Annotated in this window: 207 protein-coding genes, 3 tRNA genes, 1 riboswitch and 1 other annotated feature (1 of these 212 running past the window's edge); of the genes, 133 read left to right on the top strand and 77 right to left on the bottom strand. The window is 54.5% G+C overall.

Annotated features, from left to right (window positions below):
- Nucleotides 1-125: 125 nt before the first annotated feature.
- From WFN87_RS07535 to WFN87_RS07560, 6 genes are all read right to left on the bottom strand, one after another.
- Nucleotides 126-638, bottom strand: coding sequence for a DUF2501 domain-containing protein (locus WFN87_RS07535; protein WP_034809722.1), 513 nt, complete (start codon nucleotides 636-638; stop codon nucleotides 126-128).
- 139 nt (nucleotides 639-777) lie between these two features.
- The gene (locus tag WFN87_RS07540; protein WP_166876986.1) at nucleotides 778-1,206 is read right to left on the bottom strand and encodes an organic hydroperoxide resistance protein; all 429 of its coding nucleotides are present in this window, start codon (nucleotides 1,204-1,206) and stop codon (nucleotides 778-780) included.
- A gap of 95 nt (nucleotides 1,207-1,301) precedes the next feature.
- Nucleotides 1,302-1,748 (bottom strand): MarR family winged helix-turn-helix transcriptional regulator, encoded by a 447-nt coding sequence (locus tag WFN87_RS07545; RefSeq protein ID WP_008460062.1) that lies wholly within the window; start codon nucleotides 1,746-1,748, stop codon nucleotides 1,302-1,304.
- A gap of 67 nt (nucleotides 1,749-1,815) precedes the next feature.
- Complete coding sequence (locus WFN87_RS07550) at nucleotides 1,816-2,289, bottom strand: threonine/serine exporter (protein WP_166993447.1); 474 nt, start codon at nucleotides 2,287-2,289, stop codon at nucleotides 1,816-1,818.
- Complete coding sequence (locus WFN87_RS07555; RefSeq protein WP_336982766.1) at nucleotides 2,280-3,056, bottom strand: threonine/serine ThrE exporter family protein; 777 nt, start codon at nucleotides 3,054-3,056, stop codon at nucleotides 2,280-2,282. Before WFN87_RS07555 ends, WFN87_RS07550 begins: the two co-directional genes overlap by 10 nt.
- Nucleotides 3,057-3,166: 110 nt before the next feature.
- Complete coding sequence (locus WFN87_RS07560) at nucleotides 3,167-3,625, bottom strand: YbaK/EbsC family protein (protein ID WP_008460069.1); 459 nt, start codon at nucleotides 3,623-3,625, stop codon at nucleotides 3,167-3,169.
- A gap of 211 nt (nucleotides 3,626-3,836) precedes the next feature.
- On the opposite strand from WFN87_RS07560, the gene WFN87_RS07565 reads away from it, so the two are divergent.
- Together WFN87_RS07565 and WFN87_RS07570 are read left to right on the top strand one after the other, a co-directional pair.
- Entirely contained in the window at nucleotides 3,837-4,142 is a 306-nt protein-coding gene (locus tag WFN87_RS07565; RefSeq protein ID WP_039290026.1) for a PTS sugar transporter subunit IIB, read from the top strand.
- 13 nt (nucleotides 4,143-4,155) lie between these two features.
- A complete protein-coding gene (locus WFN87_RS07570) occupies nucleotides 4,156-5,502 on the top strand; it encodes a PTS cellobiose transporter subunit IIC (protein ID WP_008460071.1) in 1,347 nt (448 codons plus the stop codon).
- Nucleotides 5,503-5,562: 60 nt separating this feature from the next.
- Here WFN87_RS07570 and fhuF read toward each other — a convergent pair whose 3' ends face one another.
- Both fhuF and WFN87_RS07580 read right to left on the bottom strand, forming a co-directional pair.
- Nucleotides 5,563-6,354: a siderophore-iron reductase FhuF gene (fhuF, locus tag WFN87_RS07575; RefSeq protein WP_336982767.1), complete on the bottom strand. Its 792-nt coding sequence runs from the start codon at nucleotides 6,352-6,354 to the stop codon at nucleotides 5,563-5,565.
- 129 nt (nucleotides 6,355-6,483) lie between these two features.
- The gene (locus WFN87_RS07580) at nucleotides 6,484-7,548 is read right to left on the bottom strand and encodes a GGDEF domain-containing protein (protein ID WP_008460073.1); all 1,065 of its coding nucleotides are present in this window, start codon (nucleotides 7,546-7,548) and stop codon (nucleotides 6,484-6,486) included.
- Nucleotides 7,549-7,813: 265 nt separating this feature from the next.
- Between WFN87_RS07580 and WFN87_RS07585 the strand changes: the two genes are divergently transcribed.
- The gene (locus WFN87_RS07585) at nucleotides 7,814-8,053 is read left to right on the top strand and encodes a DUF1435 domain-containing protein (RefSeq protein WP_008460074.1); all 240 of its coding nucleotides are present in this window, start codon (nucleotides 7,814-7,816) and stop codon (nucleotides 8,051-8,053) included.
- Between the two features lie 39 nt (nucleotides 8,054-8,092).
- Here the strand turns inward: WFN87_RS07585 and WFN87_RS07590 are convergent.
- From WFN87_RS07590 to rsmC, 4 genes are all read right to left on the bottom strand, one after another.
- Nucleotides 8,093-8,179, bottom strand: a tRNA-Leu gene (locus WFN87_RS07590).
- A 47-nt stretch (nucleotides 8,180-8,226) separates the two neighbouring features.
- A tRNA-Leu gene (locus WFN87_RS07595) sits at nucleotides 8,227-8,313 on the bottom strand.
- 31 nt (nucleotides 8,314-8,344) lie between these two features.
- Nucleotides 8,345-8,431: transfer RNA gene (locus WFN87_RS07600), tRNA-Leu, on the bottom strand.
- A gap of 121 nt (nucleotides 8,432-8,552) precedes the next feature.
- The gene (rsmC, locus tag WFN87_RS07605) at nucleotides 8,553-9,584 is read right to left on the bottom strand and encodes a 16S rRNA (guanine(1207)-N(2))-methyltransferase RsmC (protein ID WP_008460075.1); all 1,032 of its coding nucleotides are present in this window, start codon (nucleotides 9,582-9,584) and stop codon (nucleotides 8,553-8,555) included.
- A gap of 107 nt (nucleotides 9,585-9,691) precedes the next feature.
- Between rsmC and WFN87_RS07610 the strand changes: the two genes are divergently transcribed.
- The 14 genes from WFN87_RS07610 to yjjJ all read left to right on the top strand — a co-directional run bounded on the left by WFN87_RS07610 (nucleotide 9,692) and on the right by yjjJ (nucleotide 23,882).
- On the top strand, nucleotides 9,692-10,111 hold the full coding sequence (locus WFN87_RS07610) for a DNA polymerase III subunit psi (protein WP_336982769.1): 420 nt from the start codon (nucleotides 9,692-9,694) through the stop codon (nucleotides 10,109-10,111).
- On the top strand, nucleotides 10,080-10,523 hold the full coding sequence (gene rimI, locus WFN87_RS07615) for a ribosomal protein S18-alanine N-acetyltransferase (protein WP_336818384.1): 444 nt from the start codon (nucleotides 10,080-10,082) through the stop codon (nucleotides 10,521-10,523). Before WFN87_RS07610 ends, rimI begins: the two co-directional genes overlap by 32 nt.
- Before the next feature lie 18 nt (nucleotides 10,524-10,541).
- Nucleotides 10,542-11,219 (top strand): pyrimidine 5'-nucleotidase, encoded by a 678-nt coding sequence (gene yjjG / locus WFN87_RS07620; protein WP_213715079.1) that lies wholly within the window; start codon nucleotides 10,542-10,544, stop codon nucleotides 11,217-11,219.
- 100 nt (nucleotides 11,220-11,319) lie between these two features.
- Nucleotides 11,320-12,909 carry a peptide chain release factor 3 gene (gene prfC / locus WFN87_RS07625; RefSeq protein WP_336982771.1) on the top strand — a complete coding sequence of 530 codons (1,590 nt, stop codon included), beginning with the start codon at nucleotides 11,320-11,322 and terminating at the stop codon, nucleotides 12,907-12,909.
- Between the two features lie 315 nt (nucleotides 12,910-13,224).
- Nucleotides 13,225-13,836 carry a molecular chaperone OsmY gene (gene osmY, locus WFN87_RS07630; protein WP_008460085.1) on the top strand — a complete coding sequence of 204 codons (612 nt, stop codon included), beginning with the start codon at nucleotides 13,225-13,227 and terminating at the stop codon, nucleotides 13,834-13,836.
- Nucleotides 13,837-13,969: 133 nt separating this feature from the next.
- Entirely contained in the window at nucleotides 13,970-14,131 is a 162-nt protein-coding gene (locus tag WFN87_RS07635; RefSeq protein ID WP_007373037.1) for a DUF1328 domain-containing protein, read from the top strand.
- 292 nt (nucleotides 14,132-14,423) lie between these two features.
- On the top strand, nucleotides 14,424-15,497 hold the full coding sequence (locus WFN87_RS07640) for a patatin-like phospholipase family protein (protein ID WP_336982774.1): 1,074 nt from the start codon (nucleotides 14,424-14,426) through the stop codon (nucleotides 15,495-15,497).
- Nucleotides 15,494-16,270, top strand: coding sequence for a TatD family hydrolase (locus tag WFN87_RS07645; RefSeq protein ID WP_166993461.1), 777 nt, complete (start codon nucleotides 15,494-15,496; stop codon nucleotides 16,268-16,270). The genes WFN87_RS07640 and WFN87_RS07645 overlap by 4 nt, the downstream gene beginning before the upstream one ends.
- A gap of 171 nt (nucleotides 16,271-16,441) precedes the next feature.
- Nucleotides 16,442-17,719: a NupC/NupG family nucleoside CNT transporter gene (locus WFN87_RS07650; RefSeq protein WP_008460091.1), complete on the top strand. Its 1,278-nt coding sequence runs from the start codon at nucleotides 16,442-16,444 to the stop codon at nucleotides 17,717-17,719.
- A 345-nt stretch (nucleotides 17,720-18,064) separates the two neighbouring features.
- Entirely contained in the window at nucleotides 18,065-18,844 is a 780-nt protein-coding gene (gene deoC / locus WFN87_RS07655) for a deoxyribose-phosphate aldolase (protein ID WP_008460093.1), read from the top strand.
- A 182-nt stretch (nucleotides 18,845-19,026) separates the two neighbouring features.
- Entirely contained in the window at nucleotides 19,027-20,349 is a 1,323-nt protein-coding gene (deoA, locus tag WFN87_RS07660; protein WP_336982777.1) for a thymidine phosphorylase, read from the top strand.
- A gap of 52 nt (nucleotides 20,350-20,401) precedes the next feature.
- On the top strand, nucleotides 20,402-21,625 hold the full coding sequence (gene deoB / locus WFN87_RS07665; RefSeq protein ID WP_008460097.1) for a phosphopentomutase: 1,224 nt from the start codon (nucleotides 20,402-20,404) through the stop codon (nucleotides 21,623-21,625).
- A 59-nt stretch (nucleotides 21,626-21,684) separates the two neighbouring features.
- Nucleotides 21,685-22,404, top strand: coding sequence for a purine-nucleoside phosphorylase (deoD, locus tag WFN87_RS07670; RefSeq protein WP_008460099.1), 720 nt, complete (start codon nucleotides 21,685-21,687; stop codon nucleotides 22,402-22,404).
- A 149-nt stretch (nucleotides 22,405-22,553) separates the two neighbouring features.
- Complete coding sequence (gene yjjJ, locus WFN87_RS07675; RefSeq protein ID WP_166993467.1) at nucleotides 22,554-23,882, top strand: type II toxin-antitoxin system HipA family toxin YjjJ; 1,329 nt, start codon at nucleotides 22,554-22,556, stop codon at nucleotides 23,880-23,882.
- On the opposite strand, the gene lplA is transcribed toward yjjJ, so the two are convergent.
- The gene (lplA, locus tag WFN87_RS07680) at nucleotides 23,879-24,895 is read right to left on the bottom strand and encodes a lipoate--protein ligase LplA (protein WP_336982780.1); all 1,017 of its coding nucleotides are present in this window, start codon (nucleotides 24,893-24,895) and stop codon (nucleotides 23,879-23,881) included. The two genes, yjjJ and lplA, sit on opposite strands and share 4 nt — an antisense overlap.
- A 74-nt stretch (nucleotides 24,896-24,969) precedes the next feature.
- Nucleotides 24,970-25,605, bottom strand: a complete 636-nt coding sequence (locus WFN87_RS07685) for a YtjB family periplasmic protein (RefSeq protein WP_166993471.1) — start codon at nucleotides 25,603-25,605, stop codon at nucleotides 24,970-24,972.
- A gap of 204 nt (nucleotides 25,606-25,809) precedes the next feature.
- On the opposite strand from WFN87_RS07685, the gene serB reads away from it, so the two are divergent.
- The 3 genes from serB to nadR are packed head-to-tail and all read left to right on the top strand — an operon-like array spanning nucleotide 25,810 to nucleotide 29,463.
- Complete coding sequence (gene serB / locus WFN87_RS07690; protein WP_166876931.1) at nucleotides 25,810-26,787, top strand: phosphoserine phosphatase; 978 nt, start codon at nucleotides 25,810-25,812, stop codon at nucleotides 26,785-26,787.
- 14 nt (nucleotides 26,788-26,801) lie between these two features.
- Nucleotides 26,802-28,184 carry a DNA repair protein RadA gene (gene radA, locus WFN87_RS07695; RefSeq protein ID WP_008460107.1) on the top strand — a complete coding sequence of 461 codons (1,383 nt, stop codon included), beginning with the start codon at nucleotides 26,802-26,804 and terminating at the stop codon, nucleotides 28,182-28,184.
- Between the two features lie 46 nt (nucleotides 28,185-28,230).
- Complete coding sequence (nadR, locus tag WFN87_RS07700; protein WP_336982782.1) at nucleotides 28,231-29,463, top strand: multifunctional transcriptional regulator/nicotinamide-nucleotide adenylyltransferase/ribosylnicotinamide kinase NadR; 1,233 nt, start codon at nucleotides 28,231-28,233, stop codon at nucleotides 29,461-29,463.
- Nucleotides 29,464-29,627: 164 nt separating this feature from the next.
- Here the strand turns inward: nadR and ettA are convergent, their stop codons facing one another.
- Nucleotides 29,628-31,295, bottom strand: a complete 1,668-nt coding sequence (gene ettA / locus WFN87_RS07705; protein ID WP_008460109.1) for an energy-dependent translational throttle protein EttA — start codon at nucleotides 31,293-31,295, stop codon at nucleotides 29,628-29,630.
- 242 nt (nucleotides 31,296-31,537) lie between these two features.
- Between ettA and sltY the strand changes: the two genes are divergently transcribed.
- Nucleotides 31,538-33,472: a murein transglycosylase gene (gene sltY / locus WFN87_RS07710; RefSeq protein ID WP_336982785.1), complete on the top strand. Its 1,935-nt coding sequence runs from the start codon at nucleotides 31,538-31,540 to the stop codon at nucleotides 33,470-33,472.
- Between the two features lie 55 nt (nucleotides 33,473-33,527).
- Nucleotides 33,528-33,866 (top strand): trp operon repressor, encoded by a 339-nt coding sequence (gene trpR, locus WFN87_RS07715; protein WP_008460111.1) that lies wholly within the window; start codon nucleotides 33,528-33,530, stop codon nucleotides 33,864-33,866.
- Here the strand turns inward: trpR and yjjX are convergent.
- Entirely contained in the window at nucleotides 33,863-34,390 is a 528-nt protein-coding gene (gene yjjX, locus WFN87_RS07720) for an inosine/xanthosine triphosphatase (protein ID WP_008460112.1), read from the bottom strand. The two genes, trpR and yjjX, sit on opposite strands and share 4 nt — an antisense overlap.
- A gap of 52 nt (nucleotides 34,391-34,442) precedes the next feature.
- Here yjjX and gpmB point away from each other — a divergent pair, with 52 nt between their 5' ends.
- Nucleotides 34,443-35,090 (top strand): 2,3-diphosphoglycerate-dependent phosphoglycerate mutase GpmB, encoded by a 648-nt coding sequence (gene gpmB / locus WFN87_RS07725; protein WP_008460113.1) that lies wholly within the window; start codon nucleotides 34,443-34,445, stop codon nucleotides 35,088-35,090.
- On the opposite strand, the gene robA is transcribed toward gpmB, so the two are convergent.
- Nucleotides 35,087-35,956, bottom strand: coding sequence for an MDR efflux pump AcrAB transcriptional activator RobA (gene robA / locus WFN87_RS07730; protein WP_008460114.1), 870 nt, complete (start codon nucleotides 35,954-35,956; stop codon nucleotides 35,087-35,089). The two genes, gpmB and robA, sit on opposite strands and share 4 nt — an antisense overlap.
- 211 nt (nucleotides 35,957-36,167) lie before the next feature.
- On the opposite strand from robA, the gene creA reads away from it, so the two are divergent.
- Both creA and WFN87_RS07740 read left to right on the top strand, forming a co-directional pair.
- Nucleotides 36,168-36,641, top strand: a complete 474-nt coding sequence (gene creA / locus WFN87_RS07735) for a protein CreA (protein ID WP_336982787.1) — start codon at nucleotides 36,168-36,170, stop codon at nucleotides 36,639-36,641.
- A gap of 141 nt (nucleotides 36,642-36,782) precedes the next feature.
- The gene (locus tag WFN87_RS07740) at nucleotides 36,783-37,685 is read left to right on the top strand and encodes a LysR substrate-binding domain-containing protein (protein ID WP_336818389.1); all 903 of its coding nucleotides are present in this window, start codon (nucleotides 36,783-36,785) and stop codon (nucleotides 37,683-37,685) included.
- Between the two features lie 129 nt (nucleotides 37,686-37,814).
- Here the strand turns inward: WFN87_RS07740 and WFN87_RS07745 are convergent, their stop codons facing one another.
- Nucleotides 37,815-38,114 carry a CBU_0592 family membrane protein gene (locus WFN87_RS07745; RefSeq protein WP_336982789.1) on the bottom strand — a complete coding sequence of 100 codons (300 nt, stop codon included), beginning with the start codon at nucleotides 38,112-38,114 and terminating at the stop codon, nucleotides 37,815-37,817.
- Between the two features lie 192 nt (nucleotides 38,115-38,306).
- On the opposite strand from WFN87_RS07745, the gene WFN87_RS07750 reads away from it, so the two are divergent.
- From WFN87_RS07750 to WFN87_RS07770, 5 genes are read left to right on the top strand one after another with little or no spacing between them, the layout of a single operon-like run.
- Nucleotides 38,307-39,896 carry an ABC transporter substrate-binding protein gene (locus WFN87_RS07750; protein WP_166876911.1) on the top strand — a complete coding sequence of 530 codons (1,590 nt, stop codon included), beginning with the start codon at nucleotides 38,307-38,309 and terminating at the stop codon, nucleotides 39,894-39,896.
- Nucleotides 39,896-40,843: an ABC transporter permease gene (locus WFN87_RS07755; RefSeq protein WP_008460122.1), complete on the top strand. Its 948-nt coding sequence runs from the start codon at nucleotides 39,896-39,898 to the stop codon at nucleotides 40,841-40,843. Before WFN87_RS07750 ends, WFN87_RS07755 begins: the two co-directional genes overlap by 1 nt.
- A gap of 3 nt (nucleotides 40,844-40,846) precedes the next feature.
- Nucleotides 40,847-41,677: an ABC transporter permease gene (locus WFN87_RS07760; protein ID WP_008460123.1), complete on the top strand. Its 831-nt coding sequence runs from the start codon at nucleotides 40,847-40,849 to the stop codon at nucleotides 41,675-41,677.
- Nucleotides 41,674-43,296 carry an ABC transporter ATP-binding protein gene (locus WFN87_RS07765; protein WP_336707735.1) on the top strand — a complete coding sequence of 541 codons (1,623 nt, stop codon included), beginning with the start codon at nucleotides 41,674-41,676 and terminating at the stop codon, nucleotides 43,294-43,296. Before WFN87_RS07760 ends, WFN87_RS07765 begins: the two co-directional genes overlap by 4 nt.
- Nucleotides 43,293-45,314, top strand: coding sequence for a CocE/NonD family hydrolase (locus tag WFN87_RS07770; RefSeq protein WP_336982791.1), 2,022 nt, complete (start codon nucleotides 43,293-43,295; stop codon nucleotides 45,312-45,314). Before WFN87_RS07765 ends, WFN87_RS07770 begins: the two co-directional genes overlap by 4 nt.
- A 57-nt stretch (nucleotides 45,315-45,371) precedes the next feature.
- On the opposite strand, the gene arcA is transcribed toward WFN87_RS07770, so the two are convergent.
- Nucleotides 45,372-46,088 (bottom strand): two-component system response regulator ArcA, encoded by a 717-nt coding sequence (arcA, locus tag WFN87_RS07775; RefSeq protein ID WP_008461663.1) that lies wholly within the window; start codon nucleotides 46,086-46,088, stop codon nucleotides 45,372-45,374.
- A gap of 96 nt (nucleotides 46,089-46,184) precedes the next feature.
- Between arcA and yjjY the strand changes: the two genes are divergently transcribed.
- The 7 genes from yjjY (at nucleotide 46,185) to WFN87_RS07810 (ending at nucleotide 52,917) form a co-directional block, all read left to right on the top strand.
- Complete coding sequence (gene yjjY, locus WFN87_RS07780; protein ID WP_085938930.1) at nucleotides 46,185-46,325, top strand: protein YjjY; 141 nt, start codon at nucleotides 46,185-46,187, stop codon at nucleotides 46,323-46,325.
- A gap of 402 nt (nucleotides 46,326-46,727) precedes the next feature.
- On the top strand, nucleotides 46,728-47,414 hold the full coding sequence (locus WFN87_RS07785; protein WP_008461665.1) for a tRNA/rRNA methyltransferase: 687 nt from the start codon (nucleotides 46,728-46,730) through the stop codon (nucleotides 47,412-47,414).
- Between the two features lie 196 nt (nucleotides 47,415-47,610).
- Complete coding sequence (gene thrL / locus WFN87_RS07790) at nucleotides 47,611-47,679, top strand: thr operon leader peptide (protein WP_071530522.1); 69 nt, start codon at nucleotides 47,611-47,613, stop codon at nucleotides 47,677-47,679.
- Nucleotides 47,618-47,735 (top strand) — a sequence feature (Thr leader region). It overlaps the preceding gene by 62 nt.
- 25 nt (nucleotides 47,736-47,760) lie before the next feature.
- Nucleotides 47,761-50,223, top strand: coding sequence for a bifunctional aspartate kinase/homoserine dehydrogenase I (thrA, locus tag WFN87_RS07795; protein WP_336982794.1), 2,463 nt, complete (start codon nucleotides 47,761-47,763; stop codon nucleotides 50,221-50,223).
- A 1-nt stretch (nucleotide 50,224) separates the two neighbouring features.
- A complete protein-coding gene (gene thrB / locus WFN87_RS07800; protein ID WP_008461668.1) occupies nucleotides 50,225-51,154 on the top strand; it encodes a homoserine kinase in 930 nt (309 codons plus the stop codon).
- A gap of 3 nt (nucleotides 51,155-51,157) precedes the next feature.
- Nucleotides 51,158-52,444 (top strand): threonine synthase, encoded by a 1,287-nt coding sequence (gene thrC / locus WFN87_RS07805; RefSeq protein ID WP_336982796.1) that lies wholly within the window; start codon nucleotides 51,158-51,160, stop codon nucleotides 52,442-52,444.
- A gap of 212 nt (nucleotides 52,445-52,656) precedes the next feature.
- A complete protein-coding gene (locus WFN87_RS07810) occupies nucleotides 52,657-52,917 on the top strand; it encodes a DUF2502 domain-containing protein (RefSeq protein ID WP_008461673.1) in 261 nt (86 codons plus the stop codon).
- Between the two features lie 46 nt (nucleotides 52,918-52,963).
- On the opposite strand, the gene yaaA is transcribed toward WFN87_RS07810, so the two are convergent.
- Complete coding sequence (yaaA, locus tag WFN87_RS07815) at nucleotides 52,964-53,737, bottom strand: peroxide stress protein YaaA (protein WP_336982798.1); 774 nt, start codon at nucleotides 53,735-53,737, stop codon at nucleotides 52,964-52,966.
- Between the two features lie 72 nt (nucleotides 53,738-53,809).
- Nucleotides 53,810-55,249 carry an alanine/glycine:cation symporter family protein gene (locus tag WFN87_RS07820; RefSeq protein ID WP_336982800.1) on the bottom strand — a complete coding sequence of 480 codons (1,440 nt, stop codon included), beginning with the start codon at nucleotides 55,247-55,249 and terminating at the stop codon, nucleotides 53,810-53,812.
- 217 nt (nucleotides 55,250-55,466) lie between these two features.
- On the opposite strand from WFN87_RS07820, the gene tal reads away from it, so the two are divergent.
- From tal to WFN87_RS07835, 3 genes are all read left to right on the top strand, one after another.
- Nucleotides 55,467-56,420, top strand: coding sequence for a transaldolase (gene tal, locus WFN87_RS07825; RefSeq protein ID WP_336982801.1), 954 nt, complete (start codon nucleotides 55,467-55,469; stop codon nucleotides 56,418-56,420).
- A 109-nt stretch (nucleotides 56,421-56,529) separates the two neighbouring features.
- A complete protein-coding gene (mog, locus tag WFN87_RS07830) occupies nucleotides 56,530-57,117 on the top strand; it encodes a molybdopterin adenylyltransferase (RefSeq protein WP_008461683.1) in 588 nt (195 codons plus the stop codon).
- Nucleotides 57,118-57,242: 125 nt separating this feature from the next.
- On the top strand, nucleotides 57,243-58,553 hold the full coding sequence (locus WFN87_RS07835) for an MFS transporter (RefSeq protein ID WP_166993493.1): 1,311 nt from the start codon (nucleotides 57,243-57,245) through the stop codon (nucleotides 58,551-58,553).
- A gap of 51 nt (nucleotides 58,554-58,604) precedes the next feature.
- On the opposite strand, the gene satP is transcribed toward WFN87_RS07835, so the two are convergent.
- Entirely contained in the window at nucleotides 58,605-59,171 is a 567-nt protein-coding gene (gene satP / locus WFN87_RS07840) for an acetate uptake transporter (RefSeq protein ID WP_166993495.1), read from the bottom strand.
- A 297-nt stretch (nucleotides 59,172-59,468) separates the two neighbouring features.
- Here satP and dnaK point away from each other — a divergent pair, with 297 nt between their 5' ends.
- The 4 genes from dnaK (at nucleotide 59,469) to nhaR (ending at nucleotide 64,939) form a co-directional block, all read left to right on the top strand.
- Nucleotides 59,469-61,391, top strand: coding sequence for a molecular chaperone DnaK (dnaK, locus tag WFN87_RS07845; protein ID WP_008461689.1), 1,923 nt, complete (start codon nucleotides 59,469-59,471; stop codon nucleotides 61,389-61,391).
- A gap of 84 nt (nucleotides 61,392-61,475) precedes the next feature.
- Nucleotides 61,476-62,609: a molecular chaperone DnaJ gene (dnaJ, locus tag WFN87_RS07850; RefSeq protein WP_008461691.1), complete on the top strand. Its 1,134-nt coding sequence runs from the start codon at nucleotides 61,476-61,478 to the stop codon at nucleotides 62,607-62,609.
- 197 nt (nucleotides 62,610-62,806) lie between these two features.
- Complete coding sequence (nhaA, locus tag WFN87_RS07855) at nucleotides 62,807-63,979, top strand: Na+/H+ antiporter NhaA (protein ID WP_336982805.1); 1,173 nt, start codon at nucleotides 62,807-62,809, stop codon at nucleotides 63,977-63,979.
- A gap of 66 nt (nucleotides 63,980-64,045) precedes the next feature.
- Nucleotides 64,046-64,939: a transcriptional activator NhaR gene (nhaR, locus tag WFN87_RS07860; protein WP_008461693.1), complete on the top strand. Its 894-nt coding sequence runs from the start codon at nucleotides 64,046-64,048 to the stop codon at nucleotides 64,937-64,939.
- A gap of 64 nt (nucleotides 64,940-65,003) precedes the next feature.
- On the opposite strand, the gene rpsT is transcribed toward nhaR, so the two are convergent.
- Nucleotides 65,004-65,267, bottom strand: a complete 264-nt coding sequence (gene rpsT / locus WFN87_RS07865; RefSeq protein WP_008461694.1) for a 30S ribosomal protein S20 — start codon at nucleotides 65,265-65,267, stop codon at nucleotides 65,004-65,006.
- 326 nt (nucleotides 65,268-65,593) lie between these two features.
- Between rpsT and ribF the strand changes: the two genes are divergently transcribed.
- From ribF to folA, 13 genes are all read left to right on the top strand, one after another.
- Nucleotides 65,594-66,526, top strand: coding sequence for a bifunctional riboflavin kinase/FAD synthetase (ribF, locus tag WFN87_RS07870; protein WP_336982807.1), 933 nt, complete (start codon nucleotides 65,594-65,596; stop codon nucleotides 66,524-66,526).
- Between the two features lie 32 nt (nucleotides 66,527-66,558).
- Nucleotides 66,559-69,375 carry an isoleucine--tRNA ligase gene (gene ileS, locus WFN87_RS07875; RefSeq protein ID WP_336982809.1) on the top strand — a complete coding sequence of 939 codons (2,817 nt, stop codon included), beginning with the start codon at nucleotides 66,559-66,561 and terminating at the stop codon, nucleotides 69,373-69,375.
- Nucleotides 69,372-69,878, top strand: a complete 507-nt coding sequence (lspA, locus tag WFN87_RS07880) for a signal peptidase II (RefSeq protein ID WP_039290186.1) — start codon at nucleotides 69,372-69,374, stop codon at nucleotides 69,876-69,878. Before ileS ends, lspA begins: the two co-directional genes overlap by 4 nt.
- A gap of 3 nt (nucleotides 69,879-69,881) precedes the next feature.
- Entirely contained in the window at nucleotides 69,882-70,352 is a 471-nt protein-coding gene (gene fkpB, locus WFN87_RS07885) for an FKBP-type peptidyl-prolyl cis-trans isomerase (protein WP_039300323.1), read from the top strand.
- Complete coding sequence (gene ispH / locus WFN87_RS07890) at nucleotides 70,333-71,283, top strand: 4-hydroxy-3-methylbut-2-enyl diphosphate reductase (protein WP_008461701.1); 951 nt, start codon at nucleotides 70,333-70,335, stop codon at nucleotides 71,281-71,283. Before fkpB ends, ispH begins: the two co-directional genes overlap by 20 nt.
- A 71-nt stretch (nucleotides 71,284-71,354) precedes the next feature.
- Nucleotides 71,355-72,272 carry a ribonucleoside hydrolase RihC gene (rihC, locus tag WFN87_RS07895; RefSeq protein ID WP_336818401.1) on the top strand — a complete coding sequence of 306 codons (918 nt, stop codon included), beginning with the start codon at nucleotides 71,355-71,357 and terminating at the stop codon, nucleotides 72,270-72,272.
- 159 nt (nucleotides 72,273-72,431) lie between these two features.
- Nucleotides 72,432-73,253: a 4-hydroxy-tetrahydrodipicolinate reductase gene (gene dapB, locus WFN87_RS07900; protein WP_008461703.1), complete on the top strand. Its 822-nt coding sequence runs from the start codon at nucleotides 72,432-72,434 to the stop codon at nucleotides 73,251-73,253.
- A 458-nt stretch (nucleotides 73,254-73,711) separates the two neighbouring features.
- Nucleotides 73,712-74,860, top strand: a complete 1,149-nt coding sequence (gene carA, locus WFN87_RS07905; RefSeq protein ID WP_166993503.1) for a glutamine-hydrolyzing carbamoyl-phosphate synthase small subunit — start codon at nucleotides 73,712-73,714, stop codon at nucleotides 74,858-74,860.
- A gap of 18 nt (nucleotides 74,861-74,878) precedes the next feature.
- Complete coding sequence (carB, locus tag WFN87_RS07910) at nucleotides 74,879-78,103, top strand: carbamoyl-phosphate synthase large subunit (RefSeq protein ID WP_008461705.1); 3,225 nt, start codon at nucleotides 74,879-74,881, stop codon at nucleotides 78,101-78,103.
- A gap of 139 nt (nucleotides 78,104-78,242) precedes the next feature.
- The gene (locus WFN87_RS07915) at nucleotides 78,243-78,476 is read left to right on the top strand and encodes a YgdI/YgdR family lipoprotein (RefSeq protein WP_166993505.1); all 234 of its coding nucleotides are present in this window, start codon (nucleotides 78,243-78,245) and stop codon (nucleotides 78,474-78,476) included.
- A gap of 104 nt (nucleotides 78,477-78,580) precedes the next feature.
- Nucleotides 78,581-79,111, top strand: coding sequence for a glutathione-regulated potassium-efflux system oxidoreductase KefF (gene kefF, locus WFN87_RS07920; RefSeq protein ID WP_336982811.1), 531 nt, complete (start codon nucleotides 78,581-78,583; stop codon nucleotides 79,109-79,111).
- Nucleotides 79,104-80,966 (top strand): glutathione-regulated potassium-efflux system protein KefC, encoded by a 1,863-nt coding sequence (kefC, locus tag WFN87_RS07925; RefSeq protein ID WP_008461711.1) that lies wholly within the window; start codon nucleotides 79,104-79,106, stop codon nucleotides 80,964-80,966. Before kefF ends, kefC begins: the two co-directional genes overlap by 8 nt.
- 205 nt (nucleotides 80,967-81,171) lie before the next feature.
- Nucleotides 81,172-81,651, top strand: a complete 480-nt coding sequence (gene folA / locus WFN87_RS07930) for a type 3 dihydrofolate reductase (RefSeq protein ID WP_008461713.1) — start codon at nucleotides 81,172-81,174, stop codon at nucleotides 81,649-81,651.
- A gap of 36 nt (nucleotides 81,652-81,687) precedes the next feature.
- Here folA and apaH read toward each other — a convergent pair whose 3' ends face one another.
- The 6 genes from apaH to lptD are packed head-to-tail and all read right to left on the bottom strand — an operon-like array spanning nucleotide 81,688 to nucleotide 88,445.
- The gene (gene apaH / locus WFN87_RS07935; protein ID WP_336982812.1) at nucleotides 81,688-82,539 is read right to left on the bottom strand and encodes a bis(5'-nucleosyl)-tetraphosphatase (symmetrical) ApaH; all 852 of its coding nucleotides are present in this window, start codon (nucleotides 82,537-82,539) and stop codon (nucleotides 81,688-81,690) included.
- Between the two features lie 4 nt (nucleotides 82,540-82,543).
- Nucleotides 82,544-82,921, bottom strand: a complete 378-nt coding sequence (gene apaG, locus WFN87_RS07940; RefSeq protein ID WP_008461718.1) for a Co2+/Mg2+ efflux protein ApaG — start codon at nucleotides 82,919-82,921, stop codon at nucleotides 82,544-82,546.
- Between the two features lie 3 nt (nucleotides 82,922-82,924).
- Nucleotides 82,925-83,749, bottom strand: a complete 825-nt coding sequence (gene rsmA, locus WFN87_RS07945) for a 16S rRNA (adenine(1518)-N(6)/adenine(1519)-N(6))-dimethyltransferase RsmA (protein WP_336982814.1) — start codon at nucleotides 83,747-83,749, stop codon at nucleotides 82,925-82,927.
- Entirely contained in the window at nucleotides 83,746-84,735 is a 990-nt protein-coding gene (pdxA, locus tag WFN87_RS07950) for a 4-hydroxythreonine-4-phosphate dehydrogenase PdxA (RefSeq protein WP_008461723.1), read from the bottom strand. Before pdxA ends, rsmA begins: the two co-directional genes overlap by 4 nt.
- Nucleotides 84,728-86,020, bottom strand: coding sequence for a peptidylprolyl isomerase SurA (gene surA, locus WFN87_RS07955; RefSeq protein ID WP_008461725.1), 1,293 nt, complete (start codon nucleotides 86,018-86,020; stop codon nucleotides 84,728-84,730). Before surA ends, pdxA begins: the two co-directional genes overlap by 8 nt.
- 58 nt (nucleotides 86,021-86,078) lie before the next feature.
- Nucleotides 86,079-88,445 carry an LPS assembly protein LptD gene (gene lptD, locus WFN87_RS07960; protein ID WP_336982816.1) on the bottom strand — a complete coding sequence of 789 codons (2,367 nt, stop codon included), beginning with the start codon at nucleotides 88,443-88,445 and terminating at the stop codon, nucleotides 86,079-86,081.
- Between the two features lie 181 nt (nucleotides 88,446-88,626).
- Between lptD and djlA the strand changes: the two genes are divergently transcribed.
- Entirely contained in the window at nucleotides 88,627-89,439 is an 813-nt protein-coding gene (gene djlA / locus WFN87_RS07965) for a co-chaperone DjlA (protein WP_166993515.1), read from the top strand.
- Nucleotides 89,440-89,468: 29 nt separating this feature from the next.
- Here djlA and rluA read toward each other — a convergent pair whose 3' ends face one another.
- The 3 genes from rluA to polB all read right to left on the bottom strand — a co-directional run bounded on the left by rluA (nucleotide 89,469) and on the right by polB (nucleotide 95,754).
- Entirely contained in the window at nucleotides 89,469-90,128 is a 660-nt protein-coding gene (gene rluA / locus WFN87_RS07970; protein WP_008461732.1) for a bifunctional tRNA pseudouridine(32) synthase/23S rRNA pseudouridine(746) synthase RluA, read from the bottom strand.
- A 136-nt stretch (nucleotides 90,129-90,264) separates the two neighbouring features.
- Complete coding sequence (gene rapA, locus WFN87_RS07975) at nucleotides 90,265-93,171, bottom strand: RNA polymerase-associated protein RapA (protein ID WP_336982819.1); 2,907 nt, start codon at nucleotides 93,169-93,171, stop codon at nucleotides 90,265-90,267.
- Between the two features lie 222 nt (nucleotides 93,172-93,393).
- Nucleotides 93,394-95,754, bottom strand: coding sequence for a DNA polymerase II (gene polB / locus WFN87_RS07980; protein ID WP_336982821.1), 2,361 nt, complete (start codon nucleotides 95,752-95,754; stop codon nucleotides 93,394-93,396).
- Between the two features lie 198 nt (nucleotides 95,755-95,952).
- On the opposite strand from polB, the gene WFN87_RS07985 reads away from it, so the two are divergent.
- The gene (locus WFN87_RS07985) at nucleotides 95,953-96,720 is read left to right on the top strand and encodes a DedA family protein (RefSeq protein WP_336982823.1); all 768 of its coding nucleotides are present in this window, start codon (nucleotides 95,953-95,955) and stop codon (nucleotides 96,718-96,720) included.
- Here the strand turns inward: WFN87_RS07985 and thiQ are convergent.
- The 4 genes from thiQ to sgrR form a co-directional block, all read right to left on the bottom strand.
- Nucleotides 96,717-97,415, bottom strand: coding sequence for a thiamine ABC transporter ATP-binding protein ThiQ (gene thiQ, locus WFN87_RS07990; RefSeq protein ID WP_336982825.1), 699 nt, complete (start codon nucleotides 97,413-97,415; stop codon nucleotides 96,717-96,719). The two genes, WFN87_RS07985 and thiQ, sit on opposite strands and share 4 nt — an antisense overlap.
- Nucleotides 97,399-99,009 (bottom strand): thiamine/thiamine pyrophosphate ABC transporter permease ThiP, encoded by a 1,611-nt coding sequence (thiP, locus tag WFN87_RS07995; protein ID WP_336982826.1) that lies wholly within the window; start codon nucleotides 99,007-99,009, stop codon nucleotides 97,399-97,401. The genes thiQ and thiP overlap by 17 nt, the downstream gene beginning before the upstream one ends.
- Nucleotides 98,985-99,968 (bottom strand): thiamine ABC transporter substrate binding subunit, encoded by a 984-nt coding sequence (gene thiB / locus WFN87_RS08000; protein WP_336982828.1) that lies wholly within the window; start codon nucleotides 99,966-99,968, stop codon nucleotides 98,985-98,987. Before thiB ends, thiP begins: the two co-directional genes overlap by 25 nt.
- 31 nt (nucleotides 99,969-99,999) lie before the next feature.
- Nucleotides 100,000-100,101: riboswitch (TPP riboswitch) on the bottom strand.
- A 49-nt stretch (nucleotides 100,102-100,150) separates the two neighbouring features.
- A complete protein-coding gene (gene sgrR, locus WFN87_RS08005) occupies nucleotides 100,151-101,809 on the bottom strand; it encodes an HTH-type transcriptional regulator SgrR (protein ID WP_008461747.1) in 1,659 nt (552 codons plus the stop codon).
- Between the two features lie 87 nt (nucleotides 101,810-101,896).
- Between sgrR and sgrT the strand changes: the two genes are divergently transcribed.
- Both sgrT and WFN87_RS08015 read left to right on the top strand, forming a co-directional pair.
- Nucleotides 101,897-102,076: a glucose uptake inhibitor SgrT gene (gene sgrT, locus WFN87_RS08010; protein ID WP_008461749.1), complete on the top strand. Its 180-nt coding sequence runs from the start codon at nucleotides 101,897-101,899 to the stop codon at nucleotides 102,074-102,076.
- A 112-nt stretch (nucleotides 102,077-102,188) separates the two neighbouring features.
- A complete protein-coding gene (locus tag WFN87_RS08015) occupies nucleotides 102,189-103,367 on the top strand; it encodes a sugar efflux transporter (RefSeq protein ID WP_166993529.1) in 1,179 nt (392 codons plus the stop codon).
- A 9-nt stretch (nucleotides 103,368-103,376) separates the two neighbouring features.
- Here the strand turns inward: WFN87_RS08015 and WFN87_RS08020 are convergent, their stop codons facing one another.
- The 6 genes from WFN87_RS08020 to leuL all read right to left on the bottom strand — a co-directional run bounded on the left by WFN87_RS08020 (nucleotide 103,377) and on the right by leuL (nucleotide 109,092).
- Entirely contained in the window at nucleotides 103,377-104,099 is a 723-nt protein-coding gene (locus WFN87_RS08020) for a CPBP family intramembrane glutamic endopeptidase (protein WP_336982831.1), read from the bottom strand.
- Nucleotides 104,100-104,229: 130 nt separating this feature from the next.
- The gene (leuD, locus tag WFN87_RS08025) at nucleotides 104,230-104,835 is read right to left on the bottom strand and encodes a 3-isopropylmalate dehydratase small subunit (RefSeq protein WP_008461753.1); all 606 of its coding nucleotides are present in this window, start codon (nucleotides 104,833-104,835) and stop codon (nucleotides 104,230-104,232) included.
- Between the two features lie 11 nt (nucleotides 104,836-104,846).
- Nucleotides 104,847-106,247, bottom strand: a complete 1,401-nt coding sequence (leuC, locus tag WFN87_RS08030; protein ID WP_336982832.1) for a 3-isopropylmalate dehydratase large subunit — start codon at nucleotides 106,245-106,247, stop codon at nucleotides 104,847-104,849.
- Between the two features lie 2 nt (nucleotides 106,248-106,249).
- Nucleotides 106,250-107,341 (bottom strand): 3-isopropylmalate dehydrogenase, encoded by a 1,092-nt coding sequence (gene leuB / locus WFN87_RS08035; protein WP_166993533.1) that lies wholly within the window; start codon nucleotides 107,339-107,341, stop codon nucleotides 106,250-106,252.
- On the bottom strand, nucleotides 107,341-108,918 hold the full coding sequence (gene leuA, locus WFN87_RS08040) for a 2-isopropylmalate synthase (protein ID WP_008461762.1): 1,578 nt from the start codon (nucleotides 108,916-108,918) through the stop codon (nucleotides 107,341-107,343). Before leuA ends, leuB begins: the two co-directional genes overlap by 1 nt.
- 90 nt (nucleotides 108,919-109,008) lie before the next feature.
- Nucleotides 109,009-109,092 carry a leu operon leader peptide gene (leuL, locus tag WFN87_RS24150; protein ID WP_139827388.1) on the bottom strand — a complete coding sequence of 28 codons (84 nt, stop codon included), beginning with the start codon at nucleotides 109,090-109,092 and terminating at the stop codon, nucleotides 109,009-109,011.
- 427 nt (nucleotides 109,093-109,519) lie between these two features.
- Between leuL and leuO the strand changes: the two genes are divergently transcribed.
- From leuO to lpxC, 20 genes are all read left to right on the top strand, one after another.
- Nucleotides 109,520-110,464: a transcriptional regulator LeuO gene (gene leuO / locus WFN87_RS08045; RefSeq protein ID WP_336982884.1), complete on the top strand. Its 945-nt coding sequence runs from the start codon at nucleotides 109,520-109,522 to the stop codon at nucleotides 110,462-110,464.
- Between the two features lie 405 nt (nucleotides 110,465-110,869).
- Nucleotides 110,870-112,594: an acetolactate synthase 3 large subunit gene (gene ilvI, locus WFN87_RS08050; protein WP_336982835.1), complete on the top strand. Its 1,725-nt coding sequence runs from the start codon at nucleotides 110,870-110,872 to the stop codon at nucleotides 112,592-112,594.
- Between the two features lie 2 nt (nucleotides 112,595-112,596).
- Entirely contained in the window at nucleotides 112,597-113,088 is a 492-nt protein-coding gene (ilvN, locus tag WFN87_RS08055; protein WP_008461768.1) for an acetolactate synthase small subunit, read from the top strand.
- 176 nt (nucleotides 113,089-113,264) lie between these two features.
- Nucleotides 113,265-114,269, top strand: coding sequence for a catabolite repressor/activator (gene cra / locus WFN87_RS08060; protein WP_008461770.1), 1,005 nt, complete (start codon nucleotides 113,265-113,267; stop codon nucleotides 114,267-114,269).
- A 562-nt stretch (nucleotides 114,270-114,831) separates the two neighbouring features.
- Nucleotides 114,832-115,290 (top strand): division/cell wall cluster transcriptional repressor MraZ, encoded by a 459-nt coding sequence (mraZ, locus tag WFN87_RS08065; RefSeq protein WP_008461772.1) that lies wholly within the window; start codon nucleotides 114,832-114,834, stop codon nucleotides 115,288-115,290.
- A 2-nt stretch (nucleotides 115,291-115,292) separates the two neighbouring features.
- On the top strand, nucleotides 115,293-116,234 hold the full coding sequence (rsmH, locus tag WFN87_RS08070) for a 16S rRNA (cytosine(1402)-N(4))-methyltransferase RsmH (RefSeq protein WP_039300407.1): 942 nt from the start codon (nucleotides 115,293-115,295) through the stop codon (nucleotides 116,232-116,234).
- Nucleotides 116,231-116,593, top strand: coding sequence for a cell division protein FtsL (ftsL, locus tag WFN87_RS08075; RefSeq protein WP_008461776.1), 363 nt, complete (start codon nucleotides 116,231-116,233; stop codon nucleotides 116,591-116,593). Before rsmH ends, ftsL begins: the two co-directional genes overlap by 4 nt.
- A gap of 15 nt (nucleotides 116,594-116,608) precedes the next feature.
- Nucleotides 116,609-118,375, top strand: coding sequence for a peptidoglycan glycosyltransferase FtsI (locus tag WFN87_RS08080; protein ID WP_008461778.1), 1,767 nt, complete (start codon nucleotides 116,609-116,611; stop codon nucleotides 118,373-118,375).
- Complete coding sequence (gene murE / locus WFN87_RS08085) at nucleotides 118,362-119,849, top strand: UDP-N-acetylmuramoyl-L-alanyl-D-glutamate--2,6-diaminopimelate ligase (protein WP_336982838.1); 1,488 nt, start codon at nucleotides 118,362-118,364, stop codon at nucleotides 119,847-119,849. The genes WFN87_RS08080 and murE overlap by 14 nt, the downstream gene beginning before the upstream one ends.
- The gene (gene murF / locus WFN87_RS08090; protein WP_166993539.1) at nucleotides 119,846-121,204 is read left to right on the top strand and encodes a UDP-N-acetylmuramoyl-tripeptide--D-alanyl-D-alanine ligase; all 1,359 of its coding nucleotides are present in this window, start codon (nucleotides 119,846-119,848) and stop codon (nucleotides 121,202-121,204) included. Before murE ends, murF begins: the two co-directional genes overlap by 4 nt.
- Nucleotides 121,198-122,280 carry a phospho-N-acetylmuramoyl-pentapeptide-transferase gene (mraY, locus tag WFN87_RS08095; RefSeq protein ID WP_039290277.1) on the top strand — a complete coding sequence of 361 codons (1,083 nt, stop codon included), beginning with the start codon at nucleotides 121,198-121,200 and terminating at the stop codon, nucleotides 122,278-122,280. Before murF ends, mraY begins: the two co-directional genes overlap by 7 nt.
- Nucleotides 122,281-122,282: 2 nt before the next feature.
- Nucleotides 122,283-123,599, top strand: coding sequence for a UDP-N-acetylmuramoyl-L-alanine--D-glutamate ligase (murD, locus tag WFN87_RS08100; RefSeq protein WP_336982840.1), 1,317 nt, complete (start codon nucleotides 122,283-122,285; stop codon nucleotides 123,597-123,599).
- Complete coding sequence (gene ftsW / locus WFN87_RS08105) at nucleotides 123,599-124,843, top strand: cell division protein FtsW (protein WP_039290282.1); 1,245 nt, start codon at nucleotides 123,599-123,601, stop codon at nucleotides 124,841-124,843. The genes murD and ftsW overlap by 1 nt, the downstream gene beginning before the upstream one ends.
- A complete protein-coding gene (murG, locus tag WFN87_RS08110) occupies nucleotides 124,840-125,907 on the top strand; it encodes an undecaprenyldiphospho-muramoylpentapeptide beta-N-acetylglucosaminyltransferase (protein ID WP_336982841.1) in 1,068 nt (355 codons plus the stop codon). Before ftsW ends, murG begins: the two co-directional genes overlap by 4 nt.
- Nucleotides 125,908-125,977: 70 nt before the next feature.
- Nucleotides 125,978-127,453 (top strand): UDP-N-acetylmuramate--L-alanine ligase, encoded by a 1,476-nt coding sequence (gene murC / locus WFN87_RS08115; RefSeq protein ID WP_008461793.1) that lies wholly within the window; start codon nucleotides 125,978-125,980, stop codon nucleotides 127,451-127,453.
- A complete protein-coding gene (locus WFN87_RS08120; protein WP_336982842.1) occupies nucleotides 127,446-128,366 on the top strand; it encodes a D-alanine--D-alanine ligase in 921 nt (306 codons plus the stop codon). Before murC ends, WFN87_RS08120 begins: the two co-directional genes overlap by 8 nt.
- A 1-nt stretch (nucleotide 128,367) precedes the next feature.
- Nucleotides 128,368-129,204 carry a cell division protein FtsQ gene (ftsQ, locus tag WFN87_RS08125; protein ID WP_008461795.1) on the top strand — a complete coding sequence of 279 codons (837 nt, stop codon included), beginning with the start codon at nucleotides 128,368-128,370 and terminating at the stop codon, nucleotides 129,202-129,204.
- On the top strand, nucleotides 129,201-130,457 hold the full coding sequence (gene ftsA / locus WFN87_RS08130) for a cell division protein FtsA (protein WP_008461798.1): 1,257 nt from the start codon (nucleotides 129,201-129,203) through the stop codon (nucleotides 130,455-130,457). Before ftsQ ends, ftsA begins: the two co-directional genes overlap by 4 nt.
- A gap of 63 nt (nucleotides 130,458-130,520) precedes the next feature.
- Complete coding sequence (gene ftsZ / locus WFN87_RS08135; protein ID WP_008461800.1) at nucleotides 130,521-131,672, top strand: cell division protein FtsZ; 1,152 nt, start codon at nucleotides 130,521-130,523, stop codon at nucleotides 131,670-131,672.
- A 101-nt stretch (nucleotides 131,673-131,773) separates the two neighbouring features.
- Complete coding sequence (lpxC, locus tag WFN87_RS08140) at nucleotides 131,774-132,691, top strand: UDP-3-O-acyl-N-acetylglucosamine deacetylase (RefSeq protein ID WP_085541415.1); 918 nt, start codon at nucleotides 131,774-131,776, stop codon at nucleotides 132,689-132,691.
- A gap of 8 nt (nucleotides 132,692-132,699) precedes the next feature.
- On the opposite strand, the gene WFN87_RS08145 is transcribed toward lpxC, so the two are convergent.
- Complete coding sequence (locus tag WFN87_RS08145) at nucleotides 132,700-133,215, bottom strand: DUF721 domain-containing protein (protein ID WP_008461805.1); 516 nt, start codon at nucleotides 133,213-133,215, stop codon at nucleotides 132,700-132,702.
- Nucleotides 133,216-133,237: 22 nt separating this feature from the next.
- Here WFN87_RS08145 and secM point away from each other — a divergent pair, with 22 nt between their 5' ends.
- The 3 genes from secM (at nucleotide 133,238) to mutT (ending at nucleotide 136,965) form a co-directional block, all read left to right on the top strand.
- Entirely contained in the window at nucleotides 133,238-133,744 is a 507-nt protein-coding gene (gene secM / locus WFN87_RS08150; protein ID WP_336818425.1) for a secA translation cis-regulator SecM, read from the top strand.
- A 63-nt stretch (nucleotides 133,745-133,807) separates the two neighbouring features.
- Nucleotides 133,808-136,513: a preprotein translocase subunit SecA gene (gene secA / locus WFN87_RS08155; RefSeq protein WP_008461809.1), complete on the top strand. Its 2,706-nt coding sequence runs from the start codon at nucleotides 133,808-133,810 to the stop codon at nucleotides 136,511-136,513.
- Nucleotides 136,514-136,575: 62 nt separating this feature from the next.
- Nucleotides 136,576-136,965, top strand: coding sequence for an 8-oxo-dGTP diphosphatase MutT (gene mutT, locus WFN87_RS08160; RefSeq protein ID WP_008461811.1), 390 nt, complete (start codon nucleotides 136,576-136,578; stop codon nucleotides 136,963-136,965).
- Here the strand turns inward: mutT and yacG are convergent.
- From yacG to coaE, 3 genes are read right to left on the bottom strand one after another with little or no spacing between them, the layout of a single operon-like run.
- Entirely contained in the window at nucleotides 136,962-137,159 is a 198-nt protein-coding gene (gene yacG, locus WFN87_RS08165; protein WP_008461812.1) for a DNA gyrase inhibitor YacG, read from the bottom strand. The genes mutT and yacG overlap by 4 nt on opposite strands.
- 9 nt (nucleotides 137,160-137,168) lie before the next feature.
- On the bottom strand, nucleotides 137,169-137,912 hold the full coding sequence (gene zapD, locus WFN87_RS08170; protein WP_008461814.1) for a cell division protein ZapD: 744 nt from the start codon (nucleotides 137,910-137,912) through the stop codon (nucleotides 137,169-137,171).
- On the bottom strand, nucleotides 137,912-138,532 hold the full coding sequence (coaE, locus tag WFN87_RS08175; protein ID WP_336982843.1) for a dephospho-CoA kinase: 621 nt from the start codon (nucleotides 138,530-138,532) through the stop codon (nucleotides 137,912-137,914). The genes zapD and coaE overlap by 1 nt, the downstream gene beginning before the upstream one ends.
- A gap of 387 nt (nucleotides 138,533-138,919) precedes the next feature.
- On the opposite strand from coaE, the gene WFN87_RS08180 reads away from it, so the two are divergent.
- Complete coding sequence (locus WFN87_RS08180; protein WP_008461816.1) at nucleotides 138,920-139,963, top strand: GMP reductase; 1,044 nt, start codon at nucleotides 138,920-138,922, stop codon at nucleotides 139,961-139,963.
- Between the two features lie 29 nt (nucleotides 139,964-139,992).
- On the opposite strand, the gene hofC is transcribed toward WFN87_RS08180, so the two are convergent.
- From hofC to nadC, 4 genes are all read right to left on the bottom strand, one after another.
- Nucleotides 139,993-141,198 (bottom strand): protein transport protein HofC, encoded by a 1,206-nt coding sequence (hofC, locus tag WFN87_RS08185; protein WP_336982844.1) that lies wholly within the window; start codon nucleotides 141,196-141,198, stop codon nucleotides 139,993-139,995.
- Entirely contained in the window at nucleotides 141,191-142,570 is a 1,380-nt protein-coding gene (gspE, locus tag WFN87_RS08190) for a type II secretion system protein GspE (RefSeq protein ID WP_336982845.1), read from the bottom strand. The genes hofC and gspE overlap by 8 nt, the downstream gene beginning before the upstream one ends.
- A complete protein-coding gene (gene ppdD, locus WFN87_RS08195) occupies nucleotides 142,567-143,022 on the bottom strand; it encodes a prepilin peptidase-dependent pilin (RefSeq protein WP_336982846.1) in 456 nt (151 codons plus the stop codon). Before ppdD ends, gspE begins: the two co-directional genes overlap by 4 nt.
- A 185-nt stretch (nucleotides 143,023-143,207) precedes the next feature.
- Nucleotides 143,208-144,098 (bottom strand): carboxylating nicotinate-nucleotide diphosphorylase, encoded by an 891-nt coding sequence (gene nadC / locus WFN87_RS08200; RefSeq protein WP_213715168.1) that lies wholly within the window; start codon nucleotides 144,096-144,098, stop codon nucleotides 143,208-143,210.
- 83 nt (nucleotides 144,099-144,181) lie between these two features.
- Here nadC and ampD point away from each other — a divergent pair, with 83 nt between their 5' ends.
- Together ampD and ampE are read left to right on the top strand one after the other, a co-directional pair.
- Nucleotides 144,182-144,745, top strand: coding sequence for a 1,6-anhydro-N-acetylmuramyl-L-alanine amidase AmpD (ampD, locus tag WFN87_RS08205; RefSeq protein ID WP_336707806.1), 564 nt, complete (start codon nucleotides 144,182-144,184; stop codon nucleotides 144,743-144,745).
- On the top strand, nucleotides 144,742-145,596 hold the full coding sequence (ampE, locus tag WFN87_RS08210) for a beta-lactamase regulator AmpE (protein WP_336982850.1): 855 nt from the start codon (nucleotides 144,742-144,744) through the stop codon (nucleotides 145,594-145,596). The genes ampD and ampE overlap by 4 nt, the downstream gene beginning before the upstream one ends.
- Before the next feature lie 49 nt (nucleotides 145,597-145,645).
- Here the strand turns inward: ampE and aroP are convergent, their stop codons facing one another.
- On the bottom strand, nucleotides 145,646-147,013 hold the full coding sequence (aroP, locus tag WFN87_RS08215) for an aromatic amino acid transporter AroP (RefSeq protein ID WP_336982885.1): 1,368 nt from the start codon (nucleotides 147,011-147,013) through the stop codon (nucleotides 145,646-145,648).
- Between the two features lie 540 nt (nucleotides 147,014-147,553).
- Here aroP and pdhR point away from each other — a divergent pair.
- From pdhR to yacL, 6 genes are all read left to right on the top strand, one after another.
- Nucleotides 147,554-148,318, top strand: coding sequence for a pyruvate dehydrogenase complex transcriptional repressor PdhR (pdhR, locus tag WFN87_RS08220; protein ID WP_039290334.1), 765 nt, complete (start codon nucleotides 147,554-147,556; stop codon nucleotides 148,316-148,318).
- Between the two features lie 145 nt (nucleotides 148,319-148,463).
- Entirely contained in the window at nucleotides 148,464-151,127 is a 2,664-nt protein-coding gene (gene aceE / locus WFN87_RS08225) for a pyruvate dehydrogenase (acetyl-transferring), homodimeric type (RefSeq protein ID WP_008461826.1), read from the top strand.
- A gap of 14 nt (nucleotides 151,128-151,141) precedes the next feature.
- The gene (gene aceF / locus WFN87_RS08230; RefSeq protein ID WP_336707812.1) at nucleotides 151,142-153,031 is read left to right on the top strand and encodes a pyruvate dehydrogenase complex dihydrolipoyllysine-residue acetyltransferase; all 1,890 of its coding nucleotides are present in this window, start codon (nucleotides 151,142-151,144) and stop codon (nucleotides 153,029-153,031) included.
- 175 nt (nucleotides 153,032-153,206) lie between these two features.
- A complete protein-coding gene (lpdA, locus tag WFN87_RS08235) occupies nucleotides 153,207-154,631 on the top strand; it encodes a dihydrolipoyl dehydrogenase (protein WP_008461828.1) in 1,425 nt (474 codons plus the stop codon).
- A gap of 781 nt (nucleotides 154,632-155,412) precedes the next feature.
- The gene (gene acnB / locus WFN87_RS08240; RefSeq protein WP_166993565.1) at nucleotides 155,413-158,010 is read left to right on the top strand and encodes a bifunctional aconitate hydratase 2/2-methylisocitrate dehydratase; all 2,598 of its coding nucleotides are present in this window, start codon (nucleotides 155,413-155,415) and stop codon (nucleotides 158,008-158,010) included.
- Nucleotides 158,011-158,203: 193 nt separating this feature from the next.
- Complete coding sequence (gene yacL, locus WFN87_RS08245; protein WP_008461832.1) at nucleotides 158,204-158,566, top strand: protein YacL; 363 nt, start codon at nucleotides 158,204-158,206, stop codon at nucleotides 158,564-158,566.
- Nucleotides 158,567-158,659: 93 nt separating this feature from the next.
- Here the strand turns inward: yacL and WFN87_RS08250 are convergent, their stop codons facing one another.
- Nucleotides 158,660-159,007 (bottom strand): YacC family pilotin-like protein, encoded by a 348-nt coding sequence (locus tag WFN87_RS08250; RefSeq protein WP_008461833.1) that lies wholly within the window; start codon nucleotides 159,005-159,007, stop codon nucleotides 158,660-158,662.
- 144 nt (nucleotides 159,008-159,151) lie between these two features.
- Here WFN87_RS08250 and cueO point away from each other — a divergent pair, with 144 nt between their 5' ends.
- Nucleotides 159,152-160,744, top strand: coding sequence for a multicopper oxidase CueO (gene cueO / locus WFN87_RS08255; protein ID WP_336982852.1), 1,593 nt, complete (start codon nucleotides 159,152-159,154; stop codon nucleotides 160,742-160,744).
- A 36-nt stretch (nucleotides 160,745-160,780) separates the two neighbouring features.
- Here the strand turns inward: cueO and WFN87_RS08260 are convergent, their stop codons facing one another.
- Nucleotides 160,781-163,186, bottom strand: coding sequence for a glucose/quinate/shikimate family membrane-bound PQQ-dependent dehydrogenase (locus WFN87_RS08260; protein ID WP_336982854.1), 2,406 nt, complete (start codon nucleotides 163,184-163,186; stop codon nucleotides 160,781-160,783).
- A gap of 181 nt (nucleotides 163,187-163,367) precedes the next feature.
- On the opposite strand from WFN87_RS08260, the gene hpt reads away from it, so the two are divergent.
- Nucleotides 163,368-163,904, top strand: coding sequence for a hypoxanthine phosphoribosyltransferase (gene hpt / locus WFN87_RS08265; RefSeq protein ID WP_008461837.1), 537 nt, complete (start codon nucleotides 163,368-163,370; stop codon nucleotides 163,902-163,904).
- 66 nt (nucleotides 163,905-163,970) lie between these two features.
- On the opposite strand, the gene can is transcribed toward hpt, so the two are convergent.
- Complete coding sequence (can, locus tag WFN87_RS08270) at nucleotides 163,971-164,651, bottom strand: carbonate dehydratase (RefSeq protein WP_336982857.1); 681 nt, start codon at nucleotides 164,649-164,651, stop codon at nucleotides 163,971-163,973.
- Between the two features lie 97 nt (nucleotides 164,652-164,748).
- On the opposite strand from can, the gene WFN87_RS08275 reads away from it, so the two are divergent.
- From WFN87_RS08275 to WFN87_RS08290, 4 genes are all read left to right on the top strand, one after another.
- Nucleotides 164,749-165,675 (top strand): ABC transporter ATP-binding protein, encoded by a 927-nt coding sequence (locus WFN87_RS08275; RefSeq protein WP_336982860.1) that lies wholly within the window; start codon nucleotides 164,749-164,751, stop codon nucleotides 165,673-165,675.
- On the top strand, nucleotides 165,672-166,442 hold the full coding sequence (locus tag WFN87_RS08280) for an ABC transporter permease (RefSeq protein WP_008461840.1): 771 nt from the start codon (nucleotides 165,672-165,674) through the stop codon (nucleotides 166,440-166,442). The genes WFN87_RS08275 and WFN87_RS08280 overlap by 4 nt, the downstream gene beginning before the upstream one ends.
- A 115-nt stretch (nucleotides 166,443-166,557) precedes the next feature.
- Entirely contained in the window at nucleotides 166,558-166,989 is a 432-nt protein-coding gene (locus WFN87_RS08285; protein WP_008461841.1) for a PTS sugar transporter subunit IIA, read from the top strand.
- A gap of 91 nt (nucleotides 166,990-167,080) precedes the next feature.
- The gene (locus WFN87_RS08290; protein WP_008461844.1) at nucleotides 167,081-168,331 is read left to right on the top strand and encodes a polysaccharide deacetylase family protein; all 1,251 of its coding nucleotides are present in this window, start codon (nucleotides 167,081-167,083) and stop codon (nucleotides 168,329-168,331) included.
- Between the two features lie 70 nt (nucleotides 168,332-168,401).
- Here the strand turns inward: WFN87_RS08290 and panD are convergent, their stop codons facing one another.
- From panD to thpR, 9 genes are all read right to left on the bottom strand, one after another.
- On the bottom strand, nucleotides 168,402-168,782 hold the full coding sequence (panD, locus tag WFN87_RS08295) for an aspartate 1-decarboxylase (protein WP_008461846.1): 381 nt from the start codon (nucleotides 168,780-168,782) through the stop codon (nucleotides 168,402-168,404).
- A 92-nt stretch (nucleotides 168,783-168,874) separates the two neighbouring features.
- Nucleotides 168,875-169,729: a pantoate--beta-alanine ligase gene (panC, locus tag WFN87_RS08300; RefSeq protein WP_336982863.1), complete on the bottom strand. Its 855-nt coding sequence runs from the start codon at nucleotides 169,727-169,729 to the stop codon at nucleotides 168,875-168,877.
- Between the two features lie 13 nt (nucleotides 169,730-169,742).
- Nucleotides 169,743-170,537 (bottom strand): 3-methyl-2-oxobutanoate hydroxymethyltransferase, encoded by a 795-nt coding sequence (panB, locus tag WFN87_RS08305; protein WP_336982865.1) that lies wholly within the window; start codon nucleotides 170,535-170,537, stop codon nucleotides 169,743-169,745.
- A 44-nt stretch (nucleotides 170,538-170,581) separates the two neighbouring features.
- Nucleotides 170,582-171,061, bottom strand: coding sequence for a 2-amino-4-hydroxy-6-hydroxymethyldihydropteridine diphosphokinase (gene folK / locus WFN87_RS08310; RefSeq protein WP_008461854.1), 480 nt, complete (start codon nucleotides 171,059-171,061; stop codon nucleotides 170,582-170,584).
- A complete protein-coding gene (pcnB, locus tag WFN87_RS08315) occupies nucleotides 171,058-172,458 on the bottom strand; it encodes a polynucleotide adenylyltransferase PcnB (RefSeq protein WP_336982886.1) in 1,401 nt (466 codons plus the stop codon). Before pcnB ends, folK begins: the two co-directional genes overlap by 4 nt.
- Nucleotides 172,459-172,514: 56 nt before the next feature.
- Nucleotides 172,515-173,399 carry a tRNA glutamyl-Q(34) synthetase GluQRS gene (gene gluQRS / locus WFN87_RS08320; protein ID WP_166876732.1) on the bottom strand — a complete coding sequence of 295 codons (885 nt, stop codon included), beginning with the start codon at nucleotides 173,397-173,399 and terminating at the stop codon, nucleotides 172,515-172,517.
- 71 nt (nucleotides 173,400-173,470) lie between these two features.
- Nucleotides 173,471-173,926: an RNA polymerase-binding protein DksA gene (gene dksA, locus WFN87_RS08325; protein ID WP_008460361.1), complete on the bottom strand. Its 456-nt coding sequence runs from the start codon at nucleotides 173,924-173,926 to the stop codon at nucleotides 173,471-173,473.
- 191 nt (nucleotides 173,927-174,117) lie between these two features.
- Nucleotides 174,118-174,822 (bottom strand): DNA/RNA nuclease SfsA, encoded by a 705-nt coding sequence (sfsA, locus tag WFN87_RS08330; protein ID WP_166993583.1) that lies wholly within the window; start codon nucleotides 174,820-174,822, stop codon nucleotides 174,118-174,120.
- Nucleotides 174,823-175,362: an RNA 2',3'-cyclic phosphodiesterase gene (gene thpR / locus WFN87_RS08335; RefSeq protein WP_336982869.1), complete on the bottom strand. Its 540-nt coding sequence runs from the start codon at nucleotides 175,360-175,362 to the stop codon at nucleotides 174,823-174,825.
- A 73-nt stretch (nucleotides 175,363-175,435) separates the two neighbouring features.
- On the opposite strand from thpR, the gene hrpB reads away from it, so the two are divergent.
- The 6 genes from hrpB to fhuB all read left to right on the top strand — a co-directional run bounded on the left by hrpB (nucleotide 175,436) and on the right by fhuB (nucleotide 186,763).
- Complete coding sequence (gene hrpB, locus WFN87_RS08340) at nucleotides 175,436-177,871, top strand: ATP-dependent helicase HrpB (RefSeq protein WP_336982871.1); 2,436 nt, start codon at nucleotides 175,436-175,438, stop codon at nucleotides 177,869-177,871.
- A 150-nt stretch (nucleotides 177,872-178,021) separates the two neighbouring features.
- Entirely contained in the window at nucleotides 178,022-180,580 is a 2,559-nt protein-coding gene (gene mrcB, locus WFN87_RS08345) for a bifunctional glycosyl transferase/transpeptidase (RefSeq protein WP_008460368.1), read from the top strand.
- A 254-nt stretch (nucleotides 180,581-180,834) separates the two neighbouring features.
- Nucleotides 180,835-183,042: a ferrichrome porin FhuA gene (fhuA, locus tag WFN87_RS08350; RefSeq protein ID WP_336982873.1), complete on the top strand. Its 2,208-nt coding sequence runs from the start codon at nucleotides 180,835-180,837 to the stop codon at nucleotides 183,040-183,042.
- Between the two features lie 48 nt (nucleotides 183,043-183,090).
- Entirely contained in the window at nucleotides 183,091-183,888 is a 798-nt protein-coding gene (gene fhuC, locus WFN87_RS08355; RefSeq protein WP_336982874.1) for a Fe3+-hydroxamate ABC transporter ATP-binding protein FhuC, read from the top strand.
- A complete protein-coding gene (gene fhuD, locus WFN87_RS08360; protein ID WP_336982875.1) occupies nucleotides 183,888-184,790 on the top strand; it encodes a Fe(3+)-hydroxamate ABC transporter substrate-binding protein FhuD in 903 nt (300 codons plus the stop codon). Before fhuC ends, fhuD begins: the two co-directional genes overlap by 1 nt.
- Entirely contained in the window at nucleotides 184,787-186,763 is a 1,977-nt protein-coding gene (gene fhuB / locus WFN87_RS08365) for a Fe(3+)-hydroxamate ABC transporter permease FhuB (RefSeq protein ID WP_336982876.1), read from the top strand. Before fhuD ends, fhuB begins: the two co-directional genes overlap by 4 nt.
- Nucleotides 186,764-186,923: 160 nt before the next feature.
- On the opposite strand, the gene hemL is transcribed toward fhuB, so the two are convergent.
- Nucleotides 186,924-188,204 carry a glutamate-1-semialdehyde 2,1-aminomutase gene (gene hemL / locus WFN87_RS08370; RefSeq protein ID WP_336982877.1) on the bottom strand — a complete coding sequence of 427 codons (1,281 nt, stop codon included), beginning with the start codon at nucleotides 188,202-188,204 and terminating at the stop codon, nucleotides 186,924-186,926.
- 177 nt (nucleotides 188,205-188,381) lie between these two features.
- Between hemL and clcA the strand changes: the two genes are divergently transcribed.
- Together clcA and erpA are read left to right on the top strand one after the other, a co-directional pair.
- A complete protein-coding gene (gene clcA, locus WFN87_RS08375) occupies nucleotides 188,382-189,803 on the top strand; it encodes a H(+)/Cl(-) exchange transporter ClcA (RefSeq protein ID WP_166993595.1) in 1,422 nt (473 codons plus the stop codon).
- 80 nt (nucleotides 189,804-189,883) lie between these two features.
- Nucleotides 189,884-190,231, top strand: coding sequence for an iron-sulfur cluster insertion protein ErpA (gene erpA / locus WFN87_RS08380; RefSeq protein WP_008456903.1), 348 nt, complete (start codon nucleotides 189,884-189,886; stop codon nucleotides 190,229-190,231).
- Nucleotides 190,232-190,281: 50 nt separating this feature from the next.
- Here erpA and WFN87_RS08385 read toward each other — a convergent pair whose 3' ends face one another.
- Genes WFN87_RS08385 through mtnN form a run of 3 tightly spaced genes read right to left on the bottom strand, consistent with a single transcriptional unit; the run spans nucleotide 190,282 to nucleotide 192,416 of the window.
- Nucleotides 190,282-190,902, bottom strand: coding sequence for a TRIC cation channel family protein (locus tag WFN87_RS08385; RefSeq protein WP_008456904.1), 621 nt, complete (start codon nucleotides 190,900-190,902; stop codon nucleotides 190,282-190,284).
- A 22-nt stretch (nucleotides 190,903-190,924) separates the two neighbouring features.
- Complete coding sequence (gene btuF, locus WFN87_RS08390; protein WP_336982878.1) at nucleotides 190,925-191,725, bottom strand: vitamin B12 ABC transporter substrate-binding protein BtuF; 801 nt, start codon at nucleotides 191,723-191,725, stop codon at nucleotides 190,925-190,927.
- Nucleotides 191,718-192,416 (bottom strand): 5'-methylthioadenosine/S-adenosylhomocysteine nucleosidase, encoded by a 699-nt coding sequence (mtnN, locus tag WFN87_RS08395; protein ID WP_166993601.1) that lies wholly within the window; start codon nucleotides 192,414-192,416, stop codon nucleotides 191,718-191,720. The genes btuF and mtnN overlap by 8 nt, the downstream gene beginning before the upstream one ends.
- A gap of 94 nt (nucleotides 192,417-192,510) precedes the next feature.
- Here mtnN and dgt point away from each other — a divergent pair, with 94 nt between their 5' ends.
- Nucleotides 192,511-194,025, top strand: coding sequence for a dGTPase (gene dgt / locus WFN87_RS08400; RefSeq protein WP_166993603.1), 1,515 nt, complete (start codon nucleotides 192,511-192,513; stop codon nucleotides 194,023-194,025).
- Between the two features lie 142 nt (nucleotides 194,026-194,167).
- Nucleotides 194,168-195,613 carry a serine endoprotease DegP gene (degP, locus tag WFN87_RS08405; RefSeq protein ID WP_008456911.1) on the top strand — a complete coding sequence of 482 codons (1,446 nt, stop codon included), beginning with the start codon at nucleotides 194,168-194,170 and terminating at the stop codon, nucleotides 195,611-195,613.
- Between the two features lie 58 nt (nucleotides 195,614-195,671).
- Here the strand turns inward: degP and WFN87_RS08410 are convergent, their stop codons facing one another.
- The 4 genes from WFN87_RS08410 to map form a co-directional block, all read right to left on the bottom strand.
- A complete protein-coding gene (locus WFN87_RS08410; protein WP_008456913.1) occupies nucleotides 195,672-196,061 on the bottom strand; it encodes a DUF3461 family protein in 390 nt (129 codons plus the stop codon).
- Between the two features lie 110 nt (nucleotides 196,062-196,171).
- A complete protein-coding gene (gene dapD, locus WFN87_RS08415; RefSeq protein ID WP_008456915.1) occupies nucleotides 196,172-196,996 on the bottom strand; it encodes a 2,3,4,5-tetrahydropyridine-2,6-dicarboxylate N-succinyltransferase in 825 nt (274 codons plus the stop codon).
- A gap of 97 nt (nucleotides 196,997-197,093) precedes the next feature.
- Complete coding sequence (glnD, locus tag WFN87_RS08420) at nucleotides 197,094-199,766, bottom strand: bifunctional uridylyltransferase/uridylyl-removing protein GlnD (RefSeq protein WP_034808526.1); 2,673 nt, start codon at nucleotides 199,764-199,766, stop codon at nucleotides 197,094-197,096.
- A 64-nt stretch (nucleotides 199,767-199,830) separates the two neighbouring features.
- Nucleotides 199,831-200,625: a type I methionyl aminopeptidase gene (gene map / locus WFN87_RS08425; protein ID WP_039300527.1), complete on the bottom strand. Its 795-nt coding sequence runs from the start codon at nucleotides 200,623-200,625 to the stop codon at nucleotides 199,831-199,833.
- A 314-nt stretch (nucleotides 200,626-200,939) separates the two neighbouring features.
- Here map and rpsB point away from each other — a divergent pair, with 314 nt between their 5' ends.
- The 21 genes from rpsB (at nucleotide 200,940) to WFN87_RS08530 (ending at nucleotide 224,870) form a co-directional block, all read left to right on the top strand.
- The gene (rpsB, locus tag WFN87_RS08430; protein ID WP_008456923.1) at nucleotides 200,940-201,665 is read left to right on the top strand and encodes a 30S ribosomal protein S2; all 726 of its coding nucleotides are present in this window, start codon (nucleotides 200,940-200,942) and stop codon (nucleotides 201,663-201,665) included.
- A 135-nt stretch (nucleotides 201,666-201,800) separates the two neighbouring features.
- Nucleotides 201,801-202,652, top strand: coding sequence for a translation elongation factor Ts (gene tsf / locus WFN87_RS08435; protein ID WP_008456925.1), 852 nt, complete (start codon nucleotides 201,801-201,803; stop codon nucleotides 202,650-202,652).
- Between the two features lie 147 nt (nucleotides 202,653-202,799).
- Nucleotides 202,800-203,525, top strand: coding sequence for a UMP kinase (pyrH, locus tag WFN87_RS08440; RefSeq protein WP_008456928.1), 726 nt, complete (start codon nucleotides 202,800-202,802; stop codon nucleotides 203,523-203,525).
- 138 nt (nucleotides 203,526-203,663) lie between these two features.
- Entirely contained in the window at nucleotides 203,664-204,221 is a 558-nt protein-coding gene (gene frr, locus WFN87_RS08445; protein ID WP_008456929.1) for a ribosome recycling factor, read from the top strand.
- Between the two features lie 170 nt (nucleotides 204,222-204,391).
- Nucleotides 204,392-205,591: a 1-deoxy-D-xylulose-5-phosphate reductoisomerase gene (ispC, locus tag WFN87_RS08450; RefSeq protein ID WP_008456931.1), complete on the top strand. Its 1,200-nt coding sequence runs from the start codon at nucleotides 204,392-204,394 to the stop codon at nucleotides 205,589-205,591.
- A 186-nt stretch (nucleotides 205,592-205,777) separates the two neighbouring features.
- Nucleotides 205,778-206,530 (top strand): (2E,6E)-farnesyl-diphosphate-specific ditrans,polycis-undecaprenyl-diphosphate synthase, encoded by a 753-nt coding sequence (gene ispU / locus WFN87_RS08455; RefSeq protein WP_008456932.1) that lies wholly within the window; start codon nucleotides 205,778-205,780, stop codon nucleotides 206,528-206,530.
- An 18-nt stretch (nucleotides 206,531-206,548) separates the two neighbouring features.
- Nucleotides 206,549-207,406 (top strand): phosphatidate cytidylyltransferase, encoded by an 858-nt coding sequence (cdsA, locus tag WFN87_RS08460; protein WP_008456935.1) that lies wholly within the window; start codon nucleotides 206,549-206,551, stop codon nucleotides 207,404-207,406.
- A gap of 11 nt (nucleotides 207,407-207,417) precedes the next feature.
- Nucleotides 207,418-208,770, top strand: coding sequence for a sigma E protease regulator RseP (gene rseP, locus WFN87_RS08465; RefSeq protein ID WP_008456937.1), 1,353 nt, complete (start codon nucleotides 207,418-207,420; stop codon nucleotides 208,768-208,770).
- Between the two features lie 33 nt (nucleotides 208,771-208,803).
- Nucleotides 208,804-211,209 (top strand): outer membrane protein assembly factor BamA, encoded by a 2,406-nt coding sequence (gene bamA / locus WFN87_RS08470; protein WP_008456939.1) that lies wholly within the window; start codon nucleotides 208,804-208,806, stop codon nucleotides 211,207-211,209.
- A 124-nt stretch (nucleotides 211,210-211,333) separates the two neighbouring features.
- Nucleotides 211,334-211,834, top strand: coding sequence for a molecular chaperone Skp (gene skp, locus WFN87_RS08475; RefSeq protein ID WP_008456940.1), 501 nt, complete (start codon nucleotides 211,334-211,336; stop codon nucleotides 211,832-211,834).
- Nucleotides 211,835-211,837: 3 nt separating this feature from the next.
- Entirely contained in the window at nucleotides 211,838-212,863 is a 1,026-nt protein-coding gene (gene lpxD, locus WFN87_RS08480) for a UDP-3-O-(3-hydroxymyristoyl)glucosamine N-acyltransferase (RefSeq protein ID WP_008456942.1), read from the top strand.
- Between the two features lie 148 nt (nucleotides 212,864-213,011).
- Nucleotides 213,012-213,467, top strand: coding sequence for a 3-hydroxyacyl-ACP dehydratase FabZ (fabZ, locus tag WFN87_RS08485; protein ID WP_039290428.1), 456 nt, complete (start codon nucleotides 213,012-213,014; stop codon nucleotides 213,465-213,467).
- 3 nt (nucleotides 213,468-213,470) lie between these two features.
- Complete coding sequence (gene lpxA / locus WFN87_RS08490) at nucleotides 213,471-214,259, top strand: acyl-ACP--UDP-N-acetylglucosamine O-acyltransferase (protein WP_008456945.1); 789 nt, start codon at nucleotides 213,471-213,473, stop codon at nucleotides 214,257-214,259.
- Nucleotides 214,259-215,407, top strand: a complete 1,149-nt coding sequence (gene lpxB / locus WFN87_RS08495) for a lipid-A-disaccharide synthase (RefSeq protein ID WP_008456946.1) — start codon at nucleotides 214,259-214,261, stop codon at nucleotides 215,405-215,407. The genes lpxA and lpxB overlap by 1 nt, the downstream gene beginning before the upstream one ends.
- Complete coding sequence (rnhB, locus tag WFN87_RS08500) at nucleotides 215,404-216,000, top strand: ribonuclease HII (protein WP_008456948.1); 597 nt, start codon at nucleotides 215,404-215,406, stop codon at nucleotides 215,998-216,000. The genes lpxB and rnhB overlap by 4 nt, the downstream gene beginning before the upstream one ends.
- A 34-nt stretch (nucleotides 216,001-216,034) precedes the next feature.
- Entirely contained in the window at nucleotides 216,035-219,517 is a 3,483-nt protein-coding gene (gene dnaE, locus WFN87_RS08505; RefSeq protein WP_166876682.1) for a DNA polymerase III subunit alpha, read from the top strand.
- Between the two features lie 12 nt (nucleotides 219,518-219,529).
- Nucleotides 219,530-220,489: an acetyl-CoA carboxylase carboxyl transferase subunit alpha gene (gene accA, locus WFN87_RS08510; RefSeq protein WP_008456951.1), complete on the top strand. Its 960-nt coding sequence runs from the start codon at nucleotides 219,530-219,532 to the stop codon at nucleotides 220,487-220,489.
- 115 nt (nucleotides 220,490-220,604) lie between these two features.
- Nucleotides 220,605-222,746, top strand: a complete 2,142-nt coding sequence (locus tag WFN87_RS08515) for a lysine decarboxylase LdcC (protein ID WP_336982879.1) — start codon at nucleotides 220,605-220,607, stop codon at nucleotides 222,744-222,746.
- Between the two features lie 57 nt (nucleotides 222,747-222,803).
- Nucleotides 222,804-223,193 carry a VOC family protein gene (locus WFN87_RS08520; RefSeq protein WP_008456956.1) on the top strand — a complete coding sequence of 130 codons (390 nt, stop codon included), beginning with the start codon at nucleotides 222,804-222,806 and terminating at the stop codon, nucleotides 223,191-223,193.
- Between the two features lie 61 nt (nucleotides 223,194-223,254).
- Nucleotides 223,255-224,562 carry a tRNA lysidine(34) synthetase TilS gene (gene tilS, locus WFN87_RS08525; RefSeq protein WP_336982880.1) on the top strand — a complete coding sequence of 436 codons (1,308 nt, stop codon included), beginning with the start codon at nucleotides 223,255-223,257 and terminating at the stop codon, nucleotides 224,560-224,562.
- Entirely contained in the window at nucleotides 224,559-224,870 is a 312-nt protein-coding gene (locus WFN87_RS08530) for a c-type cytochrome (RefSeq protein WP_336982881.1), read from the top strand. Before tilS ends, WFN87_RS08530 begins: the two co-directional genes overlap by 4 nt.
- Before the next feature lie 55 nt (nucleotides 224,871-224,925).
- On the opposite strand, the gene rof is transcribed toward WFN87_RS08530, so the two are convergent.
- Nucleotides 224,926-225,186 (bottom strand): Rho-binding antiterminator, encoded by a 261-nt coding sequence (rof, locus tag WFN87_RS08535; RefSeq protein WP_008456962.1) that lies wholly within the window; start codon nucleotides 225,184-225,186, stop codon nucleotides 224,926-224,928.
- Complete coding sequence (locus WFN87_RS08540; protein WP_008456963.1) at nucleotides 225,173-225,373, bottom strand: YaeP family protein; 201 nt, start codon at nucleotides 225,371-225,373, stop codon at nucleotides 225,173-225,175. The genes rof and WFN87_RS08540 overlap by 14 nt, the downstream gene beginning before the upstream one ends.
- A gap of 198 nt (nucleotides 225,374-225,571) precedes the next feature.
- Between WFN87_RS08540 and WFN87_RS08545 the strand changes: the two genes are divergently transcribed.
- From WFN87_RS08545 to nlpE, 3 genes are read left to right on the top strand one after another with little or no spacing between them, the layout of a single operon-like run.
- Nucleotides 225,572-226,114, top strand: a complete 543-nt coding sequence (locus tag WFN87_RS08545) for a YaeQ family protein (protein WP_008456965.1) — start codon at nucleotides 225,572-225,574, stop codon at nucleotides 226,112-226,114.
- Nucleotides 226,111-226,533, top strand: a complete 423-nt coding sequence (gene arfB, locus WFN87_RS08550) for an alternative ribosome rescue aminoacyl-tRNA hydrolase ArfB (RefSeq protein ID WP_008456967.1) — start codon at nucleotides 226,111-226,113, stop codon at nucleotides 226,531-226,533. The genes WFN87_RS08545 and arfB overlap by 4 nt, the downstream gene beginning before the upstream one ends.
- Before the next feature lie 36 nt (nucleotides 226,534-226,569).
- On the top strand, nucleotides 226,570-227,259 hold the full coding sequence (gene nlpE / locus WFN87_RS08555) for an envelope stress response activation lipoprotein NlpE (RefSeq protein WP_008456969.1): 690 nt from the start codon (nucleotides 226,570-226,572) through the stop codon (nucleotides 227,257-227,259).
- A gap of 50 nt (nucleotides 227,260-227,309) precedes the next feature.
- On the opposite strand, the gene proS is transcribed toward nlpE, so the two are convergent.
- The 4 genes from proS to WFN87_RS08575 all read right to left on the bottom strand — a co-directional run.
- Entirely contained in the window at nucleotides 227,310-229,028 is a 1,719-nt protein-coding gene (gene proS / locus WFN87_RS08560; RefSeq protein WP_336982882.1) for a proline--tRNA ligase, read from the bottom strand.
- A 110-nt stretch (nucleotides 229,029-229,138) separates the two neighbouring features.
- Nucleotides 229,139-229,846 (bottom strand): tRNA (N6-threonylcarbamoyladenosine(37)-N6)-methyltransferase TrmO, encoded by a 708-nt coding sequence (tsaA, locus tag WFN87_RS08565; protein ID WP_166866711.1) that lies wholly within the window; start codon nucleotides 229,844-229,846, stop codon nucleotides 229,139-229,141.
- Entirely contained in the window at nucleotides 229,843-230,247 is a 405-nt protein-coding gene (gene rcsF, locus WFN87_RS08570; RefSeq protein WP_008456976.1) for an Rcs stress response system protein RcsF, read from the bottom strand. The genes tsaA and rcsF overlap by 4 nt, the downstream gene beginning before the upstream one ends.
- A gap of 113 nt (nucleotides 230,248-230,360) precedes the next feature.
- Nucleotides 230,361-230,686, bottom strand: partial view of a MetQ/NlpA family lipoprotein gene (locus WFN87_RS08575; protein WP_008456978.1) — the 3' portion only. The gene runs 490 nt beyond the window's last position; the window shows 326 of its 816 coding nt (coding positions 491-816); its start codon lies beyond the right edge, outside the window; it ends in the stop codon at nucleotides 230,361-230,363.

The raw sequence follows: 230,686 nt of genomic DNA on the forward strand, positions 1-230,686 counted from the left end.
AATAAACTGGAAAATCAATGCATTGATTTTCGGCTGCTCACCACAAAGAGGGAAAAACCACGCTTTTTCCCTCTTTGTCAGCAACCTCAAATGGCCTCTTAGCAAGAGGCCATTTTTTTGTGCCGTTACGACAGGTAATTCATGCCCTGTTTGAGCACCAGATCGCAGGCTTTGGTTTTCACCTTTTCAGCCAGCGGTGAGTTGCCGATGCTGTTCAGATCCAGCTTCTGGCCGTTGGCCGTGTTCAGTAAGCCCATCAGGCCCTGATTATAGTCCTGCTTGTCGGCAGGCTTGGTGCTGCTTTCCAGCCCCAGCTTGGTCATCAGCTGGTTTTTAATGTTGTCGGTATTGGTGACGGAAGCCAGTTTATTCTTCGCGCAGTACTCCATCACGCCAGCCGCATTGGTCATCGTACTTGAGCTGAGAGATTTGCTGTTGCCGTTCAGCAGGCTGGTCAGTGAAGAGAGAGACAGACCGCCGGTCTGAGCGCCATTGCTGGTGGTAGTAGCATTGCCGCTTTTAGTCAGTTCATTGGCGGCGCTGGAAAGTTGTTCCTGCCAGTTTGCAGCCGTTGCCTGGCCCGCGAAAAAGGCTGCTGCCAGCGCCATTGCGCAGAGCGTTTTATTCCTTGCTTTCATCTTGTGATACTCGCTTTGTTTGCCTGCGGTGCAGGAGATTTCAGGCGTGAGTATAGCGCTTTGGCCGGAAGCAGGGGGATTGAGAGTTGTCTTAAACCGTGGGGGCAGGAGAAAAAGCCGGGTTTCCCCGGCTGTAGCATCAGTTGATGATGTTCAGGGTCACATCAATGTTGCCGCGGGTTGCGTTGGAGTATGGGCAAACAATGTGTGCCGCATCGACCAGTTTTTTCGCTTCGGCAGCGTCCATCCCCGGCAGGTGGATATTCAGCTTCGCTTCGATACCGAAGCCGGTTGGCAGTGGCCCGATACCGACTTCACCTTCGATGAAAGCGTCAGCCGGCATGGAGATTTTATCGCGGCCGGAGACGAACTTCATCGCGCCCAGGAAGCATGCGGAGTAGCCCGCCGCGAACAGCTGCTCAGGGTTGGTGACTTCGCCACCCGCGCCGCCCATCTCTTTTGGCAGGCCCAGTTTGACGTCCAGTACGCCGTCGGAAGAGGTTGCACGACCTTCACGGCCACCGGTGGCTTTGGCTTTTGCGGTGTAAACGACTTTTTCTAAAGACATGGCAGGTTCCTCATCTTACATTTAGTATGTGCTATAAAATAGCGTGCGATTTATATGATGTTTTAAAAATCGCCGACAGTATCGACGATTAATTATTACGTATTTAAATTACTGCGCAAAGTTTCCAGCTGCGCTTTCAGCGCCATCATGCTGTCTACGCTACAGGCAGAAGCACAGCGCACGGAGTCTGGAATACCCAGCGCTTTTTCCTGCAGCGCTTTCCCTTCCTGGGTCAGCGTGACTGCCACCTGACGCTCATCTTCGCGGGAGCGCTGACGTAGCAGCAGCCCTGCGCTTTCAAGCCGTTTTAGCAGTGGCGTTAAGGTGGCTGAGTCTAAAAACAGACGCTCGCCGATTTGCGACACCGTGACATCGTCCTGCTCCCACAGCACCAGCATCACCAGGTATTGCGGATAGGTGAGCTGCAGCGGCGTAAGCAGCTGGCGGTAGAGCTTGTTCACCGCCAGATTGGCGGAGTAGAGCGCGAAGCAAAGCTGGTTGTCCAGCAGCAGGGCGTTCGTTTCGGTGGATGTCTTCTTCATGTTTCTCAATATAGATAGCGCGCGATTAAATAGCAAACTTTATTTTACGGCGATTTCGTCTGTGCGATCAGACCCGGGGCTTTTTGCGATAAAGCCACAGTCCCGGCAGAGAGAGCCCGATGGACAGCGCCCCCACGATAAATGACGCTTTCAAGAAGTTGGTCACCAGTTGGATCATCAGCGGATCGCTGTAGCCAAAGTGCGTCAATTTTACCGCTGAGATCATCGCGGTATAGGCGTAGATCCCCGGAAACATAGGAATGACGGCCGCAACGGTAAAGACTTTCGGGTGAGCAAGATACCAGCGTGACCACTGAATACCAATGATGCCGACCAGAATCGACGCCAGAAAAGTGCTCCACTCGATGTTTAAACCCGCCGTCATCATCGCCATACGCGAGCCGTGGCCGATGGCACCGAGAAGCCCACAGTAAGGCAGGGCGCGCTGAGGTACGTTAAAGACTAACGCAAAGCCCACCGCCGGCACGGCAGACAGCGCCATATCCTGAAGCAGGGCCAGAAGAAATTCGATTATGCCCATCCTCTTAGCCCCCATACCGCCATTGCCATCACCACGCCAATGCAGGTTGCCAGCGTGAGCAGGCTGGCCATCGCCCAGCGAGCAAGCCCGGTATTAACGTGGCCTTTAAACATGTCGGCCACGGCGTTAATCAGCGGGAAACCGGGGACGAGTAATAACACGCTCGCGGCCATCGCAATATTGGAAGTGGCGGCAAATGGGCCTTTGGCGATAAGCAGGCCCGAAACGGTAGTGGCGACAAACGCGGTGATGCAGAAGTTGATCTGCGGATGAAGCTGGCGGTGGGTGAGCAGCTGGCGGACATACATCGCCAGTGAGCTGGCGACAAAGGCGACAAACGCCCCGTCCCAGCCACCGTTGTTCAGTTTGCAGAAACAGCCGCAGGAAAGACCCACCATCAGGACAACCAGCCAGCGTGGGTAACGCAGCGGTTTGATGTGTTCGAAGCGTTTGAGAACGTCCCTGGCATCCAGCAGCTTGTGTTCGGTGAGGATCACGATGTGCTGTACTTCGGTGACGACGTGCATGTTGATCCCGCGATCGTTATTTTTGCGGGTAGTCGTCAGGCACTGATTGTCTTTAATGGTGCTAAGTACAATGGCGTTAGCGGAGATTGAGCTTTCCACGCTGTCCATCCCCAGCGCTTTGCCAAGGCGGGTTGAAAGCTCCTCGACCAGCGTGCTTTCTGCCCCGTGCTGCAGTAAAAAGAGCGCGCATTGAATACATAAACGAGTGACGTCCCGCTGGGAAGCAACATCTGGCTGCATGCTTGATCCTGACTAAAGAGAAGGAAATGCGCTTAACGTTTATCCATTTAACATGAGCGCATCGCTTCATTAGCCGCGTCAGATCAAGCTTTGCGTCACTTAGACGGCAATTACTGGCAGACGTCCACCCATTTGGCGTGGGTGAGTTCGGCCATGCGTTCAGGTGAAATGCGGACGGCGCTGTGAATGGCCCCTGCGGCGGGCAGCACTTCATCGTACTGGCGGAGTGAGATGTCGCAGAACACCGCCAGCGGGTTTTCCAGGCCGAACGGGCAAACGCCGCCGACCGGATGCCCGGTCCAGTTCACCACTTCATCGCTGCTGAGCATGCGCGCTTTAGAGCCAAATGCTTCTTTAAGTTTCTTATTATCAAGACGAGCATCGCCCTTCGCGACGATCAGAATAATGTCGTTTTTGACCTTTAATGAGAGCGTTTTGGCTATTTGTCCGGGGGCCACATTGTGGGCGGCGGCGGCAAGCGCGACGGTAGCGGTGCTTTGGTTTAGCTCGATGATGTCTATATCGGGGGCATGGTCGGCGAAGAATTGCCGCACGGACTGCAAACTCATGATTTTCTCCTGATCCAGGTGGCAAATAATTTCGCATAAGCTTGTGCTTTCTGTAAACCGCTTATACTTATCTCATACCCGCCTTGTCAGAAATTTCTGGATCTCCTTCACAATCACTGAAACCGGTTGCAGTAACCGGTTGCAGTAATAAATTCCGCGAGGAATACTGAATTCTGTAACCACCCCCTGTACCTAATAATAAGAGTCGTCTATGAAACGTATCCTTTTATGCTGTGCCGCTGGTATGTCTACCAGTATGGTCGTGAACAGGATGAAACAGGCCGCCCAGGATCAACAGATTGAGGTTGAGATCAAGGCGGTGGGTATCGAAGAGTTCACGGATGTTATGCCTGAATTTGATTGCTGTTTACTCGGTCCGCAGATCAAATACCGTCTGGAAGATTTTAAGGCTCAGGCCGCGCCCAAACGGATCCCGGTCACGGTCATTAACTCTATGGATTACGGAATGATGCGCGGCGACAGAATTCTCGCCGACGCACTCGCGTTGATAGCCTGACAGGAGAGCCACTATGTCTTCCAACCATGCTGCTTTTAATTTAATTTTTCGGTTTGTTGAGAACTACGTTAGCCCGATAGCTGGCCGCATTTCTTCCCAGCGTCACGTGATGGCCATTCGCGACGGCTTTATTTCTGCGATGCCATTCATGATTGTCGGCTCGTTCCTGCTGGTTTTTGCTTATCCCCCGTTTTCGCCCACCACGACATGGGGCTTTGCTCGCGCCTGGCTCGACCTGGCGAAGCAATTTGAAGGGCAGATTTTAACGCCGTTTGATATGACGATGGGCATCATGTCTATCTACATTTGTGCGGCGATCGCCTACAACCTGGGTAAACACTACGTTAAATCGCACGGGCTCGATCCTTTCATGTGCGCCATGCTGTCGCTGATGGCTTTCCTGGTGGTTGCGGCCCCGAAAACCAAAGGCACGCTGCCGGTGGACAGCCTTGGCGGCACCGGGATCTTCACCGCAATCCTGGTGGCGATTTACTGCGTAGAGATGATGCGTTTCCTGAAGGCGCATAATATCGGCATCAAGCTGCCGGACCAGGTGCCGCCGATGATCAAAAACTCCTTTGATCTGCTGATCCCGGTGCTGGTTGTGGTGCTGACGCTGTATCCGCTGAGCCTGTTTATTCAGTCCCAGTTCGATATGCTGATCCCTCAGGCCATTATGGCGCTGTTCAAACCGCTGGTGTCCGCGGCGGATTCTCTGCCGGCAATTCTCCTTGCCGTACTGATTGCTCACCTGTTGTGGTTTGCGGGTATCCACGGGGCGGCGATTGTCTCCGGGATGCTGCAGATGTTCTGGCTGACCAACCTGGGCCTTAACCAGGGCGCGCTGGCTGCCGGTGCGCCTCTGCCGCATATCTTTATGGAAGCGTTCTGGACCTTCTTCATCGTGGTCGGCGGTTCCGGGGCAACGATGGGATTGGTTATCTGCTACCTGCGCAGTAAATCTGCCCACCTGCGTTCCATTGGCCGCCTGAGCATCGTGCCAACCTGCTTTAACATTAACGAACCGGTGATCTTCGGGACGCCGATTGTGATGAACCCAGTATTCTTTATTCCTTTCCTGCTGGCGCCAATGGTCAACGCCGTGCTGGCCTGGGGCGCGATGAAGCTGGATCTGATTGGTCGCGTGATTTCCGTGGTACCGTGGACCGCGCCTGCGCCAATCGGTGCCGCCTGGGCGCTGGGCTGGGACTTCCGTGCCGCAATTCTGGTGATTCTGCTGGCCTGCGTGTCGTCCATCATCTACTTCCCGTTCTTCAAAGTGTACGAGAAGCAGCTGCTGGAGCAGGAGAAAGAAGAAGCTCAGAGAGCGAGCGAGGAAGGGAGCCAACAGCTGGCTTAATGGTTTAGCGGAATGAAGAACGGCGGGGAAACCCGCCGTTTGCTATTTCCCCGCCGCTTGCTATTTCAGAGTGCAGTCGCCGCAGCGCTGGACGTCAGGCAGCTTATAACGCTGGCAGCAGGTGCGTCTGACCAGAATGCCTTCACGCGAAATGACCGTGCGGTAGAGTGGATTCTCCCGGCCACATGAAAGCTGTTTTTCAAAGAAACAGGTCTGCACCAGCGCCGCCAGGCTCTGTTCATCCAGAAGTGGTTTTAGCTCGCCGAAGAACCAGTTCACCAGGTAGCCGGTGTTGCTCCAGATAAGCCGGGCGTTGATCTCTTCGCTGGCTTCCAGCGCCGCTACGACCGGCATCAAACCTTCAACGATAAACTGCTCTAGCCGCAGATGGAGCGGCAGCTCGCTTGCCCGGCAATCTTCAGTCACGTCAATCCAGAAGCATTTTGCCCGGCCCGTTTCGTGGAACTCGGCCCGCACATGCTGGGGGGCAATATTCAGCGCTTTAGGCTGAGTCAGCAGCGCCATCATCATCGGTGGCACCAGCAGGCCGATGTACCATTGCGCCCACAAAGACTTCAGCGGTTTGTGCTCGCGGGTAAGTTCAGGCTGGTGACGATAGATATGGTCGCCGTAGGTCGCCATCAGGGAGGTTAGCGTGGTGGGACGCTGCCACTCGCTTAGCGTCATTGCCGTGGCGGGAGCCTGTTCGTTTAATTTGATGATGTCGTTGAAGTACGGGCGGTGCGCGGCAAAATACTCCCGCAGCGAATCTGCCTGCGGGCCTGTCGCTGGGGACCAGGGAAGAACAAAGCAACCGCTGTCATCGCTGAGCTGGAGGGAGTGAAGCGCCATACTTTCGTCAGGGAGTAATCTAAATGATAATGATTAGCAATACTAACGGTGAGCGAAATCTCTGGCAAGGTGAATTCACCGCCACCGCTCGGTGATGGCTGTTTTTGCGATCTGGCGCGTCTCGCCGGGTTAATTCACGGCGAGCATTTCGTTGGTCAGGATGCTGTTTCTTCCTCGGTTTTTGGCCTGATAAAGCGCTTTATCCGCGAGGCTCAGGGCATCGTCTATGCTGCCTTCAGTGAATGGCGCAAGCCCGATACTGACGGTAACGTTGGTCGCGACCTGGGTATTAAACATATGCGGGATGTCCAAATCGAAAACGCGCTGGCGGATCCTTTCCGCCGACTGCATCGCACGTTCCGCGTCGATGTTGGTGAGCATAATCATGAACTCTTCCCCGCCGTAGCGCGTGACAAGATCCCTTGAACGCACGGCATCGCGAATCGCTGCCGAGACCCGGATCAACGCCTGGTCGCCCATCGCATGGCCGTAGTGGTCGTTGTACGACTTGAAGTGGTCGATATCCAGCAGCAAAACGAAGTGGCTGCCGCTGCCGGAGGCCTGAATGTGCTCGAGGCGGTTTTGAAAGCCGCGGCGGTTGTACAGGCCGGTTAAAGGATCGAGCATGCTGAGATCGGTCAGTGTCTCTTTTTCTTCAAGCAGTTTATTCATCAGCCGCTGGGTGAAACGGTCATTACGTTTCTGAATAATATGCTGAATAGCGATCCCGATAGCGGGCAGCGCAATGGAATAAATTACCCTCAGCCATTGGTCAACATTACCCAGCCAAAGTACGACCAGCGCCACGGGCAGGCTGTGCAGCAGGAAAGCCACAATATTATTAATAAATGCAATCGCGCCAATAAAAAGCACCGACATCAGGCTAATTACCAGAAATGAGGTGTCCAGGTCCGCGATGGCCGCGTTTTTAATGAAAATATGCACCGCCCATAATAACCCGAAAAATAACGAGATAATATTCAGGTTAATCAGCTGCTTATTATTCCACATCTGCCAGGCAAGCAAGGCCAGGCTCATCAGTAGAATGGCGACAACGGGCGGCGTTATGCGCACTGTCGAATAGAGCGGAAAGAGAATAGAAAAAGCGGCTGCCAGGGCGTTGAGCAGCAAAAATAAACGTAAAGAAAGCAGCTGCTTTGCTTTGAGTAAGGCTCGCCAGGTTTGGGCTGTCATAGAACGATTGTGTCTTGGGTAAGCGCGTCAGGTGTTGTGTGTGTCGTATTAATGAAAAGCGAGTTATCGACTTTTCTGGCAACTATTGGAATTTTTATAAGGCAAACTAAAGCCGGCGCTCAATCTATCACCTTACTGAAAATCTGTCATTAAATGACACGTCAACCCTGGCTATTTCAGCTATAGGTCGCGCACGTTTTTACGCTGACAGTTGAGAAAATTTATCATATGATATTGGTTATCATTATCATAATAGGGCGTGAAAATGCTGCAACGACGACTCGAAAGTGGCTGGAGTGTAATGGTGGCGGGGCTTGCCGTGGCGCTGCTTGCCTGCCTGGATCTCAGTTTCAGTCAGTGGCGCGTGCTGGTGGTTATCGGGCTGCTTGCCACGGCATTGATGCTCTACCATAAAACGTTAAGACACTTTGTTTTACTGCCATCGTGCGTAGCATTTGCCAGCGGATTGCTGTTGATTGTGATGAATTTGGGATCGATGAGATAAACGAGCTGGGGGAGATAAAGCGGGTCACTTCATAAGAAGTGGTGCGAAGAGAGGGACTTGAACCCTCACGTCCGTAAGGACACTAACACCTGAAGCTAGCGCGTCTACCAATTCCGCCACCTTCGCACAGTTTTCAGATTTGCATCTGAAGAGTTTTGATATCGCCTTCGCATTGGTGCGAAGAGAGGGACTTGAACCCTCACGTCCGTAAGAACACTAACACCTGAAGCTAGCGCGTCTACCAATTCCGCCACCTTCGCGCAGTGCGAACGATATCTTTCGTGGTTGTGTTGGTGCGAAGAGAGGGACTTGAACCCTCACGTCCGTAAGAACACTAACACCTGAAGCTAGCGCGTCTACCAATTCCGCCACCTTCGCATACCTGTAATACCGAAGTATCACAACCACGGAGGCGCATTCTAGATGTTTTCTGAGCTTCGTCAACACTTAATTTGATGCCGCTTTTCCGACTGATGCAAAAAGCGGCACCTTAACGCGATTAGCGCTTTTTACCCGCCCGGGTCAGGACGGCGCGGTAAACTTTGAAGCGGCCGGTTTGAGCAATAACTTCATGACTACCAAATACTTCGTCCAGCACGTTCGGGTAGGCAAGGAAGGCGTTCGCCACGATGCGCAATTCGCCACCCATATTCAGATGGCGGGCTGCACCGCGAATAAGCTGGTGCGCTGCATCGAGGCTGGTTTGCATCCCGTCGTGGAATGGCGGGTTGGAGATGATCATGTCGAAACGGCCGTTGATTTCCGAGTAGACGTTACTGGCGATCACTTCCCCTTCAAAGCCGTTAGCGGCAAGCGTTGCGCGGCTGGCGGCGACCGCCGGTGCGCTAACGTCGCTAAGCGTGAGGCGAACTTTTGGCGAGTGGCTGGCGAGAGTAATCGCCAGGACGCCCGCGCCGCAGCCAACATCCAGCACTTTGCCTTTGGTGTGCGGCGTCAGCGTGGAAAGCAGCAGTTTGCTGCCGGTATCCAGACCGTCGCGGCTAAAGACGCCCGGCAGGGTTTTCACGGTCATCCCTTCATGAGGGTATTCACCCCACCAGCTGTTTTCATCAAACGCAGGTTGCTGCTCAAGGCGGCCATGATACAGACCGCAGCGGCGCGCGCTGTCGATTTTTGTCAGCGGGCAAATTTCAGCCAGCATTTGCTCTGCGCTACGCACGCCAGAGCGGTTTTCGCCGACGACAAAAACATCGGTGCCAACCGGCATCAGCGACAGAATATTCATCAGCTGGAACTGAGCTTCTGGCTTGTTTTTCGGCCAGTAGTAGATAAGCGTATTGCTGTCGGCAATGTCATCCGCACTGACCACCAGGCCATATTGTGCGTTCTCACCCATCTGCGCGCTTAATACCTGCCAGTGGTGGAATTGCTGGGTGTGGGCGCGGCTGGCGGCGGTGTCGAAACGCGCCGGCAGGTCGTCTTGCATGTCACCGGCAAACAACACACGGCTCTCGGTAAAATCATCGCTGTGGCGCAGCAGTACTTCACTCGCCGGGGTAAACGCACTCATCAAATAGCTCCTGGAAAATCAGAGCGTGGATTATAGAGCTTTAATGGCGTGGATTCGATGAATTTGCTATATTTGCCGCCCGAATTACGCTCTCAACAGGTTTCGCTATGACTTCCCCTTCCCGACGCGACTGGCAGTTACAGCAACTGGGTATTACCCAGTGGGTGCTGCGCCGTCCGACGGCTTTACAGGGCGAAATTGCGGTTTCTTTGCCCGCGGGCGTGCGTTTAGTGATGGTGGCTGAGACGCTACCAGCCTTGAGCGATCCGCTGGTGAAGGACATTTTACGCAGCATAGCGTTAAGCCCCGACCAAGTAATGCAACTGACGCCGGACCGCGCGGCAATGATGCCGCCTGACAGCCGCTGCAATAGCTGGCGCCTGGGCGTTGAGCAGCCGCTGACGCTCAGCGGCGCGCAGCTTGCGTCCCCTGCGCTTGACGAGCTTTATCACAATGGCAACGCGCGACAGGCGCTGTGGCAACAGATTTGCGAACATGAACACGATTTCTTCCCTGACGCCGAATGATTTGGCGGACGCGTATGCCATTGAGCTGCGCAGTCATGCTTTTCCCTGGAGTGAAAAAACCTTTGCCAGCAATCAGGGCGAACGCTATTTCAATTTGCGGCTGGACGTTGACGGCAAACTTGCCGCTTTTGCGGTGACGCAGGTCATTCTCGATGAAGCCACGCTGTTCAACATTGCGGTTGATCCAGCGTATCAGCGGCAAGGGCTTGGGAAAGCGCTGCTTGAGCATCTTATTGTCGAGCTTGAAAAACGGGATGTCTTTACGCTGTGGCTGGAGGTGCGTGCCTCTAACGTTGCGGCGAGAACCTTGTACGAAAGCCTGGGCTTTAACGAAGCGACGGTGCGTCGCAATTATTATCCTGCAAAAGAAGGTCGGGAAGACGCGATCGTGATGGCGCTCCCCCTTGGTTAATTTTTAAAAGGTGTGTGGATGAACTGGGACTGGATTTTATTCGATGCGGACGAAACGCTGTTTACCTTTGACGCGTTCGGCGGTTTGCAGCGCATGTTTCTCGATTACAGCGTGACCTTTACCGCAGATGATTTCCAGGAGTACCAGGCGGTAAACAAGCCGCTGTGGGTCGACTACCAGAACGGGGCGATTACCGCGCTGCAGCTGCAGCTCAGGCGTTTTGAGGACTGGGCAGGGCGGCTGAATGTGCCGTCAGCAGAGCTGAACGATGCGTTTTTATCCGCCATGGCTGAAATTTGCGCCCCGCTGCCCGGGGCGGTTTCTCTCCTGAATGCGCTGAAGGGCAAGGCTAAACTTGGCATTATTACCAACGGCTTTACCGCTCTGCAGCAGACTCGCCTCGAGCGCACCGGCCTGCGTGACTATTTCGACCTGCTGGTGATTTCCGAGCAGGTAGGGGTAGCCAAACCCGATCGCCGCATTTTCGACTATACCTTCGAGCAGATGAACCAGCCGCCGCGCGACCGCGTTTTGATGGTCGGCGACACGGCAGAATCTGACATTCTGGGCGGTATCAACGCCGGGATAGCAACCTGCTGGCTTAACGCCCACGGGCGCACCGCGCCGGAAGGCATTGAACCGACCTGGCAGGTCACCTCGCTAAGTGAACTGGAGCAACTGCTGTGTAAGCCATGATTGTTGATTGTTAAACCCGCAATGATGGGTAAAATAGCCGCCAAATAACGTTCACTCGCCGCGTGGCTCAAGGCCGCACGCACTTACAGAAGATGTAATTATGACTGTGTCTCCTTATCTGCAAGAGGTGGCTAAACGCCGCACTTTTGCCATTATTTCTCACCCGGATGCCGGTAAAACGACCATCACCGAAAAGGTGCTGCTGTTCGGACAGGCTATCCAGACCGCCGGGACGGTAAAAGGCCGTGGCTCAAGCCAGCACGCCAAATCCGACTGGATGGAGATGGAAAAACAGCGTGGGATCTCGATCACCACCTCGGTGATGCAGTTCCCGTATCGCGACAGCCTTGTCAACCTGCTGGATACTCCGGGGCACGAAGACTTCTCCGAAGATACCTACCGTACCCTGACCGCGGTTGACTGCTGCCTGATGGTTATCGATGCCGCAAAAGGCGTAGAAGATCGTACCCGTAAGCTGATGGAAGTTACCCGTCTGCGCGATACGCCGATCATCACCTTCATGAACAAACTGGATCGTGACATTCGCGATCCAATGGAAGTGCTGGATGAAGTTGAGCGCGAGCTGAAGATTGGCTGCGCGCCAATCACCTGGCCAATCGGCTGCGGCAAGCTGTTCAAAGGGGTTTACCATCTTTATAAAGATGAAACCTACCTCTACCAGACCGGTAAAGGCCACACGATCCAGGAAGTGCGCATCGTGAAAGGGTTGAGCAACCCAGAACTCGACGCAGCCGTCGGGGAAGATCTTGCTCTGCAACTGCGTGAGGAGCTGGAGCTGGTGCAGGGGGCTTCCAACGAATTCGACCATGAACTGTTCCTGGCCGGTGAAATCACCCCGGTATTCTTCGGCACCGCGCTGGGCAACTTCGGCGTCGACCACATGCTGGATGGTCTGGTTGAGTGGGCGCCGGCTCCGATGCCGCGTAAAACCGACACGCGTCTGGTGGATGCGGCGGACGAGAAGTTCACCGGTTTCGTCTTTAAGATCCAGGCCAACATGGACCCGAAACACCGTGACCGCGTCGCCTTTATGCGCGTGGTGTCCGGTAAGTATGAAAAAGGCATGAAGCTGCGCCAGGTGCGTATCGGGAAAGACGTGATTATTTCTGACGCGCTGACCTTTATGGCCGGGGATCGTTCTCACGTGGAAGAAGCCTATCCGGGCGATATTATCGGCCTGCACAACCACGGCACGATTCAGATCGGCGACACCTTTACCCAGGGCGAAATGATGAAGTTTACCGGTATTCCGAACTTCGCCCCGGAACTGTTCCGCCGTATTCGCCTGCGCGATCCGCTTAAGCAGAAGCAGTTGCTTAAAGGCCTGGTGCAGCTGTCTGAAGAAGGCGCGGTACAGGTGTTCCGTCCTATTGCCAACAACGACCTTATTGTTGGTGCGGTTGGGGTTCTGCAGTTCGATGTGGTCGTTGCTCGTCTGAAAAGCGAGTACAACGTGGAAGCGATTTACGAATCGGTCAACGTGGCGACGGCGCGTTGGGTTGAAGGGAATGACGTTAAGAAGTTTGAAGAATTCAAACGTAAAAACGAAGTTCAGTTAGCGCTGGATGGCGGCGACAACCTGACCTATATCGCCCCAACGATGGTAAACCTGAACATTACCCAGGAACGTTACCCTGACGTGACCTTCCGTAAAACGCGCGAGCACTAATTATCAGCCAGAGCGCGGCGTTCGCCGCGCTCTTCTCACTTTCCCTGTCTTTTTAATCCCTTGCAGAATCCTCTTAATTTCCCGCGAATCCTGCGTCATTGCTGATTTTTCCATCAACACGTCATGCACTTTTATGATTGTGATCTATATTTAACAAAGTGATGACAATTTTATTGGATGAAAGCTCCGGGAATTAATCATTTCCTGGTGTCTTGTTGGCGTTTCTCATGTCATCTCAATATTAATAGCTGATTTTTTTCAGCTTACGGGAAGCGAGAAAGCTCAAATGATGAGCAAACCTACAGGAATTAATCGATGACTACGACTAAGATTTCAAAAACTCTGCTGGCGGTTGTGTTGGGTTCTGTACTGGCAAGCACCAGCGCCTTTGCGGAAGACACTCTGCTTAATAAAACGGAATCTACCGCCGATAGTGCAGGGAAAAAAATCGATAGCTCCATGACGAAAGTCGGTAATTTCATGGACGACAGCGGCATCACAGCGAAAGTCAAAGCAGCCCTGGTTGACGATAAAAATATCAAAAGTACCGATATTTCGGTCAAAACCGACAATAAAGTGGTCACCCTGAGCGGTTTTGTTGAGAGCCAGGCTCAGGCCGAGCAGGCCGTCGCCACGGCGAAAAAAGTGGAAGGCGTAACCTCGGTGAGCGACAAACTTCACGTTCGCGATGTGAAAACACAGTCGGTGAAAGGCTATGCCGGTGATGCGGCCACGACCAGCGAGATCAAAGCGAAATTGTTGGCCGACAGCATTGTGCCGTCGCGCCATATCAAAGTAGAAACCACTGACGGCGTGGTTCAGCTGTCCGGCGAGGTGAAATCCGCCGCTCAGTCTGAGAAGGCTGAAAGCATTGCCAAAGCTGTTGAAGGCGTGAAAAGCGTTAAAAACGATCTGAAAGTGAAGTAAAGCAGCACCCGAAATGGCTTTCTGGACGCGTGCCGGGAAGCCATAAGCACCACCCTTACACATTATCGCCTGCGGGTTAGCCATTCGGCGCCCGTGAAGAAGCGATAAGATTCACTATGCTTAAGGAGAGTCTATGTTTCGTTGGGGCATTATTTTTCTGGTAATAGCGTTGATCGCTGCGGCCCTGGGCTTCGGTGGTCTGGCGGGTACCGCAGCAGGTGCTGCAAAAATTGTCTTTATCGTCGGGATCATTCTGTTCCTGGTCAGCCTGTTTATGGGGCGCAGACGTCCTTAGCAACGCTCATTGAGTAACATGCCGATACAAAAGAAAAGCCAGTCCTCGTGACTGGCTTTATAGTGTCGACAAACCGCTGTCGACAGAAAAGAACGACCAGACGGCTCGTTAAAAAAAACAGGAAAATCAATTCATTGATTTTCGGCTGCTCACCATAAAGAGGGAAGAACCACGCCTTTTCCCGCTTTGTCAGCAACCTTAAGCCAGTCCTCGTGACTGGCTTTCGCCGTTTTACTTAGCGCGCTATGGGTATAGGGTAGAAATTCACAACAACAGCAATTCAGGAAAGCAGGTGGGAAATCGTATACCCGTAACGCTCGGCAATATTGCGCCGCTGGCGACTAAACCTTTTCGTCCTGGAAAACTCGCTCTGATTTGTGAAGGGGGCGGGCAGCGCGGGATCTTTACGGCTGGGGTTCTGGACGAGTTTATGCGCGCGGAATTCAACCCTTTTGAACTGTTCCTTGGTACCTCTGCCGGGGCGCAGAATCTTTCCGCTTACGTTTGTAACCAGCCGGGATACGCGCGTCGCGTCATCACGCGCTTTACGACGACGAGGGATTTCTTCAATCCGCTCCGCTTTGCGCGCGGAGGGCATCTGATCGATCTCGACTGGCTGATTGAGTCGACCGCCGCCAGACTGCCGCTGTCGATGTCCAGTGCCGACCCGCTGTTTGAACAGGGAAAAGAGTTCTTTATGTGCGCCTGCCGCAGTGATGACTATGCGGCGAATTACTTTTCGCCGACCACGGATACCTGGCTAAATTTGCTGAAAGCCTCCAGCGCCATTCCCGGTTTTTACCGCTCAGGCGTGGATATTGACGGCGTCAGCTATCAGGACGGCGGCATCAGCGATGCGGTGCCGGTGCGGGAAGCGGTTAATCGCGGGGCAGATACGCTGGTGGTCATTCGCACCGTACCTTCACAGATGTACTACACGCCGCAGTGGTTCAAACATATGGAACGCTGGCTGGGCGACAGTAGCCTGCAGCCGCTGTTGAATCTGGTGCAGCACCACGAGGAAAGCTACCGTGAAATCCAAAGCTTCATTGAGAAGCCGCCTGGTAAACTGCGAATCTTTGAGATTTACCCCCCGAAAGCGCTATTAAGCAGCGCGCTCGGTAGCCGCCTGCCTTCATTAACGGCGGATTATCAAACGGGGCGCTTGTGCGGGCGCTATTTCCTGGCCACCATTGGCAAACTGCTGGTGGCTAAGCCGCCGTTAAGGCGTCATTTGCCGCGCATTAATACGCCCGGCCCGCTGGTTATTCCTCCAGTTGCGGCGGCAAACGAATCGCTGGTCAAGCCGATTAGCCCTGGCCTGCAGGCGAATGATGCGGCGTTTGATAATGAGGATCTTGCGTGAGTTTTACGTTCTACGACACCCATTGCCACTTTGATTTTCCCCCCTTCACCGGGGATGAAGAGCACAGCCTCGCGCTGGCCGCTGAGGCCGGGGTTCGTAAAATCATTGTGCCAGCAATAGAAGCGGGGCGTTTCAATCGCGTGCTCGCGCTGGCGCAGAATTATCCGGCGCTTTATGCCGCCCTGGGTATGCATCCGATTGTGATTGAAAAGCATGATGATACGGGGCTGGCCGCGCTGGAGGATCTTTTGCGGCAAAGGCCGGAGAAGCTGATCGCCATCGGCGAGATTGGGCTGGATCTTTATCGCGAAGATCCGCAGCTCGACAGGCAGGAGTTTATCCTTAGCGAGCAGCTGAAGCTGGCAAAGCGTTACGATCTGCCGGTGCTGCTTCACTCCCGCCGTACCCACGACAAGCTGGCGCTGCACCTGAAGCGCCACAGCCTGCCCAGAACCGGCGTGGTGCATGGTTTTGCCGGCAGCTTACAGCAGGCGGAACGGTTTATTGCAATGGGCTATCGCATTGGCGTCGGTGGCACCATCACCTATCCGCGAGCCAGCAAAACCCGGGATGTGATGGCCCGTTTGCCGCTTTCATCGCTGTTGCTGGAAACCGATGCGCCGGATATGCCGCTGAACGGCTGGCAGGGGCAGCCCAACCGGCCGGAACGTGCCGCCAGGGTCTTCGATGCGCTGTGTGAATTACGCCCGGAGCCCGCAGAAATCATTGCTAATGCCTTGAAAAACAACGCAGACGAATTATTCGCCTTCTAATGAGTCGCCCTCAAAGTGTGATATTCATCACCTTGCTATGTAAATGTTTCTATACATTTCGCCCTACACGTGATTGCTCCGGCACTTTTCTCGCCCCTGTGGTTATAATCCGCGCGCTAAAAAGGGGCTGCTAAAGCCCGAATCTTTCCAGTTGATACACAGGGATACTGTATGCAAATACTCATGGGATTGATCGGCATGGTGGCATTGCTGCTGATCGCCGTTTTACTTTCCAGCAACCGCAAAGCGATCAACCTGCGCACCGTCATTGGCGCGTGGCTTATCCAGATCGGTATCGGGGCGCTGATCCTTTACGTTCCGGTCGGGCGTAAAGTCCTGCTCGCGATGTCTGAAGGGGTGGCTAATGTCATCGCCTACGGCAATTCAGGGATTTCTTTCCTGTTTGGCGGGCTGGTGTCTGACAAAATGTTTGAAGTCTTTGGCGGCGGCGGCTTTATCTTTGCGCTGCGCGTCCTGCCGATCATCGTCTTCTTCTCCTCGCTTATTGCCGTGCTTTACTACCTCGGCGTGATGCAGTTAGTGATCCGTATTCTCGGCGGCGGCCTGCGTAAGGTATTGAAAACCTCGCGCACTGAATCCTTGTCGGCGACGGCGAATATTTTCGTTGGCCAAACCGAAGCGCCGCTTGTGGTTCGCCCTTATATCTCGACCATGACTCGCTCTGAGCTGTTTGCCGTGATGTGCGGTGGTCTTGCCTCCGTGGCGGGCTCCGTGCTGGCGGGCTACGCGCAGATGGGCGTGCCGCTGGAATACCTGATTGCCGCATCCTTTATGGCCGCACCGGGCGGGCTGCTGTTTGCCAAGATAATGCTGCCTGAAACGGAAACCCCGAACGACACGCCGGAGCTGGAGTCGATGAAAAACGACCCAGATCGCCCGGCTAACGTGCTGGATGCGGCGGCCTCGGGCGCAGCCTCCGGGATGCAGCTGGCGCTGAATGTCGGGGCGATGCTGCTGGCGTTTGTGGCGCTGATTGCCCTGCTGAACGGGATGCTTTCCGGTATCGGCGGCTGGTTCAATTATCCGCAGCTTTCGCTGGAGCTGATGCTGGGCTGGGTGTTCTCCCCGGTAGCCTGGCTGATTGGCGTGCCGTGGAGCGAGGCGATGGTGGCCGGATCGTTTATCGGCCAGAAGCTGATCATCAACGAGTTCGTTGCTTACCTGAACTTCGGCGCTTACCTGAAGGATGATGCCGAAGTGGCTGCGGCGGGCCTGCAGGTGCTGTCCGGCCATACCAAAGCAATTATCTCTTTCGCGCTGTGCGGATTTGCTAACCTTTCTTCTATCGCCATTCTGATCGGTGGCCTGGGCAGCATGGCGCCAAACCGTCGGCACGATGTGGCTCAGCTGGGCATGAAGGCCGTGGCGGCGGGGACGCTGTCTAACCTGATGAGCGCCACCATCGCCGGGCTTTTCCTGGCGCTGTAACCTGCAATATAAATGTTATAATAATAACATTAAGCGGTAACCGATGGCTGGTGCCCTGCCAGCCATTTTCTTGTGTCCTGGCGCAATTTAGCGCGTTATTTTGTTCCTTTAATCACATATACTCTATGAAAGCTTGCAATTCACGCTTTGGCTTTTGTGAGGCGAGACACAAAATTGCATCGGTGGTGGGTGTTAGAATTCTAACATTGCAACCGGCAATGTGCGGTGAGAAGGATCTCAACGTGAGGGTGACTCAGGTGACCACTCTTCTTCAAGGAACCAAGTCCGCTCCAACGTGTTGAGTTTCCAGGCCGGAGACTTATTTCCCTTTTGTTGGAGAGCGTTATGACCGATTTAACCCAAAGCAGCCTGCGTGCGCTGAAACTGATGGATCTGACTACCCTGAACGACGATGACACTAACGAGAAAGTCATCGCTCTGTGCCATCAGGCAAAAACCCCAGTCGGCAACACCGCTGCGATTTGTATCTATCCGCGTTTCATCCCAATCGCCCGTAAAACCCTGAAAGAGCAGGGCACCCCGGACATCCGCATTGCGACCGTGACCAACTTCCCACACGGTAACGACGATATCGACATCGCGCTGGCAGAAACCCGCGCCGCTATCGCTTACGGTGCAGACGAAGTGGACGTGGTGTTCCCATACCGGGCGCTGATTGCCGGTAACGAGCAGGTAGGCTTCGACCTGGTGAAAGCGTGTAAAGACGCCTGCGCCAGCGCTAACGTACTGCTGAAAGTGATCATCGAAACCGGCGAGCTGAAGACCGAAGAGCTGATTCGCAAAGCGTCTACTATCGCGATTAAAGCCGGTGCCGACTTTATCAAAACCTCGACCGGTAAAGTGCCGGTTAACGCCACGCCGGAAAGCGCTCGCATCATGATGGAAGTGATCCGCGATATGGGCGTGGAAAAAACTGTAGGCTTCAAACCAGCCGGTGGCGTTCGCTCCGCTGAAGATGCTGCGCAGTTCCTGGCTATCGCGGACGATCTGTTCGGCGCCGACTGGGCCGACTCCCGTCATTACCGCTTCGGGGCGTCCAGCCTGTTAGCCAGCCTGCTGAAAGCGCTGGGCCATGGGGACGGTAAAAGCGCCAGCAGCTACTAATTACTCGTCATACTTCAAGCTGCAGGGGCGTTAGCTGCACTCCCTCACCGCAGTCACTTACTTCAGTAAGTTCCTGGGGATGAGCTCTTTTGCCTTCTGCCTGCGACTCGAATTATCCAGAGTAATCTTTAATTGCGGCGGGTTTTCCGCCGCTCTTTACCCGCATTTCCCAGGGGGTTGCCGTGTTTCTCGCACAAGAAATTATTCGTAAAAAACGTGATGGCCTGGTACTGAGCGACGAAGAGATTCGCTTCTTTATCAACGGTATTCGCGACAACACCGTCTCTGAAGGGCAAATTGCTGCTCTGGCGATGACCATTTTCTTCCACGACATGACAATGCCGGAAAGGGTGTCGCTGACAATGGCGATGCGGGATTCCGGCACCGTGCTGGACTGGAAAAGCCTTAACCTCAACGGCCCGATTGTGGATAAACATTCCACCGGCGGCGTGGGGGATGTCACTTCGCTGATGCTTGGCCCAATGGTGGCGGCCTGCGGTGGCTATGTGCCGATGATTTCAGGCCGTGGCCTGGGGCACACCGGCGGGACGCTGGACAAGCTCGAGGCGATTCCGGGCTTCGATATCTTCCCGGACGATAACCGCTTCCGCGACATTATTAAGGACGTCGGCGTGGCCATCATCGGCCAGACCAGCTCGCTGGCACCGGCGGACAAACGTTTTTATGCCACCCGCGACATTACCGCGACGGTGGATTCTATCCCGCTTATCACCGCTTCCATTCTGGCGAAAAAACTGGCCGAAGGGCTGGACGCGCTGGTGATGGACGTGAAAGTAGGCAGCGGCGCATTTATGCCGACTTACGAGCTGTCAGCTCAGCTGGCAGAGGCTATCGTTGGCGTTTCCAACGGCGCAGGCGTGAAGACCACCGCGCTGCTGACGGACATGAACCAGGTGCTGGCTTCCAGCGCGGGTAACGCCGTGGAAGTCCGTGAAGCGGTACAGTTCCTCACGGAGGAATACCGCAACCCGCGTCTGTTCGATGTGACAATGGCGCTGTGCGTGGAAATGCTGATTTCCGGCAAGCTTGCCAAAGACGAAATTGAAGCACGCGCGAAGCTTCAGGCGGTGCTGGACAACGGCAAAGCAGCCGAAGTGTTTGGCCGCATGGTTGCTGCGCAGAAAGGCCCGAGTGACTTCGTTGAAAATTATGCGAAGTACCTGCCGACGGCAATGCTGAGCAAGGCAGTGTATGCCGAAGCGTCCGGGTTTGTTTCGGCGATGGACACTCGCGCGCTGGGCATGGCGGTGGTGTCGATGGGCGGCGGTCGCCGTCAGGCTTCCGACACCATTGATTACAGCGTCGGCTTTACCGACATGGCGCGTCTGGGAGAATCTATCGACGGCGAACGTCCGCTGGCGGTGATCCACGCCAAAGACGAAGCCAGCTGGCAGGAAGCCGCGAAGGCGGTGAAAGCGGCAATCAGCATTGACGAAAAAGCACCGCAGGAAACACCAACGGTCTATCGCCGAATCACCGAATAACGGTATACTGATCTGATCCCTATTTTATAGAGCACAAGGTACGGAGAATAATATGAAACGTGCGTTTATTATGGTGCTGGACTCGTTCGGCATCGGTGCTACCGAAGACGCAGAGCGCTTCGGAGATGTCGGCTCTGATACCCTCGGTCACATCGCGGAGGCTTGCGCTAAAGGCGAAGCTGACAAAGGCCGTAAAGGCCCCCTGAACCTGCCTAACCTGACTCGTCTTGGGCTGGTAAAAGCTCATGAAGGCTCCACCGGCAAAGTGGCAGCAGGCATGGACGGTAACGCAGAAGTTATCGGCGCTTACGGCTGGGCACACGAGCTTTCTTCCGGCAAAGACACCCCGTCTGGCCACTGGGAAATCGCCGGCGTGCCGGTTCTGTTTGACTGGGGATATTTCAGCGACCACGACAACAGCTTCCCGCAGGAGCTGCTGGACAAACTGGTCAAGCGTGCCAACCTGCCGGGCTACCTCGGCAACTGCCACTCTTCCGGGACAGTGATCCTGGACGAGCTGGGTGAAGAGCACATGAAAACCGGGAAACCGATTTTCTATACCTCCGCTGACTCCGTGTTCCAGATTGCCTGCCACGAAGAAACCTACGGCCTGGATAAGCTTTATGAGCTGTGTGAAATCGCGCGCGAAGAGCTGACCGAAGGCGGCTACAACATTGGCCGCGTTATCGCGCGTCCGTTTGTTGGCGATAAAGCGGGTAACTTCCAGCGTACCGGCAACCGTCACGACTTAGCGGTCGAGCCACCTGCCGCCACCGTGCTGCAGAAGCTGGTTGATGAGAAGCAGGGCCAGGTTGTTTCCGTGGGTAAAATTGCGGACATCTACGCCAACTGCGGCATCACTAAAAAAGTGAAGGCAACCGGTCTGGATGCGCTGTTCGACGCCACCATCAAAGAGATGAAAGAAGCCGGCGACGACACCATCGTGTTCACCAACTTCGTCGACTTTGACTCCTCCTGGGGCCACCGTCGCGACGTAGCCGGCTACGCGGGCGGCCTTGAGCTGTTCGACCGTCGCCTGCCAGAGCTGATGGCGCTGCTGAAAGAGGACGATATTCTGATCCTTACCGCGGACCACGGCTGTGACCCAACCTGGCAGGGTACCGACCATACTCGCGAGCACATTCCGGTGCTGATCTACGGCCCGAAAGTGAAAGCCGGTTCTCTTGGCCACCGCGAAACCTTCGCGGATATCGGCCAGACGGTAGCGAAGTACTTCGGTCTTTCCGACATGGACTACGGCAAAAACATGCTGTGATCCCTTTGGGCGGGCGGTTGCCCGCCTGATTGCTAACTTTTAAAATCAAGGAATACACAATGGCTACGCCACACATTAACGCAGAAATGGGCGATTTCGCTGACGTAGTACTGATGCCGGGTGACCCGCTGCGCGCCAAGCACATCGCGGAAACCTTCCTGGAAGACGTGCGTGAAGTGAACAACGTGCGCGGCATGCTCGGATTCACCGGGACTTACAAAGGCCGTAAGATCTCCGTTATGGGCCATGGTATGGGCATCCCATCCTGCTCCATCTACGCGAAAGAGCTAATCACCGACTTCGGCGTGAAGAAAATCATTCGCGTGGGTTCCTGCGGCGCGGTTCGTGCAGACGTTAAGCTACGCGACGTGGTGATCGGTATGGGCGCGTGTACTGACTCTAAAGTTAACCGCCTGCGCTTCAAGGATCACGACTTCGCGGCTATCGCGGACTTCGATATGGTTCGTAACGCGGTTGATGCGGCAAAAGCGCTGGGCGTTGACGCTCGCGTGGGCAACATCTTCTCTGCCGACCTGTTCTACACGCCGGATCCGTCCATGTTCGACGTGATGGAAAAATACGGCATTCTGGGTGTGGAAATGGAAGCGGCCGGGATCTACGGCGTAGCGGCTGAGTTCGGTGCAAAAGCGCTGACCATCTGCACCGTGTCTGACCACATCCGTACTCACGAGCAGACCACGGCCGCTGAGCGTCAGACTACCTTCAACGACATGATCAAAATTGCTCTGGAATCCGTCCTGCTGGGCGACAAAGAGTAAGTTTTTTTCTCGTTTAAAGGGCGCCTTAGGGCGCCTTTTTTATGCCATTTATCTATTCATTTTATTTCTTATTTTGGGTTAATCCTCTTTACCTATCTGGCATTCAAGACTATAAATCAATTCAAGTATCTATTCATTAATCTATTCACATGAGCGAACTAGCGGACCTTCTTCTTACTGGGCCTCTTCCAGCCAGAACGCTGGCCCAACGGCTGGGTATCAGCCAGGCGACTTTCTCTCGCCGGGTAGCGCTTGAGCCTGACGTTATCAAATTCGGTTCAGCTCGTGCGACGCTGTACGGATTAAAACACCCGGTAAGGCAGCACCGCGAATTTCAGCTCTGGCAGATTGACGACGTCGGTAAAGCCTGGGTATTTGGTGTGCTTTATCCCGTGTGGCCGAAAGGCAGTTGCCTCGTTGTGCATCACAACGGCGACAGCCGCTGGTTTGACGGGTTGCCCTGGTACCTGACCGATCTCCGACCTCAGGGGTTTTTGGGGCGGGCCTGGGGGCGTGAGTTAGCTAAAGACAGCGATTTGCCGGAAGATATTCGGCTATGGCGAGAAGAGGATGTGCTCCTGGCGCTCTCTGTGCAGCGGCAGGAAAATCTGGGTGGCTGGCTGGTGGGCGAAGAGAGTTATCGCCTGTGGACAGAGAAAGACGTTCCCGAAGCCATTCCTCATAATGAACGCCTGAAGGTTTACGCTGAGCTTGCTCACAGGGCGATAGACGGTGAAATTGTCGGCTCATCCGCCGGAGGCGAGCAGCTTAAATTCACCTGCTACAGTGAAACGCTTCGCGGGCCACGACATGCTCTTGTGAAGTTCACCCCGGCTATGCGGAACGATAACCAGCGTCGATGGGCGGATCTACTGGCCGCTGAGGCCAGTGCTTTAACGCTGCTAAATGATGTAGGGATTGCTGCCGCACGGTGTGATCTACTTTCGACGGTTAGCGGGCAGGTCTTTCTCGAAGTTGAGCGCTTTGACTGCGTGGGCGTTTTCGGGCGGCGCAGTATTGTCTCTCTTGAAAGCGTGCAAAGTGAATATGCGGCGGGCGTGCTTAGCTGGCCTAAAGCCGTGATGCGTCTAAAAGAAGAGGGGATGGTTGAGGCCGCCACGCTTCGGCAGGTGCAGCGCATTTGGGCATTTGGCCGACTGATTGGTAACAGCGATATGCATGCCGGGAACCTCTCTTTCTTTCTCTCTGACCGTCCGCTTGAGCTCACACCGGTCTACGATATGCTGCCTATGGCCTGGGCTCCGGGCAGTTCAGGCAATATGCGAACAGGCTGCATTGAGATTAATATTGATGCCGACGTCCCCGGCGAAGTGTGGCTCGAGATGCAGCCTTGGGCGCAGCGCTACTGGCAGGAGCTTAGCCTGAATGTGATGCTGAGCGAGCCATTCCGGCAAATTGCGGCGGGAATGGCTGAGCAAGTCGAGCGGTTAAGCGAGCGGCTTCGGCGGCTCGCTTAACGAACCGCCTGAGCAATCCAGGCTGAAAGCTCTCTCAGTTCGGCTTCCTGTTCCGGGAAGCTGTAAATCAGCGTTTCGCACTCCTGCTGCAGCAAAATACTGCGGTACAGGCAGCCTTTTAACCGGGTGGCCAGCGCTTCAAGCGGGGCAGGATTCAGGCTATCGGTGAACACCTGGGCGCGGGTGATATGCCCTTTTTCGACGTCAAAATGTAGCTCAACGCCCCCCCAGGTAAATCGGTTGTCCAGCAGGTGCGTAAAGGCCGGAGCCTGGCCAAAATTCCACTCCCAGCTGCTCTGGCGGGCAAAAGTCTCGGCAAACCCTGGCAGATTGGGGAGCGCTTTCGGGGAGATATGCTCGGCTTCCACACGCTCGCCGTAGTGAGCGAAGAAAGCCTCCGTTATCGCCTCGGCTATCTGCTCGTGGGTCAGGCCTGGCTCGATGTCGCTGAGGTTGGCGACCCGGCTTCTTACGGATGTAATGCCTTTGGCCTGGAGCTTTTTCGGATCGGGATTGAGGTAGTTTGCCAGGCGGCTCAGATCGGCATTCAGCAGCAAAGTGCCGTGATGGAAGCCGCGATCCAGAGTTTCCCGGTAGGCGGAACCTGAAATCTTGCGCGTACCTTCGGCGGTTTCGACCTCAAGGTCGTTGCGCCCGGATGCGGTGGCTTCCAGCCCAAGGCTCGCCAGGGCGTTCAGTACGATAGCCGTGGAAATACTCTTGTCGTATTCGGGTTTGCCGGCCATAAAAGTGAAGCAGGTGTTGCCCAGGTCGTGGAACACCGCGCCACCGCCGCTGCTGCGCCTTGCCAGCCGAACGTTATCTTGCTCCATGCGCCCGGTATTGCACTCTTTCCACGGATTCTGGGCGCGGCCAATCACCACCGTATCTGCATTACGCCATAGAAACAGAACCCGCTGAGTGGCGGGCATCTGCCGAAAAATAGTCTCTTCAACGGCCAGGTTAAACCACGGGTCGTAAGAGTCAGAGATTAGTAAACGCAAAGTCGACATAACAAAGATCCTTTTCCCAGAAGAATGGCGTCATCTTAGCATGACGCCATCTCGGCGAATTTACTGAGGGAGCTTTACTTAGGCTCGTCTTCCTCTTTTACTTTCGTATTGGCGGTAAGCAGGAACGGTGATTGCTGCCAGCGGGTGCGCTTGCCGTGCAGCAGCGTGCGGGTCAGCACAATACCGATCGCGACGGCGAGCAGCAGCATCAGGCGCAGAATATTGGTGGTGTTGTCCACTTGCTTAGCTTCGGTGGCAAGCGTGTGGGTATCCAGGGTAATGCGCAGGTAGCCGATAGGCCCGCTTTTATCGGTGATAGGTTCGACGATTTGCTGGTTGAAGTAGCTGCCAGCTTTTTGGCCGTCCAGCGCCAGGCGATCGCGAACCTCAATGTTTTCCCCCGCGCGCGCAATTTGGTCACCTTCGCTGTCGTACACGGCGGCATCCAGAATACGGCTATCCTTAGTCAAAAGGTTAAGCACGGTGGAGATGCGTTTTTCATCCGGATTCTCAGTTTTCATGACGGGAACCAGATTAAACGCGACCTGACGGGAGAGGGTACGGGCCAGCTCTTCTAACTGAACGTTTCGCGCCTGCTGGCTGCCCCGGCTGAACCAGGACGCGCCCTGCATTAGCGCCACCAAAAGTGCGAGGCAGGACAGCACAATCACTGCGCGGTGGAGCCGAAATTTAAATTTTACCCGAACCATGATGCACCTTTGGAAAATTGCTTACTTTAATGTTGCCAGAAGCAAGGCGGACAAGGTAGCCTCATGCGTTGTTTTTACCCGGATACCCTGCATTCTTCAAAGGGCAGAAGCTCAGGCTTTACGCCAGCGCGAGGAGAAAAATCCCTTGCCATCAGCCCGCAATCCGACTGCAAAAGGGTATGTTTACTTGATTCTGGAGCCGCAATGCCAAACAGTTTGACCTGGTGCGATTTGCCTAACGATGTTTCACTTTGGCCTGGGTTGCCGCTTTCCCTGAGCGGCGACGAAGTGATGCCGCTGGACTACCGCGCTGGCCGCAGTGGCTGGCTCCTGTACGGGCGTAATCTGGACAAGCAGTGTCTGACCAAATACCAGCGCAAGCTGGGGGCGGCGATGGTGATTGTGACCGCCTGGTGCGTGGAAGATTATCAGGTTATTCGCCTGGCCGGCTCTTTAACGCCGCGCGCGACCAAGCTTGCGCATGAAGCCGGGCTGGACGTGGCGCCGCTGGGCAAAATCCCACATTTGAAAACGCCTGGTCTGCTGGTCATGGACATGGACTCCACCGCCATTCAGATCGAGTGTATCGACGAGATCGCCAAACTGGCGGGAACGGGTGAAATGGTGGCTGAAGTCACCGAACGCGCAATGCGCGGCGAGCTGGACTTTACCGCCAGCCTTCGCCAGCGTGTGGCGACCCTGAAGGGCGCGGATGCGAATATTTTACGCCAGGTTCGCGACGAGCTACCGCTGATGCCGGGGCTAAAATCTCTGGTACAAAATCTCGATACGCTGGGTTGGAAAGTGGCGATTGCCTCTGGCGGGTTTACCTTCTTCGCCGAATACCTGCGCGACACATTAAACCTGACGGCGGTGGTCGCCAACGAACTTGAAATTTGCGACGGCAAGCTGACCGGCGAAGTGCTGGGGCAAATTGTGGACGCGAAGTTCAAAGCGGTCACTTTGAAGCGCCTGGCCGAAAAATATGAAATCCCCGCCGCGCAAACCGTTGCGATTGGCGACGGGGCCAATGATTTACCGATGATCCACGCCGCAGGCCTGGGGATTGCCTATCACGCTAAGCCGAAGGTGAACGAGAAGAGCGAAGTCAGTATCCGCCATGCGGATCTGATGGGCGTGTTCTGCATCCTTTCCGGCAGCCTGATTCAGGAAGAACGTTAACAAGAGGTATAAAGGTGGCGAAAGCTCCAAAACGCGCATTTGTTTGTAACGAGTGTGGTGCGGATTACCCGCGCTGGCAGGGGCAGTGCAGCGCCTGTCACGCGTGGAATACCATTACCGAAGTGCGCATCGCCGCTTCTCCGCAGGTTGCCCGCAACGAGCGCCTCTCCGGCTATGCCGGGAGCGCGGGCGTCAGCCGCGTACAAAAGCTTTCGGACATCAGCCTGGAAGAACTGCCGCGCTTCTCCACCGGTTTTAAAGAATTTGACCGGGTGCTGGGCGGCGGCGTAGTGCCGGGCAGCGCCATTCTGATCGGCGGTAACCCCGGCGCAGGGAAGTCAACGCTGCTGCTGCAAACGCTCTGCAAGCTGAGCGAGCAAATGAAAACCCTGTACGTCACTGGCGAAGAGTCGCTTCAGCAGGTGGCGATGCGCGCGCATCGGTTAGGCCTGCCGACGCAAAACCTCAATATGCTGTCGGAAACCAGCATCGAACAGATCTGTATGATCGCTGAGGAAGAGCAGCCGAAGCTGATGGTGATCGACTCGATCCAGGTCATGCACATGGCGGACGTGCAGTCTTCGCCGGGCAGCGTGGCCCAGGTGCGTGAAACTGCGGCCTACCTGACGCGTTTTGCGAAAACGAAAGGCGTGGCGATCGTGATGGTCGGGCATGTCACGAAAGACGGTTCTCTTGCGGGGCCAAAAGTTCTCGAACACTGTATCGACTGTTCAGTCATGCTAGATGGCGACGCCGATTCCCGCTTCCGTACCCTGCGCAGCCATAAAAACCGCTTTGGGGCGGTGAACGAGCTGGGCGTGTTCGCGATGACCGAGCAGGGACTGCGTGAAGTCAGCAACCCGTCGGCCATTTTCCTTAGCCGGGGCGATGAAGTGACGCCGGGCAGTTCGGTGATGGTGGTTTGGGAAGGAACTCGTCCGCTGCTGGTTGAGATTCAGGCGCTGGTGGATCAGTCCATGATGTCCAACCCTCGCCGCGTAGCCGTTGGCCTGGAGCAAAACCGCCTGGCGATTCTGCTGGCCGTACTCCACCGTCACGGCGGCCTGCAAATGGCCGATCAGGACGTGTTTGTGAACGTGGTGGGCGGCGTAAAGGTTACCGAAACCAGCGCCGACCTGGCGCTGCTGCTGGCGATGGTTTCCAGCCTGCGCGACAGAGCCTTGCCGCAGGATTTAGTCGTATTTGGGGAAGTCGGGCTGGCGGGTGAAATCCGCCCGGTACCCAGCGGCCAGGAGCGTATTTCCGAAGCGGCGAAACACGGCTTTAAGCGCGCAATTGTGCCCCAGGCCAATGTACCGAAAAAAATTCCTGAAGGGATGCAGGTCTTCGGCGTGAAAAAACTTGCTGATGCGCTTTCTGTATTCGACGACTTATAATTGAGTAACTTGCGGGAACCGTTCCCGCTTCGGCAGGAGGCAGCGCGTGTCGTCATTCGACTATATTAAAACGGCTATTCGTCAGCAGGGCTGTACTTTACAGCAGGTGGCGGATGCCAGCGGCATGACTAAAGGCTACCTGAGCCAGTTACTGAACGCGAAAATCAAAAGCCCCAGCGCGCAAAAACTGGAGGCGTTGCACCGCTTCCTTGGGCTGGAATTCCCGCGTCGCGAAAAGAAAGTCGGCGTGGTGTTCGGTAAGTTTTATCCGCTACATACCGGGCATATCTACTTGATCCAGCGCGCCTGTAGCCAGGTGGACGAGCTGCATATCATCATGGGCTATGATGAGCCCCGCGACCGCGCGCTGTTTGACGATAGCGCGATGTCCCAGCAGCCAACCACCGGTGACCGCCTGCGCTGGCTGCTGCAAACTTTTAAATATCAGAAGAATATCCGCATTCACTCCTTTAACGAGGAGGGAATGGAGCCTTATCCCCACGGCTGGGACGTCTGGAGCCGGGGGATTAAAGCGTTTATGGACAGCAAAGGTATTTCGCCAGACCGGATCTATACCTCGGAAGAAGGGGACGCCGCGAAGTTTACCGAACACCTCGGGATCGAAACGGTGGTGGTCGATCCAAAGCGAACCTTTATGAACATCAGCGGCACACAAATCCGTGAAAACCCGTTCCGCTACTGGGAATACATTCCTACTGAAGTAAAACCGTTCTTTGTGCGCACGGTGGCGATACTTGGCGGCGAGTCGAGCGGGAAGTCGTGGATGGTGAACAAGCTTGCCAACATCTTCAATACCACCAGCGCCTGGGAATACGGGCGGGATTACGTTTTCTCGCACCTGGGCGGTGACGAAATGGCGCTTCAATATTCCGACTACGACAAAATTGCCATCGGCCATGCGCAGTACGTCGATTTTGCGGTGAAGTACGCCAATAAAGTGGCGTTTATCGACACCGACTTTGTGACCACTCAGGCCTTCTGCAAGAAGTATGAAGGCCGCGAGCACCCGTTTGTACAGGCGCTGATCGATGAGTACCGCTTTGATCTGGTTATCCTGCTGGAAAATAATACGCCGTGGGTGGCTGACGGTTTACGCAGCCTCGGCAGCGATGTGGACAGAAAATCGTTCCAGAACCTGCTGGTGGAGATGCTCAAAGAGAACAACATCGAGTTTATTCACGTCGAAGAGTCCGACTATGACTCGCGCTTCCTGCGCTGTGTGGATCTCGTGAAAGATATGATGGGCGAGCAGCGGTAAAGCGTACGCTGGCCCTCACTCTAACCCTCTCCCAGAGGGAGAGGGAATAAACAATATTATGTGTCGTTTTTCTCCCTCGCCCTCTGGGAGAGGGCCGGGGTGAGGGGAAAAGTACTACGGGTGAACTCACCATAAAAAAGGCACCGTGAAGGTGCCTTTTGCATTTACTTGGTTACGCGCTTGTACTTGATGCGTTTTGGCTCCAGGGCATCTGAGCCGAGGGTACGCTTCTTGTACTCTTCGTATTCGGTGAAGTTCCCTTCGAAGAATTCGACTTTACCTTCATCCTGGTAATCCAGAATGTGGGTAGCGATGCGGTCCAGGAACCAGCGGTCGTGCGAGATAACCATCGCGCAGCCCGGGAACTCCAGCAGGGCGTTTTCCAGCGCTCGCAGGGTTTCGATATCCAGGTCGTTGGTTGGTTCATCGAGCAGCAGAACGTTACCGCCAACCTGCAGCAGCTTCGCCAGGTGCAGACGACCGCGCTCACCGCCGGACAGCTCGCCCACGCGTTTGCCCTGGTCGACGCCTTTGAAGTTAAAGCGGCCAACGTAGGCGCGGCTTGGCATCTCGGTGTTGCCGATACGCATAATATCCTGGCCGCCGGAGACTTCTTCCCAGACGGTTTTGCTGTTGTCCATGGCGTCACGGAACTGGTCAACGGAAGCCAGTTTCACGGTCTCGCCGAGGGTGATAGAGCCGCTGTCAGGCTGTTCCTGACCGGACATCATGCGGAACAGGGTAGATTTACCCGCGCCGTTCGGACCGATGATGCCGACGATGGCGCCTTTCGGTACGGAGAAGCTCAGATCGTCAATCAGCAGGCGGTCGCCGTAAGATTTACGCAGGTTGTTAACTTCCACCACTTTATCCCCCAGACGTGCGCCAGGTGGAATAAACAGTTCGTTGGTTTCGTTACGTTTCTGGTATTCGGTGTTGTTCAGCTCTTCGAAGCGTGCCAGACGGGCTTTGCCCTTAGACTGACGGCCTTTAGCGCCCTGACGAACCCACTCCAGCTCTTTCTCAATGGATTTACGGCGAGCCGCTTCCGTTGAGGCTTCCTGCGCCAGGCGCTGATCTTTCTGCTCCAGCCAGGAGGAGTAGTTACCTTCCCATGGAATACCTTCCCCACGGTCAAGCTCGAGGATCCAGCCGGCGACGTTGTCGAGGAAGTAACGGTCGTGGGTGATCGCCACCACGGTGCCCTCGAAGTCGTGCAGGAAGCGTTCCAGCCATGCCACGGATTCTGCATCCAGGTGGTTGGTTGGTTCGTCGAGCAACAGCATGTCTGGTTTTTCCAGCAGCAGGCGGCAAAGCGCAACGCGGCGGCGTTCACCCCCGGACAGCTTCTCGATTTTTGCATCCCAGTCCGGCAGGCGCAGGGCATCGGCGGCGCGCTCCAGCTGCACGTTCAGGTTATGACCGTCGTGCGCCTGGATGATTTCTTCATACTTGCCTTGCTGCGCGGCCAGCTTATCGAAGTCCGCGTCCGGCTCGGCGTATTTGGCGTAGACTTCGTCCAGGCCTTTCAGCGCGTTAACCACTTCGGAAACCGCTTCTTCTACGGACTCACGTACGGTGTGTTCCGGGTTCAGCTTTGGTTCCTGCGGCAGGTAGCCGATCTTGATGCCTGGCTGTGGACGGGCTTCGCCTTCGATATCGGTATCGATGCCGGCCATGATGCGCAGCAGGGTGGATTTACCGGCACCGTTCAGACCCAGTACGCCGATTTTGGCGCCAGGGAAGAAGCTGAGCGAAATATTTTTCAGAATATGTCGTTTCGGCGGGACAACTTTGCCGACACGATGCATGGTATAAACGAATTGAGCCACAGTGCGACTTTGCCTCTTTTATCGTGATGTAAGATGGTACTTAACAAAGGCGAAGTGTAGCCGTTTTCACGGTCTAATCCCAGCGGGGTATCGTGCTTCTGCCGCGCAGGACGCCTTTATACGCTTCATGACCAAAATATCCCTTCCGGACGTGGCGTATTGCGTCTCCCCTGGTTAGCATGAATGCATTCGCTTATTGCAGCGCAGGCATGATGCCGTCAGGAAAATAATGAGGAGAAGGTGTGGTAAAAGCCAAACAAGTCGTATGGCAGTTGCTTGCCGCGGGCGTTAGCCTGGTGATGTTAAACGGTGCGGTACGTGCAGATTCTCTCGATGAGCAGCGCAACCGCTACGCGCAAATTAAACAGGCCTGGGATAACAAGCAAATGGACGTGGTGCAGCAGCTCATGCCCACGCTGCAGACCTATCCCCTTTATCCTTATCTTGAATACCGCCAGCTCACCGATGACCTGATGAATGAGCCGACCGTGGCGGTGGCCCAATTTATCCAGGCGAACCCAACTTTGCCTCCGGCGCGAACCTTAAGCTCCCGCTTTGTTAACGAGCTGGCAAGGCGGCAGGACTGGCAAGGTTTGCTGGCCTTTAGCCCCGAGCCGCCTGCCACTAACGAAGCAAAATGTAATTACTACTTTGCCAAATGGAATACCGGGCAAGCGGATGCCGCCTGGGCCGGTGCGAAAGAACTTTGGCTGACGGGAAAGAGCCAGCCATCAAGCTGTGATGCGCTGTTTTCGGCGTGGCGAGCTTCCGGCACGCAGGATCCGCTGGCTTACCTTGAGCGAATTCGCCTGGCGATGAAAGAGGGGAATACCTCGCTGGTGAACGCGCTGGCGAACCAGATGCCAGCGGAATATCAGACTATCTCCAGCGCCCTGGTCAGCCTGCAAAATAATCCTGGCACGGTGCTGACCTTCGCTAATACGGTGGGGGCGACGGATTTCACTCGTCAGGCGGCCGCTATCGCCTTTGCAAGCGTTGCCCGTCAGGATGTAGAGAATGCTCGCCTGATGATCCCGTCCCTGGCTCAGGCACAGAAATTGACCGAGGAGCAGGTGCAGGAATTGCGTGACGTTGTGGCCTGGCGATTGATGGGCAGCGACGTAACGGATGAACAGGCTCGCTGGCGGGATGACGCCATTATGCGTTCCCAGTCCACCTCGTTGATTGAGCGGCGCGTGCGCATGGCGCTGGGTGCGGACGATCGCACAGGCCTGAATACCTGGCTGGCGCGTTTGCCAATGGAAGCCAAAGAGAAAGACGAATGGCGCTACTGGCAGGCTGATTTACTGCTGGAGCGGGGACGTGAAGACGAAGCGAAAGGTATTCTTCGTGCCCTGATGCAGCAGCGTGGTTTCTACCCGATGGTTGCCGCCCAGCGGCTTGGGGAGGAATACCCCCTGCGCGTGGATAAAGCCGAGCCTGTTAATCCTGCGCTGGTGCAGGGGCCTGAAATGGCCCGCGTCCGCGAGCTGATGTACTGGAATATGGACAACACCGCGCGGAGCGAATGGGCAAATCTGGTCACCAGCCGCAGCAAGCAGGAGCAGGCCGGGCTGGCGCGCTATGCTTTTGAGCAGGACTGGTGGGATCTCAGCGTGCAGGCAACCATTGCCGGCAAGCTATGGGACAACCTCGAAGAGCGCTTCCCGCTGGCTTATAAAGACACCTTTGCCCGCTACGTTAGCGGCAAAACTGTGCCACAAAGTTATGCCATGGCGATTGCCCGCCAGGAAAGTGCCTGGAACCCGAAAGTGCGTTCCCCGGTGGGGGCAAGCGGCCTGATGCAGATCATGCCGGGCACCGCCACCCATACGGTGAAGATGTTCAGTATTCCAGGCTACAGCAGCCCGGTGCAGCTTCTGGATCCTGACACCAACATCAATATTGGCACTAGCTACCTGCAGTATGTGTTCCAGCAGTTTGAGAACAACCGTATCTTTGCTTCCGCCGCCTATAACGCAGGGCCGGGGCGCGTGCGGACCTGGCTGGGTAACAGCGCAGGGCGGATTGACGCCATCGCATTCGTGGAAAGCATTCCGTTCTCTGAGACGCGTGGCTATGTGAAAAACGTGCTGGCCTACGATGCCTATTACCGCCATTTCATGGGGCAGCCGGACAAGATTCTGTCTGACAGCGAGTGGCAGCGACGTTACTGATTGCGCAGAGAGTATGTTATGCTGCCGTACTAGTTAAAGAGTATGGTGGCCTGACATGACTCAGCTCTCTCAGTATTCGGCGGAACAGGCCGAGCAAAGTAATAAAGAGTGGCTCCGCTTTGTGGGGCTGTTACAGCAAGCTTTTGGGCAGGAGCTTCACATGCCTCTGCTGACGCTGCTGTTGACGCCGGATGAGCGTACGGCGTTAGGCACGCGAGTACGCATCATCGAAGAGTTGTTGCGCGGTGAGCTTAGCCAGCGTGAGCTGAAGAATGAACTGGGCGCGGGGATTGCAACCATCACCCGCGGCTCTAACAGCCTGAAAGCTGCGCCGACGGAGCTACGGGCGTGGCTGGAAAAAGAGCTGCTGCAGGGTGGCAGCTCAAACCGCTAAATATTTTCCCGGCAGTAAATTTCGTTATGAAATGGACTTAGCGCCAGAATCACCGCCTGATGGTAAACGCTACTACGCGTGAGCTTTCCGGCGGTGAACACCCCAATCGCTCCCTCTTTACGCCCAATCTCATTGATACCCGTATAGTCGGACATCACCGGCCCCAGAGCGTGGCCTGCGCTGACTTTTTGCAGAATGATGTCTGGCAGCGGCAGGGTCGCCGAACGGGCTTCGCCGCGCTGCTGCCGATTCTCGATCACCACCCAACTGAAGGTACTCCCTTCGTCGATACCGGCCTCAATAGCGACCCAAAAGTCGGCATCTGGTCTGATCTCCCGGGCATTCGCTACTCTGCATCGTGCGCCAGTTCGCGTTTCCTGACTACCAAAGGGCTGCTCCGGCACGCCACTATCGACGACCACGGGCTCAATATGGCAGGATCCTTCGCCATAAATCTCGCTAAACGCCTGCAGAATCGCCTGAATTTTGGCGGGATTGGTTGTTGCAGCTACGACATGGTTCATAATAAGTCAGAACTCTCGATATTTCGTGACCGGAGTATAACGGAAAAAACGCATGTTACAGGTATACCTTGTTCGTCATGGCGAAACGCAGTGGAATGCTGAGCGCCGCATTCAGGGGCAGTCAGACAGCGCGCTGACTGAAAACGGAGAACGTCAGGCCTGGCAAGTGGCCGAACGAGCCAGAGCCCTTGGCATCACCCACATTATCAGCAGCGATTTAGGCCGTACTCGCCGCACCGCAGAGATCATCGCCGAAGCCTGCGGCTGCGAGATTATCCTGGATTCCCGCCTGCGTGAGCTCAATATGGGCGTGCTTGAACGCCGCAAAATGGACTCGCTAACCGAAGAGGAAGAGGGCTGGCGGCGGCGCTTAGTTGACGGCACGCCGGACGGGCGTATTCCCGAAGGCGAAAGCATGCTGGAACTGAGTAACCGCATGCACGAAGCCCTGAACGCCTGCCGGGAGCTGCCGGCCGGAAGCCGGCCGCTGCTGGTGAGTCACGGTATGGCGCTGGGCGGACTGGTGAGTACGATTCTTGGCTTACCGGCATGGGCGGAACGTCGACTGCGTCTGCGCAACTGCTCGATTTCCCGCGTGGATTATCAGCACAGCCCGTGGCTGGCGTCTGGATGGGTGGTTGAAACAGCAGGAGACATCTCGCACCTTGATGCCCCTGCTCTGGATGAAATCCAGCGTTAACGGCGAACCGGGATCAGGTATTCACAGCGGATATGCATCGGCACATCCTGATCCCGCGTTTCATCCTGAGGATAGAAACGTTCGATGTCCTGACCTTTACGGCGCGTCAGGTTGAGTGATGGCATGCAGGTGCCATAAACCGTCAGGATAAAGTCCTGCAGCCCGGTGCCCAGCCCTTCGTAGTTAAATTGAACATAATCCCCCCCTTCCAGCACCACCGGATGTGAATCCGGCAGGAAACCATTCGCCAGCTCAGGCGTGAGCGCCGTGGTGTAGAAGACTTCCTGCTCGTCGTCTTTTTCCGAGCTTGGGCGAGGCTCATGCAGGCCGTATAACACCCGCGGGATGGTCGGTGAGTTGCCGAGGAACTGCGTCCAGAACTGGATGCGCATCTCATTACGGAAGTCGGAGATTTGCTCCAGCGTGCAGCTGTAGCTTTGCGTGACCCCAACCAGATGCGTTTCCGGCATCGTGATGAAGTGGGCCTGCGGCGGCGTAAACTCGCCGAGACGCAGCGGCGGGCGCATACCGAAGGCGCTCCAGTCAGGAGAACGACGGTAGAGTGCCGGCGTTTGAGCAAACTGCTTTTTAAAGGCACGAGTAAACGTCTGCTGCGAGTCAAAGCGGTACTGAAGCGCAATATCGAGAATAGGGCGCGCAGTCAGGCGCAGAGCAACGGCGGATTTGGAGAGTCGGCGGGCGCGAATATAGGCACCAATAGCGTGCCCGGTAACCTCTTTAAACATCCGTTGTAAATGCCACTTGGAATAACCTGCTTTTGCCGCCACATTATCAAGGGCGAGAGGCTGGTCGAGGTGGCCCTCCAGCCAGCTAAGAAGATCGCGAATGATCCCAGCCTGATCCATAAAATATCCTCATCCATACAAGCGAATGCCTGTTTACTAAGGTAGCGGATAATAGCATTTTTGTAGTTTATGCATTCACCGTTTTTATTTAACAAGTTGTGCCAAATTTGCCGATTATGGAGGCAGGTTTTGCTAATAATGTGATATTCAACGGTTTTTTGTCCAATTGTTGAATAGTCCCGTAGGGTAATTTTTATACAATGGTAACAATATGAAATATAAAGCTTTAGCACTTTGCAGTGCGCTTCTGGCCGTAAGCTACGGTGCGAGCGCGGAGCAGATCGGATCGGTGGACACCGTGTTTAAAGTCTTTGGTCCCGACCACAAGATTGTCGTCGAGGCGTTTGACGATCCTGATGTGAAGAATGTGACCTGTTATATCAGCCGCGCAAAAACCGGGGGTATCAAGGGCGGCCTCGGATTAGCTGAAGACACGTCTGATGCGGCCATTTCCTGCCAGCAGGTAGGCCCGGTTGAGCTCAGCGATAAGATAAAAGCGGGTAAAGCGCAGGGCGATGTAGTGTTCCAGAAGCGAACTTCGCTGGTGTTTAAAAAGCTGCAGGTGGTGCGTTTCTATGATGCGAAGCGCAATGCGCTGGCCTACCTTGCCTACTCTGATCGGGTCGTAGAAGGCTCTCCTAAGAACGCCATCAGCGCGGTACCGATTATTCCGTGGGGTAAATAATCTGTGCACTGGCGCTGAGCGGATGCATTCACGCATGGCCGCATGAGAAGCCTGATGTATTTCTAATGCATCAGGCTTGTCAGTTCTTACCTTCCTTATTAGTGTGTTATGACCGTGCCGTTGCCTTCTAAGGCTTCTTTGATGCAGATCGAGCCTCTACCGCCCCTGAATACCCTTATCGCCTTCGAATGCGTGGCCCGCTATGGCAACATTTCTCGTGCGGCGGAGGAGTTAAACCTGACGCAAAGCGCGACCAGCCGGCAAATTCTGCAGCTGGAAGAGATGCTCGGCTGCAAGCTCTTTACCCGAACCCAGCGGCGAGTGCTGCTCACGCCACGCGGTGAAGCTTATGCCGAGCGGGTCAGGCAGCAGCTGGCGGCGCTGTCGCATGCCACGGCAGAAGTGATGGGCTGGACCGGGTTGCCACAGGTCACTATCGCCTGTACCAGCGCTATGAGTTCGCTGTGGCTGTCATCCCGGCTTTCTGCCCTGCATCGTGAGCTGCCAGATTTGCAGATTCGCATGAAAATTACCGACAACTTCTCGGAGCTGCGCTCATCGGAATTTGATCTGGCTATTTTTTACCTGCGAAGCGTGCCCGTCGGTTTTCACGCCACGCCGCTCTTCGATGAAGTCTGTTACCCCATGTGCTCCCCGGCTTTTCTGTCCCGCATAGGTTCAGACGCACCGGCGGAAGCGCTGCTGCAGCACACGCTGCTGATTCAGGACGATCCCCAGCGGGAGTGGACCGGGTGGAGCGACTGGTTTGCTTCGCAAAATGTTTTGAGCTTTGTGCCAGGGCAAACCTGGCGAGCCAATAACTATCCGTTTTTGGTGGAGACGGCGGTGCGCGGCGACGGGATATTACTCGGCTGGGAAGGGCTGGTGCAGGATTATCTTAACCGGGGCGAGCTTGTCGCGGCGCACTCTGGCAAGCTGGCCGCCGCCAGTAAATGTTTCCTGCTTATCCCCCAGGATCGCTACATGAAGCCGATTGTTCGCCATGTGATGAGCTGGTTGCAGCGCCAATCTTTGACGGAATAAGCAGAAAATAGATGTAAATCACATAAGACGATTATTTTAATATTTTGGTCATCAATAAATTATCTGCTTATTTTATTAGCCATAACGTTTTCTTATACAATACGACGGGAAATAAGTGATGAATCACATTTAATCCTTTGGTTTATTTATCGTCTCTAAATCCAAAGGCACTATTTTATTTTTCATCTCTGCGCGTCGACGATAAGAAGTATGCATACCTACAAGTGTGAAAACCAGCCACATCGACTGCGATATTACCGACGCTAAATTAAAATCATGGCTAAGAGAATACAGCCCGCCCACGCAGCCTGCGATGTTGAGTGCGGCATAACCATTTGAATCTATTGATAGTCTTCGTATTTGGACCAGGGCGTATGCCAGCAGGTAACAAAACACGCCAATTAAACCTACAAGGGTATGCAGTTCCACTTTTTCTTTCCTGATGTGACTCCGTGAACGGGAAATTATCTTTTTTGCCGTGGTTCTGCCGTGCATTTTTTTCATAGTCTGATACGAAAAACTCATGCCTCAGTGTTTAGCTGTTTTGATATAAATCATAAATAGATGTGCTATGGCATCTGGCCGGTGGTCAGACAAACAAATAATAACGGAGAAAAATAAATGAAAGACGATCGTTCAGACGAAAAAAAATACCTGCAAGGCGTGAGCATGAGCCGCCGTTCATTTATCAATACGGCGGCGCTGATTGGTATGGGCAGTGCGTTATCGCTGTCGCCGCTGGCGGGTTTTGCTGCCGAAGCGACGCCTAAAAAAGGGGGCGTGCTGAAGCTGGGCATGTCGGGCGGCAATACCAGCGATTCTCTGGATCCCACGCTCTTTAGCGACTGGGTGCCGCTTAACCAGGCATACATGCTGATGAACGGTCTGGTGGAAATTGATGAGAATAACCAGGCCACGCCGGAGCTACTGGAAAGCTGGGAAGCGAAGCCGGGCGCGCAGGAGTGGACCTTTAAAGTGCGTCAGGGCGTGACCTTCCACAACGGCAAGGCGCTTACCGTGGAAGACATCCTTTACTCGATTAACCTCCACCGTGGCGATCAGTCTCGCAGCGCCATTAAAACGCAGCTGGCGGCCATCAAAGATCTGAAGAAGAGCGGTGAGAACGAAATTACCCTGACGCTGGACAGCGGCAACGCCGACTTGCCGTTCCTGCTGGCGGACTACCACCTCGTTGTGGTGCCGGACGGTTTTACCGACTGGAAACACCCGATTGGCACCGGCGGCTTCGTCTTTGATCAGTACCAGCCGGGCGTGCGTTCCTATTTCAAACGTAATCCCAATTACTGGAAGCCAAACCGCGCGTTTGTGGACGCCGTTGAAGTGCTGGTGATCAACGATGCGACCGCGCGTACCAACGCCCTTATTTCCGGCCAGGTCCACGCCATCAACCGCGTGGACTTTAAGACCGTCGATTTCCTGAAGCGCAGCCCGGCGCTGAACATCGTGCGGGCGGCCGGCGGGCAGCATTTCACCTTCCTGATGGACTGCCGCGTAGCACCGTTCAACAACAATGACGTTCGGACGGCGATTAAATACGGCATCGATCGCGAGAAATTACTGGCCACCGTGCTGCGGGGTTACGGCACGCTGGGCAACGATCATCCGATCCCGAAAACCGATCGCTTCTTCAATAAAAGCCTGGAACAGCGCGCCTACGATCCTGACAAGGCTAAGTTCTTCCTGAAAAAAGCCGGGCTAAGCGCGCTGCCGCTTGAGCTGTCGTCCTCTGATGCTGCCTTTGCCGGGGCATTGGATGCCGCCGCATTGTTCCAGGGGGAAGCCGCTGCAGCGGGGATTCAGGTCAGCATCAAACGCCAGCCGGCAGACAGCTACTGGGATGACGTCTGGATGAAAGCGCCGTTTAGCATGGGCTACTGGGGCGGGCGTCCAACGGCGGATCAGATGTTCTCCACCGCCTGGCAATCCACCGCCAAATGGAACGATACCCACTGGAAGAATGACAAGTTCGACAGCCTGCTGATTCAGGCGCGATCGCTGCTTGATGACCAAAAGCGGGCAGAGATCTACGGGGAGCTGCAAAGCATTGCCCGGGATGACGGCGGCGCGATGATCCCGCTGTTTGGCGACTATCTGGACGCCACCAGCAAAAAAGTCGGCGGTGTGAAACCTCATCCGCTCTTCAACTTTATGGGTGGCCGCCTGGCTGAACGCGTCTGGCTGGAGTCGTAATGAAAAAACAGATCCTTCATCGTTTATTGCTGGGCGTGCTGACGCTGTGGCTGGTTTCGGTTCTGATCTTCGTCGGCACCGAGCTGTTGCCCGGCGACGTGGCGAGCGCCATCCTCGGCCAAAACGGCACGCCGGAAACCATCGCCGCGCTGCGTCTCCAGCTTGGGCTGGATCAGCCGGCGGTTTATCGCTATCTGCATTGGCTGTCCGGCGTCTTGCACGGTGATTTAGGCACTTCGCTTGCCAACAACCAGCCTATTGGCGCCGAGCTGCTGCCTCGTCTGGCGAACACGCTGTTTCTTGCGCTATATGCCGCGCTGATCGCGATTCCGTTGGCGGTCGTATTGGGGATTGCTTCTGCGGTGTGGCGAGGCTCCTGGTTTGACCGCCTGGCGAACACGCTGACGCTGATGAGCATTTCGGTGCCGGAGTTTTTTGTCGGCTACGTGCTGGTGATCTTCTTTGCGATTCGCCTGGCCTGGTTCCCCAGCCTCGCGCTGGTCGACCCGGATGCCAGCCTGCTCGACAGGCTCTATGCCTGTACGTTGCCGATGCTGACGCTGGTGCTGGTGGTGCTGGCGCACATGCTGCGCATGACGCGCGCTTCAGTCGGCGCGGTGATGTCCAGCAGCTATATCGAAACGGCGCTGCTAAAAGGACTTTCCCGCTGGCGCATTGTGCTCAGCCACGCGCTGCCCAACGCGCTCGCGCCAATCATCAACGTGATTGCTTTCAACCTGGCCTATCTGGTGGTGGGCGTCATCCTGGTTGAGGTGGTCTTTGTTTATCCGGGCATCGGGCAACTGATGGTGGATGCGGTGACAAAACGAGATTTGCCGGTGGTGCAGGCCTGCGGGCTGCTTTTTGGCGGGACTTATATCCTGCTGAATACGGCGGCAGATCTGCTGGCCATTTGGTGTAACCCACGACTGCGGCATGCGAGGTAGGCCATGAAAAATATCAAAATTCGCACGGTGCCGCTGTCGGCAATATTGGGGTTGACCATCATCGCCGTCAATTTGATTGCCGCACTTTTTGCGCCCTGGCTGGCACCGCACAGCGAAACGGCTCAGGTGGGTGACATCTGGATGCTGCCGTCGAGTTCGATGCCGTTCGGCACCGACAGTCTGGGACGTGACATGCTGTCGCGTATTCTGTTTGGTGCCCGAACCACCATTGCGATTGCGCTGGCGATCACCGCTATTTCGTTTGTGGTGGGCATTATTACCGGTTTTACCGCCGCGATTTACGGGCGCTGGGTGGACGTCGTGCTCACCCGCATCGTCGATACGCTGATGTCGATCCCGGTGCTGATCCTGGCGCTGATCGTCCTGTCCGTGCTGGGGACCTCTATTCCGGTGCTGGTCGGAACCATTGCGCTATTAGACGCGACTCGCGTTTTCCGTCTTGCTCGTCTGGTCGCGCAGGGGATCGTTTGCCTTGAATATGTTGAGGCGGCGCGCCTGCGTGGGGAAGGGCTGTGGTGGATCGTCCGTAAAGAGTTTCTGCCTAACGCAATGCCGCCGCTGCTGGCGGAATTCGGCATGCGCTTCTGCTTTACCTTCCTGTTTATTGCCGGGCTGAGTTTCCTTGGGCTGGGCATTCAGCCACCGTGGGCGGACTGGGGCAGCATGGTGCGTGACAACGCGCAGGCCATCAATTTTGGCCAGTTTGCTCCGCTGTACCCCGCTGCGGCGATTGCCCTGCTGACGATCGGCGTCAACCTGGTGGTCGACTGGCTGCTGGTGCGTAACAACCTTTCGCTGGGAGAAGAGGGATGACACAACCGATTTTACAGATGCGTGATTTACGCATTGAAACCGAGCAGGGGCTGCCGCTGGTGAAAGGCGTCTCTCTCAGCCTGATGCCTGGCGAAGTTCTGGGGCTGATTGGCGAGTCCGGCGCGGGGAAATCAACTATCGGTCTTGCGGCCCTGGGCTATGCCCGACCTGGCTGCCGGATTGCGGGCGGTGAAGTGCTGGTGGGCGGGCAAAATATTGTGGCGCTATCCAGCAAAGAGAAACGTGAGTTTCGCGGTAAGCGCGTGGCCTATGTGGCGCAGAGCGCCGCCGCCGCGTTCAACCCGGCGCTGACCATCGGCAAGCAGGTTTGTGAAGGGCCGCTTCGCCATGGCCTGATGAGTCCGGAAGAAGCCCAGGCCTGGGCCGTGACGCTGTTTAAAGCGCTTGATCTCCCGGAGCCTGAAGCTATCGGCCAGCGCTATCCACATCAGCTCTCGGGCGGGCAGCTGCAGCGGGCGATGGCGGCGATGGCGATGTCCTGCAAGCCTGATGTCCTGGTCCTTGATGAACCAACCACCGCGCTGGATGTGACGACGCAAATCGAAGTGCTGGTGATGCTGCGCAAACTGGTCAGAGAGTTTAATACCGCCGCGCTGTATATCACTCACGATCTGGCGGTTGTCGCACAGATTGCCGACCGCATTATGGTGCTGCGACAGGGGAGCGAAGTGGAGTGCGGCAGCACCGTCGATATTCTGCAGAATCCAACAGAAAGCTACACGCAGCGGCTGGTGTCCGAACGCGCCCACGCTTTAACGCCGGTGCATGCCGGAAGTAAACCTGAAGGGCAACTACTGGCGTTGAATAATCTCTCTACGGGCTACAACGGTAAAACGGTCGTCCACAACGTTTCCCTCAGCATTGCCAAAGGAGAAACGATGGCCATTATCGGCGAGTCCGGGAGCGGGAAGAGTACGCTGGCCCGGGCGCTCTGCGGCCTGCTGACTGACACGAAAGGCAGCGTTACCTTTGTTGGCAAGGTGCTGGCCAACCGTTACCCGCAGCGTGATAAAGAGACGCTGCGCCGTATCCAGATGATCTATCAGTTGCCCGATGTGGCGCTTAACCCAAGGCAAACCGTGCTGGAGGCGATTGGCCGCCCGGTAGCGTTCTATTTTGGCCTTGATAAACAGCAGGTTCGCGCGCGGGTTCTGGAACTCCTGAAACTGACTGAACTCCCTGATTATCTGATTGATCGCTATCCTGGCTCGCTTTCCGGGGGGCAGAAGCAGCGCGTGTGTATTGCACGAGCGCTGGCCGCGAAGCCCGATCTTATCATCTGCGATGAAGCAACCTCCGCCCTTGACCCGCTGGTGGCGGAAGAAGTGTTGAAATTGCTGAGAAACCTGCAGGAACAGCTGGGGCTGTCTTATCTGTTTATCACCCACGACCTGAGCACGGTAAAACGCATTGCTCAGCAGGTTGCCGTGATGTATCAGGGCAACGTCGTCGCACAGGGCCCAACCGCGCAGGTATTCAGCGCACCAATGCACAGTTACACCGAAAAACTGCTGACTTCCGTGCCGGAAATGCGCCCTTCCTGGCTGGATGAGGTGCTGGGTCAGCGTCAGTTAAACGCGATGGCAGGAGCTTCATGAAAACTCTTATTACGCAATTCCCTCACAGCGTGAGCGTGACGGAACATTTGTGGATTGTTTTGAAAGACGGAACTCGGCTGGCGGCGCGTATGTGGCTACCTTTATCGGCTTCGCAGCAGCCGGTGCCCGCCATTCTGGAGTACATTCCCTACCGCAAGCGCGACGGAACGCGTACCCGGGATGAGCCGATGCACGGCTATTTTGCCGGGAATGGCTATGCGGTGCTGCGGGTAGACATGCGCGGCAGCGGGGATTCTGATGGGCTGATGGCCGATGAATATCTTTTGCAGGAGCAAGAAGATGCGCTGGAGGTGATCGACTGGATCAGCCGCCAGGGCTGGTGCAACGGCGCCGTGGGCATGATGGGTAAATCCTGGGGCGGCTTTAACTGCCTGCAGCTGGCGGCTCGCCGCCCTCCGGCACTGAAAGCCATTATCACCGTTTGCTCGACGGACGATCGTTACAACGACGATATCCACTATAAAGGCGGCTGCCTGCTGAATGACAATTTGTGGTGGGGCGGCATTATGCTGGCCTACCAAAGCCGCCCGCAGGATCCGGAGCTGGTCGGGGAGGGCTGGTATCAGGCCTGGCTGAATCGCCTTGAAAATATGCCTTTCTTCCCGGCGCTGTGGATGGAACATCCGCTGAAAGATGATTACTGGAAGCACGGCTCCGTGGGGGAAGACTGGCAGGCCATTACCTGCCCGGTGATGGCGGTGGGCGGCTGGGCGGATTCCTACAGCAACGCGGTTTTCCGCCTGATGGATAATCTTAACGTCCCGCGCAAGGCGATCCTCGGCCCGTGGGCGCATATTTATCCTCAGGATGGCTCGCCTACGCCGGCCATCGGTTTTCTGCAGGAGGCTGTGAGCTGGTGGGACCGCTGGTTGAAACAGATCGATAACGACGTGCTGGATGGCCCGCGCGTCCAGGCCTGGCTCAACGACAGCCAGCGACCTGATTCGCAGCGGCCGCAGGCCTTTGGGGAGTGGATTGCCATTGAGAACGATACCGACGCTGAAACCTTCCCTCAGCGCTGGCATCTGCAGCCTGGCCGGCTGGTGACATCGCCTTTAGTCGATGAATACCGGCAGGACATCCGTAGCGTGCAGAATCACGGGTTGTTCGCCGGAGAGTGGATGGGCGCGGGTGTGCTGGGGGAAAGTCCAAGCGATCAGCGAATGGATGACGGACTGGCCGAAAGTTTCGACAGCGCCCCGCTGAGCGAAAGCCTGGCGATTTACGGTTTCCCGCAGTTTAACGTCACGCTTTCCAGCGATAAACCTGCGGCCATGCTGTATGTCCGCCTGTCAGACATTGCACCTGACGGAGCATCAACCCGCGTCAGCCACGGCTGGGTGAATCTGAGTCATTTGCAGGGGCAGGAGCAGAACGTGGCGCTGGTGCCGGGCGAAAAGGTCAATGTTACCGTGCAGCTGGACGGCATCGCCTGGCGCTTTGCTGCCGGGCACCGGCTACGGGTTTCTCTCGCGACTACCTTCTGGCCGATGATCTGGCCGATGGCTGAAAATGCGACGCTTAGTGTTGATCTGGCCAGCGCTCAACTGCAATTGCCGGTTTGCCGGGAAGTGAAGCCGATTGCTGGCCCGAATCCGCATCCTGAAACGGCAGCCAATACGCCGCTGACAATCCTCTCTCCAGGGCGGGTCGATCGCGAACTGCGCTATGACGTGGTGAAAGACAGCTGGCAGAGCATCAGTCAGGGCGTGGGCGGTGTTTTTGGCGAGGGCGTGTATCGGTTTGATGATATCAATACCACCGTCGATCATAGCCTTAGGCGCCAGTTGACTGTGCAAAACAGCGATCCTCTCTCGGCGCATTACCTGCTGACTCAGAACATGAAAATCGGCCGGGAAGGCTGGTGGACGGACACAGATATTGTGCTGGAGATGCGCAGTGACCTGACGCATTTTATCGTCAGTGGAAAGATGACGGTTCAACACAATGGGGACGTGGTCTTTACCCGGGACTGGAATGAACGCATTTCCCGCTGAAAGACAGGCATAAAAAAGGGCTGACAGAAGTCAGCCCTTTTCGTTATTTCTCACCGCTTATTCCTGCAGATCGCCGCAGAAACGGTAGCCTTCGCCGTGGATGGTGGCGATAATTTCAGGCGTATCCGGCGTGGATTCGAAATGTTTACGAATGCGGCGAATGGTCACATCGACGGTACGGTCATGCGGCTTCAGCTCGCGACCGGTCATTTTTTTCAGCAGCTCGGCACGAGACTGAATTTTGCCCGGGTTTTCACAGAAGTGCAGCATCGCACGGAATTCACTGCGCGGCAGCTTATACTGTTCACCGTTCGGGCTAACCAGAGAGCGGCTGTTGATGTCCAGCTCCCAGCCGTTGAATTTGTAACTTTCAACGGAACGACGTTCTTCGCTGATGGCCCCTAAATTCATGGTGCGGGACAGCAGGTTACGTGCACGAATAGTCAATTCACGCGGGTTGAAAGGTTTGGTGATGTAGTCATCCGCACCGATTTCAAGACCGAGAATCTTGTCTACTTCGTTGTCACGACCCGTCAGGAACATCAGCGCCACGTTAGCCTGCTCGCGCAATTCACGCGCCAGCAGCAGGCCGTTTTTACCCGGCAGGTTGATGTCCATAATGACGAGGTTAATGTCATTATCGGCAAGGATTTGATGCATCTCTGCGCCATCGGTCGCTTCAAAAACATCATAGCCTTCCGCTTCAAAAATGCTTTTAAGCGTGTTGCGTGTTACTAATTCGTCTTCGACGATAAGAATGTGCGGGGTCTGCATGTTTGCTACCTAAAATTGCCAACTAAATCGAAACAGGAAGTACAAAAGTCCCTGACCTGCCTGTTACATGCCATAAATTAACATGCCGGGCTTAACATGACTAAAGTACGTAATTGCGTTCTTGATGCACTTTCCATCAACGTCAACAACATCATTAGCTTGGTCGTGGGTGCATTCCCTTTGGACCCGACGGTGTCAAAAACGGCTGTTATCCTAACCATTTTAACAGCAACATAACAGGCTGACGCGCTTTAGACACCTGATAAAACTACGCTTCGTTGACATATATCAATTTCAATTGTAGCACGTTAACAGTTTCAATAAATCATCGTAGCTCAATGCTAGCTTTTGTCACAACTTTTTAATAATCAAGATCGTAAAGCGTCAAATAAAGTACGCTGAATCTGGCCTGCAGCTGTGTTTCTCTTGTGGGGAAATAAACCATGATAAACAAGTGGATATAACCCGTGTTTCCCCTGTTTTCATGGTATATAATCACGTAAAAGCATAAGCTTAAGTTATAAGTCCATCAGAAGTTATAGCCACAATATATGTTGCAACAAAGTAAATTTGCGATGCGTATTATCCAAATTTGTGCATCACTTCGCACGTTTTAACGAATTTTAGAAGAGAGTTCCAATGCGTTTGCCAATTATCCTGGTTTCACCGGCCAGAGCAGAGAACGTCGGGGCCGCTGCCCGGGCGATGAAGACCATGGGGTTTACGGAGATGAGGATCGTAGCCAGTGATGCGCATCTCCAGCCCGCCGCGCGCTGGGTTGCGCACGGCGCGGGCGATATTCTTGATGGAATTCGCCACTTTGACACGCTCGCGGATGCTCTGAGTGACGTGGATTTTTCCATCGCCACAACGGCCCGCAGTCGGGCGAAGTTTCATTACTATGCGACGCCGCAGCAGCTGCTGCCTATACTCGAAGAGAAACGCCAGTGGGTAGGATGCGTGGCGCTGGTTTTTGGCCGTGAAGATTCCGGGCTGACCAACGAAGAGCTGGAGTTGGCGGATGTGCTAACCGGCGTGCCGATGGTCGCGGATTATCCGTCGCTTAACCTGGGGCAGGCCGTGATGGTTTATTGCTACCAGCTTTCCGCTTTGATGCAGCAACCGCCTGTGGAAAACGTGGCCGGTGACGGGCAGCAGTTGAATGCGCTGCGTCTGCGAATGGAAGCGCTTTTGCATCGTCTTGAGGTTGCGGGCGACCAAAAAATGGTCGATTGGGTCCAGCAGCGTTTGGGGCTACTGGAGCAGAGAGACACGGCAATGCTTCACCGTTTGCTTCATGACATCGAAAAAAAATTACCAGAATGAAATGTTTTTGAATGACTCTTTTTGAGACGTTCATCTAACTTATTGCGCTATTTACGCGCTTTTACTCCCATTTTTGGTGGTTTTTTCAGCTCGACAGGGCAAGGCGATTTTTTGTGACAGAACTAAAAAAAATTGACTTGGTAAAGGGATTGCTTTAACCAATAGAGCTATTACAAATTTAGAGCACACAACATCCATGTTTCGCTTCAGCCTGATTACCACAATTATCACAACCACCATTACCACAGGTAACGGTGCGGGCTGACGCATACAGGTAAAAATGAAAAAAGCCCGCACCTAAACAGTGCGGGCTTTTTTTTCGGGAAAAAATCAAGGGGTCACAACAATGCGAGTGTTGAAATTCGGTGGTACTTCGGTGGCAAATGCGGAGCGTTTCCTTCGCGTTGCCGATATCCTGGAAAGTAATGCCAAACAGGGGCAGGTGGCGACCGTGTTGTCTGCTCCGGCAAAAATTACTAACCACCTTGTGGCGATGATTGAGAAAACCATCGGGGGCCAGGACGCTGTGCCGAATATCAGAGACGCAGAGCGTATTTTTGCTGAACTGCTGAATGGTCTGGCAGAGGCGCAGCCGGGCTTTCCGCTGGCTGAACTGAAAGGGTTAGTGAATCAGGAGTTTGCTCAGCTTAAACATGTTCTGCACGGGATCAGCCTGCTGGGCCAGTGCCCGGACAGCATCAATGCGGCGATCATTTGCCGGGGCGAGAAGCTGTCTATCGCTATTATGTCGGGCGTGCTGCAGGCTCGTGGCTACCAGGTGACCGTGATCGACCCGGTCGAGAAGCTGCTGGCGGTGGGGCATTACCTGGATTCCAGCGTGGATATCGCAGAGTCAACTCGCCGCATTGCCGCCAGCCGCATTCCTGACGATCACATGATTCTGATGGCTGGGTTTACCGCCGGGAACGACAAAGGCGAGCTGGTTGTTCTGGGCCGCAACGGTTCCGACTATTCTGCCGCCGTGCTGGCTGCCTGTCTGCGAGCCGACTGTTGTGAAATCTGGACTGACGTCGACGGCGTTTATACCTGCGACCCACGCCAGGTGCCTGATGCCCGACTGCTGAAGTCGATGTCTTACCAGGAAGCGATGGAGCTTTCCTACTTCGGCGCCAAAGTACTTCACCCTCGCACCATCACCCCGATTGCCCAGTTCCAGATCCCTTGCCTGATTAAAAATACCGGAAACCCGCAGGCGCCAGGTACGCTCATTGGCGACAAGAGCGATGACGAAGGGCTGCCGGTGAAAGGCATCACTAACCTGAATAACATGGCGATGTTTAGCGTTTCAGGCCCGGGCATGAAAGGCATGGTCGGCATGGCTGCACGCGTGTTTGCCGCGATGTCCCGTGCCGGGATCTCCGTGGTGCTGATCACCCAGTCCTCCTCCGAGTACAGCATCAGCTTCTGCGTTCCGCAGGCCGATTGCGGCCGCGCTCGCAAAGCGATGGAAGACGAATTCTATCTCGAACTGAAAGAGGAGCTGCTGGAGCCGCTGGCGGTCACCGAACGCCTGGCGGTTATCTCCGTCGTGGGCGACGGCATGAAAACGCTGCGTGGTATCTCCGCCAAGTTCTTTGCTGCCCTGGCCCGCGCGAATATCAACATTATCGCTATTGCACAGGGTTCTTCCGAGCGCTCTATCTCCGTTGTGGTCAATAACGACGATGCCGTGACCGGCGTACGTGTGACTCACCAGATGCTGTTTAACACCGATCAGGTTATTGAGCTGTTCCTGGTGGGCGTTGGCGGCGTGGGCGCGGCTCTGCTGGAGCAGGTTAAACGCCAGCAGGCGTGGTTGAAGGAGAAGCATATCGACCTGCGCGTTTGCGGAGTGGCGAATTCTAAAGCCCTGCTGACTAACGTGCATGGCCTGGATCTCGAAAACTGGCAGCAGGCGCTGGAGCAGGCCAAAGAGCCGTTCAATCTTGGCCGCCTGATCCGCCTGGTGAAAGAGTATCATCTGCTGAATCCGGTGATTGTGGACTGTACTTCCAGCCAGGCCGTGGCGGATCAGTACGCTGATTTCCTGAGCGAAGGTTTCCACGTAGTGACGCCAAACAAAAAGGCCAACACCTCGAGCATGAATTATTACCACCAGTTGCGTAATGCCGCGGAGAGTTCTCGCCGGAAGTTCCTCTACGACACCAACGTGGGGGCAGGCTTGCCGGTTATCGAAAACCTGCAAAACCTGCTGAATGCGGGCGATGAGCTGCAGCGTTTCTCGGGCATTCTTTCCGGATCGCTTTCTTACATCTTCGGGAAGCTGGATGAGGGAATGAGCTTCTCGCTGGCGACCAGCACTGCGCGTGAAATGGGATATACCGAACCGGATCCGCGTGACGATCTTTCCGGTATGGACGTGGCGCGTAAGCTGTTGATCCTGGCACGTGAGACCGGGAGCAGTCTGGAACTTTCGGATATCGAGATCGAATCCGTACTTCCGGAAAATTTTGATGCAAGCGGAGACGTCGAGTCTTTTATGGCACGCCTTCCTCAGTTGGATGATGAGTTTACGGCTCGTGTGAGGAAGGCGCGTGACGATGGGAAAGTGCTACGTTACGTCGGCATTATTGAAGAGGACGGCAGCTGCAAAGTGAAAATCGACGCCGTAGACGGCAACGATCCGCTGTATAAGGTGAAGAACGGCGAAAATGCCCTGGCCTTCTACAGCCACTATTATCAACCGCTGCCGCTGGTACTGCGTGGCTACGGGGCAGGTAACGACGTTACCGCCGCCGGTGTCTTCGCGGATCTGCTTCGCACCCTGTCATGGAAGTTAGGAGTTTAAGATGGTTAAAGTATATGCCCCGGCTTCCAGCGCCAATATGAGCGTCGGTTTTGATGTGCTGGGTGCGGCGGTGTCGCCGGTTGATGGCTCACATTTGGGTGATTACGTCACGGTTGAAGCGGCAGACAGCTTCAGCCTGACCAACCTTGGGCGGTTCGCCAGCAAGCTGCCGGATGAACCGCGCGAGAACATTGTTTATCAGTGCTGGGAGCGTTTCTGCCAGGAAATTGGCAAGACTATTCCCGTGGCGATGACGCTTGAGAAAAACATGCCCATCGGCTCCGGACTGGGATCCAGCGCCTGTTCAGTGGTGGCTGGCCTGATGGCGATGAATGAATTTTGCGGTAAGCCTTTGAGCGACACACGCTTGCTGGCGCTGATGGGCGAGCTGGAAGGGCGTATTTCCGGCAGCATTCATTACGATAACGTCGCGCCTTGTTTCCTCGGCGGCATGCAGTTAATGATCGAAGAAAACGGCATCATCAGCCAGCAGGTGCCAGGCTTTGATGAGTGGCTTTGGGTGCTGGCGTACCCTGGGATTAAGGTTTCAACCGCCGAAGCGCGTGCGATTTTACCCGCCCAGTATCGCCGTCAGGACTGCATCAGCCACGGTCGCCATCTGGCCGGTTTTATTCATGCCTGTCATACCCGCCAGCCTGCACTCGCGGCGAAACTGATGAAGGATGTGATTGCTGAACCTTACCGCGCCAAACTGCTGCCGAAGTTTGATGAGTCCCGTAAAGCCGTGGCGGATATCGGCGCCCTGGCGAGCGGGATTTCGGGTTCTGGCCCGACCTTATTTGCACTGTGCGATAACACCGATACCGCGCAGCGCGTGGCTGACTGGCTCAGCCAACATTATTTGCAGAACCAGGAAGGTTTTGTACATATTTGCCGTCTGGATACGGCTGGCGCACGAGTTTTGGGATAAGACATGAAACTGTACAACCTTAAAGATCACAACGAGCAGGTCTCCTTTGCACAGGCGGTTACCCAGGGCCTGGGCAAACAGCAGGGGCTGTTTTTCCCGCATGACCTGCCTGAGTTTGAACTGACTGAAATCGACGCCATGCTGGAGATGGATTTTGTCAGCCGTAGCAGCAAAATTTTGTCCGCATTTATCGGCGATGAGATCCCGCAGGAGATTCTGGAAGAGCGCGTGCGTGCGGCCTTCGCGTTTCCTGCACCGGTGAATATGGTTGAGCCGGACGTGGGCTGCCTGGAACTGTTCCACGGCCCGACGCTGGCGTTTAAAGACTTTGGCGGGCGCTTTATGGCGCAGATGCTGACCCACATCAGCGGCGACAAGCCTGTAACCATTCTGACCGCAACATCCGGCGATACCGGTGCGGCGGTGGCCCATGCGTTCTACGGCCTTAAGAATGTGCGCGTCGTTATTCTTTATCCGCGTGGGAAAATCAGCCCGCTGCAGGAAAAACTGTTCTGTACCCTCGGTGGAAATATCGAAACCGTGGCGATTGACGGCGATTTTGATGCCTGCCAGGCGCTGGTGAAACAGGCATTTGATGATGAAGAATTGAAGGTGGCGCTGGGGTTAAACTCGGCAAACTCCATCAACATTAGCCGCCTGCTGGCGCAGATCTGCTATTACTTCGAAGCGGTAGCCCAGCTGCCGCAGGAAGCCCGTAATCAGCTTGTGGTCTCCGTGCCGAGCGGTAACTTTGGCGATCTGACGGCTGGCCTGCTGGCAAAATCCCTCGGCCTGCCGATTAAGCGCTTTATTGCGGCGACTAATGCCAACGACACCGTTCCGCGTTTCCTGGCTGAAGGCCAGTGGGCACCTAAAGCGACCGTGGCCACGCTGTCCAACGCCATGGATGTTAGCCAGCCGAACAACTGGCCGCGAGTGGAAGAGCTTTTCCGCCGCAAAATTTGGCGTCTGACCGACCTTGGCTATGCTGCAGTGACCGACGCAACCACCAAAGACACGATGCGCGAGCTGAAGGCGATTGGCTACGTTTCTGAACCACACGCGGCAATTGCTTACCGTGCTCTGCGCGACCAGCTGCAGCCAGGTGAGTTTGGGCTGTTCCTGGGGACCGCGCATCCGGCGAAGTTTAAAGAGAGCGTAGAAGAGATTCTGGGCGAAGCGCTGCCGCTGCCGGAGGAGCTGGCCTCCCGCGCCGATCTGCCGCTGCTGTCCCACAACCTCCCAGCTGATTTTGCCGAACTGCGTAAGTTCATGATGGTTAAAGCGTAATTCTGAAGCCCCATTTTGCTTGTCAGACTGGGGCGTTTTTCCCTGTAAATCAGGGAGAAAATAAGCAGGCATTTAGCAGGAAAAAAGGAGAAATTCCCATAAAATGCGGGTGCTTAGAGATTAGGATTGCGGAGAATAACGCGGGTGTGATTTCCGACATAAGCTCATCTTAACGGGCCCACTGGGCCGGCTTAAGAAGTAAGGAGCAAATTATGTTGAAATCCATTTTTCTGGCGTTGTCCCTGCTGGTGGTGACGCCGCTGGCGGTACAGGCGGGAGAAATCACGCTGGTGCCTGCCGTGACGCTGCACTTCGGCGATCAGGATAACCACGGGCGCTACTGGGACGGCCATTACTGGCGAGACCACGACTGGTGGGTAAGACACTATGAGTGGCGTGAACATCGTTGGCAGCGCCACGCAAGGTTTGATGGCCCGCCACGGGAACATCATGATAATCGCTGGGACAGATAACCGGCGCGAGTTCAAAGTAAAACGCCAGCTTAACGCTGGCGTTTTTTTATTGCTCGTGGCGCTTAAACACCAGTTCGTTTTTCTGTGACGCTTCTTCATCAAAGAAATAGCCGTCGGTATTAAACGCTTTGAGTTGTTCTGGCTTCGTCAGGCGATTCTCAATGATGTAGCGGCTCATCAGCCCGCGCGCTTTTTTCGCGTAGAAGCTGATGACTTTAAACTTGCCGTTCTTCTCATCGAGGAAGACGGGCTTGACGATCTCCGCGTTCAGCTTCTTCGGCTTCACCGCTTTAAAGTATTCATCAGACGCCAGATTGACCACGATATTGTCGCCCTGGGTGGCCAGCACCTGATTGAGCTTCTCGGTGATCGTATCGCCCCAGAAGTGATACAGATCTTTGCCTTTTGGGTTTTCCAGGCGAATGCCCATTTCCAGCCGGTAAGGCTGCATTAAATCCAGCGGGCGCAGCACGCCGTACAGCCCGGAAAGCATACGCAGATGCTGTTGGGCGAAATCAAAGTCGGCTTCACTAAACTCTTCGGCCTGCAGGCCGGTATACACATCACCTTTAAAGGCGAAAATAGCCGGGCGCGCGTTTTGTGGCGTAAATGCCGGATGCCACTCATGGAAACGGGTTTCGTTAAGAGAAGCCAGCTTATCGCTGATGCTCATCAGGGAGGCAATTTGCGGTGCGCTAAGCTTGCGGGCAACGCTGATTAACTGCTGTGAATATTCCAACAGTTCCGGCTGTGTATAGCGGTCCGTCGGCAGCTCGCTTTGGTAATCCAGCGTTTTGGCAGGTGAGATAAGAATTAGCATGTCCACTCCTTGCATAGTTAGGCCGTTACTTTAGCAAATTTCCTGCCTGTCGCGGCCTATGGCTGCAATCAGCTAAGGTTTTTTTTCCACGTCTCTGTCCCAAACGCCGGGGGCAAGCTGGGTCTTAATCTCCGGGAAACGGTTGGGGTTGAAAATAGGCGATATGCCCAGCTTTTGCTGGCGCAGATAATCTGCCGCTATTGTTTTCACCACCGGAGAAAGCAGCAGGATCGCCGTGATATTGGTTAACGCCATAATAGCCATCGCCACGTCTGCCAGCTGCCAGACCAGTGGCAGCGCGGCCTGCGTACCGAACATCACCATAGTGAGCACCATAAAGCGCAGTAAAAATTTCAGCGCGCGGCTGTCCTGGTTCAGGAACAGCAAATTGTTCTCTGCGTAGGTGTAATTCGCCATGATAGACGTGAAGGCGAACAGGAAAACGATAACCACGATAAAACCGCTGCCCCAACTGCCTACGGCTGAGCTGAGCGCTTGCTGAACCAGAATAATGCCGCTGCGTGACGTTTCTGTGCCATCCATCATGCCGGACATCAGCACAATGGCGGCAGTCGCGGTGCAAATGATCACCGTATCAATTAATACCCCAAACATTTGCACCACGCCCTGAGTGGCCGGGTGTGGGGGCCATGCGGCCGCCGCTGCGGCTGCGTTAGGCGTGGAGCCCATGCCAGCTTCGTTAGAAAACATCCCGCGCTGGAAGCCATTGGTGATGGCCTGGCTGACGGTATAACCTAGCGCGCCCGAAACGGCTTCGTGCCAGCCGAAGGCGTGGCTGAAAATCAGCCGGATGACTTCGGGGAAACGTTCAATGTGCAGCCCCACAACATACAGGCTCATGCATACCCAGAGTAATGCCATTAGCGGCACCAGCCACTGGGAGAGGCGAGCAATGGTCCGCATTCCTCGCCAGATGACCAGCGCGGTAACCGTAACCAGGAATAGGCCTACCCAGATTTTTGGCACGTCAAACGCGTAGTGAGTGGCAATCGCGATGGAGTTGGCCTGTACGGCGTTGAACACCATGCCGAAGGCAACGATCAAAAAGACGGAAAACAGCACCCCCATCCAGCGCATGCCAAGCCCACGCTCCATATACCAGGCCGGGCCGCCGCGGTAGTTTCCTTCTTTGTCGCGGGTTTTATAGAGTTGGGCGAGGGAGCACTCTGCGAAGGCAGTGGCCATGCTGAGCACGGCGGCAACCCACATCCAGAACACCGAACCGGGGCCACCTGCTGAGATGGCCAGCGCAATGCCCGCAAGGTTACCGCTGCCGACGCGCGCGGCAAGGCTGGTGCAAAGTGCCTGGAATGAGGATATTCCGGAAGGATCCGGCGAGTCGCTGTTGCGCAGGAAAAGGCGCAGCCGGGTAAAGTAACGGAACTGGACGAAGCCGCTGCGGAAGGTGAACCAGATGCCCGCGCCAATAAGCAGCCAAAGTAGGACCGAGCCCCAAAGTACCTCATTGATAAAAAATAAAAAATCTGTCATTAACGTCCCTCTTGTTAATGCGTGATGGCGGCGAGGTTGACGGGCCCGGGCCATGCAATCCATTACGTTACAGATAAAATGGCGGTCGAGTTTAGCATATTCTCGTCCACTGGACGGACAGCACTTGTCGCGGTTGCACCTGATGGGCGGCGTGATATCATCAAGCCAGACCGGTTACATCTCCCTAACAAGCTACACCTGAAGAGAAACACTCATTATGACGGATAAATTGACTTCTTTGCGTCAACTGACCACCGTGGTTGCTGACACCGGAGATATCGCGGCGATGAAGCTGTACCAGCCGCAAGATGCTACTACCAACCCTTCTCTGATCCTTAACGCTGCGCAGATCCCTGAGTACCGTAAACTGATCGACGAAGCGATTACCTGGGCTCGTAGCCAGAGCACCGATCGCGCTCAGCAGGTGGTTGACGCTTCCGACAAGCTGGCGGTAAACATCGGCCTGGAAATTCTGAAGCTGATCCCTGGCCGTATCTCGACCGAAGTGGATGCTCGCCTTTCCTATGATACCGAAGCCAGCATCGCGAAAGCCAAACACCTGATCAAGCTCTACAACGACGCGGGCATCAGCAACGATCGCATCCTGATTAAACTGGCTTCTACCTGGCAGGGCATCCGCGCTGCAGAGCAGCTGGAAAAAGAAGGCATCAACTGTAACCTGACCCTGCTGTTCTCCTTCGCTCAGGCTCGTGCCTGTGCTGAAGCTGGCGTGTTCCTGATTTCTCCGTTCGTTGGCCGTATCCTTGACTGGTACAAAGCTAACACCGACAAGAAAGAGTACGCTCCGCAGGAAGATCCAGGCGTGGTTTCCGTGACCGAAATCTACCAGTACTACAAGCAGCACGGTTACGAAACCGTGGTGATGGGTGCAAGCTTCCGTAACGTCGGTGAAATCGTCGAGCTGGCTGGCTGTGACCGCCTGACCATCGCACCTGCCCTGCTGAAAGAGCTGGCAGAAAGCGAAGGCGCAATTGAGCGTAAGCTGAGCTACACCGGGGAAGTGAAAGCGCGTCCTGAGCGTATCACCGAGTCCCAGTTCCTGTGGCAGCACAACCAGGATCCAATGGCCGTAGACAAACTGGCGGACGGTATCCGTAAGTTTGCTATCGACCAGGAAAAACTGGAAAAAATGATCGGCGACCTGCTGTAATCATTCTCGTGGTCGGCTTCCGTCGGCCACGCTTTTCACCGCTTTCCCTGTCTGCAACGCCTTTCCCCGTGTATCATTCCTCTCAGACTTGCTGATTTCCGGGATTGATATGAATACCTTACGCATTGGACTCGTGTCCATTTCAGACCGCGCTTCTAGCGGCGTTTATCAGGATAAAGGCATCCCTGCGCTGCAAGAGTGGCTTGAGCAGACGTTGACGACGCCGTTTAAAATAGAAACCCGTCTGATCCCTGACGAGCAATCCCTCATTGAACAAGCACTTTGCGAGCTGGTGGATGAGATGGCCTGCCATTTAGTGCTGACCACCGGCGGAACCGGGCCGGCGCGTCGTGACGTAACGCCGGACGCTACGCTCGCCGTCGCCGATCGGTTAATGCCCGGCTTTGGCGAACAGATGCGTCAGATCAGCCTGCATTTTGTCCCGACAGCGATCCTCTCGCGTCAGGTGGGCGTCATTCGCAAACAGGCCTTGATCCTCAACCTTCCGGGGCAGCCAAAATCTATTCAGGAAACGCTGGAAGGCGTGAAAGATGAAACCGGCAAGGTTGTGGTGCCGGGAATTTTTGCGAGTGTACCGTATTGTATACAGCTGCTGGATGGGCCTTATGTTGAAACGCATGACCATGTGGTAGCAGCTTTCCGCCCTAAAAGCGCTCGGCGCGAGACAAAACCCTGAATAATTAGCTTTTGTGACATAAGATCGAATTGGTATGGAGTGTGAACATTTTATCGTTATAGTAACTCTGGCTTTACAGCTAAACGGAAAAAATAATTAACACTCCTCTTTACAAGCGGTCCCCTATGTCAAAACAGCACGCCAGACCTCTTAACCGGCAGGATTACAAAACCCTGACGCTTGCAGCCCTCGGTGGCGCCCTCGAATTCTACGACTTCATTATCTTCGTCTTCTTTGCGGCGGTGCTGGGAGAGCTCTTCTTCCCGGCCGATATCCCGGAGTGGCTGCGCCAGGTGCAGACATTCGCTATTTTCGCGGCCGGTTATCTTGTGCGTCCGCTGGGCGGGGTTGTGATGGCGCACTTTGGCGATCTGGTTGGCCGCAAAAAGATGTTTACCCTCAGTATTCTGCTGATGGCGGTACCGACACTGGCCATAGGTTTGTTGCCAACGTACGCTTCATTAGGCATTGCGGCTCCGCTGTTGCTGCTGCTGATGCGTATTCTGCAGGGGGCGGCCATCGGCGGCGAAGTGCCGGGCGCCTGGGTGTTTGTCTCTGAGCATGTGCCGGATAAGCGGATTGGTATTGCCTGCGGCATTCTGACGATGGGGCTGACCGTCGGGATTCTGTTGGGCTCCGTGGTGGCAACCATTATTAATACTTCCATGACCCAGCAGGCGATTCATGACGGCGGCTGGCGCATTCCTTTCTTCCTTGGCGGGATTTTTGGTCTGGTGGCGATGTACCTTCGCCGCTGGCTGCGTGAAACGCCGATCTTCCTCGAAATGCAGCAGCGTAAAGCGCTGGCCGAGGAGATGCCGCTTAAGTCAGTCGTGGTTGGGCATAAAAAAGCGGTGGTGGTTTCTATGCTGCTGACCTGGCTGCTCTCCGCCTGCATCGTGGTGGTGATATTGATGTCGCCGATCTGGCTGCAAAAACAGCATGGGATCGCGCCTGCCTTAACGTTGCAGGCAAACAGTATCGCCACGATTATGCTGTGCGTGGGCTGCCTGCTGGCAGGGCTGTCGGCTGACCGCTATGGCTCAGGGAAAACCTTTACCGTCGGCAGCATCTTGCTCGCCATCTGTAGCTGGATGTTTTATCACCTGAGTGGGACGCATCCAGAACATCTCTTCTTGCTGTATGGCCTGGTCGGGCTGAGCGTGGGCGTGGTTGGCGCGGTACCATTTGTTATGGTGCGAGCCTTCCCGGCGCAGGTACGATTCACCGGCATTTCGTTTTCTTACAATCTGTCCTATGCCATTTTTGGCGGCCTGACGCCGATTGCGGTCACCATGTTAATGGGCGTTTCGCCGATGGCTCCGGCCTGGTACGTGCTGGCGCTTGCCGTTGTGGGTTTGGTGATGGGGATTTGGCTAAGAAAGGATATTCATCATCAGGACAAGATAGAAGAAAGGGCGCTGACGCCTTCCTGAATAAAAAAACGCGGAGCAGGGCTCCGCGTTTTGTTTTCCGCTAAAGGAAGATTAGTGCTTTTCGCCGATCGGCAGCACGGTGCGGCCAAACTGCTCGTTCAGCACTTCACCCATCGCCAGGTAGATAGCGCTGGCGCCACACACCAGGCCAATCCAGCCCGCGATTTTCACCATACCTTCGTTATCTGCCAGGTGGCCAATCGCCAGCAGGGCAAACAGCACGGTCAGGCTGGCAAACACGAACTGCAGCATACGTGGGGACTTCAGGGTGCCGAAGAACATGAACAGGGTGAAGACACCCCACAGACCCAGGTATGCGCCAAGGAAGTGGCCGTTGGCCGCATCGCTGAGGCCCATTTTAGGCATCAGCAGAATCGCCACCAGCGTCAGCCAGAAAGAGCCGTAGGAGGTGAAGGCGGTTAAACCGAAAGTGTTCCCTTTTTTAAACTCCAGCAGGCCCGCGAAGATTTGCGCGATACCGCCGTAGAAAATCCCCATCGCGAGGATAGTAACGTCAAAACCAAAAATACCTGCGTTATGCAGGTTGAGCAAAATGGTGGTCATGCCGAAGCCCATTAAGCCCAGGGGAGCTGGATTAGCCAACTTAGTGTTGCCCATAGTTCCTCTGAAAAATTCATCTGAAATGTAGTGTTAATTAAGGCCCCGCAGCCGGGAGTCCGGTTGCGGGCGCGGCATAATAATCAGGCAGCACGTCGGCGTCTATGATCTGAGCGGGGGGAAAGCAGAAAATTTTTTTTCACCTGCCCCTTGATGGCAAGCGTTGCGACCCCATCTTGTATGCAACCGCAGTTGGCGGACCTGAAAAAAAACGCTTCGGGCAGTTGAAACAGACGCTTTTGCCCGCATAACAGGTTCACAACCACATGATGACGAATTTTTAGTGGAGACGTTTAGATGGGTAAAATTATTGGTATCGACCTGGGGACTACTAACTCTTGTGTCGCGATTATGGATGGTACAACTGCTCGTGTGCTGGAGAACGCCGAGGGCGACCGCACCACGCCTTCTATCATTGCTTACACGCAGGACGGCGAAATCCTGGTAGGTCAGCCGGCTAAACGTCAGGCAGTGACTAACCCGCAAAACACTCTGTTTGCGATTAAACGCCTGATTGGCCGTCGCTTCCAGGACGAAGAAGTGCAGCGTGATGAAGCCATCATGCCTTACAAAATCATCGGCGCTGACAACGGCGACGCATGGATTGACGTAAAAGGTCAGAAAATGGCACCGCCGCAGATCTCTGCTGAAGTGCTGAAGAAAATGAAGAAAACCGCTGAAGATTACCTGGGTGAGCCGGTAACCGAAGCTGTTATCACCGTACCTGCATACTTTAACGATGCTCAGCGTCAGGCAACCAAAGACGCTGGCCGTATCGCAGGTCTGGAAGTGAAACGTATCATCAACGAACCAACCGCTGCCGCTCTGGCTTACGGCCTGGATAAAGAAGTCGGCAACCGTACTATCGCGGTTTACGACCTCGGTGGTGGTACTTTCGATATCTCTATTATCGAAATCGACGAAGTTGACGGCGAGAAAACCTTCGAAGTTCTGGCAACCAACGGTGATACCCACCTGGGTGGTGAAGACTTCGACAGCCGCATGATCAACTACCTCGTTGACGAGTTTAAGAAAGATCAGGGCATTGACCTGCGTAACGATCCGCTGGCAATGCAGCGCCTGAAAGAAGCGGCAGAAAAAGCCAAAATCGAGCTTTCTTCTGCACAGCAGACCGACGTAAACCTGCCGTACATCACTGCAGACGCGACCGGTCCAAAGCATATGAACATCAAAGTGACTCGTGCGAAACTGGAATCCCTGGTCGAAGACCTGGTCAACCGTTCTATCGAGCCGCTGAAAGTTGCCCTGCAGGATGCTGGCCTGTCTGTTTCCGATATCCAGGACGTTATCCTGGTCGGCGGTCAGACTCGTATGCCAATGGTGCAGAAAAAAGTTGCTGAGTTCTTCGGTAAAGAGCCGCGTAAAGACGTTAACCCGGACGAAGCTGTTGCTATCGGTGCAGCGGTTCAGGGCGGCGTGCTGACCGGTGATGTAAAAGACGTGCTGTTGCTGGACGTTACCCCACTGTCTCTGGGTATAGAAACTATGGGTGGCGTGATGACTGCGCTCATCAGCAAAAACACCACCATCCCAACCAAGCACAGCCAGGTGTTCTCTACTGCGGAAGACAACCAGTCTGCGGTAACCATCCACGTGATTCAGGGTGAGCGTAAACGCGCATCCGATAACAAATCACTGGGTCAGTTCAACCTGGATGGGATCAGCCCGGCACCGCGCGGTATGCCACAGATCGAAGTCACCTTCGACATCGATGCTGACGGTATTCTGCACGTCTCCGCGAAAGACAAAAACAGCGGCAAAGAGCAGAAGATCACCATCAAAGCATCTTCTGGCCTGAACGAAGACGAAATCCAGAAAATGGTTCGTGATGCAGAAGCTAACGCCGAAGCTGACCGTAAGTTCGAAGAGCTGGTTCAGACCCGTAACCAGGGTGACCATCTGCTGCACAGCACCCGTAAGCAGGTTGAAGAAGCAGGCGACAAACTGCCGGCTGACGACAAAACCGCTATCGAGTCTGCGCTGACCGCGCTGGAAGCGTCCCTGAAGGGCGAAGACAAAGCGGACATTGAAGCTAAAATCCAGGCTCTGGCTGAAGTATCCCAGAAGCTGATGGAACTGGCTCAGCAGCAGCACGCTGAGCAGCAGGCTGGCAATGCCGCAGATGCAGGCCACGCCAACGCCGGCAAAGACGACGATGTTGTTGATGCCGAGTTCGAAGAAGTTAAAGATAAAAAATAATCGCCCTGATGCAGGGTAATTAACCGGCACGGGCGCGGAGTTTACTCCACGCCCGTGCTCGTATGTTAAGGGCAGAAAAAAGAGATGGCGAAGAGAGACTATTACGAGGTTTTAGGCGTTCCGAAGTCAGCGGAAGAGCGTGAAATCAAAAAGGCTTACAAGCGCCTGGCGATGAAGTTCCATCCGGACCGTAACCAGGGCGATAAAGAGGCCGAGGCGAAGTTCAAAGAGATCAAAGAAGCCTACGAAATCCTGACCGATGACCAAAAACGTGCGGCCTACGATCAGTACGGTCACGCTGCGTTTGAACAAGGTGGTATGGGCGGCGGCGGCGGCTTTGGTGGCGGCGGTGCCGACTTCAGCGATATCTTTGGCGACGTATTCGGCGACATTTTTGGTGGCGGACGCCGCCAGCGTGCGTCCCGCGGTGCAGACCTGCGCTACAACATGGACTTAACGCTTGAGGAAGCGGTTCGTGGCGTCACCAAAGAGATCCGTATCCCGACGCTCGAAGAGTGCGAAGTTTGCCACGGCAGCGGCGCGAAGAAAGGATCTTCCCCGCAGACCTGTCCAACCTGTCACGGCCAGGGCCAGGTGCAGATGCGCCAGGGCTTCTTTACCGTGCAGCAAAGCTGCCCGCACTGTCAGGGCCGCGGCACTATCATTAAAGATCCGTGCAACAGCTGCCACGGTCACGGCCGCGTAGAGAAAACCAAAACGCTGTCGGTGAAAATTCCGGCAGGCGTGGATACCGGGGACCGTATTCGTCTGTCTGGCGAAGGCGAAGCGGGCGAACACGGCGCGCCATCAGGCGATCTGTACGTTCAGGTTCAGGTGAAACAGCACCCAATCTTCGAACGTGAAGGTAATAACCTCTACTGCGAAGTGCCGATCAACTTTGCGATGGCTGCGCTGGGTGGGGAAATTGAAGTTCCAACCCTGGACGGTCGAGTTAACCTGAAGGTTCCGGGTGAGACGCAAACCGGCAAGCTGTTCAGAATGCGCGGTAAAGGCGTGAAGTCCGTACGCGGCGGTGCGCAGGGCGATCTGCTGTGCCGTGTCGTTGTAGAGACGCCAGTTAGTCTGAACGAAAAACAGAAAAAGCTGCTGCGTGATTTAGAAGAGAGCTTCGGCGGCCCTACCGGGGCGAATAACAGCCCGCGTTCGAAGAGCTTCTTCGACGGGGTGAAGAAATTCTTTGATGATTTAACTCGGTAATTTCTTCCTGTTGGTATGCTTCAAAAAACCTGAACTGCTTCATTCGGTTCAGGTTTTTTTATGCTTTTTGATATGGGTCGGTTTTTCCGATCTTTTTTTGCCATATAAGCTGTTTTTAACGATGTGTCATTGTCGCTATTCTGGCTACCCTATTAGTGTTCAGGATGAATACGCTACTTAGAGAGTTGGGTGAAATAATGACTAAAAATCTGCAACGTTTCTTTCAGAATGATGCCGCTGGCGGTATTTTTTTGATTGTTGCTGCGGCACTGGCAATGCTACTGGCAAATATGGGATCGACCAGCGCTGGCTATGAGGCTTTTCTTGCCACACCTGTTGAAGTGAGAATTGGGCCGCTGGATATCAGTAAAAATCTGCTGCTGTGGGTGAATGATGCCTTGATGGCGATTTTCTTCCTGATGATTGGCCTTGAGGTAAAGAGGGAAATGGTTATCGGGTCACTGGCCGATCGCCGTCAGGCTTCATTCCCGGTCATTGCCGCCCTGGGTGGGATGGTGGTACCGGCTCTGCTTTATCTGGTTTTTAACTATGCTGATCCTGTAACCCGTGAAGGCTGGGCGATACCTGCGGCAACCGACATTGCCTTTGCTTTAGGGATCCTTGCGCTTCTAGGCAACCGTGTCCCGCTGGCGCTGAAGGTTTTCCTGATGGCGCTGGCAATTATTGATGATCTTGGCGCAATTGTGATTATCGCGCTGTTTTATACCAGCGATCTTTCGGTGATGTCGCTAGGTCTCGCTGCCGTGGCCATTGTGGCACTGGCATTGCTGAACCTGTTTAACGTGCGTCGTACCGGAGTCTACATTCTGGTGGGCGTAATATTGTGGACTGCGGTACTGAAATCAGGCGTGCATGCCACGCTTGCAGGCGTGATTATTGGCTTCTTCATTCCACTGAAAGAAGAAAAGGGACGCTCGCCAGCTCAGGACCTGGAGCATGTGCTGCATCCGTGGGTCGCCTTCCTGATCCTGCCGCTGTTTGCTTTTGCTAATGCAGGGGTTTCCCTCAGCGGAGTGACCATGCAGGGGCTAACGTCGCTTCTGCCGCTGGGTATTATGGCCGGGTTGTTCATCGGTAAGCCGCTGGGTATCAGCCTGTTTTGCTGGCTGGCGCTGAAGTTTAAGCTTGCCTCACTGCCAGAGGGAACAAGCTTCAGGGATATTATGGCGGTAGGCGTGCTGTGTGGCATAGGGTTTACGATGTCCATCTTCATCGCTTCACTGGCCTTTGGCGACGTTGACGCGGAGCTGATTACCTGGGCGAAACTGGGCATTTTGCTGGGGTCGTTACTCTCTGCTGTCGTCGGCTTCATGATGCTAAAAGTACGATTGCCTAAGGCGACTTCATGACGTTACTGGCTGCCGGGTCATCGCCAGATGACCCGATAATGGATTAATTCTCAGGGAGTGAAGGGTATGTCCCATATCAATTACAATCATCTTTATTATTTCTGGCACGTTTGCAAAGAAGGGTCGGTTGTCGGTGCGGCTGAGGCATTGTTCCTGACCCCACAAACGATCACCGGGCAAATCAAAGCGCTTGAAGAGCGCCTGCAGGGCAAACTATTCCGCCGTCAGGGCAGGGGACTTGTCCCTTCGGAGCTGGGGCAACTGGTGTTCCGCTACGCCGACAGAATGTTTACCCTGAGCCAGGAAATGCTGGATATCGTTAACTACCGTAAAGAAGCTAACATTTTATTTGATGTTGGCGTGGCGGATGCGTTATCCAAGCGTCTGGTTAGCGGCGTGCTGGATGCGGCCGTGGTCGAGGATGAGCAGATCCACCTGCGCTGTTTTGAATCAACCCATGAAATGCTGCTGGAGCAGCTTAGCCAGCATAAGCTGGATATGATCATCTCGGACTGCCCGATTGATTCTACTCAGCAGGAAGGGCTGTTCTCGGTGAAGCTCGGTGAATGCGGTATCAGTTTCTGGTGCCAGGGACCGAAGCCTGAACTGCCTTTCCCCGCCTGTCTGGAAACCAGACGTCTGCTTATTCCCGGGCGTCGCTCAATGCTGGGCCGCAAACTGCTTAACTGGATTAACATCCAGGGACTGAAGATTGAGATTCTGGGCGAGTTTGATGATGCCGCGCTGATGAAGGCGTTTGGCGCCGCACATAACGCTATCTTTGTGGCACCGACGCTGTATGCGCAGGATATCTATAGCGATGACGATATCGTCGAGATAGGTAGAATGGATAACGTGCTGGAGGAGTACCATGCCATTTTTGCCGAACGCATGATTCAGCATCCTGCGGTGCAGCGCATCTGCAGCAAGGATTACTCCGCGCTGTTTAAAGTTGACTGAATGACAGGCATAAAAAAACCGGCGTTAGCCGGTTTTTTTATCAAAGCTCACAGCAAAAAGGCGATTAAGCCAGTTTGTTGATTTGCGCAGTCAGGTTTGCTTTATGACGCGCAGCTTTGTTTTTGTGGATCAGACCTTTAGCAGCCTGACGGTCCACGATTGGTTGCATTTCGTTAAATGCTTTCTGTGCAGCAGCTTTATCGCCAGTTTCAATCGCTGCGTATACTTTCTTGATGAAAGTACGCATCATAGAGCGACGGCTTGCGTTGTGCTTACGAGCCTTTTCAGACTGTACGGCACGTTTCTTAGCTGATTTGATATTAGCCAAGGTCCAACTCCCAAATATGATCTATGTGGACAATTCAAAGGCCGAGGAATATGCCCCGTTAGCCTTCTTTTGTCAATGGATTTGTGCAAATAAGCGTCGTTAAATTTCCGACACCTCTTACGTGTGATGGCGCGGATTCTACCAGCATCAGGCTTCGGAATACAGTCTTTCGCATCAAAATTCGTCAAGACAAATGCGAAGTCTGCGCAAAGCCCTTCCCAGTACAATGAATTCATTCAAGCTTTACGCTAAAGGCGCTAATCGCCGGTTAACCTTAATCGCGGTAGTTGGTATAATCCGCCAATTTCCACTGTTTTGAGCCAGCCATGAAGCTGATACGCGGTATACATAATCTGCGCCGGGAGCACCACGGGTGTGTACTCACCATTGGTAATTTCGACGGCGTGCATCGTGGCCACCAGGCGCTATTAAAGGGTCTGTGCGAAGAGGGGCGTGCGCGCAACCTTCCGGTAATGGTCATGATTTTTGAGCCTCAACCGCTCGAATTGTTTGCACCGGAAAAAGCCCCTGCCCGGTTGACTCGCCTGCGAGAAAAGCTGCGCTACCTGGCCGAGTGTGGCGTGGGCTACGTGCTGTGCGTGCGCTTTGATCGCCGCTTCGCCGCGCTGAGCGCACAAAACTTTGTGAGCGACCTTCTGGTTGACCGGCTTGGGGTGCAATTCCTCGCGGTGGGGGATGATTTCCGCTTTGGCGCTGGTCGCCAGGGGGATTTCTTGTTATTACAGAAGGCTGGCCGCGAATACGGGTTTGATATCACCAGCACCCAAACGTTTTGTGACGATGGGGTGCGTATCAGCAGTACCGCGGTGCGCCAGGCGCTGGCCGATGATGACCTGCAGCAGGCAGAAAACCTGTTAGGGCATCCGTTTATGATCTCCGGCCGCGTTGTGCATGGGGATGAACTGGGCCGTACTATTGGCTTCCCGACGGCAAACCTGCCGCTGCGTCGCCACGTTTCCCCGGTAAAAGGGGTTTATGCGGTGGAAGTCTCAGGCCTTGGTGAAAAGCCGATTGCCGGCGTGGCAAACATCGGTACTCGCCCTACGGTGGCGGGAATACGCCAGCAGCTTGAAGTCCATTTACTGGACGTTGTAATGGACCTTTATGGTCGCCATATAGAAGTAGTGCTGCGTAAAAAGATACGTAATGAGCAGCGATTTGCTTCACTCGATGAGCTGAAGGCGCAAATCGCCAGAGATGTGGTGTCAGCCCGAGAATTTTTTGAGTCAAATGCCTGAAAGGCTAACCGAAATACGGAACCGAGAATCTAATGAGTGACTTTAAATCTACCCTAAATTTGCCTGAAACAGGGTTCCCGATGCGCGGCGACTTAGCCAAGCGCGAACCGGGTATGCTGGCGCGCTGGAATGATGACGATCTGTACGGCATCATCCGTAATGCGAAAAAAGGCAAAAAAACCTTTATTTTGCATGATGGCCCTCCTTATGCGAACGGTAGCATTCACATTGGTCACTCAGTTAACAAGATTCTGAAAGATATTATTATCAAATCTAAAGGGCTTTCCGGCTTCGACTCGCCGTACGTGCCGGGCTGGGACTGTCACGGTCTGCCAATCGAGCTTAAGGTTGAGCAGGAATTTGGCAAGCCGGGCGAGAAATTCACCGCAGCAGAATTCCGTGCAAAATGCCGCGAATACGCCGCTAATCAGGTTAACGGTCAGCGCGAAGACTTCATCCGTCTGGGCGTGCTGGGCGACTGGTCGCGTCCTTATCTGACCATGGACTTCAATACTGAAGCCAACATCATTCGTGCGCTGGGCAAAATCATCGGCAATGGCCACCTGCACAAAGGTGCTAAGCCTGTTCACTGGTGCGTGGACTGCCGTTCTGCGCTGGCGGAGGCCGAAGTTGAGTATTACGACAAAACATCCCCGTCCATTGACGTAACGTTCAATGCCGTTGATGCCGATGCGGTGAAAGCTAAGTTTGGTGCTTCTGCCGTTAATGGCCCGGTCTCTCTGCTTATCTGGACCACAACGCCGTGGACGCTGCCAGCTAACCGCGCTATCTCTCTGGGCGCCGAGTTCGATTACGTGCTGGTGCAGATTGAAGGCCAGGCGCTGATCGTGGCGAAAGACCTGCTGGAAAGCGTGCTGAAGCGTGCTGGCGTAACTGATTACCAGGTTCTCGGTACCGTGAAAGGCGCTGAGCTTGAGCTGCTGCGCTTTAAGCACCCGTTCATGGGCTTTGACGTCCCGGCTATTCTGGGCGATCACGTTACCCTGGACGCGGGTACAGGTGCGGTTCACACCGCCGGTGGTCACGGCCCGGACGACTACACCATCAGCCAGAAATACGGCCTGGAAATCGCGAACCCGGTTGGCCCGGACGGGAGCTATCTGCCAGGGACCTATGAAGGTCTGGACGGTGTTCAGGTGTTCAAAGCGAATGACCTGATCGTTAACATCCTGCGTGACAAAGGCGCTCTGCTGCACGTTGAAAAACTGCTGCACAGCTACCCACACTGCTGGCGCCACAAAACGCCGATCATCTTCCGTGCAACGCCACAGTGGTTTATCAGCATGGATCAGAAAGGCCTGCGCGCGCAGTCCCTGAAAGAGATCAAAGGCGTGCAGTGGATCCCTGACTGGGGCCAGGCGCGTATCGAATCCATGGTGGCAAATCGCCCTGACTGGTGTATCTCGCGTCAGCGTACCTGGGGCGTGCCGATGTCACTGTTCGTGCACAAAGATACCGAAGAACTGCACCCACGTTCGCTCGAGCTGATGGAAGAAGTCGCTAAGCGCGTTGAGCAAGATGGCATCCAGGCGTGGTGGGATCTCGATCCGCGCGACATCATGGGGGATGACGCAGACAACTACGTTAAAGTGCCGGATACCCTGGACGTTTGGTTCGATTCAGGATCTACTCACTCTTCCGTTGTTGACGTGCGTCCAGAATTCCACGGCCACGCGGCGGATATGTACCTGGAAGGCTCGGATCAGCATCGCGGCTGGTTCATGTCCTCCCTGATGATTTCCACGGCGATGAAAGGCAAAGCGCCTTACCGTCAGGTACTGACCCACGGCTTTACCGTGGATGGTCAGGGCCGCAAGATGTCCAAATCTATCGGCAACACCGTTAGCCCACAGGACGTGATGAACAAACTCGGCGCGGACATTCTGCGTCTGTGGGTGGCATCTACCGATTACACTGGCGAAATGGCCGTTTCCGACGAGATCCTGAAACGCTCCGCTGACGCTTACCGCCGTATCCGTAACACCGCCCGCTTCCTGCTGGCCAACCTGAACGGCTTCAATCCTGAAACCGATATGGTGAAACCGGAAGAAATGGTGGTGCTGGATCGCTGGGCCGTTGGCTGTGCGCAAGAAGCTCAGGCGGATATCATCGCCTCTTACGAAAACTACGATTTCCACGAAGTTGTGCAGCGCCTGATGCGCTTCTGCTCCGTGGAGATGGGCTCGTTCTACCTCGACATCATCAAAGACCGCCAGTACACCGCGAAAGCGGACAGCGTGGCGCGTCGCAGCTGCCAGACCGCGCTGTACCACATTGCTGAAGCGCTGGTCCGCTGGATGGCGCCGATCATGTCCTTCACCGCCGATGAAATCTGGGGCTACCTGCCAGGTTCTCGCGAGAAGTATGTGTTCACCGGTGAATGGTACGAAGGTCTGTTTGGCCTGGCGGAAAGCGAAGCGATGAACGGTGAGTTCTGGGACACGCTGCTGACCGTTCGTGGTGAAGTGAACAAGGTTATCGAGCAGGCTCGTGCTGATAAGCGCATCGGTGGTTCTCTGGAAGCGGCAGTGACGCTGTACGCTGACGCAGAGCTGGCGGCCAGGCTGAACAGCCTGAGCGACGAATTACGATTTGTCCTGTTGACCTCCGGGGCTGCGGTTGCCGATTATGCGCAGGCGAGTGAAGACGCTCAGCAGAGCGAAATCCTCAAAGGGCTGAAAGTAGCTCTGCGTAAAGCCGACGGTGAGAAGTGCCCGCGCTGCTGGCATTACACCACCGATATCGGTCAGGTAGCGGAACACGCAGAAATCTGCGGCCGCTGTGTCAGCAACGTAGCCGGTGACGGCGAACAACGTAAGTTTGCTTGATGAAACCCATTTTCTCTACCGGATTGCGCTGGCTGTGGCTGGTGGTGGTAGTGCTGATTGTGGACCTGGGCAGTAAATATCTGATCCTCCAGCATTTCATGCTGGGGGATACGGTATCCCTGTTCCCGTCCCTGAATTTGCACTATGCGCGTAACTATGGCGCAGCGTTTAGCTTCCTGGCCGACAAAGGCGGCTGGCAGCGCTGGTTCTTCGCGGGTATCGCTATCGGTATCTGTGTAGCGTTGGTGTGGATGATGTATCGCGCTAAAGCCAGCCAGAAACTGAATAACATCGCCTATGCGTTAATCATTGGCGGTGCGCTCGGGAATCTGTTCGATCGCCTGTGGCACGGTTTTGTCGTCGACATGATCGATTTCTACGTTGGCGACTGGCATTTTGCCACCTTCAATCTGGCCGATACCGCAATTTGTATCGGTGCGGCGCTGATTGTGCTGGAGGGATTCTTTGTTTCCTCCGACAAGCCCGCGAAGCAAAAAGGGTAATCCATGGCTGAGTCCGTACAAACCAACAGCGCGGTGCTGGTGCACTTTACGCTTAAGCTTGAGGATGGCTCCACCGCGGAGTCAACCCGCGCTAACGGTAAGCCTGCGCTATTTCGCCTTGGGGATGAAACATTGTCGCCGGGCCTGGAAGACCAACTGGTTGGCCTGAAAGCTGGCGACAAAAAAGCGTTCTCGCTGGCGCCAGAAGCAGCTTTTGGCATTCCAAGCCCGGATATGATCCAGTACTTCTCGCGCCGTGAGTTTGTCGAAGCGGGCGAACCGGAGCCGGGCGCTATCATGCTCTTTACCGCAATGGATGGCAGCGAAATGCCGGGCGTGGTGCGTGAAGTTAACGGTGATTCTATCACCGTAGACTTTAACCATCCGCTGGCCGGGCAGACTATCCATTTTGATATTGAAGTGCTGGAAGTTGATCCGGTCCTGGAGGCGTTGAATGCAGATCCTGTTGGCTAATCCCAGAGGCTTTTGCGCTGGGGTCGACCGCGCTATCAGCATTGTGGAAAACGCGCTGCAGATATACGGCGCGCCTATCTACGTTCGTCATGAAGTGGTGCATAACCGCTATGTGGTGGACAGCCTGCGCGAGCGCGGAGCGATTTTTATCGAGCAAATTAGCGAAGTGCCGGACGGCGCTATCCTGATTTTCTCCGCGCACGGTGTTTCTCAGGCGGTGCGTAACGAAGCGAAGAGCCGTGAGCTGACAGTTTTCGATGCCACCTGTCCGTTAGTGACTAAAGTGCATATGGAAGTGGCTCGTGCCAGCCGCCGTGGTGAAGAGTCTATTCTGATTGGCCATGCTGGCCACCCGGAAGTGGAAGGCACCATGGGCCAGTACAGCAACCCGAAAGGGGGCATGTACCTGGTGGAGTCACCGGACGATGTCTGGACGCTTGAAGTCAAAGACGAAAGCAATCTGTCGTTTATGACCCAAACTACGCTTTCCGTCGACGATACCTCGGATGTGATTGACGCCCTGCGTCAGCGCTTCCCGAAAATTATCGGCCCGCGTAAAGACGACATTTGTTATGCCACGACCAACCGTCAGGAAGCGGTTCGGGCGCTGGCCACGGAAGCTGATGTTGTGCTGGTAGTAGGCTCCAAAAACTCCTCGAACTCCAACCGTCTTGCCGAACTGGCGCAGCGGATGGGGAAAGCCGCCTGGCTTATTGATGATGCTTCTGATATTCAGGAGTCCTGGCTAAAAGACGTGAATTGCGTCGGTGTTACCGCCGGGGCCTCTGCGCCTGATGTATTGGTGCAAAACGTCATTGCTCGCCTGCGCGAACTTGGCGGGAGCGAAGCTAAGGAGCTGACAGGGCGCGAAGAGAATATCGTCTTTGAAGTGCCGCGTGAACTGCGCGTGGACATCCGTGAAGTGGATTAACGTCGCAGGTTTCCGTTTATGAGAAGATGCCAGCTGGTGTATGCCCGCTGGCATTTTTTATGGAGAACAGCATGACCAGAACCCCGATTATTCTTGATACTGACCCCGGTATCGACGATGCGGTTGCCCTTGCGGCGGCTTTATTTGCACCCCAGCTAGATTTGAAACTCATCACCACCGTGGCTGGAAATGTCTCGGTGGACAAAACCACGCGTAATGCCCTTCAACTGCTGGAGTTTTGGCAGAAAGAGACGCCCGTGGCGAAAGGGGCTTCTGTCCCGCTGCTGCGCCCGCTGCGGGATGCAGCTTACGTGCACGGCGAGTCGGGGATGGAAGGGTATGTCTTCACCGAAACATCTCGTCGTGAACTGCCAATTCCCGCATTCCAGGCCATGTACGATTGTCTGAAAAGCAGCGATGAGCCGGTGACTCTGGTTACCATTGGTCCACTGACTAACGTTGCCATGCTGCTGACGCAGTACCCTGAATGTAAGACGCGTATTAAACGCGTGGTCATGATGGGGGGCTCTGCGGGGCGGGGCAACTTTACGCCGACGGCTGAATTTAATATGGCCATTGATCCCGAGGCGGCAGCACGCGTCTTTGACAGCGGGCTGGATATCGTCATGTGTGGGCTGGATGTGACAAATCGTGCAATGCTTGCGCCTGAATTTCTGGCTCAGCTGCCAGCCTTAAATCGCACCGGGAAGATGCTGCATGCGCTATTCAGTCATTACCGCAGCGGCAGCATGGATACCGGGCTGCGAATGCATGATTTGACCGCCATTGCGTGGCTGGTGAAGCCCGAGCTGTTCCAGACATTCCCCTGCTTTGTTGCGGTAGAAACGCACGGTACTTATACCAGCGGAACGACAGTGGTGGATCTCGAACATCGTCTCGAACGTCCGGCCAATGCACAGGTTGCGCTGGATATTGATATCCCAGGTTTTCAGGCGTGGGTTGCTGAAGTTCTGGCGTTGGCACCGTGAATAATTATCCCATTAAAAGCAGGGGAATTATCTGCGTTATTGATAACTGCCGGGCCATGACAGTAAATTCTAATTATGGGTGTTTTCGGCTGGCGGCCTGCTAGAGGGCTGGTTAACCTGATAACGTTTTTACGAATTATTTAACCAAAGAGTAATGATATGCATGATGCACAGATTCGCGTAGCCATCGCGGGCGCGGGCGGCCGTATGGGGCGCCAGTTAATTCAGGCGGCTTTACAGCTGGATGGCGTTCAGCTTGGGGCGGCGCTTGAGCGTCCGGGTTCTTCCCTGGTCGGTAGCGATGCGGGTGAGCTGGCCGGCGTGGCAAAAACAGGGGTACTGGTAAGCGATAACCTTGATGCGGTCGCTAACGATTTCGACGTTTTTATTGATTTTACTCGCCCTGAGGGAACGCTGGCTCACCTGGCATTTTGCCTCAAGCATGGCAAAGGCATGGTCATCGGCACGACGGGTTTTGATGAGGCCGGCAAGCAGGCCATTAACGATGCGGCGCGTGAGATCCCGATTGTTTTCGCGGCAAACTTTAGCGTGGGCGTGAATGTCATGCTGAAGCTGCTGGAGAAAGCGGCAAAAGTCATGGGCGATTACACCGATATCGAAATCATCGAAGCGCACCACCGCTACAAGGTGGATGCCCCGTCAGGCACCGCGTTGGCGATGGGTGAAGCGATTGCTCAGGCGATGGACAAAGATCTTAAAGATTGTGCAGTTTATTCCCGCGAAGGCCATACCGGTGAACGTGTGCCTGGCACTATCGGTTTTGCCACCGTGCGTGCGGGCGATATCGTCGGGGAGCATACCGCGATGTTTGCAGATATTGGCGAGCGGGTTGAGATTACCCACAAGGCTTCCAGCCGTATGACGTTTGCTAATGGGGCAGTTCGTTCAGCTTCATGGCTTAAAGGTAAGAAGAACGGTATTTTTGATATGCGAGATGTGCTAGATCTCAATAATTTGTAGTTAAACGCATCCTTATAAATGTGGTTTGTTGTTTTCAATTGATTGATTTTAGGGTGATTAATTTCACCCTTTTGTTTTTTTAAATGTTTGATATTAATTTATCTATGTAATCCATTAAATTGGTTGCTACCCTATGTTTTTGTGTTGTTGTAATGTTAATTTTGACCACTTGGTCCACTTTTTCACTGCTCTCTCTCCACTTTCCCAGTATTCATGGTCAGCAACCGATTACTTTCCCCAGGTTAGTTGGCTATTTTGACCTTCAAATCAGATATTTTTACTCTGAGCGGCAAAAGAGACATAAAAACTTCGTCTTGAGGTAGACTTTTACCCGGCTTGTCTCTAGAATGCCGCCGTTTGCCAAAAATCCGTAGGGCAGACGCTTTTTGCATTTGATTCAGGCGTTAGTTTTGAATTAATATGCGAATAAATTGAATGTTTATTCCCTGGAGGACGTTTTGATTAAGTCAGCGCTGTTGGTTCTGGAAGACGGAACCCAATTCCACGGTCGGGCCATTGGGGCATCGGGTACGGCAGTGGGTGAAGTCGTTTTCAATACCTCATTGACCGGTTATCAAGAAATCCTCACTGATCCTTCCTACTCCCGCCAGATCGTCACTCTTACTTATCCTCATATCGGTAATGTCGGCACCAATGAAGCCGACGAAGAATCCTCCCAGGTTCATGCGCAAGGCCTCGTCATTCGTGACCTGCCGCTGATTGCCAGCAACTTCAGAAGTCAGGAAGACCTTTCTTCTTACCTTAAGCGCCATAACATCGTGGCGATTGCCGATATTGATACCCGTAAGCTGACCCGCCTGCTGCGTGAAAAAGGTGCCCAGAACGGCTGCATCATCGCGGGCGATAACGTAGACGCGGCCCTGGCGCTGGAAAAAGCGAAAGCATTCCCTGGCCTGAACGGCATGGATCTCGCTAAAGAAGTCACCACGAAAGAAGCTTACACCTGGCAGCAGGGGAGCTGGACGCTGGAAGGCGACCTGCCAGAAGCGGCAAAAACCGAAGAGTTACCTTTCCACGTAGTGGCTTATGACTACGGCGCGAAACGCAACATTCTGCGTATGTTGGTGGACAGAGGCTGCCGCCTGACGGTGGTGCCTGCTCAAACGCCAGCGGAAGAGGTGCTGAAGATGAACCCGGATGGCATCTTCCTTTCTAACGGCCCTGGCGACCCGGCACCTTGTGACTACGCCATCAGCGCAATCAAATCCTTCCTGGAGACAGACATTCCTGTCTTTGGCATCTGCCTTGGCCACCAGCTGTTGGCGCTGGCCAGCGGTGCCAACACCGTAAAAATGAAGTTTGGTCACCACGGCGGCAACCACCCGGTAAAAGACCTGGATAAAGACTGCGTGATGATCACCGCGCAGAACCACGGTTTCGCGGTTGATGAGGCCACGCTGCCTGCTAACCTGCGCGTAACCCACAAATCACTGTTCGATGGCACCCTGCAGGGGATTCATCGTACCGATAAAGCCGCGTTCAGCTTCCAGGGGCACCCTGAGGCGAGCCCGGGGCCGCACGACGCTGCACCGCTGTTTGACCACTTTATCGATTTGATTAAGCAATACCGTTCTACCGCTAAATAATCAGGAGCCGAGAAGACCATGCCAAAACGTACAGATATAAAAAGCATCCTGATCCTCGGTGCGGGCCCGATTGTTATCGGCCAGGCCTGTGAGTTTGACTACTCTGGCGCGCAGGCTTGTAAAGCGCTGCGTGAAGAGGGTTACCGCGTTATTCTGGTGAACTCCAACCCGGCCACCATCATGACCGACCCGGAAATGGCGGATGCAACCTACATCGAGCCAATTCACTGGGAAGTGGTACGCAAAATCATCGAAAAAGAGCGTCCGGATGCGGTGCTGCCAACCATGGGCGGCCAGACCGCGCTGAACTGCGCGCTGGAGCTTGAGCGTCAGGGCGTACTGGAAGAGTTCGGCGTCACCATGATCGGCGCTACCGCCGATGCTATCGACAAGGCTGAAGACCGTCGTCGCTTCGACATTGCGATGAAAAAAATCGGTCTCGACACCGCTCGTTCCGGTATCGCGCACAATATGGAAGAAGCGCTGGCGGTTGCGGCAGACGTGGGTTATCCGTGCATCATTCGTCCATCCTTTACCATGGGCGGCACCGGCGGCGGCATCGCCTATAACCGCGAAGAGTTTGAAGAGATTTGCGAGCGCGGCCTGGATCTTTCCCCAACCAAAGAGCTGCTGATTGATGAGTCGCTGATTGGCTGGAAAGAGTACGAGATGGAAGTGGTGCGTGATAAGAACGACAACTGCATCATCGTCTGCTCTATCGAAAACTTCGACCCGATGGGGATTCATACCGGGGACTCCATCACCGTGGCACCAGCGCAAACGCTGACCGATAAAGAATACCAAATCATGCGTAACGCCTCGATGGCGGTACTGCGTGAAATCGGCGTGGAAACCGGCGGCTCAAACGTTCAGTTCTCCGTGAACCCAAAAACGGGCCGCCTGATTATTATCGAGATGAACCCGCGTGTGTCCCGTTCTTCAGCGCTGGCGTCTAAAGCTACGGGCTTCCCGATTGCTAAAGTTGCCGCGAAGCTGGCAGTCGGTTACACCCTTGATGAGCTGATGAACGACATCACAGGTGGCCGTACTCCGGCATCCTTCGAACCGTCCATCGACTATGTTGTGACGAAAATTCCTCGCTTTAACTTCGAGAAATTTGCTGGCGCAAATGACCGTCTGACCACCCAGATGAAATCCGTGGGTGAAGTCATGGCTATCGGTCGTACTCAGCAGGAATCACTGCAGAAAGCGCTGCGTGGCCTGGAAGTGGGCGCTACCGGCTTTGACCCGAAAGTCAGCCTGGATGACCCGGAAGCGCTGACCAAAATCCGCCGCGAGCTGAAAGACGCTGGCGCAGAGCGTATCTGGTATGTGGCTGACGCATTCCGCGCGGGCCTGTCCGTAGATGGCGTGTTCAATCTGACCAACATCGACCGCTGGTTCCTGGTGCAGATTGAAGAGCTGGTGCGTCTGGAAGAGCAGGTGGCTGAAGTGGGCATCACCGGCCTGAACCATGACTTCCTGCGTATGCTGAAGCGCAAAGGTTTTGCGGATGCACGCCTGGCTAAACTGGCTGGCGTGCGTGAAGCTGAAATTCGCAAACTGCGCGAGCAATATAACCTGCACCCTGTCTACAAACGCGTAGACACCTGTGCGGCAGAATTCGCTACCGACACCGCTTATATGTACTCCACGTATGAAGAAGAGTGTGAAGCGAACCCGAACCATGACCGTGACAAAATCATGGTGCTGGGCGGCGGACCAAACCGTATCGGTCAGGGCATCGAGTTCGACTATTGCTGCGTACACGCCTCGCTGGCGCTGCGTGAAGATGGTTACGAAACCATTATGGTTAACTGTAACCCGGAAACCGTGTCTACCGACTACGACACCTCCGACCGCCTCTACTTTGAGCCTGTCACCTTTGAAGACGTGCTGGAAATTGTCCGCGTTGAGAAACCAAAAGGTGTCATCGTACAGTACGGCGGCCAGACTCCGCTGAAACTGGCTCGTGCGCTGGAAGCGGCTGGTGTGCCGGTTATCGGTACCAGCCCGGATGCTATCGACCGTGCAGAAGACCGTGAGCGTTTCCAGCACGCCGTTGAGCGCCTGAAGCTGAAACAGCCTGCTAACGCCACCGTAACGGCTATCGAGCAGGCGGTAGAGAAAGCCGTCCAGATTGGTTATCCGCTGGTGGTTCGCCCTTCCTATGTGCTGGGCGGCCGCGCGATGGAAATCGTCTACGACGAAGCAGACCTTCGCCGTTACTTCCAGACCGCGGTTAGCGTTTCCAACGACGCGCCGGTGCTGCTTGACCGCTTCCTTGACGATGCGGTCGAAGTGGACGTGGATGCCATTTGCGACGGTGAAACCGTGCTGATTGGCGGCATCATGGAACACATCGAGCAGGCGGGTGTTCACTCCGGTGACTCGGCATGTTCTCTGCCGGCTTACACTTTGAGCCAGGAAATTCAGGATGTGATGCGCCAGCAGGTGCAGAAACTGGCCTTTGAGCTCCAGGTGCGTGGCCTGATGAACGTGCAGTTTGCTGTGAAGGACAACGAAGTTTACCTGATTGAAGTGAACCCACGTGCCGCGCGTACCGTGCCGTTCGTTTCTAAAGCGACGGGCGTGCCGCTGGCAAAAGTTGCCGCTCGCGTTATGGCAGGCAAAACGCTGGTTGAGCAGGGCGTCACCAAAGAAATCATCCCGCCTTATTACTCGGTGAAAGAAGTGGTGCTGCCGTTCAACAAATTCCCGGGCGTTGACCCGCTGTTAGGGCCAGAAATGCGCTCTACCGGGGAAGTGATGGGCGTGGGGCGTACTTTCGCAGAAGCTTTCTCTAAAGCGATGCTGGGCAGCCAGTCAACCATGCGTAAGCCAGGCCGCGCGCTTCTCTCCGTGCGTGAAGGTGACAAAGAGCGCGTAGTTGACCTGGCCGCGAAGCTGCTGAAACAGGGCTTCGAGCTGGATGCGACCCACGGTACAGCGATTGTGCTGGGCGAAGCGGGTATTAACCCACGCCTGGTGAACAAGGTGCATGAAGGGCGTCCGCACATTCAGGACCGTATCAAGAATGGCGAATACACCTACATCATCAACACCACCGCGGGCCGCCAGGCGATTGAAGACTCCAAGCTGATTCGCCGCAGCGCACTGCAGTACAAAGTGCATTATGACACCACGCTGAACGGTGGTTTCGCCACGGCGATGGCGCTGAATGCCGATGCTACCGAGAAGGTGATTTCGGTGCAGGAAATGCATGCCCAAATTAAGGGTTAAACTTTCTTGTCCTGAAAGAATGTTCCGAAAATAACGCCGACGGCCTCTGAAAAGAGGCCGTTTTATTTTATACCCAGCGAGATAGTCTACAGTTAACCAGCACACAACTGAAAATGACTAAACACGCTGGGAGAACACCATGCAGAAACGAACTTTACTTGCTTCCCTCTTCACTGCCGCAGCGCTGCTGATCGTGGCGGGCTGCTCGTCCAATCAGGCAGTTAAAACCAGTGATGGCAAAACGATCGTGACCGACGGCAAACCGCAGGTCGACAAAGACACGGGCCTGGTGTCATACAAAAATGCCGAAACGGGTAAAACCGAGCAGATCAACCGCGATCAGGTGAAAGAGATGAGCGAGCTGGATAACTAGTTAAGAAATATCCAACAACACGCTCAGCAATATTGACTGTTAGCCTGTCGATTAACTGACTAAACTCACTGTCATTACAGGCAGTAGTGAAGACAGGCTTAACAATGATTCTTATAATCTATGCGCATCCCTATCCCCAGCATTCCCATGCCAACCGGCAAATGCTCGAGCGAGCTAAAGCGCTTCCGGGGGTAGAGGTTCGCTCCCTCTATGAACTTTATCCCGACTTTAATATCGACATTGCCGCTGAGCAGCAGGCGTTAAGCCTCGCTGATTTGGTTATCTGGCAGCATCCCATGCAGTGGTACAGCGTGCCGCCGCTGATGAAATTGTGGATAGACAAAGTGCTTTCGCACGGCTGGGCATACGGCAAAGGTGGGAATGCCCTGCACGGCAAAGAGGTGATGTGGGCCGTGACAACCGGCGGCAGCGAAAAACATTTTGAACTGGGCGATCACCCTGGATTTGACGTTCTCGCCCAGCCTCTGCAGGCCACGGCGCTCTACTGCGGAATGCAGTGGCTTCCGGCCTTCGCGATTCATTTCACCTTTGTTTGCGATGAATTGACGCTTGCCCGCCAGGCGGATGACTATAAGCAACGCTTGATTGACTGGCAGGAGGCTCATCGTGGATAGCCACAGCTTAATTCAGGCATTAATTTACCTCGGTTCTGCCGCGCTGATCGTGCCTATCGCCGTGCGGCTCGGATTAGGTTCCGTGCTGGGCTACCTGATTGCCGGCTGCATTATTGGGCCATGGGGGCTGGGGCTGGTTACCGACGCCGAAACTATTCTGCACTTTGCTGAAATTGGCGTGGTGCTGATGCTCTTTGTTATCGGGCTTGAGCTTGATCCTCAGCGGCTATGGACGCTTCGCGCCTCGGTGTTTGGCGGCGGTTTTCTGCAAATGGCGGCCTGCGGGCTGGCGCTCGGCGCATTTTGTATCGTGATGGGGCTCAACTGGAAGATCGCCTTGCTTATTGGCCTGACGCTGGCGCTCTCATCCACCGCGATTGCTATGCAGGCGATGAACGAACGCAACCTGACCGTCACGCCGATGGGGCGAGGCGCGTTTGCCGTACTGTTGTTCCAGGATATCGCGGCGATCCCTCTGGTGGCAATGATCCCGCTGCTGGCGAGCAGCGGCGGGACGATGACCTTTGCGACGTTTTTAATTTCCGCGCTTAAGGTAGCGGCGGCGCTGGCTCTGGTTGTACTGCTTGGGCGCTATGTCACCCGGCCAGTGCTGCGATTTGTGGCGCGCTCGGGGTTACGTGAAGTGTTCAGCGCCGTGGCGCTATTCCTGGTGTTTGGCTTTGGCCTGCTGCTTGAAGAGGCCGGGCTTTCGATGGCGATGGGGGCGTTTCTTGCCGGGGTGCTGTTAGCCAGCTCCGAATATCGTCACGCGCTGGAAAGCGATATTGAGCCGTTCAAGGGCCTGCTGCTGGGGCTGTTCTTTATCGGGGTTGGGATGTCTATCGACTTCGGGACTTTGCTCGACAACCCGCTGCGTATTCTCGTCCTGCTGGTCGGTTTCCTGGTCATCAAAACGCTGGTGCTCTGGCTGGTCGCTAAGCCTTTAAAAGTGCCGCGTAAGCAGCGACGCTGGTTTGCCGTTTTGCTGGGGCAGGGAAGTGAATTTGCTTTTGTTATCTTCGGCGCGGCTCATATGGCTCAGGTGCTGGACGACGACTGGTCGAAGTCGCTGACGCTTGCCGTGGCGCTATCCATGGCGGCCACGCCTCTGTTGCTGGTGCTGCTGAACAGGCTCGAGAAAACGGGCAGCGAGCAGGCCGGAGAGGCCGACGAAATTGATGAAGAGCAGCCCCGGGTTATCATCGCGGGCTTCGGACGCTTTGGGCAGATTGCCGGTCGTCTGTTACTGAGCAGCGGAGTGAACGTGGTTATTCTGGATCACGATCCTGACCATATAGAGACGCTGCGAAAATTTGGCACCAAGGTCTTTTATGGGGACGCCACCCGCGTTGACCTGCTTGAGTCAGCCGGGGCCGCAGGCGCTGAAGTGCTGATTAACGCCATTGACGATCCTGAAGCCAGCATGCAGCTCACTGAACTGGCGAAGGAGCACTTCCCGCATCTGCAGATCCTTGCCCGCGCGCGCGATATTAATCACTACATCCGCCTGCGCCAGGCGGGAGTCGAGATGCCGGAACGTGAAACGTTCGAAAGCTCGCTGAAGATTGGCCGTCGTGCGCTGGAGGGATTGGGCGTCGGCAAATACGAAGCGCGCGAGCGGGCCGACCACTTCCGCCGTTTTAACCTGCAAATGCTTGAAGAAATGGTGCCGACTGATGATAAGACCGCCGAGCGCGCGGATGTCTTTAAGCGCAACAGCGCGATGCTGACAGAGGTTATTAACGAGGATCGTGCGCACCTGCACGTTATCCAACGTGATGGCTGGCAGGGAACAAAAGAGGGTCTTCACAGCGGTAAACTTTCCGATGAACCCCCGGTCAGGCCAGCAGAGTGAACTTGCTGAAAAATATTTACTTTTCCTTATAGTGAGCGGGGGTTAACGCTAACCCCTTGTTCCATATCCCGCAGTTGAAAATCAGGGCGCGATGGCCGCAGCAGAATAAAAAAAATTCTCGTTACGCCCATCGCCTGCTGTCGACGAAAGATTGCGCTTTCCGTATAGTGGCGGCAATTTTTTTCATCATCCTTAGGTTATATAAATGATCAGTCTGATTGCTGCTTTGGCGGTGGATCGCGTTATCGGCATGGAAAACGCCATGCCATGGGATTTGCCTGCCGACCTGGCCTGGTTCAAGCGCAATACGCTCAATAAACCTGTTGTTATGGGGCGCCTGACCTGGGAGTCTATTGGCCGCCCGCTGCCGGGACGTAAAAACATCGTTATTAGCAGCCAGGCCGGAAATGACGATCGCGTTGAGTGGGTGAAATCGGTGGAAGAGGCTATTAAAGCCTGCGGTGATGCCGAAGAAATCATGGTGATTGGCGGGGGACGCGTATACGAGCAGTTCCTGCCCAAGGCGCAGCGTCTTTACCTGACCCATATTGATGCGGAAGTGGAAGGGGACACGCATTTCCCGGATTACGATCCGGATGAGTGGCAGTCAACCTTCAGTGAATTCCACGATGCCGACGAGAATAACTCCCACGGTTATTGCTTCGAAATTCTGGAGCGTCGTTAAGTTTTACCCCTCTCTCGACAGAGAGAGGGGTAACTTCTAAGAGGCGGCAGCGGTTTGATCTTCGCCGCTATCCTGCAGACGATTTGAAGGCTGTACGAACCAGGCTTTATCTTCCCAGCGCAGGCAGGTTAGTTCTCCCCCCCAGCAGCAACCCGTATCCAGCGCATAGATCCCTTCCGGCGTGCCTTTCCCTTCCAGCGATGCCCAGTGACCAAAAGCCACAGAATATTCGGCGGTAACGGGGCCAGGAATCGCAAACCAGGGCTTCAGCGGCGAAGGCGCTTTTTCCGGCGTGTCTTTGCAGTACATATCCAACTGGCCGTTAGGGAAGCAATAGCGCATGCGGGTGAGCGAGTTAGTGATGAAACGCAGGCGTGCCAGCCCGGAGAGATCGCTGGACCAGTTGTTGGGCATATCGCCATACATTGCATCCAGGAAAAGCGGGTAGCTGTCGCTGGAGAGAACGGCTTCGACATCACGCGCGCAGGCCAGCGCGGTATTGATATCCCACTGAGGCGTGATCCCCGCATGAGACATAACAAGCTTTTTCTCTTCATCCACCTGAATGAGCGGCTGACGACGAAGCCAATTGAGAAGCTCGTCGGCATCAGGCGCTTCCAGCAGTGGCGTAACGCGGTCTTTAGGTTTGTTGCGGCTGATGCCCGCAAAGACGGCTAAAAGATGCAGGTCATGGTTACCGAGTACCACTCGTACGCTGTCACCGAGACTGCGAACATAGCGCAGCACCTCCAGAGAAGCTGGCCCACGAGCCACCAGATCGCCCGTCAGCCACAGCGTATCTTCTTCAGGGTTGAAATTAACCTGCTGCAGCAACGCGATCAGTTCATCGTAGCAGCCGTGAACATCGCCAATCAGATATGTAGACATGGTATCAGTGAATAAAAGTTGGAATGGCCAGACGGAAAACGGGGATCTCGACCCTGAAGGCCTCTCCCTGCGCATCGACCATTTCATAATGGCCCTGCATGGTGCCGAGCGGCGTTTCGATAACCGCTCCGCTGGTGTACTGGTAGTCGTTGCCCGGTTCAATATGCGGCTGTTCGCCGACGACACCTTCGCCCTGAACCTCGGTTTCGCGGCCGTTGCCGTTGGTAATTAGCCAGTAACGGCCAAGTAGCTGAACTGCTGTTCGCCCCAGATTGCGAATAGTGACTGTGTACGCAAATACGAAACGCTCATCCTCAGGCGAGGACTGCGACTCAATATAAAAGCTTTGTACCTGCACGCATACGCGGGGCGAATCAAGCATAGTTTAGCTCTCCGACGGCTGTTGTGGGTTGTCAGCCAGATAGTTTGCAAGCTTACAGTACTGCTCAACGGAAATGTTTTCCGCACGCAGCGTCGCATCGACGCCCAGCTCCGCCAGCACGTCGGCACTGAACAGATGACCAAGGCTGTTACGGATAGTTTTACGACGCTTGTTAAAGGCTTCCGTGGTGATACGGCTCAGCACGCGCAGATCTTTCACCGGGTGCGGTAAAGTCGCGTGTGGTACCAGACGCACAACGGCAGAGTCCACTTTTGGCGCAGGCGTAAACGCCGTTGGCGGGACTTCAAGCACAGGAATAACGTTACAGTAGTACTGCGCCATCACCGACAGGCGGCCATAGGCTTTACTGTTTGGCCCGGCGACTAAGCGGTTAACCACCTCTTTTTGCAGCATGAAGTGCATGTCTGCAATGGCATCAGTATAGCTAAAGAGATGGAACATCAGCGGCGTAGAGATGTTATACGGCAGGTTACCGAAGACGCGCAACGGCTGGCCGATTTTCTGCGAAAGATCGCCGAAATCCATGGTCATGGCATCCTGCTGATAAATTGTCAGCTTGGGGGCCAGGAACGGGTGCGTTTGCAAACGTGCGGCAAGATCGCGGTCCAGTTCGATAACGGTCATTTTATCCAGGCGTTCACCCACAGGCTCAGTCAGTGCACCAAGGCCTGGACCAATTTCGACCATTGCCTGGCCTGGCTGTGGGTTAATTGCGGAGACAATACTGTCGATAACGAACTGGTCATTAAGGAAGTTTTGTCCAAAACGTTTGCGGGCAAGGTGGCCCTGGTGGACTCGAGTATTCATTGACTATTTACAATCATTTTAATGGCGAGATTAAGCGCCGTAATAAAACTGCCGACATCGGCTTTCCCCTGGCCTGCCAGCTCAAGAGCCGTGCCGTGGTCAACCGATGTACGGATAAAAGGTAACCCCAACGTGATATTTACCGCGCGGCCGAAGCCCTGATATTTCAACACGGGCAGACCCTGATCGTGATACATCGCCAGTACGGCGTCAGCACTATCGAGGTATTTAGGCTGGAATAGCGTATCTGCCGGTAACGGGCCAGAAAGGTGCATCCCCAGAGCGCGCATCTCATTTAACACCGGGATAATAGTGTCTATCTCTTCGGTGCCCATATGGCCACCTTCCCCGGCGTGTGGATTGAGACCGCAAACCAGTACATGCGGCTGCGGGATACCAAATTTGGTTTGCAGGTCATGATACAGGATGGTGACAATCTGGCGTAGTAAATCCGGCGTAATGGCGTCAGAAATTGCTTTCAGCGGCAGATGCGTTGTGGCCAGCGCAACGCGCAGCTCTTCCGTGGCCAGCATCATCACCACTTTTTCGCTGTGTGAGCGCTCTTCGAAGAACTCGGTGTGACCAATAAACGGAATCCCGGCATCGTTGATAATGCCTTTGTGTACCGGCCCGGTAATCAGCGCGGCGAATTCTCCGTTCAGGCAGCCATCGCATGCCCGAGCGAGCGTCTCGACGACGTAAGCACTGTTACGCACATCCAGTTGCCCTGGAATGACCGGCGCACGTAGCTCAACGGGCAGCACGGTTAACGTACCTGCAGCCTGTGGTTTTGCCGGTTGATTTGCCTCGAAAGGCTGGAGCGTCAGGGGGAGACCGAGCAGAGAGGCTCTGGCAAGTAGCAATTCTGGAGAAGCGCAGACGACCAGTTCAACGGGCCAGTCGCGTTGCGCTAACGCGACGACCAGGTCGGGACCAATCCCGGCGGGTTCGCCGGGAGTGATGGTCACACGAAAGATGTTAGCCATTGCTGCCTATGATTTTCACGTAAGCGCTGGCGCGCTGTTCCTGCATCCAGGTTTGCGCTTCTTCGGAGAACTTGCGGTTGAACAGCATGCGGTAGGCACGGTCTTTTTGCGCCGCATCGGTTCTGTCGACTTTACGCGTGTCCAGCAGTTCGATCAGGTGCCAGCCGAAGGAAGAGTGCACCGGGGCGCTCATCTGGCCTTTGTTCAGCTTTTGCAGTGCATCGCGGAAAGCAGGATCATAAATATCCGTTGCCGCCCAGCCCAGATCGCCACCCTGGTTCGCTGAACCTGGATCGTCCGAGAAGGATTTCGCTGCTGCGGCAAAGGTGGTTTTCCCGCTCTTAATGTCAGCGGCAATTTGCTCCAGTTTCTGGCGCGCCTGAGTATCGTTCATGATAGGCGACGTTTTCAGCAGAATGTGGCGGGCGTGAACTTCGGTCACAGAAATATTCTGGTTCTGACCGCGCATATCGTTAACTTTCAGGATGTGGAAACCAACGCCTGAACGAATAGGCCCGATAATGTCGCCTTTCTTCGCCGTGCTCAATGCCTGGGCAAAAATAGAAGGCAGTTCCTGGATGCGACCCCAACCCATTTGGCCGCCTTTCAGCGCCTGCTGGTCGGCAGAATAGCTGATCGCGAGCTTGCCGAAGTCTGCCCCGTTGCGTGCCTGATCGACAACGTTACGTGCCTGTTTTTCTGCGTCATCAACCTGAGCAGAGCTTGGGTTTTCTGGCAGCGCAATCAGGATGTGGCTCAGGTTCAGTTCGGTACTGCTGTCGTTCTGATTGCCTACCTGTTGTGCAAGGGCATCAACTTCCTGCGGCAGGATTGAGACGCGACGACGAACTTCATTGTTACGCACTTCCGAAATCGTCATCTCTTTACGGATCTGACTGCGGTAGGTGTTGTAGTTCACGCCATCATAGGCCAGACGGCTGCGCATCTGATCCATGGTCATGTTGTTCTGTTTTGCAATGTTGGCGATGGCCTGATCGAGTTCATCGTCGGTGATCTTCACGCCCATCTTCTGGCCCATCTGCAGGATGATTTGATCCATGATCAGACGTTCAATGATTTGATGGCGAAGCGTCGCGTCGTCAGGAAGCTGTTGCCCCGCGTCGCGTGAGTTCATTTTGACGGACTGCATTAAGCCGTCAACATCGCTTTCAAGGACTACGCCGTTATTGACTACGGCAGCTACTTTGTCGACAACCTGCGGGGCTGCAAAAGTTGTGTTCGCTACAAGTGCGACACCAAGAAGCAGCGTTCTCCAGTTCTTCATACTTTTTCCATTTTACTTAGCCGCAAAGCGGATTATTTAGAGAATTCGTCAAAGTGAATTACATCGAACTTTGGTATGGCAGAATGTTAGTACGCAGCATCTGCGGAATACCCAGGCCATAGTTGGAACTCAGGCCACGTAACTCGATGTTAAAGCCGATTACGTTATCGTATTTACTCATGTTATTTTCCCACCCGTTGATCTTACGCTCGACGCCAACACGAATGGCATAACAGCAAGAGCTGTACTGCACGGCGAACATAGAGTCAGCGGACTGTCGGGCATTGGTATCGTAGTAGTAGGCCCCGACAACTGACCAGCGATCCACGATTGGCCAACTGGCGACCATACCGACCTGCGAGATCCCTTCTCTATACTGGTCGGCGGTAGAGTAAACTGTCGGCAGCGTAGCCTGAATATACTCCGGGCTGGCATAACGATAGGTCAACTGTGCCATACGATCGGCATCGCGACGGTACTCAATGGCGCCGCTGCCATTGGCCACGCTACCCAGGCGAGCATCATACTGTACCCCGCCGCGCAGGCCCCAGCGATCTGTCATACGCCAGTAGGTGTCACCGGCCCAGACCATGGAGCCGGTTTTCTTATCTTTCTCCCAGTTAATGTTGTCATCCCCGGTACGGGACTGGGTGAAATAGTAGATTTGACCCGCGGATACGTTAAAACGTTCAACCGAAGCGTCATCATAAACGCGAGAAGTTACGCCGGTCGTTACCTGATTAGCGGAAGCAATACGGTCCAGACCGCCGTAAGTACGGTCGCGGAACAGCCCGTTGTAGTCAGACTGCAGCAGCGATGAGTCGTAGTTGTTGATAGCACTTTGGTTGCGATATGGCACGTACAGGTACTGAGCGCGTGGCTCAAGCGTCTGTGTCCAGCCGGCAACGGAGTCCATATCACGGTCAAAGATCAGCTTGCCGTCCATTTTAAACTGCGGCAGCGTGCGGTTGACGGTGTTTTCTAATGTGCTGTTGGCGTTAATCTTCTGCTTATATTCATCAAGATTACCTTGCTGATAATGGGTCATCATCAGCTTGGCTTCGGTGTTCAGGCTTGCCCAGCCGTTGGAGACAGGCAGGTTGATCACCGGTTCAAGGTGCAGACGCGTTGCATCAGGCATGTTGTCATTCACGTTAGTGAATTTCACCGCCTGGCCATAAATTCGGGTATCAAACGGGCCCACGTCATTCTGGTAGAAGTTGACGTCCAGCTGAGGCTCTGCACGGTAAGAGCTGGTGAATGTACCCAGCTGGTTGGCAAAGACCTGGAATTGTTTAGCGGACAGCGTCGCGTCAAAATTCTGATTAGCGTAGCCGACGCTAAATTTTTGCGTGGCGTAGCCGTCGGTACTGTTACCATAGGGTGAGCTGAAGTCGTTGAAGTAGCGCGAATCGCTGACCTTGGTGTAATCGACGTTGAAACGCCACACCTGGTCCATGACCCCGCCGTGGTTCCAGTAGAACAGCCAGCGGCGATCTTTTTCGCCCGGCGCAACGCCCGACTCGTTTTTGTACTCGTCATCCGACGGGAGATAGTCAAACTCCATCAGGCCTGAACCTGCCTGGGTCAGGTAGCGGAATTCGTTTTGCCACTGGATACCGCCACGCTTATCAATATAGTGAGGCGTGATAGTGGCATCGAAGTTTGGCGCAATGTTCCAGTAATAGGGCAGCGCGAACTCAATGCCGCTGTTGGTGCTGTATTTAGCGCTGGGGATCAGGAAGCCCGAACGGCGTTTATCGCCAATAGGCAGCTGCAGGTAAGGGCTGTAGAACACCGGTACCGGGCCCAGTTTAAAGCGGGCGTTCCAGATCTCCGCCACTTCTTCCTGCCTGTCCTGAATCACTTCAGTACCAACCACGCTCCAGGTGTTGGAGCCCGGCAGGCAGGAGGTGAACGTCCCGTTTTCGAGAATCGTGTAGCGGTTGTCGCCGCGCTGTTTCATGAGGTCTGCGGTACCGCGACCCTGGCGGCCAACCATCTGGTAATTACCGTCCCAGACGTTAGTATCTTTGGTGTTTAAATTTGACCAGGCTTTAGGACCTTTCAGGATGACCTGATTGTCGTCGTAATGCACATTACCTAAGGCATCTACGGTGCGGACGGGATCCGTTTGACCTTCGACCAGCTTCTGGTGAAGCTGAACTTCGTCTGACTGCAGGCGGCTGTTGCCCTGCTGAACGTCAACATTCCCGGTAAAAACGGCATTGTCCGGGTAGTCACCTTTGGCGTGATCGGCCTGGATTGTTACCGGCTGGCTATTGCCGTCGTCCTTAACCAATGGACGATTGTAGCTTGGGATACCCAGCATACACTGCGAGGCAAGGTCGGCAGCCATACCTTGTTGGCTATAAAGGGCTGAACCAATCAGTGTGGCCAGCAAGGTGGGAATACGTTTTTTCATACGTGTTATTTGTTGTTCCGTCATCAGGGTATAGCGAAGGCAAACGGTCAGAGACTAACGTACTCATCACCACAGCGCTAGTGTTAATCCAGCCCATTAGCAGTATGCCGTTAGGCAGCGCTATCAATGGCGGGTATGATAAAGCAAATTCTAGACGACAGCATGATGATTTGGGGAGTATATGCAGTATTGGGGAAAAGTACTCGGTGTTGCTTTGGGGTTAATCTCAGGCGGCGGCTTTTGGGGTGTGGTGATAGGTTTTCTTATCGGCCATATGTTTGATAAGGCACGCAGCCGTCGCGGGGCCTGGTTTGCTAACCAACAGCAGCGTCAGGCGATCTTTTTTTCTACCACTTTTGAAGTGATGGGGCACCTCACCAAATCGAAAGGTCGGGTAACGGAAGCTGATATTCAAATAGCGTCTTTATTGATGGACCGAATGCAGCTTCATGGTGAGGCGCGCGCCGCCGCTCAGCGAGCATTTCGCGCGGGGAAAGAAAATAACTATCCGCTCAGAGAAAAGATGGGGCAGATGCGAAGCGTCTGTTTTGGCCGTTCTGACTTAATTCGGATGTTTCTGGAAATACAAATCCAGGCTGCGTTTGCGGATGGCTCGCTGCACCCAAATGAGCGTCAGGTGCTGTATGTGATTGCCGAAGAACTGGGGATCTCGCGTGCCCAGTTCGACCAGTTCTTGCGCATGATGGAAGGCGGCCAGCAGTTCGGTGGTGGCCAATACCAGCAATCGCAAGGCGGCTTCGCGCAGCAACAAAGAGGCCCGACGCTGGAAGATGCCTGCAAGGTGCTTGGGGTAAAAAGCAGCGATGAGCCAACGGTTATCAAGCGCGCGTACCGTAAGTTAATGAGTGAGCACCATCCTGACAAGCTGGTGGCAAAAGGCCTGCCGCCGGAAATGATGCAGATGGCGAAGCAAAAGGCCCAGGAGATTCAGGGCGCTTACGATCTGATTAAAACCGCAAAAGGGTTTAAGTAGAAAAAGGCCTCTCAGTTGAGAGGCCTTTTTTAGAAGTCCGCTGGCGCTTTAAACGTCATTGGCGTACCGTAGCTCGGGTGCGTGATGGTGAGCATCTCGGCATGGAGCTGAAGACGCGGCGCCATGGCAAGCGCTTCTGGCGTCGCGTAGAAGCGGTCCCCGAGAATCGGGTGCCCCAGCGCCTGCATATGCACACGAAGCTGGTGCGAACGCCCGGTAATCGGCATGAGCTGTACACGAGCGGTATTATCCGCCGCGTATTCCAGCACCTGATATCCAGTCTGCGCAGATTTCCCTGTCTCGTAGCATACCTTCTGCTTTGGTCTGTTAGGCCAGTCGCAAATCAGCGGTAGATCCACCAAACCTTCTTCCGGCTGTGGATGGCCCCAAACGCGAGCCACATACTGCTTTTTCGGCTCGCGTTCACGGAACTGGCGCTTTAGCTCGCGCTCTGCCGCTTTGGTCAGCGCCACCACGATCACGCCGCTGGTTGCCATATCAAGTCGATGGACCGATTCCGCCAGCGGGAAGTCGCGCTGAATGCGCGTCATCACGCTGTCTTTGTGTTCGTCAAGACGTCCCGGAACGGACAGCAGGCCGCTGGGCTTGTTAACCACCATGATGTGCTCATCCTGGTACAGGATAACCAGCCAGGGATCGAGAGGCGGATTGTAGGGTTCCATCAGCATTTACTCTGCATCCTTCAAGCTGCAGCCGCGTTGGCTGCTCTCACTTATCCCAGTCACTGACTTTAGTCAGCTCCTGGGAATTCTCTCTTTTGCCGCCTTGCTGCAACTCGAATGATTTGAGTAAAGCGACGCATATTTACTGGTGCGTCACAACGATCAAACGCAGGGCATCAAGACGCCAGTTAGCCTGGCTTAACGCTTCCATCACCTGCTGGTGATTGGTTTCGATAGCCGCAAGCTCGTCGTCACGAATGTTTGGGTTAACGGCTTTCAACGCTTCCAGACGGGACAGCTCAGCGCTCAGCTTCTCATCGGCTTCTTCACGAGCTGCGTCGATCAGCGCCTGTGCCGCATCGGCAACTTTTTCTTCCGCCACCTGCAGAATAGCGTGCACGTCGGACTGCACCGCATTCACCAGTTTGCTGCCGGTATGACGGTTAACCGCGCTGAGCTGGCGGTTGAAGCTTTCAAACTCCACCTGCGCCGCGAGGTTGGTGCCGTTTTTATCCACCAGCATGCGCACCGGCGTCGGCGGCAGGAAGCGGTTGAGCTGCAGCTGTTTAGGCGCTTTGGCCTCTACAACGTACACCAGCTCCAGCAGCAGCGTGCCCACCGGCAGCGCTTTGTTTTTCAGCAGAGACAGGGCACAGCTACCGGTATCGCCTGACAGGATCAAATCCAGGCCGTTGCGGATGATCGGGTGTTCCCAGGTCACAAACTGCGCGTCTTCGCGGGACAAGGCGACGTCACGCTCGAAGGTGATTGTGCAGCCGTCTTCCGGCAGGCCCGGGAAGTCAGGGACCAGCATATGGTCGGACGGAGTAATGACGACCATGTTGTCGCCGCGATCGTCCTGGTTAATGCCGACGATATCAAACAGGTTCATGGCAAAGCTAACGAGGTTAGTGTCGTTATCTTGCTCGGAAATGGCTTCTGCCAGCGCCTGCGCTTTTTCACCGCCGTTGGAATGAATTTCCAGCAGACGGTCGCGGCCCTGCTCAAGCTGTTGCTTCAGGGCATCGTGCTGCTCGCGGCACTGCTTGATCAGCGCGTCAAAGCCTTCGGTATTTTCCGGTGCCGCGAGATATTCGATCAACTGCGGGTAGACGCTGTCATAAATGGTGCGGCCGGTCGGGCAGGTGTGTTCGAAGGCATCCAGGCCAGCATGGTACCAGTCCACCAGGACCGACTGAGCGGTTTTTTCCAGGTACGGAACGTGGATCTGGATGTCGTGCGCCTGGCCAATACGGTCGAGACGGCCAATACGCTGCTCCAGCAGGTCCGGGTTAAACGGCAGGTCAAACATCACCAGCTGACTGGCGAACTGGAAGTTACGGCCTTCTGAGCCAATCTCTGAGCACAGCAGGACCTGAGCGCCGGTATCTTCTTCCGCAAACCAGGCTGCAGCGCGGTCTCGTTCGATGATGGACATGCCTTCATGGAAGACGGCTGCGCGGATGCCTTCGCGCTCACGCAGAACCTGCTCAAGCTGGAGTGCCGTCGCGGCCTTGGCGCAGATCACCAGCACTTTCTGCGAACGGTGGCTGGTCAGGTAGCCCATCAGCCATTCAACGCGTGGGTCGAAGTTCCACCAGGTGCCGGTGTCGCCTTCGAACTCCTGATAAATCTGCTCCGGATACAGCATATCCCGGGCGCGATCCTCCACGGACTTACGCGCGGCCATAATACCGGAGACTTTAATCGCCGTCTGGTACTGGGTTGGCAGCGGCAGGCGAATGGTGTGCAGTTCGCGTTTCGGGAAACCTTTTACGCCGTTACGGGTGTTACGGAACAGCACGCGGCTGGTGCCGTGTCTGTCCATCAGCATGGAAACCAATTCCTGGCGCGCGGCTTCACTGCCTTCGCGTTCGCTGTTGGCGGTTTGCAGCAGTGGCTCGATATCCTGCTCGCCAATCAGCTCACCCATGGTATTCAGCTGCTCATCGGTCAGGCGATCTCCTGCCAGCAGCAAGGCGACGGCGTCTGCAACCGGGCGGTAATTCTGCTGCTCGTCGACGAACATGGCGAAATCATGGAAGCGATTTGGGTCCAGCAGGCGTAAGCGCGCGAAGTGGCTTTCCATGCCCAGCTGTTCAGGCGTGGCGGTCAGCAACAGGACGCCAGGAACATGTTCGGCCAGCTGTTCAATGGCCTGGTATTCACGGCTGGGCGCATCTTCGCTCCACACCAGATGGTGAGCTTCATCGACAACCAGCAGATCCCACTCCGCTTCGCAGAGGTTTTCCAGGCGCTGTTTATTGCGGCGCACGAAGTCCAGCGAGCAAATGACCAATTGTTCGGTGTCAAACGGGTTGCTGCTGTCGTGCTGGGCTTCCGCGTAACGTTCATCGTCAAACAGCGCGAATCGCAGGTTAAAGCGGCGCAGCATTTCGACCAGCCACTGATGCTGCAGTGTTTCCGGCACCACAATCAGCACGCGCTCGGCGCTACCGGCCAGCAGCTGCTGGTGGATGATCATCCCGGCTTCAATGGTTTTACCCAGGCCAACCTCATCCGCGAGCAATACGCGCGGTGCATGGCGGCGGCCAACATCATGAGCGATGTTTAGCTGGTGAGGGATCAGGCTGGTGCGCATCCCGCGCAGGCCGCTCCAAATCTGGCGCGACTGTTCGCTCTGATATTTGCGGGCGCGGAAACGCAGCGCAAAGCGGTCCATACGGTCGATTTGCCCGGCAAACAGGCGATCCTGTGGTTTGCTGAAGACCAATTTGCTGTCGAGAAAGACTTCGCGCAGCAGGACGTCAGACTCTTCGGTATCGAGACGGGTGCCGAGGTAGGCGAGTAAACCCTTTTCTTCCTTAACTTCATCAACTTTCAGCTGCCAGCCTTCATGGCTGGTAATCACATCGCCTGGGTTAAACATCACGCGGGTGATCGGGGAGTCATTTCTGGCGTACAGACGATTTTCACCCGTTGCCGGGAAGAGCAGGGTAACCATACGCGCATCCAGCGCCACCACGGTTCCCAGTCCCAGTTCGCTTTCGGTATCGCTGATCCAACGTTGACCAAGTGTAAAAGGCATAAGTTTTCGGCTCTATTTCAGTGACTTAAATTTGCAGGCAATAGCATGGCAACCGCGCACAGGCGGCGCAGTTGTTTAAAATTGGGTTTAAGGATTCGAAGAAAGGGCGCTATGGTACTGGATGGCAACGGATTCGTCACGCACTCGTCATGCTTCAAATTACGGCGACGCTGGCTGCACGCTCTTAGCGCCTCGCCGTAAGCTGAGTTATGTAGAGGGTTTTTAAAATAGCCCCATCTGCCCCGTCATCAGTGTAGCAAAGTCGTCCTCAAGGAAGGGCAAAATCCCCTCGGCGACGGGCTGCAACTGGCGAGTCAGGTAGTGGTCATAATCCAGCGGAGATTGCTGATAATCAACCGGCTCCGGGCCGCTCAGGGTCATGACATATTTTATCGTGCCACGATTCTGGTATTGCGCCGGCCTGCCCAGACGTTGGTTATATTCATCGGCAAGCCTGGCCGCACGAACGTGAGGCGGCACGTTTTTCTGGTACTCGCTTAACGGGCGACGCAGGCGTTTGCGATAGATCAGCTGTGAATCCAGCTCACCCGACATCAGGCTGGCAATGGTCTCACGGATGTAGTCCTGATAGGGCTCGCCGCGGAAAATTCGCCAATAGAGCGTTTGCTGGAACTGTTGGGCGAGGGGCGTCCAGTCGGTGCGCACTGTTTCAAGCCCTTTAAATACCATGCGCTGTTCGTCGCCCTCCTGAATAAGCCCGGCGTAGCGCTTTTTGCTGCCCTGGTCCGTCCCCCGAATGGTAGGCATCAGGAAGCGGCAGAAGTGCGTTTCGTACTCCAGCTCAAGGGCGCAGTCGAGATTCAGCGTGGTTTTCAGATGCCGTTGCCACCAGGTGTTGACGTACTCGACCAGCTTCCTGCCAATCTGTGCGGCGTCCTTTTCGCTGTGGGCCTGTTTCAGCCAGACAAAGGTTGAATCCGTATCGCCGTAGATAACGTCATAGCCCTGGGATTCAATCAGCGCTTTTGTCTGGCGCATGATTTCGTGACCGCGCATGGTGATCGACGAAGCAAGACGGGGATCGAAAAAGCGACAGGCACTGGTACCCAGTACGCCGTAAAAAGCATTCATGATGATCTTGAGCGCCTGGGAGAGCGGCTTGTTGCCGTGGCGTTTTGCCTCGTCCCGGCCATGCCAGATCTGGCTCACGATCTCGGGCAGGCAGTGTTTGTCGCGGGAGAACCAGCCGCCAATAAACCCTTCAACGGAGTGCGTCACGTCCGGCTGGGCTGTACCTTCGACGAGGCCGACCGGATCGATTAAGAAGGTACGGATAATCGACGGATACAGGCTTTTATAATCGAGCACCAGCACCGAGTCATAGAGTCCAGGACTGGAATCCATCACATAGCCGCCGGGGCTTGCCTGCGGCGGAACCTCGCCCAGATTGGGGGCGACATAGCCTGCACGATGCATACGCGGGAAATAAAGGTGGCTGAAAGCCGCTACCGAGCCGCCGTGTTTATCCAGCGGGAGCCCGTTGACCGTCGCCCGCTCCAGCAGGAAAGGCATCAGCTCAGTCTTGTGGAAAATACGCGTGACCAGCTCGCAGTCTTTGAGGTTATAGGTAGCCAGCGCGGGTTTGTCTTCGGCAAAGCGGCGGTCGATCTCATCCATACGATCCCAGGGATTATCAATCGACTTCCCTTCACCGAGAAGTTCACGGGAGACCGCTTCCAGCGAAAACGAAGAGAAATTCCAGAACGCCGATTTTAGCGCTTCGATGCCGTCGATAATCACCCGGCCCGCAAGCTGGGCAAAGAAAACGCCCTGCTTAAAGCCGTGCTCACGCCATTCTAGCAGGCTGTTGCCGCGGCCCAGACGAAGCGGAACCTGGTAGCGTTCGGCCATTTTTTGCAGCACGCGCAGGTCAAACTGCACGACGTTCCAGCCGATCAGGACGTCGGGATCGTGCTCGGCAAACCAGCTATTCAGTTTCTCCAGCAGCAAAGGGCGGCTGGCGACATATTCCAGCGTAAAGTCCAGGCCCGCAGCATCGCCGTTTTCAGGCCCCAGCATATAGACGTGGCGCTGCCCGCAGCCTTCCAGGCCGATGCAGTACAGCTCGCCGTGTCGATTCGTTTCGATATCCAGCGAGACCCATTTCAACGGCGGGCGGTATTCCGGGGCGGGCTTCAGGCGGGTATCCAGCAGTACATCGCCCTGAGGGTATCCGCTAAACCAGACCGGCGCGGTAATAAAGCGTTCCATCAGGAAGCGCTCCGGAGGGCGAATATCCGCCTCATAGACCGTCACGCCGCCGTCGCGCAGCAGTTTTTCCAGCCTCATTAGCTGGCGGTGCTGTTGACAATACAGGCCCGCCACCGGCTGGCGATGGAAGTCTTTGAGTTCAAGCGGCGTAAGGCGGAACTGGTTTTCACCGGCTAACAGACGCTGCGCCTGGGCTAGCTGCGGCTGGGGAATAAAGGCCACGGATTCCTGCGGCGGCAGGCGCACCTTAAGCGGGCCATCGTCCGTGGCCAGCCAGAAATCGACTTCGGTACCGCGCGGGGTGTCTCGCCAGTGCCTGGTCAGCAGAAACCCCTGACGAGCTTGAGACACGCTGCATTCTCTCTCAGGAAAAGTGTTTCGATTATAGCGCAAACAACCGTTAGTTACTGCATTTATATACAGTGTTGTTGGCCGGGTGTGCGAATTGTCCGGAACTTTACCGTCTATTCTTTATTCATAGAAATGAGACCTTGACGCCTGTCACGTTAATTCTGGAGAATCGCCCGCTCGCTCATCGACGGAAAGCTTATGGAAGCCTTACTGGAACACTTTATTACACAGTCAGTTGCATATTCGCTTATCGCGGTGATGCTGGTGGCCTTTTTTGAGTCGCTGGCGCTGGTGGGACTGATCCTGCCGGGCACGGTAATGATGGCCGGACTGGGGGCGCTGATCGGCAGTGGCCAGGTGAATTTCTATTATGCCTGGGGCGCCGGGATCGTCGGCTGTCTGCTGGGGGACTGGATCTCGTTCTGGCTTGGGCAGCGTTTCAAAGGGCCGCTGCACCGCTGGTCATTTATGAAGAAGAATAAAGCTCTGCTGGATAAAACCGAACACGCGCTCCATCAGCACAGCATGTTTACCATTCTGGTTGGGCGCTTCGTCGGCCCTACGCGCCCGCTGGTGCCGATGGTTGCTGGGATGCTGGATTTACCGCTGGCGAAGTTTTTGCTGCCGAATATCATCGGCTGCCTGCTCTGGCCGCCGCTCTATTTTCTGCCGGGGATCCTTGCCGGAGCGGCCATAGATATTCCTGCGGACATGAAAAGCGCCAGCTTCAAGTGGCTGCTTTTGGCGGTGGCTTTACTGCTTTGGCTGGCTGCCTGGCTGTGCTGGCGTTGGTATCGCAGCGGTAAGCGTGGCTCAGAACGCCTGGCCAGCTATCTACCGCAGGCCCGGCTCAACTGGCTGGCTCCGTTGATGCTGGTGGCGGGCATTGGCAGTGTTGCCGCCTTGCTGCAGCATCCCTTGATGCCGGTTTACTGGGATATCCTGCGGAAAGTGCTGTCGCACTAAGTGCAGATTCCCAACAGCGCGGAGGCGCTTGCCTCCCCGCTGAGCAATGTGCCTGTTTCGCCGTCCCATGCAATACGCCCGTCTTTTACCACGATGCTGCGGCTGGCGATGCGGGCTGCATCTTCAATACTGTGAGAGACCATCAGCAGCGCCAGCCGTTGCTCCCGGCACAGCTCGTCGAGCAGCTGTAGCATCTCTTTGCGCAGCGCCGGATCAAGCGCCGAGAAAGGTTCGTCCAGCAGTAAAACGGGCTGCTGACGAACCAGGCAGCGGGCCAGGGCGACGCGCTGCCGCTGTCCGCCGGAAAGCTGAGACGGCAGACGGTCCAGCATGTCAGTTAACCCCACGCGTGCCGTTATTTCCCGCAGTCGCCGCTTCTGGGCTTCATTAAGTTTCATTCCCGGATGCATGCCCAGGGCGATATTTTGCCGGACGGTCAAATGGCTAAACAGATTATTTTCCTGGAAAAGCATGGAAACCGGGCGAGCTGAAGGCGGTGTCCGGGTGTGATCCACGCCGTCGATGACGATGTTGCCGCTGGCAGGCTGCAGGAACCCGGCGACCAGGCTCAGTAACGTACTTTTCCCCGCCCCGCTTGGCCCCAGGATGGCGATTCGTTCCCCCGCCGCAACCTTCAGGGAAAAGCGCATGGGTAAGTGCTGGTACAGCCAGGTTACATCAGTCAGAGTTAGCATCTTGCCCCGGAAGTTTTTCAATCAAGGTAAACAGCATAAAACAAAGCAGCAGCAGAAGTAGCGCTGTGACAGCGCCTTCCTGGCTGCGGTAAGAGCCGATCTGCTGATACAGCCAGAAGGGCAGCGTGCGGAAATCTTCATTGCCGAACAGCGCCACCACGCCGAAATCGCCAATCGACAGGACGCAGGCAAAGGCCAGTGCCTGGGCTATCGGGCGTTTCAGCGCTTTTAGCTCAATAAATCGCAGGCGATTAAAGCCGCTGATATTCAGCGACTGGCAAAGCTGAGTGTAGCGTTCTGCCACGTCTCGCATGGGGTTTTCGAGCACCTTTAAGGCGTAAGGAATCGCCATCAGCGCATTGGTAAAAATAACAATAGCGTCGGCGGATTGCGGCAGGCCCACGGTATTGTTTAGCAGCAAGAAGAAGCCGGTGGCGAGGACGATGCCCGGCATCGCCAGAATCAACATGCCGCTAAGTTCAATGGCCTGCCCGGCGAAGCGTTGGTTACGCAGCCGAAGTTCACGCGAACTCCAGAGCAGCATCAGCGTCAGCGTCACGCTGACAAGCCCGGCGGCAGTGGCAATTCTCAGTGAAGTCCAGAGCGCGTTCCAGAGCGCTGGCTGCCGCAGCACGCTGCCCATGCTGCCGTTAATCCCATCGACCATCACCGCTAGCAGCGGGGGGAGCAGCAGCACCAGGGCGAGCACAATAAGCAGGCCATCACTAAGTTTTCGGCGCAGAGAATCCTGTGGATCGCGCCAGCCCTGAAGCTGGCTGACGCCGACGGGAATCGCCTTGCTTAGCTTCTGACTCAATAACACCAGGCCAAGGCAGCACGCCATTTGCAGCAGAGCCAGCAATGCCGCTTTGGCGGGATCGTAGTCGTAGCTTAATGCCTGAAAAATGGCCAGCTCGATGGTGGTTGCCTGCGGGCCGCCGCCCAGAGAAAGCACGGTGGCGAAGCTGGCGAAGCAAAGCATAAAAATCAGGGCGCCAACCGGGAGTAGCTGGCGGCGCAGCCAGGGCCACTCGACGAAACGGAAGAAATGCCAGCCCTGCATCCCCAGCTGTGCCGCCAGCTGACGCTGTTCCGAAGGGATATTGTTCAGCGCCTGCAGCAGAAGACGGGTCGCCATCGGCATATTAAAGAAGACGTGCGCCAGCAGGATGCCCTGCAGGCCATAAGGGGAAAAGTGCCATTCAACGCCCAGCCAGCCGCAGAGCGTGGCCAGCCAGCCTTCTCGCCCATAAACGGAAAGAATACCGAAAACGGCGACCAGCACCGGCAGCACCAGCGTCATGGCGCACAGCCTCAGCAGCGCCAGTCGGCCAGGAAAGCGGCGGCGGTAGAGCGCGCGGGCTAAAAAGATGGCCGGGAAAACGGAAAGTGCGGCGGAAAGAAAGGCCTGCCAGAAGGAAAAGCGCAGGACGTGCCAAAGATAGTCGTCCCGCAATATGGCAAAGACATCCGTCTGCGGAGCGTTAAGCCACAGCGCCAGAAAAGCCGCCAGGGCTACCGCCACGACCAGCGTTGCGGCAAAGAGCCCTGGATACAGCCAGCCTGGTATTAGCGGCTGACGGCGCGTTGCCATTCATTGATCCATTCTGCGCGCTGGGTGGCCACCTGCTGAGGGAGAAATTCCAGTGTGGTTTGCGGCTTCACCAGGCTGTCGAAGCCCGCAGGTAATGCCACGTTGGTCACCGGATACATCCAGTTGCCGGTAGCAATGGTGTTCTGGAAACCTGGCGTGGTGATGAATTTGATAAATTTCTCGGCGAGTTCAGGCTGCTTGCTGTTCGCCAGTCGGCCCGCAACTTCAACCTGCAGGTAATGCCCTTCGCTAAAGTTCGCGGCGGCGTAGTTGTCTTTCTTCTCTTCGATGATGTGGTAGGCCGGGGAGGTGGTGTAGCTCAGTACCAGGTCGGCTTCCCCTTTCAGGAACAAGCCGTAAGCTTCGCTCCAGCCTTTGGTGACGGTGACGGTTTTTTTCGCCAGCTTTTGCCAGGCTTCCGGGGCTTTGTCGCCGTACACTTTTTGCATCCACAGCAGCAGGCCAAGCCCTGGAGTGCTGGTGCGCGGATCTTCGTAAATGACCTTCCATTTTTGATCGCTTTCAACCAGCTCTTTCAGGCTTTTTGGCGGGTTTTTTAGCTTGTTCTTGTCGTATACGAAAGCAAAGTAGCCGTAATCGTAAGGCACGAAGGTGCTGTTCTTCCAGCCGCCTGGCACCTGAAGGACGCCGCTTTCTATATTAGAAGGCGCAAACAGTTTGGTTTGCGTGGCGGCCTCTACCAGGTTGTTGTCCAGCCCCAGCACGACATCCGCTTTGCTGTTCTTGCCTTCCATGCGCACGCGGTTCAGCAGAGAAACGCCGTCTTCCAGCGCCACAAATTTCAGCTCGCAGTTACAGTCGGCCTCAAAGGCTTTTTTCACCGCCGGGCCAGGGCCCCAGTCGGCGGCGAACGAGTCGTAGGTGTAAACGGTTAATACAGGTTTAGCGAAAACGGGCATGGCGGCCAGCGCCAGCAGCGGCAGAAATTTTTTGAACACTTTGCACCTCAGTAAAAGGGGGCAAAGGAATTGAGTTGAGTGTCTCAAATCCCTTCGCCGGCGTTATCCGGATCAGGTTCGACGGGTATTATCTCAGCGCGGACAAACTGTCCTGGCACCCCGTTGAGCAGGGAGGATTCTACTGATTTCCTTTGGGTTACGGAAGTCATGTTACGAAAGCGTTATGGGCCCGGTGGGGCAAACCAGGCAGATTTGAAATCAAACCAGCCTAGCGTGTTCATCCTCACCCCACGCATACTGCGCTGGCCTTCAATGCGCAACCAGTGGTGAATCAATGGGATAACGTCATTGCGCTCCAGCATTTGCTTGCACCACTCAGGCAGGGCCAGCGTTTTGCTGTGCCAGCGACGGGCATCGCCCTGCCAGTCGCCAGGGATGCATTTTTGAATCAGCGGGACTTCGTAAAGCTGGGCAAACAGAGAGTATTCCAGCGGCATGGTGAAGTTCACGCTGTTCAGCCAGATGTCGCTTTCGGCCTCGCCCTGATGCCACTCAGCATAGTCTATCTCCTGCACAACCAGCTTCACGCCCTGCTCTGCCAGTAATTCGGTCATGATGCTACTGATCACCCGGTGCTCTACGTGGTCGCGGTAGTAGGTGAGCGTTATGCTCTCCAGGCCGGCAGGTTTAGGGAGCAACGGCCCGGGCCTCGAATGGTGCCAGCGGGGGAGCAAACCATAAGCCGGGAACCAGTACTGCTGATACTGCTCTGTAGCGCGGTAGATAAGGTTAACCGGGGAGAGAATATGCCCAATCCACTGGCGCACGCTTTCGTCAACGCCAAGGCTGGATCGGCTGTCGAACAGCAGATAGTAGCAACCTTCTTCCGGGCGGCTTTCCACGGCTTTTTCGCTGTCCGGCATGCCCTGGAGCTGCACGCCGCAGCTGGACTCCTCGCCAACTTCCGGCAGTACCCAAAAGTTGACCTCGTCAATGAGCGCCCGGAAGCCAAAGTAATCATCAAAGGCGTGGATCTTCAGCTGGTTGCGGTTGTTCCGAGCCACGGAATAGGGGCCCGTGCCGATGGGCTGGCTGGCGAAATTTGTCATCGTTGTCCATTCGCGCGGCAGGATCATGGCGTTCACGCTGCCCAACAGCCACGGCAGCCAGTCATCAGGCTGACTAAGGTGGATATCCAGTGTCCAGATAGTCGGCGAGGTGATTTGCGTGATATGGGCAAAAAGCGGCAGAGCGTTGATGCGCTGCAGGGAAGAGATGATATCGAGCATGTCCAGCTCGCGACCGTGATGGAAATGGATGCCTGGGCGCAGGAAGAAGCGCCAGCGTAAAGGGGAAATTTGCTGCCAGTGGTGAGCAATGTCCGCTTCGAGTTCCCCATTTTCCTCATTTATTCGCGTCAGGCCGCTAAAAATCTGGCGGGCGATGTGGGTTTCTGAGCGACGCAGCGCCGAGCCGGGCAGCAGATTTAGCAGCGGGCGATAGTAAAGGACTCGCAGAATATGTCGGCCCTGGCGAAAGCTGCGGCCAAGATGAGAAATCAGCATCTGGCGGACAGCGGCTTTGTCGCCGACGATTTGAACCAGCTGATCGATGCGATCCTGCTCCAGCAGATCTTCCGCCCGCTGCTGCTGAAGCGCCAGCCCGGTATAGAGGAAAGTGAGCTGCGAGCGCTTGCCTCGTCCGGCTTCCGCCTGCCAGCTTAGCCAGCCTTTTTCCTGCATCGCATTAAGCAGCGTACGCATATGGCGGCGGGAACAGCTCAGCAAATCCGCTAAATCATTGAGCGTGGTTTCCTGAGGTTTGCCTTCGCAGCATTGCCACAGGCGGATGAATTGTTGTTGCAGGCGTGACGAAGACATAAAAGAGGAACTCCTGGCGGAAACTCATCAATTTAACTCTCCCTATATTACGTCAATAATGATTCCCGATGAAGCGAGGAGGTGTTTATGAAGCGGTCATCACCTGCGAAGTTTTTCCAACAGTACTTTGCCGCAACACAGTTTGTTTGCTCTGGATGGCTGGCTCGCCTGACGGTGGAGCAAAGACTAAGGATGCTCGAAGACTTGATGCAGTGGGAGGTTACAACCCCGATGCCCGAGAACGCCAACGCGCCGACTCATGTGTGACTGAGTATTGGTGCTTTTCACCGGCCAGCAGCTGTTTACTGCTGGCTTTTTTCGTTTAATCTTTATGCATTTAACAAATACCTCTGACGACATCTCCTTTTAAGGACATTCCATGCTCTGGTTTTTGACCCGCGCACGCCGTTTTAACCCTGTTTACGCTGCCTTCATGGCCGTCTCTTTTATGATTGGCGTGGCCGGGGCGTTGCAGGCACCGACGCTTAGCCTGTTTTTAACTCGAGAAGTCGAAGTGAGGCCGTTTTGGGTCGGCCTGTTTTACACCGTTAACGCGATTGCCGGGATTGGCGTCAGTTTGCTGTTGGCCAAAAGGTCGGACAGTCGGGGCGACCGGCGAAAACTGATTATGGTTTGCTGCGCGATGGCGGTGGCAAACTGCGTTCTGTTTGCCTTTAATCGTCATTATCTGACGCTGATTACGCTTGGCGTGATGTTTGCCTCAATAGCCAATACCGCCATGCCGCAGATTTTTGCCCTGGCGCGTGAGTACGCCGACCGTTCTGCCCGCGAAGTGGTGATGTTCAGCTCGATCATGCGGGCGCAGCTTTCTCTGGCGTGGGTTATCGGGCCGCCACTCTCTTTTATGCTGGCGCTGAAATATGGCTTTACCACGATGTTTCTTATCGCTGCCGGGATATTCGTTATTTCACTGGCGCTGATTATTTTCGCGCTGCCGTCCGTGCCGAGAGTTGAGCAGCCCGCAGAGGTGGCAATAACGCAGGTCAGCGGCTGGAAAGACAGTAACGTGCGGATGCTCTTTATCGCTTCGATGCTGATGTGGACTTGCAACACCATGTACATCATCGATATGCCGCTGTGGATAAGCCAGGATCTTGGGCTGCCGGATGAGCTGGCGGGGTTATTAATGGGCACGGCTGCAGGGATTGAGATCCCCGCGATGATCCTCGCCGGCTACTACGTGAAACGCTTTGGAAAACGTAACATGATGGTGGCGGCGGTTGTTGCTGGCATCCTGTTTTATGTTGGGCTGATTCTGTTCCACTCTAAAACGGCATTGGTGATCTTACAGTTGTTTAATGCGGTGTTTATCGGGATTATTGCGGGGATAGGCATGCTGTGGTTCCAGGATTTGATGCCGGGAAGGCCGGGATCTGCAACGACGCTATTCACCAACAGTATTTCAACGGGCGTGATTCTGGCTGGGATACTGCAGGGCGCGTTGGCGGAAGGTTTTGGTCACTATTCTGTTTACTGGCTGATGGCGGCGCTGGCGGTGGTCGCGCTGTTCCTGACTAGCCGGGTTAAGAACGTTTGATTTGAGCCGCTATTGAAGCGGCTTATCAAGTAAAAGCAAAAAGGAAAACGATATTGCATTGTTTAAGCCGTGCAAAATTATTGGCACAATCAGGCTGCCGGAGTAAACACGGGCCAGGCAGAGAATCACCGAAAAGATAAACAGGCTAATAAAAGTCGTTGCGTTCTGATATTGCGAGTGGCTGAAGGCAAAAAGAACGGATGCCATCAACATAGCGGCGTTTTTACCCACCTTGCCATACCCTTCACCTGCATTTAATAAAAAACCTCTAAAAATAACTTCTTCTACAATGGGAGCCAGTAAAGTGGCTGTGAGTGCTACCAGCACTAAACTGCGCGCAGGTAGCTGCTCTATGCTTTGCATCCAGGGTTCAGGGGAGCCGGTAAATTGTTGAATAATAACCAACATAAATAATGCAATTGCCGGAAGTATCAGTCCAGAGGGGGTGACTTTCCCTAAAGGCAACGTCCTATAATGATTTTGATAGCGTCGCCAGATAATCAGGGTATACGGTAACCAAAAGCAGATGATCAGCGCGGGTATCGCCATACCTGACCGGAATAGACCTGTAAATCCAGGCAGCATTGTGGCGAAAATGGATAATGCATACCAGCCAATCCAGGCTCCGATACAGATGAGTAAGTGAAGTAGCCTGTCCTGATTTTTAAGCATAAATCCGTCATTGTGGCTGTAAGTGATAAAGAGAACAGACAGCATTTCTTGCTGGCCCATCCGTGGCTTATTAAAGACGTGTCGTTATAAATAACGCTTTAGCATTATGCATTTAGTGCGGGAAAAGTGAATATCTGGCGGGTGTTAATACTGAAATAAAAGGGGCGCTGAGAAGACGCCCCTTTTTGTATTACCGCATAAACGCTGGCAGTTTTTGCTCGTAGCCAGAAATAGCGGCTTCGTGCTGCAGCGTCAGGCCGATGCTGTCCAGGCCGTTCAACATGCAGTGACGGCGGAAGCTATCCAGCTCGAACGAATAGCTTTTCTCACCCGCCTGAACCGTCTGTGCTTCAAGGTCGACGACAAACTTAATGCCGGGCTGGGCATCGACCAGCTTGAACAGCTCATCAACCTGCTCATCGCTCAAGATAACCGGCAACAGCTGGTTGTTAAACGAGTTGCCATAGAAGATGTCCGCGAAGCTTGGCGCAATGACCACTTTGAAACCGTAGTCGGTTAATGCCCACGGGGCGTGCTCGCGCGAAGAGCCGCAGCCGAAGTTTTCACGCGCCAGCAAAATAGAGGCGCCTTTAAATTCCGGGTAGTTCAGCACGAACTCCGGGTTAGGCACTTGCCCGGCATCGTCCAGAAAACGCCAGTCGTTAAACAGGTGGGCGCCAAAACCGGTGCGGGTGACCTTCTGCAAAAACTGCTTCGGGATAATGGCATCGGTATCGACGTTCGCCGCGTCCAGCGGAACGACCAGGCCGGTATGTTGGATAAATTTCTCTGCCATGGTAGTTCCCCTTATTTCAGTGTACGAATATCGGCAAAATGACCGGAAACAGCGGCGGCGGCTGCCATCGCCGGGCTGACCAGATGAGTACGCCCGCCACGGCCCTGACGACCTTCGAAGTTACGGTTGCTGGTGGAGGCGCAACGCTCGCCTGGATTCAGGCGGTCATTGTTCATGGCCAGGCACATGGAACACCCAGGCAAACGCCACTCAAAACCGGCTTCAATGAAGATCTTATCCAGCCCTTCAGACTCGGCCTGAGCTTTAACCGGACCTGAGCCTGGCACAACCATGGCCAAAACGCCTGGTGCGACTTTGCGACCTTTGGCGACTTCAGCTGCTGCGCGCAGATCTTCGATACGCGAGTTGGTGCAGGAACCGATAAAGACTTTATCGATAGCCACTTCGGTCAGCGGAATACCCGGTTGCAGGCCCATATAGGCCAGCGCTTTTTCTGCCGAGGCACGTTCTACTGGATCGCTGAAGGATTCTGGGTTAGGGATATTGTCGGTAACAGAAATTACCTGGCCCGGGTTGGTTCCCCAGGTCACTTGCGGGGCAATGTCGGCGGCGTCTAAGGTGACGATGGTGTCAAATTTAGCGCCTTCGTCGGTGCTGAAGGTTTTCCAGTACTCGACGGCTTCATCCCAGGCCGCGCCTTTAGGGGCGTGCAGACGGCCTTTCACATAGCTGAAGGTGGTTTCATCCGGCGCAACAATCCCGGCTTTGGCCCCCATTTCGATAGCCATGTTGCACAGCGTCATGCGGCCTTCCATGCTCAACGCACGAATAGCGTCGCCGCAGAATTCAACCACGTGACCGGTGCCGCCGGCGCTGCCGGTTTTACCGATGATGGCCAGCACGATATCTTTGGCCGTGATCCCTGGAGCTGCTTGGCCCTGAACTTCAATTTTCATGGTTTTCGCACGACCCTGTTTCAGAGTCTGCGTTGCCAGGACATGCTCAACTTCGGAAGTCCCAATCCCGAAAGCCAGCGCGCCGAATGCGCCGTGAGTGGCAGTATGGGAGTCGCCGCACACGATGGTCATGCCCGGCAGGGTGATCCCTTGTTCTGGCCCCATAACGTGAACGATGCCCTGATAAGGGTGGTTCAGATCGTACAGCTCAACGCCAAACTCTTTGCAGTTCTTCATCAGTTCCTGCATCTGAATACGGGCCATCTCGCCGGAGGCATTGATGTCCTTAGTTTGGGTCGACACGTTGTGGTCCATTGTGGCGAAGGTTTTCCCCGGCTGACGAACCGGGCGGCCATGGGCGCGCAATCCGTCAAAGGCCTGCGGGGAAGTCACTTCATGCACCAGGTGGCGATCGATATACAGCAGCGGTGTCTCTTCCGGGGCTTCATACACGACGTGGGCGTCGTACAACTTCTGATATAAGGTCCTGGCCATGATTATTTCCCCTGAGCGATGTAGCGGGCAATGATATCGCCCATTTCGTCGGTGCTGACTGCGTGACCATCGCGGGCTAAATCCCCGGTACGGTGGCCTTCTTCTAACGCGCGATTAATGGCGCTTTCGATAGCCTGCGCGGCTTCCTCAGCATCCAGGCTATAGCGCAACAGCAGCGCCAGCGACAGGATCTGCGCGATAGGGTTGGCAATGTTCTTCCCGGCGATATCCGGTGCTGAACCACCCGCAGGTTCGTATAAGCCAAAGCCTTGTTCGTTGAGGCTGGCAGAAGGCAGCATGCCCATAGATCCGGTGATCATGGCGCACTCGTCGGACAGGATGTCTCCGAACAAGTTGGAGCACAGCAGAACGTCGAACTGCGATGGATCTTTAATTAACTGCATGGTGGCGTTGTCGATATACATGTGGGACAGCGACACATCCGGGTATTCTTTAGCGATTTCGTTGACGATTTCACGCCACAACAGTGAGGTTTGCAGCACGTTTGCTTTATCAATGGAGGTCACTTTGCTGCGGCGTTTGCGGGCAGATTCAAAGGCGATGCGTGCAATGCGCTCGATCTCAAAGCGGTGGTAAACCTCGGTATCGAAGGCTTTCTCGTGCATACCGCTACCTTCACGGCCTTTCGGCTGGCCGAAGTAAATCCCGCCGGTCAGTTCGCGAACGCACAGAATGTCGAAGCCGTTAGCTGCGATGTCGGCGCGCAGCGGGCAAAACTCTTCCAGCCCCTGATACAGACGCGCAGGGCGCAGGTTGCTGAAGAGTTTAAAATGTTTACGCAACGGCAGCAGGGCACCGCGTTCAGGCTGTTCTGCTGGCGGCAGATGTTCCCATTTCGGGCCACCTACAGAGCCGAACAGAATCGCATCGGCCTGCTCACAACCTTCGACTGTGGCCTGCGGCAGCGGGCTGCCGTGGCGATCAATCGCGGCACCACCGACGTCATAGGAGCTGGTGCTAATGCGGATATCAAAGCGATTGCGAACTGCATCCAGTACTTTCAGGGCCTGAGCCATCACTTCCGGGCCAATACCGTCACCCGGCAAAACTGCAATATGGTAATTTTTCGACATTACACGGTTTCCTGATTTTGTTCTTTATTCTGATGTTGAGCTTTGCGTTGCAATTCTTTTTCGACTTCACCGGCACGCCAGATGTTGTTCAGCACGTGGACCATGGCTTTGGCTGATGATTCGACGATGTCGGTTGTCAGCCCTACGCCGTGGAAGCGGCGGCCGTTGTAATCCACCACGATATCTACCTGGCCCAGGGCGTCTTTGCCTTGCCCTTTGGCGGTTAAGCTGTATTTCACCAGCTCAATGTTGTAATCGGTGATGCGGTTAATGGCCTGATAGACCGCATCCACCGGGCCGTTACCATTTGCTGCTTCTGCTTTGACCTCTTCGCCGCAAACCAGCTTCACGGATGCCGTCGCGATACCGTTAGAACCCGACTGCACGCTGAAATAATCTAGGCTGAAGTGCTCAGGCTCTTCCTGCTGCTTGTTGATGAAGGCCAATGCTTCCAGGTCGTAGTCAAATACCTGGCCTTTTTTATCTGCCAGTTTCAGGAAGGCGTCGTACAGGTTATCCAGATTGTAATCAGCCTCTTTGTAACCCATCTCGTCCATGCGGTGCTTCACCGCGGCCCGGCCGGAGCGTGAGGTCAGGTTCAGCTGTACCTGATTCAGGCCGATGGATTCTGGCGTCATGATTTCGTAGTTTTCGCGATTTTTCAGCACGCCGTCCTGGTGAATACCGGAGGAGTGGGCGAAGGCGCCAGTGCCGACGATAGCTTTGTTGGCCGGAATTGGCATGTTGCAGATTTGGCTAACCATCTGGCTGGTGCGCCAGATTTCCTGATGATTGATATTGGTGTGCAAGTTCATGATGTCCTTGCGCACCTTGATAGCCATGATGACTTCTTCCAGTGAGCAGTTACCCGCGCGTTCACCGATACCGTTCATTGCGCCTTCCACCTGGCGAGCACCCGCGTGAACTGCCGCCATGGCATTACCTACGGCCAGCCCCAAATCGTCGTGGGTGTGCACGGAAATAATCGCTTTATCAATGTTCGGCACGCGCTCATACAAACCGGTGATGATGTTGGAGAACTCAAACGGCATGGTGTAGCCGACGGTATCCGGGATGTTAATGGTGGTTGCGCCTGCGTTGATCGCGGCTTCGACTACGCGAGCCAGGTCGGCAATCGGCGTGCGGCCAGCATCTTCACAGGAAAATTCTACGTCATCGGTGTAGTTACGGGCGCGTTTCACCATATAAATAGCGCGCTCAATGACTTCATCCAGCGTACTGCGTAGCTTGGTGGCGATGTGCATTGGAGAGGTGGCGATGAAAGTATGAATACGGAAGGCTTCAGCGACTTTTAAGGATTCAGCGGCAACATCGATGTCTTTTTCAACGCAGCGAGCGAGGCCACAAACGCGGCTGTTTTTGATATTGCGGGCAATAGTCTGTACGGATTCGAAATCACCGGGGGAAGAGACAGGGAAGCCGACTTCCATGACGTCGACGCCCATACGTTCCAGCGCCATAGCGATCTGCAATTTCTCTTTTACGCTCAGGCTTGCCTGTAAAGCCTGTTCGCCGTCGCGCAATGTGGTATCAAAAATAATGACTTGCTGGCTCATGGTTCGGTCCTTTATCTCTTTGGGTGCCTTCGCGACGAGCATAAAAAAACCCGCGCATTGGCGCGGGTTTTTTCTGTCTGAAGGCTTGAATCAACGCTGATTGTCGCCCACCAGTCTACCGCGCAAATAAGATGCGTTTAGTAGTAGACCAAGTAGGCGGACGGTGCGATTCATGTTTCAAGCCCTGTGCAATTTCGTGATGTATTTATTGGTACTTGATCTCAACGCAGGTGTCAACCTTTAGGCCGGTTGTGGGATCGCTGGGCCGATGCGTTCGTCGTGTTTGCTCAGTGAAAGATACCGAGAAAATGTCTTTTCTTAATATATTAATTAAGATTAAAAGGCGTAATATCGTCTGAGAATAGACTGAATTTAAATAATTCATCTTATGAATATGATAGAACTGATGTATTGTTCACGGGCTGACAGATTTCTTATTACCCATCCGGTGATTTACTGGTTTTTATTGAGTGGTTTTATTGCTTCAGTAATAACTGTTCTGGTTAATTGAGTCGTTATAAATTCTTGTCAGAAAGATATTAAAATGAAATTTCCAACTTATGCATTGTGGAATGGCACTCTATTTATTACTGGAGTAAAAATGGATTCTAAAATACATAAGAGTCGGGAGACTCTGGATGCAATAAGACCTCTGTTACGTAATGTAGACTTAAACCTGCTGACTGTTTTTGACACGGTAATGAGGGCACAAAGTATTACCGGTGCAGCCAGGCTGTTGGGGATGTCTCAGCCAGCCGTCAGCAACGCCGTGTCCCGGTTGAAAACCACTTTCAAGGATGAGTTATTTGTTCGCAATGGGCGGACGATACAAGCAACAGCCAGAGCTTTTCAGCTTTATGACGTGATTCGTGACGCCTTACAGATGGTCCAGAATGAGCTACCGGAAGGGGACTTTGATCCTCTAAGGAGCAAGCGGCAGTTTACGCTTTGCGTTGCCAGTCCTTTAGACAGTAAAATAATGTCACGTATTTTAGATACGATGAAATATAAGGCACCAAACGTTCAATTAATTTTTAAATCTTCTTTCAATGAAGATATTGAGCGGCAGCTACGCTATCAGGAAGTTGATTTTTTGATTTGTTATGATCAAATCTCTCGGCCTGAGTTTAAAAGAATCCCACTGTTTGAGGATGAAATCGTTTTAGTCACTGGCCAGGAGCACCCTGGTTTTTGTTCTCCGCTAACGACGCGTGATTTCTATAATCAGCAGCATGCGGTGGCTTCTCCAGAATGTTATGGCTCCTTCAGTTCACCGTGGTATGACACGTTGAATAAGCAAAATGCGATTGCCTATCAGGGAATGGCAATGACCTGTGTATTAAATGTGGTTTCACAAACACGGCTTGTGGCACTTGCACCACGCTGGTTGGTTGATAGTGTTCCTAATGAATTGAATCTAAGAGTGTTTCCTGTGCCTTTTATCAAAAGAAAGCGTACTTGTTATTTATCCTGGTATGGCTCAGTCGGGCAAGAAAAGGGGCATTTGTGGATGAAAAATCAGATAGCAAAAAGCTTATGTCAATAACGTTACCAGTATTATGGATGCTCGGGCCTGAACAGCCCGTTTTCACTTTTTTATGTTAGAAAGGCAGTATTTTGTACTTTAGCATTTTCTGGTGGCCTCTTCCTCACAGCTTAATAATGCTAAATTAATACATAACGCACTGTGATTCCCCGCATCTTTGGCATATTCGTCATTAGTCACCCTCTCTATTTAGTCGATCGCTCCGCTATGCCTGATTTTTATAGAGGTGAGTGCAATTTCTTCTCTTCAGGTTGCTCTGGCGGGTAATTGCCTGACGGATCTTGAGCGGTTATGTTAATGGGCTAAACCTATAAAAATGATACAGGCAGAGACACAACCTGTCGCAACGACGGTGCGGAAATGACTTCTGCATGCAGTCAAAAACGTGAGCCTGGAGGCAAAACCATGGAGATGTTGTCAGGAGCCGAGATGGTCGTCCGGTCGTTAATCGATCAGGGCGTAAAACAAGTATTCGGCTATCCGGGAGGCGCAGTACTCGATATTTACGATGCGCTTCATACTATGGGTGGGATCGATCATGTGCTGGTACGCCATGAACAGGCTGCAGTGCATATGGCCGACGGCCTGGCGCGTGCTACGGGAGAAACCGGCGTTGTGCTGGTGACTTCAGGGCCTGGCGCCACAAATGCTATTACCGGCATTGCAACCGCCTACATGGACTCCATTCCGATGGTTGTGTTGTCCGGGCAGGTCGCAACTTCATTGATTGGTTACGACGCCTTTCAGGAATGTGACATGGTCGGTATCTCCCGACCAGTCGTTAAACATAGCTTCCTGGTAAAACAGGTCGAGGACATACCTGGGATCATCAAAAAGGCATTCTGGCTTGCGTCCAGCGGCCGCCCAGGGCCGGTGGTCGTTGATTTACCCAAAGACATCATGAGTCCGCTGAATAAGCTGCCGTATGCCTGGCCAGACGCCGTTAGTATGCGCTCTTACAACCCAACGACGCAGGGCCACAAAGGGCAGATCAAGCGCGCCCTGCAGACGCTGATTGCGGCTAAAAAACCGGTGATGTACGTAGGCGGTGGGGCGATCAATTCAGCCTGCGAGGCAGAATTGTTGACGATTGCCGAAAAGCTCAATATTCCGGTTGTCTCATCGCTGATGGGGCTAGGTGCATTCCCGGCTACACATCGCCAGTCGCTGGGTATGCTGGGCATGCACGGCACCTACGAAGCCAACATGACGATGCATCATTCGGACGTTATCTTTGCCGTTGGCGTTCGCTTTGATGACCGAACCACTAACAATCTCGCTAAATACTGCCCGAATGCAACAGTGCTGCATATTGATATCGACCCTACGTCTATCTCCAAAACAGTTGCGGCGGATATTCCAATTGTGGGGGATGCGCGTCAAGCTCTGACGCAAATGCTGGACTTGCTTACTCAGGAAGACGTTCAGCAATCCGGGGATGATATTCGGGACTGGTGGCAACAGATTGAACAGTGGCGCGCTCGTCACTGCCTTGAGTTCGATCGCCATAGCCAGGCTATCAAGCCGCAGGCTGTTATTGAAACCGCTTATCGCCTGACGAACGGTGATGCTTATGTCACCTCCGATGTGGGCCAGCACCAAATGTTTGCCGCGCTCTATTATCCGTTCGATAAGCCACGCCGTTGGATAAATTCCGGTGGTTTAGGCACGATGGGCTTTGGTCTTCCTGCCGCGCTTGGCGTGAAGATGGCGTTGCCGGATGAAACGGTCATTTGCGTCACCGGCGATGGCAGTATCCAGATGAATATCCAGGAGCTTTCTACCGCGCTGCAGTACGGCTTGTCGGTTCTGGTTTTGAACCTTAACAACCGTTACCTCGGCATGGTGAAACAGTGGCAGGACATGATTTATTCAGGCCGCCACTCTCAGTCTTATATGGAGTCGCTCCCGGACTTTGTTCGCCTGGCTGAAGCTTATGGCCACGTGGGAATTAGTATCACTAAGCCAGAAGAACTGGAAAGCAAACTTGCCGAAGCGCTGGAAACCGTGCGCGGCGGGCGACTTGTGTTTGTCGATGTCACAGTTGACGGTACTGAACACGTTTATCCGATGCAGATTCGCGGTGGCGGTATGGATGAAATGTGGCTAAGCAAAACGGAGAGAACCTGATTATGCGCCGGATATTATCTGTATTACTGGAAAATGAATCAGGTGCGCTGTCCCGGGTCATTGGTCTGTTTTCCCAGCGTGGTTACAACATTGAAAGCCTTACCGTAGCGCCTACTGACGATCCCACGCTTTCTCGTATGACAATCCAAACCGTGGGTGACGAGAAGGTGCTGGAACAGATTGAGAAACAGCTGCACAAGCTAGTGGATGTGTTACGCGTCAGTGAGCTGGGGCAGGGGGCCTACGTTGAGCGTGAAATCATGCTGGTGAAGGTACAGGCCAGCGGATACGGGCGGGAAGAGGTGAAGCGCAGCACGGAAATTTTCCGTGGGCAAATCATTGATGTGACGCCAACGCTTTACACCGTCCAGCTTGCCGGGACCAGCGATAAACTCAATGCGTTCCTTGATACGATCCGTGATGTTGCGAAAATCGTCGAAGTGGCCCGTTCGGGTATTGTTGGCGTTTCGCGTGGCGATAAGATCATGCGTTAGTCCCGAATGTGATCTAATTCACATGCCCGGTAATCACTGCCGGGCTTTTTTTTGCAAATAAGAAAACAAGCGCCTGCAAAAGCGGTTGCCGGAGTTATTATTCTGCGCTTAGATGTGAATGTCGTTAACCATAACCAGAGCATGGGTATGGATCACCTGGAGAGTAAGGGGCTACAGTGAAATTGGATGAAATCGCGCGTCTGGCTGGCGTGTCGCGCACCACGGCAAGCTATGTTATCAACGGAAAAGCAAAACAGTATCGCGTCAGCGATAAAACCGTTGAGAAAGTCATGGCGGTGGTACGCGAGCATAATTACCACCCTAATGCGGTAGCCGCTGGGCTACGTGCAGGACGCACGCGTTCTATTGGGCTGGTGATCCCAGACCTGGAAAACACCAGCTACACCCGTATAGCAAATTACCTTGAGCGTCAGGCTCGCCAGCGCGGCTATCAGTTGCTGATCGCTTGCTCTGAGGATCAACCCGACAACGAAATGCGCTGTATTGAACATCTTCTGCAGCGGCAGGTTGATGCCATTATAGTGTCTACCTCGTTGCCGCCGGAGCATCCTTTTTATCAGCGTTGGGCAAACGATTCGTTCCCGATTATTGCGCTCGACCGTGCGTTAGACCGTGAACACTTCACCAGCGTTGTCGGTGCCGATCAGGACGATGCAGAAATGCTGGCTGAAGAGCTGCGGAAATTCCCTGGTGAAAATATCCTTTACCTTGGTGCATTACCTGAACTGTCCGTGAGTTTCCTGCGTGAGCAAGGGTTCCGTACTGCCTGGAAAGACGATCCTCGTACCGTCAATTATCTCTACGCTAACAGCTATGAGCGTGAGGCTGCCGCTCAGCTTTTTGAAAAGTGGCTGGAAACTCACGAGATGCCTGATGCGCTGTACACAACGTCCTTCGCACTGCTGCAGGGCGTGATGGATGTCACGCTGCGCCGTCAGGGGCGGCTGCCTTCGGAGTTGGCGATCGCCACCTTCGGCGATCATGAGCTGCTGGATTTCCTGCAGTGTCCGGTATTGGCGGTCGCACAGCGTCACCGCGATGTTGCCGAGCGCGTACTGGAACTGGTGCTGGCAAGCCTTGATGAGCCACGTAAGCCGAAGCCTGGGTTGACCCGAATTCGCCGCAATCTTTATCGTCGGGGTAGCTTAAGTCGTTACTGATAAAGAGATCATTATCAGCCACTTAAAGTTAATTAAGATTTTTCCCGTATATTTACCCTTATTTTTTAAGGCAATTAATTAGGCGGGAAAAATCGGGTAAAAAAATCTCCATCGAGAAATAAATCTCTTCTTTGTATTATTTTGTTACACACCAGCAGCTAAGAAATGTTGGATTATTAATCATTAGCAACCTCTCTTTACTTCTGTCTCGCGCCGAGCCAGCGCCAGACGGGCATCTGGCGCTGTTCACTCGCTTTGAAATACCTTAAAATGCCGCCCGCGTCGCAAACTGAGTACTTAATATTTCTCCAGACAAGTATTCGGTCGTTTTAACGCTGTTGATGTTTATTGGTCTTTTTCTTTCAAATATTCATAACGTTAATTTTGCCTCGCTATTGCGGGCTTTTTCACGCCAGCCATTTATCAATCGCTTAGGCGCGGGAATTTATTCCCGTAAGCGGCCTGGCTGGCTTGACAAGGTTTTCCTCCCCTCCGTAAACTCCTTTATGTGGGAATTTGTGGGTTAAAGTGGTGAAATGGGTCATTAAAGGGTGAGGCTGGCATGTTCCGTGGGGCAACGTTAGTCAATCTCGACAGCAAGGGGCGGCTCGCCGTGCCTACCCGTTATAGGGAAAAGCTGATCGAAACCTCAGAAGGTCAGATGGTTTGTACCATCGACATCCATCACCCCTGCCTGCTGCTTTATACCGTTCCTGAGTGGGAAATCATTGAACAAAAGCTTGCCCGTCTGTCGAGCATGAACCCCGCAGAACGCCGCGTACAGCGTCTGTTATTGGGGCATGCCAGTGAATGTCAGATGGATAACGCCGGGCGATTGCTGTTGGCGCCCGTTTTACGGCAGCACGCCGGGCTTACCAAAGAAGTCATGCTGGTCGGCCAGTTCAATAAGTTTGAGCTGTGGGATGAAGCGACCTGGCATCAACAGGTCAAGGAAGATATCGACGCTGAGCAGGGTTCGACAAACACCTTGTCGGATCGTCTGCAGGACTTGTCACTTTAGAAATGATGGAAAATTTTAAACACACTACGGTGCTGCTGGACGAGGCCGTGAACGGCCTGAATATTCGTCCCGACGGCATCTACATTGATGGCACTTTTGGTCGCGGTGGCCATTCACGCCTGATTCTGTCCCAGCTCGGTGAGCAAGGACGGCTGCTGGCGATCGACCGCGATCCGCAGGCGATTGCTGCGGCTGCCGCTATCGATGACCCACGCTTCTCCATCATTCATGGCCCATTCTCTGCGCTTGCAGATTACGCACGTGAGCGCGAACTGGACGGCAAGATCGACGGCATTTTGCTGGATCTCGGCGTCTCTTCTCCTCAACTGGATGATGCAGAACGCGGTTTCTCGTTTATGCGTGATGGGCCGCTGGATATGCGTATGGACCCAACGCGAGGTCAATCCGCTGCCCAATGGTTGATGACGGCGGAAGAGGCCGATATTGCCTGGGTTATTAAAACCTTTGGTGAAGAACGTTTTGGTAAGCGCATTGCACGCGCCATCGTTGAGCGTAACCGGGAAGAGCCGATGACGCGTACCAAAGAGCTGGCGGCCGTCGTCTCTGCCGCCATGCCGGTTAAAGATAAGTTTAAGCACCCGGCTACCCGAACATTTCAGGCTATCCGGATCTGGATCAACAGCGAGCTGGATGAAATTGAAAAAGCGCTGAATGGCTCGCTGGAGGCGTTATCTCCCGGTGGCCGTTTATCGATCATCAGCTTCCATTCTCTGGAAGATCGCATTGTTAAACGCTTCATGCGTGAAAACAGCCGTGGGCCACAGGTCCCAGCCGGTTTACCGATGACGGAAGCACAGCTGAATAAGCTGGGTGGCCGCCAGTTGAAAGCGCTAGGTAAGCTGATGCCAGGTGAAGAAGAGGTGGCGGAAAATCCACGCGCCCGTAGTTCTGTTTTGCGGATTGCGGAGAGGACTAACGCATGATCAATCGGGTGACAGAAACCCTCAGCAGAGTGACGCAGCTCGGCAGCAACGAGCGTCATGCGCTGCCTGCCGTGATTGGTGGCGATCTTCTGCGCCATGGGAAACTGGCACTTTGCTTGTTCGTTGCCATTATTGTGACCGCGGTTTCCGTGGTCACGACGGCGCACCATACTCGTCTGCTCACTGCACAGCGCGAGCAGATGGTACTCGAACGTGATGCGCTGGATATTGAATGGCGCAACCTGATTCTTGAAGAAAATGCGCTCGGCGATCATAGCCGGGTAGAACGGATCGCGACGGAAAAGCTGCAGCTGCAGCATGTCGATCCTTCACAGGAAAACATCGTAGTTCAGCAATAAGGAACAGTGCGGCAGATGAGAGCAGCGGCAAAAACGCTTAAACCAAAACGTCAGGAAGAACAGGCCAACTTTGTGAGTTGGCGTTTTGCGTTGCTCTGCGGTTGCATTCTGTTGGCGCTGGCTTTCCTTCTGGGCCGTGTTGCCTGGCTGCAGATAATCAACCCGGACATGCTGGTACGTCAGGGTGACATGCGTTCATTGCGTGTGCAGGAAGTGTCTACTTCCCGAGGGATGATAAGCGATCGCGCGGGACGTCCTCTTGCGGTTAGCGTACCGGTAAATGCCGTCTGGGCCGACCCGAAAGAATTGCATGACGCTGGCGGAGTCACGCTGGACAACCGCTGGAAAGCGCTAGCCGATGCACTAAAAATGCCTCTCGACCAGCTTTCATCCCGCGTGAACAGCAACCCCAATGGGCGGTTTATTTATCTTGCGCGGCAGGTTAACCCGGATATTGGCGACTACATCAAAAAGCTTAAGCTTCCGGGAATTCACCTTCGCCAGGAATCTCGTCGCTACTACCCATCCGGCGAAGTGACTGCTCACCTCATTGGCTTCACCAACGTGGACAGCGAAGGGATCGAGGGGGTGGAAAAAAGCTTTGATAAATGGCTCACCGGTCAGCCTGGCGAGCGCATTGTGCGTAAAGACCGCTACGGGCGCGTTATCGAAGACATTTCCTCTACCGACAGCCAGGCCGCCCATAACCTGGCTTTGAGCATTGATGAACGCCTACAGGCGCTGGTTTATCGTGAACTGAATAACGCCGTTGCCTTCAACAAAGCCGAATCGGGCAGTGCCGTTTTGGTTGATGTTAATACTGGTGAAGTTCTGGCGATGGCGAACAGCCCGTCCTACAACCCGAACAATCTAACCGGCACGGCAAAAGACGTAATGCGTAACCGCACCATCACCGACGTCTTCGAGCCGGGTTCCACCGTTAAGCCGATGGTGGTAATGACCGCGTTGCAGCGTGGTGTGGTGAATGAAAATAGCGTACTGAATACGATTCCGTACCGCATTAATGGTCATGAGATCAAAGATGTGGCGCGGTACAGCGAATTGACCCTTACCGGGGTATTACAGAAGTCGAGTAACGTCGGTGTTTCTAAGCTGGCGTTAGCGATGCCCTCCTCAGCGTTAGTAGATACTTACTCACGTTTTGGACTGGGAAAAGCGACCAATTTGGGGTTGGTCGGGGAACGCAGTGGCTTATATCCTCAAAAACAACGGTGGTCTGACATAGAGAGGGCCACCTTCTCTTTCGGCTATGGGCTAATGGTAACCCCGTTACAGTTAGCGCGAGTCTACGCAACGATTGGCAGCTACGGCATTTATCGCCCGCTGTCGATAACCAAAGTTGACCCGCCGGTTCCCGGCGAGCGTATCTTTGCTGAATCAACCGTCCGCACCGTGGTGCACATGATGGAAAGCGTGGCGCTTCCCGGCGGCGGCGGCGTGAAGGCGGCCATTAAGGGCTACCGTATTGCGATTAAAACCGGTACTGCGAAAAAAGTCGGGCCGGACGGTAAATACATAAACAAATACATTGCTTACACCGCAGGCGTTGCGCCAGCCAGCCAGCCGCGATTTGCGCTGGTGGTGGTTATCAATGACCCGCAGGGCGGTAAGTATTACGGCGGTGCCGTATCTGCACCTGTGTTCGGTGCCATCATGGGCGGCGTACTGCGCACCATGAACATCGAGCCGGATGCGCTGGCAACCGGTGAGAAAAGCGAATTTGTAATTAATCAGAAAGAGGCATCAGGTGGCAGATCGTAATTTGAGCGACCTTCTTGCTCCGTGGGTAGCCGGGCTACCTGCGAGAGCGCTGCGAGAGATGACACTCGACAGCCGCGTGGCGGCTGCGGGCGATCTTTTTGTGGCCGTGGTCGGTCATCAGGCGGACGGGCGTCGTTATATCCCGCAGGCGATAGCACAGGGTGTGGCTGCCGTGATCGCAGAAGCGGACGGTGAAGCGGCGGATGGCGAAGTTCGCGAGATGCACGGCGTACCGGTCATTTACCTGAGCCAGCTGCATCAGCGCCTGTCTGCATTGGCTGGCCGTTTCTATCATCAACCTTCTGAATCCTTACGTCTGGTTGGTGTCACCGGCACCAACGGCAAAACGACAACGACTCAACTGTTGGCGCAGTGGGCGCAGCTGCTGGGTGAAACCGGCGCAGTGATGGGGACCGTAGGCAATGGCCTGCTCGGGCAGGTTGTGCCGACAGAAAATACCACGGGTTCTGCGGTAGACGTGCAGCACGTGCTGGCGAGCCTGAAGGCTCAAGGTGCAACCTTTGGTGCCATGGAAGTTTCATCCCATGGTCTGGTTCAGCATCGCGTGGCGGCGCTGAAGTTTGCCGCGTCGGTGTTTACCAATTTAAGCCGCGATCACCTTGATTATCACGGTGATATGGCGAATTACGAAGCCGCTAAGTGGCTGTTGTTTTCCGAGCATGACTGCGGTCAGGCAATCATCAACGCCGATGACGAAGTGGGTCACCGCTGGTTGGCGCGCCTGCCGGATGCCGTGGCGGTCACAATGGAAAATAACCTTGAGCCGGGGGCGTATGGGCGCTGGCTGAAAGCGGATGAAGTGGTTTATCACGATGGTGGAGCGACGATTCACTTCAGTTCATCGTGGGGTAATGGCGAAATTGAAAGCCGCCTGATGGGCGCGTTTAACGTCAGTAACCTGCTGTTGGCTTTAGCCACGCTGCTGGCGCTGGGTTATCCGCTCGAAGCATTAATTGCCACAGGTCCGCGTCTGCAACCTGTTTGTGGGCGAATGGAAGTGTTCAGCACTACCGGCAAACCTACCGTGGTAGTGGATTATGCCCACACGCCGGATGCGTTGGAAAAAGCGCTACAGGCAGCTCGTCTGCACTGTTCCGGCAAACTGTGGTGTGTATTCGGCTGTGGCGGCGATCGCGATAAAGGTAAACGGCCAATTATGGGCGGTATTGCCGAACAATATGCCGATGTGGTGGTGGTGACCGATGACAACCCACGCACCGAAGAACCGAAGGCCATCGTCGACGATATCCTGACCGGTATGCTGGATGCAGGCCGTGTGCACGTTGTGCTGGGCCGCGCAGAAGCGGTGACTAACGCGATTATGCAGGCCAAAGAAAATGATGTGGTTCTGCTGGCGGGCAAAGGCCACGAGGACTATCAGATTGTTGGCAACCGTCGTCTGGATTACTCCGACCGCGTTACCGCAGCGCGCCTGCTGGGGGTTGTGGCATGATTCGCGTCTCCCTGAAGCAACTGGCATCCATTCTTAATGGGCAGCTACATGGCGCAGACGCCGACATTATTGATGTCACAACGGATACCCGTAAGCTGACAGCTGGCTGTCTGTTTGTTGCGCTGAAAGGCGAGCGTTTTGATGCCCATGACTTTGCCGCCGATGCGGTGAAAGGCGGGGCAGGCGCATTATTGGTTAACCGTAAGCTGGATATTGATGTTCCCCAACTGGTTGTGGCCGATACCCGCCTTGCATTTGGCGAACTAGGTGCGTGGGTTCGCCAGCAGGTGCCTACTCGCGTTGTGGCGCTAACCGGCTCTTCCGGCAAAACCTCCGTGAAGGAAATGGCGGCATCTATTCTGCGCCAGTGCGGCAACACGCTTTATACAGCTGGCAACCTGAATAACGATATTGGCGTGCCGATGACGCTGCTGCGCCTGACGCCGGAATACGATTATGCCGTTATTGAGCTGGGTGCAAACCACCAGGGGGAAATCGCCTGGACCGTAGGGTTAACCCGCCCGGAAGCGGCTCTGGTAAACAACCTGGCGGCTGCGCATCTTGAAGGGTTTGGTTCTCTGGCGGGCGTAGCGAAAGCTAAAGGCGAGATCTTTACCGGCCTTGCGGCAAACGGTACGGCGATCCTTAACGCAGATAACAACGACTGGCTGAACTGGCAGGCGATCATTGGCGATCGTAAAACCTGGCGCTTCTCACCGAACGCTGCCGGAAGCGATTTCACCGCAACGAATATCCATATCACCTCACACGGTACCGAATTTACTCTGCATACGCCGCAGGGCGATGTTGATGTCATTCTGCCGTTGCCGGGTCGTCACAATATTGCTAACTCGCTGGCGGCTACCGCGCTGGCAATGGCCGTTGGCGCGACGCTCGAAGCAGTAAAAGCAGGGCTTGCTGAGCTTAAAGCCGTGCCGGGCCGCCTGTTCCCTATCCAGCTTGCAGAGAATCAACTGCTGCTGGACGACAGCTACAACGCTAACGTGGGTTCAATGACCGCGGCGGCACAGGTTCTGTCAGAAATGCCGGGTTACCGTGTGATGGTAGTTGGCGATATGGGCGAGCTGGGTGAGGAAGCCGAAGCTTGCCATCGTCAGGTTGGCGAAGCGGCAAAAGCCGCAGGTATTGACCGTGTTTTGAGCGTTGGCGTGTTAAGTAAAACGCTGAGTGACGCATCAGAAGTTGGTGAACATTTTGCCGATAAACAGGCCGTGGTGGCGCGTTTGAAAGCGCTTATCGCGGAACATTCAATTTTAACCATTTTGGTGAAAGGTTCACGTAGTGCGGCCATGGAAGAGGTGGTTCGCGCATTACAGGAGAAACAAGCATGCTAGTTTGGCTGGCCGAACATTTGGTCAAATATTATTCCGGCTTTAACGTCTTTTCCTATCTGACGTTTCGCGCCATCGTCAGCCTGCTGACCGCTCTGTTTATCTCCCTGTGGATGGGACCGCGGATGATCGCGCGTTTACAGCAACTCTCCTTCGGGCAGGTTGTACGTAACGATGGTCCAGAGTCGCACTTTAGCAAGAAAGGAACGCCAACCATGGGCGGGATCATGATCCTGACCGCCATTGTGGTGTCCGTGCTGATGTGGGCTTATCCCTCGAACCCTTACGTCTGGTGCGTGCTGTTCGTACTGATCGGCTTCGGGATTGTTGGCTTTGTCGATGACTACCGCAAAGTGGTTCGTAAGGACACCAAAGGTCTGATTGCTCGCTGGAAATACTTCTGGATGTCGGTGATTGCACTGGTCGTTGCTTTCACAATGTATGCAGCCGGGAAAGGGACGCCAGCAACTGAACTTGTTGTGCCGTTCTTCAAAGACGTGATGCCGCAGCTTGGTTTGTTCTATGTACTGCTGGCGTATTTTGTAATTGTTGGTACCGGTAATGCGGTAAACCTGACGGATGGTCTTGATGGCCTGGCGATTATGCCTACCGTGTTTGTCGCTGCAGGTTTTGCGCTGGTGGCATGGGCTACGGGGAACATGAATTTTGCGGGCTACCTCCACATTCCTTACCTGCGCCATGCGGGTGAACTGGTTATCGTCTGTACGGCGATTGTCGGCGCAGGCCTGGGCTTCCTGTGGTTCAACACATACCCGGCTCAGGTCTTCATGGGCGATGTAGGCTCGTTGGCTCTTGGCGGGGCGCTGGGGACTATCGCGGTACTGCTGCGTCAGGAGTTCCTGCTGGTGATTATGGGTGGCGTGTTCGTCGTTGAAACGCTATCGGTGATCCTGCAGGTGGGCTCGTTCAAGCTCAGAGGGCAGCGTATCTTCCGTATGGCGCCCATTCACCATCACTATGAATTGAAAGGCTGGCCGGAGCCACGCGTGATTGTGCGCTTCTGGATTATTTCGCTGATGCTGGTGCTTATTGGCCTGGCTACGCTGAAGGTTCGCTAAATATGGCAGATTACCAGGGTAAAAATGTTGTCATCATTGGACTGGGCCTGACGGGCCTGTCCTGCGTGGATTTCTTTATTGCGCGCGGCATTACGCCACGCGTAATGGATTCCCGTATCTCCCCTCCTGGTCTTGATAAGCTGTCTGAGAACGTTGATCGTCATACCGGTTCGCTGAATGAGGACTGGTTGCTGGCGGCGGATTTGATTATTGCCAGCCCTGGCGTGGCGCTGGCAACTCCAGCCTTGAGCGCGGCGGTGGATGCCGGGGTCGAGGTCATTGGTGATATAGAGCTGTTTTGCCGAGAGGCCCAGGCGCCGATTGTCGCGATTACCGGCTCCAACGGGAAAAGTACCGTCACCACCCTGGTGGGAGAGATGGCGAAAGCCGCGGGTGTGAACGTGGGCGTTGGCGGAAATATTGGTCTGCCGGCGTTGATGCTGCTGGACAAAGGCTGTGAGCTTTATGTTCTTGAGCTATCAAGCTTCCAGTTGGAAACCACCCATAGCCTGAAGGCTGCGGCGGCGACCGTTCTGAACGTGACGGAAGATCATATGGATCGCTATCCGTTCGGGATGCAGCAATATCGTGCGGCAAAACTGAGCATCTATGAAAATGCCAAAGTTTGCGTGGTCAACGCAGATGACGCATTAACGATGCCGGTACGCGGCGCGGACGAGCGCTGTATCAGCTTCGGTGTGGACGTCGGCGATTATCATCTTAATCGTCAGCAGGGTGACACCTGGCTGCGGGTGAAAGGGGAGAAAATCCTCAACACCAAAGAAATGAAACTGGTTGGGCAGCATAACTACACTAACGCGCTGGCAGCGCTGGCGCTGGCGGATGCGGTGAATCTGCCTCGTTCCAGCAGCCTGAAAGCGTTGACCACCTATACTGGCCTGGCTCATCGCTTCCAACTGGCCTGGGAACGGAATGGCGTTCGCTGGATTAATGACTCTAAAGCCACCAACGTCGGCAGTACTGAAGCCGCGTTAAACGGTCTGCACGTTGAAGGAACACTGCATCTTTTGTTAGGCGGTGACGGCAAGTCTGCCGACTTCTCACCTTTAGCTCGCTACCTGCAGGGTGATCGCGTACGCCTTTACTGCTTTGGCCGTGACGGTGCTGAACTGGCCGAGTTACGCCCGGATATTGCCGAGCGTACAGAAACCATGGAGCAGGCGATGAAGCTTGCCGCGGCCCGTGTGGAATCAGGCGATATGGTGCTGCTCTCTCCAGCCTGCGCGAGTCTCGATCAGTTTAAAAACTTTGAACAACGCGGCGACATGTTTACTCAATTAGCGAAGGAGCTAGGCTGATGCGTTTATCTCTCCCTCGCCTTCGCGTCCCCCGTATTCCAGGGTTTGGTATCCTGGCCTGGGTCGCTTCGGCGTTAAAAGGGTGGGTAATGGGCTCCCGTGAGGCCGACGCCAACAGCATGGTGCTGTATGACCGCACGCTGCTTTGGCTGACCTTAGGCCTTGCTGCGATCGGTTTTATTATGGTGACCTCGGCGTCGATGCCGGTAGGCCAGCGCCTGGCAAACGATCCATTCCTGTTTGCCAAACGCGACGGGCTCTACATCATCGTCGCGTTTGTGCTGGCGATGGTGACGCTGCGCTTGCCGATGGATTTCTGGCAGCGTCACAGCACGGCCATGCTGCTGGCTTCGATCGTGATGCTGCTGATTGTACTGGTCGTCGGTAGCTCGGTTAATGGGGCATCGCGCTGGATTGCTTTCGGCCCGCTGCGTATTCAGCCCGCAGAGTTTTCCAAGCTGTCACTGTTCTGTTATCTCGCCAACTACCTTGTGCGCAAGGTGGATGAAGTTCGAAATAACCTGCGCGGCTTCCTGAAGCCAATGGGCGTGATTCTGGTGATGGCCGTTCTGCTGCTAGCCCAGCCTGACCTTGGTACCGTAGTTGTGCTGTTTGTCACTACGCTGGCGATGTTGTTCCTCGCAGGAGCAAAGCTGTGGCAGTTTATCGCGATCATCGGGATGGGGATCTCGGCAGTTATCCTGCTGATCCTCGCCGAACCTTACCGTATTCGCCGCGTAACGTCGTTCTGGAACCCGTGGGAAGATCCATTCGGCAGCGGCTACCAGTTAACGCAATCACTGATGGCTTTTGGGCGCGGTGAATTGTGGGGACAAGGGCTTGGGAACTCGGTTCAGAAACTGGAATATCTGCCTGAAGCGCACACTGACTTTATCTTCTCGATCATCGGCGAGGAGCTGGGATATATCGGTGTGGTGCTTGCACTTTTGATGGTATTCTTCGTCGCTTTTCGCGCGATGTCCATCGGCAAGCGCGCGCTGGAATTGGATCAGCGTTTCTCCGGTTTCCTGGCGTGTTCTATCGGGATCTGGTTTAGCTTCCAGGCGCTGGTTAACGTTGGCGCTGCGGCGGGGATGTTGCCCACGAAAGGCCTGACGCTGCCGCTTATTAGTTACGGCGGTTCCAGCCTGTTGATTATGTCCACGGCAATCATGCTGTTGTTGAGAATAGATTATGAAACGCGTCTGGCTAAGGCTCAGGCGTTTACACGGAGTGCCAAATGACGGGCAAAGCGAAGCGATTGATGGTGATGGCGGGTGGTACAGGTGGGCATGTTTTCCCAGGCCTGGCCGTTGCCCATAACCTTCGGGCGGAAGGATGGGATATTCGCTGGCTTGGTACTGCAGACCGTATGGAAGCAGATCTGGTGCCGAAAAACGGGATTGAGATCGACTTTATTCGCATTTCTGGCCTGCGCGGCAAAGGCGTAAAGGCCTTGGTGATGGCTCCTGTACGTATTTTTAACGCGTGGCGCCAGGCTCGCGCCATCATGAAAGCTTGGAAGCCGGATGTTGTGCTGGGCATGGGCGGGTATGTTTCCGGACCCGGTGGTCTGGCTGCCTGGTCTCTTGGCATTCCGGTTGTCTTGCATGAACAGAACGGCATTGCCGGTCTGACGAATAAATGGTTGGCAAAGATCGCCACCAAGGTAATGCAAGCCTTTCCCGGTGCATTCCCTGAAGCGGACGTTGTTGGCAATCCGGTGCGGACAGATGTGCTTGCTTTACCGCTGCCGCAAGAGCGTTTTGCCGGAAGAGAAGGTCCGGTTCGCGTGCTGGTTGTCGGCGGTTCTCAGGGCGCTCGAGTGTTGAACCAAACCATGCCGCAGGTCGCGGGGCGTTTAGGTGAATCCGTGACTGTCTGGCACCAAACCGGAAAGGGTGGTCAGGCGGTTGTGCAGCAGGCTTACGCTGAAGCAGGGCAGCCTCAGCACAAGGTCACCGAGTTTATTGATGATATGGCAGCAGCCTACGAATGGGCTGATGTTGTGGTTTGTCGCTCGGGGGCGTTAACCGTGAGTGAAATCGCGGCTGCAGGGTTACCAGCCTTGTTCGTTCCTTTCCAGCACAAAGATCGGCAGCAGTACTGGAATGCGCTGCCGCTGGAAAAAGCGGGCGCCGCGAAAATACTGGAGCAACCGCAGTTTACCGTGGATGCCGTTACCCGTACCCTGGCCGGATGGGACAGAGCAACGCTGCTGGCAATGGCCGAGCGAGCGCGCGCTGCCTCCATTCCTGATGCAACTGAACGTGTAGCAGACGAAGTCAGCGCCGCAGCGCGCGCGTAATACTTGTGGGTGGCAAATTGTCGCCCGTAAATTTGATGTAATGGCGGCATGCCGCTTGCAGGTTTAGAGAATGAATACACAACAACTGGCGAAACTGCGTTCAATTGTGCCTGAGATGCGTCGCGTTCGGCACATTCACTTTGTTGGCATCGGCGGCGCCGGTATGGGCGGTATTGCTGAAGTATTGGCTAACGAAGGTTACCAGATCAGTGGTTCCGATTTGGCGCCGAACCCGGTCACGCAGCAGTTGTCGGCACTGGGTGCCACGATTTATTTCAACCATCGCCCTGAAAATGTGCGCGAGGCAAGCGTGGTTGTTGTTTCTACGGCAATTTCTGCGGATAACCCAGAAATTGTTGCTGCCCACGAAGCGCGTATTCCGGTCATCCGTCGTGCTGAAATGCTGGCTGAACTGATGCGTTTCCGTCACGGCATTGCGATTGCGGGGACGCATGGCAAAACCACGACAACGGCGATGGTATCGAGCATTTATGCCGAAGCGGGCCTGGATCCAACGTTTGTAAATGGTGGTCTGGTGAAAGCCGCAGGTGTCCATGCCCGCCTGGGCAACAGTCGCTACCTGATTGCAGAGGCTGACGAAAGCGATGCTTCGTTCCTGCACCTGCAGCCGATGGTCTCTATTGTGACCAATATCGAAGCCGATCATATGGATACTTACCAGGGCGACTTCGAAAATTTAAAGCAGACGTTTATTAATTTCCTGCACAACTTGCCGTTTTATGGACGTGCGGTGATGTGCGTAGACGATCCGGTGATTCGTGAGCTTCTGCCGCGCGTGGGTCGTCAAATCACCACATATGGCTTTAGCGACGACGCGGATGTGCGCGTTGAAAATTATCAGCAAAAGGGCGCTCAGGGCTTTTTCACCATTGTGCGTCAGGACAAGCCTGAGATGCATGTGGTGCTGAATGCGCCAGGCCGCCATAACGCGCTGAATGCGGCTGCCGCGGTTGCCGTCGCGACGGAAGAGGGCATCGAAGACGACGCTATTTTGCGTGCGCTCGAAAGCTTCCAGGGGACGGGGCGCCGTTTCGATTTCCTGGGCGAATATCCGCTGGCACCGGTAAACGGCAAAGCGGGTACCGCTATGCTGGTGGACGACTATGGCCACCACCCGACGGAAGTGGATGCCACCATTAAGGCGGCGCGTGCAGGCTGGCCGGATAAAAATCTGGTGATGATTTTCCAGCCACACCGCTATACGCGTACGCGTGATTTGTATGATGACTTTGCTGGGGTGCTGTCCCAGGTTGACTCCCTGGTGATGCTGGAAGTTTATCCTGCAGGTGAAGCACCCATTCCTGGTGCGGATAGCCGTTCTTTATGCCGCACCATTCGCGGCCGTGGCAAAGTTGACCCTATTTTAGTTTCCGATCATGCGGAAGTGGCGGAAATTTTAGCTCCTGTGTTGACGGGAAATGATTTGATCCTCGTTCAAGGTGCCGGGAATATCGGCAAAATCGCCCGAAACCTGGCTGAAATCAAATTGCAGCCTCAAACTAAAGAGGAAGGGCGTCATGGCTGATAAGATCGCCGTTCTTCTGGGAGGAACCTCTGCCGAGCGCGAGGTCTCTCTGCAATCCGGCAGCGCAGTGCTGGCGGGATTAAAAGAAGCGGGTATTGATGCACATGCTTTTGATCCACAAAGCGAGTCTGTACTTGAGCTGAAGGCTCAGGGGTTTGACAAGGTTTTTATCGCGCTGCACGGTCGCGGGGGTGAAGACGGGACTTTGCAAGGGCTGTTGGAGTTCCTTCAACTGCCTTATACCGGCAGCGGCGTTATGGCTTCGGCGATAACGATGGATAAGCTGCGCAGCAAACTGCTGTGGCAGGGGGCAGGTTTACCCGTTGCACCATGGGTTGCCGTCAACCGTCAGGATTTTGCAGCAGGCCTGAGCGCAGCGCTGGTTGAGCGTGTTACTGCATTAGGTTTACCGGTTATCGTCAAGCCGAGCCGTGAAGGTTCCAGCGTAGGTATGTCTAAGGTGGACAGCGTAGATGTGCTGCCAGCCGCGCTTGAGCTGGCCTTCGAGCATGACGAAGAAGTGCTGATTGAAAAATGGTTGAGTGGCCCGGAGTATACGGTTGCGATTTTAGGCGAGGAAATTTTACCGTCTATTCGGATCCAACCTGCTGGAACCTTCTATGATTATGAAGCGAAGTATCTCTCTGATGAAACTCAATATTTCTGCCCCGGTGGATTAATTGAACAAAGAGAGCAGGAATTGCAGACATTAGTTCTGCAGGCCTGGCAGATTCTCGGCTGTAGCGGCTGGGGCCGGGTCGATGTGATGCTGGATAGCGATGGTCAGTTTTATCTGTTAGAAGTGAACACTTCTCCGGGGATGACCAGCCACAGCCTTGTGCCGATGGCGGCTCGCCAGGCGGGAATGAGCTTCTCACAATTGGTTGTACGTATTTTGGAACTGGCGGACTGATATGTCGCAGGCTGCACTGAATGCGCGTAATCGTGCCGAGGAAAATGCCAGCGCTCGGCGCAGCAACGGCTCCCGTCTGGCAGGGATGATTTTCCTGGGCGCGGTATTGTTGAGCGTGTTTATCGGCGGTTGGATTGTGGTGGGCTGGATGGAAGATGCCCAGCGTTTACCACTCTCCAGGCTGGTGGTAACCGGGGAGCGGCACTACACACGTAATGATGATATACGCCAGTCTATTCTGGCCCTGGGGCCTCCGGGTACTTTTATGACCCAGGATGTGAATATCATCCAACAGCAGATAGAACGCTTGCCCTGGATCAAGCAGGCAAGCGTTAGAAAGCAGTGGCCGGACGAATTGAAGATTCATCTGGTTGAATATGTGCCGATAGCACGTTGGAATGACCAGCATATGGTTGACGCAGAGGGAAATTCCTTCAGCGTACCAGCAGAACGCACCAGCAAGCAGACTTTGCCGATGCTTTCCGGCCCGGAAGGCAGCGAAAACGAAGTTCTGCAAGGTTACCGTGACATGGGCGTGGTGCTGGCAAAGGATAAATTTACGTTGAAACAAGCGGCTATGACCGCTCGTCGCTCCTGGCAGTTGACGCTGAATAACGGAATTAAGCTCAACCTTGGTCGGGGCGACACGATGAAACGTCTGGATCGTTTTGTAGAACTGTACCCGGTTCTGCAGCAGCAGGCGCAGGCTGATAACAAACGGATCAGTTATGTCGACCTGCGATACGATTCAGGCGCCGCGGTAGGTTGGGAGGCACTTCCTCCTCCGGTACCTAATCCGAATCAGCAACAGAATCAGGCACAGGCAGAACAACGATGATCAAGGCGACGGACAGAAAACTGGTAGTTGGACTGGAGATTGGCACCGCGAAGGTTGCCGCTTTAGTAGGGGAAGTTCTGCCCGACGGTATGGTCAATATTATTGGCGTGGGCAGCTGCCCTTCGCGTGGTATGGACAAAGGCGGAGTAAACGACCTTGAGTCGGTGGTTAAATGCGTTCAACGGGCGATTGACCAGGCTGAATTGATGGCAGACTGCCAGATATCTTCAGTTTACCTGGCGCTGTCCGGCAAGCATATCAGCTGCCAAAACGAGATAGGCATGGTGCCGATTTCGGAAGAGGAAGTGACGCAAGAAGATGTTGAAAATGTGGTGCATACGGCAAAATCAGTGCGTGTTCGCGATGAACACCGCGTTCTGCATGTGATTCCGCAGGAATACGCTATTGATTACCAGGAAGGGATCAAAAATCCGGTAGGCCTGTCCGGCGTCCGTATGCAGGCGAAAGTGCATCTGATTACCTGCCATAACGATATGGCAAAAAACATCGTTAAAGCGGTTGAACGTTGTGGTTTGAAAGTTGACCAATTAATTTTCGCCGGTCTGGCCGCAAGCTACGCGGTACTGACCGAAGATGAACGCGAGCTGGGTGTCTGTGTTGTGGACATCGGCGGTGGTACCATGGATATGGCGGTGTATACCGGCGGTGCGCTGCGTCACACCAAAGTTATCCCTTATGCAGGGAACGTGGTTACCAGCGATATCGCCTATGCGTTCGGAACGCCACCGAGCGATGCTGAGGCGATTAAAGTTCGCCATGGTTGTGCCCTGGGATCTATCGTCGGCAAAGACGAGAACGTTGAGGTTCCGAGCGTGGGTGGACGCCCACCACGCAGTCTTCAGCGTCAGACGCTGGCTGAAGTGATTGAGCCTCGTTACACCGAGCTGCTCAACCTGGTCAATGAAGAGATTTTGCAGTTACAGGAGCAGCTTCGCCAGCAGGGTGTGAAACATCATCTGGCGGCGGGGATTGTGTTAACCGGCGGCGCGGCACAAATTGAAGGCCTGGCAGCCTGTGCTCAGCGTGTGTTCCATACGCAGGTGCGTATCGGTCAGCCGTTGAATATTACTGGCCTTACTGATTATGCCCAGGAGTCGTATTACTCGACCGCAGTAGGGTTGCTGCACTACGGGAAAGAGTCACATCTCAGTGGTGAAGCAGAAGTGGAAAAAAGGACCTCTGTTGGCTCATGGTTTAAGCGACTGAACAGCTGGCTGAGAAAAGAATTTTAATTTTTATAAGAGACCGGAGACAATTAGCGGTCTCAGGCGACAGGCACAAAACGGAGAGAAACTATGTTTGAACCTATGGAACTGACCAACGACGCGGTGATTAAAGTCATCGGCGTCGGTGGCGGCGGCGGTAACGCCGTTGAACACATGGTGCGTGAACGCATCGAAGGCGTTGAATTCTTTGCGGTGAACACTGACGCTCAGGCACTGCGTAAAACCGCTGTCGGCCAGACGATCCAGATCGGTAATGGGATCACTAAAGGTCTGGGCGCAGGCGCAAATCCAGAAGTGGGTCGTAACGCTGCGGAAGAAGACCGCGAAGCTTTACGCGCTGCGCTGGACGGGGCAGACATGGTGTTCATCGCTGCTGGTATGGGCGGTGGTACCGGTACGGGTGCTGCTCCTGTTGTTGCCGAAGTAGCTAAAGATTTGGGTATCCTGACCGTTGCCGTCGTGACTAAGCCTTTCAACTTTGAAGGCAAGAAGCGTATGGCTTTCGCGGAGCAGGGTATCGCCGAGCTGTCTAAGCACGTTGACTCCTTGATCACTATCCCGAATGACAAGCTGCTGAAAGTGCTGGGACGCGGCATTTCTCTGCTTGACGCATTTGGTGCGGCAAACGACGTACTGAAAGGCGCCGTGCAGGGTATTGCCGAGCTGATTACTCGTCCGGGCCTGATGAACGTTGACTTCGCGGACGTGCGTACGGTTATGTCCGAAATGGGCTATGCCATGATGGGCTCCGGCGTTGCCAGCGGCGAAGACCGTGCTGAAGAAGCGGCAGAAATGGCTATCTCCAGCCCGCTGCTGGAAGATATCGACCTGTCTGGCGCTCGTGGCGTGTTGGTTAACATCACCGCTGGCTTCGACCTGCGTCTGGATGAGTTCGAAACCGTGGGTAACACCATTCGTGCGTTCGCATCTGACAACGCAACTGTGGTTATCGGCACTTCTCTGGATCCAGAGATGAACGACGAACTGCGCGTAACTGTTGTTGCTACTGGGATCGGCATGGACAAACGTCCTGAGATCACCCTGGTGACTAACAAGCAGGTACAGCAGCCAGTGATGGATCGCTACCAGCAGCACGGTATGGCTCCGCTGACGCAAGAGCAAAAGCCGGCCGCGAAAGTGGTGAACGACAACACACCGCAGACGGCGAAAGAGCCTGATTATCTGGATATTCCAGCGTTCCTGCGTAAGCAAGCTGATTAAGAATAAACCGGAAGTTGGGAATATTCGCTCTTTGTGCTAAACTGGCCTGCCGTTAGTGATATACACTCTCGGCTAGCTTAGTAATTTGGCGGGATTATACGATGATCAAACAAAGGACACTTAAACGTATCGTTCAGGCGACTGGCGTCGGTTTACATACCGGCAAGAAAGTCACACTGACGCTGCGCCCTGCGCCGGCAAATACCGGGGTCATCTATCGTCGCACCGACTTGAATCCTCCGGTAGATTTTCCGGCTGATGCCAAATCCGTGCGGGATACCATGCTCTGTACTTGTCTGGTCAATGAGCATGATGTACGGATTTCTACCGTAGAGCACCTCAACGCTGCCCTGGCAGGGCTGGGTATCGACAACATTATTGTTGAAGTCGATGCGCCAGAAATCCCTATTATGGACGGCAGTGCGGCGCCGTTTGTCTATCTGCTGCTTGATGCAGGGATTGACGAACTGAACTCGGCCAAGAAATTTATACGTCTGAAAGAGACGGTTCGCGTGGAAGATGGCGATAAATGGGCTGAAATGTCACCGTTTAATGGTTTCTCGTTGGACTTTACCATCGACTTCAACCATCCGGCGATTGATGCAAGCACCCAGCGCTACACCATGAACTTCTCTGCTGAAGCATTTATGCGTCAGATTAGCCGTGCGCGTACCTTCGGTTTTATGCGTGATATCGAATATCTGCAGTCCCGCGGCCTGTGCCTGGGCGGCAGCTTCGATTGTGCCATCGTTGTTGACGATTATCGCGTATTGAACGAAGACGGCCTGCGTTTTGAAGATGAATTCGTTCGTCACAAAATGCTGGATGCTATCGGCGATCTGTTCATGTGTGGCCACAACATTATCGGCGCGTTTACCGCCTATAAGTCTGGTCATGCCCTGAACAACAAACTGCTGCAGGCTGTTTTGGCTAAACAGGAAGCCTGGGAATGGGCGACCTTCGAAGACGAAGCCGAACTTCCGCTGGCGTTTAAAGCACCTAAACTGGTGCTGGCGTAACGCTTAAATTAGCGATTACGACTGGTTTTGCTGGTACCCTCTCCGGCCAGTGAAGCCAGTCGTTCTATTGTTGCTCTTAATTTCTCCGGGCTACGTTTAGCCACCTCTCTCAACGCTTCTGCACTCTGCTTACTCAGTTGACGATTCACTTCGTATTTCTCAGTCTCTGTCTGAGTGGTGTTTTCTTGAACAAATTCCTGCCCTTTTGCCGCCAGCGAAGGATTAATCCTGATGTCGATTGATGTCAATGATGGTAAGATTTGGGCGCGTAATGCACTCAGCAGCGTGGCTTGTTCATAGCGTAAGCGCATCAGCCAGCTGGCATTTGCGGTTTCAAGGACGAGAATGCCCTGACGGAAGTTGGCCACCCGGCACCAGGGATGCAGTGGAGCAGGCAAAATGCTTTTCACTGCCCGGTTAAGACGCAGCAGAGCGACGGCACGTTGCTGTACGTTCTGTAGCATGCTTTCCTGACCGGCTTCGTCAAACAGATTTTCTAAAGATTGCGGGCGACTGTCGCGCATACATTAAGCTCCGGCGGAAAAAGTGATTGGTATTCTAAATCGTTGGCGACAATTTGGCAGACGTTATTTCTGGCCGCATCTCCTGTTGGGGATGGTCGCGGCGAGTTTTGGCATGCCTGCGCTCAACGGTAACACAGAAACCGGCGTGCCCGCTGAAGCTTCCGCCAGTCGTCACGATTCGGCACGGCAGCTGCGTTTCGATAGCCTTGTTCAACTGCAAGAAAGCACTCGCCGTCCTTCCTTTAGTGTGGACTACTGGCACCAGCATGCAATCCGCACCGTTATCCGTCATCTTTCCTTTGCTATGGCACCTCAGGCTTTGCCTGTGGCACAGGAAAGCGTGCCGCTTCAGGCACAGCACCTTGCCCTGCTGGACACGCTTAGCGCGCTGTTAACGCAGGAAAGTAAACCTCCCGTTATTGTTCGCCAGACTGCGTTTAGGGCATCTCCTGTAGGAGACGTTTTCAGTACCGTGGCGTGGATCCGTCAGGTACAGGGCATCCGCGCAGGCCCGCTTTGCCTCAGCTAATTCATCTTCCAAACTAACAACAATTTATTGACCGTACTGACGGCAAGCGTTTGAGAATTTATTATGCTAATCAAATTATTAACTAAAGTTTTCGGCAGTCGTAACGATCGTACACTGCGCCGTATGCGCAAAGTGGTTTCCGTGATCAACAGCATGGAACCGCAGATGGAAAAGCTCACGGATGATGAGCTGAAGGCTAAAACCGGTGAGTTCCGCGCGCGTCTGGAAAAAGGTGAAGTGCTGGAAACGCTAATCCCGGAAGCTTTCGCCGTTGTTCGTGAAGCAAGTAAACGCGTCTTCGGTATGCGTCACTTCGACGTACAGCTGTTGGGCGGCATGGTCCTGAACGATCGCTGCATCGCGGAAATGCGTACCGGTGAAGGTAAAACCCTGACGGCAACGCTGCCAGCTTATCTAAACGCACTGAGTGGCAAAGGTGTACACGTTGTTACCGTGAACGACTACCTGGCTCAGCGTGACGCCGAAAACAACCGTCCTCTGTTTGAATATCTGGGGCTGAGCGTAGGTATCAACCTGCCAGGCATGCCAGCGCCGGCTAAGCGTGAAGCTTACGCAGCAGACATCACCTACGGTACCAACAACGAATACGGTTTCGACTACCTCCGCGACAATATGGCTTTCAGCCCTGAAGAGCGCGTGCAGCGCAAGCTTCACTATGCGCTGGTGGATGAAGTTGACTCCATCCTGATCGACGAAGCGCGTACGCCGCTAATCATCTCCGGCCCTGCGGAAGACAGCTCTGAGCTGTACAAACGCGTGAACAAAATCATTCCGCACCTGATGCGTCAGGAAAAAGAAGACTCTGACACCTTCCAGGGTGAAGGCCACTTCTCCGTGGATGAAAAATCTCGCCAGGTTAACCTGACCGAACGTGGTCTGGTGCTGATTGAAGAGCTGCTTGTGCAAGAAGGCATGATGGAAGAGGGCGAGTCGCTGTACTCACCAGCCAACATCATGCTGATGCATCATGTGACCGCGGCACTTCGCGCCCATGCGCTGTTCACCCGCGACGTTGACTACATCGTTAAAGATGGCGAAGTCATCATCGTTGATGAACACACGGGCCGTACTATGCAGGGGCGCCGTTGGTCAGATGGTCTTCACCAGGCCGTTGAGGCAAAAGAAGGCGTCGAAATTCAGAATGAAAACCAGACGCTGGCGTCCATCACCTTCCAGAACTACTTCCGTCTTTACGAGAAGTTGGCAGGGATGACCGGTACTGCAGACACCGAAGCGTTTGAATTTAGCTCTATTTATAAGCTCGACACCATCGTTGTGCCGACCAACCGCCCAATGATCCGTAAAGATATGCCGGATCTGGTCTACATGACCGAACTGGATAAAATTGGCGCGATTATCGAAGACATTAAAGAGCGTACTGCGAACGGCCAGCCTGTGCTGGTGGGGACCATCTCCATTGAGAAATCTGAAGTGGTTTCCAATGAGTTGACCAAGGCCGGTATCAAACACAATGTTCTGAATGCCAAGTTCCACGCCAACGAAGCGGCTATCGTTGCTCAGGCGGGTTACCCAGCCGCGGTAACTATCGCGACTAACATGGCGGGTCGTGGTACGGATATCGTGTTGGGCGGGAGCTGGCAGGAAGAGATTGCCGAGCTGGATGAGCCAACGCCAGAGCAAATTGCTCAGATCAAAGCGGACTGGAAAGTTCGCCACGATGCGGTACTGGCTTCAGGTGGTCTGCATATCATCGGCACCGAGCGTCATGAATCCCGCCGTATCGATAACCAGCTGCGTGGCCGTTCTGGCCGTCAGGGTGATGCCGGTTCTTCCCGCTTCTACCTGTCGATGGAAGATGCCCTGATGCGTATCTTCGCCTCGGATCGCGTATCCAATATGATGCGTAAACTGGGTATGAAGCCGGGCGAAGCCATTGAACACCCTTGGGTAACCAAGGCGATTGCCAACGCACAGCGTAAAGTCGAAAGCCGTAACTTTGATATTCGTAAGCAGCTGCTGGAATACGATGACGTCGCAAACGATCAGCGCCGCGCTATTTATACCCAGCGTAATGAGCTGCTCGACGTTACCGACGTGAGCGAAACCATCGCCAGCATTCGTGAAGACGTCTTCAAAGTCACCATCGATGCGCATATTCCGCCTCAGTCTCTGGAAGAAATGTGGGATGTAGAGGGTCTGGAAGAACGCCTGAAAAACGACTTTGATCTTGAGATGCCAATCAAAGAGTGGCTGGACAAAGAACCTGAGCTGCACGAAGAAACGCTGCGTGAGCGTATTCTGCAGACGGCGATTGAGCTTTATCAACGTAAAGAAGAAGTCGTGGGTGCAGAAATGATGCGCCACTTTGAAAAAGGCGTGATGCTGCAAACGCTGGATTCCCTGTGGAAAGAGCATCTGGCCGCAATGGATTACCTGCGTCAGGGGATCCACCTGCGCGGTTATGCGCAGAAAGATCCGAAGCAGGAATACAAGCGTGAATCCTTCTCTATGTTTGCCGCGATGCTGGAGTCACTGAAATATGAAGTGATCAGCACCCTGAGCAAAGTCCAGGTCCGCCTGCCGGAAGAAGTTGAAGCGATGGAACAACAGCGTCGTGAAGAAGCCGAGCGTCTGGCACGTATGCAGCAGCTTAGTCATGTGGATGATGAAACTCAGGCCGCACAGGCGCTGGCAGCAGAAACTGGCGATCGTAAAGTGGGTCGGAACGATCCTTGCCCTTGCGGTTCCGGTAAGAAATACAAACAGTGCCATGGCCGTCTGAGCTAAGGTCTGACAAAATCGAAAAGGCGCAGCTTGCTGCGCCTTTTTTACGCATGGAGTTTGAGAGTATGAAGCAACTGCAAATCGCTGTCGGCATTATCCGTAATCAGCAGGGTGAAATTTTTATCACGCAGCGCGCAGCCGATGCGCACATGGCGAATAAATGGGAATTTCCCGGCGGAAAGATTGAGGCAGGTGAATCCCCGGAACAGGCCGTTATCCGGGAATTACAGGAAGAAACCGGTATTGTGGTGCAAAGTGCCAGCCTGTTTGAAACCCTGGAGTACCAGTTCCCGGATCGTCATATTTCCCTGTGGTTCTATCTGATAGAAAGTTGGGAAGGTGAACCCTGGGGCAAAGAAGGGCAACCCGGGCGTTGGGTTGCTCAAGGGGAACTCATCGCCGACGAGTTTCCGCCAGCCAATGAGCCCGTCATTTTAAAGCTGCTAAACGATTAGCGTTCCTGTTCTTCGCTCCAGCCTTCGCTTTCAGAGAGGTCGCCGCTGCTGGGAATACGTTTTTCCTCAGCGGCCCACTCGCCCAGGTCGATAAGCTGGCAGCGCTTGCTGCAAAATGGTCGGTATGGGCTGCTTTCGTTCCAGATAACCGCTTTGCCGCAGCCAGGACAATTAACGATGGTTTCTTCGTTCATGTTGTTTCCTTAGCAACAGGCCAGCTCAAAGTCGAGGCGTTCAGGCACCAGGCCATTCTCTGAATCCAGCGGCATAAAACGAATCGCAAAGCGGCTTTTGTGGCCGGAAATCTGTGGATAAAGCTGATCGCCGAGAGTGAGATGAAGACGAAGCAGGTCGGCATCGTCGCCATTGTCCTGGTAGAATCCATTGAGGCTGGTTTGTTTCCGGAATGGCGCAGAATTGCGGATGATGTCCAGCAGAAGATCGAGCGACTGTTTCACTGGTTCGAGACTGTTTAGCCAAAAATGAACCTGAGCATCGCGTTGTTCCTGCGGCAGATAAAGCCAAATGTGCAGGGTAGGCAGGTCGAAGCTACAGCAGCCGCCTGGGATGCTAAGCCGTTGGCGTACCAGCGCAATAAGGCGATCTTCTCGCAGAATTTGCCCGATGCGCGGCGCGGCCATCAACACGCTGCCGCAGCTCTCCAACTGGCTTCGCAGCGAGTCGATGCGCTGCATATCAACCCCCGGGACTTCTGACCAGCTCAGCAGTTTACGCTGCTGACGGCTTATCTCTTTGAGAATATCGGTGCGAATTTCGCCCCTTTCAAACACATCCAGTAAGTCACCGACGTTACGAAAAAAATGCAGCGCCTTTGCGCTGTCATTGATAGGAAGTGCTGACTGCATCTGTTGGATCAAAAACTCAATACGCAGCCATGTGCGCATTTTCTCATTCAATGGGTGTTCGAAAAGAACCTGAGTGTTCATCATTCTGCTTCCTGTTGTGCGGCCAGACCAGCCAGTTTCAGGTACTGGCGATGCAGGCGGTCAACATGCACGACAACGTCCTGGGGACTGCCGTCATTATTAATTACATCATCTGCCACGGCGAGGCGAGCTTCCCGGGACGCCTGAGCGTTCAGAATCTGCTGGGCGTGTTCGCGGGAAACATTGTCCCGCAGCATAGTACGCGCAATCTGGGTCTCGGGGGAAACATCCACCACTAAAATCCGGTCCGCCTTTTGTTGCAGATTGTTTTCTACCAGCAGAGGGACTACCCACAACACGTAAGGTGAGGTAGCACGAGCAATCTCATCACGAGTTTGCTGCTGGATAATAGGATGTAGCAGGTTATTAACCCATTGCTTTTGCTGCGGGGAGCTGAAGATCGTTTCTCTCAACGCTCGACGGTTTAAAGAACCATCTTCCAGAAGGAACTTTGGGCCAAAATGTTGAGAAATGAGAGCTAACGCACGTTGGCCTGGCTCAACAACCTGACGGGCAATTACATCTGCATCTATGACGGTGACTCCAGCGCGGGAAAAGGCTTCGGCGATGGTACTTTTACCACTGCCAATGCCGCCCGTAAGTGCAACCGTGTAAACCATAAATAACCGATCCTGATGCTATATTTATCAATAAGATAAAAAGTCTTTGGTGGCGTGATTTTAGGTGATTTTGTATCACGTAAAAATCGGGTATTCGCCGTCTGCGGGCTTTTTACCGTTTACCAGGTAAATTTAAACGATTGTAGCGTAAAAAAGTCGGTTTTCGCAGTCTTGCGGAGTCATTATTACTGCGTATGATAGCGTCACTGGAGTTGGCTGTTGTTTGCTCGTTTTACTTTAAGCCACAGGTACGTTTTCCGTGCTTGCTCACCCCAGTGTCTAATTTCTGTATATCTGGGTTCCGGGCTTGCCGTTGTTCTCTGTCTTGAGTAATGAAGAGCCTACCGCCGATCGCGTTCATCGCCATTCGACCCAGGGATCTGCATCATGCGTATTGAAGAAGATTTGAAGTTAGGTTTTAAAGACGTTTTAATTCGCCCAAAACGCTCCACCCTCAAAAGCCGTTCAGACGTTGAGCTGGAACGTCAATTCACATTCAAGCATTCCGGTATTACCTGGTCTGGCGTCCCTATTATTGCTGCGAATATGGACACCGTAGGCACTTTCGCGATGGCGCAGGCGCTGGCCTCATTCGATATTCTTACCGCCGTGCACAAACACTACTCTGTAGAAGAGTGGAGCAACTTTATTCGTTCCGTGCCTGAAAACCTGCTGCGCCATATCATGGTCTCAACCGGCACTTCTGATGCAGATTTTGCCAAAACTAAGCAGATTCTGGCCCTGACTCCTGCACTGAAATTTATCTGCATCGACGTGGCGAACGGCTACTCTGAGCACTTCACCCAGTTCGTCAGCAAAGCCCGCGAAGCATGGCCTGATAAAGTTATCTGTGCGGGTAACGTGGTTACCGGTGAAATGTGTGAAGAATTGATTCTGTCCGGGGCCGATATCGTGAAAGTTGGCATTGGCCCAGGCTCTGTATGCACCACGCGCGTTAAAACCGGCGTGGGCTACCCTCAGCTTTCCGCCGTCATTGAATGTGCTGATGCAGCTCACGGCTTAGGCGGCCAGATCGTCAGCGACGGTGGCTGTACTGTGCCGGGCGATGTAGCTAAAGCCTTTGGTGGTGGAGCTGACTTCGTTATGCTGGGCGGTATGCTGGCAGGGCATGAAGAAAGCGGTGGTACCGTTGTTGAGCAGGATGGCGAGAAGTTTATGTTGTTCTACGGCATGAGCTCCGAGTCTGCCATGACCCGCCACGTAGGCGGTGTTGCGCAGTACCGCGCTGCAGAAGGCAAAACCGTTAAGCTGCCTCTGCGCGGGCCGGTGGAAAATACCGCTCGCGATATCCTTGGCGGCCTGCGTTCTGCCTGTACCTATGTAGGTGCCTCTCGCCTTAAAGAGCTGACTAAACGCACAACTTTCATCCGCGTAGCGGAACAGGAAAACCGCGTTTTCAATAGCCTCTGATGAGCATCGATGACGCAGCTCAGGCTGCGTCATCCTCCTCCCATGGCATCCCCCATCTGGAAAATAGGTAGATACATGGCTATCACCAGCGTGCCAATGATCAAGCCAATGACCAGCATCATGACTGGCTCCAGCGTGGCGGCAAGATTTTCAGCCAGCTCCTGCGTTTTCTCATAATGCCAGCGCGCCAGGCGCTCAAGCATCAGATCCAGAGAACCGGATTCTTCACCAATTCGAACCAACTGTTGGCAAAGTGGTGTGAAATACCCCGACTGCTCCAACGCCTGCCAGAGGGGCTTTCCCTCGGAAACCCGATCGCGTACATCAGTAATTTGCCGTTGCCAGAACGTCTGGGTCAGCGTTTTTTCAACCGCTTCAAGACCCTGTAACAAGGGGACGCCAGAGTGCTGAGACAGCGTTAGTACGGTAAATATCTGGCTGAGTAGCTGGCCTCGCCTCAAGGGAGCAATGACCGGTACTTTTAACAGCAGTAATTGTTCTTTTTCTCGAACGACGGGTTGGGTGCGGCGAAGCCACCAACCTATAACGGCTAAGAGCATAGCGGTTAAAATCCACCATCCTCCTTGAGACGTTGCCCACTCTGAAAGACTCATAACGGCCTGGGTGATCGCGGGCAGAGGCGCGTTAAAAGAACGATAGATATTGGCAAACTCAGGCAGAACAAACCCAACCATGCCTGCGGTTACCAGCAGTGCAACAATCAAAATAAAGAGCGGATAACGCAGGGCTTTCACGACCTTTTTGCTGAGTTGGTAGTGTTGTTCTTGTTGTTCTGCCAGCCGCTGGCAGCACTCTGCAAGCCTTCCCGTCAGCTCTCCGGTATGCAGTAATGCAATAAACAGGGGCGGGAAGATATGGGGCCATTGCTTAAGCGTTTCGGAAAACGGTATGCCCTGCGCTACCTGTCGTTCTATGTGCTGTAATAATGCCGACCATGCAGGTTTGGGATGCTGTCGGGCTATGAGCAACAGCGCGTCAGTTAAGGCGATACCGGCATGGATCAACGCTGCAAGTTGCCGGACAAAGTCAATTTTGTGCTGAATATGCCAACAGGATCTCCCTGACAGCGATGATTTTTTAACGGACAGGAGCTGAAGCTGCTGCTGAGCAAGCTCCTCCTCAAGAGAAGCGCGCTCGCCGGCAAGCGATTCACCATTTTTTAATTGGCCTTCGTGGTCTATGGCTTCCCATCGCCAAAGCAGAGGTTTAGGCATGTGGCACACCTAGCACGCGGTAAACCTCTTCCAGCGTCGTATGGCCTTGTGCTACGGCAACGCAGCCATTTTCGAAAAGCGTACTCATCCCTTGCTCTCTGGCGAGACTTTCAATGTTACTTGCGGATTCGCCTTGCGTGATGGCTTGTCTTAGAGCGGCGGCTAGCGGCAGGATTTCAAATAACGCTGTTCGCCCATAATATCCTCCGTAGCAACGTTCACATCCTGTCGGATGCCAATTGGGCAGCGCGGAAGGCCAAATGTGTCCAGGTAATGTTATGGCTGGTTCGTGGTGTGTTTTGCAGTGAGGGCAAAGCTTTCTCACCAGCCTTTGAGCCACGATGATATTCAAGGCAGATGCGATCATCCAGCGAGGAATGGCCATTTGCTCCAGGCGGACAAGCGTTTCAACGGTGGAGTTGGTGTGCAATGTCGATAAAACCAGGTGCCCGGTCTGGGCAGCTTTGATGGCAATTTCTGCTGTTTCACCATCCCTGATTTCACCGACCATAATGACGTCTGGATCCTGCCTCAGTAATGCGCGTAGGACGTGCTGAAAGGTGAGACCAGCCTTAGGGTTTATCTGCGTCTGGTTCAGCCCTTCCTGAGGAATTTCTATGGGATCTTCTACGCTGCAGACGTTGATACCCGGTTGGTTAAGCGCCTCCAGGGCGCTATACAGCGTAATGGTTTTTCCGCTCCCTGTAGGACCGGTTACCAGAATCATCCCCTGCGGGGCCTGGAGTGATTGCTGAAGTTGTTTTTTTTCATCCTCTGACATCCCCAGAGAATGAATGTCCATATGCTGTTTGCCCTGCTGAAGAAGCCGTAAAACGACCTTCTCGCCGTATCGACAAGGCAGCGTCGAGACGCGAAATGACGCTTTCACCTCCTCGGCGAGGTAGTCCATTTGTCCGTCCTGAGGCAGCCGCTTTTCCGCGATATCCAGGTTAGCCAGAATTTTGAGCCTTGCAGTGACGGACGCTGCCATTGCCTGAGGCAGTAGCGGTTGACATTGCAGCACGCCATCAATGCGAAGCCGAATTCGATAGGCATTTTCGAAGGGCTCAAAATGGATATCGGATGCACGCTGCTGTACGGCGGCAGCAAGTGTTGTATTCAAAAGTGCGACCGCTGAACTGCTGCGGTCGTGCTCCGAAGGCTGAGAGGGCTCCAGCGTTTGCCATTTCTCGAGCCGTTCAATGGGCCAGATCTCTACATCAATGTGTTTATCACAAAGAAAGCGGAGCGCCTCGTACATTTGCTCGTTTGGGGCTTCAACCGCAGCAATTCGTACCGCGTCAGGCGTTTCCTCTATCAGTATGGCGTTGTAGTGCTGGCATAGGGCGTTAAGCTGTTCTTTCGTACTCATTTACCCGCCCCCGCTTGCGTTTCGTTAAACCGGAATACATCTTCACAGGCTTGTCTCAGCGGCGATCCGTTTTCAGCACTGCAGACCCTTGCCCAGCCGGTTACGCCGTTACCGTCGCTCCACTGAGGGGTGAACGTAACCGCCAGCCCGTTAAGAGATTCCTGGCCGTTGAGCGTCACAATCCCGCTGGCAACGCTCATTGAACTGATGTAGCGCGTCGTTTTGGTTTCAGCGATGCCGTTACTGCCGGCATCGCAATCGGAGATCCCTCCACGCTCGATGGCACAAAGTTCGACGGCGGTACGATAGGGCAGGAAGGTTTGCAGCATATCGGTCAAGGCTGCTTTACGAAGGTAGTTTTGATATCCAGGAATGCCGATGGCGCTCAGAATGGCGATGATGCCTATCACCACCATAAGCTCAATTAGCGTAAATCCTTTTTGCTTGTTCATCTGTCGCTCCTTTTGGTTAGAGAGCAACACTGTGCTGAACAGGCTAAGCAATAGCGAACAGGGAAAAGGACATTCGGGAAATGCTTTCCGTGTTAGTTAACGCAGTTGTATGTATCGACAATAAAAATGGAAATCAGTACGCAAAAAAGCGGGCGCAGTAATGGCTGGCCCGCCGTGGTGTTGCATTAGCGGAAGCGCATAGACAAGTCGAGGGCGCGTATGTGCTTAGTCAGAGCGCCTACGGAGATGTAGTCCACGCCGGTATCAGCGAATGTTCTCAGCGTCTCTTTGGTCACGTTACCAGAGACTTCCAGGCGCGCTTTCCCTTGGGTAAGTGCCACGGCTTCACGCATTTGCTCAACGGTAAAGTTGTCCAGCATGATGATGTCAGCCCCAGCTTTGAGCGCTTGTTCCAATTCATCCAGTGACTCAACTTCCACTTCTACCGGCACGTCAGGGTGCATCCAGAATGCTTTCTCCACTGCCTGACGAATAGAGCCGGAAGCAATAATGTGATTTTCTTTGATCAGGAAAGCATCGGAAAGGCCGAGGCGATGGTTGCTGCCCCCGCCGCATAGCACGGCATATTTCAGCGCGGTGCGCAGGCCCGGAAGTGTTTTACGGGTATCCAGCAACTGCGTTTTAGTGCCCTCAAGCAGCGCCACGTAACTGTGAACTTCGCTGGCTACGCCTGAGAGCGTTTGCACGAAGTTCAGCGCCGTTCTTTCTCCGGTCAAGAGAATACGGGCCGGGCCATTAAGCTCAAAAAGTGGCTGATTGATGGTGACTTCAGCGCCATCTTCGACATGCCATGTCACCTTCACGTCGCCGCCAAGCTGAATAAAGACTTCTTCTACCCAGCGTTTACCGCAAAAAATGCCATTTTCGCGGGTGATAACAACCGCATGCGACGTGTTTTCTGGGGGTAATAATTGTGCCGTGATGTCGTTGTTTGGGTCGACTTCGCCGCCCAGATCTTCTCGCAGCGCCTGGGCTACGGCGAGTGGGATATCGAGGGTAATTCGTTCGAGCAGCTCGTCACGTCGGCGGTCAGGATTATAACGGCGGGGCGGCATGATTAAACTCCAGAATGAATAAGTTAATATTGTTTCATGCTACTCTGAAGCGACTTCAAGTACCACTCTAAGGAGAACCTCTCATGCAGCTTAAAGACGGCTGGCTGGTGGGGGTAAAACATCTGCCATCCCCGCATTGTGACGGCCGACCGGAAGAGGAAAACCCCTCATTGCTGGTGGTGCACAATATTAGTTTGCCGCCGGGGGAGTTCGGTGGCCCCTGGATTGATGCGTTATTTGCCGGAACGCTCGATCCTGTAGCGCACCCTTACTTTGCCGGTATTTCGCATTTGCGCGTGTCTGCCCATTGTCTGATTCGCCGGGACGGCGAAATTGTTCAGTACGTCCCTTTCGATAAACGAGCCTGGCATGCGGGCGTCTCGAGCTATCAGGGAAGAGAAAAGTGCAACGACTTTTCTATCGGTATTGAGCTGGAAGGTACCGATACGCTGGCCTATACCGACGCTCAATATGAACAACTCACAGCCTTAGCTAACTTACTGATTCAACACTATCCTGATATGGCGAAAAACATCACGGGCCACAGCGATATAGCACCTGGTCGGAAGACCGATCCAGGCCCTTCGTTTGACTGGCCGCGCTTTTGGGGTGCGGTTGAAGAGGCAACTGACAAGGAGAGCACATGACCCTGTTTACCCTGCTGTTAGTCCTGATGGGCGAGCGATTGTTCAAAATGGGCGAACACTGGCAGTTAGATCATCGTCTTGAAGTCCTGTTTGGACGGGTTAAGCATTTTTCTCTGTTAAGAACGCTGTTAATGACCGCTGCATTTATGGCCGTGGTTTTCCTGATTCTCCGTGCTTTGCATGGGTTACTATTCAACGTCCCACTGCTGGTGTTCTGGATTGCGCTGGGTGTGCTTTGCATCGGGGCCGGGCAGGTCAGGCTGCATTATCATTCGTATCTTAAAGCCGCCAGCCATGATGATGAACATGCCCGTGATGCAATGGCTTCAGAGCTTACATTGATTCATGGTGTTCCGCCTGAGTGCAGCGAGCGTGAATACCTGCGCGAGCTACAAAACGCGCTGCTGTGGATTAACTTCCGTTTCTATCTCGCGCCGCTGTTTTGGTTTGTGGTGGGCGGAACATGGGGGCCGGTTACGCTCGCAGGGTATGCTTTCCTGCGCGCATGGCAGACATGGCTTGCCCGGCATCATACGGCACACGAGCGCTTGCTCTCGGGAATTGACGGCATTCTTCATATTCTTGACTGGGTGCCCGTGCGTTTGGTGGGTGTCGCTTATGCCCTGTTGGGCCACGGTGAGCGAGCGCTTCCAGCCTGGTTTGCATCCCTTGCCGACAGGCATACCTCTCAATACCAGGTTCTCACACAACTGGCACAGTACTCGCTGGCGAGAGAACCCCATCAGGATAAGATGAAAACACCGAAAGCTGCGGTATCGCTGGCGAAGAAAATTTCATTGGTGATTGTGGTCGTGGTGGCGTTACTGACGATTTACGGCACTTTGGTTTAGGGCCGGAAGGCTGTAAGAAAACGCCCCGCATTGCGGGGCGTTTTCTTTATCAGGCTTTCACTGTCTTCAGGTTTTTCTGCTTCAGGAAATAACCGACGCCCAGAATCGCAATCCACACTGGGATCAGGTAAACCGAGATGGCCATGCCTGGCGTTATCAGCATGATGACCAACACGCCAACCATAAACAGCAGGCAGACCCAGTTTCCTAACGGATAGAACAGGGCAGGGAAGCGGGTTTTCACCCCTTGTTGCTGCTTAGCACGGCGGAATTTCATGTGAGCCAGGCTGATCATCGCCCAGTTGATCACCAGGGCTGAGACAACCAGCGCCATCAGCAGGCCGAAAGCGGATTCCGGTGCCAGGTAGTTAATCAGCACGCAAAGGGCGGTGAAGCCTGCGGAAACCAGAATCGTGTTCACCGGTACACCGCGCTTATCGACGCTTTTCAATATCTTCGGCGCGTTCCCCTGCTGTGCCAGGCCGAACAGCATACGGCTGTTGCAGTAAACGCAGCTGTTGTAAACCGACAGGGCGGCGGTGAGCACCACGATATTCAGAGCGTTAGCCACGAAAGTGTCGCCCAGCTCATGGAAGATCAGCACGAACGGGCTGGTGTCCGCGGTCACGCGTGTCCACGGCAGCAGGGACAGCAGAATCGCCAGCGACCCGACATAGAAAATCAGAATACGGTAGATAACCTGGTTGGTCGCTTTTGGAATGCTCACTTCCGGGTTGTCTGCTTCAGCGGCGGTAATACCGACCAGCTCAAGCCCGCCGAAGGAGAACATAATGATAGCCATCATCATGACCAGCCCGGTGATGCCGTGCGGCAGGAAGCCACCCTGATCCCAGAGGTTGCTGACGGACGCCTGTGGACCACCGTTGCCGCTAAAGAGTAACCAGCCGCCGAACAGAATCATGGCGATAACCGCCACCACTTTGATGATAGCGAACCAAAACTCCATCTCACCAAAGACTTTAACGTTAGTTAAGTTGATGGCGTTGATAGCGATGAAGAATACCGCCGCCGTAGCCCAGGTTGGGATCTCCGGCCACCAGAACTGGATGTATTTGCCGACGGCCGTCAGTTCAGCCATGGCGACCAGAACGTAGAGTACCCAGTAGTTCCAGCCTGAAGCGAAGCCCGCGAAACCACCCCAGTACTTGTAAGCAAAATGGCTGAAGGACCCGGCTACCGGCTCCTCAACAACCATTTCACCCAGCTGGCGCATAATTAAAAATGCGATAAACCCGGCGATAGCATAGCCGAGAATAATTGCCGGACCTGCGGACTGGATGACGGATGCGCTGCCCAGAAACAGGCCCGTCCCGATAGCTCCACCCAGCGCGATAAGCTGAATGTGGCGGTTTTTAAGACCGCGCTTCAGCGTGTCGCCGTGCTGTTGACCTTCCATCATGTAACCTCGTAGTGGTTAATGTCTGCGCTACATTGACGCGGATGTAATTGTTGTATTCCGTAATGTGTAGTCTTTTTTTTACGGTTATCAATTATGAATTTTGCGGATAGGGCTACCGCATCGCAAAGAATAATGTTAAGCGCAGGCCTTTGCACCTGCTTTCTGCCACTGCTCTGACGAGTTGGGCAAAAAGAAACCATTTGTAAAAAAGAGGGGAGGACAAGGTGAGTCGGGAATACTTCTTGAGCGGCCGTTTTGCGTCACAAAAATGACATACATTCACCGCGTCTTTCGGTTGTTTTTGAAAAATATATCGTTTCATAAACGTTAACTTACCGCTTTGTGGGTAAATGCGAGTTAGTGCCCAAGTTATGGTTTTGAAAATCCCTTCTTTTGTTATTGTTAAAATGTGCCTGCTTTCATGATTTCAATCAAAACCAATATGGACAGAAGGTGAATACTTTGTTACTTTTAGCCTCACGAACGTGAAATTGGTCTTACCAATTGACTCCGGGCTAATGGCAGAGATAGGGAACGATGGCCTACAGCAAAATCCGCCAACCAAAATTATCCGATGTGATAGAGCAGCAGCTGGAGTTTCTCATCCTTGAGGGCACTCTACGCCCGGGCGAAAAACTTCCACCTGAACGCGAACTGGCGAAACAATTTGATGTTTCCCGTCCTTCGCTGCGCGAGGCCATCCAGCGTCTCGAAGCCAAGGGTTTGCTGCTTCGTCGCCAGGGCGGCGGTACTTTTGTCCAGAACAGCCTTTGGCAGAGCCTGAGCGACCCGCTGGTCGAACTGCTCTCAGACCATCCCGAATCCCAGTTTGATCTGCTTGAAACCCGCCATGCACTTGAAGGTATTGCTGCTTATTACGCGGCGCTGCGCGGAACCGAAGAAGATCTCTCGCGCATTGGTGATTGCCATATTGCCATCCAGCAGGCTCAGGAGTCCGGTGATTTAGACGCCGAAGCCGATGCCGTCATGCAGTATCAAATTGCCGTAACCGAAGCCGCGCATAATGTTGTGCTTCTTCATTTATTGCGCTGCATGGAGCCTATGCTCGAACAGAACGTTCGCCAGAATTTTGAATTGCTCTACGCGCGCCGCGAGATGTTGGCGCAAGTGAGCAGCCATCGCGCCAGCATTTTTGCGGCGATTATGGCTCGCCAGCCGGAGCAGGCGCGAGAAGCGTCGCACCGTCACCTGGCGTTTATTGAGGAAATATTGCTGGATCGCAGCCGTGAGCAGAGCCGTCGTGAGCGCTCTCTCCGTCTCCTTCAGCAACGTAAGGATTAAGCGCCAAACTTTTAGCGCGCGGCAACTAAACACAGAACCTGTCTTATTGCGTTCTTTTCTTCAGTTACCCGAATTCATTCGGGCAAGAGCGCAATGGGACAGGTTCCAGATAAATCAACGTATTAGACAGATAAGGAATACCCCCATGTCAGAACGTTTCCCAAATGACGTGGATCCGATTGAAACTCGCGACTGGCTACAGGCGATCGAATCGGTTATCCGTGAAGAAGGTGTTGAGCGTGCACAGTATCTGATCGATCAGCTGCTGTCCGAAGCCAGCAAAGGCGGTGTGAAAGTCGCTGCTTCTGCAGGTGCTCGCAACTATGTGAACACCATTGCCGTTGAAGACGAACCGGAATACCCGGGCAATCTGGATCTGGAACGCCGTATCCGTTCTGCTATCCGCTGGAACGCCATCATGACCGTTCTGCGCGCATCCAAGAAAGATCTGGAACTGGGTGGCCACATGGCATCCTTCCAGTCTTCTGCGACCGTTTACGAAGTGTGCTTCAACCACTTCTTCCGTGCAGCCAACGAGAAAGACGGCGGCGATCTGGTGTACTTCCAGGGCCACATCTCTCCGGGCATCTATGCACGTGCTTTCCTTGAAGGCCGCCTGACCGAAGAGCAGATGAACAATTTCCGTCAGGAAGTTCACGGTAAAGGTCTGTCTTCTTATCCGCACCCTAAACTGATGCCAGAATTCTGGCAGTTCCCGACCGTTTCCATGGGGCTGGGCCCAATCGGTGCGATCTACCAGGCTAAATTCCTGAAATATCTGGAACACCGTGGCCTGAAAGACACCTCTGAGCAAACCGTTTACGCCTTCCTGGGCGACGGTGAAATGGATGAGCCAGAATCTAAAGGCGCGATCACCATCGCGACCCGTGAGAAGCTGGACAACCTGTGCTTCATCATCAACTGTAACCTGCAGCGTCTGGATGGTCCGGTCACCGGTAACGGCAAGATCATCAACGAACTGGAAGGCATCTTCAGCGGTGCTGGCTGGAACGTTATCAAAGTGATGTGGGGCGGTCGTTGGGATGAGCTGCTGCGTAAAGATACCAGCGGTAAACTGATCCAACTGATGAACGAAACCGTTGACGGTGACTACCAGACCTTCAAATCCAAAGACGGTGCCTACGTTCGTGAGCACTTCTTCGGCAAATACCCTGAAACCGCAGCGCTGGTTGCAGACTGGACTGATGAGCAGATCTGGGCCCTGAACCGCGGTGGTCACGATCCGAAGAAAGTCTACGCTGCACTGAAAAAAGCGCAGGAAACCAAAGGTAAAGCGACCGTTATCCTGGCCCACACCATCAAAGGTTACGGCATGGGCGATACCGCAGAAGGTAAAAACATCGCTCACCAGGTGAAGAAAATGAACATGGACGGCGTGCGTTACATCCGCGACCGTTTCAACGTGCCAGTGACCGATGAGCAGGTAGAAAACCTGTCTTACATCACCTTCCCAGAAGGCACTGAAGAGCACAAGTACCTGCACGAACGTCGTCAGGCGCTGAAAGGCTACCTGCCTGCTCGTCAGCCTAACTTCTCCGAAAAACTGGAACTGCCTGCGCTGGAAGACTTCTCTCAGCTGCTGGAAGAGCAGAACAAAGAGATCTCCACCACCATCGCCTTCGTTCGTGCCCTGAACGTGATGCTGAAGAACCCGTCTATCAAAGACCGTCTGGTTCCAATCATCGCCGATGAAGCGCGTACCTTTGGTATGGAAGGTCTGTTCCGTCAGATCGGTATCTACAGCCCGAACGGCCAGCAGTACACCCCGCAGGACCGCGAGCAGGTTGCATACTACAAAGAAGACGAGAAAGGCCAGATTCTGCAGGAAGGGATCAACGAACTGGGTGCTGGCGCATCCTGGCTGGCGGCTGCGACGTCTTACAGCACCAACAACCTGCCGATGATTCCGTTCTACATCTACTACTCGATGTTCGGTTTCCAGCGTATCGGTGACCTGTGCTGGCAGGCTGGCGACCAACAGGCTCGCGGCTTCCTGGTCGGCGGGACTTCCGGTCGTACTACGCTGAACGGTGAAGGTCTGCAGCATGAAGATGGCCACAGCCACATTCAGTCTCTGACTATTCCTAACTGTATCTCTTACGATCCGTCTTACGCGTACGAAGTGGCTGTCATCATGCACGACGGTCTGACCCGTATGTACGGTGAAGCGCAAGAGAACATTTATTACTACATCACCACCCTGAACGAAAACTACCACATGCCGGCTATGCCAGCAGGCGCCGAGGAAGGTATCCGTAAAGGTATCTACAAACTCGAAACCGTTGCAGGTAGCAAAGGTAAAGTTCAGCTGCTGGGCTCCGGTTCTATCCTGCGTCACGTGCGTGAAGCAGCACAGATCCTGGCGAACGACTACGGCGTGGGCTCTGACGTGTACAGCGTAACCTCCTTCACCGAACTGGCTCGTGATGGCCAGGATTGTGAGCGCTGGAACATGCTGCACCCAATGGAAACTCCGCGCGTACCTTACATCGCTCAGGTGATGAACGACGCTCCGGCGGTTGCTTCTACTGACTATATGAAACTGTTCGCTGAGCAGGTTCGTACTTACGTACCTGCTGATGATTATCGCGTACTGGGCACCGACGGCTTCGGTCGTTCTGACAGCCGCGAAAACCTGCGTCACCACTTCGAAGTTGATGCTTCTTACGTGGTCGTAGCAGCCCTGGGCGAACTGGCTAAACGTGGCGAAATCGATAAGAAAGTGGTTGCTGACGCAATTACTAAATTCAACATCGATGCAGAAAAAGTTAACCCGCGTCTGGCGTAAGAGGTAAAGAGACAATGGCTATCGAAATCAAAGTACCAGACATCGGCGCTGATGAAGTTGAAATCACCGAGATTCTGGTCAAAGTTGGCGACAAAGTTGAAGCTGAACAGTCGCTGATCACTGTAGAAGGCGATAAAGCCTCTATGGAAGTTCCGTCTCCACAGGCTGGCGTCGTGAAAGAGATCAAAGTCTCTGTCGGCGACAAAACCGAGACCGGCAAACTGATCATGATTTTCGATTCCGCCGAAGGTGCAGCAGACGCTGCACCTGCTAAGGCAGAAGAGAAGAAAGAAGCCGCTCCGGCCGCAGCACCTGCTGCCGCGAGCGCAAAAGACGTTAACGTGCCAGACATCGGCGGTGACGAAGTAGAAGTTACCGAGATCATGGTGAAAGTGGGCGACACCGTTGCCGCTGAACAGTCTCTGATCACCGTAGAAGGCGACAAAGCTTCTATGGAAGTCCCTGCGCCGTTCGCGGGCGTGGTGAAAGAGATCAAAATCAGCACCGGCGACAAAGTGTCTACCGGCTCTCTGATCATGGTCTTCGAAGTGGCGGGTGCCGCACCTGCTGCCGCTCCAGCACAGGCTGCTGCTCCGGCTGCTGCCGCAGCACCTGCGGCTTCCGGCTCTAAAGAAGTTAACGTCCCGGACATCGGCGGTGATGAAGTTGAAGTCACTGAAGTGATGGTGAAAGTGGGCGACAAAGTTGCCGCTGAGCAGTCACTGATCACCGTAGAAGGCGACAAAGCTTCCATGGAAGTGCCTGCACCATTCGCCGGTACCGTGAAAGAAATCAAAATCAGCACCGGCGACAAAGTGTCCACCGGCTCCCTGATCATGGTCTTCGAAGTAGAAGGCGCTGCACCTGCTGCGGCTCCAACTGCTGCTGCACCAGCTCCAGCCGCTGCGGCACCAGCCCCGGCAGCCAAAGCCGCTGCACCTGCTGCTAAAGCAGAAGGTAAATCTGAATTCGCTGAAAACGACGCGTACGTTCATGCGACTCCGCTGATCCGGCGTCTGGCTCGCGAGTTCGGTGTTAACCTGGCGAAAGTGAAAGGCACCGGCCGTAAAGGTCGTATCCTGCGTGAAGACGTTCAGGCTTACGTGAAAGACGCTGTTAAACGCGCTGAAGCAGCTCCGGCTGCGACCGGCGGTGGTCTGCCAGGCATGCTGCCATGGCCGAAAGTTGACTTCAGCAAGTTCGGCGAAATCGAAGAAGTGGAAATGGGCCGCATCCAGAAAATCTCTGGTGCTAACCTGAGCCGTAACTGGGTGATGATCCCGCACGTTACCCACTTCGACAAAACCGATATTACCGATCTGGAAGCGTTCCGTAAGCAGCAGAACGACGAAGCCGCTAAGCGTAAGCTGGACGTGAAGTTCACTCCTGTAGTGTTCATCATGAAAGCCGTTGCGGCCGCGCTGGAGCAGATGCCTCGCTTCAACAGCTCCCTGTCCGAAGATGGCCAGAAGCTGACGCTGAAAAAATACATCAACATCGGTGTGGCGGTTGATACCCCGAATGGTCTGGTTGTTCCAGTCTTCAAAGACGTGAACAAGAAGAGCATCACTGAGCTGTCTCGCGAACTGATGGCTATCTCCAAGAAAGCTCGCGACGGCAAGCTGACCGCTGGCGAAATGCAGGGCGGCTGCTTCACCATCTCCAGCTTGGGCGGTATCGGGACTACTCACTTCGCGCCGATCGTTAACGCGCCAGAAGTGGCTATCCTGGGTGTCTCCAAGTCTGCTATGGAGCCAGTCTGGAACGGTAAAGAGTTCACGCCGCGTCTGATGATGCCGATGTCTCTTTCCTTCGACCACCGCGTAATCGACGGCGCTGATGGAGCTCGCTTCATCACCATCATCAACAACATGTTGTCTGATATTCGCCGCCTGGTGATGTAATTGAAAAGCCGGCCAATCGGCCGGCTTTTTTCTGGTAATCTCATGGTGTTTGTGAGGTTATTGGCGAAAGCGACAATTCGTGAGCCGTTTGTTGTTTCAAAATTGTTAACAATTTTGTAAACTGCGGGCGGATAGAACGACCCGGTGGACGACGGGTATAAATTAAGAGGTCATGATGAGCACAGAAATCAAAACTCAGGTCGTAGTACTTGGGGCAGGCCCGGCAGGTTACTCCGCAGCATTCCGCGCCGCGGATTTAGGTCTGGAAACCGTCATCGTAGAGCGTTACAGCACCCTTGGTGGTGTTTGTCTGAACGTCGGCTGTATCCCTTCTAAAGCGCTGCTGCACGTTGCTAAAGTTATCGAAGAAGCAAAAGCACTGGCCGAACACGGCATCGTTTTCGGTGAGCCGAAAACCGATATCGACAAAATTCGTACCTGGAAAGAGAAAGTTATCACTCAGCTGACCGGCGGCCTGGCGGGTATGGCCAAAGGCCGTAAAGTGAAAGTGGTAAACGGTCTGGGTAAATTCACCGGGGCTAACACCCTGGAAGTGGAAGGTGAAAACGGTAAAACCGTGATCAACTTCGACAACGCTATCATCGCGGCGGGTTCCCGTCCGATCGAGCTGCCGTTCATTCCTCATGAAGATCCACGCGTGTGGGATTCCACGGATGCGCTGGAGCTGAAATCCGTACCTAAACGCCTGCTGGTAATGGGCGGCGGTATCATCGGCCTGGAAATGGGCACCGTATACCATGCGCTGGGTTCAGACATTGACGTGGTTGAAATGTTCGACCAGGTTATTCCTGCCGCAGACAAAGACATCGTTAAAGTCTTCACCAAGCGCATCAGCAAGAAATTCAACCTGATGCTGGAAACCAAAGTGACTGCCGTTGAAGCGAAAGAAGACGGCATCTATGTTTCCATGGAAGGCAAAAAAGCCCCTGCAGAACCACAGCGTTACGACGCGGTTCTGGTGGCTATCGGCCGCGTGCCTAACGGTAAAAACCTCGATGCAGGCAAAGCCGGCGTTGAAGTTGACGACCGTGGCTTTATCCGCGTTGACAAACAGCTGCGCACCAACGTGCCACACATCTTTGCTATCGGCGACATCGTCGGTCAGCCAATGCTGGCACACAAAGGTGTTCATGAAGGCCACGTTGCCGCAGAAGTTATCGCCGGGATGAAGCACTACTTCGATCCGAAAGTGATCCCATCTATCGCTTACACCGAGCCAGAAGTTGCATGGGTTGGTCTGACTGAGAAAGAAGCGAAAGAGAAAGGCATCAGCTACGAAACTGCCACCTTCCCGTGGGCTGCTTCTGGCCGTGCTATCGCTTCCGATTGCGCAGACGGTATGACCAAGCTTATTTTCGACAAAGAGACTCACCGCGTTATCGGTGGGGCGATTGTCGGGACCAACGGCGGCGAGCTGCTGGGCGAAATCGGTCTGGCTATCGAGATGGGTTGTGACGCAGAAGACATCGCGCTCACCATCCACGCTCACCCGACGCTGCACGAATCCGTTGGCCTGGCGGCTGAAGTCTTCGAAGGCAGCATCACCGACCTGCCAAACGCGAAAGCGAAGAAAAAGTAACTTTCAGCGTCTGATAAAGCGGCCCTTTGGGGCCGTTTTTTTTGCCCGTAAAAGGCCGCCCTTGCGAGCGGCCAGTAGCTTAATTGCCCAGGTTCAAAACGAACTGAACGGTAATGTCTGAAATATTCCAGCCACCCTGGCTCAGCGAAAGCAGTGAACCTAACAACAGAAGCAGCGCGTACAGCAAACGCATTTCCATTGCGTGTATACCCTTTGGGCTACGGCGATTCCTTCTTCACCGGGAAAGGCAGAATCAGGCAAGTGTACAGGACTTACCACGTAGAGCGGTTAAACTGCTCCCGAACCCGATGACTGGCTGCTACACCAGCGAAGCAGGCCATCGTCGAATGTAGGGTAAAAGAGGGGGATCGGATATGGAGATTTTAAGCTTGCAGTGGCTTACATCCTCTTTTAGATGTCAGCTCGCAAAATGAGCAATATGCCTTGCAACCATATACTGATAAGGGCATTATCGTCCTCGTACTGGACTTGCCACAAAACATTTCCTTTCATCGTGTGCTACCACTTTGTCAGGGCAAACGAACCGCCGAAAGGCGGTTTTTTTGTGTCTGAGGGTCATATCAAAAAGTAATCTATTCCCCCTTAACGATTCAGCAACGTTTTAATGTTGCTTTTTTGTAAACAGATTAACACCCCCTGAAAATCCTGCTATGCTGCCCGACGCGGTACCGGGCATTTACCCTACAAACTGCTGTCTCACAGGAGCGTGAAGAGAGAGATCCGGTGTCGCCAAATGACAATGAGAGCGAGGAGAACCGTCGTGCTAGAAGAATACCGTAAGCACGTAGCTGAACGTGCCGCAGAAGGGATTGTTCCAAAACCCTTAGATGCCACCCAAATGGCCGCACTGGTTGAGCTGCTGAAAACCCCACCAGCAGGTGAAGAAGCATTCCTGTTAGATCTGATTACTAACCGTGTACCGCCGGGCGTTGATGAAGCCGCCTACGTGAAAGCCGGTTTCCTTGCTGCCATTGCCAAAGGCGATGCCACTTCCCCGCTGATCTCCCCTGAAAAAGCCGTTGAACTGCTGGGCACCATGCAGGGTGGCTACAACATTCATCCGCTGATTGACGCGCTGGATAACGAAAAGCTGGCGCCGATTGCCGCCAAAGCGCTGTCCCACACGCTGCTGATGTTTGATAACTTCTACGATGTAGAAGAGAAAGCCAAAGCGGGCAACACCTACGCTCAGCAAGTGCTGAAGTCCTGGTCCGAAGCCGAGTGGTTCCTGTCTCGCCCTAAACTGGCCGAGAAAATCACCGTTACCGTCTTTAAAGTCACCGGTGAAACCAACACCGATGACCTGTCCCCGGCCCCGGACGCATGGTCCCGCCCGGACATCCCGCTGCACGCCCTGGCGATGCTGAAAAACGCCCGCGAAGGCATTGAGCCGGATCAGGCTGGCGTAATTGGCCCTATCAAACAGATCGAAGCGCTGCAGAAGAAAGGTTTCCCTCTGGCCTACGTGGGCGATGTTGTGGGCACCGGTTCTTCCCGTAAATCCGCTACCAACTCCGTGCTGTGGTTCATGGGTGACGATATTCCGAACGTGCCGAACAAGCGCGGCGGCGGCGTTGTGCTGGGCGGCAAAATCGCCCCCATCTTCTTCAACACCATGGAAGATGCTGGCGCACTGCCGATCGAAGTTGACGTTAACGATCTGAATATGGGCGATGTGATCGACATTTACCCGTACAAAGGTGAAGTGCGTAACCACGAAACCGACGCGGTGATCGCTAACTTTGAACTGAAAACTGACGTGCTGCTGGACGAAGTTCGCGCCGGCGGCCGTATTCCGCTGATCATCGGCCGTGGCCTGACCACCAAAGCGCGCGAAGCACTGAGCCTGCCGCATAGCGACGTATTTGTTCAGGCGAAAGACGTTGCCGCTAGCACCCGCGGTTACTCGCTGGCGCAGAAAATGGTTGGCCGCGCCTGTGGGGTGGAAGGTATTCGCCCTGGCGCTTACTGCGAACCGAAAATGACTTCCGTAGGTTCCCAGGACACCACCGGGCCGATGACCCGTGATGAGCTGAAAGACCTTGCCTGCCTTGGTTTCTCTGCGGATCTGGTGATGCAGTCCTTCTGTCACACCGCGGCCTATCCTAAGCCGGTGGACGTGACAACGCACCACACGCTGCCTGACTTCATCATGAACCGTGGCGGCGTGTCTCTGCGCCCGGGCGATGGCGTTATTCACTCATGGCTGAACCGCATGCTGCTGCCGGATACCGTTGGCACCGGCGGTGATTCCCATACCCGTTTCCCAATCGGGATTTCCTTCCCGGCAGGTTCTGGTCTGGTGGCGTTTGCCGCGGCGACCGGTGTTATGCCGCTGGATATGCCTGAGTCCGTGCTGGTTCGCTTTAAAGGCGAAATGCAGCCTGGCATCACTCTGCGTGACCTGGTACATGCGATCCCGCTGTACGCGATCAAACAGGGCCTGCTGACCGTGGAGAAGAAAGGCAAGAAAAACATCTTCTCTGGCCGTATCCTGGAAATCGAAGGTCTGCCGACGCTGAAAGTTGAGCAGGCGTTTGAGCTGACCGATGCTTCCGCAGAGCGTTCTGCCGCAGGGTGCACCATTAAACTGGATCGCGAGCCGATCGAAGAGTACCTGAATTCCAACATCGTGCTGCTGAAGTGGATGATTGCCGAAGGTTACGGTGACCGTCGTACGCTTGAGCGCCGTATTCAGGGCATGGAAAAATGGCTGGCAGATCCGCAGTTGATGGAAGCCGACGCTGATGCAGAATATGCGGCAGTGATCGACATCGATCTGAACGATATCAAAGAGCCAATCCTCTGTGCGCCAAACGACCCGGACGATGCTCGTCTGCTGTCCGACGTGGCCGGGGAGAAGATCGACGAAGTGTTTATCGGTTCCTGCATGACCAACATCGGTCACTTCCGTGCGGCGGGTAAACTGCTGGACAGCCACAAAGGTCAGCTGCCAACTCGCCTGTGGGTGGCGCCGCCAACCCGTATGGACGCGGCTCAGCTGACGGAAGAAGGCTATTACAGCGTGTTCGGTAAGAGCGGGGCTCGTATCGAAATTCCAGGCTGCTCCCTGTGCATGGGTAACCAGGCTCGTGTGGCAGATGGCGCGACGGTCGTGTCGACTTCAACCCGTAACTTCCCGAACCGTTTGGGAACCGGCGCAAATGTCTTCCTGGCGTCTGCTGAGCTGGCGGCCGTGGCTTCCCTGTTGGGTAAACTGCCAACTCCTGACGAATATCAGACCTTCATGACTCAGGTTGATAAAACGGCGGTAGACACTTACCGTTACCTGAACTTTGACCAGCTGTCTCAGTACACCGAGAAAGCGGACGGCGTCATCTTCCAGACCGCCGTTTAAAGGCTAAATACCCTCACTCTGTGCTCTTTCTCCCTGTGGGAGAGGGCCGGGGTGAGGGCGCCAGACCACTCTGCGTTTCTCCTTTTTATTTCTCGTCCTTCTACTCGCCACGCTGTTTTCCCCTGACTTTGCTGCGATAATTAAGCCTATAGGCGTGGGTGAGGATTTCCCCCGCGATGTAGAGGAAACAGCGATGGACTATGAATTTCTGCGTGACATCACCGGTATGGTGAAGGTGCGTATGTCAATGGGGCACGAGGTTGTCGGCCACTGGTTTAATGAGGAAGTGAAGGGTAACCTGGCGCTTCTGGATGAAGTCGAGCAGGCCGTGCTTTCCGTGAAAGGCAGCGAGCGGCAGTGGCAGCGTGCCGGGCACGAATATACGCTGTGGCTGGACGAGGAAGAGGTCATCGTTCGCGCTAACCAGCTGGAAATCTCCGGGGATGAGATGGAAGAGGGAATGAGCTACTACGACGAAGAGAGCCTCTCTTTTTGCGGCGTAGAGGACTTCCTGCAGGTGGTACACGCTTACCGGGAATTCCTGCAGCAGCGTTAACGCGCTGGGGCCGATACCGCCGCCACATTGTTTGGTCTAAGAGCCAATGACCGTGGTTTCACGGTCATTATTTCAGGCCAGGCGGGGAAAGCGTTATTTAACGTAGGCCAGCAGGCTTAAGGAATCGCGCGCCAGAGATTTGCATTTTGTTGCCGTGGGGATGGCAATACCGCTCAAATCTTTGTAGCTGTCTTCACCTAATGCTTTCATGTTCCAGCTATCGTAGTTGCTGAGATCCCATTGATTTTGTTGGGCAAAAAAGACCAGCGCGCGTCGGATCTGGCCGTTAGGGAGGTTTTGGTAGCCACAATCATTTTTTAAGAACACAAATACCGCAGTCAGATCGGCCATATCTTCTGCTTCAGACTCACTCAGCGCCAGGCTGCTGGTAGAAAAAGCCAGCAAAATGCCCAGTAATAACGCCCTAACTCCCATCTTCATCACGTCTACCACTTTTTCTCAGATACGAAACGTTAACACAGTTAAATGGGCGTCGACGATATTTATTATGAGCTTAAAACTTGACCTTACCGTTAGGGAAAGGTTTATGCTCGCCGACAAGTATGCCAACTAAAGGAACTGACTATGCATCGCCGTAATTTTCTAAAATATACCGCGGCGCTGGGGGCTTTCAGCGCGCTGCCACTCTGGAGCCGTGCCGCGCTGGCGGCCGATCGTCCGGCGTTGCCTATCCCACCTTTGCTTGCCCCGGATGCCAAAAATAGCATTCGCCTCACCGTAAACGCAGGAAAGAGCGTTTTTGCCGGGAAATCTGCCACGACCTGGGGCTATAACGGTGCTTTGCTTGGCCCGGCGTTAAAGCTAACGCAAGGGGAAGCGGTCACGGTCGATATCCATAATAACCTGGCAGAAGAAACCACGCTGCACTGGCATGGGCTTGAGGTCGGCGGCGAAGTCGATGGCGGCCCGCAGGGCGTTATCGCCGCCGGTGCAAAACGCAGCGTCACCTTTACGCCGCAACAGCGTGCGGCGACCTGTTGGTTCCACCCGCATCAGCATGGTAAAACCGGGCATCAGGTGGCCATGGGGCTTGGTGGCCTCGTATTGATTGAAGATAACGAAAGTGCCCAACTGATGCTGCCGAAGCAGTGGGGCATCGATGATATTCCGCTGATTATCCAGGATAAACGTTTCGGTAAGGACGGAGAAATTGACTACCAGCTGGACGTCATGAGCGCGGCCGTAGGCTGGTTTGGCGACACGCTGCTATGCAACGGCGCCGTTTATCCCCAGCACACCAATCCGCGCGGCTGGCTGCGCCTGCGTTTGCTTAACGGCTGTAATGCCCGCTCGTTGAACATTGCTGCCAGCGACAATCGCCCGCTCTATGTCATCGCCAGCGACGGCGGACTGCTGGCCGAGCCAGTCAAAGTCACGGAGCTGGAAATTCTGATGGGGGAACGGTTCGAGGTGCTGGTCGATACCCGTGACGGCAAGCCTTTTGATATTGTCACCCTGCCGGTGAAGCAAATGGGCATGACCGTGGCACCTTTCGACAAACCTGCTCCGGTGGTTCGCATTCAGCCGCTGATTATCGCAGCCTCTGGCACGTTGCCGGACAAACTGGTCAACGTGCCTGCGCTCCCGTCGCTGGAAGGCGCAACTGAACGCTGGCTGCAACTGATGATGGATCCGATGCTCGACATGATGGGCATGCAGGCGCTGATGGATAAATATGGCATGCAGGCGATGGCAGGCATGTCGATGGACGGCCACGGTGATATGGGCGGTATGAGCCATGGCAGCATGAAGAACATGGACCACGGCAGCATGGGGAAGATGAATCACGGCGGTATGAGCCACGGCTTTGATTTCCACAATGCCAACAAAATCAACGGCAAAGCTTTCGATATGGCAACCCCGGCGTTTGCTGCACAAAAAGGGAAATACGAGAAGTGGACGATATCCGGGGAAGGCGACATGATGCTGCACCCGTTCCATATTCACGGCACCCAGTTCCGTATCCTGTCCGAAAACGGCAAACCGGTGGCGGCGCATCGTCAGGGCTGGAAAGACACGGTGAAGGTGGAAGGTGCGCGCAGCGAAGTGCTGGTGAAGTTCGATCATGCTGCACCAAAGGAAGCGGCCTATATGGCGCACTGCCATCTGCTGGAGCATGAAGATACCGGAATGATGCTTGGTTTTACTGTCGCATAAAAGAAAGAGCGGGTGGCCTGAGCCACCCGCAATGTTTTATTTTGCGTCGTCCGGCAGAGCGTACGCCACAATATAATCCCCCATCTTCGTGCCGAAGGAACCATGGCCACCTGCGGAAATCACCACATACTGCTTACCGTTCACTTCATACGTCATCGGCGTAGCCTGTCCACCGGCTGGCAGACGCGCTTCCCACAGCTGTTTCCCGTCACGCATATCAAACGCGCGCAGGTAGTTATCTGCGGTAGCACCAATGAACATCACGTTACCGGCGGTGGAGATTGGGCCACCCAGCATTGGCATCCCCATGCGGAATTTCATTGGAATACCGGTTGGGAACGGCATGCTGTCTTCCACGGTACCAATACGTTTCTTCCACACGATTTCGTTGGTTTTCAGGTCAACGCCAGAGATGTAGCCCCAGGCCGGCTGTTTACACGGCAGGCCGAACGGCGACAGGAACGGGTTCAGCGTGACTCCATACGGCACGCCGTACTGCGGCTGAACGCCGGATTCAGTGCCTGAGCCTTTCGCATCTTTTGGTGGTTCCATTGGGTTACCCGGCCCGCGTGGAATCAGCTTAGACACGAACGGCAGCGCCATTGGGTTGGTCATCGCGACCTGATTATTTGGGTCAACGGAGATCCCGCCCCACTCGAACATGCCCAGGTTGCCCGGGAACACCAGCGTCCCCTTTTCGGAAGGCGGGGTAAAGATGCCTTCATAGCGCATGCTGTGGAACATCACGCGGCAGACCAACTGATCGAACATGGTCGCGCCCCACATATCCGCCCCGCTCAGATCTTTCTTCGGACGGAAGGTCAGCTCGGAGAATGGCTGGGTAGGGGAAACATGGTCGCCTTTGGCGGCACCCTGCGGAACAGGCTGCTCCGGGGCTGGTACCACTAATTTACCGTCGCGGCGGTCCAGAACAAAAATGTTGCCAGTTTTAGCCGGAGCGTACACCACCGGCACTTTGTTGCCGTTTTTGTCGGTGATATCCGCCAGCGTTGGCTGGGCAGGCATGTCCATATCCCACAGGTCGTGGTGGACGGTCTGATAGGACCAGGCCAGCTTACCGGTGGTGGCATTCAGCGCCACGATGCTGCTGGCGTAGCGTTCCTGCTCAGGCGTGCGGTTGCCGCCCCAGATGTCCGGCGTGGTCACGCCCATCGGCAGGTAAACCAGATCCAGCTTTGCATCATATGCCGCCGGAGCCCACGAGTTCGGCGAGTTCAGCGTGTAATGATGCTCGTCATCCGGGATAGCGTTTGGATCTTTCGCGCCTGGGTCAAACGCCCACAGCAGTTTACCGGTATTAACGTCAAAACCACGGATAACGCCGGAAGGCTCACGGGTAGAGAAGTTGTCGGTCACTGCCCCGGCAATCACAATCACCTTGTCGGTCACGATAGGCGGTGAAGTCGGCTCGTACATACCTGGCGTAGTCACCGGCTGGTTGGTCTGCAGGTTCAGAATACCTTTGTTCGCAAAGCTCTCACACAGCTTGCCGGTATCGGCGTTGAGCGCGAACAGGCGGCCATCGTTCACCGGCAGAAGGATGCGGCGAGGACAGTCGGCCACTACATCCGCGGGGGCGTTATCCGCGGTGGCTTCGTGGTAAGAAACGCCACGGCAGGTCACGTGCTGGAACGAAGGGTCGGTATTTAACTGAGGGTCAAATTTCCACTTTTCTTTCCCGGTGGCGGCATCCAGTGCGAACAGCTGCTGGTGGGCGGTACACAGGTAAAGCATATCGCGGATTTTGATCGGGGTGACTTCGTTGGTGATTTCACCCGGGTCGGTAGCACGCTTCACGTCGCCGGTCTGGAAGCGCCAGGCTTCCTTCAACTGGCCCACGTTCTGCGTGGTGATCTGCTTGAGCGGAGAGAAACGCTGCCCTTCCTGATTGCGGCCATAAGCTGGCCAGTCGGCATCAGGAATGGAAGACTCAGCGGTAGCTGCGGCATTATCCAGATTCAGCGTGCCGTTGATCTCTTGCGGGTCGTTAAAGCCCGCCCAGACCAGCACAACGGCGGTAATCAGCAGGGAAACCACCAGCGATGCTGCCGCGCCGCTTGCTGGAATCACCAGGCGGCGATACACAAACGGCAGCAGAAGCCAGACGCCGAAGAACACCAGCACGTCGCAGCGCGGCGTCAGCGCCCAGAAGTCGAAGTCGACTTCCCAGACGCCCCAGGCCATCGTACACAGCAGCAGGGCCGCGTAGAGCCAAAGCGCGGAGGCTTTGCTCTTCCACAGCAGCCAGGCGACACCGAGCATCACCAGGCCGGCGATCGGGTAATACCACGACCCGCCTATAGCCACTAACCATATCCCGCCAAAGAGTAAATAGAGCCCGCAAAGTACAGCAAAGAGGGCCGAGAGGGTCACAAATAGTTGCGATCCGGTTTTATTTGTTTTCACAATTATCACACTCATAAAGTTTTGATAGCATTTAATTATAGTTATTAACAAGTGTGATGGTTGTCACATTTATGGCTTTTTTTTGAAGTGGGGATGTGAAGGCGATTTGCTGGTATACTCCACGCCTCACTATTTTGTGTTGGCTGCAGGTGAACCAGCATTAAATGATTTGTTTTTAAATCATATGGTTAGAGATATGAAACATACTGTTGAAGTGATGATCCCGGAAGCGGAGATCAAAGCCCGTGTCGCTGAACTGGGTCGTCAAATCACCGAACACTATCGCGACAGCGGCAGTGACATGGTGCTGGTGGGTCTGCTGCGTGGTTCATTTATGTTTATGGCGGATCTGTGCCGTGAAGTTCAGGTTTCCCATGAAGTCGATTTTATGACCGCTTCAAGCTACGGCAGCGGCATGTCCACCACTCGCGACGTGAAGATCCTGAAAGATCTGGACGAAGATATCCGTGGGAAAGATGTGCTGATCGTGGAAGATATCATCGACTCCGGCAACACCCTGAGTAAAGTGCGCGAGATCCTGAGCCTGCGTGAACCAAAATCTCTGGCCATTTGTACGCTACTGGACAAACCGACTCGCCGCGAAGTGAATGTTAACGTTGAATACGTTGGCTTCTCTATCCCAGACGAATTCGTCGTTGGCTACGGCATCGACTATGCCCAGCGCTATCGCCACCTGCCGTTCGTTGGCAAAGTGGTGATGCTGGACGAGTAATCAATCGTCGTAAGCAAACAAAAAAGGGCCTTAAAAGGCCCTTTTTGCTATCCACATTTCACGGAATTATTGCGAAGCTGCGCGATTCCGGTGGCTATGGTGGGTATTCTTCAGGTTGGCTATGCCGCTGCGGTAGCCCTGCTCGAGTGACTCGCGGCTGGTGGCCGTCACTTCAAGGTCGCGCAGGCGCCCGTCGTGAATACCGTAGACCCAGCCGTGAACCGTGACTTTCTGGCCGCGTTTCCAGGCTGACTGCATGATGGTGGAATGGCCGATGTTGTATACCTGCTCCATGACGTTCAATTCGCAGAGCGTGTCCATCCGCTGTTCTGGTGCCAGTCCCCCTAAGAGCGAACTATGCTTGAACCACAGGTCGCGAATGTGCAGCAGCCAGTTGTTAATTAGGCCCAGCTCCGGATTTTCTACCGCAGCCTGAACGCCGCCGCAGCCGTAGTGACCGCAGATAATAATGTGCTCAACTTCAAGGACATCTACAGCGTACTGCACAACGGAAAGGCAATTCAGATCGGTATGAACAACGAGGTTTGCCACGTTACGGTGAACAAAGAGTTCGCCTGGCTCCAGGCCGGTAAGTCGTTCGGCGGGAACACGGCTGTCGGAGCAGCCAATCCAGAGAAAGCGAGGTTTTTGTGCCTGGGCAAGTCTTTCGAAGAAACCGGGGTCTTCCTCAACCAGCATTTTTGACCAAAGTTCATTATTGCTGATAAGGGAATCAATGTCTTTCATGTGAGGTTAACGCCTGTCACCCGAGAAGTGCGATGGGGTAATATAGGGTAACTCAACGAATTTTCAAACAAGTACCGAATAAGGTAAGCGAATATCCATGACAATTGCATTGGAACTGGAACAGTTAACGAAAACCTATCCCGGTGGCGTCCAGGCGCTACGTGGCATAGATCTTCGCGTTGAAGCGGGTGATTTCTATGCGCTGCTCGGCCCTAACGGTGCGGGAAAATCCACCACTATCGGCATTATCAGTTCGTTGGTGAATAAAACCTCCGGCAGCGTGCGGGTGTTTGGCTACGATCTGCAAAAAGACGTGGTCAACGCCAAACGCCAGCTTGGCCTGGTTCCCCAGGAATTCAACTTCAACCCGTTTGAAACGGTGCAGCAGATCGTCGTGCACCAGGCTGGCTACTACGGCGTTGAGCGCAGCGAAGCGATAGCGCGCAGCGAAAAGTATTTAAAACAGCTCGATCTGTGGGAAAAACGCAACGAACGTGCGCGGATGTTATCGGGAGGGATGAAGCGTCGCCTGATGATTGCCCGTGCGTTAATGCACGAACCTAAGTTGCTGATTCTGGACGAGCCTACTGCCGGCGTAGACATCGAGCTGCGCCGCTCTATGTGGGGCTTCCTGAAAGATCTCAACGACAAAGGCACTACCATTATTCTGACTACTCACTATCTGGAAGAAGCCGAAATGCTGTGCCGCAACATCGGCATTATCCAGCGTGGTGAATTGGTAGAGAACACCTCGATGAAATCGCTGCTTTCCAAGCTGAAATCAGAAACCTTCATCCTGGATCTGGCCCCTAAAAGTCCACTGCCTAAGCTCGACGGTTACCAGTATCGGCTGGTGGACACGTCCACGCTGGAAGTCGAAGTTTTGCGTGAACAGGGGATTAACAGCGTGTTCAGCCAGCTAAGCGCGCAGGGGATTCAGGTACAGAGTATGCGTAACAAAGCTAACCGTCTCGAAGAGTTGTTCGTGACGCTGGTAAACGGTAAACAAGGGGATCAGGCATGATGCAGCTGTACTGGGTGGCGCTGAAAAGCATCTGGACCAAAGAAGTTCACCGCTTCGCCCGTATCTGGATCCAGACCCTGGTTCCGCCGGTCATCACCATGACCCTGTATTTCATTATCTTTGGTAACCTGATTGGCTCGCGTATCGGCGAAATGCACGGCTTCACCTATATGCAGTTCATCGTGCCGGGCCTGATCATGATGGCGGTGATCACCAACGCTTACGCCAACGTCGCTTCCTCATTCTTCAGCGCGAAGTTCCAGCGCAATATCGAAGAGCTGCTGGTGGCACCGGTACCCACGCACGTGATCATCGCGGGCTATGTTGGTGGCGGCGTCGCGCGCGGTCTGTGCGTGGGGATCCTGGTCACGGCGGTGTCGCTGTTCTTCGTCCCGTTCCAGGTGCATTCATGGCTGTTCGTGGCGTTGACGCTTGTACTGACGGCTATTCTGTTCTCGCTGGCCGGTCTGCTGAACGCCGTCTTTGCCAAAACGTTCGATGATATCAGCCTGATCCCGACCTTCGTGCTGACGCCGCTGACCTATCTGGGCGGGGTGTTTTACTCCCTGACCCTGCTGCCTCCGTTCTGGCAGGCGCTCTCGCACCTGAACCCCATCGTCTACATGATTAGCGGCTTCCGTTTTGGTTTCCTGGGCATTACCGATGTGCCATTGGTGACCACCGTCGGTGTGTTGGCAATCTTTATCGTCGTGTTTTACTTGTTGTGCTGGTATCTCATCCAGCGCGGTCGCGGGCTCCGGACCTAATAGTTCCTGATTAAATCCCCCTCTTTAGGGGGATTTTTTTACGCCAAATTGATACGCATCAGGCTACTTATTCAGCGTTCTGGCACACTGTCGCTCCATAAACAGGAGAGACTTTATGCTTGGCTGGGTCATTGCCGGACACGACGACTACGCACAAAAGATACTGGATGCTCTCGAGCAGCGCTTTGGGCCGCAGCCTCAGTGCTGTGCGGTGAATTTCTGGCATGGGTTAAGCACCAATATGCTCAGCCGGATGATGTGCGATGCTCTTCACCACTGCGATTCGGGCGACGGCGTTATCTTTCTGACCGATCTCACCGGGGCGGAACCTTACCGGGCAGCGGCATTGATGAACCATAAGCATGAGCATTGCGAAGTTATCGCCGGGGTAACGCTGCCGCTGCTTTTAGCGATGCGTGAACAGCGGGAAAATATCTCCAGCGAAGCCTTTCGGCAGCTTATTGTGGAGCAGGGCGGGGAGGCGGTGACCAGCCTTTGGCATCAGCAGCAAAAGAACCCGCCGTTTGTATTGCTGCACAATTATTAAGGGTATGTATCTATTGAGGTTGGTATTCCTCTGTCTTTTGCTAAACTAATGACTTCCTTCCGTCTTTCCGACAAAAACTGACTAATTTGCCATGTTAACTCGCCTTGTTTATTGCGTCATGCTGGTCATCAGCATCGGAACTGCTCAGGCTAGCCTGCTCAGTAGCCATGACACTCCCGCCCAATATATGCAAACCACCGAAGATGCCGATATCTGGGCGCAGGTGGGTGATAATGTGATTTCCGTCGGCCGTATCGGCCAGGGGCAAATCCTGGCGGTGGTGCCGACGGCCGCAGATTACTACGAGTTTAATTTCGGCTTCGGTACCGGGTTTATCGACAAGGCGCATCTTGGCCCGGTAAAAGGCAAGCAGCGAGTGGAAGACCGGCTGGGGGATCTCAACAATCCGTTGAGTAACCAAAACTTGATCACCTTCCGCGACGTGGCTATCTATAGCGAGCCGGCCACCTCGTCAGCGGTGTTCGGCACGCTGGCAGATAACCTGCGTTACCCAATCATCGGCAAGCTCAAAGATCGCCTGAACCAGACCTGGTACCAAATTCGCATTGGCAATCGCCTGGGCTACATCAGCAGCCTGGACGCGCAGCCGGATAACGGCATTCCGGTTCTGACCTATCACCACATTCTGCGTGATGAGGAAAATACGCGTTTCCGCCATACGTCGACGACCACCTCGGTTGTTGCGTTCAGCAACCAGATGACCTGGCTGCGTGACATGGGCTACACCACGCTGACGATGTATCAGTTGGAAGGTTATCTGCGTAACCGTATGAATCTCCCGGCTCGCTCGGTGGTGATCACCTTTGATGACGGGTTGAAATCAGTCTACCGTTACGCGTTCCCGATTCTGAAACAGTACGGCTTTAAAGCGACGGCTTACATTATCTCGTCGCGCATTAAGCGCCATCCACAGCCGTGGAATCCAAAGTCTCTGCAGTTTATGAGTATTTCTGAGCTGGAGGCGATTCAAAGCGTGTTCGATATTCAGTCGCACACGCATTTCCTGCATCGCGTGGATAACTACCGCCGCCCGATTCTTCTGAGCCGTAGCTACCACAATATCCTGTTTGATTTTGAGCACTCGCGCCGTGCGCTGTCGCAGTTCAATCCGCACGTGCTTTATCTCTCTTATCCGTTTGGCGGCTATAACGATATTGCGGTAAAAGCGGCGAACGATGCAGGATTCCATATGGCGGTAACCACGGTGCGTGGGAAGGTGAAACCGGGCGACAACCCGTTCTTGCTGAAGCGGCTTTATATTATGAGGACGGATTCTCTGGAGACGATGTCGAGGACGATTACCAATCAGCCTGAATCGTGAGTACGTGAGCTAAACTGGGGTTGTTCGATCCCTCTCCCGCGTGGGGAGAGGGTTAGGGCGAGGGCGGTTGTTACGCGACCTGAACCGGCACGGCTTTTGCAAGACGCTTCATCTCATTCTCACCGTCAAAGTAGGCCACTTTTGGCTGCCAGCTGCGCGCCTGCTCATCTGGCATAGTAACGTAGCTGGCGATAATCAGGATGTCACCGACGTCGGCGCAGTGTGCCGCCGCACCGTTAACGGAGATGATTTTAGAGCCACGTTCACCGGCGATAGCGTAGGTAGAAAAACGCTTCCCGTTGGTGACGTTGTAGATGTCGATGGCTTCATATTCCAGAATGCCTGCCGCCTCAAGGAAGTCCTGATCGATGGCGCAGGAGCCTTCGTAATGCAAGTCCGCCTGAGTCACTTTGACGCGGTGTAACTTGCCTTGCAGCATGGTGCGAATCATAAACTTGAACCTTTGTTACTGGGCTTGAAAAGCGCGGATATCACCCGCGCCGTGGATATTCGAGGCAGTATTGCCCTTTTTATTTATGCTGTCTACTGCGCCAGATCGACGGTGACGTTATCAATCAGTCGGGCCTGACCGAGCCAGGCCGCCATCAGGATCACCGCACGTTTGCTTTCCGCTGACAGCTCCAGCAAAGTGTCCGCATCGCGGATTTGCAGGTCATCAGAACGGAAACCTTTTTCGTTCAATTCTGTTGCCGCGAGGATCAGCATCTCTTCGGTATCACGGTCGCCGCCGCGCAGTTTTTCCGCCAGGACGTTCATGACCTTGCTCAATCCCGGGGCGATTTTACGCTGCTCTGCAGTCAGGTAGCCATTACGTGAGCTGAGCGCCAGGCCGTCTTTAGCGCGCACGGTCGGTACGCCAATAATCTCAATGTCGTAGCCCATATCGGCGACCATTTTGCGGATCAGCGCTAGCTGCTGATAATCCTTTTGGCCAAAGCAGGCAACGTCGGGCTGAACGAGGTTGAACAGTTTGCTGACAATGGTGGAAACACCACGGAAATGCCCTGGGCGGCTGGCGCCTTCCAGCATGGTGGAGATGCCCGGCACATCCACAAATGTCTGTGTGTCGAGGCCCTGAGGGTAAACGTCAACCGGCGCCGGGGCAAAGACCATATCCACCTTGCGGCGGTTCAGCTTTTCGCAATCTTCCTGCAGGGTGCGCGGGTAGCGGGCTAAGTCGTCCGGTCTGTCAAACTGCATCGGGTTCACGAAAATACTGACCACGACCACATCAGCCACGGCTTTGGCTTCTTCCACCAGCGTCATGTGCCCATCGTGCAGGTTGCCCATGGTCGGCACCAGGGCGATGCGTTTTCCTTCCTGGCGCCAGCGGCGAATCTGCTGACGCAGCAGCGGTAACGTTTCGATAATCAGCACAACCTATCTCCTGTCAGTAAAAACTGTGTTCGTTGCCCGGATAAGTGCCGGATTCGACTTCACTAATGTACTGGCGCACCGCGGTGCGAATATCGGCGGTCTCAGTAAGGAAATTCTTTGCAAACTTAGGAATATGGCCGCCGGTAATCCCAAAGGCATCATGCATCACCAGAATCTGCCCGTCCGTGACGTTGCCCGCGCCAATGCCAATCACCGGGATAGAAAGCGCTTCGGTTACGCGTTTAGCCAGCTCAACGGGAACGCACTCCAGCACCAGCAACTGGGCGCCAGCGGCTTCCAGCGCCAGAGCGTCATCCAGCAGCGTTTGCGCGGCCTGTTCGTCGCGGCCCTGAACTTTATACCCGCCAAAAATATTGACCGACTGCGGCGTTAATCCCAAATGACCACATACAGGAACGGCGCGCTCCGTCAGCATTTTCACCGTGTCAGCCAGCCAGCGTCCGCCTTCGATTTTCACCATGTTAGCCCCGGCGCGCATGACCTCTGCGGAGTTGGAAAACGCCTGCTCCGGCGTGGCGTAGGCCATAAACGGCAGGTCAGCCAGCAGCAGGCAGTTTGGTGCACCGCGGCGAACCGCACGAGTGTGGTAGGCTATGTCTGCCACCGTGACCGGCAGCGTAGAGTCGTGGCCCTGAACCGTCATGCCCAGCGAATCGCCAACCAGCAAAACGCCGACGCCTTCGTCAGCAAACAGCTTAGCGAAGCTAAAGTCATAGGCGGTAAGGGTGGCGAATTTCTTGTTATCCTGCTTGAGCTTACGCAGGGTGGAGGTGGTAGTGGGTTTCATCATCATCCCCGGAGAAAGGTTAGAACAGGATACGGGCGCGCTGTTTACCAGCGGGTGATGCCCTCCTGGGAGAGGCTAGCCAGTATCGCGGCAACAGACTGCCCGTCGGGAAAGCGGCATTCCGGTGCTATTTCCAGCAGAGGAACCAGCATAAACGCGCGGTTCTTCATGTCGTAATGAGGCACAGTCAGGCGTTCGGTGTGCATCACCTCATCGCCAAACAGCATAAGATCGAGATCTAACGTCCGCGGCCCCCAGCGCTCTGCTTTGCGCACGCGGCCATGCTCCAGTTCAATACGTTGGGTATGGTCCAGAAGGGCTTCGGCAGACAGGTCGGTGTCCAGCACCACGGCAGCATTCAGATAATCTGGCTGATCCTGCGGGCCGAGCGGGGGGGTGCGGTAAAACGAAGAAGTGGCCACCATTCGGCTTTGTGGAATGGCGGCCAGGGCGTCAAGGGCAGATGAAACCTGCTCCAGCGGCGACGCCTGGTTACTGCCCAGCGCGATATACGCGAGGGTCATGAATTACCTTCGCGACGTGGCGCGCGTTTGCGTGGGCGACGCGTGCGGCGGCGAGCTGCAGGCTCATCGCCAAGGTCGTTCAGCATATCTTTTTGCATTGGCGGCGCAGCGACCTGGAACTCGCCCCACCATTTGGTCAGACGCAGCAGTTCCTGGTTGTTCTCGACTTCCGCGCGCAGCGCCAGCAGGTCGTAAGACGCCCGGAATTTAGGATGCTCCATCAGCTTCCAGGCGCGTTTACCCTGGCGGCGGGACAGACGAAGCTGCAGGCCCCAGATATCGCGCACCAGCGTAGTAATGCGTTTTGGAATCGCCAGCGCACGGCAGGCTTCATCCAGCACTTCATTCATTGCCAGCGCAAAGGCGTCGTAGTAGGCGAGGCCGCTTTCCTGGGCAATCTTTTGCGCCATTTCCAGCTGTGGATACCAGAACATCGCCGCAAACAGGAACGCCGGATTTACGCGCATATCGTTATGAATGCGGGTATCGGTGTTCTTCAGCACCAGCGCAATAATGCGTTCCATCGGGCTGTCGCCCTGCTCGGTGAAATAGCGGGTGATGATCGGGAACAACGGCTGGAAGAGCTGATATTCACGCAGCAGTTGGTAGGTTTCAAACCCGTATCCGGCCTGCAGAAGTTTGAGCGATTCTTCAAAGAGACGCGCCGGGGGCACATCGTTCAGCAGCGTGGCAAGGCGAGGAATCGGCTCGCCGGTTTCCGGGCTGACGGTCATATTCAGCTTGGCGGCAAAGCGCACGGCGCGCAGCATTCGCACCGGATCTTCGCGGTAACGCGTTTCCGGGTCGCCAATCAGGCGAATAATGCCTTTGTTCAGATCGTTCAGGCCGCCGACGTAATCCCGCACGGAGAAATCGGCCACGCTGTAGTAAAGACTGTTGATAGTGAAGTCGCGGCGTTGAGCATCTTCTTCGATAGAACCAAAGATGTTATCACGCAGCAGCATGCCGTTCTGGCCCCGCTGCGAGGTCTGACGGTCCGCAGACTGCTGCTCTTCATGATGGCCGCGGAAGGTGGCCACTTCGATGATTTCAGGCCCGAACATCACGTGAGCCAGGCGGAAACGGCGGCCAACCAGGCGGCAGTTACGGAACAGTTTGCGAACTTGTTCTGGCGTCGCGCTGGTGGTGACGTCGAAATCTTTCGGTTTTTTGCCCAGCAGCAGGTCGCGGACGCCGCCGCCGACGAGGTAAGCCTCGTAGCCTGCTTTGTTTAAACGGTAGAGTACCTTGAGGGCATTTTCACTGATATCTTTGCGGGAAATAGCGTGCTGATCGCGCGGGATAACAGTAATGTGCGGGAGAGTTTCGGTCTCCTCGACCACGACGTCATCGCGGTTAAGCACCTTGCGGCAAAAATTAGCGACTCGGGTAAAAATAGTCCACCTCGGCAGTGTCAATCATAGGGACAAAAAAAACAGCGGCTAATCATAGCTCAGTGTGGGGCATTTGAGAATGATGTATTCACCGGCACACTATTAAGCGACCAGTTCATTACGGCTTGCTCCAGCAGCCTTTCCTGCGTCAGATCTTGCCAGCCGTCCGCTACTTGTTGATTTAAAAAGCGCAACGCTTCCACCAGCAGCGGGCGAGGATCGCCCTGCGGCAGCGCGGGCGCGTGATTCTGCTTCGAAAGCTTAGAGCCCTGCTCGTTGAGCGCCAGTGGCAGATGAATATAGCCGGGAGCGGGCCAGCCAAACTGCTGGTATAGCGAGATTTGCCGCACCGTCGGCTCAATCAAATCTGCACCGCGCACGATCTCCGTCACGCCCTGGAAGTGGTCATCCACCACGACAGCAAGATTATAGGCGAACAGACCGTCACGACGGTGAATGATGAAATCTTCCCGCGCCAAAGACTCATCGGCATGCAATTGCCCGCGCAGGCCGTCCTGGAAGCTCAGCACCGGGTTGTTTTGCACCAGGCGCATTGCGGCGTTTTGTGGCCCGTTGCCAAGGGTTCTGCAATGCCCATCGTAGAAACCGCCGATCTGCTGAATACGGCTGCGAGTGCAGGTGCAGTAATAGCTCAGCCCTTGCTGCCGGAGCCAGTTCAACGCGGCGCGATAGGCCTCATGGCGGTGGGATTGCCATAGCACATCGCCATCCCAGTGCAGGCCGTAATGCTCAAGCTGTTTGAGGATGGTGTCGGCGGCGCCGGGAACTTCGCGAGGAGGATCGATATCTTCGATGCGTACCAGCCAGCGACCCTGTTGAGCGCGAGCCTGAAGGTAGCTGCCAAGAGCGGCAATGAGTGAGCCAAAATGCAGTTCCCCGGAAGGTGAGGGGGCAAAACGGCCAATGTAGAGTTGAGCTGACATTTTTTGGGGTGCAATAAAGTAATATGGCGGGAGAGTCTCCCGCCATAGAGGTTTGGCATTTCCGAGGGCCGTTAGCCGGCCATCTGTTTTTCGCGGATTTCTGCCAACGTTTTGCAGTCGATACACAAATCAGCGGTCGGACGTGCTTCAAGGCGACGAATGCCGATTTCTACACCGCAGGATTCGCAGTAGCCGAAATCTTCGTCTTCCACTTTCTTGAGCGTTTTTTCGATCTTTTTGATCAGTTTGCGTTCACGATCGCGGTTACGCAGTTCGAGGCTGAACTCTTCTTCCTGGGCCGCACGGTCTACCGGGTCCGGGAAGTTAGCCGCTTCATCCTGCATGTGCGAAACGGTGCGATCTACCTCGTCCCTGAGCTGATTACGCCATGCTTCAAGAATAAGCTTGAAGTGCGACAGCTGGGCTTCGTTCATGTACTCTTCGCCCGTTTTCTCCTGGTATGGCTCCACCCCAGCGATGGCGAGAATACTCAGGGACGACGTTTTACGCTTTTGCCCTTCTTGCATGTTGCTTCTCCTTAACACGCACTTATCGGTCCCCTGTCGGGGTAAAATCAGGCCGCTATAAATAGCAGATGCTTTTCAGGTTGGCAATTATATAAACTCCTCTCTTGACAACCGTGTGAAGAAAAGCTTATTTGCGAAACGACCCGACTATAAAAAAGACAATACGTTATCTGTCCTTAACCAGATGCTGATTATAAATAGACAGGCAACGGCGTAGTTAGAGTGATCCTCTCAGCAGAAAGTTCTGCTTTCCAGGCGATAATTTCAACCCCACACTGCTGTGCCTCGGTTAACAGCCGCGCATACTTCTCATCAATGTGGCGGGCTGGCGAGACGCTATTTATAGCAGAATGTAAAACCGCAAACAGTAGCACCGCGCGCTCTCCTTGCTGAACCACATTCATCAACTCTCTTAAATGCTTCTGGCCCCGCAGGCTAACAGCATCGGGAAAATAGCCTTTATCCTGCTGGAGCAACGTGACTGATTTTACTTCAATATAGCAGTTAACCTTGTTACTCGCTTGTAACATAAAGTCAATTCTGCTGCGTTCTTCACCGTATTTTACTTCGGCCTGAAGGCTGTCATAGCCCGCCAGTTGTGTCGGAGGATATGTCGTCAGCATCTCTCTGACCAGAGTGTTTGCTCGTAACGTATTGACGCAAATTATCTCACCCTTTTGTGTTTGAGTAAGCTCCCATGTATGGGGGTATTTGCGAGTTGGGCTGGCCGATGTGGAATACCAAACCGTGTCGCCCGGCGTGGCGCAGCCTGTCATTGCTCCGGTATTGGGGCAATGCAGCGTCATGGTTTCGCCGTTGGCGGTTACAACGTCCGCCAGAAAGCGTTTATAGCGTTTAATTAGCGTGGCGGGCTGCAGCGCGGGTGAAAACTCCATCTACTCTTCCTTATTAGTGAGCGACCAGCGCTCCAGCGCCTGATAGCGGGTTCTACCCTGTTCAAAAACGGACTCGTACAGCGAAAATTCATTCACCTGAAATTGCCAGCTAAAGCCCGGAGCGGGGAGCGCCACGGAGCGTATGGCATTGCGATAAAGCGTCACGTGGGGATGAAACGGCTGCGGAGACTGATAGCAGCCGCTGCGAGCAGCCTGGGAGCGTAGCATATTGGCCAGTTGCAGCAGGCCGCGCGGAGCCTGGCGTGGCCCCAGCCAGACGACGCTTGAGCGAAGCCATTGCCCGGCATCGTCCAGGCGCAGCGTAAAGCCGGGCTGGTTAATTCTTCCGGCGAGGCGACACAGTGCCTGGCGTTTTTCTTCGGAGACATCCCCCAAAAACGCCAGCGTGAGGTGCAGATTGGCCGCAACTACCGGTCGGCCAGCATCCGCCGGGAACTGGGCGGCTCGCCAGTGAATGATTTGCTGCTGAACCTCGGACGGTAACGTCAGGGCAAAAAACAGGCGTCGATTTTCGGCCATGCTTGTCTCTCGGTTATGGTTTGGCGGGATGCTACAATGCGCGACTGCCGATGTTAACCCTTTGGAGCCGTTTGTGTCCTCATTACCGGTTGCGGCCGTACTGCCGGAAGTGCTGAAAGCGCTCGAGTACGCCCCGCAAGTATTGCTCAATGCCCCTACCGGCGCAGGTAAATCTACCTGGCTGCCGCTGCAAATCCTTCAGCAGAGTAAGCTGGAAGGCCGCATTCTGCTGCTTGAACCTCGTCGCCTTGCCGCCCGCAATGTTGCTCAGCGACTGGCCGAGTTATTGGGTGAGAAACCGGGTGAAACTGTCGGCTACCGGATGCGAGCTGACAGCTGTGTGGGGCCAAACACCCGGCTTGAGGTGGTGACCGAAGGGATTCTAACGCGGCTTATCCAACAGGATCCCGAGCTCAACGGTATTGGGCTTGTGATCCTGGATGAATTTCATGAGCGCAGTTTACAGGCCGATCTCGCCCTGGCGCTGCTGCTGGACGTGCAGGCCGGGCTTCGCGATGACCTTAAAATTCTGATTATGTCGGCGACGCTGGACAACCAGCGTCTGCAGCAATGCCTGCCGGATGCACCGGTGATTACCTCTGAAGGTCGTGCTTTCCCGGTTGAGCGCCGCTACATGGCTTTGCCAGCGCATCAGCGCTTTGATGACGCAGTTGCCGCCGCCGTGGCCGGGCTGCTGCGTGAAGAGTCAGGATCTCTGCTGCTGTTTTTACCCGGCGTGGGTGAAATTCAGCGTGTACAGGAACAACTCAAAGAGCGAGTGCCGAGCGATGTTCAGCTTTGCCCGCTGTACGGCGCTTTACCTTTGAGCGAGCAGCGTAAAGCGATTCTGCCCGCCGCGGCGGGAACCCGGAAGGTCGTACTGGCGACTAACATTGCCGAGACCAGTTTGACCATTGAAGGCATTCGCCTGGTGGTGGATGCGGCGCAGGAACGCGTCGCTCGCTTTGACGCTCGTACCGGGCTGACCCGGCTGGTCACTCAGCGTGTGAGTCAAGCCTCAATGACCCAGCGGGCCGGACGCGCCGGGCGTCTGGAGCCGGGTATATGCCTGCATCTGATCGCCGCCGACCAGGCCGAACGTGCGGCGGCCCAGAGCGAACCGGAAATCTTACAAAGCGATTTATCCGGCCTGCTGCTGGAGCTATTGCAATGGGGCTGCCAGGACGTGCGCCAGCTAACCTGGCTTGATGCGCCGCCGGAGGTCAACCTGGCGGCAGCTCAACGTCTGCTACGTCAGCTAGGGGCCGTTGACGAGCAGCAACGCCTGACGGCAGAAGGGCAAAAAATGGCGAAAATGGGTAACGACCCGCGTCTTGCCTCAATGCTGGTGACGGCCAAAACGCCGGATGAGCAGGCCACAGCTGCGTGGCTGGCTGCAATCCTGGAGGAACCGCCGCGTACTCAGGGTGGCGGCGATTTGCGGTCACTTTTCGACAGCAGGAACGGTAACTGGCGGCAGCGCGCCGCTCAGTTGCTGAAAAGAATAAATGCCCGAAGCGGGGAGCCGGATATCTCGCTAGCCATGCCGCTGCTGGCCAGCGGGTTTGCCGACCGTCTCGCCCGGCGGCGCGGGGCAGAAGGTCGCTATCAGTTAGCCAACGGTATGGGCGCGATGCTGGAGCAGGATGACGCCATGACGCGGCATGAATGGCTGATAGCGCCGCTTTTGCTGCAGGGCAGCCAGTCGCCGGATGCCCGCATCCTGCTGGCGCTGCCGCTGGATGTTGAAGAACTTGTCGTTCGTATCCCGCATCTGCTGACGGAAAGTGATTCGGTGGAATGGGATGAAGAGCGGGGCGCGTTAAAAGCCTGGCGGCGGCGTCAGATCGGCAAATTAGTGGTGAAAACTCAGCTGTTAGCGAAGCCTTCCGAAGAGGAAATGCAGCAGGCGATTTTAAACGGTATTCGTGAACGCGGGCTGGGCCTGCTGGAGTGGTCCGTTCCGGCTCAGCAGCTGCGGTTGCGCCTGAGCTGCGCGGCTCGCTGGCTGCCGGAGCAGAAATGGCCTGCGGTGGACGATGACTCCCTGCTGGCAAAGCTCGAAGACTGGCTGCTGCCGGAAATGCGCGGCGTGCATTCGCTACGTGCGTTGAAAAATATCGACCTTAGCCGGGCGCTGGGCAACTTGCTTGACTGGCCAATGCGTCAACGGCTGGATAGTGCCCTGCCAACTCATTACACTGTGCCGACCGGAAGCCAGATTGCGATTCGCTATGACAGCGAAAATCCGCCGGTACTGGCGGTGCGTATTCAGGAAATGTTTGGTGAAGCACAGACGCCTTGCATCGCCGAGGGGCGCGTTCCGCTGGTGCTTGAGCTATTATCTCCGGCGCAGCGGCCGTTGCAGATCACCCGTGATTTAACGGCGTTCTGGAACGGGGCCTGGCGCGAAGTGCAAAAAGAGATGAAGGGACGTTACCCGAAGCACGTCTGGCCGGACGATCCGGCGAATACTGCCCCGACGCGCCGGACGAAAAAGTATTCCTGATACCTTCTTCCAATGGGAGAGGGAGCAAGCATGAAAAGGCATTCTTGAAAAGAATGTCCGGTTGTTTTTTTTTGAGAGATTTCTTCTTTCGTATTACGCGGAAGAACGGAGAATCGGGCCTTTGCGCCTGAACTTTTGTGGAGAAGATGCATGGCGGGGAATGACCGCGAGCCTATTGGACGTAAAGGAAAACCAACGCGTCCGGCGAAAGAGAAGGTGAGCCGTCGTCGACTCAAGGAAGAGGAGTATGACGACGAGTACGAAGACGATGATTACGAGGACGAAGAACCTATGCCGCCGCGTAAAGGAAAAGGTAAGGGGAAAGGCTCGGGCCGCCCGTCGAAAAAACGCCGTTTCTTCTGGCTGTTGGTGAAGCTGGCGATCATCTTCTTTGTGGTGCTGGTTATTTACGGCGTGTACCTCGATCAGCAGATCCGTAGCCGCATTGACGGCAAAGTCTGGCAGCTTCCGGCGGCGGTCTATGGCCGCATGGTAAACCTTGAGCCAGATATGCCTTACAGCAAAGCGGAGATGGTGAAGCTGCTGGAAGCGACGCAGTACCGGCAGGTGTCGAGCATGACGCGCCCGGGCGAGTTCACCGTGCAGGGGAACAACATCGAGCTGATTCGCCGCCCGTTTGACTTCCCGGACGGTAAAGAAGGGCAGATTCGCGCTCGCCTGGTGTTCGACGGTGGCCATCTGGAATCCATCCAGAACATGGATAATAACCGCAGCTTCGGTATCTTCCGCCTCGACCCGCGGCTGATCACCATGCTTTCTTCGCCAAACGGCGAGCAGCGCCTGTTCGTGCCGCGTTCCGGCTTCCCGGATCTGCTGGTGGACACGCTGATTGCTACCGAAGACCGCCATTTCTATGAGCACGACGGGATCAGCATTTACTCTATTGGCCGCGCCGTTGTCGCTAACCTGACGGCCGGACGAGCGGTGCAGGGCGGCAGTACGCTGACTCAGCAACTGGTGAAAAACCTCTTCCTGAGCAACCAGCGTACGCTGTGGCGTAAAGCCAACGAAGCCTACATGGCGCTGATCATGGATGCTCGCTACGACAAAGATCGCATTCTTGAGCTGTATCTGAACGAGGTGTACCTCGGCCAGAGCGGCGACGATCAGATTCGTGGCTTCCCGCTGGCCAGCCTGTATTACTTCGGCCGCCCGGTGGAAGAGCTTAGCCTCGACCAGCAGGCGCTGTTGGTAGGTATGGTGAAAGGGGCATCGCTGTATAACCCATGGCGAAATCCGAAGCTGGCGCTTGAACGTCGTAATCTGGTCCTGCGCCTGCTGCAGGAACAGAAAGTTATCGATCAGGAGCTGTACGACATGTTGAGCGCGCGTCCTCTGGGCGTGCAGCCTCGCGGCGGCGTGATTTCGCCACAGCCAGCCTTTATGCAGATGGTGCGTCAGGAGCTTCAGGATAAGCTGGGCGACAAGGTGAAAGACCTGTCCGGCGTGAAGATCTTCACCACCTTTGACTCCGTGTCTCAGGATGCGGCAGAAAAAGCAGTGACCGAAGGCGTTCCTGTGCTGCGTGCTTCCCGTAAGCTGAACGACCTGGAAGCGGCGATGGTCATTGTTGACCGCTTTACCGGTGAAGTTCGCGCGGTCGTCGGCGGCGCGGAACCGCAGTTTGCGGGCTTTAACCGTGCGCTGCAGGCTCGTCGCTCCATTGGCTCGCTGGCAAAACCGGCCACTTATCTGACGGCGTTGAGCCAGCCGGATAAGTTCCGCCTGAACACCTGGCTTGCCGATGCCCCGATTGGCATCAAACTGTCGAATGGCCAGGTCTGGTCGCCGCAGAACGATAACCACCAGTACAGCGGGCAAGTGATGCTGGTGGATGCGCTGACGCGTTCGATGAACGTGCCAACCGTAAACCTGGGGATGACGCTGGGCCTGCCGGCCATTACCGATACCTGGACCAAGCTTGGGGTACCTAAAGACCAGCTTAATCCCGTGCCGGCGATGATTCTGGGGGCGCTGAACCTGACGCCTATTCAGGTTGCGCAGGCGTTCCAGACGATTGCCAGCGGCGGGAACCGCGCCACGCTTTCCGCGCTGCGGTCGGTGATTGCTGAAGACGGCACCGTGCTGTATCAGAGCTTCCCACAGGCGGAGCAGGCGGTGCCTGCGCAGGCCGCTTATCTGACGCTGTTTGGTATGCAGCAGGTGGTGGCTCGCGGTACAGGCCGTGCGCTGGGCGGGAAATACCCGAACCTGCATCTGGCCGGGAAAACGGGGACCACCAACAACAACGTGGATACCTGGTTTGCCGGCGTTGATGGCCGTGAAGTGACCATTACCTGGGTAGGACGTGATAACAACCAGCCAACCAAGCTGTACGGTGCCAGCGGCGCAATGTCGCTGTATCAGCGTTATCTGTCAAACCAGTCGCCGATCCCGCTGGATCTGACCCAGCCGGAAGATATCGTGGACATGGGCGTCAACGGCGCGGGTTACTTCATGTGTAGCGGCGGTGGTGACCGTGTGCTGCCGGTCTGGACGACGAACCCGAGCGCGCTTTGCCAGCAAAGTCAGCAGGAAGAGCAGTCGGCTAATCCATTCAGCCAGGCGCCAGCAGGCCAGCAGCCGCAGCAACAACCGCAGCAGCAGCCTCAGCAGCAACAGCCCGCTCAGGAACAGAAGAGCGACGGCGTTGCCGGCTGGATTAAGGACATGTTCGGCAGCAATTAAGCCTCGCTTCACTTACAAACCTCTCCCTAACCGGGGGAGGTTTTTTTTGCTTTTTTGTCCGCCATAACGCGTTTCTTATCTTAAATTTCACGCCCAATTAACACCGCATAAACCATCTGGTTATTTCTTATTCCCTTAATAAGCTTGAGGGTGTGAGGCGCTTGCTATGCAGCCAGCGTTTCGTCTATTATCCTGCGGGCATAATAATAATTATCGTTTACGTTATCATTTACCACTTCACCAGAGAAAATATCATGGCGCGTTCACTCCCAGGTCAGCCAGCCACAAACCCTGTCCGTAAGCTTGCCCTGTTTGTGGCGGCGGCGGTGGGCACCGTCAGCGTTAATAGCTTCGCGGCGGACACCGGCACGACCAAAAAAGAAGACACTATTACCGTTTCAGCCGCCGCAGTGCCTGCCGAAAGCGCATGGGGGCCATCGCCAACCATCGCCGCTAAACGCAGCGCCACGGCGACCAAAACCGATACCCCCATTGAAAAGACCCCGCAGTCTATTTCGGTGGTGACTCGTGAAGAGATGGACACCCGGCAACCGCAGACGGTAAAAGAAGCTCTTGATTACACACCAAGCGTGTTCTCTACTCGTGGGAGCTCTTCAACTTACGACGTTGTATCTATTCGTGGTTTCACCACATCATCTACTGTAAATACGAACCAATATTTGGATGGGATGAAGTTGCAAGGGGATAACTATTCCGAAGCTTCTATGGATCCATATTTCCTGGAGCGTGTTGAACTGCTCCGTGGCCCTGTTTCTGTGCTTTATGGTAAAAGCCATCCTGGTGGCGTAGTTAGTATGGTCAGCAAACGTCCAACGACTGAGCCGTTGCACGAAATTCAATTTAAAATGGGTACCAACAACCTGTGGCAGACAGGTTTTGATTTCAGCGATGCGTTGGATGATAGTGGTGAGTTTTCCTACCGCCTGACAGGGCTGGGCCGTAGTCAAAATGCTCAGCAAGATATGGTTAAATCCAACCGCTACGCTATTGCTCCATCCTTTAGCTGGCGTCCTGATGACAAAACAGATTTCACTTTCCTAAGTAATTTCCAAAGCGATCCTAACGCAGGTTATTACGGCTGGCTTCCTCGTCAGGGAACTGTTGTTCCTTATGTTGATGCCAATGGCAACTCTCACAAATTACCAACGGATTTCAATGAAGGTGAGAGAGACAACAAAATGTCTCGTCGCCAGCAAATGGTTGGATATAGCTTTGCGCACGAGTTCAATGATACCTGGACGGTTCGCCAGAATCTGCGCTACACGCGAATCCATACGCTTTATGATTCCGTATACGGAAATGGCTATATCGCGCCTGGACAAATCAGCCGCGCTTATGTTCGTTCTGACGAAGATCTTAGTAACTTCTCTGTAGATACTCAGGCACAGGCTAAATTTGCCACAGGAGCTGTTGACCATACTCTGTTAACCGGTGTGGATTACATGCGTATGCGCAACGATATTGATGCTCTATACGGTTCTGCTGACCCGCTCAACATGAGCAATCCGCAGTACGGTAATGCGAACGTTGTGGCTAACTTCCCTTATGCAGTAATTAACCGTCAACAGCAGACGGGGCTTTACATGCAAGATCAGGCGGAGTGGAACAAGTTTGTTCTGACGCTGGGGGGACGGTACGATTTTGCTAAAACTTCCACCTTTACTCGCTCATCCGGCACGTTAGCTGAAGTAAGTGATAACCAGTTCACCTGGCGTGGTGGTCTTAATTATCTGTTTGATAATGGTATTTCTCCTTACGTAAGCTATAGCGAATCCTTTGAACCGGTTTCAGGCTCTACTAAACAAGGTAAGCCATTTGATCCGTCTAAAGGGAAACAGTATGAAGCTGGCGTGAAATATGTACCAAAAGATATGCCAGTCACCGTCACCGCTGCCGTTTATCAGCTGACGAAAGATAAAAATTTAACCGTAGATCCTAACGATAATGCCTTTAGTGTTCAGGGGGGAGAGATTCGTTCTCGTGGCTTTGAACTTGAAGCTAAAGCTGCTGTTAACGCAAATATCAACCTGACTGCCGCTTATACATACACCGATGCTGAGTATACGCATGACACACTGTATCAAGGTAAGCGTCCGGCAGAAGTTCCACGTAACATGGCCTCTCTCTGGGCTGATTACACCTTCCACGAAACTGCTCTGAGCGGGTTCACGTTCGGGGCTGGTGCTCGTTATGTTGGGGCAACCTCGAGCTTCTATGCTTCTGGCCCACAGGTTAATAACACCTTTAACGTGCCAAGTTATACGGTTGCCGATGCTATGGTTAAGTATGATCTGGCTCGATTTGGTTTACCTGGCTCTTCCGTCGCTGTAAATGTCAACAACCTGTTCAACCGTGAGTATGTTTCAAGTTGCTATCGTGACTATGCATGCTATTGGGGCGCTGAGCGTCAGGTGGTTGCTACCGCGACCTTCCGCTTCTAACTTGTCTCCCGGGCACGGTTCGCCGTGCCCTTCACTAAGATGGCTACCATGCAGGATAAACAGCTTCATCCCGACACGACTTTTAGCCTCACTGATGTCACGTTTCGCGTGCCCGGCCGCACGCTACTCCATCCGCTATCTATCACCTTCCCGGTGGGCAAAGTCACTGGCCTGATTGGCCATAACGGCTCCGGTAAATCGACGCTGCTGAAAATGCTGGGTCGCCACCAGAAACCTTCTGAAGGTGAAATTCTGCTGAACTCACAGCCGCTGGATAGCTGGGGCAGCAAAGCTTTTGCCCGGCAGGTGGCCTATCTTCCCCAGCAGCTTCCTGCCGCTGAGGGTATGACGGTGCGTGAGCTGGTGGCGATTGGCCGTTACCCGTGGCATGGGGCTTTAGGGCGCTTTGGCGTGGCTGACCGTGAGCTGGTGGTTGAGGCAATCAGTCTGGTAGGGCTGAAGCCGTTTGCGCATCGTCTGGTGGACAGCCTGTCCGGCGGCGAGCGCCAGCGGGCATGGATCGCCATGCTGGTGGCGCAGGATAGCCGCTGCCTGCTGCTGGATGAGCCGACGTCTGCGCTGGATATCGCTCATCAGGTGGACGTGCTGGCGCTGATCCATCGTCTTAGCCAGGAGCGCGGCCTGACGGTGGTTGCCGTTCTGCACGACATTAATATGGCTGCGCGGTACTGCGACAATCTGGTGGCGCTACGCGGTGGCGAAATGATCGCGCAAGGGACGCCGGAAGCCTTAATGCAAAGTGATACGCTGGAGCATATCTACGGTATTCCGATGGGCATCCTGCCGCACCCGGCGGGGGCTGCGCCGGTGAGTTTTGTTTATTGATGAGCCGTATGAATGACTTTATTTTAACCCGTCGCCGCCTTTTGGCGGCGATGGCGCTTTCACCGCTGCTGCTAAAATTACCTGCCGCGCAGGCGGCGGTGCCGGATGCAAAACGCATCATCGCCCTGGAATGGCTGCCCGTTGAGCTGATGATGGCGCTCGGCGTCACGCCGATGGCCGTCGCCGACATCCCTAATTACCAAATCTGGGTGAACGAACCTAAGCTGCCAGAAGGCGTGATTGATGTTGGCCTGCGCACCGAACCTAACCTCGAGCTGATGGCGCAGCTAAAACCATCGCTGATTCTCTATTCTGCGGGCTACGGCCCTTCGCCGGAAAAAATCACCCGTATCGCCCCTGGGCTTGGGTTCAATTTTAACGATGGCTCCGGCAAGCCGCTGGATATTGCGCGTAAATCGCTCATTCAACTGGGGGATACGCTGGGTATGCAGCAGGCCGCCAGTCGGCATCTGGCCGAATTTGATGCGTTTATTGCCAGCATGAAGCCTCGCTTTGCCGCGCGCGGCAAACGTCCAGTACTGCTGATGTCATTTTTGGATAATCGCCATGCGCTGGTGGTGGGCAAGCACAGCTTGTTCGAGCAGGTGATGGATTTGCTGGGGGTGAAGAATGCCTGGCATGAAGAAACGAACTTCTGGGGGACGGCGGTCGTTGGGATTGAACGCCTGGCGGCGATAAAAGACGCCGATGTGCTGTGCTTCGACCATAGAAACGAAGCGGTGGCCCGCCAGGTGACGGCCACGCCGCTGTGGAAAGCGATGCCGTTTATCCGCCAGAACCGTTTTCAGCAAGTTCCCGCCGTCTGGCTTTATGGCACGACCATGTCGGCTATGCACTTTGCCCGCGTGTTGGACGACGGCCTGAGGAGCCTGGCCCGATGAGACGTCACGTTATTTTCCCCGCCAGCCTGCTGCTGGTGCTGTTTGTTTGTGCGCTGTGGCTGACGCTGCATAACATGCATGGCGTCTTACCCTCTTCGCAGTGGCGCAGTGCTTTTATCCAGCCTGACATCGACAATGTTCAACAGATGCTGTTTCACTTTAGCCTGCTGCCGCGTCTCGCAATATCGCTGTTGGTTGGTGCCGGGCTGGGTCTCGTCGGCGTGCTGTTCCAGCAGGTGCTGCGCAATCCTCTGGCGGAGCCGACAACGCTTGGTGTAGCCAGCGGGGCTCAGCTTGGCGTCACGGTTGCTACGCTTTGGGTGCTGCCGCTGGCTGCCCAGCCCTTTGCGGCGCTGATTGGTGCGGCGGTCGTAGGCCTGCTTGTCTTTGGCGTTGCCTGGGGCAAGCGGATGTCGCCGGTCACGCTGATTCTTGCGGGCCTGGTGCTGAGTCTTTATTGCGGCGCGGTCAACCAACTGCTGGCTATCTTCCACCATGACCAGCTTCAGAATATGTTCCTGTGGAGCACCGGATCGCTCAATCAGCAGGACTGGAGCAGCGTTGAAAGTCTGTGGCCACGCCTGCTGGGCGGCCTGCTGCTAACGCTGCTGTTGCTGCGTCCGTTGACGCTGATGGGACTGGATGACGGCGTGGCGCGCAATCTGGGCCTGGCGCTTTCTCTGGTACGGCTGGCGACGCTGGCGCTGGCGATTGTGATCAGTGCTCAGTTGGTTAATGCGGTCGGGATAGTCGGTTTTATCGGGCTGTTTGCGCCGCTGTTGGCCAAAATGCTGGGGGCTCGGCGCCTGGTTGCTCGTTTGTGCCTGGCTCCGCTCATTGGGGCGCTGATTCTCTGGCTGTCTGACCAGGTTGTGGTCTGGCTTTCCAGCGTATGGGGCGAAGTCTCTACCGGGACGGTCACCGCGTTGATTGGCGCGCCTATCCTGCTGTGGCTGCTGCCGCGTCTGCGCACCAGCGGTGCGCCGTCCATGAGCGCCGGAGACCACGTTCAGGCTGAACGCCAGCGTGTACTGTTTTGGATCGCCGCTGGCCTTGGCATTCTGCTGCTGGTGATTGCCGCTGCGCTGGCGCTGGGACGTGATGCTGATGGCTGGCGCTGGCTAAGTGGCGCGCTCTTTGACGATGTGCTGCCGTGGCGCTGGCCGCGCGTTATGGCGGCTTTGACCGCGGGCGTGATGCTGGCGGTTGCGGGCTGCCTGATCCAGCGGTTAACCGGCAATGCGATGGCCAGCCCGGAAGTCTTGGGCATTAGCTCCGGCGCGGCCTTCGGCGTGGTGCTGATGCTGTTTATTGTGCCGGGGAATGCGTTTGTCTGGCTGCTGCCGGCGGGCAGTCTTGGTGCGGCGGTCACGCTGCTGATCATCATGATGGCTGCCGGACGAGGTGGTTTTTCACCTCAGCGTATGCTGTTGGCCGGGATGGCGCTCAGCACCGCCTTTACCATGCTACTGATGATGCTGATGGCAAGCGGCGATCCGCGTATGGCGACGCTGCTGACCTGGATTTCTGGCTCGACGTATAACGTTACAGGCGAGCAGGCAGTCAGAACGTTGGGTGTTATGGTTGGGCTGTTAGCCATCACGCCGCTACTGCGCCGCTGGCTGGTAATTTTACCGCTGGGCGGTGCCACCGCACGGGCGGTGGGAATGGCGTTAACACCATCGCGCTTTGCGCTGCTGTTGCTGGCGGCAACGCTTACCGCCACGGCGACGTTAATCGTCGGCCCGCTGAGTTTTGTCGGGCTGATGGCGCCACATATTGCTCGCATGCTTGGCTTCCGCAGGGCAATGCCGCAGATAGCGATGGCCGGGATTTTTGGCGGGATGTTAATGATTCTGGCGGACTGGTGCGGCAGGATGATTCTGTTCCCGAATCAGGTGCCGGCGGGGCTGCTGGCGACGTTTATCGGTGCGCCTTATTTCGTTTATTTGCTGAGAAAGCAGGGGCGGTAACCCCTCACCCTAACCCTCCCCCCAAAGGGGAGAGGGAACTGAAAAGAGCATAAATCTGCTGTTTTCCCCCTCGCCCTAAGGTGGTGAGGAAACAGTATCGAGCATAAATCTGCTGGTTTTCCCCTCGCCCTTCCAGGGAGAGGGCCGGGGGAGGGTAAAATTACAGCTTCGCAAACACGCGGCGTGCCGCGTCGATGGTCCGCTGAATATCTTCTTTGCTATGCGCCACGGACATAAAGCCCGCCTCAAACGCGGACGGCGCAAGGTATACGCCTTCTTCCAGCATCAGGTGGAAGAAGCGCTTGAAGCGCTCTACATCGCAGGCAACCACGTCTTTATAGCTGGTGACGGTTTCGGCATCGGTGAAGAACAGGCCGAACATGCCGCCGACGTTATTCACCACCAGTGGGATGTTTTCTGCTTTAGCCGCATTCAACAGGCCGTTAGCCAGCATCTCCGTCAGCTCGGTCAGGGTCTGGTGAACGCCGGGCTGCGACACTTCTGTCAGGCAAGCGAAGCCCGCCGCCATGGCGATAGGGTTCCCGGAGAGCGTGCCCGCCTGGTAAACCGGGCCCGTTGGTGCCAGCGCGTCCATGATTTCGCGACGGCCACCGAAGGCGCCGACTGGCATCCCGCCGCCGATGATTTTGCCGAGGCAGGTCAGGTCTGGTTCGACATCGTAGTAAGACTGAGCACCCGCCAGCGCCACGCGGAAGCCGGTCATCACTTCATCAATAATCAGCAGTGCACCAAATTCGTCGCACAGCGCTCGCAGGCCCGGCAGGAAGTCCGCATGCGGAGGAATGCAGTTCATGTTGCCCGCGACGGGTTCAACGATGATACAGGCCACGTCCTGAGGATATTGCTTAAAGGCTTCGCGCACGGAGGCCAGATCGTTATAGGTGCAGGTCAGGGTGTGCTTCGCAAAGTCAGCCGGCACGCCCGGAGAGTTTGGTTGGCCGAGCGTCAGAGCGCCGGAACCGGCTTTCACCAGCAGGCAATCCGCGTGGCCGTGGTAGCAGCCTTCGAATTTGATGATTTTATCCCGGCCAGTGTAGCCGCGAGCGAGGCGGATAGCGCTCATGGTGGCTTCGGTGCCGGAGTTCACCATACGAACCATGTCCATGGTCGGCACCAGCTCACAAACCAGCTCCGCCATTTTCACTTCCATTTCGGTTGGCGCCCCAAAGCTCAGGCCGCGCTCAACGGCTTCAATGACCGCGTTGCGGATCGCCGGGTGGTTGTGGCCGAGCACCATTGGGCCCCATGAACCAACGTAATCGATATAGGCTTTACCGTCTGCGTCATACAGGTAAGCCCCGTCCGCACGCTCGATAAACAGAGGCACTCCGCCTACGCCAGTAAAGGCGCGTACCGGAGAGTTAACGCCGCCGGGAATGACCTGGCGGGCTGCGGCGTACAGGTTTTCAGACTTACTCATGAATCGGCTCCTGATTCGTGGAAATGGTGACAGCGGGCTATTCTATGTGAAACCTGCCTCGCGTTGAAATATTTGCCCAAATCAAACGTTACGGTTTATTAGCTAATTTAATAAGACGAAGGTCTTTTCTGTGGGTAAAATGCCCGCCTTATTTGTATGACTAACCGGTTCGGAACCATGAATTTAGCCCATAACTCTCTCGATCAGGCGCAAAGCGTCCAACAGCGTCGCGGAGCGATTCTGCGTCGTCTGATTGGCCAGGATAAAATGCCGCTAATGATTTTGCTGATGGCCGCGGTGGTTGGCACGCTGGCGGGCCTGGTCGGCGTGGCGTTTGAGAAGTCGGTTAACTGGGTGCTTCAGCACCGTATCGGTATGCTGGCGCAGGTCGCGGACAGCGCCTGGCTGGTATGGCCGCTGGCGTTTATCAGCTCGGCGCTGCTGGCGATGGTCGGCTATTTTCTGGTGCGTCGTTTCGCGCCTGAAGCCGGTGGGTCGGGCATTCCTGAAATCGAAGGGGCACTGGAGGATTTGCGGCCGGTGCGCTGGTGGCGCGTGATCCCGGTGAAATTCATCGGCGGGATGGGCACGCTCGGCGCGGGAATGGTGCTGGGGCGTGAAGGGCCGACCGTACAGCTTGGCGGTAACATCGGGCGTATGGTGACAGACATTTTCCGCATGAAAAGTGCGGAAGCTCGTCATTCGCTGCTGGCAACTGGCGCTGCTGCCGGGCTGTCTGCGGCATTTAATGCGCCGCTGGCCGGGATCCTGTTTATCATCGAAGAGATGCGTACCCAGTTCCGCTATAACCTGGTTTCGATAAAAGCGGTGTTTATCGGCGTGATTATGTCGAGCATCGTGTTCCGGATCTTTAATACCGAAACCACGGTGATTCAGGTGGGTAAGCTGGCGGATGCGCCGGTCAACACGCTCTGGCTGTATCTGATCCTCGGCATGATTTTTGGCATTGTCGGCGTGGTGTTTAACCGGCTGGTGATCGGCGCTCAGGATATGTTCCAGCGCATTCACGGCGGCAACATTAAGAAGTGGGTGCTGATCGGCGGGCTTATTGGCGGGCTTTGCGGTGTGCTAGGGCTTATTCAGCAGGCGGCGTCCGGCGGCGGGTTTAGCCTTATCCCGATTGCGGCCGTGGGGAATTACACCATCGGCATGCTGCTGTTCCTTTTCATCGCTCGGGTCATCACCACTTTACTCTGTTTCTCCTCCGGTGCACCGGGCGGTATTTTTGCCCCGATGCTGGCGCTGGGCACGCTGCTTGGCACCGCGTTTGGCACGGCTTGTGCCGCCTGGTTCCCCGCGTATCATCTTGATATGGGCACCTTTGCGATTGCCGGAATGGGAGCGTTACTCGCCGCCTCACTGCGTGCACCGCTCACCGCTATCGTGCTGGTGCTTGAGATGACGGATAATTACCAGCTCATTCTGCCAATGATTATCACCTGTCTTGGGGCGACACTGTTGGCACAATTTTTGGGCGGGAAACCGCTATACTCGGTGATTCTGGCAAGAACTCTGGCAAAACAAGAAGCTGAGAAAGCGCGAGCAGGCGAGCAGGCTTCCGCCGGGCAGAATACTTGAACGAATTACTCGGGTATTAGATAATGCCGCAAAAGTGCGGGTTGTTTTCTGCCCGACTTGTTAATTGTTGGGAGCAAAAAATGAGTGATGACGTAGTAGCGCTGCCGCTGCAGTTTACCGAAGCCGCAGCCAATAAAGTGAAAAGTCTGATTGCAGACGAAGAGAACCCGAATCTGAAACTTCGCGTCTATATCACCGGTGGTGGTTGCAGCGGCTTCCAGTATGGCTTTACCTTTGACGACCAGATCAACGACGGCGATATGACCATCGAGAAGCAGGGCGTTGCCCTGGTTGTGGATCCAATGAGCCTGCAATACCTGGTCGGTGGCGCGGTGGATTACAGCGAAGGCCTGGAAGGCTCCCGCTTCGTGGTGACTAACCCGAACGCGAAAAGCACCTGCGGGTGTGGTTCCTCCTTCAGCATCTGATAAGTTGCTGAAATAAAAAAGCCGCGTATCAAACGCGGCTTTTTTTATCGCTATTGTCGGTCATTTAGCGCAAAGGTCGGCAGTTTAAGGTGCCAGTAGATGGCCGCCAGGCGAATCGCCAGCGTGACCACCATACCAATCATACTGGCCTGCTCCAGCGGGACGTTAAAGGTGTGGTAAGCCGTGGCGTGGACGATACCGCCAATAATACAGGCGGTGGCATAAATCTCGGTGCGCAGAATCATCGGGACTTCACGGGCCAATACGTCGCGGATGATCCCGCCGCCTACGCCAGTGATTACGCCCATGCAGATTGCAACCAGAGGGCTGGCATGGGCCAGAAACGCTTTATTGACGCCGATGCCAACAAACACCGCCAGGCCGACGGCATCCAGTACGGGAAGTACCCACTTAGGCAGGCGTCGCGGCTGGCGAACCAGGACGATCGTCAGCATACAGGTCACCATGGCGACGACAAGGTCCGTGGGATCTTTCACCCAGAATACCGGGCCGTTGGCTAACGCCATATCGCGGATAGTTCCCCCGCCTACCGCGGTAACCACCCCAAGCACCAGCACGCCAAAGGGATCCATCCGCAGCTTTCCGGCCAACAAAACGCCGGAAATAGCGAACACGGCGGTACCGACAATATCCAGCCAATAGACCAGCATTTATGACCCTCAGAGCATGACGTTAAGCTTTCGCCAGCTCTTCGCAGAGCTGTTTTGCGGCGAGGATAATACGCGGGCCCGAGCGAGTAAACCAGTCATCATTCACGGCAATAACCGGAACTTTCAACTGATTACTCCAGAACTGCTGCACCGACGGAATATTGCTCGCATCGCCCGAGATAATAATAGCCTGCGGCTGACGCGTCAGAACCTGCTCGCGACTGACCTGCGGCCAGGGAACCCGGCTGTCAGCGAAAATATTGCGCCCACCGCAAAGCTCAACGACTTCGTTCTGAATGGAATCTTTGCTGGTGGTAAACAGCGGCTGCTGGCTGAACTGCAGGAACACTTTTTTGCTTTGGGTATGGCTGTAGCGAGTTTTTAGCTCTGCAAACTGCCGGGATAGCGTCTCTGCGGCTTTGATTGCCTTTTCTGGTGTTGGACTGAGCGGGGCTAGCTGACGCAGCGCGGCCTCAACGTCGGCAACGCTTTTAGGATCCAGCCAGATGACCTTAATGCCCAGCGAAACCAGTTGGTTTACCTGCCTGTCCGGGTTACCAGCTCGCCAGGCGAGGACTGCGTCCGGTTTCAGGGCAACGATGCGCTCGAAGTTCACGCCCTGCCAGTTGGCTAACTGTTCAATCTGCTTTGCCTGCGGCGGGTAATCAGAGTAAGCGCTCACCGCAATAGGGGTGATACCGGCGGCGAAGGCCAGTTCTGTATTAGCGGGAGAGAGGGAGATGACCCGAGGCGCCGCAAACAGCAGCGCCGGGAGGCAAAGGAGCAGGGCGGTCGCCCCGCGCCAAAGGATGAGCTTAGCCACGAGCCAGGTGCTGAACCAGTTTTTCCACCATCAGGGTGGATTGCCTGGCGGCGACGGCCAGGAATTCTTCGAAGCTCAGGTGGGACTGCTGATCGGCCACGTCGGAGATGGCGCGTACAACCACAAACGGCGTGTTGAAGTTATGGCAAACGTGGCCGATGGCCGTCGCTTCCATTTCTACCGCCACGGCCTGCGGGAAGTTGTGGCGAATTTTTGCCAGCGCCACTGAGCCGTTAATAAACGCATCGCCGCTGACGATCAGGCCGCGAACCGCGTGCAGATCCAGCTCTTTAATGCAGGTTTCTGCTGCCTCAATAAGCTTTTTATCGGCAATGAAAGCTGCCGGGCAGCCCGCCATCTGGCCATATTCGTAACCGAAAGCAGTGACGTCAGCATCGTGATAACGCACTTCTTCAGATACCACGATATCACCCACTTTCAGCGTCGGCGCCAGGCCACCTGCGGAACCGGTGTTGATGATCACGTCTGGCTTGCAGTGTTCCAGCAGCAGCGTAGCACCCATGGCCGCAGAAACTTTGCCGATGCCGGACTTCAGCAGCGCGACTTCAACGCCGTTCAGCGTCCCGGTATAAATTTCGCAACCGGCGATGCTCAGAGTGTGGCGGTTTTCGATTTTGTCACGCAGCAGCGTAACTTCTTCTTCCATTGCACCAATAATGCCTGCTTTCATAGAGATACTCGCTAATGTGGTGGAACATGACTCAATTTTCGGGGCATAGTCTATCATGGCATACAGTCTCCTTATCAACGGAACAGGAGTGGGCATGAGCGAAATAGACTTCCGCAAAAAAATTAACTGGCACCGACGCTTCCGCTCGCCCGAAGGAGAGAAGAGCGAACTTGAGATCCTGCGTATCTTCGAAAGCGATCGCGGCAGGATCATTAATTCTCCCGCAATTCGCCGCCTGCAGCAGAAAACGCAGGTCTTCCCGCTGGAGCGTAATGCTGCCGTGCGCACCCGTCTTACCCATTCGCTGGAGGTGCAGCAGGTCGGGCGCTACATTGCCAAAGAGATCCTTAGCCGCCTGAAAGAGCAGAAGGCGCTGGGGAAATATGGGCTGGATGAGCTAACTGGCCCGTTTGAAAGCATAGTGGAAATGGCCTGCCTGATGCATGACATCGGCAATCCGCCGTTCGGGCATTTTGGCGAGTCGGCGATTAACGACTGGTTCCGCCAGCGTCTGCAGCCGAAAGACAGCGGCGGACAGCCACGCAGTGACGATCGCTGCAAGGTGGATGTGCTCCGGCTGCGCGAAGGCGAAGAGGGATTAAATACGTTACGCAGCAAAGTTCGCCAGGACTTGTGCCATTTTGAAGGGAATGCGCAAGGCATCCGGCTGGTGCACAGCCTGCTGCGGATGAACCTGACCTGGGCGCAGGTCGGCTGCATTCTCAAATACACCCGCCCGGCCTGGTTTGCCCAAAAGCCGCCAGCAAGCCACGCTTATTTGATGAAGAAGCCGGGCTTTTATTTGTCGGAAGAAGGATACATCGAGCGCCTGCGCAAAGAGTTGAACCTGGGCGAGTACAGCCGTTTTCCGCTAACCTGGATCATGGAGGCAGCGGACGATATTTCTTACTGCGTGGCGGATCTCGAAGATGCCGTTGAGAAACGTATTTTCAGCGTCGAGCAGCTTTATCAGCATCTGAGCGAGTCCTGGGGCGAGCAGAAGAAAGGCGATCTCTTTGAGCTGGTAGTCAAAGATGCCTGGGAGAAATCCCGCACCAACCAAATGCGCCGCAGTGCGGAAGATCAGTTCTTTATGTACCTGCGTGTCAATACGCTAAACAAACTGGCGCCGTATGCCGCCCAGCGTTTTATCGACAATTTGCCTGAGATTTATTCCGGTGAGTTCAATCATGCGCTGCTGGAGGACGACAGCCCGTATGCCCGACTGCTGGAGCTGTACAAGCAGGTGGCCGTGCGGCAGGTCTTCAGCCACCCGGATATTGAGCAACTGGAGCTGCAGGGTTATCGGGTTATCAGCGGTTTACTGGATATTTACAGTCCCTTACTCGAGCTTTCAACGGAGGACTTCACGGAGCTGGTGAGCAAGGAAAGCCTGCGTCGTCTGCCTATTGAATCAAGACTTTTCCACAAACTTTCAACTAAACATAGGCTTGCCTATGTAGAAGCGGTGAGCGCTTTGCACCCGGCAAGCCTTGATTTTTCCGTGTGGGAATACTATTTCCGTGCAAGGCTTATTCAGGATTACATCAGTGGAATGACCGATTTATATGCCTGGGATGAGTATCGACGCCTGATGGCGGTGGAGTGAGTTTTCTCGGGAGTTTTGTAAAGATAGAGAATAAATTTTTACTTTTTCCATGCACTTAAGCGCTGAACTTAGCGCGTAAACTTCACTCTGAATGGTGTACCAACACAGCAATTTTGCGTTATTTGAAAGTTGAGATGATTCCATGAAAAAAACCACGTTAGCAATGAGTGCGCTGGCTCTTAGTCTGGGTTTGGCGCTGAGTCCGATGTCTGCCTCCGCCGCTGAGACGGCCTCTTCCGCATCTGCTGCGCAGCCGCTGCCAAGCCTCGCGCCGATGCTGGAGCAGGTGATGCCTTCAGTGGTGAGTATCAACGTTGAAGGGAGCACAACGGTAAATACTCCGCGTATGGGGCGTAATTTCCAGCAATTCTTCGGCGATAATTCCCCGTTCTGCCAGGACGGTTCGCCGTTCCAAAGCTCACCTTTCTGCCAGGGCGGTGGTGCTCAGGGCGGTGGTGGTGACGGAGGCAGCCAGCAGCAGAAGTTTATGGCCCTGGGCTCTGGGGTAATTATTGATGCGGCGAAAGGCTATGTCGTGACCAACAACCACGTGGTGGATAACGCCACCGTGATTAAAGTTCAGCTAAGCGATGGCCGTAAGTTTGACGCCAAAGTGGTGGGTAAAGACCCACGCTCCGATATCGCGCTGATTCAGCTGCAGGATCCTAAAAACCTGACGGCGATTAAAATTGCCGACTCCGACGCGCTGCGCGTAGGTGATTACACCGTAGCCATCGGTAACCCATATGGCCTGGGCGAAACCGTGACCTCCGGTATCGTTTCTGCGCTGGGCCGTAGCGGCCTGAACGTGGAAAACTACGAAAACTTTATCCAGACCGATGCGGCGATCAACCGCGGTAACTCCGGCGGGGCGCTGGTTAACCTGAACGGCGAGCTTATCGGTATCAACACGGCGATTCTGGCCCCGGACGGCGGCAACATCGGTATCGGCTTTGCTATCCCGAGTAACATGGTGAAAAACCTGACCGCTCAGATGGTGCAGTACGGTCAGGTTCGTCGCGGCGAGCTGGGGATTATGGGCACTGAGCTGAACTCCGAGCTGGCGAAAGCGATGAAAGTCGACGCTCAGCGTGGCGCGTTTGTCAGCCAGGTCATGCCGAACTCTTCCGCGGCTAAAGCAGGGATCAAAGCAGGGGATGTGATCACCACGCTGAACGGCAAGGCGATCAGTAGTTTTGCCGCACTGCGCGCAGAAGTGGGTTCTATGCCAGTGGGCAGCAAAATCTCGCTGGGTCTGCTGCGTGATGGCAAGCCAGTGACGGTGAGTCTGGAGCTGCAGCAAAGCACTCAGAATCAGGTTGATGCCGCCACTATCTTCACCGGTATTGAAGGTGCGGAGATGAGCAACCGCGGCGGTAAAGACCAGAAAGGCGTGCAGGTCACCAGCGTGAAGCCAAATACCCCGGCCGCGCGTATTGGCCTGAAAAAAGGTGACATTATCGTCGGCGTGAACCAGCAGGCGGTGAACAATATCGCTGAGCTGCGTAAAGTGATGGACAGCAAGCCGTCGGTGATGGCGCTGAGCATCCAGCGCGGTGATGCGCAGATTTACCTTCTGATGCAGTAATCTTCGTGTAGAGCTGAAAAGGGCCGCGTTTGCGGCCCTTTTTTTATTGAGTTCTGCACTACTTATTGCGAGTCAGTTTTTCCAGATCGGATTCAATTTCGCTGATCTTGTTGGTCACCACGGACTCGAGGTGGCGCAAATCGTCGAGGATCTTACGCTTAAGATCGACTTCGGTGCGGTCACGCTGGCAAAGCTGATCGAGTTCATCGATGACATAGCGCAGGTTGGGGCTGATCTCCTGCACTTCTTTGTAGCCCTGGCCTACGCCATCGGCCACCACGGTTTTGCGCTGGCGTGGGTATTTAAACTTCACGCTTTTGGCAAAAAACTCGCCCTTATCCTTCTGGAAATAGACTTTCAGGATATCGTTGTTGGCTTCCTGCCGGAGGCTGTAACGATCGATTTCATCAGGATTGGTAATACCCAGACTTTTTAAATTATCGTACATAAGCGGTACCCTTCAATATCAATAACCATTAGAGAGTTAACGGAAAATTCCTTTTCCGCTAGTGCCAGATGCAAAAAAGGCGGGATAACCCGCCTTTTGGAGCAAAAAACTTAGTCGATGGTACGCAGCAGTTCGTTGATACCCACTTTACCGCGGGTTTTGGCGTCTACTTTCTTCACGATCACCGCACAGTACAGGCTGTAAGAGCCGTCTTTAGAAGGCAGGTTGCCGGAAACGACAACGGAGCCTGCTGGCACGCGGCCGTAGTGGACTTCACCGGTTTCGCGATCATAGATGCGGGTGCTTTGGCCGATGTAAACGCCCATGGAGATCACGGAACCTTCTTCAACGATCACGCCTTCAACCACTTCGGAACGCGCGCCGATGAAGCAGTTGTCTTCGATGATGGTTGGGTTAGCCTGCAGTGGTTCCAGTACGCCACCGATGCCGACACCGCCGGACAGGTGAACGTTTTTACCGATCTGCGCGCAAGAGCCCACGGTTGCCCAGGTGTCGACCATGGTGCCTTCATCAACATAAGCACCGATATTGACGTAGGATGGCATCAGCACGGTGTTACGTGCGATGAACGCGCCCTGGCGTACTGCCGCCGGTGGCACAACGCGGAAACCTTCTTTCTGGAAGCGCGCTTCGTCGTAGTCGGCGAATTTCATCGGGACTTTATCGAAATAGCGGCTTTCTGCACCTTCGATAACTTTGTTGTCGTTAATGCGGAAAGAAAGCAGTACCGCCTTCTTCAGCCACTGGTGAGTAACCCACTGGCCATCAATTTTTTCAGCAACGCGCAGCGCACCGCTGTCGAGCAGGGCAATCACCTGATTTACCGCTTCGCGGGTCACGGTATCAACATTTGCCGGGGTGATCTCGGCGCGACGCTCGAAAGCGGTTTCGATTACATTTTGTAGCTGCTGCATGATGAACATTTCCTGATTGTGACTTACCTTTCAACTTTTGGGCGACAATCAACTTGACTGTCGCTTTCGGGCTAAAAAGGTAAAAAATAAAAGACCGTTATTTATCGTTTGGATTAAGGGCCGCTGTCAACCGTTGCTGCACTTCCTGCTGGAGCACATTATTAAGTGCACGCCGGTCTGCGGTGGCGATTATAAATAAATCTTCTACTCGCTCACCAATTGTCGTAATTCTCGCCCCGTAGAGCGAAATACCGAGGTCGGCGAACACTTCACCCACCCTGGCCAAAAGACCCGGCTGATCGAGCGCAATCAGCTCAAGGAACGTACGCCGGTCGGTGTGCGTTGGCAGGAAATTGACTTCGGTATCGACGGTAAAGTGACGCAGTTTTGCCGACTGACGGCGTGGCTGCGGTGGCTGCCAGGTCGTCTGGGTGATCGCCTGTTCGAGGCTGTGGCGAATAATATTGTGTCGGTCAATGGACAGCGGGCTGCCGTCGGGCTCGAGCACGATAAAGGTGTCCATCGCCATACCGTCGCGGGTCGTGAAGATCTGCGCGTCGTGAACGCTGAGATTACGACGGTCGAGTTCGGCGCAGACGGCGGCAAACAGATAAGGCCTGTCCGGGCTCCAGATAAAGATCTCCGTGCCGCCGCGCGTTGCCTGCGGGCTCAGCAGGATCATTGGCTGACTAAGATCGTGCTTCAGCAAATGCCGGGCATGCCACGCGATCTGGTTTGGCGTATGGCGAACAAAGTAGTTTGCCCGGCAGCGCGCCCAGATGTGATGCAGCGCTTCCTCATTAATGTTGTCCATCCGCAGCAGGGCAAGCGCCTGAAGCTGGTGGTGACGAACACGTTCGCGCATATCCGGGCTGTTCTGCATCCCGCGGCGCAGCTGTTTCTCGGTGGCGAAGTACAGCTCACGCAGCAGGCTTTGCTTCCAGCTGTTCCACAGCGTTTCGTTGGTTGCGCAGATATCCGCCACCGTCAGGCAGACCAGATAGCGCAGGCGGTTTTCGGTCTGCACCTCTTCGGCAAACTGTTTAATGACTTCAGGATCCTGAATATCACGGCGCTGAGCGGTGACGGACATCAGTAGATGCTGACGGACCAGCCACGCAACCAACTGAGTTTCCCGGGAGTTAAGGCCATGAAGCTCGGCAAATTTCAGCACATCCTGCGCGCCCAGCACGGAATGATCGCCGCCTCGCCCTTTGGCGATATCGTGGAAGAGAGCGGCGATTAAAATCAGCTCAGGATGGGAAAGGCGCGGCCAAAGATCGACGCACAGCGGGTGCTTAGAGCGAGTTTCTTCTTTCGCGAAGCTTTCCAGCTTTTGCAGGACGCGAATGGTGTGTTCATCCACGGTGTAGGCGTGGAACAGGTCGAACTGCATCTGACCGACAATATGCGACCACTGCGGCATATAGGCCCATAGCACGCTATGGCGATGCATTGGCACCAGCGCACGGCTTACCGCGCCAGGATGACGCAGCATCACCAGAAACAGCTCGCGCGCTTCCGGGATGTAGCAGAGCGGTTGGGTCAGGTGACGGCGGGCGTGACGAAGGTGGCGCAGCGTCGTGGAGTAAATGCCGGTGATGTCGCGGTTACGCACCATCATGTAAAACATGCGCAGAATAGCCTGCGGCTCGCGCATAAACAGGGTTTCATCCCGCAGATCGATAAGCGTGCCGCGAAGCTGGAAGTCATCATCCAGCGGGCGCGGTTTTTCGCTGGCATCGAGCGCCAAAATGGCTTCATCGAACAGTTGCAAAAGCATCTGGTTCAATTCGCCCACGCGGCGAGTGACGCGGTAGAAGTCCTTCATCATGTGTTCGACCGGCTCGTTGCCTTCGCCGCTGTAATGCAGGCGCTGGGCCACGCTAAGCTGGCGGTCAAACAGCAGCCGGTTGTCGTAGCGATTGACTTCCAGATGCAGGGCAAAGCGAATGCGCCACAGCAAATGCTGGCATTCATCCAGCTCTTTACGCTCTGCTTCAGTCAGGAAACCAAAGTCCACCATTTCGCCCATGGAGGTGGCGCCGAAGTGACGGCGGGCAACCCACTGCAGCGTGTGAATGTCACGCAGGCCGCCAGGACTGCTTTTGATGTCGGGCTCAAGGTTGTAGCTGGTGCCGTGATAGCGCTGGTGACGCTCGTTTTGCTCTTCGACTTTGGCGGCAAAGAATTTGGCCGACGGCCAGAAACCTTCGCTGAAAATGTGTTTCTGAAGCTCAAGGAACAGGGCGACATCGCCAATTAACAAGCGAGATTCGATGAGGTTAGTGGCGACCGTCAGATCGGACAAGCCTTCCAGCAGGCACTCTTCCAGCGTACGTACGCTGTGGCCCACTTCCAGCTTCACGTCCCAAAGCAGGGTCAGCAACTCGCCGATACTCTGCGCCTGGGCGTCCGTTAGCCGTTTTCTACTCAGAATCAGGAGATCGATATCAGACAGCGGGTGAAGCTCGGCGCGGCCATAGCCGCCCACGGCAACCAGCGCGGCTTCGGGAACATCGGCAAAGCCGTAGGCAATCCACAGCCGCTGCAGCAGCTGATCGATAAATTCGGTGCGGGCATCTATAAGCCGTTCAGCGGAAACGCCGCTATCGAAGGCTTTACCCAGCCATTTCTGGAAAGTGTCTAAGTGCGACTTGATGTCTGCGCAGTTAAGTTCGGCTTCCTGCCAGCTGTTTGGATAGTCCGGCTGGCCGGCGATCTCGGGTTCGGTGGTGTTGGCAAACTGCTCTGGCAAAGCTGGACTCATTGTGCGCTACCCATAAAAAAAGCCGGCTCAGGGCCGGCTTAGATTGCTGACTGACGTCAGGGCATCATTCGTTATGCGAAATCACTGCCGGGATGGTGTCATCTTTACGCAGGGTCATAATCTCGCAGCCGTTCTCCGTCACCACAATAGTATGCTCGTATTGAGCAGACAAGCTGCGATCTTTGGTTTTCACCGTCCAGCCGTCTTTCATAGTGCGAATGCGGTAATCACCGGCGTTAACCATCGGTTCAATAGTGAAGGTCATGCCCGGCTGAAGCACTACGCCGCCGTCATCTGCGTCATAGTGAAGTACCTGAGGTTCCTCATGGAATACGCGACCAATGCCGTGGCCACAGTACTCACGTACGACGGAGAAACCTTCTGCTTCAACAAACTTCTGGATTGCTGCGCCGAGCGTGCGCAGGCGGATGCCCGGTTTCACCATGCGCAGCGCGAGATACAGGCTTTCCTGGGTGATGCGGCACAGGCGTTCGCCGAGAATCGTCGGCTTGCCTACGATGAACATCTTAGAGGTGTCGCCGTGGTATTCGTCTTTGATAACGGTTACGTCGATATTGACGATATCACCGTCTTTCAGCACTTTTTCATCATCTGGAATGCCGTGGCAAACCACTTCGTTGATAGAGATACAGACGGATTTTGGGAAGCCGTGATAGCCCAGACAAGCGGAAATAGCCTGCTGTTCATTCACGATGTAATCATTACAGATGCGATCCAGCTCGCCGGTGGTAATGCCCGGTTTAACGTGGGATTCGATCATTTCCAGCACTTCGGCAGCCAGGCGGCCAGCGACGCGCATTTTTTCGATTTCTTCAGGTGTCTTAATTGAGATAGCCATATCAGATCCGCAGATGTCGATAACGTCGACATGAAATGAGCAGGGAAGTTGCTGTAATGGTATCAGGGGGGGCGTCTCCCTGCAAAATTGAGAATCATCAAGTGCGTATCACGGCAACAACTATTGGAGTCTGGGCGCCATTTATGGTATAAAGCGCGCCGGACTTGTATTCCGATTTTTCGGGTACAGCCAAATACGCTCACTTTGTGTAAATAACACACACGTATCGACACATATTCCGGGGTGCCCTTTGGGGTCGGCAATATGGGATACGTGGAGGCATAACCCCATACTTTATATAGAGGTTTTAAAACATGGCTACTGTTTCCATGCGCGACATGCTCAAGGCTGGTGTTCACTTCGGTCACCAGACCCGTTACTGGAACCCGAAAATGAAGCCTTTCATCTTCGGCGCACGTAACAAAGTTCACATCATCAACCTTGAGAAAACTGTACCAATGTTCAACGAAGCTCTGGCTGAACTGAACAAGATTTCTTCTCGCAAAGGCAAAATCCTTTTCGTTGGTACTAAACGCGCTGCAAGCGAAGCGGTGAAAGACGCTGCTAACAGCTGCGATCAGTTCTTCGTGAACCATCGCTGGTTGGGCGGCATGCTGACTAACTGGAAAACCGTTCGTCAGTCCATCAAACGTCTGAAAGACCTGGAAACTCAGGCTCAAGACGGTACTTTCGACAAGCTGACTAAGAAAGAAGCGCTGATGCGCACTCGTGAGCTGGACAAGCTGGAAAACAGCCTGGGCGGTATCAAAGACATGGGCGGCCTGCCGGACGCACTGTTTGTTATCGATGCCGATCACGAGCACATCGCTATCAAAGAAGCAAACAACCTGGGTATCCCAGTATTTGCTATCGTTGATACCAACTCTGATCCGGACGGTGTTGATTTCGTTATCCCTGGTAACGACGATGCTATCCGTGCTGTTAGCCTGTACCTGGGCGCTGTAGCTGCAACCGTTCGTGAAGGCCGTTCTCAGGATCTGGCTTCCCAGGCGGAAGAAAGCTTCGTAGAAGCAGAATAATAAGGCACGCTCGCTAGAGCCCTTATTTAACCAGGTAGTATCTAGTTTGGTTAGGGGCCTTTTTATGGCCCCTTTTTCACTTTTAAGCCCGTCTGGCCAATGCGCCGGGCAGGCAACATCTCCGAGGATTTTAGAATGGCTGAAATTACCGCATCCCTGGTAAAAGAGCTGCGTGAGCGTACTGGCGCTGGCATGATGGATTGTAAAAAAGCGCTGACCGAAGCCAACGGCGACATCGAGCTGGCAATCGAGAACATGCGTAAATCCGGTGCGATCAAAGCGGCTAAAAAAGCAGGCAACGTTGCTGCTGACGGCGTGATCATCACTAAGATCGACGGCAACTACGGCGTGATTCTGGAAGTTAACTGCCAGACTGACTTCGTTGCTAAAGACGGCGGTTTCCAGGCATTTGCTAACAAAGTTCTGGATGCAGCAGTCGCGGGTAAAATCACCGACGTTGAAGTTCTGAAAGCGCAGTTTGAAGAAGAGCGCGTTGCACTGGTTGCTAAAATCGGTGAGAACATCAACATCCGTCGCGTTTCTTCCCTGGAAGGCGAAGTTCTGGGTTCTTACCAGCACGGCGCACGTATCGGTGTTCTGGTTGCCGCTAAAGGTGCTGATGAAGAGCTGGTTAAACAGCTGGCCATGCACATCGCTGCAAGCAAGCCTGAGTTCGTTAAGCCTGAAGACGTTTCTGCAGAAGTTGTAGAGAAAGAGTACCAGGTTCAGCTGGACATCGCGATGCAGTCCGGTAAACCAAAAGAAATCGCAGAGAAAATGGTTGAAGGCCGCATGAAGAAATTCACCGGTGAAGTTTCTCTGACTGGTCAGCCGTTCGTTATGGACCCAAGCAAAACTGTTGCTCAGCTGCTGAAAGAGCACAATGCTGACGTAACTAACTTCATCCGCTTCGAAGTGGGTGAAGGTATCGAGAAAGTTGAGACTGACTTTGCAGCAGAAGTTGCTGCCATGTCCAAGCAGTCTTAATGGTTTAAAAGGAACCGCCAACCGGCGGTTCCTTTTTATCCAGCCTTACAATTTCAGAGCGCTCCGTTAGGCGAGCGGGCTGAAATGCGACAGAATGTCGCCAGAATTAACCATCCCCCATTCGTTGACTGTTCTCAGGAAAGAAACATGGCTACCAATGCAAAACCCGTCTACAAACGTATTCTGCTCAAACTGAGCGGCGAAGCTCTGCAAGGCACAGAAGGCTTTGGTATTGACGCGAGTATTCTGGACCGTATGGCTCAGGAAATTAAAGAGCTGGTGGAACTTGGCATTCAGGTCGGGGTGGTAATCGGCGGTGGTAATTTATTCCGTGGTGCGGGCCTGGCTAAAGCCGGCATGAACCGCGTCGTGGGCGACCACATGGGCATGCTGGCGACCGTAATGAATGGCCTGGCGATGCGCGATGCGCTCCACCGCGCCTATGTGAACGCCCGCCTGATGTCCGCTATTCCATTGAATGGCGTTTGTGATAACTACAGCTGGGCTGAAGCGATCAGCCTGCTGCGCGCTAACCGCGTAGTTATCCTGTCTGCCGGTACCGGTAACCCGTTCTTTACCACTGACTCTGCGGCCTGCCTGCGTGGAATCGAAATCGAAGCAGATGTGGTACTGAAAGCCACTAAAGTGGATGGCGTGTTTACCGCCGATCCGGCAAAAGATCCTGCTGCAACCATGTACGATCAGCTGACCTACAGTGAAGTGCTGGATAAAGAGCTGAAAGTGATGGATCTTGCCGCGTTCACCCTTGCTCGTGACCACAAATTGCCGATCCGCGTGTTCAACATGAACAAGCCGGGTGCGCTACGTCGTGTGGTAATGGGTGAGAAAGAAGGCACTTTAATTACTGAATAATTTCAGTTGCCCGGTAATCAGGGTAAGATTTGGCTTTATCTACAGCCAGGAATAAACAGGGCTATACTTAGCCTGCGGCGTTGCAGCTGCAGAGAATAAGCGTGGTCTGCCTTAAACCAGTTTTCAAGGATTCGTAACGTGATTAGCGATATCAGAAAAGATGCTGAAGTGCGTATGGATAAATGCGTCGAAGCGTTTAAAAACCAAATCAGCAAAATCCGTACCGGCCGCGCTTCTCCAAGCCTGCTGGACGGCATCGTCGTAGAATACTACGGCACACCAACGCCGCTGCGCCAACTGGCCAGCGTCACCGTTGAAGATACCCGTACTCTGAAGATCAACGTCTTCGATCGTTCTATGGGCCCGGCGGTAGAGAAAGCGATCATGGCCTCTGACCTTGGTCTGAACCCAAGCTCTGCGGGCACCGATATCCGTGTTCCACTGCCTCCGCTGACCGAAGAGCGTCGTAAAGACCTGATCAAAGTGGTACGTGGCGAAGCCGAAGGCGCACGCGTGGCTGTTCGTAACGTTCGCCGCGACGCTAACGATAAAGTTAAAGCGCTGTTGAAAGACAAAGAGATCAGTGAAGATGACGATCGCCGTTCTCAGGACGACGTGCAGAAGCTGACTGATGCTGCTATCAAGAAAGTGGATGCGGCTCTGTCTGAAAAAGAAACTGAGCTGATGCAGTTCTAATCCACATTTTCTGTGGAAAATTCGCCGCCCAGTAAGCCCTCGCGCACCGCGAAGCGTTTACGGGCGGCGTTTTGCTTTATAAAAACGTCAAGTAAAGGCGTAGACAATGGGCGTCCCGCGCCGCAAACTATTGCGCCATTAATCCTTCATTTTACGACCCCGAGTACCTCATGAAGCAGCTCACTATTCTTGGTTCCACCGGCTCTATTGGCGTCAGCACGCTTAGCGTCGTTCGTCATAATCCTGAAAAATTTGCCGTTACGGCTCTGGTTGCGGGCACTAATGTCGGGAAAATGGTGGAGCAGTGCCTGGCGTTCTCGCCGAAGTATGCGGTCATGGCCAGTGAGTCTGCGGCGGCGGAAGTCCGTCGTACCCTGAAAGAGCAGGGGAGTAAAACTGAAGTCTTGGCCGGTGAGCAGGCCGCTTGCGAAGTTGCTACGCTTGACGAAGTGGATCAGGTGATGGCTGCTATTGTGGGCGTGGCAGGGCTGTCTTCAACGCTTGCCGCTATCTCCGCCGGTAAGCAGGTTCTGCTGGCGAACAAAGAGTCGCTGATTACCTGCGGACGTTTGTTTATGGAAGCGGTTGCTCGTAGCAAAGCGCAGTTGTTGCCTATCGATAGCGAACATAACGCCATTTTTCAGAGTATGCCGGAAACAATCCAGCGTAACCTGGGATACGCTAGCCTCGAAGATAATGGCGTGTCGTCTATTATCCTCACCGGATCGGGGGGCCCGTTCCGGGAAACGGCTTATGCAGACCTGGCGGCGATGACGCCGGATCAGGCATGCAGCCACCCGAACTGGTCGATGGGGCGTAAGATTTCCGTCGACTCTGCCACTATGATGAACAAAGGTCTCGAATACATTGAAGCTCGCTGGTTGTTCAACGCTTCAGCTGCACAAATGGAAGTGCTGATTCACCCTCAGTCTGTCATTCATTCTATGGTTCGTTACCGCGATGGCAGCGTGCTGGCTCAGCTTGGTGAGCCCGACATGCGTACGCCTATTGCCCATGCGATGGCTTACCCCGCGCGCGTAGAATCTGGTGTTACACCACTCGATTTCTGCAAAATCGGTTCGCTGACTTTCATGGAACCAGATTTTGAGCGCTATCCATGCCTTAAGTTAGCCATTGATGCCAGCGCGCAGGGGCAGGCGGCGACAACCGCGCTAAATGCGGCAAACGAAGTGGTTGTTGAGGCGTTCCTGAATCAGCAGGTCAGATTTACGGATATCGCAGTGCTGAACCGCAGCGTGCTGGATCAAATGAATTTAACTGATCCACAAAGTGTGGATGAAGTGCTTAGTGTGGACGCTGTTGCTCGTGAAATCGCCAGGAAACAAGTGATGCACCTCTCAAGCCGGTGATAATTCATCCGGCTGAAGTGCCGCCATTTGTTCGCTTTGTGCTTCAGTGATATAGTCTGCGCCACTTAATCGCCAGATGTGACTGAGCGTTGAGTGGGAAGCCGTGTCACAACACGGCTTTTTTATGCACCAGGCTTCAATATTCCTGAGTACCGCTTAATTTTTTTCAGGGAATCATTACGCGTTATGTTGTCTGCTAATCAACAATTAAGCGAATCCTTAACTACGCATGGCGCCCGCCATGTTGCCATCATCATGGATGGCAACGGCCGATGGGCTAAGCGTCAGGGTAAAATGAGGGTTTTCGGTCATAAAGCTGGCGCGAAATCGGTACGCCGCGCTGTGACTTTTGCAGCGAATAACGGTATCGATGCGCTGACGCTTTACGCTTTTAGCAGCGAGAACTGGAACCGCCCCGCTCAGGAAGTGACCGCGTTGATGGAGCTGTTCGTCTGGGCATTAGACAGTGAGGTGAAAAGCCTGCACCGTCATAATGTTCGCTTGCGTATTATCGGCGATACCAGCCGATTTAATCTCCGCCTGCAGGAAAGAATCAAAAAAGCTGAAGCATTAACCAGTGAGAACACTGGGCTGACGCTCAATATCGCTGCGAATTATGGCGGGCGTTGGGATATCATTCAGGGAGTGCGACAGCTTGCGTCGCAGGTGCAGGAAGGCTTATTGCGCCCGGATCAGATAGATGAAGAACTGCTCGGTCAGCAGATCTGCATGCATGAACTGGCTCCCGTAGATTTAGTAATTAGGACAGGAGGAGAGCATCGCATCAGTAACTTCCTCATCTGGCAAATTGCCTATGCGGAACTTTATTTTACCGATGTTCTTTGGCCTGATTTCGATGAACAAGACTTTGAAGGTGCGCTAAATGCTTTTGCAAACCGAGAGCGTCGTTTTGGTGGCACAGCACCTGGTGGTGAATAAGCCTGTTGGGGGTCACTTTTGCTGAAGTATCGCCTGATTTCCGCGTTTATTATGATTCCCGTTGTCATCGCGGCGCTGTTTTGGCTTCCGCCAGTAGGATTTGCGATTGCTACGCTGGTGATTTGTATGCTGGCCGCATGGGAATGGGGGCAACTCGCCGGTTTTGTTGCGCGTTCGCAACGTGTCTGGTTGGCGGTGCTATGTGGTCTGTTGCTTGCCGTCATGCTGATTTCGTTGCCGGAGTATCGGCATTCGGTGCATTTGCCGATAATCGAATTCTCACTCTGGGCATCGCTAGTGTGGTGGGTAGCGGCGCTGTTGCTGGTTCTGTTCTATCCGGCTTCTGCGGCGCTGTGGCGTAATTCCAAACCGCTTCGCCTGGTCTTTGGCCTGCTGACCATTGTTCCCTTCTTCTGGGGCATGGTAGCGTTGCGCAGCTGGCATTATGATATTAACCACTACAGCGGCTCTGTTTGGTTACTGTATGTGATGTTCCTGGTCTGGGGCGCAGACTCTGGCGCTTATGTCTTCGGGAAGATGTTTGGCAAGCATAAACTTGCGCCAAAGGTTTCTCCTGGCAAGACCTGGCAAGGGTTTATTGGTGGCCTTGCGACTTCTGCCGTCATCTCGTTGTTGTTCGGCATGTGGGCGAATTTGAACGTGGCACCTGTTGTTCTGCTAACCTGTTCCATTGTTGCCGCGCTGGCTTCCGTTTTAGGTGATTTGACCGAAAGTATGTTCAAACGCGAAGCAGGGATTAAAGATAGTGGTCACCTTATCCCGGGACATGGTGGTATTCTTGACCGCATTGACAGCCTGACAGCGGCAGTGCCGGTGTTTGCCTGTCTGCTGCTTCTGGTATTCAGGACGATTTAACGGAAGGTTTTATGTTGAGCATACTCTGGAATTTGGCTGCGTTTATCGTTGCACTGGGTGTTTTAATTACCGTGCACGAGTTCGGCCATTTTTGGGTTGCTCGCCGCTGTGGCGTTCGTGTGGAACGCTTCTCCATCGGGTTTGGTAAGGCGCTTTGGCGTCGTACTGACCGTCAGGGAACCGAATTTGTTATCGCGCTGATCCCGCTGGGTGGCTACGTTAAAATGCTGGATGAACGCGTTGAGCCGGTGCTGCCGGAGATGCGTCATGCTGCTTTTAACAATAAAACGGTTTCTCAGCGAGCGGCGATTATCGCCGCTGGCCCAATCGCTAACTTCATCTTCGCTATCTTTGCCTATTGGCTGGTGTTTATCATTGGCATTCCCAGCCTGCGTCCAGTGATCGGTGAAATAACCCCCAACTCTATCGCGGCGGAAGCACAAATTAGCGCCGGCATGGAACTAAAAGCGATAGATGGTATCGAAACGCCTGATTGGGATGCTGTTCGTTTAGCTTTAATCGGTAAGATTGGCGATGCGAGCGCGAGAGTGTCTTATGCGCCGTTTGGGACAAATCAAACGCGTGATGTCACCCTTGATCTAAGCCATTGGCAGTTTGAGCCTGATAAGCAGGATCCGGTCGTATCACTTGGATTCAGGCCCCGTGGTCCGCAAATTGAAAACGTGCTGGACGAAGTTCAGCCGCAGTCCGCGGCCAATAAGGCAGGTTTGCAAGCGGGGGACAGGATCGTTAAAGTCAACGGTCAGCCACTCCTTCAATGGAGTGAGTTTGTTAACCTGGTGCGTGACAATCCAGGTCAGCCGCTAGCCTTAGAGATTGAAAGACAGGGGAGCCCCTTGTCTTTGACGCTGATACCGGATACAAAACCGGGTAAAGCGAAGGCAGAAGGGTTTGCAGGGGTAGTACCTAAAATTATCCCGCTGCCCGACGAGTACAAAACAGTGCGTCAGTATGGGCCGTTTACCGCTGTAGCAGAAGCCACGGATAAAACCTGGCAACTGATGAAGCTGACGGTCAACATGCTGGGGAAATTAATAACCGGTGATGTAAAACTGAACAACCTCAGTGGGCCAATCTCCATAGCTCAAGGGGCAGGTATGTCGGCGGAATATGGGTTAATTTACTTCCTGATGTTCCTGGCGCTTATCAGCGTCAACTTAGGGATCATTAACCTGTTTCCTCTTCCCGTCCTTGACGGCGGGCACCTGCTCTTTTTGGCGGTTGAGAAACTGAAAGGCACTCCGGTTTCCGAGCGAGTTCAGGACTTCAGTTATCGCATTGGCTCTATTTTGCTGGTGCTATTAATGGGGCTTGCACTTTTCAATGATTTCTCTCGTTTATAGAGAGAATTAGGTTAGGAAGAACGCATAACAACGATGGCGATGAAAAAGCTCCTCATAGCGACGCTGCTGTTTAGCAGCGCCACCGTATACGGTGCAGACGGGTTCGTGGTGAAAGACATTCATTTCGAAGGCCTGCAGCGAGTCGCCGTCGGTGCGGCCCTCCTCAGTATGCCGGTTCGCGTAGGCGACACCGTCTCTGACGAGGATATCAGTAATACAATCCGCTCACTGTTTGCCACCGGCAACTTTGAAGATGTGCGAGTGCTGCGTGATGGTAATACGCTGCTTGTGCAGGTCAAAGAGCGTCCAACCATTGCCAGCATCACCTTCTCCGGCAACAAGTCGGTGAAAGATGACATGCTGAAGCAGAACCTTGAAGCTTCCGGCGTACGCGTGGGGGAATCCCTCGACCGCACGACCCTCGGCGACATCGAGAAAGGGCTGGAAGATTTCTACTACAGCGTCGGGAAATACAGCGCCAGCGTCAAAGCTGTCGTCACGCCGCTGCCGCGTAACCGTGTTGACCTGAAACTGGTGTTCCAGGAAGGCGTCTCCGCAAAAATCCAGCAGATCAACATCGTCGGTAACCACGCGTTTACCACAGATGAGCTGATCTCCCGATTCCAACTGCGTGATGAAGTGCCGTGGTGGAACGTCGTCGGCGATCGTAAATACCAGAAGCAAAAGCTGGCGGGGGACCTCGAAACCCTGCGTAGCTACTATCTGGATCGCGGCTATGCGCGTTTCAATATTGACTCCACGCAGGTTAGCCTGACGCCGGATAAGAAAAGCATTTATGTGACCATCAACATCACCGAAGGCGAGCAGTACAAGATCGCCGGCGTGGATGTGAAAGGCAATCTGGCCGGGCATTCTGCGGAAATTGAAAGCCTGACTAAGATGCAGCCGGGTGAGCTGTATAACGGCACCAAAGTCACCAAAATGGAAGACGACATTAAGAAACTGCTGGGTCGCTATGGCTACGCCTATCCGCGCGTACAGACTCAGCCAGAAATTAATGACGCTGACAAAACCGTGAAGCTGCACGTTAACGTCGACTCCGGTAACCGTTACTACGTGCGTAAGATCCGCTTCGAAGGCAACGACACCAGTAAAGATGCCGTTCTGCGCCGTGAAATGCGCCAGATGGAAGGGGCGTGGCTGGGCAGCAACCTCGTTGATGCCGGTAAAGAACGTCTGAACCGCTTGGGTTACTTCGAGACCGTCGATGTGGACACCCAGCGCGTATCCGGCAGCCCGGATCAGGTTGACGTTGTCTATAAAGTGAAAGAGCGTAACACCGGTAGTTTCAACTTCGGTGTTGGCTACGGTACTGAAAGCGGTGTGAGCTTCCAGGTCGGTGTTCAGCAGGATAACTGGTTGGGTACAGGCTACTCGGTTGGGATCAGCGGCACCAAAAACGATTACCAGACCTACGCGGAACTGTCAGCGACCGATCCATACTTTACGGTGGATGGTGTTAGCCTTGGTGGTCGTATCTTCTTCAACGACTTTAAAGCTGATGACGCGGACCTGTCTGACTACACCAACAAGAGCTACGGGCTGGATACAACACTGGGCTTCCCGGTGAATGAATACAACACGCTGCGCCTTGGTTTGGGTTACGTGCATAACGATCTGTCGAACATGCAGCCGCAGATAGCTATGTGGCGCTACCTGGATTCTGTGGGTCAGCACCCAACTATGAATGCCAACGACAACAGTTTCTCGGCAGATGACTTCACTCTGAACTATGGTTGGACATACAGCAACCTTGACCGCGGTTACTTCCCGACGGATGGTTCTCGCGTCAACCTGAATGGTAAAGTCACCATTCCGGGTTCCGATAACGAGTTCTACAAAGTGACGTTAGATACGGCGAGTTATTTCCCGATCAATGACAATCATACGTGGGTTGTGCTGGGTCGTACCCGTTGGGGTTACGGCGATGGTCTGGGTGGTAAAGAACTGCCGTTCTACGAGAACTTCTATGCCGGTGGTTCCAGCACCGTGCGTGGTTTCCAGTCAAACAACATTGGTCCAAAAGCCGCTTATTACGGCCCGAACCAGCGTAACTGTGGCACTGGTACTGTGTGTAACTCTAACGATGCGGTGGGCGGTAACGCCATGGGTGTGGCCAGCCTTGAGCTGATTACCCCGACGCCGTTCCTGAGTGAGAAGTACGCAAACTCTGTTCGTACTTCCCTGTTTGTCGATGCAGGTACCGTTTGGGATACCAAATGGGAGAACACCGACGCGACCAGAGCGGCAGGTATACCTGATTACAGCACGCCAAGTAACATCCGTATGTCTGCAGGTATTGCGCTGCAGTGGATGTCGCCTCTGGGGCCGCTGGTCTTCTCTTATGCTCAGCCGTATAAGAAATATGATGGAGACAAGGCAGAACAGTTCCAGTTTAACATTGGTAAAACCTGGTAATTTGTTCTGCGCGATGGAACGCAACAGCAGTGAGGCGCTGCACCTGTTAGCCGTTTAGTCAGTTGGCAGGTGCTCGCAAAAAAACAGTGTCTTCGGACGCCTATGGGATGGTAAGGAGTTTATAGTGAAAAAGTGGTTAGTTGCCGCAGGTCTCGGGATTGCTATGGTTGCTTCAGCCGGCGCTCAGGCTGCCTCCAGCATCGCAGTAGTTAACATGGGCAACCTGTTCCAACAGGTCGCACAAAACACCGGTGTTTCTAAAACCCTGGAAAATGAGTTCAAAGGCCGCGCCAGCGAACTGCAGGGAATGGAAAACGATCTGCAATCCAAAATGCAGCGCCTGCAGCGCGATGGTTCAACCATGAAAGCTTCAGATCGCAGCAAAATGGAAAAAGACGTCATGGCTCAGCGCCAGTCGTTCTCCGAAAAAGCACAGGCTTTTGAGCAGGATCGTAACCGTCGTTCCAACGAAGAGCGCAGCAAACTGGTTACTCGTATCCAGGCCGCTGTGAAGAAAGTTGCAGACGATAAAGGCTATGATGTTGTTCTGGATGCAAACACCGTTGCTTACGCAGGTAACGACGTTAAAGACATCACTGCAGACGTACTGAAACAGGTTAAATAAGTAATGTCTTCAATTCGACTGGCTGAATTAGCCCAGCAGTTGGATGCAGAATTGCACGGTGATGGCGATATCGTCATCACCGGCGTTGCATCTATGCAAACTGCCCAGTCTGGCCACATTACGTTCATGGTTAACCCTCGCTATCGTGAACAGCTGGCTGTCTGCCAGGCTTCTGCCGTCGTGATGACCGAAGCCGACCTTCCATACGCTAAGAGCGCGGCGCTGGTAGTGAAGAATCCCTACCTGACCTATGCTCGTATGGCCCAAATTCTTGATACCACGCCTCAGCCTGCAAGCAATATTGCGCCAAGCGCAGCTGTTGATGCGACCGCGAGGCTTGGTCAAAATGTTTCTATCGGCGCAAATGCCGTTATCGAATCAGGCGTTGAGCTGGGTGATAACGTGGTGATCGGCGCTGGCTGCTTTGTAGGAAAAAATACCAAAATCGGCGCGGGTAGCCGTTTATGGGCCAATGTCTCCATCTATCACAACATCGAAATCGGTGCTCAGTGCTTGATTCAGTCCAGCACGGTGATTGGGTCAGATGGTTTTGGCTACGCTAACGATCGCGGTAACTGGGTGAAAATTCCTCAGCTAGGCCGGGTCATTATTGGCGATCGCGTTGAAATTGGTGCCTGTACGACAATCGATCGCGGCGCCCTGGATGACACGATCATCGGCAATGGTGTTATCATTGATAACCAGTGCCAGATTGCACATAACGTTGTGATTGGCGACAATACTGCGGTTGCGGGTGGCGTTATCATGGCGGGCAGCCTTAAAATTGGCCGTTACTGCATGATTGGTGGTGCCAGCGTAATCAACGGCCATATGGAAATCTGTGACAAGGTGACCGTGACAGGAATGGGAATGGTGATGCGTCCAATCACTGAACCGGGAGTTTACTCTTCGGGGATCCCGCTCCAACCGAACAAAGCGTGGCGTAAAACCGCCGCCCTGGTGATGAACATCGATGAGATGAGCAAACGCTTGAAAGCCATCGAACGTAAGGTCAATCAACAAGACTGATCGTCGCCTGCTCCCTGCGCTGCCGTGTTTCCGGCCATTAGGGCTGGAGCGTAAGCCGCGCTTTTTGATTTGCGGCCTGCTGGCATTCTTTAATTGCCGCAGGCCGTGTTATTATTGTCATTTAGAATATTTAGACAGGAAGAGTATTTTGACAACTGACACTCATACTCTGCACATTGAAGAGATTTTAGAGCTTCTGCCGCACCGTTATCCGTTCTTGCTGGTTGATCGCGTGCTGGATTTTGAAGAAGGTCGTTTTCTGCGCGCAGTAAAAAATGTCTCTGTAAATGAGCCGTTTTTCCAGGGGCACTTCCCTGGTAAGCCGATTTTCCCGGGCGTATTGATCCTGGAAGCGATGGCACAGGCTACCGGTATTCTTGCATTTAAAAGCGTGGGTAAACTTGAGCCGGGTGAACTGTATTACTTTGCTGGCATCGATGAAGCGCGCTTTAAGCGCCCTGTTGTGCCTGGCGATCAGATGATTATGGAAGTGACCTTTGAGAAAACTCGTCGTGGTTTGACGCGTTTCAAAGGCGTCGCAATTGTTGACGGCAAGATTGTCTGCGAAGCGACCATGATGTGTGCACGCAGCCGGGAGGCATAATACGTGATTGATAAGTCCGCCTTTATTCATCCAACCGCTATTGTGGAAGAAGGTGCCGTCATTGGCGCTAACGTTCACATTGGCCCGTTTTGTCTCGTAGGTCCAAACGTTGAAATCGGCGAAGGCACGGTTCTGAAATCTCATGTTGTCGTCAATGGTCACACCAAAATTGGCCGTGACAATGAGATCTACCAGTTCGCGTCTATCGGTGAAGTTAACCAGGATCTGAAATATGCGGGTGAGCCAACTCGCGTGGAAATTGGCGACCGCAACCGCATTCGCGAAAGCGTCACCATCCATCGCGGCACGGTGCAAGATGCTGGATTAACGAAGGTGGGAAGCGACAACCTGCTGATGATCAATGCGCACGTTGCGCATGATTGCCAGATTGGCGATCGCGTTATCCTCGCGAACAACGCAACGCTTGCGGGTCACGTACAAATCGGGGATCACGCCATCATCGGTGGAATGACTGCGGTGCATCAGTTCTGCATCATCGGTGCCCACGTGATGGTTGGCGGCTGTTCCGGCGTTGCTCAGGATGTTCCACCTTACGTTATCGCACAGGGCAACCATGCGACGCCGTTTGGTGTGAACATTGAAGGCCTGAAGCGTCGCGGTTTCAGCAAAGAAGCGCTGCACGCTATTCGCAACGCCTACAAGATCCTCTATCGCAGCGGCAAGACGCTTGAAGAGGCGAAGCCGGAAATTGCTGAAATTGCAGCTCAGCATCCGGAAGTGAATGCATTTATTGAATTCTTTGCCCGCTCCACGCGCGGTTTGATTCGTTAATGAAGCCTGGTCGTCCCCTTACGATTGCCCTGGTCGCCGGAGAAACCTCCGGCGATATTCTTGGTGCTGGACTTATTCGCGAACTGAAAGCTCGCGTGCCTGATGCTCGCTTTGTTGGCGTGGCCGGGCCGCTTATGCAGGCTGAAGGTTGTGAAGCCTGGTATGAAATGGAAGAGCTTGCGGTCATGGGCATCGTTGAAGTGCTTGGCCGTTTACGTCGCCTGCTGCAGATCCGCAGCGATCTCACGAAGCGCTTCACCGAGCTGCAGCCCGACGTCTTTGTCGGCATTGATGCGCCGGATTTCAATATCACGCTTGAAGGCAACCTCAAAAAACAAGGGATCCGTACGATCCACTACGTCAGTCCGTCCGTCTGGGCATGGCGACAAAAACGCGTTTTCAAAATTGGCAGAGCGACCGATCTGGTATTGGCTTTTCTGCCTTTCGAAAAAGCGTTTTACGACCGGTTTAATGTACCGTGTCGTTTCATCGGGCATACCATGGCGGATGCCATGCCGCTCGATCCGGATAAAAACGCTGCGCGTGCGACGTTAGGCATTGCGGCAGATGCAAAATGCCTGGCGTTGTTGCCCGGCAGTCGCGGCGCTGAAGTCGAAATGCTTAGCGCAGACTTCCTCAGAACAGCGCAACTGCTTCGCAAGCGTTGGCCTGCACTGGAAGTCGTGGTGCCACTGGTGAATGCAAAGCGTCGTGAGCAGTTCGAAAAGATTAAAGCTGAGATTGCCCCCGAACTGCATGTACATCTGCTGGACGGAAAAGCACGTGAAGCGATGATTGCCAGTGACGCGGCGCTTCTGGCCTCCGGCACGGCTGCGCTTGAATGTATGTTGGCCAAATGCCCGATGGTGGTTGGCTATCGCATGAAGCCGTTCACGTTCTGGCTGGCGAAGCGGCTGGTGAAAACTGATTACGTTTCACTGCCAAATTTACTGGCAGGCCGCGAGCTGGTTAAAGAGCTGCTGCAAAATGAATGTGAGCCTATCGGGCTTGCCTGTGCGCTGGAGCCGCTGCTGGAAGACGGTGCCGTCAGCCATCAGATGCATGACACCTTCCGGGATTTGCATCAGCAGATCCGTTGTAATGCGGACAAGCAGGCGGCGGACGCCGTGCTGGAGCTGGCTCAATGATCGAATTTGTTTACCCGCATACGCACCTTGTCGCCGGCGTGGATGAAGTAGGGCGCGGGCCTTTGGTCGGCGCCGTTGTTACTGCAGCTGTGATCCTCGATCCGGCAAAGCCGATTATAGGGCTGGCGGACTCGAAGAAATTATCTGAAAAACGCCGTCTGGCGCTGTATGACGAAATTGTCGAAAAGGCATTAAGCTGGAGTCTGGGCCGTGCCGAGCCGCACGAGATCGACAATATCAACATTTTGCATGCCACGATGCTGGCCATGCAGCGTGCGGTTGCGGGCCTGAATGTTGTGCCTGAATATGTGTTGATTGACGGCAACCGTTGCCCTGTGTTGCCTATGCCGTCGCTGGCGGTTGTTAAAGGCGACAGCCGGGTGGCAGAAATCAGTGCGGCGTCAATACTTGCCAAAGTCACGCGCGATCGTGAAATGGCCGAACTGGATCTCAGCTTCCCGCAGTACGGTTTTGCTCAGCACAAGGGCTACCCAACCGCTTTTCATCTCGAAAAGCTGGCCGAGCATGGTGCCACCGAGCACCATCGCCGCAGTTTTGGCCCCGTCAAACGCGCGCTTGGGCTCGTCTCCTGAGCCTTAGTAGCTGATACAGAGTAATTGGTGAGAGATGGCTGAACCACGTTTCATTCACCTTCGGGTGCACAGCGACTATTCCATGATTGATGGGCTGGCGAAGACCGGGCCGCTGGTAAAAAAAGCCGCGGCGCTGGGAATGCCTGCTCTCGCTATCACCGATTTCACCAACCTCTGTGGGTTGGTCAAATTCTATGGTTCCGGCCATGGCGCCGGTATTAAGCCGATCATCGGTGCGGACTTTAACGTTGCCAACGAGCTGTTAGGCGATGAGCTTAGTCACTTGACGGTGCTGGCTGCAAACAATGAAGGCTACCAAAACCTTACCTTACTGATCTCTCGTGCCTACCAGCGTGGCTACGGCGCAGCGGGCCCGATTATTGACCGAGAGTGGCTGGTAGAGTTAAACGAGGGGCTAATTCTGCTCTCCGGTGGGCGCATGGGAGATATTGGCAAAAGCCTGCTTCGTGGAAACCAGCCGCTGGTCGATCAGTGCCTGGAATTCTGGCAGCAGCATTTTGCCGATCGCTTCTATCTGGAACTGATTCGCACCGGTCGGGTGGATGAAGAAAACTATCTTCACGCCGCCGTGGCGCTGGCTGACGAACGCGGCTTGCCGGTGGTTGCCACCAACGATGTCCGCTTTATTGATGCCGGCGACTTTGATGCCCACGAGATCCGAGTGGCGATCCACGATGGCTTCACGCTGGACGATCCTAAGCGCCCGCGTAACTACTCCGCCCAGCAATATATGCGTAGCGAAGAAGAGATGTGCGAGCTGTTTTCGGACATCCCGGAAGCGCTGGAAAACAGCGTTGAGATTGCCAAGCGCTGTAACGTGACCGTGCGCCTGGGTGAGTACTTCCTGCCGCAATTCCCGACGGGAGAGATGACCACCGAAGACTTCCTGGTCATGAAATCCAAAGAGGGGCTGGAAGAACGTCTTGAGTTCCTGTTCCCGGACCCGGAAGTGCGTGCGCAGAAACGCCCTGAATACGACGAGCGCCTGGATATCGAGCTGCAGGTTATCAACCAGATGGGCTTTCCCGGCTACTTCCTGATCGTAATGGAGTTTATCCAGTGGTCGAAGGATAACGGCGTGCCGGTCGGGCCAGGGCGTGGTTCAGGTGCGGGGTCGCTGGTGGCCTATGCGCTGAAGATCACCGACCTCGACCCGCTTGAGTTTGACCTGCTGTTCGAACGTTTCCTTAACCCGGAACGTGTTTCGATGCCTGACTTCGACGTTGATTTCTGCATGGAAAAACGCGACCAGGTGATCGACCACGTTTCCGAGATGTATGGGCGTGAAGCCGTTTCGCAGATCATTACCTTTGGTACGATGGCGGCGAAGGCGGTTATTCGCGACGTAGGTCGCGTACTCGGCCACCCTTACGGTTTTGTCGATCGCATTTCCAAACTGGTGCCGCCGGATCCCGGCATGACGCTGGCGAAAGCCTTTGAGGCGGAGCCGCAGCTGCCGGAGATCTACGAAGCTGACGAAGAAGTTAAAGCCCTGATCGACATGGCGCGCAAGCTGGAAGGCGTCACGCGTAACGCCGGTAAGCATGCCGGGGGCGTGGTTATCGCCCCAACCAAAATTACCGATTTTGCGCCGCTTTATTGTGACGACCAGGGGCAGCATCCGGTTACCCAGTTCGACAAGAACGACGTTGAATATGCGGGCCTGGTGAAGTTTGACTTCCTGGGGCTGCGTACGCTGACGATCATCGACTGGGCGCTGAAAATGATCAACCCGCGTCGGGCAAAACAGGGGCTGGAGCCGATTGATATCGCCGCCATTCCGCTCGACGATAAGAAAAGCTTCGACATGCTGCAGCGCTCGGAAACCACCGCGGTCTTCCAGCTTGAATCCCGCGGCATGAAAGACCTGATTAAGCGTCTGCAGCCTGACTGCTTCGAAGACATGATCGCCCTTGTGGCACTTTTCCGTCCGGGCCCGCTGCAGTCGGGGATGGTAGATAACTTCATCGACCGTAAACATGGCCGCGAAGCGATTTCTTATCCGGACGTGGAATGGCAGCACGAAAGCCTGAAGCCGGTACTGGAGCCTACCTACGGCATCATCCTGTATCAGGAACAGGTTATGCAGATTGCCCAGGTGCTTTCCGGTTATACCCTCGGCGGCGCGGATATGCTGCGTCGAGCGATGGGTAAAAAGAAACCGGAAGAGATGGCCAAGCAGCGCGGCACTTTTGAAGAGGGCGCAATCAAAAACGGCGTCGACGGCGAGCTGTCGATGAAAATCTTTGACCTGGTAGAGAAATTTGCCGGGTACGGATTTAACAAATCTCACTCTGCCGCCTATGCTTTGGTTTCGTATCAGACGCTGTGGCTGAAGGCGCACTACCCGGCAGAGTTTATGGCGGCCGTAATGACCGCCGATATGGATAACACCGAGAAAGTGGTGGGCCTGGTGGATGAGTGCTGGCGCATGGGGCTGAAAGTCCTGTCGCCGGATATTAACTCTGGCCTTTACCATTTCCACGTTAACGATGACGGGGAAATTGTTTACGGCATCGGCGCGATAAAAGGCGTGGGTGAAGGCCCGATTGAAGCCATTATCGAAGCGCGTAATCAAGGCGGGCATTTCCTCGATCTCTTTGATTTGTGCGCGCGTTCCGATATCAAAAAGCTTAACCGCAGGGTGCTGGAAAAACTCATTATGTCCGGGGCTTTTGACCGCCTTGGGCCTCACCGCGCGGCGCTGATGAATGCGCTAGGTGATGCGTTAAAAGCAGCTGATCAGCACGCGAAAGCGGAAGCTATTGGCCAGGCAGATATGTTCGGCGTTCTGGCCGAAGAGCCTGAGCAGGTCGAAAAGTCCTACGCCAGCGTGATTCCCTGGCCTGAACAAGTGGTGCTGGAAGGGGAGCGTGAGACGCTCGGACTGTATCTTACCGGTCACCCGATCAACCAGTACCTGAAAGAAATCGAGCGCTATGTCGGTGGCATGCGCCTGAAAGAGATGCACCCGACGGAACGTGGTAAAATGACCACGGCTGCGGGTCTGGTGATTGCTTCGCGGGTTATGGTCACCAAGCGAGGTAATCGCATCGGCATCTGTACGCTGGATGACCGCTCTGGTCGTCTGGAAGTGATGTTATTCACAGATGCGCTAGAAAAATACCAGCATCTGCTGGAAAAAGACCGTATCCTGATCGTTAGCGGACAGGTCAGCTTTGATGACTTCAGCGGAGGGCTTAAAATGACGGCCCGCGAGCTGATGGACATCGACGAAGCCCGTGAAAAGTACGCGCGTGGGCTTGCTATCTCGCTGACGGACAGGCAAATTGATGACCAGCTTTTAAACCGTCTCCGTCAGTCTCTGGAACCCCATCGTTCGGGGACAATTCCAGTACATCTCTACTATCAGAGGGTGGATGCACGAGCCCGGTTGCGCTTCGGTGCGACATGGCGTGTTTCCCCTAGCGATCGTTTACTTAACGATCTGCGAACGCTGATTGGTTCGGAGCAGGTGGAACTGGAGTTTGACTAAAACAGGAATATTATGAGTCTGAATTTCCTTGATTTCGAACAGCCGATTGCAGAGCTGGAAGCGAAAATCGATTCCCTGACGGCCGTTAGCCGCCAGGATGAAAAACTGGATATTAATCTGGACGAAGAAGTGCAGCGTCTGCGCGAGAAAAGCGTTGAGCTGACCCGCAAGATCTTCGCTGATTTAGGTGCATGGCAGATTGCGCAGCTGGCGCGCCATCCGCAGCGTCCGTACACCCTGGATTACGTTCGTCTGGCTTTTGATGAGTTCGACGAACTGGCCGGCGATCGTGCCTATGCCGACGATAAAGCTATCGTGGGCGGTATTGCTCGTCTGGAAGGTCGTCCGGTGATGATCATTGGTCATCAGAAAGGGCGCGAAACCAAAGAGAAAATCCGTCGTAACTTCGGTATGCCGGCACCAGAAGGCTACCGTAAAGCGCTGCGTCTGATGGAAATGGCTGAACGTTTTAACATGCCGATCATTACCTTCATCGACACGCCGGGTGCTTATCCGGGCGTTGGCGCCGAAGAACGTGGTCAGTCTGAAGCGATCGCCCGCAACCTGCGTGAAATGTCCCGTCTGAAAGTACCGGTCATTTGTACCGTTATCGGTGAAGGTGGTTCCGGTGGTGCGCTGGCCATTGGCGTGGGTGACAAAGTAAACATGCTGCAGTACAGCACTTACTCCGTTATTTCCCCGGAAGGCTGTGCGTCAATCCTGTGGAAGAGTGCGGATAAAGCCCCGCTGGCCGCAGAAGCGATGGGGATCATTGCTCCTCGACTGAAAGAGCTGAAGCTGATCGATACCGTAATCCCAGAGCCGTTGGGTGGTGCGCATCGCAATCCAGAAGTGATGGCTGCTTCCCTGCGCGCACAGCTGCTGGCCGATCTGGCGGATCTCGACGTGTTGAACAAAGATGAATTGTTAAACCGTCGTTATCAGCGCCTGATGAGCTACGGCTACGCCTGATTTTGAGTTGTAAAATATCGATAAGGGTCGGATTTTCCGGCCCTTTTTGCATTTATTGCTTCATGGAAAATCCCATTGCGCTATGCTTAGCCAGGTGATTTCCAGGAGGTGAACATTGAATACCATTGCGATTATGGGGCCGCACGGCGTTTTCTACAAAGACGAGCCTATTAAGGAACTGCATCGCGCGCTGGAGCTGCAGGGCTTTCAGCTCATCTACCCCACCAACAGCACTGACCTGCTTAAGCTGATTGAGCACAACCCTCGTATCTGCGGCGTGGTCTTTGACTGGGACGAATACAGCCTCGACTTGTGCAGCGAAATTAACCTGCTGAATGAAGATCTGCCGCTGTATGCATTCATCAATACACATTCCTCTCTAAACGTTAGCGTGAATGAAATGCGCATGGCGCTGTGGTTCTTCGAGTATGCGCTGAGCGCGGCCGACGACATCGCCCTGCGTATTCGCCAGTACACCGACGAGTACCTGGATACGATTACGCCGCCGCTGACCAAAGCGCTGTTCACCTATGTGAAAGAGGGAAAATACACTTTCTGTACGCCAGGGCATATGGCCGGTACCGCCTACCAGAAAAGCCCGGTCGGCTGCTTGTTTTACGACTTTTTTGGCGGCAACACGCTGAAGGCCGACGTGTCGATTTCGGTTACGGAGCTGGGTTCGCTGCTAGATCATACCGGCCCTCATCTGGAGGCGGAGGAGTACATTGCCCGCACCTTCGGCGCCGAACAAAGCTATATGGTGACTAACGGGACTTCGACGTCGAACAAGATAGTCGGCATGTATGCCGCGCCATCCGGCAGCACAATTCTGGTCGATCGTAACTGCCATAAATCGCTGACCCATTTGCTGATGATGACCAATCTGGTGCCAATCTGGCTGAAGCCAACGCGTAACGCGCTGGGGATCCTGGGCGGTATTCCGCAGCGTGAATTTACTCGTGAAAATATCGAGAAAAAGGTCGCTGAAACCCCGAATGCGCAGTGGCCGGTACACGCGGTTATCACCAACTCGACCTACGATGGGCTGCTGTACAACACCGATTTCATCAAAAAAACGCTGGATGTGCCGTCGATTCACTTTGACTCCGCCTGGGTGCCCTATACCAACTTCCATCCGATTTATCAGGGAAAAAGCGGCATGAGCGGTGATCGAGCACCGGGGAAAATTATCTATGAAACCCAGTCGACCCATAAGCTGCTGGCGGCGTTCTCCCAGGCTTCGCTGATTCACATTAAAGGTGATTACGATGAAGAGACCTTTAACGAAACCTACATGATGCATACCACCACTTCCCCGAGCTATCCGCTGGTGGCCTCGATTGAAACGGCCGCGGCGATGCTGCGCGGTAATACGGGGAAACGGCTGATCAACCGTTCCGTTGAGCGTGCCCTGCATTTCCGTCGTGAAGTGCAGCGCCTGCGCGAAGAGTCAGAAGACTGGTTCTTCGATATCTGGCAACCCGATCATGTTGATGAGGCCGAGTGCTGGCCCATTGCACCCGGTGAAGAAGACTGGCATGGCTTCAGGGATGCGGATGCGGAACACATGTATCTCGACCCTATCAAAGTCACTATTTTGACGCCGGGCATGAGCGAGTTGGGCGAAATGGCAGAAGAGGGGATCCCGGCGGCGCTGGTGGCCAAGTTTCTCGACGAGCGGGGCGTTGTTGTTGAGAAGACCGGTCCGTACAACCTGCTGTTCCTGTTCAGTATCGGTATTGATAAGACAAAAGCGCTAAGCCTGCTGCGCGGGCTGACGGAGTTTAAGCGCTCTTACGATCTTAATTTGCGTGTGAAGAACATGCTGCCGGATCTTTATGCGGAAGATCCGGACTTTTATCGCAACATGCGCATTCAGACGCTGGCGCAGGGGATCCACAAACTGATTAAGCAACATAACCTGCCCGATCTAATGTTGCGCGCTTTTGATGTCCTGCCAGAAATGCGTATGACGCCGCATGAGGCTTATCAGCAGCAGGTGAAAGGCAACGTAGAAACGGTAGAAATAGAGGAACTGTTGGGCAGAGTTTCAGCCAATATGATCCTGCCTTATCCGCCGGGCGTGCCGGTGGTGATGCCGGGAGAAGTGATCACCAAAGAGAGTCGGGCGGTGCTCGACTTCCTGCTGATGCTGTGCTCTGTGGGGGAACATTATCCGGGCTTTGAAACGGATATTCACGGGGCTAAACTCGGTGAGGACGGCGTCTACAGAGTACGAGTCTTAAAAGAGGCTTGAGCGCTTGCTTTGCAGGGAAGCGATGATTACCTTGCCTGAAGTGACTAAGGAGATTTTATGCTGGGTTTAAAGCAAATTCATCACGTCGCGATTATCGCGTCGGACTACGAACGCAGTAAGCAATTCTATTGCGATGTGCTGGAGTTTACGCTGGAAGCGGAAGTTTACCGCAAAGAGCGGGACTCCTGGAAAGGCGATCTGGCGCTGAACGGCCAGTACGTTATTGAGCTATTCTCTTTTCCGTTTCCGCCTGTACGCCCAAGTCGCCCGGAGGCCTGCGGGCTTCGTCACCTGGCATTCAGCGTGGAAAACATTGACCAGGCGATTACGCATCTGGAAAGCCACGGCGTGAAATGCGAGCCCATCCGCATCGATCCCTATACCAACAAACGTTTCACCTTCTTCAGCGATCCCGACGGCCTGCCGCTGGAACTTTATCAGCAGTAAACCTTGCCAGCGCCGCGAATGCCCGGTAATTTGCCGGGCAAACCCCTCGTAACGACAAACTATGACTAGCCGCGAACTTCAGTCTTTTCTGCATCCTCACCGCCAACTGCTGGTGGCGTTTAGCGGTGGGCTGGATTCGACGGTTCTGCTGCACCAAGTCGTTACCCTGCGAGATACGCTGCAACCCGACCTGGATATCAGGGCAATGCATATCCACCATGGACTCAGCCCGAGAGCAGACTGCTGGGTGGAACATTGCCGGGCAATTTGTGAGAAGTGGAACGTGCCCTTCGAAGTGGCTTATGTTCAGCTTCCCTCCGGCGGCAAGGGGATTGAAGGGGAAGCGAGGGCGGCCCGCTACCAGGCGCTTTCTGACTCGCTTTTGGCAGGTGAAGTGCTGCTGACGGCACAGCATTTGGACGACCAGTGTGAGACTTTCCTGTTGGCGCTTAAACGCGGCAGCGGCCCGGGCGGGCTGGCGTCGATGCCTGCGATTTTGCCTTTCGGCGATACTTCATTACTGCGTCCGTTGCTGGCAACTTCGCGCGCACAGCTCGAGGAGTGGGCTGGCGTTCACCGGCTAAGCTGGATTGAGGACGAAAGTAATCAGGACGATAAGTATGACCGGAATTTCCTGCGTCTGAGAGTCGTTCCTCTGCTGCAGCAAAGATGGCCCCATTTTTCCCGCAGCGTTGCCCGCAGCGCTGAGTTATGCGGTGAGCAGGAACAGCTGCTTGATGAACTGCTTGCCGAACAGCTGGATAACTTGATGTCACCCGAGGGCGCGCTGCATATTGAGTCGATGCTGGCGATGAGTGAGGCACGGCGATTTGCCCTGCTGCGGCGCTGGCTCTCCTGGCATCGGGCTGCGATGCCGTCCCGGGCTTCTCTTCAGCGTTTATGGCAGGAAGTCGCTTTAAGTCGGGAAGATGCCAATCCTCGCCTTCGCCTGGGCGAACATGAAATCAGGCGTTTTCAGGGGGAACTGTATTGGGTTCCGCTGCTGAAGATCGATCGGGAAAAAAGCTATTTATGGCCCGCACCTTATCACCCCCTGAATCTCCCTGGGCTGGGAATGATTTTACTCAGCGAGAAGGGAATGCCGGTGCGTGCGCCAGCAGAGGACGAAATTGTTAGCCTGCGTTTTAAGGCTTCAGGTTTGCTGCATATTGTCGGCCGTGATAAAAGGCGAACGCTGAAAAAAATCTGGCAGGAATTGCGCATTCCGCCATGGGAACGTGACGCCACGCCGCTGCTGTTTTATGGCGAGCAACTTATCGCTGCGCCGAGTATTTTTGTCACTCGTGAAGGACAAGCTACGGAACATTCATGCTGGCACATAGACTGGCAAAAGGGAGTTGAGCAATGAAAAACGTCGTATTGCTGCTTGGGCTGATAGCCTGCAGTTTACCTGCTCTGGCGAAAGGCGATCCCCAGGCCGGGGAAGCGAAGGCCATGACCTGCGTTGCCTGCCATGGCATGAGTGGGAAAGCTTCTGCGCCGCTGTACCCAAACATTGGCGGGCAGAGCGAAGCTTATCTGGAGCATTCGCTTCAGGCTTATAAAAAAGGGGAGCGCAGCGGTGGGCAGGCAGAAATCATGAAGGCTTACGTCAGCGGGCTTTCAGACGAGGATATCTCTGATTTAGCGGCCTACTACGCCTCAATGAAGCCGTAAACAAAACGGGCAGCCTCGATAGCTGCCCGTTTTGTTTGAGATGGGGTGATCAGATTTATTCGACGCTCACCACGATAGTGCCGATTTCGGGGTGGCTAAAGCTGTTAATTTTATCGAGGCGTAGCTCACGCGTAGCGCCAGCGTTATCGACAACCAGGTATTCGACGTTTTTACGAGAAACCAGATCGCTCGCTTTGGCTTTCAAAACCTCCCCGTCTTTTAACTCCAGCGTCAGTAACAAATGATGCTGGCAGGCGAGCTCGAGATTGTCATAATCATCACAGTTGATGGGTTGATACGCATCATTCATTGACATAATCGCTCACCAGTAAGTTCGCGGCAGCATAAGCCGCCTGTTCCCTGACCGACTCCGATACGGCCTCGCTGGAGGCAACTTCGTTCAGAGCCTTCAATACGCATCCTAAGGCATCAGGAATATAGCCTAAATCGCCGCTGGCAATTTCCGCATAGCGTTGCCGAACTAATTCACAATACTTTTCCACATACCCTCCTCTCAGAGTCCCGACTTCAGACCTACTCGTGGGGTCAAGTCTAAGCCTACGAAGATAAACTCTGTTTAGCAAGGTGACTATACCACAGCAATGTAACCGATATCAGCCACGCAAATATACCCGTCATACACAGAGCCGAAGGGGTGTTATTTCGCTACAATAGCGCGCAATTGTGTATGGAGAAGTGTGATGGCGTTAAAAGCGACAATTTATAAGGCGACGGTAAATGTGGCCGATCTCGATCGTAATCGGTTTCTGGACAGCAGCCTGACGCTGGCGCGTCATCCCTCGGAAACGCAGGAGCGCATGATGCTGCGCCTGCTGGCATGGATTAAATATGCGGATGAGCGGCTGGAATTTACCCGTGGCCTCAGCGCAGAAGACGAGCCGGAAATCTGGCGTAAAAACGATCACCTTGGCATTGATTTGTGGGTAGAACTAGGGTTACCGGAAGAACGTCGGGTCAAAAAAGCCTGCAGCCAGTCGGCTGAGGTGGCATTGTTTACCTATAATAGTCGGGCGGCGGAAATTTGGTGGCAGCAAAACCAGACCCGCCTGAGCCAGTTTAAAAACCTGTCCATCTGGTATCTGGATGACGCACAGCTGGCGAAGCTAAGTGAGTTTGGTACGCGCACCATGAACCTGCAGGCGACGATTCAGGATGGCGCAATCTGGCTGTCCGACAGCGAGAATAATCTGGAAATTCACTTTACGGCCTGGCTGCAACAATGATTTCCGTGTCGCGAACGGTCGTTATCCCGGACAATGAAGTCACGATTACCGCGATTCGCGCCCAGGGGGCGGGCGGGCAGCATGTGAATAAAACCTCAACGGCGATTCATTTGCGCTTTGATATTCCTGCCTCTAGCCTGCCGGAGTCGTATAAGATACGTCTGCTGGCAGTAAGTCACCATTTGATCACGCCTGAGGGCGTGGTGGTGATTAAAGCCCAGGAATACCGAAGCCAGGAGATGAACCGCGAAGCGGCGGTGGCTCGCCTGGTTTCATTGATACAAGAACTCACCGTAGTGCAGAAGAGCCGCCGTGCCACAAAGCCGACGCGGGCTTCTAAAGAGCGGCGTCTGGCCTCAAAGGCGCAGAAATCGACAACCAAAGCACTACGCGGCAAAGTTCGTCGTCATCCGGAGTAGCGACGAACATTGGGACAACGGCATAAGGAATGAAGCATGAAGAAGAGTCTTCTGGCTGCGCTGGCAGCGCTCAGCCTGTTCACGCTATTTGGCTGTAATAATCGTACGGAAACGCAAACTCTGATCCCGGCTCAGGCGGCGGAATTGAAACCGATGCAGCAGAGCTATCGCGGCGTAGTGCCGTGTGCGGATTGTGAAGGGATTGAAACCTCGCTGTTCCTGGAAAAGGACGGCACCTGGGTGATGAATCAGACTTACCAGGGTAAAGGAGCCTCATTTGCCAGCTACGGTAAATGGGCGCGGACTGCCGATAAACTGGTCTTAACCGACAGCGAAGGCGAGAAGCAGTATTACCATCCTAAGGGCGACAGCCTGGTGATGCTGGATCGTGAAGGCAATCCGATTGATTCGCAGTTCAACTACACGCTAAAAGCGGTGGATGCGAAGCTGCCGTCAACGCCAATGCCGATGAAAGGCAAGTATAAATACATGGCTGACGCGGCGGTATTCCAGGACTGTGCGACCGGTAAAACCTTTGCCGTTGCGGATAATGCCGAGCTGGAAAGAGCCTATGCGGCAGCACGCGGCAAGAACAGCGCGCCAATCCTGCTGGTGGTAGAAGGGCACTTTACGCTGCAGGCTTCTCCAGACAGTGGTGAGTTACAAAAAGCGCTGGTCGCGGATAAGGGTGCGAAATTTAAGCCCGGCAAAGAGTGTAACGACTAAAACAAAAAAGCCCGTCCAGATGGACGGGCTTTTTGATGCTCAGTGGCTAATTAGCCTTTGATCTGCTTCACCAGGAAATCAACGATCTCGTTGGTTTTGATCATCTGCTTCTCACCGGCACGGCGATGTTTGTATTCGATCTCTTCGTTGTCGAGATTGCGGTCGCCGATAACGATAGTGTGAGGAATACCAATCAGCTCCATGTCGGCAAACATCACGCCTGGACGCTCTTTACGATCGTCCAGCAGCACGTCGATGCCCTGCGCGCGCAGCGTGGTATACAGCTCTTCAGCCAGCTGCTGCACGCGGAATGACTTGTGCATGTTCATTGGCAGAATCGCAACGTGGAACGGGGCGATAGCGTCCGGCCACAGAATACCGCGATCGTCAAAGTTCTGTTCAATCGCAGCCGCGACCACGCGGGTAACACCGATGCCGTAGCAACCCATGGTCAGGGTCTGGTTACGGCCATCTTCACCCTGAACCGCGGCTTTCAGCGCTTCAGAGTACTTGGTACCCAACTGGAAGATGTGACCCACTTCGATGCCGCGCTTGATCATCAAGGTGCCTTTGCCGTCCGGGCTTGGATCGCCGGCCACAACGTTACGGATATCCGCAACTTCTGGCAGCGCAACATCGCGTTCCCAGTTAATGCCGATAAAGTGTTTGCCGTCGATGTTTGCGCCAGCGGCGAAATCACTCATTGCCGCAACGCTGCGGTCAATCACAACTGGAACAGGCAGATTGATTGGACCCAGGGAACCAGGACCGGCTTTCACGATGTCGCGAATTTCTTGTTCGGTGGCGAATGTTAGCGGACTTGCTACCTGCGGCAGTTTCTCAGCCTTCACTTCGTTCAGCTCGTGATCGCCACGAACCAGCAAAGCAACCAGCGGATAAGCGCTGCCTTCGGTGGCTTTCACCAGCAGAGTCTTAACCGTTTTCTCGATTGGCAGGTTAAACTGCTCAACCAGCTCGGCGATAGTTTTTGCGTTCGGGGTGTCGATTTGGCTCATTTCAGCGGTTGGCGCTGCGCGGCCTGCTGCCGGCGCTAAAGCTTCAGCGAATTCGATGTTTGCCGCATAGTCTGAGCTGTCAGAGAAGATTACATCGTCTTCACCGCTTTGGGCCAGTACCTGGAACTCATGGGAAGCGCTGCCGCCAATAGAGCCGGTATCTGCCTGAACGGCACGGAAATCCAGACCCATACGGGAGAAAATCTTGCTGTAAGCCTCATACATCTTGTCGTAGGTTTCCTGCAGGGATTCCTGAGACGTATGGAACGAGTAGGCGTCTTTCATCAGGAATTCGCGGGAACGCATTACGCCAAAACGTGGGCGCACTTCGTCACGGAATTTAGTCTGGATCTGGAACAGATTCAGCGGCAGCTGCTTGTAGGAGCTCAGTTCGTTGCGAATCAGGTCGGTGATCACTTCTTCGTGGGTTGGACCCAGCACGAAAGGACGTTCGCCACGGTCAACAAAGCGCAGCAGCTCCGGGCCGTATTGTTCCCAACGTCCACTCTCCTGCCACAGGTCGGCGGGTTGAACCACCGGCATGCACATTTCGATAGCACCGGCGTTGCTCATTTCTTCACGCACGATGTTTTCGACTTTCTTCAGGACGCGCAAACCGGTTGGCAGCCAGGTGTATAAACCGGAGGCCAGCTTGCGGATCATCCCGGCGCGCAGCATCAGCTGGTGGCTGACTACTTCAGCGTCGGCAGGTGTCTCCTTCAGAGTGGAGAGCAGATATTGGCTAGTACGCATGTTGTTACGGTTCCATTTGAACGGCAGAGCGCAGGCCAGCGGCGGCCTGCTTCAAAAAAAGTGGTTTAGTTTACCAGTGTGGCAGAGATGTCAAAAGAGAGAGGGCTAAATTAACTCGTTTCGAGAGCGAACACTTCAAAACCGTGTTCTGTGATGCGCCAGCGAACGTTAAAGTCCAGCAGCAGAACGGCGTAAGTTTTCCCGACATCTTCACCTTTACGATAGGCAGGACGAGGGTCCTGAGCAAGCACCTGACTGATAAAACGCGCAAGATGCGGATAGCGTTTTTCCAGCCCGGTCAACTGATGCTGCACTTCTGGTGTAAACATCACAGGCATGTCCGCCTGCGGAGCCTGCTGTGCATAGCCAGCACGTGCGTCCGGCACGGCTTCTGCAAATGGCAGGTACGGTTTGATATCTACAATGGGCGTGCCATCCACCAAATCCAGACTGCCGAGCTGTAAGATCACTTCATCTTTTTGGCAACGAATACCTTTAAGCTCAACCAGCGACATGCCGATTGGATTCGGGCGAAACGTGGAGCGCGTAGCAAACACGCCCATTCGCGCGTTGCCGCCAAGCCGGGGAGGACGTACGGTTGGGCGCCAGCCGCCTTCCATCGTTTGGTGAAAGACAAACAATAGCCACAGGTGGCTAAACTCTTCCAGCCCACGAACGGCATCGGCCTGGTTGTAAGGCGCAAGCAGACGCAGTTCACCGCCGCCGTCTTTGACCAGGCCGGGCTGACGCGGGACGGCGAACTTTTCTTTATAAGGGGAGCGAATAACGCCTATTTGTGCAAATTGAAATGGGGTCATTGCGCCGAAACTTGCAGCGCGGAGCCAACGCAAACAGCCTGACGGTAGCACCCTGGCGTGCCGGTGGTGATGTCGCAGCTGTGCTGCAGGACCGCATTGGCTTTCATTTTGGAGGCATTAATCTGCATGCGTTTACGTGCTGTCGGGATATTCGGGGGAGAATCCTGATTGCTTGCCTGGCAAGACTCGCCGCTGACTTCGCCTAAATCACGGAACGGTTTACCCACCAAGTCTTCTGCGTTGGTGTAGATTCTGACCGGAACAGGGCGAGGAGCTTTCGGTTTCTCTGTTTCTGTCTTCGGCGCAGCTGCCGTGCTTTGAACGGGTTCTACTGGGGATCTGCTTAGCATTGAACAGCCGCTCAGCGCGAAGGCTAATAAACAGATCGGTAAAGCACGCATAATATTTCCTCAATGAATGTAAAACGGGGAACATTGAAGCAAGCTCGAACCAAAATAACAAGGCGGGCTTGCGCCCGCCTTTAATTATTTACGTAAAACTGAAGAATGGAAACTTACCAGCCTTTAACCGCGCCGCCGTTAAAGACTTTGTTAGCCGCTTCGTTCACTTCGTCAGACTGGTAGGCCTGAACGAACTTCTTCACGTTTTCTGCATCTTTGTTGTCTTCACGAGAAACGATCAGGTTCACGTAAGGCGAGTTTTTGTCTTCAACGAAGATACCGTCTTTCGCTGGTGTCAGGCCAATCTGGCTAGCGTAAGTGGTGTTGATGATGGCCAGAGCAATCTGCGCATCGTCAAGAGAACGCGGCAGTTGCGGTGCTTCCAGCTCAACCAGTTTCAGATTTTTTGGGTTCTCGGTGACATCCAGCACGGTTGGCA

The sequence above is a fragment of the Cedecea sp. AS113 genome (assembly GCF_037152415.1).
GTDB lineage: Bacteria > Pseudomonadota > Gammaproteobacteria > Enterobacterales > Enterobacteriaceae > Cedecea.

Bases quoted from the DNA above. Each gene is read 5' to 3' on its own strand.
- WFN87_RS07535 (WP_034809722.1), bottom strand. From the start codon at position 638: ATGAAAGCAAGGAATAAAACGCTCTGCGCAATGGCGCTGGCAGCAGCC.
- WFN87_RS07540 (WP_166876986.1), bottom strand. From the start codon at position 1,206: ATGTCTTTAGAAAAAGTCGTTTACACCGCAAAAGCCAAAGCCACCGGT.
- WFN87_RS07545 (WP_008460062.1), bottom strand. From the start codon at position 1,748: ATGAAGAAGACATCCACCGAAACGAACGCCCTGCTGCTGGACAACCAG.
- WFN87_RS07550 (WP_166993447.1), bottom strand. From the start codon at position 2,289: ATGGGCATAATCGAATTTCTTCTGGCCCTGCTTCAGGATATGGCGCTG.
- WFN87_RS07555 (WP_336982766.1), bottom strand. From the start codon at position 3,056: ATGCAGCCAGATGTTGCTTCCCAGCGGGACGTCACTCGTTTATGTATT.
- WFN87_RS07560 (WP_008460069.1), bottom strand. From the start codon at position 3,625: ATGAGTTTGCAGTCCGTGCGGCAATTCTTCGCCGACCATGCCCCCGAT.
- WFN87_RS07565 (WP_039290026.1), top strand. From the start codon at position 3,837: ATGAAACGTATCCTTTTATGCTGTGCCGCTGGTATGTCTACCAGTATG.
- WFN87_RS07570 (WP_008460071.1), top strand. From the start codon at position 4,156: ATGTCTTCCAACCATGCTGCTTTTAATTTAATTTTTCGGTTTGTTGAG.
- fhuF (WP_336982767.1), bottom strand. From the start codon at position 6,354: ATGGCGCTTCACTCCCTCCAGCTCAGCGATGACAGCGGTTGCTTTGTT.
- WFN87_RS07580 (WP_008460073.1), bottom strand. From the start codon at position 7,548: ATGACAGCCCAAACCTGGCGAGCCTTACTCAAAGCAAAGCAGCTGCTT.
- WFN87_RS07585 (WP_008460074.1), top strand. From the start codon at position 7,814: ATGCTGCAACGACGACTCGAAAGTGGCTGGAGTGTAATGGTGGCGGGG.
- rsmC (WP_008460075.1), bottom strand. From the start codon at position 9,584: ATGAGTGCGTTTACCCCGGCGAGTGAAGTACTGCTGCGCCACAGCGAT.
- WFN87_RS07610 (WP_336982769.1), top strand. From the start codon at position 9,692: ATGACTTCCCCTTCCCGACGCGACTGGCAGTTACAGCAACTGGGTATT.
- rimI (WP_336818384.1), top strand. From the start codon at position 10,080: ATGAACACGATTTCTTCCCTGACGCCGAATGATTTGGCGGACGCGTAT.
- yjjG (WP_213715079.1), top strand. From the start codon at position 10,542: ATGAACTGGGACTGGATTTTATTCGATGCGGACGAAACGCTGTTTACC.
- prfC (WP_336982771.1), top strand. From the start codon at position 11,320: ATGACTGTGTCTCCTTATCTGCAAGAGGTGGCTAAACGCCGCACTTTT.
- osmY (WP_008460085.1), top strand. From the start codon at position 13,225: ATGACTACGACTAAGATTTCAAAAACTCTGCTGGCGGTTGTGTTGGGT.
- WFN87_RS07635 (WP_007373037.1), top strand. From the start codon at position 13,970: ATGTTTCGTTGGGGCATTATTTTTCTGGTAATAGCGTTGATCGCTGCG.
- WFN87_RS07650 (WP_008460091.1), top strand. From the start codon at position 16,442: ATGCAAATACTCATGGGATTGATCGGCATGGTGGCATTGCTGCTGATC.
- deoC (WP_008460093.1), top strand. From the start codon at position 18,065: ATGACCGATTTAACCCAAAGCAGCCTGCGTGCGCTGAAACTGATGGAT.
- deoB (WP_008460097.1), top strand. From the start codon at position 20,402: ATGAAACGTGCGTTTATTATGGTGCTGGACTCGTTCGGCATCGGTGCT.
- deoD (WP_008460099.1), top strand. From the start codon at position 21,685: ATGGCTACGCCACACATTAACGCAGAAATGGGCGATTTCGCTGACGTA.
- yjjJ (WP_166993467.1), top strand. From the start codon at position 22,554: ATGAGCGAACTAGCGGACCTTCTTCTTACTGGGCCTCTTCCAGCCAGA.
- lplA (WP_336982780.1), bottom strand. From the start codon at position 24,895: ATGTCGACTTTGCGTTTACTAATCTCTGACTCTTACGACCCGTGGTTT.
- WFN87_RS07685 (WP_166993471.1), bottom strand. From the start codon at position 25,605: ATGGTTCGGGTAAAATTTAAATTTCGGCTCCACCGCGCAGTGATTGTG.
- serB (WP_166876931.1), top strand. From the start codon at position 25,810: ATGCCAAACAGTTTGACCTGGTGCGATTTGCCTAACGATGTTTCACTT.
- trpR (WP_008460111.1), top strand. From the start codon at position 33,528: ATGACTCAGCTCTCTCAGTATTCGGCGGAACAGGCCGAGCAAAGTAAT.
- yjjX (WP_008460112.1), bottom strand. From the start codon at position 34,390: ATGAACCATGTCGTAGCTGCAACAACCAATCCCGCCAAAATTCAGGCG.
- gpmB (WP_008460113.1), top strand. From the start codon at position 34,443: ATGTTACAGGTATACCTTGTTCGTCATGGCGAAACGCAGTGGAATGCT.
- robA (WP_008460114.1), bottom strand. From the start codon at position 35,956: ATGGATCAGGCTGGGATCATTCGCGATCTTCTTAGCTGGCTGGAGGGC.
- creA (WP_336982787.1), top strand. From the start codon at position 36,168: ATGAAATATAAAGCTTTAGCACTTTGCAGTGCGCTTCTGGCCGTAAGC.
- WFN87_RS07740 (WP_336818389.1), top strand. From the start codon at position 36,783: ATGCAGATCGAGCCTCTACCGCCCCTGAATACCCTTATCGCCTTCGAA.
- WFN87_RS07750 (WP_166876911.1), top strand. From the start codon at position 38,307: ATGAAAGACGATCGTTCAGACGAAAAAAAATACCTGCAAGGCGTGAGC.
- WFN87_RS07755 (WP_008460122.1), top strand. From the start codon at position 39,896: ATGAAAAAACAGATCCTTCATCGTTTATTGCTGGGCGTGCTGACGCTG.
- WFN87_RS07760 (WP_008460123.1), top strand. From the start codon at position 40,847: ATGAAAAATATCAAAATTCGCACGGTGCCGCTGTCGGCAATATTGGGG.
- WFN87_RS07765 (WP_336707735.1), top strand. From the start codon at position 41,674: ATGACACAACCGATTTTACAGATGCGTGATTTACGCATTGAAACCGAG.
- WFN87_RS07770 (WP_336982791.1), top strand. From the start codon at position 43,293: ATGAAAACTCTTATTACGCAATTCCCTCACAGCGTGAGCGTGACGGAA.
- arcA (WP_008461663.1), bottom strand. From the start codon at position 46,088: ATGCAGACCCCGCACATTCTTATCGTCGAAGACGAATTAGTAACACGC.
- yjjY (WP_085938930.1), top strand. From the start codon at position 46,185: ATGACTAAAGTACGTAATTGCGTTCTTGATGCACTTTCCATCAACGTC.
- WFN87_RS07785 (WP_008461665.1), top strand. From the start codon at position 46,728: ATGCGTTTGCCAATTATCCTGGTTTCACCGGCCAGAGCAGAGAACGTC.
- thrA (WP_336982794.1), top strand. From the start codon at position 47,761: ATGCGAGTGTTGAAATTCGGTGGTACTTCGGTGGCAAATGCGGAGCGT.
- thrB (WP_008461668.1), top strand. From the start codon at position 50,225: ATGGTTAAAGTATATGCCCCGGCTTCCAGCGCCAATATGAGCGTCGGT.
- thrC (WP_336982796.1), top strand. From the start codon at position 51,158: ATGAAACTGTACAACCTTAAAGATCACAACGAGCAGGTCTCCTTTGCA.
- WFN87_RS07810 (WP_008461673.1), top strand. From the start codon at position 52,657: ATGTTGAAATCCATTTTTCTGGCGTTGTCCCTGCTGGTGGTGACGCCG.
- yaaA (WP_336982798.1), bottom strand. From the start codon at position 53,737: ATGCTAATTCTTATCTCACCTGCCAAAACGCTGGATTACCAAAGCGAG.
- WFN87_RS07820 (WP_336982800.1), bottom strand. From the start codon at position 55,249: ATGACAGATTTTTTATTTTTTATCAATGAGGTACTTTGGGGCTCGGTC.
- tal (WP_336982801.1), top strand. From the start codon at position 55,467: ATGACGGATAAATTGACTTCTTTGCGTCAACTGACCACCGTGGTTGCT.
- mog (WP_008461683.1), top strand. From the start codon at position 56,530: ATGAATACCTTACGCATTGGACTCGTGTCCATTTCAGACCGCGCTTCT.
- WFN87_RS07835 (WP_166993493.1), top strand. From the start codon at position 57,243: ATGTCAAAACAGCACGCCAGACCTCTTAACCGGCAGGATTACAAAACC.
- satP (WP_166993495.1), bottom strand. From the start codon at position 59,171: ATGGGCAACACTAAGTTGGCTAATCCAGCTCCCCTGGGCTTAATGGGC.
- dnaK (WP_008461689.1), top strand. From the start codon at position 59,469: ATGGGTAAAATTATTGGTATCGACCTGGGGACTACTAACTCTTGTGTC.
- dnaJ (WP_008461691.1), top strand. From the start codon at position 61,476: ATGGCGAAGAGAGACTATTACGAGGTTTTAGGCGTTCCGAAGTCAGCG.
- nhaA (WP_336982805.1), top strand. From the start codon at position 62,807: ATGACTAAAAATCTGCAACGTTTCTTTCAGAATGATGCCGCTGGCGGT.
- nhaR (WP_008461693.1), top strand. From the start codon at position 64,046: ATGTCCCATATCAATTACAATCATCTTTATTATTTCTGGCACGTTTGC.
- ribF (WP_336982807.1), top strand. From the start codon at position 65,594: ATGAAGCTGATACGCGGTATACATAATCTGCGCCGGGAGCACCACGGG.
- ileS (WP_336982809.1), top strand. From the start codon at position 66,559: ATGAGTGACTTTAAATCTACCCTAAATTTGCCTGAAACAGGGTTCCCG.
- fkpB (WP_039300323.1), top strand. From the start codon at position 69,882: ATGGCTGAGTCCGTACAAACCAACAGCGCGGTGCTGGTGCACTTTACG.
- ispH (WP_008461701.1), top strand. From the start codon at position 70,333: ATGCAGATCCTGTTGGCTAATCCCAGAGGCTTTTGCGCTGGGGTCGAC.
- rihC (WP_336818401.1), top strand. From the start codon at position 71,355: ATGACCAGAACCCCGATTATTCTTGATACTGACCCCGGTATCGACGAT.
- dapB (WP_008461703.1), top strand. From the start codon at position 72,432: ATGCATGATGCACAGATTCGCGTAGCCATCGCGGGCGCGGGCGGCCGT.
- carB (WP_008461705.1), top strand. From the start codon at position 74,879: ATGCCAAAACGTACAGATATAAAAAGCATCCTGATCCTCGGTGCGGGC.
- WFN87_RS07915 (WP_166993505.1), top strand. From the start codon at position 78,243: ATGCAGAAACGAACTTTACTTGCTTCCCTCTTCACTGCCGCAGCGCTG.
- kefF (WP_336982811.1), top strand. From the start codon at position 78,581: ATGATTCTTATAATCTATGCGCATCCCTATCCCCAGCATTCCCATGCC.
- folA (WP_008461713.1), top strand. From the start codon at position 81,172: ATGATCAGTCTGATTGCTGCTTTGGCGGTGGATCGCGTTATCGGCATG.
- apaH (WP_336982812.1), bottom strand. From the start codon at position 82,539: ATGTCTACATATCTGATTGGCGATGTTCACGGCTGCTACGATGAACTG.
- apaG (WP_008461718.1), bottom strand. From the start codon at position 82,921: ATGCTTGATTCGCCCCGCGTATGCGTGCAGGTACAAAGCTTTTATATT.
- rsmA (WP_336982814.1), bottom strand. From the start codon at position 83,749: ATGAATACTCGAGTCCACCAGGGCCACCTTGCCCGCAAACGTTTTGGA.
- pdxA (WP_008461723.1), bottom strand. From the start codon at position 84,735: ATGGCTAACATCTTTCGTGTGACCATCACTCCCGGCGAACCCGCCGGG.
- surA (WP_008461725.1), bottom strand. From the start codon at position 86,020: ATGAAGAACTGGAGAACGCTGCTTCTTGGTGTCGCACTTGTAGCGAAC.
- lptD (WP_336982816.1), bottom strand. From the start codon at position 88,445: ATGAAAAAACGTATTCCCACCTTGCTGGCCACACTGATTGGTTCAGCC.
- djlA (WP_166993515.1), top strand. From the start codon at position 88,627: ATGCAGTATTGGGGAAAAGTACTCGGTGTTGCTTTGGGGTTAATCTCA.
- rluA (WP_008461732.1), bottom strand. From the start codon at position 90,128: ATGCTGATGGAACCCTACAATCCGCCTCTCGATCCCTGGCTGGTTATC.
- rapA (WP_336982819.1), bottom strand. From the start codon at position 93,171: ATGCCTTTTACACTTGGTCAACGTTGGATCAGCGATACCGAAAGCGAA.
- WFN87_RS07985 (WP_336982823.1), top strand. From the start codon at position 95,953: ATGGAAGCCTTACTGGAACACTTTATTACACAGTCAGTTGCATATTCG.
- thiQ (WP_336982825.1), bottom strand. From the start codon at position 97,415: ATGCTAACTCTGACTGATGTAACCTGGCTGTACCAGCACTTACCCATG.
- thiP (WP_336982826.1), bottom strand. From the start codon at position 99,009: ATGGCAACGCGCCGTCAGCCGCTAATACCAGGCTGGCTGTATCCAGGG.
- sgrR (WP_008461747.1), bottom strand. From the start codon at position 101,809: ATGTCTTCGTCACGCCTGCAACAACAATTCATCCGCCTGTGGCAATGC.
- sgrT (WP_008461749.1), top strand. From the start codon at position 101,897: ATGAAGCGGTCATCACCTGCGAAGTTTTTCCAACAGTACTTTGCCGCA.
- WFN87_RS08015 (WP_166993529.1), top strand. From the start codon at position 102,189: ATGCTCTGGTTTTTGACCCGCGCACGCCGTTTTAACCCTGTTTACGCT.
- WFN87_RS08020 (WP_336982831.1), bottom strand. From the start codon at position 104,099: ATGGGCCAGCAAGAAATGCTGTCTGTTCTCTTTATCACTTACAGCCAC.
- leuD (WP_008461753.1), bottom strand. From the start codon at position 104,835: ATGGCAGAGAAATTTATCCAACATACCGGCCTGGTCGTTCCGCTGGAC.
- leuC (WP_336982832.1), bottom strand. From the start codon at position 106,247: ATGGCCAGGACCTTATATCAGAAGTTGTACGACGCCCACGTCGTGTAT.
- leuB (WP_166993533.1), bottom strand. From the start codon at position 107,341: ATGTCGAAAAATTACCATATTGCAGTTTTGCCGGGTGACGGTATTGGC.
- leuA (WP_008461762.1), bottom strand. From the start codon at position 108,918: ATGAGCCAGCAAGTCATTATTTTTGATACCACATTGCGCGACGGCGAA.
- leuL (WP_139827388.1), bottom strand. From the start codon at position 109,092: ATGAATCGCACCGTCCGCCTACTTGGTCTACTACTAAACGCATCTTAT.
- leuO (WP_336982884.1), top strand. From the start codon at position 109,520: ATGGATTCTAAAATACATAAGAGTCGGGAGACTCTGGATGCAATAAGA.
- ilvI (WP_336982835.1), top strand. From the start codon at position 110,870: ATGGAGATGTTGTCAGGAGCCGAGATGGTCGTCCGGTCGTTAATCGAT.
- ilvN (WP_008461768.1), top strand. From the start codon at position 112,597: ATGCGCCGGATATTATCTGTATTACTGGAAAATGAATCAGGTGCGCTG.
- mraZ (WP_008461772.1), top strand. From the start codon at position 114,832: ATGTTCCGTGGGGCAACGTTAGTCAATCTCGACAGCAAGGGGCGGCTC.
- rsmH (WP_039300407.1), top strand. From the start codon at position 115,293: ATGATGGAAAATTTTAAACACACTACGGTGCTGCTGGACGAGGCCGTG.
- ftsL (WP_008461776.1), top strand. From the start codon at position 116,231: ATGATCAATCGGGTGACAGAAACCCTCAGCAGAGTGACGCAGCTCGGC.
- WFN87_RS08080 (WP_008461778.1), top strand. From the start codon at position 116,609: ATGAGAGCAGCGGCAAAAACGCTTAAACCAAAACGTCAGGAAGAACAG.
- murF (WP_166993539.1), top strand. From the start codon at position 119,846: ATGATTCGCGTCTCCCTGAAGCAACTGGCATCCATTCTTAATGGGCAG.
- mraY (WP_039290277.1), top strand. From the start codon at position 121,198: ATGCTAGTTTGGCTGGCCGAACATTTGGTCAAATATTATTCCGGCTTT.
- murD (WP_336982840.1), top strand. From the start codon at position 122,283: ATGGCAGATTACCAGGGTAAAAATGTTGTCATCATTGGACTGGGCCTG.
- ftsW (WP_039290282.1), top strand. From the start codon at position 123,599: ATGCGTTTATCTCTCCCTCGCCTTCGCGTCCCCCGTATTCCAGGGTTT.
- murG (WP_336982841.1), top strand. From the start codon at position 124,840: ATGACGGGCAAAGCGAAGCGATTGATGGTGATGGCGGGTGGTACAGGT.
- murC (WP_008461793.1), top strand. From the start codon at position 125,978: ATGAATACACAACAACTGGCGAAACTGCGTTCAATTGTGCCTGAGATG.
- WFN87_RS08120 (WP_336982842.1), top strand. From the start codon at position 127,446: ATGGCTGATAAGATCGCCGTTCTTCTGGGAGGAACCTCTGCCGAGCGC.
- ftsQ (WP_008461795.1), top strand. From the start codon at position 128,368: ATGTCGCAGGCTGCACTGAATGCGCGTAATCGTGCCGAGGAAAATGCC.
- ftsA (WP_008461798.1), top strand. From the start codon at position 129,201: ATGATCAAGGCGACGGACAGAAAACTGGTAGTTGGACTGGAGATTGGC.
- ftsZ (WP_008461800.1), top strand. From the start codon at position 130,521: ATGTTTGAACCTATGGAACTGACCAACGACGCGGTGATTAAAGTCATC.
- lpxC (WP_085541415.1), top strand. From the start codon at position 131,774: ATGATCAAACAAAGGACACTTAAACGTATCGTTCAGGCGACTGGCGTC.
- WFN87_RS08145 (WP_008461805.1), bottom strand. From the start codon at position 133,215: ATGCGCGACAGTCGCCCGCAATCTTTAGAAAATCTGTTTGACGAAGCC.
- secA (WP_008461809.1), top strand. From the start codon at position 133,808: ATGCTAATCAAATTATTAACTAAAGTTTTCGGCAGTCGTAACGATCGT.
- mutT (WP_008461811.1), top strand. From the start codon at position 136,576: ATGAAGCAACTGCAAATCGCTGTCGGCATTATCCGTAATCAGCAGGGT.
- yacG (WP_008461812.1), bottom strand. From the start codon at position 137,159: ATGAACGAAGAAACCATCGTTAATTGTCCTGGCTGCGGCAAAGCGGTT.
- zapD (WP_008461814.1), bottom strand. From the start codon at position 137,912: ATGAACACTCAGGTTCTTTTCGAACACCCATTGAATGAGAAAATGCGC.
- coaE (WP_336982843.1), bottom strand. From the start codon at position 138,532: ATGGTTTACACGGTTGCACTTACGGGCGGCATTGGCAGTGGTAAAAGT.
- WFN87_RS08180 (WP_008461816.1), top strand. From the start codon at position 138,920: ATGCGTATTGAAGAAGATTTGAAGTTAGGTTTTAAAGACGTTTTAATT.
- hofC (WP_336982844.1), bottom strand. From the start codon at position 141,198: ATGCCTAAACCTCTGCTTTGGCGATGGGAAGCCATAGACCACGAAGGC.
- gspE (WP_336982845.1), bottom strand. From the start codon at position 142,570: ATGAGTACGAAAGAACAGCTTAACGCCCTATGCCAGCACTACAACGCC.
- ppdD (WP_336982846.1), bottom strand. From the start codon at position 143,022: ATGAACAAGCAAAAAGGATTTACGCTAATTGAGCTTATGGTGGTGATA.
- nadC (WP_213715168.1), bottom strand. From the start codon at position 144,098: ATGCCGCCCCGCCGTTATAATCCTGACCGCCGACGTGACGAGCTGCTC.
- ampD (WP_336707806.1), top strand. From the start codon at position 144,182: ATGCAGCTTAAAGACGGCTGGCTGGTGGGGGTAAAACATCTGCCATCC.
- ampE (WP_336982850.1), top strand. From the start codon at position 144,742: ATGACCCTGTTTACCCTGCTGTTAGTCCTGATGGGCGAGCGATTGTTC.
- aroP (WP_336982885.1), bottom strand. From the start codon at position 147,013: ATGGAAGGTCAACAGCACGGCGACACGCTGAAGCGCGGTCTTAAAAAC.
- pdhR (WP_039290334.1), top strand. From the start codon at position 147,554: ATGGCCTACAGCAAAATCCGCCAACCAAAATTATCCGATGTGATAGAG.
- aceE (WP_008461826.1), top strand. From the start codon at position 148,464: ATGTCAGAACGTTTCCCAAATGACGTGGATCCGATTGAAACTCGCGAC.
- aceF (WP_336707812.1), top strand. From the start codon at position 151,142: ATGGCTATCGAAATCAAAGTACCAGACATCGGCGCTGATGAAGTTGAA.
- lpdA (WP_008461828.1), top strand. From the start codon at position 153,207: ATGAGCACAGAAATCAAAACTCAGGTCGTAGTACTTGGGGCAGGCCCG.
- yacL (WP_008461832.1), top strand. From the start codon at position 158,204: ATGGACTATGAATTTCTGCGTGACATCACCGGTATGGTGAAGGTGCGT.
- WFN87_RS08250 (WP_008461833.1), bottom strand. From the start codon at position 159,007: ATGAAGATGGGAGTTAGGGCGTTATTACTGGGCATTTTGCTGGCTTTT.
- cueO (WP_336982852.1), top strand. From the start codon at position 159,152: ATGCATCGCCGTAATTTTCTAAAATATACCGCGGCGCTGGGGGCTTTC.
- WFN87_RS08260 (WP_336982854.1), bottom strand. From the start codon at position 163,186: ATGAGTGTGATAATTGTGAAAACAAATAAAACCGGATCGCAACTATTT.
- hpt (WP_008461837.1), top strand. From the start codon at position 163,368: ATGAAACATACTGTTGAAGTGATGATCCCGGAAGCGGAGATCAAAGCC.
- can (WP_336982857.1), bottom strand. From the start codon at position 164,651: ATGAAAGACATTGATTCCCTTATCAGCAATAATGAACTTTGGTCAAAA.
- WFN87_RS08275 (WP_336982860.1), top strand. From the start codon at position 164,749: ATGACAATTGCATTGGAACTGGAACAGTTAACGAAAACCTATCCCGGT.
- WFN87_RS08280 (WP_008461840.1), top strand. From the start codon at position 165,672: ATGATGCAGCTGTACTGGGTGGCGCTGAAAAGCATCTGGACCAAAGAA.
- WFN87_RS08285 (WP_008461841.1), top strand. From the start codon at position 166,558: ATGCTTGGCTGGGTCATTGCCGGACACGACGACTACGCACAAAAGATA.
- WFN87_RS08290 (WP_008461844.1), top strand. From the start codon at position 167,081: ATGTTAACTCGCCTTGTTTATTGCGTCATGCTGGTCATCAGCATCGGA.
- panD (WP_008461846.1), bottom strand. From the start codon at position 168,782: ATGATTCGCACCATGCTGCAAGGCAAGTTACACCGCGTCAAAGTGACT.
- panB (WP_336982865.1), bottom strand. From the start codon at position 170,537: ATGAAACCCACTACCACCTCCACCCTGCGTAAGCTCAAGCAGGATAAC.
- folK (WP_008461854.1), bottom strand. From the start codon at position 171,061: ATGACCCTCGCGTATATCGCGCTGGGCAGTAACCAGGCGTCGCCGCTG.
- gluQRS (WP_166876732.1), bottom strand. From the start codon at position 173,399: ATGTCAGCTCAACTCTACATTGGCCGTTTTGCCCCCTCACCTTCCGGG.
- dksA (WP_008460361.1), bottom strand. From the start codon at position 173,926: ATGCAAGAAGGGCAAAAGCGTAAAACGTCGTCCCTGAGTATTCTCGCC.
- sfsA (WP_166993583.1), bottom strand. From the start codon at position 174,822: ATGGAGTTTTCACCCGCGCTGCAGCCCGCCACGCTAATTAAACGCTAT.
- thpR (WP_336982869.1), bottom strand. From the start codon at position 175,362: ATGGCCGAAAATCGACGCCTGTTTTTTGCCCTGACGTTACCGTCCGAG.
- mrcB (WP_008460368.1), top strand. From the start codon at position 178,022: ATGGCGGGGAATGACCGCGAGCCTATTGGACGTAAAGGAAAACCAACG.
- fhuA (WP_336982873.1), top strand. From the start codon at position 180,835: ATGGCGCGTTCACTCCCAGGTCAGCCAGCCACAAACCCTGTCCGTAAG.
- fhuC (WP_336982874.1), top strand. From the start codon at position 183,091: ATGCAGGATAAACAGCTTCATCCCGACACGACTTTTAGCCTCACTGAT.
- fhuD (WP_336982875.1), top strand. From the start codon at position 183,888: ATGAGCCGTATGAATGACTTTATTTTAACCCGTCGCCGCCTTTTGGCG.
- fhuB (WP_336982876.1), top strand. From the start codon at position 184,787: ATGAGACGTCACGTTATTTTCCCCGCCAGCCTGCTGCTGGTGCTGTTT.
- hemL (WP_336982877.1), bottom strand. From the start codon at position 188,204: ATGAGTAAGTCTGAAAACCTGTACGCCGCAGCCCGCCAGGTCATTCCC.
- clcA (WP_166993595.1), top strand. From the start codon at position 188,382: ATGAATTTAGCCCATAACTCTCTCGATCAGGCGCAAAGCGTCCAACAG.
- erpA (WP_008456903.1), top strand. From the start codon at position 189,884: ATGAGTGATGACGTAGTAGCGCTGCCGCTGCAGTTTACCGAAGCCGCA.
- WFN87_RS08385 (WP_008456904.1), bottom strand. From the start codon at position 190,902: ATGCTGGTCTATTGGCTGGATATTGTCGGTACCGCCGTGTTCGCTATT.
- mtnN (WP_166993601.1), bottom strand. From the start codon at position 192,416: ATGAAAGCAGGCATTATTGGTGCAATGGAAGAAGAAGTTACGCTGCTG.
- dgt (WP_166993603.1), top strand. From the start codon at position 192,511: ATGAGCGAAATAGACTTCCGCAAAAAAATTAACTGGCACCGACGCTTC.
- degP (WP_008456911.1), top strand. From the start codon at position 194,168: ATGAAAAAAACCACGTTAGCAATGAGTGCGCTGGCTCTTAGTCTGGGT.
- WFN87_RS08410 (WP_008456913.1), bottom strand. From the start codon at position 196,061: ATGTACGATAATTTAAAAAGTCTGGGTATTACCAATCCTGATGAAATC.
- dapD (WP_008456915.1), bottom strand. From the start codon at position 196,996: ATGCAGCAGCTACAAAATGTAATCGAAACCGCTTTCGAGCGTCGCGCC.
- glnD (WP_034808526.1), bottom strand. From the start codon at position 199,766: ATGAGTCCAGCTTTGCCAGAGCAGTTTGCCAACACCACCGAACCCGAG.
- map (WP_039300527.1), bottom strand. From the start codon at position 200,625: ATGGCTATCTCAATTAAGACACCTGAAGAAATCGAAAAAATGCGCGTC.
- rpsB (WP_008456923.1), top strand. From the start codon at position 200,940: ATGGCTACTGTTTCCATGCGCGACATGCTCAAGGCTGGTGTTCACTTC.
- tsf (WP_008456925.1), top strand. From the start codon at position 201,801: ATGGCTGAAATTACCGCATCCCTGGTAAAAGAGCTGCGTGAGCGTACT.
- pyrH (WP_008456928.1), top strand. From the start codon at position 202,800: ATGGCTACCAATGCAAAACCCGTCTACAAACGTATTCTGCTCAAACTG.
- ispC (WP_008456931.1), top strand. From the start codon at position 204,392: ATGAAGCAGCTCACTATTCTTGGTTCCACCGGCTCTATTGGCGTCAGC.
- ispU (WP_008456932.1), top strand. From the start codon at position 205,778: ATGTTGTCTGCTAATCAACAATTAAGCGAATCCTTAACTACGCATGGC.
- rseP (WP_008456937.1), top strand. From the start codon at position 207,418: ATGTTGAGCATACTCTGGAATTTGGCTGCGTTTATCGTTGCACTGGGT.
- bamA (WP_008456939.1), top strand. From the start codon at position 208,804: ATGGCGATGAAAAAGCTCCTCATAGCGACGCTGCTGTTTAGCAGCGCC.
- lpxD (WP_008456942.1), top strand. From the start codon at position 211,838: ATGTCTTCAATTCGACTGGCTGAATTAGCCCAGCAGTTGGATGCAGAA.
- lpxB (WP_008456946.1), top strand. From the start codon at position 214,259: ATGAAGCCTGGTCGTCCCCTTACGATTGCCCTGGTCGCCGGAGAAACC.
- rnhB (WP_008456948.1), top strand. From the start codon at position 215,404: ATGATCGAATTTGTTTACCCGCATACGCACCTTGTCGCCGGCGTGGAT.
- dnaE (WP_166876682.1), top strand. From the start codon at position 216,035: ATGGCTGAACCACGTTTCATTCACCTTCGGGTGCACAGCGACTATTCC.
- accA (WP_008456951.1), top strand. From the start codon at position 219,530: ATGAGTCTGAATTTCCTTGATTTCGAACAGCCGATTGCAGAGCTGGAA.
- WFN87_RS08520 (WP_008456956.1), top strand. From the start codon at position 222,804: ATGCTGGGTTTAAAGCAAATTCATCACGTCGCGATTATCGCGTCGGAC.
- tilS (WP_336982880.1), top strand. From the start codon at position 223,255: ATGACTAGCCGCGAACTTCAGTCTTTTCTGCATCCTCACCGCCAACTG.
- WFN87_RS08530 (WP_336982881.1), top strand. From the start codon at position 224,559: ATGAAAAACGTCGTATTGCTGCTTGGGCTGATAGCCTGCAGTTTACCT.
- rof (WP_008456962.1), bottom strand. From the start codon at position 225,186: ATGTCAATGAATGATGCGTATCAACCCATCAACTGTGATGATTATGAC.
- WFN87_RS08545 (WP_008456965.1), top strand. From the start codon at position 225,572: ATGGCGTTAAAAGCGACAATTTATAAGGCGACGGTAAATGTGGCCGAT.
- arfB (WP_008456967.1), top strand. From the start codon at position 226,111: ATGATTTCCGTGTCGCGAACGGTCGTTATCCCGGACAATGAAGTCACG.
- nlpE (WP_008456969.1), top strand. From the start codon at position 226,570: ATGAAGAAGAGTCTTCTGGCTGCGCTGGCAGCGCTCAGCCTGTTCACG.
- proS (WP_336982882.1), bottom strand. From the start codon at position 229,028: ATGCGTACTAGCCAATATCTGCTCTCCACTCTGAAGGAGACACCTGCC.
- tsaA (WP_166866711.1), bottom strand. From the start codon at position 229,846: ATGACCCCATTTCAATTTGCACAAATAGGCGTTATTCGCTCCCCTTAT.
- rcsF (WP_008456976.1), bottom strand. From the start codon at position 230,247: ATGCGTGCTTTACCGATCTGTTTATTAGCCTTCGCGCTGAGCGGCTGT.